General features: G+C 55.7%; 210 protein-coding genes, 1 tRNA gene and 2 pseudogenes (1 of these 213 cut by a window edge). 68 read left to right on the forward strand and 145 right to left on the reverse strand.

The window, feature by feature from the left end; translation table 11 throughout:
- From oppF to KGP24_RS13290, 6 genes are all read right to left on the reverse strand, one after another.
- Positions 1 to 370, reverse strand: the beginning of a protein-coding gene (oppF, locus tag KGP24_RS13265; protein ID WP_023312094.1) for a murein tripeptide/oligopeptide ABC transporter ATP-binding protein OppF. It extends 635 nt beyond the left edge of the window; only the first 370 of its 1,005 coding nucleotides appear in the window; its start codon is at positions 368 to 370; its stop codon lies off the left edge, out of view.
- Positions 367 to 1,380: an ABC transporter ATP-binding protein gene (locus KGP24_RS13270; RefSeq protein WP_023312095.1), complete on the reverse strand. Its 1,014-nt coding sequence runs from the start codon at positions 1,378 to 1,380 to the stop codon at positions 367 to 369. Before KGP24_RS13270 ends, oppF begins: the two co-directional genes overlap by 4 nt.
- Before the next feature lie 11 nt (positions 1,381 to 1,391).
- On the reverse strand, positions 1,392 to 2,300 hold the full coding sequence (gene oppC / locus KGP24_RS13275) for an oligopeptide ABC transporter permease OppC (protein WP_223560754.1): 909 nt from the start codon (positions 2,298 to 2,300) through the stop codon (positions 1,392 to 1,394).
- A gap of 12 nt (positions 2,301 to 2,312) precedes the next feature.
- The gene (gene oppB / locus KGP24_RS13280) at positions 2,313 to 3,233 is read right to left on the reverse strand and encodes an oligopeptide ABC transporter permease OppB (protein WP_008502786.1); all 921 of its coding nucleotides are present in this window, start codon (positions 3,231 to 3,233) and stop codon (positions 2,313 to 2,315) included.
- Positions 3,234 to 3,317: 84 nt separating this feature from the next.
- Positions 3,318 to 4,949: an oligopeptide ABC transporter substrate-binding protein OppA gene (oppA, locus tag KGP24_RS13285; protein ID WP_223560755.1), complete on the reverse strand. Its 1,632-nt coding sequence runs from the start codon at positions 4,947 to 4,949 to the stop codon at positions 3,318 to 3,320.
- A 769-nt stretch (positions 4,950 to 5,718) separates the two neighbouring features.
- Positions 5,719 to 6,366, reverse strand: a complete 648-nt coding sequence (locus KGP24_RS13290; protein WP_021240330.1) for a YchE family NAAT transporter — start codon at positions 6,364 to 6,366, stop codon at positions 5,719 to 5,721.
- Between the two features lie 476 nt (positions 6,367 to 6,842).
- Between KGP24_RS13290 and adhE the strand changes: the two genes are divergently transcribed.
- Positions 6,843 to 9,521, forward strand: a complete 2,679-nt coding sequence (adhE, locus tag KGP24_RS13295; protein WP_121424021.1) for a bifunctional acetaldehyde-CoA/alcohol dehydrogenase — start codon at positions 6,843 to 6,845, stop codon at positions 9,519 to 9,521.
- Positions 9,522 to 9,586: 65 nt separating this feature from the next.
- Here the strand turns inward: adhE and tdk are convergent, their stop codons facing one another.
- On the reverse strand, positions 9,587 to 10,201 hold the full coding sequence (tdk, locus tag KGP24_RS13300; protein ID WP_223560756.1) for a thymidine kinase: 615 nt from the start codon (positions 10,199 to 10,201) through the stop codon (positions 9,587 to 9,589).
- 550 nt (positions 10,202 to 10,751) lie between these two features.
- Here tdk and hns point away from each other — a divergent pair.
- A complete protein-coding gene (hns, locus tag KGP24_RS13305) occupies positions 10,752 to 11,165 on the forward strand; it encodes a histone-like nucleoid-structuring protein H-NS (protein ID WP_008502781.1) in 414 nt (137 codons plus the stop codon).
- Positions 11,166 to 11,366: 201 nt separating this feature from the next.
- Here hns and galU read toward each other — a convergent pair whose 3' ends face one another.
- The 3 genes from galU to rssA form a co-directional block, all read right to left on the reverse strand.
- Positions 11,367 to 12,275 carry a UTP--glucose-1-phosphate uridylyltransferase GalU gene (gene galU / locus KGP24_RS13310; protein WP_223560757.1) on the reverse strand — a complete coding sequence of 303 codons (909 nt, stop codon included), beginning with the start codon at positions 12,273 to 12,275 and terminating at the stop codon, positions 11,367 to 11,369.
- A gap of 200 nt (positions 12,276 to 12,475) precedes the next feature.
- The gene (gene rssB, locus KGP24_RS13315; protein ID WP_223560758.1) at positions 12,476 to 13,489 is read right to left on the reverse strand and encodes a two-component system response regulator RssB; all 1,014 of its coding nucleotides are present in this window, start codon (positions 13,487 to 13,489) and stop codon (positions 12,476 to 12,478) included.
- 90 nt (positions 13,490 to 13,579) lie between these two features.
- Positions 13,580 to 14,482 carry a patatin-like phospholipase RssA gene (gene rssA / locus KGP24_RS13320; RefSeq protein WP_223560759.1) on the reverse strand — a complete coding sequence of 301 codons (903 nt, stop codon included), beginning with the start codon at positions 14,480 to 14,482 and terminating at the stop codon, positions 13,580 to 13,582.
- A 114-nt stretch (positions 14,483 to 14,596) separates the two neighbouring features.
- On the opposite strand from rssA, the gene KGP24_RS13325 reads away from it, so the two are divergent.
- The 3 genes from KGP24_RS13325 to KGP24_RS13335 all read left to right on the forward strand — a co-directional run bounded on the left by KGP24_RS13325 (position 14,597) and on the right by KGP24_RS13335 (position 16,186).
- Complete coding sequence (locus KGP24_RS13325) at positions 14,597 to 15,055, forward strand: YchJ family protein (protein WP_223560760.1); 459 nt, start codon at positions 14,597 to 14,599, stop codon at positions 15,053 to 15,055.
- A 46-nt stretch (positions 15,056 to 15,101) separates the two neighbouring features.
- Positions 15,102 to 15,944, forward strand: a complete 843-nt coding sequence (gene purU / locus KGP24_RS13330; protein ID WP_023312104.1) for a formyltetrahydrofolate deformylase — start codon at positions 15,102 to 15,104, stop codon at positions 15,942 to 15,944.
- Between the two features lie 157 nt (positions 15,945 to 16,101).
- Positions 16,102 to 16,186 (forward strand) — tRNA-Tyr (locus KGP24_RS13335).
- Between the two features lie 111 nt (positions 16,187 to 16,297).
- Here the strand turns inward: KGP24_RS13335 and KGP24_RS13340 are convergent.
- Positions 16,298 to 16,741: an Lrp/AsnC family transcriptional regulator gene (locus KGP24_RS13340; RefSeq protein WP_029740417.1), complete on the reverse strand. Its 444-nt coding sequence runs from the start codon at positions 16,739 to 16,741 to the stop codon at positions 16,298 to 16,300.
- Between the two features lie 108 nt (positions 16,742 to 16,849).
- On the opposite strand from KGP24_RS13340, the gene KGP24_RS13345 reads away from it, so the two are divergent.
- Positions 16,850 to 17,746, forward strand: a complete 897-nt coding sequence (locus KGP24_RS13345) for a DMT family transporter (RefSeq protein ID WP_223563499.1) — start codon at positions 16,850 to 16,852, stop codon at positions 17,744 to 17,746.
- On the opposite strand, the gene narI is transcribed toward KGP24_RS13345, so the two are convergent.
- The 5 genes from narI to KGP24_RS13370 form a co-directional block, all read right to left on the reverse strand.
- Complete coding sequence (narI, locus tag KGP24_RS13350) at positions 17,743 to 18,420, reverse strand: respiratory nitrate reductase subunit gamma (RefSeq protein ID WP_023312107.1); 678 nt, start codon at positions 18,418 to 18,420, stop codon at positions 17,743 to 17,745. The two genes, KGP24_RS13345 and narI, sit on opposite strands and share 4 nt — an antisense overlap.
- Complete coding sequence (narJ, locus tag KGP24_RS13355) at positions 18,420 to 19,130, reverse strand: nitrate reductase molybdenum cofactor assembly chaperone (RefSeq protein ID WP_223560761.1); 711 nt, start codon at positions 19,128 to 19,130, stop codon at positions 18,420 to 18,422. Before narJ ends, narI begins: the two co-directional genes overlap by 1 nt.
- The gene (gene narH, locus KGP24_RS13360; protein WP_223560762.1) at positions 19,127 to 20,662 is read right to left on the reverse strand and encodes a nitrate reductase subunit beta; all 1,536 of its coding nucleotides are present in this window, start codon (positions 20,660 to 20,662) and stop codon (positions 19,127 to 19,129) included. The genes narJ and narH overlap by 4 nt, the downstream gene beginning before the upstream one ends.
- Positions 20,659 to 24,402 carry a nitrate reductase subunit alpha gene (locus tag KGP24_RS13365; protein ID WP_223560763.1) on the reverse strand — a complete coding sequence of 1,248 codons (3,744 nt, stop codon included), beginning with the start codon at positions 24,400 to 24,402 and terminating at the stop codon, positions 20,659 to 20,661. The genes narH and KGP24_RS13365 overlap by 4 nt, the downstream gene beginning before the upstream one ends.
- A gap of 380 nt (positions 24,403 to 24,782) precedes the next feature.
- A complete protein-coding gene (locus KGP24_RS13370; RefSeq protein ID WP_223560764.1) occupies positions 24,783 to 26,180 on the reverse strand; it encodes a NarK family nitrate/nitrite MFS transporter in 1,398 nt (465 codons plus the stop codon).
- Positions 26,181 to 26,489: 309 nt separating this feature from the next.
- Here KGP24_RS13370 and narX point away from each other — a divergent pair, with 309 nt between their 5' ends.
- Together narX and narL are read left to right on the forward strand one after the other, a co-directional pair.
- Complete coding sequence (gene narX, locus KGP24_RS13375; RefSeq protein ID WP_223560765.1) at positions 26,490 to 28,286, forward strand: nitrate/nitrite two-component system sensor histidine kinase NarX; 1,797 nt, start codon at positions 26,490 to 26,492, stop codon at positions 28,284 to 28,286.
- Entirely contained in the window at positions 28,279 to 28,929 is a 651-nt protein-coding gene (gene narL, locus KGP24_RS13380; RefSeq protein WP_223560766.1) for a two-component system response regulator NarL, read from the forward strand. The genes narX and narL overlap by 8 nt, the downstream gene beginning before the upstream one ends.
- Before the next feature lie 3 nt (positions 28,930 to 28,932).
- On the opposite strand, the gene KGP24_RS13385 is transcribed toward narL, so the two are convergent.
- Positions 28,933 to 30,339 carry a YchO/YchP family invasin gene (locus tag KGP24_RS13385; protein WP_223563500.1) on the reverse strand — a complete coding sequence of 469 codons (1,407 nt, stop codon included), beginning with the start codon at positions 30,337 to 30,339 and terminating at the stop codon, positions 28,933 to 28,935.
- A gap of 177 nt (positions 30,340 to 30,516) precedes the next feature.
- On the opposite strand from KGP24_RS13385, the gene KGP24_RS13390 reads away from it, so the two are divergent.
- From KGP24_RS13390 to KGP24_RS13400, 3 genes are all read left to right on the forward strand, one after another.
- Positions 30,517 to 30,870: a DsrE/DsrF/TusD sulfur relay family protein gene (locus KGP24_RS13390; RefSeq protein ID WP_148390594.1), complete on the forward strand. Its 354-nt coding sequence runs from the start codon at positions 30,517 to 30,519 to the stop codon at positions 30,868 to 30,870.
- A 106-nt stretch (positions 30,871 to 30,976) separates the two neighbouring features.
- Positions 30,977 to 32,761 carry a methyl-accepting chemotaxis protein gene (locus KGP24_RS13395; RefSeq protein ID WP_223560767.1) on the forward strand — a complete coding sequence of 595 codons (1,785 nt, stop codon included), beginning with the start codon at positions 30,977 to 30,979 and terminating at the stop codon, positions 32,759 to 32,761.
- Positions 32,762 to 32,955: 194 nt separating this feature from the next.
- Complete coding sequence (locus KGP24_RS13400; RefSeq protein WP_111965917.1) at positions 32,956 to 33,195, forward strand: DUF1883 domain-containing protein; 240 nt, start codon at positions 32,956 to 32,958, stop codon at positions 33,193 to 33,195.
- Positions 33,196 to 33,225: 30 nt separating this feature from the next.
- On the opposite strand, the gene KGP24_RS13405 is transcribed toward KGP24_RS13400, so the two are convergent.
- Together KGP24_RS13405 and chaB are read right to left on the reverse strand one after the other, a co-directional pair.
- Positions 33,226 to 33,921, reverse strand: coding sequence for a gamma-glutamylcyclotransferase (locus tag KGP24_RS13405; RefSeq protein WP_032642434.1), 696 nt, complete (start codon positions 33,919 to 33,921; stop codon positions 33,226 to 33,228).
- A 177-nt stretch (positions 33,922 to 34,098) separates the two neighbouring features.
- Entirely contained in the window at positions 34,099 to 34,329 is a 231-nt protein-coding gene (gene chaB, locus KGP24_RS13410; RefSeq protein ID WP_023312121.1) for a putative cation transport regulator ChaB, read from the reverse strand.
- Between the two features lie 271 nt (positions 34,330 to 34,600).
- Between chaB and chaA the strand changes: the two genes are divergently transcribed.
- Positions 34,601 to 35,701 carry a sodium-potassium/proton antiporter ChaA gene (chaA, locus tag KGP24_RS13415; RefSeq protein ID WP_223560768.1) on the forward strand — a complete coding sequence of 367 codons (1,101 nt, stop codon included), beginning with the start codon at positions 34,601 to 34,603 and terminating at the stop codon, positions 35,699 to 35,701.
- Positions 35,702 to 35,796: 95 nt separating this feature from the next.
- Here chaA and kdsA read toward each other — a convergent pair whose 3' ends face one another.
- The 6 genes from kdsA to hemA are packed head-to-tail and all read right to left on the reverse strand — an operon-like array spanning position 35,797 to position 41,100.
- Entirely contained in the window at positions 35,797 to 36,651 is an 855-nt protein-coding gene (gene kdsA, locus KGP24_RS13420; protein WP_048990640.1) for a 3-deoxy-8-phosphooctulonate synthase, read from the reverse strand.
- A gap of 36 nt (positions 36,652 to 36,687) precedes the next feature.
- Positions 36,688 to 37,497, reverse strand: a complete 810-nt coding sequence (gene sirB1, locus KGP24_RS13425; RefSeq protein ID WP_223560769.1) for an invasion regulator SirB1 — start codon at positions 37,495 to 37,497, stop codon at positions 36,688 to 36,690.
- 3 nt (positions 37,498 to 37,500) lie between these two features.
- Positions 37,501 to 37,893 (reverse strand): invasion regulator SirB2, encoded by a 393-nt coding sequence (sirB2, locus tag KGP24_RS13430; protein ID WP_223560770.1) that lies wholly within the window; start codon positions 37,891 to 37,893, stop codon positions 37,501 to 37,503.
- Entirely contained in the window at positions 37,890 to 38,720 is an 831-nt protein-coding gene (prmC, locus tag KGP24_RS13435) for a peptide chain release factor N(5)-glutamine methyltransferase (protein WP_223560771.1), read from the reverse strand. The genes sirB2 and prmC overlap by 4 nt, the downstream gene beginning before the upstream one ends.
- Positions 38,720 to 39,802 (reverse strand): peptide chain release factor 1, encoded by a 1,083-nt coding sequence (prfA, locus tag KGP24_RS13440; protein WP_045329440.1) that lies wholly within the window; start codon positions 39,800 to 39,802, stop codon positions 38,720 to 38,722. Before prfA ends, prmC begins: the two co-directional genes overlap by 1 nt.
- Before the next feature lie 41 nt (positions 39,803 to 39,843).
- Positions 39,844 to 41,100 carry a glutamyl-tRNA reductase gene (hemA, locus tag KGP24_RS13445; protein WP_023335999.1) on the reverse strand — a complete coding sequence of 419 codons (1,257 nt, stop codon included), beginning with the start codon at positions 41,098 to 41,100 and terminating at the stop codon, positions 39,844 to 39,846.
- A gap of 201 nt (positions 41,101 to 41,301) precedes the next feature.
- Here hemA and lolB point away from each other — a divergent pair, with 201 nt between their 5' ends.
- The 4 genes from lolB (at position 41,302) to dauA (ending at position 45,656) form a co-directional block, all read left to right on the forward strand.
- Positions 41,302 to 41,913, forward strand: coding sequence for a lipoprotein insertase outer membrane protein LolB (gene lolB, locus KGP24_RS13450; RefSeq protein ID WP_223560772.1), 612 nt, complete (start codon positions 41,302 to 41,304; stop codon positions 41,911 to 41,913).
- Positions 41,910 to 42,779, forward strand: a complete 870-nt coding sequence (gene ispE, locus KGP24_RS13455; RefSeq protein WP_223560773.1) for a 4-(cytidine 5'-diphospho)-2-C-methyl-D-erythritol kinase — start codon at positions 41,910 to 41,912, stop codon at positions 42,777 to 42,779. Before lolB ends, ispE begins: the two co-directional genes overlap by 4 nt.
- A gap of 125 nt (positions 42,780 to 42,904) precedes the next feature.
- Positions 42,905 to 43,852 (forward strand): ribose-phosphate diphosphokinase, encoded by a 948-nt coding sequence (gene prs, locus KGP24_RS13460; RefSeq protein ID WP_003856663.1) that lies wholly within the window; start codon positions 42,905 to 42,907, stop codon positions 43,850 to 43,852.
- A 124-nt stretch (positions 43,853 to 43,976) separates the two neighbouring features.
- Positions 43,977 to 45,656 carry a C4-dicarboxylic acid transporter DauA gene (gene dauA / locus KGP24_RS13465; protein WP_223560774.1) on the forward strand — a complete coding sequence of 560 codons (1,680 nt, stop codon included), beginning with the start codon at positions 43,977 to 43,979 and terminating at the stop codon, positions 45,654 to 45,656.
- On the opposite strand, the gene KGP24_RS13470 is transcribed toward dauA, so the two are convergent.
- On the reverse strand, positions 45,642 to 46,700 hold the full coding sequence (locus tag KGP24_RS13470; RefSeq protein ID WP_223560775.1) for a MerR family transcriptional regulator: 1,059 nt from the start codon (positions 46,698 to 46,700) through the stop codon (positions 45,642 to 45,644). The two genes, dauA and KGP24_RS13470, sit on opposite strands and share 15 nt — an antisense overlap.
- A 119-nt stretch (positions 46,701 to 46,819) precedes the next feature.
- Positions 46,820 to 47,095, reverse strand: coding sequence for a stress-induced protein YchH (gene ychH / locus KGP24_RS13475; RefSeq protein WP_223560776.1), 276 nt, complete (start codon positions 47,093 to 47,095; stop codon positions 46,820 to 46,822).
- A 273-nt stretch (positions 47,096 to 47,368) separates the two neighbouring features.
- Here ychH and pth point away from each other — a divergent pair, with 273 nt between their 5' ends.
- Together pth and ychF are read left to right on the forward strand one after the other, a co-directional pair.
- Positions 47,369 to 47,953 carry an aminoacyl-tRNA hydrolase gene (pth, locus tag KGP24_RS13480; protein ID WP_223560777.1) on the forward strand — a complete coding sequence of 195 codons (585 nt, stop codon included), beginning with the start codon at positions 47,369 to 47,371 and terminating at the stop codon, positions 47,951 to 47,953.
- A 126-nt stretch (positions 47,954 to 48,079) separates the two neighbouring features.
- On the forward strand, positions 48,080 to 49,174 hold the full coding sequence (gene ychF / locus KGP24_RS13485) for a redox-regulated ATPase YchF (RefSeq protein WP_010432886.1): 1,095 nt from the start codon (positions 48,080 to 48,082) through the stop codon (positions 49,172 to 49,174).
- Between the two features lie 59 nt (positions 49,175 to 49,233).
- Here the strand turns inward: ychF and KGP24_RS13490 are convergent, their stop codons facing one another.
- The 38 genes from KGP24_RS13490 to KGP24_RS13675 all read right to left on the reverse strand — a co-directional run bounded on the left by KGP24_RS13490 (position 49,234) and on the right by KGP24_RS13675 (position 92,804).
- Positions 49,234 to 49,671: a tetratricopeptide repeat protein gene (locus KGP24_RS13490; protein ID WP_223563501.1), complete on the reverse strand. Its 438-nt coding sequence runs from the start codon at positions 49,669 to 49,671 to the stop codon at positions 49,234 to 49,236.
- Positions 49,672 to 49,773: 102 nt separating this feature from the next.
- Positions 49,774 to 50,337, reverse strand: a complete 564-nt coding sequence (locus KGP24_RS13495) for a hypothetical protein (protein ID WP_223560778.1) — start codon at positions 50,335 to 50,337, stop codon at positions 49,774 to 49,776.
- 8 nt (positions 50,338 to 50,345) lie between these two features.
- A complete protein-coding gene (locus tag KGP24_RS13500; RefSeq protein ID WP_223560779.1) occupies positions 50,346 to 54,770 on the reverse strand; it encodes an RHS repeat-associated core domain-containing protein in 4,425 nt (1,474 codons plus the stop codon).
- 3 nt (positions 54,771 to 54,773) lie between these two features.
- Positions 54,774 to 55,214: a DcrB-related protein gene (locus KGP24_RS13505; RefSeq protein ID WP_223560780.1), complete on the reverse strand. Its 441-nt coding sequence runs from the start codon at positions 55,212 to 55,214 to the stop codon at positions 54,774 to 54,776.
- 75 nt (positions 55,215 to 55,289) lie between these two features.
- Complete coding sequence (locus KGP24_RS13510) at positions 55,290 to 56,366, reverse strand: hypothetical protein (protein WP_223560781.1); 1,077 nt, start codon at positions 56,364 to 56,366, stop codon at positions 55,290 to 55,292.
- 3 nt (positions 56,367 to 56,369) lie between these two features.
- Positions 56,370 to 56,924, reverse strand: a complete 555-nt coding sequence (locus KGP24_RS13515; protein WP_223560782.1) for a hypothetical protein — start codon at positions 56,922 to 56,924, stop codon at positions 56,370 to 56,372.
- A 76-nt stretch (positions 56,925 to 57,000) separates the two neighbouring features.
- On the reverse strand, positions 57,001 to 57,477 hold the full coding sequence (locus KGP24_RS13520; RefSeq protein WP_223560783.1) for a hypothetical protein: 477 nt from the start codon (positions 57,475 to 57,477) through the stop codon (positions 57,001 to 57,003).
- Between the two features lie 10 nt (positions 57,478 to 57,487).
- On the reverse strand, positions 57,488 to 59,410 hold the full coding sequence (gene tssI / locus KGP24_RS13525; protein ID WP_223560784.1) for a type VI secretion system tip protein TssI/VgrG: 1,923 nt from the start codon (positions 59,408 to 59,410) through the stop codon (positions 57,488 to 57,490).
- 174 nt (positions 59,411 to 59,584) lie between these two features.
- Positions 59,585 to 60,022 (reverse strand): hypothetical protein, encoded by a 438-nt coding sequence (locus KGP24_RS13530; protein WP_223560785.1) that lies wholly within the window; start codon positions 60,020 to 60,022, stop codon positions 59,585 to 59,587.
- Positions 60,023 to 60,365: 343 nt separating this feature from the next.
- A complete protein-coding gene (locus tag KGP24_RS13535; RefSeq protein WP_223560786.1) occupies positions 60,366 to 60,746 on the reverse strand; it encodes an immunity protein Tsi6 family protein in 381 nt (126 codons plus the stop codon).
- A gap of 293 nt (positions 60,747 to 61,039) precedes the next feature.
- Positions 61,040 to 62,140: an ADP-ribosylarginine hydrolase Tri1 gene (tri1, locus tag KGP24_RS13540; protein ID WP_223560787.1), complete on the reverse strand. Its 1,101-nt coding sequence runs from the start codon at positions 62,138 to 62,140 to the stop codon at positions 61,040 to 61,042.
- The gene (locus KGP24_RS13545) at positions 62,140 to 63,480 is read right to left on the reverse strand and encodes a PAAR domain-containing protein (RefSeq protein ID WP_194399471.1); all 1,341 of its coding nucleotides are present in this window, start codon (positions 63,478 to 63,480) and stop codon (positions 62,140 to 62,142) included. Before KGP24_RS13545 ends, tri1 begins: the two co-directional genes overlap by 1 nt.
- Before the next feature lie 2 nt (positions 63,481 to 63,482).
- Positions 63,483 to 64,277, reverse strand: coding sequence for a DcrB-related protein (locus KGP24_RS13550; protein ID WP_223560788.1), 795 nt, complete (start codon positions 64,275 to 64,277; stop codon positions 63,483 to 63,485).
- An 11-nt stretch (positions 64,278 to 64,288) separates the two neighbouring features.
- On the reverse strand, positions 64,289 to 66,217 hold the full coding sequence (gene tssI / locus KGP24_RS13555; RefSeq protein ID WP_223560789.1) for a type VI secretion system tip protein TssI/VgrG: 1,929 nt from the start codon (positions 66,215 to 66,217) through the stop codon (positions 64,289 to 64,291).
- 64 nt (positions 66,218 to 66,281) lie between these two features.
- Positions 66,282 to 66,788, reverse strand: coding sequence for a hypothetical protein (locus KGP24_RS13560; RefSeq protein WP_223560790.1), 507 nt, complete (start codon positions 66,786 to 66,788; stop codon positions 66,282 to 66,284).
- Between the two features lie 180 nt (positions 66,789 to 66,968).
- Positions 66,969 to 68,387: a serine/threonine-protein kinase gene (locus KGP24_RS13565; protein ID WP_223560791.1), complete on the reverse strand. Its 1,419-nt coding sequence runs from the start codon at positions 68,385 to 68,387 to the stop codon at positions 66,969 to 66,971.
- 24 nt (positions 68,388 to 68,411) lie between these two features.
- Positions 68,412 to 71,027, reverse strand: a complete 2,616-nt coding sequence (gene tssH / locus KGP24_RS13570; protein ID WP_223560792.1) for a type VI secretion system ATPase TssH — start codon at positions 71,025 to 71,027, stop codon at positions 68,412 to 68,414.
- Positions 71,028 to 71,065: 38 nt separating this feature from the next.
- Positions 71,066 to 72,109, reverse strand: coding sequence for a type VI secretion system baseplate subunit TssG (tssG, locus tag KGP24_RS13575; RefSeq protein WP_223560793.1), 1,044 nt, complete (start codon positions 72,107 to 72,109; stop codon positions 71,066 to 71,068).
- The gene (gene tssF, locus KGP24_RS13580; RefSeq protein ID WP_223560794.1) at positions 72,106 to 73,977 is read right to left on the reverse strand and encodes a type VI secretion system baseplate subunit TssF; all 1,872 of its coding nucleotides are present in this window, start codon (positions 73,975 to 73,977) and stop codon (positions 72,106 to 72,108) included. The genes tssG and tssF overlap by 4 nt, the downstream gene beginning before the upstream one ends.
- A gap of 2 nt (positions 73,978 to 73,979) precedes the next feature.
- On the reverse strand, positions 73,980 to 74,543 hold the full coding sequence (gene tssE, locus KGP24_RS13585) for a type VI secretion system baseplate subunit TssE (RefSeq protein WP_023312148.1): 564 nt from the start codon (positions 74,541 to 74,543) through the stop codon (positions 73,980 to 73,982).
- Entirely contained in the window at positions 74,536 to 75,348 is an 813-nt protein-coding gene (locus tag KGP24_RS13590; protein WP_223560795.1) for a type VI secretion system accessory protein TagJ, read from the reverse strand. Before KGP24_RS13590 ends, tssE begins: the two co-directional genes overlap by 8 nt.
- Before the next feature lie 9 nt (positions 75,349 to 75,357).
- Positions 75,358 to 76,356, reverse strand: a complete 999-nt coding sequence (locus tag KGP24_RS13595; protein ID WP_223560796.1) for a hypothetical protein — start codon at positions 76,354 to 76,356, stop codon at positions 75,358 to 75,360.
- Between the two features lie 16 nt (positions 76,357 to 76,372).
- Positions 76,373 to 77,170, reverse strand: coding sequence for a protein phosphatase 2C domain-containing protein (locus KGP24_RS13600; RefSeq protein ID WP_014884226.1), 798 nt, complete (start codon positions 77,168 to 77,170; stop codon positions 76,373 to 76,375).
- Positions 77,167 to 78,930 (reverse strand): type VI secretion system-associated FHA domain protein TagH, encoded by a 1,764-nt coding sequence (tagH, locus tag KGP24_RS13605; RefSeq protein WP_223560797.1) that lies wholly within the window; start codon positions 78,928 to 78,930, stop codon positions 77,167 to 77,169. The genes KGP24_RS13600 and tagH overlap by 4 nt, the downstream gene beginning before the upstream one ends.
- A gap of 82 nt (positions 78,931 to 79,012) precedes the next feature.
- Positions 79,013 to 79,420, reverse strand: a complete 408-nt coding sequence (locus KGP24_RS13610) for a putative T6SS immunity periplasmic lipoprotein (RefSeq protein WP_348984481.1) — start codon at positions 79,418 to 79,420, stop codon at positions 79,013 to 79,015.
- Positions 79,411 to 79,953: a hypothetical protein gene (locus KGP24_RS13615; RefSeq protein ID WP_021240381.1), complete on the reverse strand. Its 543-nt coding sequence runs from the start codon at positions 79,951 to 79,953 to the stop codon at positions 79,411 to 79,413. The genes KGP24_RS13610 and KGP24_RS13615 overlap by 10 nt, the downstream gene beginning before the upstream one ends.
- Positions 79,954 to 80,010: 57 nt before the next feature.
- Entirely contained in the window at positions 80,011 to 80,493 is a 483-nt protein-coding gene (locus KGP24_RS13620; RefSeq protein ID WP_075606776.1) for a type VI secretion system tube protein Hcp, read from the reverse strand.
- Positions 80,494 to 80,673: 180 nt separating this feature from the next.
- Positions 80,674 to 81,099 (reverse strand): T6SS amidase immunity protein Tai4 family protein, encoded by a 426-nt coding sequence (locus tag KGP24_RS13625; RefSeq protein ID WP_223560799.1) that lies wholly within the window; start codon positions 81,097 to 81,099, stop codon positions 80,674 to 80,676.
- Positions 81,096 to 81,602, reverse strand: coding sequence for a type VI secretion system amidase effector protein Tae4 (locus KGP24_RS13630; RefSeq protein ID WP_223560800.1), 507 nt, complete (start codon positions 81,600 to 81,602; stop codon positions 81,096 to 81,098). The genes KGP24_RS13625 and KGP24_RS13630 overlap by 4 nt, the downstream gene beginning before the upstream one ends.
- 65 nt (positions 81,603 to 81,667) lie before the next feature.
- Positions 81,668 to 83,167, reverse strand: coding sequence for a type VI secretion system contractile sheath large subunit (tssC, locus tag KGP24_RS13635; protein ID WP_014884232.1), 1,500 nt, complete (start codon positions 83,165 to 83,167; stop codon positions 81,668 to 81,670).
- 3 nt (positions 83,168 to 83,170) lie between these two features.
- Positions 83,171 to 83,695, reverse strand: coding sequence for a type VI secretion system contractile sheath small subunit (gene tssB, locus KGP24_RS13640; protein WP_008502644.1), 525 nt, complete (start codon positions 83,693 to 83,695; stop codon positions 83,171 to 83,173).
- Positions 83,696 to 83,770: 75 nt separating this feature from the next.
- Positions 83,771 to 84,787 (reverse strand): type VI secretion system protein TssA, encoded by a 1,017-nt coding sequence (tssA, locus tag KGP24_RS13645; RefSeq protein ID WP_223560801.1) that lies wholly within the window; start codon positions 84,785 to 84,787, stop codon positions 83,771 to 83,773.
- Between the two features lie 11 nt (positions 84,788 to 84,798).
- Positions 84,799 to 85,515: a type VI secretion system-associated protein TagF gene (gene tagF, locus KGP24_RS13650; RefSeq protein ID WP_223560802.1), complete on the reverse strand. Its 717-nt coding sequence runs from the start codon at positions 85,513 to 85,515 to the stop codon at positions 84,799 to 84,801.
- A gap of 16 nt (positions 85,516 to 85,531) precedes the next feature.
- Entirely contained in the window at positions 85,532 to 89,152 is a 3,621-nt protein-coding gene (gene tssM, locus KGP24_RS13655; RefSeq protein WP_223560803.1) for a type VI secretion system membrane subunit TssM, read from the reverse strand.
- Positions 89,153 to 89,154: 2 nt separating this feature from the next.
- Positions 89,155 to 90,393: a DotU family type VI secretion system protein gene (locus tag KGP24_RS13660; RefSeq protein WP_063440429.1), complete on the reverse strand. Its 1,239-nt coding sequence runs from the start codon at positions 90,391 to 90,393 to the stop codon at positions 89,155 to 89,157.
- A 17-nt stretch (positions 90,394 to 90,410) separates the two neighbouring features.
- Positions 90,411 to 91,754, reverse strand: coding sequence for a type VI secretion system baseplate subunit TssK (tssK, locus tag KGP24_RS13665; RefSeq protein ID WP_223560804.1), 1,344 nt, complete (start codon positions 91,752 to 91,754; stop codon positions 90,411 to 90,413).
- Positions 91,755 to 91,782: 28 nt separating this feature from the next.
- Complete coding sequence (tssJ, locus tag KGP24_RS13670; protein ID WP_047652274.1) at positions 91,783 to 92,286, reverse strand: type VI secretion system lipoprotein TssJ; 504 nt, start codon at positions 92,284 to 92,286, stop codon at positions 91,783 to 91,785.
- A gap of 23 nt (positions 92,287 to 92,309) precedes the next feature.
- The gene (locus KGP24_RS13675) at positions 92,310 to 92,804 is read right to left on the reverse strand and encodes an SH3 domain-containing protein (protein WP_223560805.1); all 495 of its coding nucleotides are present in this window, start codon (positions 92,802 to 92,804) and stop codon (positions 92,310 to 92,312) included.
- 1,001 nt (positions 92,805 to 93,805) lie between these two features.
- Between KGP24_RS13675 and KGP24_RS13680 the strand changes: the two genes are divergently transcribed.
- Both KGP24_RS13680 and KGP24_RS13685 read left to right on the forward strand, forming a co-directional pair.
- Positions 93,806 to 96,094: an FdhF/YdeP family oxidoreductase gene (locus KGP24_RS13680; RefSeq protein ID WP_223560806.1), complete on the forward strand. Its 2,289-nt coding sequence runs from the start codon at positions 93,806 to 93,808 to the stop codon at positions 96,092 to 96,094.
- Positions 96,095 to 96,116: 22 nt separating this feature from the next.
- Complete coding sequence (locus tag KGP24_RS13685) at positions 96,117 to 97,013, forward strand: LysR family transcriptional regulator (protein ID WP_223560807.1); 897 nt, start codon at positions 96,117 to 96,119, stop codon at positions 97,011 to 97,013.
- Here the strand turns inward: KGP24_RS13685 and KGP24_RS13690 are convergent.
- Positions 96,992 to 97,750, reverse strand: coding sequence for a PhnD/SsuA/transferrin family substrate-binding protein (locus KGP24_RS13690; protein WP_223560808.1), 759 nt, complete (start codon positions 97,748 to 97,750; stop codon positions 96,992 to 96,994). The two genes, KGP24_RS13685 and KGP24_RS13690, sit on opposite strands and share 22 nt — an antisense overlap.
- The gene (locus tag KGP24_RS13695) at positions 97,743 to 98,714 is read right to left on the reverse strand and encodes a fatty acid desaturase (protein WP_223560809.1); all 972 of its coding nucleotides are present in this window, start codon (positions 98,712 to 98,714) and stop codon (positions 97,743 to 97,745) included. Before KGP24_RS13695 ends, KGP24_RS13690 begins: the two co-directional genes overlap by 8 nt.
- 149 nt (positions 98,715 to 98,863) lie before the next feature.
- On the opposite strand from KGP24_RS13695, the gene KGP24_RS13700 reads away from it, so the two are divergent.
- Complete coding sequence (locus tag KGP24_RS13700) at positions 98,864 to 99,844, forward strand: helix-turn-helix domain-containing protein (protein ID WP_223560810.1); 981 nt, start codon at positions 98,864 to 98,866, stop codon at positions 99,842 to 99,844.
- A gap of 78 nt (positions 99,845 to 99,922) precedes the next feature.
- Entirely contained in the window at positions 99,923 to 100,933 is a 1,011-nt protein-coding gene (gap, locus tag KGP24_RS13705) for a type I glyceraldehyde-3-phosphate dehydrogenase (RefSeq protein ID WP_223560811.1), read from the forward strand.
- Positions 100,934 to 100,974: 41 nt separating this feature from the next.
- Here the strand turns inward: gap and KGP24_RS13710 are convergent, their stop codons facing one another.
- Positions 100,975 to 102,162: an MFS transporter gene (locus KGP24_RS13710; protein WP_223560812.1), complete on the reverse strand. Its 1,188-nt coding sequence runs from the start codon at positions 102,160 to 102,162 to the stop codon at positions 100,975 to 100,977.
- A gap of 115 nt (positions 102,163 to 102,277) precedes the next feature.
- Here KGP24_RS13710 and KGP24_RS13715 point away from each other — a divergent pair, with 115 nt between their 5' ends.
- Both KGP24_RS13715 and KGP24_RS13720 read left to right on the forward strand, forming a co-directional pair.
- Positions 102,278 to 103,234, forward strand: coding sequence for an AraC family transcriptional regulator (locus KGP24_RS13715; protein WP_223560813.1), 957 nt, complete (start codon positions 102,278 to 102,280; stop codon positions 103,232 to 103,234).
- Between the two features lie 102 nt (positions 103,235 to 103,336).
- Entirely contained in the window at positions 103,337 to 105,022 is a 1,686-nt protein-coding gene (locus KGP24_RS13720) for an alpha,alpha-trehalase (RefSeq protein WP_223563502.1), read from the forward strand.
- Between the two features lie 62 nt (positions 105,023 to 105,084).
- Here KGP24_RS13720 and KGP24_RS13725 read toward each other — a convergent pair whose 3' ends face one another.
- On the reverse strand, positions 105,085 to 107,187 hold the full coding sequence (locus KGP24_RS13725; RefSeq protein ID WP_223560814.1) for a TonB-dependent siderophore receptor: 2,103 nt from the start codon (positions 107,185 to 107,187) through the stop codon (positions 105,085 to 105,087).
- A gap of 112 nt (positions 107,188 to 107,299) precedes the next feature.
- Positions 107,300 to 107,554 carry a GlsB/YeaQ/YmgE family stress response membrane protein gene (locus KGP24_RS13730; RefSeq protein ID WP_010432765.1) on the reverse strand — a complete coding sequence of 85 codons (255 nt, stop codon included), beginning with the start codon at positions 107,552 to 107,554 and terminating at the stop codon, positions 107,300 to 107,302.
- 207 nt (positions 107,555 to 107,761) lie between these two features.
- On the opposite strand from KGP24_RS13730, the gene KGP24_RS13735 reads away from it, so the two are divergent.
- Positions 107,762 to 108,493, forward strand: a complete 732-nt coding sequence (locus tag KGP24_RS13735) for a flagellar brake protein (RefSeq protein WP_223560815.1) — start codon at positions 107,762 to 107,764, stop codon at positions 108,491 to 108,493.
- Between the two features lie 37 nt (positions 108,494 to 108,530).
- Here the strand turns inward: KGP24_RS13735 and emtA are convergent, their stop codons facing one another.
- Complete coding sequence (gene emtA, locus KGP24_RS13740; RefSeq protein ID WP_023312175.1) at positions 108,531 to 109,142, reverse strand: membrane-bound lytic murein transglycosylase EmtA; 612 nt, start codon at positions 109,140 to 109,142, stop codon at positions 108,531 to 108,533.
- Positions 109,143 to 109,249: 107 nt separating this feature from the next.
- On the opposite strand from emtA, the gene ldcA reads away from it, so the two are divergent.
- Both ldcA and KGP24_RS13750 read left to right on the forward strand, forming a co-directional pair.
- Entirely contained in the window at positions 109,250 to 110,164 is a 915-nt protein-coding gene (ldcA, locus tag KGP24_RS13745) for a muramoyltetrapeptide carboxypeptidase (protein WP_223560816.1), read from the forward strand.
- 97 nt (positions 110,165 to 110,261) lie between these two features.
- Entirely contained in the window at positions 110,262 to 111,995 is a 1,734-nt protein-coding gene (locus KGP24_RS13750) for a potassium/proton antiporter (protein ID WP_223560817.1), read from the forward strand.
- A 42-nt stretch (positions 111,996 to 112,037) separates the two neighbouring features.
- Here KGP24_RS13750 and dadX read toward each other — a convergent pair whose 3' ends face one another.
- Together dadX and KGP24_RS13760 are read right to left on the reverse strand one after the other, a co-directional pair.
- Positions 112,038 to 113,108 carry a catabolic alanine racemase DadX gene (gene dadX / locus KGP24_RS13755; protein WP_223560818.1) on the reverse strand — a complete coding sequence of 357 codons (1,071 nt, stop codon included), beginning with the start codon at positions 113,106 to 113,108 and terminating at the stop codon, positions 112,038 to 112,040.
- A gap of 9 nt (positions 113,109 to 113,117) precedes the next feature.
- A complete protein-coding gene (locus KGP24_RS13760) occupies positions 113,118 to 114,416 on the reverse strand; it encodes a D-amino acid dehydrogenase (RefSeq protein ID WP_223560819.1) in 1,299 nt (432 codons plus the stop codon).
- A gap of 321 nt (positions 114,417 to 114,737) precedes the next feature.
- Between KGP24_RS13760 and KGP24_RS13765 the strand changes: the two genes are divergently transcribed.
- Entirely contained in the window at positions 114,738 to 116,270 is a 1,533-nt protein-coding gene (locus KGP24_RS13765) for a SpoVR family protein (RefSeq protein WP_046092783.1), read from the forward strand.
- A gap of 48 nt (positions 116,271 to 116,318) precedes the next feature.
- Here KGP24_RS13765 and fadR read toward each other — a convergent pair whose 3' ends face one another.
- Entirely contained in the window at positions 116,319 to 117,038 is a 720-nt protein-coding gene (fadR, locus tag KGP24_RS13770) for a fatty acid metabolism transcriptional regulator FadR (RefSeq protein ID WP_023336056.1), read from the reverse strand.
- A 201-nt stretch (positions 117,039 to 117,239) separates the two neighbouring features.
- Between fadR and nhaB the strand changes: the two genes are divergently transcribed.
- The gene (gene nhaB, locus KGP24_RS13775; RefSeq protein WP_223560820.1) at positions 117,240 to 118,778 is read left to right on the forward strand and encodes a Na(+)/H(+) antiporter NhaB; all 1,539 of its coding nucleotides are present in this window, start codon (positions 117,240 to 117,242) and stop codon (positions 118,776 to 118,778) included.
- A gap of 143 nt (positions 118,779 to 118,921) precedes the next feature.
- Positions 118,922 to 119,452 (forward strand): disulfide bond formation protein DsbB, encoded by a 531-nt coding sequence (gene dsbB / locus KGP24_RS13780; RefSeq protein WP_045908244.1) that lies wholly within the window; start codon positions 118,922 to 118,924, stop codon positions 119,450 to 119,452.
- 93 nt (positions 119,453 to 119,545) lie between these two features.
- On the opposite strand, the gene KGP24_RS13785 is transcribed toward dsbB, so the two are convergent.
- The 3 genes from KGP24_RS13785 to KGP24_RS13795 all read right to left on the reverse strand — a co-directional run bounded on the left by KGP24_RS13785 (position 119,546) and on the right by KGP24_RS13795 (position 121,062).
- Positions 119,546 to 119,986 carry a YcgN family cysteine cluster protein gene (locus KGP24_RS13785; RefSeq protein WP_024909872.1) on the reverse strand — a complete coding sequence of 147 codons (441 nt, stop codon included), beginning with the start codon at positions 119,984 to 119,986 and terminating at the stop codon, positions 119,546 to 119,548.
- Between the two features lie 93 nt (positions 119,987 to 120,079).
- A complete protein-coding gene (locus tag KGP24_RS13790) occupies positions 120,080 to 120,739 on the reverse strand; it encodes a fumarylacetoacetate hydrolase family protein (protein WP_223560821.1) in 660 nt (219 codons plus the stop codon).
- Between the two features lie 47 nt (positions 120,740 to 120,786).
- Positions 120,787 to 121,062 carry a YcgL domain-containing protein gene (locus KGP24_RS13795; protein ID WP_029742143.1) on the reverse strand — a complete coding sequence of 92 codons (276 nt, stop codon included), beginning with the start codon at positions 121,060 to 121,062 and terminating at the stop codon, positions 120,787 to 120,789.
- A gap of 123 nt (positions 121,063 to 121,185) precedes the next feature.
- On the opposite strand from KGP24_RS13795, the gene minC reads away from it, so the two are divergent.
- From minC to minE, 3 genes are read left to right on the forward strand one after another with little or no spacing between them, the layout of a single operon-like run.
- On the forward strand, positions 121,186 to 121,893 hold the full coding sequence (gene minC, locus KGP24_RS13800; protein WP_223560822.1) for a septum site-determining protein MinC: 708 nt from the start codon (positions 121,186 to 121,188) through the stop codon (positions 121,891 to 121,893).
- 23 nt (positions 121,894 to 121,916) lie between these two features.
- Positions 121,917 to 122,729 (forward strand): septum site-determining protein MinD, encoded by an 813-nt coding sequence (gene minD, locus KGP24_RS13805; protein WP_023312187.1) that lies wholly within the window; start codon positions 121,917 to 121,919, stop codon positions 122,727 to 122,729.
- A gap of 3 nt (positions 122,730 to 122,732) precedes the next feature.
- On the forward strand, positions 122,733 to 123,002 hold the full coding sequence (gene minE / locus KGP24_RS13810; protein WP_008500504.1) for a cell division topological specificity factor MinE: 270 nt from the start codon (positions 122,733 to 122,735) through the stop codon (positions 123,000 to 123,002).
- A 73-nt stretch (positions 123,003 to 123,075) separates the two neighbouring features.
- Here the strand turns inward: minE and rnd are convergent, their stop codons facing one another.
- From rnd to KGP24_RS13835, 5 genes are all read right to left on the reverse strand, one after another.
- Positions 123,076 to 124,203 (reverse strand): ribonuclease D, encoded by a 1,128-nt coding sequence (rnd, locus tag KGP24_RS13815; protein ID WP_223560823.1) that lies wholly within the window; start codon positions 124,201 to 124,203, stop codon positions 123,076 to 123,078.
- A 71-nt stretch (positions 124,204 to 124,274) separates the two neighbouring features.
- On the reverse strand, positions 124,275 to 125,960 hold the full coding sequence (gene fadD / locus KGP24_RS13820; protein WP_223560824.1) for a long-chain-fatty-acid--CoA ligase FadD: 1,686 nt from the start codon (positions 125,958 to 125,960) through the stop codon (positions 124,275 to 124,277).
- 203 nt (positions 125,961 to 126,163) lie between these two features.
- Positions 126,164 to 126,745, reverse strand: coding sequence for a Slp family lipoprotein (locus tag KGP24_RS13825; RefSeq protein WP_032658483.1), 582 nt, complete (start codon positions 126,743 to 126,745; stop codon positions 126,164 to 126,166).
- 37 nt (positions 126,746 to 126,782) lie between these two features.
- A complete protein-coding gene (gene tsaB, locus KGP24_RS13830; RefSeq protein WP_223560825.1) occupies positions 126,783 to 127,478 on the reverse strand; it encodes a tRNA (adenosine(37)-N6)-threonylcarbamoyltransferase complex dimerization subunit type 1 TsaB in 696 nt (231 codons plus the stop codon).
- 66 nt (positions 127,479 to 127,544) lie between these two features.
- Positions 127,545 to 129,455, reverse strand: coding sequence for an ATP-dependent DNA helicase (locus tag KGP24_RS13835; RefSeq protein ID WP_223560826.1), 1,911 nt, complete (start codon positions 129,453 to 129,455; stop codon positions 127,545 to 127,547).
- 133 nt (positions 129,456 to 129,588) lie between these two features.
- Between KGP24_RS13835 and KGP24_RS13840 the strand changes: the two genes are divergently transcribed.
- On the forward strand, positions 129,589 to 129,933 hold the full coding sequence (locus KGP24_RS13840; RefSeq protein ID WP_223560827.1) for a RidA family protein: 345 nt from the start codon (positions 129,589 to 129,591) through the stop codon (positions 129,931 to 129,933).
- A 6-nt stretch (positions 129,934 to 129,939) separates the two neighbouring features.
- On the opposite strand, the gene KGP24_RS13845 is transcribed toward KGP24_RS13840, so the two are convergent.
- Entirely contained in the window at positions 129,940 to 130,125 is a 186-nt protein-coding gene (locus tag KGP24_RS13845; protein ID WP_220119494.1) for a YoaH family protein, read from the reverse strand.
- Between the two features lie 61 nt (positions 130,126 to 130,186).
- On the opposite strand from KGP24_RS13845, the gene pabB reads away from it, so the two are divergent.
- The 4 genes from pabB (at position 130,187) to KGP24_RS13865 (ending at position 135,375) form a co-directional block, all read left to right on the forward strand.
- On the forward strand, positions 130,187 to 131,512 hold the full coding sequence (pabB, locus tag KGP24_RS13850; protein WP_223563503.1) for an aminodeoxychorismate synthase component 1: 1,326 nt from the start codon (positions 130,187 to 130,189) through the stop codon (positions 131,510 to 131,512).
- Positions 131,513 to 131,518: 6 nt separating this feature from the next.
- The gene (locus tag KGP24_RS13855; protein WP_223560828.1) at positions 131,519 to 132,097 is read left to right on the forward strand and encodes a CoA pyrophosphatase; all 579 of its coding nucleotides are present in this window, start codon (positions 131,519 to 131,521) and stop codon (positions 132,095 to 132,097) included.
- A gap of 184 nt (positions 132,098 to 132,281) precedes the next feature.
- Positions 132,282 to 133,646 (forward strand): L-serine ammonia-lyase, encoded by a 1,365-nt coding sequence (sdaA, locus tag KGP24_RS13860; RefSeq protein ID WP_023312197.1) that lies wholly within the window; start codon positions 132,282 to 132,284, stop codon positions 133,644 to 133,646.
- A 130-nt stretch (positions 133,647 to 133,776) separates the two neighbouring features.
- Positions 133,777 to 135,375 (forward strand): EAL domain-containing protein, encoded by a 1,599-nt coding sequence (locus KGP24_RS13865; protein ID WP_223560829.1) that lies wholly within the window; start codon positions 133,777 to 133,779, stop codon positions 135,373 to 135,375.
- Between the two features lie 6 nt (positions 135,376 to 135,381).
- Here KGP24_RS13865 and yoaE read toward each other — a convergent pair whose 3' ends face one another.
- Complete coding sequence (gene yoaE, locus KGP24_RS13870) at positions 135,382 to 136,941, reverse strand: CNNM family cation transport protein YoaE (protein WP_223560830.1); 1,560 nt, start codon at positions 136,939 to 136,941, stop codon at positions 135,382 to 135,384.
- A 463-nt stretch (positions 136,942 to 137,404) separates the two neighbouring features.
- Between yoaE and manX the strand changes: the two genes are divergently transcribed.
- The 5 genes from manX (at position 137,405) to mntP (ending at position 141,565) form a co-directional block, all read left to right on the forward strand.
- Positions 137,405 to 138,376: a PTS mannose transporter subunit IIAB gene (gene manX / locus KGP24_RS13875; protein WP_223560831.1), complete on the forward strand. Its 972-nt coding sequence runs from the start codon at positions 137,405 to 137,407 to the stop codon at positions 138,374 to 138,376.
- A 46-nt stretch (positions 138,377 to 138,422) separates the two neighbouring features.
- A complete protein-coding gene (manY, locus tag KGP24_RS13880) occupies positions 138,423 to 139,223 on the forward strand; it encodes a PTS mannose transporter subunit IIC (protein WP_008500490.1) in 801 nt (266 codons plus the stop codon).
- Positions 139,224 to 139,235: 12 nt separating this feature from the next.
- Entirely contained in the window at positions 139,236 to 140,087 is an 852-nt protein-coding gene (locus KGP24_RS13885) for a PTS mannose transporter subunit IID (RefSeq protein ID WP_006810994.1), read from the forward strand.
- Positions 140,088 to 140,141: 54 nt separating this feature from the next.
- Positions 140,142 to 140,600, forward strand: coding sequence for a DUF986 family protein (locus KGP24_RS13890; protein WP_213822420.1), 459 nt, complete (start codon positions 140,142 to 140,144; stop codon positions 140,598 to 140,600).
- Positions 140,601 to 140,998: 398 nt separating this feature from the next.
- Entirely contained in the window at positions 140,999 to 141,565 is a 567-nt protein-coding gene (gene mntP / locus KGP24_RS13895) for a manganese efflux pump MntP (RefSeq protein ID WP_032642447.1), read from the forward strand.
- Here mntP and rlmA read toward each other — a convergent pair.
- The 7 genes and pseudogenes from rlmA to mgrB form a co-directional block, all read right to left on the reverse strand.
- Positions 141,562 to 142,377 (reverse strand): 23S rRNA (guanine(745)-N(1))-methyltransferase, encoded by an 816-nt coding sequence (gene rlmA / locus KGP24_RS13900; protein ID WP_223560832.1) that lies wholly within the window; start codon positions 142,375 to 142,377, stop codon positions 141,562 to 141,564. The genes mntP and rlmA overlap by 4 nt on opposite strands.
- 65 nt (positions 142,378 to 142,442) lie before the next feature.
- Complete coding sequence (gene ftsI / locus KGP24_RS13905; protein ID WP_223560833.1) at positions 142,443 to 144,161, reverse strand: peptidoglycan glycosyltransferase FtsI; 1,719 nt, start codon at positions 144,159 to 144,161, stop codon at positions 142,443 to 142,445.
- Positions 144,162 to 144,380: 219 nt separating this feature from the next.
- Positions 144,381 to 144,590, reverse strand: coding sequence for a transcription antiterminator/RNA stability regulator CspE (cspE, locus tag KGP24_RS13910; protein WP_001062678.1), 210 nt, complete (start codon positions 144,588 to 144,590; stop codon positions 144,381 to 144,383).
- Positions 144,591 to 144,603: 13 nt separating this feature from the next.
- Positions 144,604 to 144,748 (reverse strand): annotated as a pseudogene (locus KGP24_RS13915) (DUF2627 domain-containing protein).
- 525 nt (positions 144,749 to 145,273) lie between these two features.
- On the reverse strand, positions 145,274 to 146,263 hold the full coding sequence (locus tag KGP24_RS13920; RefSeq protein ID WP_223560834.1) for an MBL fold metallo-hydrolase: 990 nt from the start codon (positions 146,261 to 146,263) through the stop codon (positions 145,274 to 145,276).
- A 23-nt stretch (positions 146,264 to 146,286) separates the two neighbouring features.
- On the reverse strand, positions 146,287 to 146,577 hold the full coding sequence (locus KGP24_RS13925; RefSeq protein WP_223560835.1) for a YebO family protein: 291 nt from the start codon (positions 146,575 to 146,577) through the stop codon (positions 146,287 to 146,289).
- A gap of 74 nt (positions 146,578 to 146,651) precedes the next feature.
- Entirely contained in the window at positions 146,652 to 146,795 is a 144-nt protein-coding gene (mgrB, locus tag KGP24_RS13930) for a PhoP/PhoQ regulator MgrB (protein ID WP_006175995.1), read from the reverse strand.
- A 162-nt stretch (positions 146,796 to 146,957) separates the two neighbouring features.
- On the opposite strand from mgrB, the gene KGP24_RS13935 reads away from it, so the two are divergent.
- A complete protein-coding gene (locus KGP24_RS13935) occupies positions 146,958 to 147,197 on the forward strand; it encodes a YobH family protein (RefSeq protein ID WP_223563504.1) in 240 nt (79 codons plus the stop codon).
- Positions 147,198 to 147,263: 66 nt separating this feature from the next.
- Here the strand turns inward: KGP24_RS13935 and kdgR are convergent, their stop codons facing one another.
- Entirely contained in the window at positions 147,264 to 148,055 is a 792-nt protein-coding gene (kdgR, locus tag KGP24_RS13940) for a DNA-binding transcriptional regulator KdgR (RefSeq protein WP_223560836.1), read from the reverse strand.
- 204 nt (positions 148,056 to 148,259) lie between these two features.
- Here kdgR and KGP24_RS13945 point away from each other — a divergent pair, with 204 nt between their 5' ends.
- Positions 148,260 to 149,609 carry an MFS transporter gene (locus tag KGP24_RS13945; RefSeq protein WP_223563505.1) on the forward strand — a complete coding sequence of 450 codons (1,350 nt, stop codon included), beginning with the start codon at positions 148,260 to 148,262 and terminating at the stop codon, positions 149,607 to 149,609.
- A 50-nt stretch (positions 149,610 to 149,659) separates the two neighbouring features.
- Here KGP24_RS13945 and htpX read toward each other — a convergent pair whose 3' ends face one another.
- The 4 genes from htpX to KGP24_RS13965 all read right to left on the reverse strand — a co-directional run bounded on the left by htpX (position 149,660) and on the right by KGP24_RS13965 (position 154,082).
- A complete protein-coding gene (htpX, locus tag KGP24_RS13950) occupies positions 149,660 to 150,541 on the reverse strand; it encodes a protease HtpX (RefSeq protein ID WP_014884290.1) in 882 nt (293 codons plus the stop codon).
- A gap of 192 nt (positions 150,542 to 150,733) precedes the next feature.
- A complete protein-coding gene (gene prc, locus KGP24_RS13955; RefSeq protein WP_223560837.1) occupies positions 150,734 to 152,782 on the reverse strand; it encodes a carboxy terminal-processing peptidase in 2,049 nt (682 codons plus the stop codon).
- A 19-nt stretch (positions 152,783 to 152,801) separates the two neighbouring features.
- Positions 152,802 to 153,488 carry an RNA chaperone ProQ gene (gene proQ, locus KGP24_RS13960; RefSeq protein ID WP_014884292.1) on the reverse strand — a complete coding sequence of 229 codons (687 nt, stop codon included), beginning with the start codon at positions 153,486 to 153,488 and terminating at the stop codon, positions 152,802 to 152,804.
- Between the two features lie 96 nt (positions 153,489 to 153,584).
- Positions 153,585 to 154,082 (reverse strand): GAF domain-containing protein, encoded by a 498-nt coding sequence (locus tag KGP24_RS13965; RefSeq protein WP_008500476.1) that lies wholly within the window; start codon positions 154,080 to 154,082, stop codon positions 153,585 to 153,587.
- A gap of 132 nt (positions 154,083 to 154,214) precedes the next feature.
- Here KGP24_RS13965 and yebS point away from each other — a divergent pair, with 132 nt between their 5' ends.
- The 4 genes from yebS (at position 154,215) to KGP24_RS13985 (ending at position 159,966) form a co-directional block, all read left to right on the forward strand.
- A complete protein-coding gene (gene yebS, locus KGP24_RS13970) occupies positions 154,215 to 155,498 on the forward strand; it encodes a membrane integrity lipid transport subunit YebS (RefSeq protein WP_223560838.1) in 1,284 nt (427 codons plus the stop codon).
- Positions 155,467 to 158,100: a PqiB family protein gene (locus KGP24_RS13975; RefSeq protein ID WP_223560839.1), complete on the forward strand. Its 2,634-nt coding sequence runs from the start codon at positions 155,467 to 155,469 to the stop codon at positions 158,098 to 158,100. Before yebS ends, KGP24_RS13975 begins: the two co-directional genes overlap by 32 nt.
- Positions 158,101 to 158,177: 77 nt before the next feature.
- On the forward strand, positions 158,178 to 159,620 hold the full coding sequence (gene rsmF / locus KGP24_RS13980; protein WP_223560840.1) for a 16S rRNA (cytosine(1407)-C(5))-methyltransferase RsmF: 1,443 nt from the start codon (positions 158,178 to 158,180) through the stop codon (positions 159,618 to 159,620).
- A 106-nt stretch (positions 159,621 to 159,726) separates the two neighbouring features.
- Positions 159,727 to 159,966, forward strand: a complete 240-nt coding sequence (locus KGP24_RS13985; protein ID WP_008500472.1) for a YebV family protein — start codon at positions 159,727 to 159,729, stop codon at positions 159,964 to 159,966.
- Positions 159,967 to 160,000: 34 nt separating this feature from the next.
- Here the strand turns inward: KGP24_RS13985 and pphA are convergent, their stop codons facing one another.
- A complete protein-coding gene (pphA, locus tag KGP24_RS13990) occupies positions 160,001 to 160,645 on the reverse strand; it encodes a protein-serine/threonine phosphatase (RefSeq protein ID WP_223560841.1) in 645 nt (214 codons plus the stop codon).
- Between the two features lie 166 nt (positions 160,646 to 160,811).
- On the opposite strand from pphA, the gene KGP24_RS13995 reads away from it, so the two are divergent.
- Entirely contained in the window at positions 160,812 to 161,753 is a 942-nt protein-coding gene (locus KGP24_RS13995) for a VirK/YbjX family protein (protein ID WP_194399519.1), read from the forward strand.
- A 406-nt stretch (positions 161,754 to 162,159) separates the two neighbouring features.
- On the opposite strand, the gene KGP24_RS14000 is transcribed toward KGP24_RS13995, so the two are convergent.
- The 3 genes from KGP24_RS14000 to yobA are packed head-to-tail and all read right to left on the reverse strand — an operon-like array spanning position 162,160 to position 163,757.
- Positions 162,160 to 162,498 (reverse strand): YebY family protein, encoded by a 339-nt coding sequence (locus KGP24_RS14000; RefSeq protein ID WP_047652312.1) that lies wholly within the window; start codon positions 162,496 to 162,498, stop codon positions 162,160 to 162,162.
- 16 nt (positions 162,499 to 162,514) lie between these two features.
- On the reverse strand, positions 162,515 to 163,384 hold the full coding sequence (gene copD / locus KGP24_RS14005; protein ID WP_223560842.1) for a copper homeostasis membrane protein CopD: 870 nt from the start codon (positions 163,382 to 163,384) through the stop codon (positions 162,515 to 162,517).
- A gap of 1 nt (position 163,385) precedes the next feature.
- Positions 163,386 to 163,757 carry a CopC domain-containing protein YobA gene (gene yobA, locus KGP24_RS14010; protein ID WP_223560843.1) on the reverse strand — a complete coding sequence of 124 codons (372 nt, stop codon included), beginning with the start codon at positions 163,755 to 163,757 and terminating at the stop codon, positions 163,386 to 163,388.
- A 137-nt stretch (positions 163,758 to 163,894) separates the two neighbouring features.
- Between yobA and KGP24_RS14015 the strand changes: the two genes are divergently transcribed.
- From KGP24_RS14015 to exoX, 3 genes are all read left to right on the forward strand, one after another.
- Positions 163,895 to 164,125 (forward strand): DNA polymerase III subunit theta, encoded by a 231-nt coding sequence (locus KGP24_RS14015; protein WP_028018646.1) that lies wholly within the window; start codon positions 163,895 to 163,897, stop codon positions 164,123 to 164,125.
- A gap of 110 nt (positions 164,126 to 164,235) precedes the next feature.
- Positions 164,236 to 164,886, forward strand: coding sequence for a carbon-nitrogen hydrolase family protein (locus KGP24_RS14020; RefSeq protein WP_223560844.1), 651 nt, complete (start codon positions 164,236 to 164,238; stop codon positions 164,884 to 164,886).
- Positions 164,887 to 164,910: 24 nt separating this feature from the next.
- On the forward strand, positions 164,911 to 165,573 hold the full coding sequence (exoX, locus tag KGP24_RS14025) for an exodeoxyribonuclease X (protein ID WP_045355977.1): 663 nt from the start codon (positions 164,911 to 164,913) through the stop codon (positions 165,571 to 165,573).
- Here exoX and ptrB read toward each other — a convergent pair.
- On the reverse strand, positions 165,570 to 167,630 hold the full coding sequence (gene ptrB / locus KGP24_RS14030) for an oligopeptidase B (RefSeq protein ID WP_223560845.1): 2,061 nt from the start codon (positions 167,628 to 167,630) through the stop codon (positions 165,570 to 165,572). The two genes, exoX and ptrB, sit on opposite strands and share 4 nt — an antisense overlap.
- An 85-nt stretch (positions 167,631 to 167,715) precedes the next feature.
- The gene (locus KGP24_RS14035; RefSeq protein ID WP_223560846.1) at positions 167,716 to 168,366 is read right to left on the reverse strand and encodes a tellurite resistance TerB family protein; all 651 of its coding nucleotides are present in this window, start codon (positions 168,364 to 168,366) and stop codon (positions 167,716 to 167,718) included.
- A 170-nt stretch (positions 168,367 to 168,536) separates the two neighbouring features.
- Between KGP24_RS14035 and purT the strand changes: the two genes are divergently transcribed.
- Positions 168,537 to 169,715: a formate-dependent phosphoribosylglycinamide formyltransferase gene (gene purT / locus KGP24_RS14040; RefSeq protein WP_223560847.1), complete on the forward strand. Its 1,179-nt coding sequence runs from the start codon at positions 168,537 to 168,539 to the stop codon at positions 169,713 to 169,715.
- Positions 169,716 to 169,757: 42 nt separating this feature from the next.
- Here the strand turns inward: purT and kdgA are convergent, their stop codons facing one another.
- The 3 genes from kdgA to zwf form a co-directional block, all read right to left on the reverse strand.
- Positions 169,758 to 170,399 (reverse strand): bifunctional 4-hydroxy-2-oxoglutarate aldolase/2-dehydro-3-deoxy-phosphogluconate aldolase, encoded by a 642-nt coding sequence (kdgA, locus tag KGP24_RS14045; protein ID WP_134350674.1) that lies wholly within the window; start codon positions 170,397 to 170,399, stop codon positions 169,758 to 169,760.
- A 39-nt stretch (positions 170,400 to 170,438) separates the two neighbouring features.
- Complete coding sequence (gene edd, locus KGP24_RS14050; protein ID WP_223560848.1) at positions 170,439 to 172,250, reverse strand: phosphogluconate dehydratase; 1,812 nt, start codon at positions 172,248 to 172,250, stop codon at positions 170,439 to 170,441.
- A 232-nt stretch (positions 172,251 to 172,482) separates the two neighbouring features.
- Positions 172,483 to 173,958 carry a glucose-6-phosphate dehydrogenase gene (gene zwf, locus KGP24_RS14055; RefSeq protein ID WP_008500457.1) on the reverse strand — a complete coding sequence of 492 codons (1,476 nt, stop codon included), beginning with the start codon at positions 173,956 to 173,958 and terminating at the stop codon, positions 172,483 to 172,485.
- 356 nt (positions 173,959 to 174,314) lie between these two features.
- On the opposite strand from zwf, the gene KGP24_RS14060 reads away from it, so the two are divergent.
- Positions 174,315 to 175,184 (forward strand): MurR/RpiR family transcriptional regulator, encoded by an 870-nt coding sequence (locus tag KGP24_RS14060; RefSeq protein WP_223560849.1) that lies wholly within the window; start codon positions 174,315 to 174,317, stop codon positions 175,182 to 175,184.
- A gap of 140 nt (positions 175,185 to 175,324) precedes the next feature.
- Entirely contained in the window at positions 175,325 to 176,767 is a 1,443-nt protein-coding gene (pyk, locus tag KGP24_RS14065) for a pyruvate kinase (protein ID WP_020883399.1), read from the forward strand.
- 46 nt (positions 176,768 to 176,813) lie between these two features.
- On the opposite strand, the gene lpxM is transcribed toward pyk, so the two are convergent.
- The 3 genes from lpxM to znuA form a co-directional block, all read right to left on the reverse strand.
- On the reverse strand, positions 176,814 to 177,785 hold the full coding sequence (lpxM, locus tag KGP24_RS14070) for a lauroyl-Kdo(2)-lipid IV(A) myristoyltransferase (RefSeq protein ID WP_223560850.1): 972 nt from the start codon (positions 177,783 to 177,785) through the stop codon (positions 176,814 to 176,816).
- Between the two features lie 121 nt (positions 177,786 to 177,906).
- Positions 177,907 to 179,226 (reverse strand): murein DD-endopeptidase MepM, encoded by a 1,320-nt coding sequence (mepM, locus tag KGP24_RS14075; RefSeq protein WP_223560851.1) that lies wholly within the window; start codon positions 179,224 to 179,226, stop codon positions 177,907 to 177,909.
- 15 nt (positions 179,227 to 179,241) lie between these two features.
- Positions 179,242 to 180,186, reverse strand: coding sequence for a zinc ABC transporter substrate-binding protein ZnuA (gene znuA, locus KGP24_RS14080; protein ID WP_193941540.1), 945 nt, complete (start codon positions 180,184 to 180,186; stop codon positions 179,242 to 179,244).
- A 77-nt stretch (positions 180,187 to 180,263) separates the two neighbouring features.
- Between znuA and znuC the strand changes: the two genes are divergently transcribed.
- Both znuC and znuB read left to right on the forward strand, forming a co-directional pair.
- Positions 180,264 to 181,019, forward strand: a complete 756-nt coding sequence (znuC, locus tag KGP24_RS14085; protein WP_045326743.1) for a zinc ABC transporter ATP-binding protein ZnuC — start codon at positions 180,264 to 180,266, stop codon at positions 181,017 to 181,019.
- On the forward strand, positions 181,016 to 181,801 hold the full coding sequence (gene znuB / locus KGP24_RS14090) for a zinc ABC transporter permease subunit ZnuB (RefSeq protein WP_223560852.1): 786 nt from the start codon (positions 181,016 to 181,018) through the stop codon (positions 181,799 to 181,801). The genes znuC and znuB overlap by 4 nt, the downstream gene beginning before the upstream one ends.
- Before the next feature lie 47 nt (positions 181,802 to 181,848).
- On the opposite strand, the gene ruvB is transcribed toward znuB, so the two are convergent.
- The 6 genes from ruvB to aspS form a co-directional block, all read right to left on the reverse strand.
- Positions 181,849 to 182,859, reverse strand: a complete 1,011-nt coding sequence (ruvB, locus tag KGP24_RS14095; RefSeq protein ID WP_023336108.1) for a Holliday junction branch migration DNA helicase RuvB — start codon at positions 182,857 to 182,859, stop codon at positions 181,849 to 181,851.
- Between the two features lie 8 nt (positions 182,860 to 182,867).
- Positions 182,868 to 183,482 (reverse strand): Holliday junction branch migration protein RuvA, encoded by a 615-nt coding sequence (ruvA, locus tag KGP24_RS14100; RefSeq protein ID WP_023312236.1) that lies wholly within the window; start codon positions 183,480 to 183,482, stop codon positions 182,868 to 182,870.
- Between the two features lie 80 nt (positions 183,483 to 183,562).
- Positions 183,563 to 184,084, reverse strand: a complete 522-nt coding sequence (ruvC, locus tag KGP24_RS14105) for a crossover junction endodeoxyribonuclease RuvC (RefSeq protein WP_014884319.1) — start codon at positions 184,082 to 184,084, stop codon at positions 183,563 to 183,565.
- A gap of 34 nt (positions 184,085 to 184,118) precedes the next feature.
- The gene (locus tag KGP24_RS14110; protein WP_008500447.1) at positions 184,119 to 184,859 is read right to left on the reverse strand and encodes a YebC/PmpR family DNA-binding transcriptional regulator; all 741 of its coding nucleotides are present in this window, start codon (positions 184,857 to 184,859) and stop codon (positions 184,119 to 184,121) included.
- A gap of 27 nt (positions 184,860 to 184,886) precedes the next feature.
- A complete protein-coding gene (nudB, locus tag KGP24_RS14115; RefSeq protein ID WP_033145850.1) occupies positions 184,887 to 185,330 on the reverse strand; it encodes a dihydroneopterin triphosphate diphosphatase in 444 nt (147 codons plus the stop codon).
- 1 nt (position 185,331) lies between these two features.
- A complete protein-coding gene (aspS, locus tag KGP24_RS14120; protein WP_223560853.1) occupies positions 185,332 to 187,104 on the reverse strand; it encodes an aspartate--tRNA ligase in 1,773 nt (590 codons plus the stop codon).
- 263 nt (positions 187,105 to 187,367) lie between these two features.
- On the opposite strand from aspS, the gene KGP24_RS14125 reads away from it, so the two are divergent.
- Genes KGP24_RS14125 through cmoB form a run of 5 tightly spaced genes read left to right on the forward strand, consistent with a single transcriptional unit; the run spans position 187,368 to position 190,948 of the window.
- The gene (locus tag KGP24_RS14125; RefSeq protein ID WP_223560854.1) at positions 187,368 to 187,934 is read left to right on the forward strand and encodes a hydrolase; all 567 of its coding nucleotides are present in this window, start codon (positions 187,368 to 187,370) and stop codon (positions 187,932 to 187,934) included.
- Positions 187,931 to 188,749, forward strand: a complete 819-nt coding sequence (locus tag KGP24_RS14130) for a DUF72 domain-containing protein (RefSeq protein WP_223560855.1) — start codon at positions 187,931 to 187,933, stop codon at positions 188,747 to 188,749. Before KGP24_RS14125 ends, KGP24_RS14130 begins: the two co-directional genes overlap by 4 nt.
- A 51-nt stretch (positions 188,750 to 188,800) precedes the next feature.
- Positions 188,801 to 189,196 (forward strand): MAPEG family protein, encoded by a 396-nt coding sequence (locus KGP24_RS14135; protein WP_021240443.1) that lies wholly within the window; start codon positions 188,801 to 188,803, stop codon positions 189,194 to 189,196.
- 40 nt (positions 189,197 to 189,236) lie between these two features.
- Positions 189,237 to 189,980 carry a carboxy-S-adenosyl-L-methionine synthase CmoA gene (gene cmoA / locus KGP24_RS14140; RefSeq protein ID WP_223560856.1) on the forward strand — a complete coding sequence of 248 codons (744 nt, stop codon included), beginning with the start codon at positions 189,237 to 189,239 and terminating at the stop codon, positions 189,978 to 189,980.
- Positions 189,977 to 190,948, forward strand: a complete 972-nt coding sequence (gene cmoB / locus KGP24_RS14145; protein WP_223560857.1) for a tRNA 5-methoxyuridine(34)/uridine 5-oxyacetic acid(34) synthase CmoB — start codon at positions 189,977 to 189,979, stop codon at positions 190,946 to 190,948. The genes cmoA and cmoB overlap by 4 nt, the downstream gene beginning before the upstream one ends.
- Positions 190,949 to 191,088: 140 nt before the next feature.
- On the opposite strand, the gene cutC is transcribed toward cmoB, so the two are convergent.
- Both cutC and KGP24_RS14155 read right to left on the reverse strand, forming a co-directional pair.
- Positions 191,089 to 191,832, reverse strand: coding sequence for a copper homeostasis protein CutC (cutC, locus tag KGP24_RS14150; RefSeq protein ID WP_223560858.1), 744 nt, complete (start codon positions 191,830 to 191,832; stop codon positions 191,089 to 191,091).
- A 78-nt stretch (positions 191,833 to 191,910) separates the two neighbouring features.
- Entirely contained in the window at positions 191,911 to 192,471 is a 561-nt protein-coding gene (locus KGP24_RS14155; RefSeq protein ID WP_223560859.1) for a VOC family protein, read from the reverse strand.
- Positions 192,472 to 192,710: 239 nt separating this feature from the next.
- On the opposite strand from KGP24_RS14155, the gene argS reads away from it, so the two are divergent.
- Positions 192,711 to 194,444 carry an arginine--tRNA ligase gene (argS, locus tag KGP24_RS14160; protein WP_223560860.1) on the forward strand — a complete coding sequence of 578 codons (1,734 nt, stop codon included), beginning with the start codon at positions 192,711 to 192,713 and terminating at the stop codon, positions 194,442 to 194,444.
- Between the two features lie 35 nt (positions 194,445 to 194,479).
- Here argS and KGP24_RS14165 read toward each other — a convergent pair whose 3' ends face one another.
- From KGP24_RS14165 to KGP24_RS14240, 16 genes and pseudogenes are all read right to left on the reverse strand, one after another.
- Positions 194,480 to 195,619 carry a glycoside hydrolase family 105 protein gene (locus tag KGP24_RS14165; protein WP_223563506.1) on the reverse strand — a complete coding sequence of 380 codons (1,140 nt, stop codon included), beginning with the start codon at positions 195,617 to 195,619 and terminating at the stop codon, positions 194,480 to 194,482.
- 4 nt (positions 195,620 to 195,623) lie between these two features.
- Positions 195,624 to 197,207: an MFS transporter gene (locus KGP24_RS14170; protein ID WP_223560861.1), complete on the reverse strand. Its 1,584-nt coding sequence runs from the start codon at positions 197,205 to 197,207 to the stop codon at positions 195,624 to 195,626.
- Positions 197,208 to 197,469: 262 nt separating this feature from the next.
- Positions 197,470 to 197,862 (reverse strand): flagellar protein FlhE, encoded by a 393-nt coding sequence (locus KGP24_RS14175; protein ID WP_223560862.1) that lies wholly within the window; start codon positions 197,860 to 197,862, stop codon positions 197,470 to 197,472.
- On the reverse strand, positions 197,862 to 199,940 hold the full coding sequence (gene flhA / locus KGP24_RS14180; RefSeq protein ID WP_223560863.1) for a flagellar biosynthesis protein FlhA: 2,079 nt from the start codon (positions 199,938 to 199,940) through the stop codon (positions 197,862 to 197,864). The genes KGP24_RS14175 and flhA overlap by 1 nt, the downstream gene beginning before the upstream one ends.
- Positions 199,933 to 201,081, reverse strand: a complete 1,149-nt coding sequence (gene flhB / locus KGP24_RS14185; protein ID WP_223560864.1) for a flagellar biosynthesis protein FlhB — start codon at positions 201,079 to 201,081, stop codon at positions 199,933 to 199,935. The genes flhA and flhB overlap by 8 nt, the downstream gene beginning before the upstream one ends.
- 148 nt (positions 201,082 to 201,229) lie before the next feature.
- Entirely contained in the window at positions 201,230 to 201,874 is a 645-nt protein-coding gene (gene cheZ / locus KGP24_RS14190) for a protein phosphatase CheZ (RefSeq protein ID WP_023312251.1), read from the reverse strand.
- A gap of 10 nt (positions 201,875 to 201,884) precedes the next feature.
- A complete protein-coding gene (gene cheY / locus KGP24_RS14195) occupies positions 201,885 to 202,274 on the reverse strand; it encodes a chemotaxis response regulator CheY (RefSeq protein WP_008500431.1) in 390 nt (129 codons plus the stop codon).
- A gap of 17 nt (positions 202,275 to 202,291) precedes the next feature.
- Positions 202,292 to 203,341, reverse strand: coding sequence for a chemotaxis response regulator protein-glutamate methylesterase (locus tag KGP24_RS14200; RefSeq protein ID WP_223560865.1), 1,050 nt, complete (start codon positions 203,339 to 203,341; stop codon positions 202,292 to 202,294).
- A complete protein-coding gene (gene cheR, locus KGP24_RS14205) occupies positions 203,338 to 204,204 on the reverse strand; it encodes a protein-glutamate O-methyltransferase CheR (RefSeq protein ID WP_223560866.1) in 867 nt (288 codons plus the stop codon). The genes KGP24_RS14200 and cheR overlap by 4 nt, the downstream gene beginning before the upstream one ends.
- A gap of 19 nt (positions 204,205 to 204,223) precedes the next feature.
- Positions 204,224 to 205,825, reverse strand: coding sequence for a methyl-accepting chemotaxis protein IV (gene tap, locus KGP24_RS14210; protein WP_223560867.1), 1,602 nt, complete (start codon positions 205,823 to 205,825; stop codon positions 204,224 to 204,226).
- Between the two features lie 44 nt (positions 205,826 to 205,869).
- On the reverse strand, positions 205,870 to 207,537 hold the full coding sequence (gene tar, locus KGP24_RS14215) for a methyl-accepting chemotaxis protein II (RefSeq protein WP_223560868.1): 1,668 nt from the start codon (positions 207,535 to 207,537) through the stop codon (positions 205,870 to 205,872).
- Positions 207,538 to 207,621: 84 nt separating this feature from the next.
- On the reverse strand, positions 207,622 to 208,584 hold the full coding sequence (locus KGP24_RS14220) for a spore coat U domain-containing protein (RefSeq protein ID WP_223560869.1): 963 nt from the start codon (positions 208,582 to 208,584) through the stop codon (positions 207,622 to 207,624).
- A pseudogene (locus tag KGP24_RS14225) lies at positions 208,581 to 210,964 on the reverse strand (fimbria/pilus outer membrane usher protein). The gene KGP24_RS14220 and the pseudogene KGP24_RS14225 overlap by 4 nt, the downstream one beginning before the upstream one ends.
- The gene (locus tag KGP24_RS14230) at positions 210,940 to 211,698 is read right to left on the reverse strand and encodes a molecular chaperone (RefSeq protein ID WP_223560870.1); all 759 of its coding nucleotides are present in this window, start codon (positions 211,696 to 211,698) and stop codon (positions 210,940 to 210,942) included. Before KGP24_RS14230 ends, KGP24_RS14225 begins: the two are co-directional and overlap by 25 nt.
- 16 nt (positions 211,699 to 211,714) lie before the next feature.
- Positions 211,715 to 212,263: a spore coat U domain-containing protein gene (locus tag KGP24_RS14235; RefSeq protein ID WP_223560871.1), complete on the reverse strand. Its 549-nt coding sequence runs from the start codon at positions 212,261 to 212,263 to the stop codon at positions 211,715 to 211,717.
- A 12-nt stretch (positions 212,264 to 212,275) separates the two neighbouring features.
- Positions 212,276 to 212,848: a spore coat protein U domain-containing protein gene (locus tag KGP24_RS14240; protein WP_223560872.1), complete on the reverse strand. Its 573-nt coding sequence runs from the start codon at positions 212,846 to 212,848 to the stop codon at positions 212,276 to 212,278.
- Positions 212,849 to 213,278: 430 nt separating this feature from the next.
- Between KGP24_RS14240 and KGP24_RS14245 the strand changes: the two genes are divergently transcribed.
- Positions 213,279 to 214,544 (forward strand): dicarboxylate/amino acid:cation symporter, encoded by a 1,266-nt coding sequence (locus KGP24_RS14245; protein ID WP_033145875.1) that lies wholly within the window; start codon positions 213,279 to 213,281, stop codon positions 214,542 to 214,544.
- A gap of 102 nt (positions 214,545 to 214,646) precedes the next feature.
- Here the strand turns inward: KGP24_RS14245 and cheW are convergent, their stop codons facing one another.
- The 6 genes from cheW to flhD all read right to left on the reverse strand — a co-directional run bounded on the left by cheW (position 214,647) and on the right by flhD (position 220,082).
- Positions 214,647 to 215,150, reverse strand: a complete 504-nt coding sequence (gene cheW / locus KGP24_RS14250) for a chemotaxis protein CheW (protein WP_023312262.1) — start codon at positions 215,148 to 215,150, stop codon at positions 214,647 to 214,649.
- A 19-nt stretch (positions 215,151 to 215,169) separates the two neighbouring features.
- The gene (gene cheA / locus KGP24_RS14255) at positions 215,170 to 217,209 is read right to left on the reverse strand and encodes a chemotaxis protein CheA (protein ID WP_223560873.1); all 2,040 of its coding nucleotides are present in this window, start codon (positions 217,207 to 217,209) and stop codon (positions 215,170 to 215,172) included.
- A 4-nt stretch (positions 217,210 to 217,213) separates the two neighbouring features.
- Positions 217,214 to 218,143: a flagellar motor protein MotB gene (gene motB / locus KGP24_RS14260; protein WP_109845187.1), complete on the reverse strand. Its 930-nt coding sequence runs from the start codon at positions 218,141 to 218,143 to the stop codon at positions 217,214 to 217,216.
- Positions 218,140 to 219,027, reverse strand: coding sequence for a flagellar motor stator protein MotA (gene motA, locus KGP24_RS14265; RefSeq protein ID WP_008500417.1), 888 nt, complete (start codon positions 219,025 to 219,027; stop codon positions 218,140 to 218,142). Before motA ends, motB begins: the two co-directional genes overlap by 4 nt.
- Before the next feature lie 123 nt (positions 219,028 to 219,150).
- A complete protein-coding gene (gene flhC / locus KGP24_RS14270; RefSeq protein ID WP_013096051.1) occupies positions 219,151 to 219,729 on the reverse strand; it encodes a flagellar transcriptional regulator FlhC in 579 nt (192 codons plus the stop codon).
- A gap of 2 nt (positions 219,730 to 219,731) precedes the next feature.
- Positions 219,732 to 220,082 carry a flagellar transcriptional regulator FlhD gene (flhD, locus tag KGP24_RS14275; RefSeq protein WP_023312264.1) on the reverse strand — a complete coding sequence of 117 codons (351 nt, stop codon included), beginning with the start codon at positions 220,080 to 220,082 and terminating at the stop codon, positions 219,732 to 219,734.
- A 796-nt stretch (positions 220,083 to 220,878) separates the two neighbouring features.
- On the opposite strand from flhD, the gene uspC reads away from it, so the two are divergent.
- Positions 220,879 to 221,307 (forward strand): universal stress protein UspC, encoded by a 429-nt coding sequence (gene uspC / locus KGP24_RS14280; protein WP_223560874.1) that lies wholly within the window; start codon positions 220,879 to 220,881, stop codon positions 221,305 to 221,307.
- 15 nt (positions 221,308 to 221,322) lie between these two features.
- Here uspC and otsA read toward each other — a convergent pair whose 3' ends face one another.
- The 5 genes from otsA to araF form a co-directional block, all read right to left on the reverse strand.
- Entirely contained in the window at positions 221,323 to 222,747 is a 1,425-nt protein-coding gene (gene otsA / locus KGP24_RS14285) for an alpha,alpha-trehalose-phosphate synthase (protein ID WP_223560875.1), read from the reverse strand.
- Positions 222,722 to 223,525, reverse strand: a complete 804-nt coding sequence (otsB, locus tag KGP24_RS14290) for a trehalose-phosphatase (RefSeq protein ID WP_223560876.1) — start codon at positions 223,523 to 223,525, stop codon at positions 222,722 to 222,724. Before otsB ends, otsA begins: the two co-directional genes overlap by 26 nt.
- Positions 223,526 to 223,701: 176 nt before the next feature.
- Complete coding sequence (gene araH / locus KGP24_RS14295) at positions 223,702 to 224,688, reverse strand: L-arabinose ABC transporter permease AraH (RefSeq protein WP_223563507.1); 987 nt, start codon at positions 224,686 to 224,688, stop codon at positions 223,702 to 223,704.
- Between the two features lie 14 nt (positions 224,689 to 224,702).
- On the reverse strand, positions 224,703 to 226,217 hold the full coding sequence (araG, locus tag KGP24_RS14300; RefSeq protein WP_223560877.1) for an L-arabinose ABC transporter ATP-binding protein AraG: 1,515 nt from the start codon (positions 226,215 to 226,217) through the stop codon (positions 224,703 to 224,705).
- 71 nt (positions 226,218 to 226,288) lie between these two features.
- Positions 226,289 to 227,278 (reverse strand): arabinose ABC transporter substrate-binding protein AraF, encoded by a 990-nt coding sequence (araF, locus tag KGP24_RS14305; RefSeq protein ID WP_223560878.1) that lies wholly within the window; start codon positions 227,276 to 227,278, stop codon positions 226,289 to 226,291.
- A gap of 788 nt (positions 227,279 to 228,066) precedes the next feature.
- Here araF and KGP24_RS14310 point away from each other — a divergent pair.
- Entirely contained in the window at positions 228,067 to 228,570 is a 504-nt protein-coding gene (locus KGP24_RS14310; protein WP_223560879.1) for a non-heme ferritin-like protein, read from the forward strand.
- 155 nt (positions 228,571 to 228,725) lie between these two features.
- Positions 228,726 to 230,069, forward strand: a complete 1,344-nt coding sequence (locus tag KGP24_RS14315) for an anaerobic C4-dicarboxylate transporter (protein WP_047652356.1) — start codon at positions 228,726 to 228,728, stop codon at positions 230,067 to 230,069.
- A gap of 42 nt (positions 230,070 to 230,111) precedes the next feature.
- On the opposite strand, the gene KGP24_RS14320 is transcribed toward KGP24_RS14315, so the two are convergent.
- A complete protein-coding gene (locus KGP24_RS14320) occupies positions 230,112 to 230,363 on the reverse strand; it encodes a DUF2766 family protein (protein ID WP_008500405.1) in 252 nt (83 codons plus the stop codon).
- A 109-nt stretch (positions 230,364 to 230,472) separates the two neighbouring features.
- Positions 230,473 to 230,556 carry a stress response protein AzuC gene (gene azuC / locus KGP24_RS14325; protein WP_014884364.1) on the reverse strand — a complete coding sequence of 28 codons (84 nt, stop codon included), beginning with the start codon at positions 230,554 to 230,556 and terminating at the stop codon, positions 230,473 to 230,475.
- Positions 230,557 to 230,686 lie beyond the last annotated feature (130 nt).

A 230,686-nucleotide genomic window follows, 5' to 3' on the forward strand; every position in this document is an offset into this window, starting at 1 on the left:
TAATCTCGCCAATGGTCATACGCGGGTTAAGTGATGCCAGCGGATCCTGGAAAATCATCTGGATATCGCTGCGCACCTCGCGCCACTCGTCAGGTTTCATACCCAGCAGATCTTTACCCAGCCAGGCCACTTTACCGTCGGTGGCTTTTACCAGACCGATAATGGCTCGCGCAAAGGTCGATTTACCGCAGCCGGACTCTCCCACCACGCCCAGAGTTTCCCCTTCATACAGGCGCAGCGTGACGCCGTCCACCGCTTTCAGGGTCTTCGGCGGCTGCCAGAACCACTGTTTGCCGTCTTTAATGTCGAAATGCACTTTAAGGTCAGCGATTTCGAGCAGCACGTTGCGTTTTTCATCTAATGCGTTCATACCAGCTCCTCCTGCGGCTTAAAGCAGGCGCGCAGACGGCCTGGTGCAAACTCTTCCAGCGGCGGAGCGCTGTTGCAGATTTCCATCGCGTGCGGGCAGCGCGGCTGGAACGGACAGCCTTTCGGCAGACGCAGCAGGTTTGGCGGGTTGCCCGGAATGGTGAGCAGAGATTCCCCTTCTGCATCAAGACGCGGCACCGCATTCAACAGACCAATCGAGTACGGGTGCGCAGGCTGATAGAAGACATCGCGCGCTTTGCCGTACTCCATGGTACGACCGGCGTACATCACCAGCACTTTGTCACAGATGCCCGCCACCACGCCCAGGTCGTGGGTGATCATGATAATCGCCGTGTTGAACTCACGCTTCAGCTCGTTCAACAGGGTCATAATTTGCGCCTGAACGGTAACGTCCAGCGCGGTGGTTGGTTCGTCGGCAATCAGCAGCTTTGGCCGGCACAGCAGCGCCATCGCAATCATCACGCGCTGACGCATACCGCCAGAAAACTCGTGCGGGAACATGCGCATACGCTTGCGTGCCTCCGGCATTTTCACCGCATCCAGCATTTTGACCGACTCTTCAAAGGCTTCCGCTTTGCCCAGGCCTTTGTGCAGCATCAGGACTTCCATCAGCTGCTCGCCTACGCGCATATAAGGATTCAGCGAGGTCATTGGATCCTGGAAAATCATCGAGATCTGCTCAGCGCGCAGCTTGTTCAGCTCGTGCTCCGGCAGGTTAAGGATTTCACGACCGTTGAATTTAGCGGAACCGCCAATCACGCCGTTAGCAGCCAGCAGGCCCATTAACGCAAAGGCAGTCTGCGATTTACCGGATCCGGATTCGCCCACGATTCCGAGCGTTTCGCCCGCGCGCAGGTTGAAGTTGAGATCGTTGACGGCGGTAACATCCCCGTCCGGCGTTTTAAAGGTCACGCGGAGGTCTTTCACATCCAGCAGAAGATTATTCTGCTGTTGCGCCTGTGGCGCAGTGGCCGTTTCAATAATTGTCATGACGGCGCTCCTTAACGGTCTTTCGGGTCGAGGGCATCACGCAGGCCATCGCCGATAAAGTTAAAACAAAACAGGGTAACGACCAGGAAACCCGCCGGATAAAGCAGCAGCCACGGTGAAACTTCCATCGAGTTTGCGCCATCGCTCAGCAGCGCGCCCCAGCTGCTCAGAGGCTCTTGTGTACCGAGACCCAGGAAGCTAAGGAAAGATTCGAACAGGATCATGCTGGGCACCAGCAGTGAGGCATAGACCACCACCACGCCCAGCACGTTAGGAACGATATGGCGAACCACAATATTCCCGGTAGACACGCCGCCAACCTGCGCCGCTTCGATAAACTCTTTGCGTTTAAGGCTCAGCGTCTGGCCGCGAACTATACGCGCCATATCCAGCCAGGAAACCATCCCGATGGCCACGAAGATTAACAGAATATTTTGACCAAAGAAGGTCACCAGCAGAATGACGAAGAACATGAACGGGAAGGAGTTCAGGATTTCCAGCAGACGCATCATTATCGAGTCTATTTTGCCGCCAAGATAGCCGGAAAGTGAGCCATAGAGCGTACCCACGATCACCGCCACCAGCGCGGCAGCAATACCGACCATCAGCGAGATACGGCCACCGATAGCGACACGCACCAGCAGATCGCGTCCGGAAGAGTCCGTGCCAAAATAGTGGCCAGACTCCATATCCGGCGCGCTGGACATCATGCCCCAGTCGGTGTCGAAATAGGTAAATTGCGACAGCATCGGCGCCAGGGTCACAAACAGCGCGATGATCACCAGAACAACCAGACTGGCAACCGCTGCACGGTTGTGCATAAAGCGACGGCGCGCGTCCTGCCAGAGGCTACGACCTTCCACTTCCAGTTTTTCACTGAAGTTTTCCAGCGCCTCGCTGTTTTTCTTACTCAACATCATGGCGTGCTCCAGTTAGTAACGGATTTTCGGGTCGATGACGGCGTACAGGACATCGACGATAGCGTTAAAGAGAATGGTCAGCGCACCGACGAGAATCGTCAGGCTCAGTACCAGCGAATAGTCGCGGTTGAGCGCGCCGTTAACGAACAGCTGACCAATGCCAGGCAGGCCGTAGATTGTTTCGATAACCATCGAGCCGGTGATGATCCCGACGAACGCCGGTCCCATGTAGGAGAGCACGGGCAACAGCGCCGGTTTGAGCGCGTGGCGGAAGATAATCCGACGCATCGGCAGGCCTTTAGCGCGCGCGGTCCGAATAAAGTTCGAGTGCAGCACTTCGATCATTGAACCACGGGTGATACGCGCAATACTGGCGATGTACGCCAGCGATAATGCCACCATCGGCAAAATCATGAACTTCAGTGCCCCGCCGTTCCAGCCGCCGCCAGGCAGCCACTTCAGCGTGATGGCAAATATCATCACCAGTAATGGCGCGACAACGAAGCTGGGTATGACTACCCCGGTCATTGCCACCCCCATTACGGCATAATCCCATTTGGTATTTTGTCTGAGCGCGGCAATTACACCTGCGGTGACCCCGAAAACGATCGCCAGAATGAATGCCGCAGCACCCAATTTCGCCGAAACCGGGAAGCTGGAGGCCACCAGGTCGTTAACGGAATAGTCTTTATATTTAAATGACGGTCCGAAATCACCGTGGGCCAGCTGCTTCAGGTAATTGAAGTACTGGGTGGAGATAGGATCGTTTAAGTGGTATTTCGCTTCGATATTCGCCATAACTTCTGGCGGCAGCGTACGCTCACCGGTAAATGGACTTCCCGGCGCAAGGCGCATCATGAAGAAGGAAATCGTGATGAGAATAAATAGCGTTGGAATCGCTTCAAGACAGCGACGTAGGATAAATTTCAACATTGCCCGTACCTTCTGGCGTGTGCCTATATTATGTGACGTTGGTTAGACACCGTGGGGCGAGCACGCCCGCCCCACTCATTGCCATTAATGCTTGATAATATACAAGTTTTTAACGTAGATATTATCCATCGGGTCTTTACCGGTATATCCACCTACCCACGGTTTCACCAGACGGGCGTTAACGTAGTAGTAAACCGGAACGATCGCGGAATCTTTATCCAGCTGCTGCTCAGCTTTAGAGTACAGCTCTGTACGCTGTGCTTCGTCAGTGGTTTTCAGCGTGTCGCCAATCAGCTTGTCGAATGCCGGGCTCTTATAGTGCGCGGTGTTGTTCGAGCTGTCGCTCAGCATGGTGTTCAGGAAGGAGGTCGGTTCGTTATAGTCCGCACACCAGCCAGCACGCGCCACGTCAAAGGTGCCCTGATGACGGCTGTCGAGGAAGGTTTTCCACTCCTGGTTCTCCAGCTTCACGTTTGCGCCCAGGTTCTTTTTCCAGATCGAGGCGACGGCGATAGCCAGTTTTTTGTGCAGATCTGAAGTGTTATACAACAGGCTGAAGGTCAGCGGCTTATCTGCGGTGTAACCCGCTTCGGCCAGCAGTTTCTTCGCTTCCGCGTTACGCTGTTCCTGAGTCTGTTTGAACCACTCTGGTTCGGTCAGTTTTGCCCCATCGGTATATGGAGGGGTATAGCTGTACGCTGGCAGATCGCCCTGGTTTTTCACTTTGTTCACGATGATATCGCGATCCAGTGCCAGCTTCAGCGCGGTACGGACACGTACGTCGGTAAACGGTGCTTTCTGATTGTTGATTTCATAGTAATAGGTGCACAGGTACGGATCGACGTGAACCTCTTTAGGGATCTCTTTTTTCAGTTTCTGGAACAGTTCAATCGGCATGTTGTTATAGGTCATGTCAATTTCACCGCTACGATAGCGGTTAACGTCTGTCACTTCGGAAGAAATTGGCAGGTAGGTAACCTGATTAATGACGGTTTTCGCGTTGTCCCAGTATTGCGGGTTACGCTCAAGCACCATACGTTCGTTGACCACCCAGTCTTTCAGCTTATAGGCGCCGTTGGTCACGATATTGGCTGGCTGTGTCCATTTTTCACCAAATTTTTCCACGGCTGATTTTGGTACCGGAGAGACGGACGGGTGAACCAGCAGCTTATAGAAGTACGGAACAGGTTCGCTCAACGTCACTTCAAAGGTATTGGCATCTATCGCTTTAACGCCCAGATCGGTGATCGGTTTTTTGCCCGCGATGATGTCATCAATATTGGCAATGTGGCCATATTGCAGGTAGCTCGCATACGGAGAGGCAGTGGTTGGATTCGCCAGACGCTGCCAGCTATAAACGAAATCTTCGGCCGTAACCGGCGTACCGTCGGACCATTTTGCATCTTTACGCAGATGGAAGGTCCAGACTTTGAAATCTTTGTTTTCCCATTTTTCCGCAACACCCGGCGCCGGGTGGCCGTCTACGTCAGTCACCAGCAGGCCTTCGAACAGGTCGCGGTTAACGTTAGACTCAGGAACACCTTCAATTTTGTGCGGGTCAAGAGACTGAACTTCCGCACCGTTGTTACGCACCAGCGTCTGTTTATCAGCCAGTTGAACACCTGCAGGAACGTCCGCAGCCATTGCAGCGTTGCCCGCGATTAGCGCAGTTAAAATCCCCGCCGCTACCAGATTTTTTTTTGTGATGATGGACATTGTGTTGGTACTCCACTCATTATAATGACTGGCCTTCGCCAGCTGTGTAATCCCCTGTTGGGGCCTGTACAGCGCAGGAGTTTTTTTTGCTGCTGTCAGGTTCTTCTTTTACTACTTGCTATCACCGACTTTTTTATTACTGACCGCTCGTATGGCCGTCTTGCGTCGATTCTTTACAGGCCTCCCCTGTTTGAGACCTGCGCTGGATATCTGAGAAGAGAACCATATGAAAATAATTCTCATCTGCTTGTTTTATGCTGCAAAATATTAGGCCGGAAAGTATCAAATGGCGTAAACGCGCGCCAATACATTTTGCAAATTTGTTAAGCAATTCTCTTTTACGGTGAGTACCGCATCGTTGAGGGCAGCCCTGCCGGACATCAAACATCACTTAAAAAACATGACATTCAATAAGATAGAGAAATTTTTCTCTACAAGCGCGTCGCTGCGCTATCATCGAGTGATTCTGTACAAAAATTTAACAATTGGTTATTATTTAGCACATTCATCTAGGGGAATGTTGAATTTACTAATATCATTTCGGTTATCTCTCAGCAAGCCCCAGAGTATCATGTGAGTAAAATAACAGAGCGATCGAAGGTTTTCTGCGCAGGCGGGTTTGGGGGAACTTAGTAACTTGTTGAAATACAAGAAATGAACATTATTAGTAGAATTTATTATGATATGTGAGCATTTCAACTTTAGTTATAGGATTTACTGATAATGACGTAAAAAACGGAGCCGTGGCTCCGTTCTTTCATACGAAGTATCAGTGCAGCAAACCGGGGAAAATGCTTTTAATACCCGTAACGATGAATTCAATCCCTAACGCCATCAACAGCAGGCCCATGATACGCGTTATGACGTTAATACCCGTCTGCCCCAACAGACGTACCAGCCAGGGCGCCATGCGGAAAACTCCCCAACAGCAGAGCGCAAAAATGGCTATAGCAACTGAAAATCCAATCAGGTGCATCAGGCTATGGTAACGCGTGCCCCAGACAATGGTTGAACTGATAGCGCCAGGACCGGCCATGAGCGGTAAGGCCAGCGGCACCACGCCAATACTTTCGCGGATGGCGGTTTCTGACTTCTCCTGCTTGTTTTGTTTATCCTCGCCGAGCTTACCGCTGATCATGGACATGGCGATGGTCACGACCAGAATCCCACCCGCAATGCGGAAAGAGTCGATCGAAATTCCGAAGAGCTGGAGAATGGCGTCACCCAGGAAAAGGGAGGTGAGCAATATGATAGCCACCGACAGGTTAGCGGTGAGGTTGGTTTTATTCCTGGCCGCCGCCGTCTGATAACTCGTCATACTAATGAAGACAGGAATGATCCCCACCGGGTTGACCAGGGCAAACAAACCAATAAAAAATTTAAAATATGTTGGAAAATCAAAGAGCGTTTGGATCACGTTTTGCTCCGCTTATACACATGCCCGGGACTGACACTTTGTCATGAGAAATCGCGCTGAAGATACCCTTTTTATTAGCATACTTCACTCGAAATCTGTGCCAAAACGTTATCATTTCATATGTTAAACATATGTATAATCAATGAAAGCTTCGCTTCTAATACTTACGTAATTATTTAACACTGGAAAAATCTCAATGAAATAACCCTGCTGAAAGGTATCAGCTTGGGAGAAAATTGACGCAGATCATGATTTCCGTACTCAGAAGTGAGTAATCTTGGTTACGCCCCAGGGAGATCGCCTGACAAAAAGGGATGATGCTAAGGTAAGGCTCTTTTAGTAAATTAGTGTGCTGACGCAGAAAGTAACTCTTTGTTTTACTTTGTGTTACGCAAGTCGTATCGGCTCTGTCTATACTGTGTGACGTATCGAGCGCTGGTTTACTAAAAGAGTTTAAACATTATCAGGAGAGCATTATGGCTGTTACTAATATCGCTGAACTGAACGCCCTCGTCGAGCGCGTTAAAAAAGCCCAGCGTGAATATGCCAATTTCACCCAAGAACAGGTTGATAAAATCTTCCGCGCGGCCGCACTGGCTGCTGCAGATGCTCGAATCCCTCTCGCTAAAATGGCCGTTGCCGAATCCGGCATGGGTATCGTGGAAGATAAAGTGATTAAAAACCACTTCGCTTCCGAGTATATCTACAACGCCTATAAAGATGAGAAAACCTGTGGCGTGCTGTCCGAAGATGACACCTTCGGTACCATCACCATCGCTGAACCTATCGGCATCATCTGCGGTATTGTTCCGACTACTAACCCAACGTCTACTGCTATCTTCAAATCACTGATTAGCCTGAAGACCCGTAACGCAATCATCTTCTCTCCACACCCACGTGCGAAAGACGCGACCAACAAAGCTGCAGATATCGTCCTGCAGGCAGCTATCGCTGCTGGTGCACCAAAAGATCTGATTGGCTGGATCGACCAACCTTCTGTTGAGCTCTCCAATGCGCTGATGCATCACCCGGACATTAACCTGATCCTGGCGACTGGTGGTCCTGGCATGGTTAAAGCCGCATACAGCTCCGGTAAACCAGCTATCGGTGTGGGTGCCGGTAACACTCCTGTTGTTATCGACGAAACCGCTGACATCAAACGTGCCGTTGCGTCTGTACTGATGTCTAAAACCTTCGATAACGGTGTGATCTGTGCTTCTGAACAGTCTGTTGTTGTTGTCGATTCCGTGTACGATGCAGTTCGCGAACGTTTCGCCAGCCATGGCGGCTACCTGCTGCAGGGCAAAGAGCTGAAAGCAGTTCAGGACATCATCCTGAAAAATGGCGCGCTGAACGCTGCTATCGTGGGTCAGCCAGCGTACAAAATTGCTGAACTCGCAGGCTTTACCGTTCCGGCAACAACCAAAATCCTGATCGGTGAAGTGAAAGTTGTCGATGAAAGCGAGCCGTTTGCACACGAAAAACTGTCTCCAACGCTTGCCATGTACCGTGCGAAAGATTTCGAAGACGCGGTAGAGAAAGCTGAGAAGCTGGTTGCTATGGGCGGCATCGGTCATACCTCTTGTCTGTACACAGACCAGGATAACCAGCCTGAGCGCGTTGCTCACTTCGGTCAGATGATGAAAACTGCACGTATTCTGATCAACACCCCTGCTTCTCAGGGTGGTATCGGTGACCTGTATAACTTCAAACTCGCACCTTCCCTGACTCTGGGTTGTGGTTCCTGGGGTGGTAACTCCATCTCTGAAAACGTTGGTCCAAAACACCTGATCAACAAGAAAACCGTTGCTAAGCGAGCTGAAAACATGTTGTGGCACAAACTTCCGAAATCTATCTACTTCCGCCGTGGCTCACTGCCAATCGCGCTGGATGAAGTGATTACTGATGGCCACAAACGTGCGCTCATCGTGACTGACCGTTTCCTGTTCAACAACGGCTACGCTGATCAGATCACCTCTGTACTGAAAGCGGCTGGGGTCGAAACTGAAGTTTTCTTCGAAGTTGAAGCTGACCCAACCCTGAGCGTTGTACGTAAAGGTGCTGAACTGGCTAACTCCTTCAAACCAGATGTGATTATCGCACTGGGTGGTGGTTCCCCAATGGACGCCGCGAAAATCATGTGGGTAATGTACGAGCATCCAGAAACTCACTTCGAAGAACTGGCGCTGCGCTTTATGGACATCCGTAAACGTATCTACAAGTTCCCGAAAATGGGCGTAAAAGCGAAAATGATCGCGGTAACCACCACTTCCGGTACCGGTTCAGAAGTCACGCCATTCGCGGTAGTAACGGACGATGCAACAGGTCAGAAATATCCACTGGCTGACTACGCACTGACCCCAGATATGGCTATCGTTGATGCGAACCTGGTCATGGAGATGCCGAAGTCACTGTGTGCATTCGGTGGTCTGGATGCGGTGACTCACGCCCTGGAAGCCTACGTTTCTGTACTGGCATCTGAGTTCTCTGACGGTCAGGCTCTTCAGGCTCTGAAACTGCTGAAGGAAAACCTGCCAGCGTCATACAACGAAGGATCTAAAAACCCAGTAGCACGTGAACGCGTTCACAGTGCAGCAACCATCGCCGGTATCGCGTTTGCTAACGCCTTCCTGGGTGTTTGCCACTCTATGGCGCACAAACTGGGCTCCCAGTTCCACATTCCTCACGGTCTGGCGAACGCCCTGTTGATCAGCAACGTTATCCGTTATAACGCTAACGACAACCCAACCAAGCAGACTGCTTTCAGCCAGTACGACCGTCCGCAAGCACGTCGTCGTTATGCCGAAATTGCAGACCACCTTGGTCTGAGCGCACCGGGCGACCGTACTGCTGCGAAGATTGAGAAACTGCTGGCATGGCTGGAAAGCCTGAAAGCTGAACTGGGTATTCCTAAATCTATCCGTGAAGCAGGCGTTCAGGAAGCTGACTTCCTCGCTCATGTAGATAAGCTGTCTGAAGATGCATTCGATGACCAGTGTACTGGTGCTAACCCGCGCTACCCACTGATCTCCGAGCTGAAACAGATTCTGCTGGATACCTTCTACGGTCGTGAGTTCAAAGAAAATGACGTTGCCGCTGTGAAAACAGAAGTTCCTGTCATCAAAGCTGACAAGAAAGCGAAGAAAAGCGCTTAACTGACAGTAAATGAAAAACCCGCCTTTATGGCGGGTTTTTTTATGCCTGAATAATAAGGCGGACCTTATTTCCTGTTGTCGTGCTGAATTGCCGTCAGCGAGCCTTCAGACAACGCTTCTTTATAATGCTTCCGACACACCGATACATAGCGTTCATTACCGCCTATCACCACCTGCTCACCATCCGCATAAGGTTTTCCGGCCTGGTCGAGGCGAAGTACCATACTGGCTTTACGACCGCAGAAGCAGATTGTTTTCAGTTCAACAAGTTTATCCGACCAGGCGAGCAAATACTGGCTCCCGGCAAAGAGCTCACCGCGGAAATCCGTGCGCAGGCCGTAACACAGCACGGGGATATCAAGCTCATCGACTACTTCTGACAGGGCATATACCTGTTCACGCGTCAGAAACTGGCTCTCATCGACCAGGACACAGTGAATCGGCTGCGCAGCATGTTCTGCATGAATGTCTTCAAACAGATCGGTTTGCGGGTTAAAAAGCCTGGCAGGCGACGAGAGTCCTATTCTGGAACTCACCTTCCCTGCTCCAAAGCGATCGTCAATTTCAGCCGTATAAACAACTGTACGCATCCCGCGCTCCTGGTAATTGTACGAGGATTGCAGCAGCGCGGTGGATTTCCCGGCATTCATTGCCGAATAGTAGAAATAAAGTTGTGCCATTGGCCGTAAAACCCTAATCAATGTGTAATATTCCCGATGATTCATTGTACCATATTTTGTCTGGTCATCAGCGATGTAGCACACATGGGAAGCGTTTCAGCACGGAGTTCACAACCTTCTTTTTATGAAAATAACCCGTTAAAACATGAAGTAAACTCCTTCAGCCCGGCCAATATGTTATATGTTCAGCCAAACATAACATTGCTTTTTATAGTGGAATCCCCGTTCATTAAAATTCACTATTTATTAACTATTTCAGTCTTAAAATCACGGCGGGGAACTAATACAAAAGGCTGATATTTCTCCAGCGCGACTATAATTCCTGCGGTAAATGTCACAAAAAAAAGATGCAATCGGCCGGGTTCGGCCGGGTTACGTGATAACAAACGAGACTGTTGGGTGATGAAATTTAAGTTAGCGTAATTAATAATAGCGGCATTATTTAGTATTTTTTGAATTCCTTACATTCCTGGCTATTGCACAACTGAATTTATGGCTCTATTATTAGGTCAACAAACCACCCCCCCATTATAAGTTTGAGATTACTACAATGAGCGAAGCACTTAAAATTCTGAACAACATCCGTACTCTTCGTGCGCAGGCTAGAGAATGCACCCTCGAAACGCTTGAAGAAATGCTGGAAAAATTAGAAGTTGTAGTTAATGAACGTCGTGAAGAAGAAAGCGCAGCTGCTGCTGAAATCGAAGAACGCACTCGTAAACTGCAGCAATATCGTGAAATGCTGATTGCTGATGGTATCGATCCAAATGAATTGCTGAACAGCATGGCTGCCGCTAAAACCGGTACTAAAGCCAAGCGTGCTGCTCGTCCTGCTAAATATAGCTACGTTGACGAGAACGGCGAAACTAAAACCTGGACTGGCCAGGGCCGCACTCCCGCTGTTATCAAGAAAGCCATGGATGAACAAGGTAAACAGCTGGACGACTTCCTGATCAAGGATTAATCAAGCCGTATTCAGAAAAATCCCGCGTAATGCGGGATTTTTTTTAACTTAAATTTGTCGCAAACATCCCCTTACACTCGGTCATAAAGCATTATTTGGCAATTGTAATAACTGTACTTTGAGACAGGTTTTGGAAGTGTCTGGAGCATAAAAAAACCGGTGGGCAATGCCTCACCGGTTTCGGACATATGTAACCGTGGCTTATTTCTTAATACCCAGGCTATCTTTGAGCCAGGTTTTAAATTCTTCGCCAAGGGTATTGTGGCGAATACCATATTCAACAAACGCCTGCATATAACCGAGCTTATTACCGCAGTCGTGGCTCTTACCTTTCATATGGTAAGCCTCAACGGTTTCTTTCTCGATCAGCATATCAATGGCATCCGTAAGCTGGATCTCATCACCCGCTCCTGGAGGCGTTTTCGCCAGCAGAGGCCAGATTTCAGCGCTCAGGACGTAGCGACCTACAACTGCCAGGTTTGAAGGCGCTACGTCGGCTTTAGGCTTCTCTACCACGCCAACCATTGGCACGCTTTCGCCCGGCTCAAGGTTAACGCCTTTGCAGTCAACCACACCGTATGCCGTCACGTCTTCAACAGGCTCAACCATGATCTGGCTGCTGCCGGTTTCGTCGAAACGTTTGATCATCTCAGCCAGGTTATCCTGAGAAAGATCGGATTCATATTCATCCAGAATAACGTCAGGCAGGATTACCGCTACAGGCTCATCACCTACAACGGGATGCGCGCACATCACAGCGTGGCCCAGACCTTTAGCCAGGCCCTGACGAACCTGCATAATGGTAACGTGTGGCGGACAAATAGATTGAACTTCTTCTAACAGCTGACGCTTAACACGCTTTTCGAGCATGGCTTCAAGTTCAAAGCTTGTATCGAAATGGTTTTCGATAGAGTTTTTTGATGAATGCGTAACCAGCACAATTTCAGTTATGCCAGCAGCGATACACTCGTTAACGACATACTGGATTAATGGCTTATCAACCAGAGGCAGCATTTCTTTAGGAATTGCCTTAGTTGCTGGTAACATCCTGGTCCCCAATCCCGCTACCGGGATGACGGCCTTTCTGACTTTCGAATTTAGGGCAGCCATTCAAATTCTCCTGAGCTGTTCAAGTTTTGAACTTTTATGCAATAAATAACGCGTTGAGTATATCAGCCTCGCCCCGCAGTCCGGGTCTGAAAAGAACGCGTTGCCGATCAATTAGGATAAATACGCATGAAACCGGGCAGCGATAGTAGCACTCCCCGCAAAACACAGGTAAAGCAATCTTAAAATTAAGATCCAATTGCTTATTCCGTGGACAACATTAAGCGTAGCCGTCCCCCGGCGCCCCAAATTTGGCACTGCCAGGAGGAACAACGGTGGCTAATTTGATTAAGATACGCCGTTCTTAATGTCCCAAGCGGCACACCGTTACTCACCTGAATATGATGTTCACCGGTATTCAGTGAAGCGTTTAGACCTGCTGAGACGAGGATCAGATTCTTTAAACCGCTGTGGTAATAGCCGACCAGCAGCGGAAACTGTCCGGGCAAATTGGCCTGCCGAAAAAGCTGGTTTACCTGTTTGAGTAAACTGCCCAACTCCGGTAGCCGTTGTCCCTGATGCGATAACTGTTCCTGCAGCAAACCATTAAATAGCGCGCGAAGAAGCAACGCGGCTAATACACCATTATCCCCTGCCCGGGTGACATCCAAAGAATAAAACGCGAGGTCGGAATCTGACAGTGGCGCAATATCCAGCACCAGTCCCGGTTGGTCAGCCGCCACCAGCTGGCGATAATTTACGCGGCAGTGTGAAATAGTTTGCTGTACGGGCGGCTGGAGTTCTTGCAACAGTTTCGCCGCAGCAGGCGGATTACTCACCAGGGCATCCCAGTCCTGGAAAAGACGCTCCTCTTCCTCAACCCGGGAATTAAACATATTCGGATAAAGGCACGCTAAGACCGTTTCTCGCAGTCGGTTTAGATCCTTGACCGGTTTAAGCAGAATATCCTGGACGCCAAGTCGCAATGCTTTGGCGATATCCGCCATATTCTCTGTGGCAGAGATCACCAGAATCGGCGTCTGGTTTCCTTCGTTACGCAGATGTTCAACCAGCTTCAGTCCATTCATGCGCGGCATCGCAATGTCGCAAATCATCAAATCGGGCGTAATGCTGATCATTTTTTCCAGGGCGTCGATGCCATCTTCAGCCAGTGACGTCATTGCGCCCAGCGAGGATAACCACGAATCCAGTAGCGATCGGAAAACGGGCTCGTCTTCAACAATCAAAATGTGTTTTCCGGCCAATGGCTGCGTCATGGTTCCTCCCCTGGCTGACAGTAACTAAATAGTGGCATGCGATCGGCACTATCGCCTGTCAGATTTTGCTGAAGTAGTCAAAAAAGATGCTTAACGTGCTGTTTGCACAAAAGGCAACAATTCGTCCATTTTCTTTTCGACGGCTAACGAGCCCGCTGCGATGGCGGCCTCAGCCCGATGGAAATCAAGAGTAGAGATTTGCGGACAGTAAGGCTGAATAAGAATATCTGGCGGGTCGCCAGCCATACGATTGCGCTTAAGGCGATTCTCCAGCACCTGGATTGACGTGGTCATGATTTCCATCGCCGTCGGCGCGGCAACAGAGCGTCGCGCGGCCATGCGCCCGATTCTTCCACGAAGGCGCTCATGCCAGGCCAGTTTCTCGCCCTCGGCATCTTCGCTCTGAAGATTAACCGGCATGAGGTCCTGTTGCATCAGGTGGGCGTCGTGCTGCAGGTCAACGGCAATCACGATATCCGCCCCCATTGCACGGGTCAGAGAGATGGGAACCGGGTTCACAACGCCCCCGTCGACAAGCCAGTAACCGTTGTGTGGGACAGGTGCCATGAGCCCCGGGATGCTGCAGGAGGCTCGCACCGCAAGATGGATATCCCCTTCTGTTAGCCAGAGTTCGCGTCCTGTGCTGAGGTTCGTCGCGACGGCGCCGAAGGGCATCTGACAATCAATGAAGTCTTCAAGAGGCATCACCTTGCGGAACTGGTTAAAGACGCGTTCGCCGCGCAACAGCCCACCACGCTGCCACGAGAGGTCCATCAGACGCAGGACTTCCCAGTAACTGAAGGAACGCACCCAGGTCTCGAGTTCCGGAAGCCTTCCGCACGCGTAAGCAGAGCCGACAAGCGATCCTATTGAACACCCTGCGACAATATCTATGTTAATGCCCATCTTGTTTAAGGCATTAATCACGCCGATGTGTGACCATCCCCGGGCTGCACCTGAGCCCAGCGCCAGTCCAATTTTAACCTTTCTCATTAGCCCTGTTTTACTTCCCCTGGATTCCTGACATAGCGTCAACGCAACAGCTCAGTTAACATAGTGCTACCCGAAGCGTTTTACGCCTTTATTATTTGTTCCAGGAAGAGAATCGTGTCTCAACTCTGCCCTTGTGGTAGCGCTCTGGAGTATAGCCTATGTTGCCAGCGATATCTGTCTGGCGATCAGGTTGCACCAGCCCCGTCACACCTCATGCGTTCGCGTTACACTGCTTTTGTGATCAAAGACGCAGACTACCTGATTAAAACCTGGCATTCCTCCTGCCACGCTGCCGAATTCAGACAGGACATCGAGGCCGGGTTCGCGAACACGCAGTGGCTCGGCCTTACCGTCTATGAATCCTCAACAGGCAGTCATGCTGATGAAGGTTACGTCAGCTTTGTTGCCCGTTTCAGTGAGAATAATAAACCAGGTGCCATTATCGAGCGTTCCCGGTTCTTAAAGGAAAGCGGGCAGTGGTATTATATTGACGGAACGCGCCCACAGTTTGGTCGTAACGATCCCTGCCCGTGTGGTTCAGGTAAAAAATTTAAAAAGTGTTGCGGGCAGTAATGCCTGACAACCCAGACTTCGCAAATACAAACAGGATTTCCCGGCGATGCAATCATTACAACGTAAAGTTCTGCGCACCATCTGTCCCGATCAAAAAGGACTGATCGCACGAATTACCAACATTTGCTACAAACATGAACTGAATATCGTGCAGAACAACGAGTTCGTTGACCACCGTACCGGCCGCTTCTTTATGCGTACCGAGCTGGAAGGTATTTTTAACGACACCACCCTGCTTGCCGACCTGGACAGCGCGCTTCCGGAAGGTTCCGTGCGCGAACTGACCCCAGCAGGTCGACGCCGTATCGTGATCCTGGTGACCAAAGAAGCACACTGTCTTGGCGACCTGCTGATGAAGGCAAACTACGGCGGTCTGGACGTTGAAATTGCCGCCGTTATTGGCAACCATGAGACGCTGCGCACGCTGGTCGAGCGCTTTGATATTCCGTTCGAACTGGTCAGCCACGAAGGCCATACCCGTGAAGAACACGACGATCTGATGGCGCAGGCCATTGAAGCGCATAATCCGGACTACGTAGTACTGGCGAAATATATGCGCGTGCTGACGCCTTCGTTCGTGGCGCGCTTCCCGAACAAAATCATCAACATCCACCACTCGTTCCTGCCGGCCTTTATTGGCGCGCGTCCCTACCACCAGGCTTACGAGCGCGGGGTGAAGATCATCGGAGCGACCGCACACTACGTGAATGACAACCTGGACGAAGGTCCAATCATCATGCAGGACGTGATTCACGTGGATCACACCTACACTGCTGAGGACATGATGCGTGCGGGGCGCGACGTTGAGAAGAACGTTCTGAGTCGTGCGCTGTATCAGGTGCTGGCGCAGCGGGTCTTCGTGTACGGCAACAGAACTATCATTCTTTAATCTTTCGGAAAATGAATTGATTAGCTTTGCGCCTTTACGGATAAAAAGCAGGCAAACAACTTCATTTACCTAAAGGAATGCTTTACAGGGGCGTCTCATTTGATATGATGCGCCCCGCTTCCAGCAGGAAGCAGGCCAGTAAAAAGCATTACCCCGTGGTGGGGTTCCCGAGCGGCCAAAGGGAGCAGACTGTAAATCTGCCGTCATCGACTTCGAAGGTTCGAATCCTTCCCCCACCACCATCACTTTCAAATGACTCCAAACCTTCTGTTCGCACCGGGTATGATGCATATCCGTAACAGAGAAGCCTTTGCAGGCCCGGTAAGGCGCAGCCGTCACCCGGCGACAGAAGCCTACATCGGCGGCAAACGACGCTTCACTGGCGAACTCTTCACAATCGACGTATTGCACTGGGCATGTTCCGCCAGGCCGTCCAGCAGCACATCCAGCTGCTCAATTGACCGCACCACCAGCCGGATAACAAAACAGTCTTCACCGGTCACCTTGTCGCTTTCAATACACTCCGGCATCGCCTGAATGTACTTATCAACCTTATGCAACAACCCTGGCAAAGGCCGCACGCGCACCAGCGCCTGCAGCGTATACCCCAGCGCAGCCAGATTCACCCGTGCGCCATACCCCTGAATCACACCGCGCTCTTCCAGCCTTTTCAGGCGTTCTGCAGTGCTGGGGGAAGTCAGACCGATGCGTCCGCTGAGCACCTTCAAAGACATGCGCGCATCCTCCACCAGACAGGCTAATATTTGTCGGTCGATATCATCGAGAAGGTATTCCATCGCTTTCACCTAATTTTAAAAAGCCAGCACTGCATTTCACCTTATCTCATCCCTGTAAAACCCGACAGCGATTTTCGACAATAACATCATTCAATCAGGAGGTGGATGATGCGTGATTTTCATAAAGGCGTCTGGCAAATGAGCCTGGCGATGTTAATTTCCGGTTCTATCGGTGCGTTTGTTTTGCTCAGCGGTCTGCCGGTGACGGAAGTGGTGTTCTGGCGCTGTCTTATCGGGGCAATGGCGCTTTTTATTTTTATCCGGGTGAGTCAAAAGCCCTTTAGTCCCCTCACCCGCACCACGCTGCTGCTGGCCATTCTCGGCGGCGTGGCATTAGTGGTGAACTGGCTGCTGCTCTTCGCGGCCTATGAGCGGATCTCGATTGGTCTTTCGACCATGGTCTATAACACCCAGCCATTTATGCTGGTCCTGATGGGGATGTTTTTAGGTGAGCGCGTCAGCCTGGTGAAATGGGGCTGGCTGTTCCTCGCCTTTGGCGGCGTAGTGATACTGCTCTCCAGCGAGCTTACCGGCGCGCATAGCGGTGAATGGTTCGCCGGAATCGGCCTTGCGATGGCCGCGGCTTTCTTCTACGCGGTCACGGCCATTATTGCCCGCAAACTCAGAACCGTTGCGCCGCAGCATATTGCCTTTATCCAGGTACTGACCGGCGTCGTGATGCTTTTGCCGTTTGCCAGCATGCCGTCATTTTCCGGTGATTTTCCCTGGCCTATCCTGCTGACGCTGGGCATCGTCCATACCGGCGTTATGTACCAGCTGCTCTACAGCGCGCTCCAGAAGCTGCCTACGCCCATTACCGGCTCCCTGTCGTTTATCTATCCGGTGGTGGCGATCGTTGTCGATAATCTGGTGTTCGGACACTCGCTGAACCTGGCACAGCTGGCGGGCGGCGCGCTGATCCTGTTTGCTGCCGCGGGCAATAACCTGGGCTGGGGCGAAAAAAAACCCCGCGAGTGCGGGGTGAGTATCAAAACGGTGAATTAGCGACGGGCGCGCACAATCTGGTATTTGCGCGTCAGGTACTCCACCGGCGCGCTCCAGATATGCACCAGACGAGAGAACGGGAACAGCACAAACAGCGTCATCCCCAGCACCAGGTGAACGCGGAAGATAAACGCCACGCCGTCCAGGTGCGCGGATGCTCCGCCGTGGAAGGTCACCACGGACTGCGCCCAGCCGACCAGCTTCATCATTTCGCTGCCGTCCATATGCTGCGCCGAGAACGGAATGGTCAGCAGGCCCAGCGCGCACTGCACCATCAGCAGAGAGAGGATCAGGATGTCCGCTGCGGTAGTGGTCGCACGCACGCGCGGGCTGAACAGACGACGTTTCAGCAGCAGCAGGCCTCCCACTAAAGTCATCACGCCGCAGGCACCGCCGGCGATCATCGCCATCTTCTGCTTCACCTCGATCGGTAGCCACGCTTCATACATCCAGTGCGGCGTCAGCATCCCGAGGAAGTGACCGGCAAAAATCCCCAGAATACCGATGTGGAACAGGTTAGAGCCCACATGCATCCCTTTACGATCCAGCATCTGGCTGGAGGCCGCACGCCAGGTGTACTGGCCGTAGTCGTAACGCAGCCAGCTTCCCACCAGGAACACGGTGCCCGCGATATACGGGTAAATGTCAAAGAAGAACATATTCAGGAAGTGCATTAGTGCCGTCCTCCGTTAGAGATATTCAAATATTGCGGGGCAACCGCGCCGGCAAAACGACGCTGGTGAGCGGAGATTTCAGACTCGCCGCAGTTCTGGTCAGCAAAGAATTTCACCTGCTCTTCTTCCCAGACCGCATCCAGCGCTTGTGGCGTATCATCCCGGGCTTCATCCGCAATTTTCTCCGCCACTTTTTCACTGTCGACCGCGGCGTTGGCCAGCTTCACCAGCAGATCGAACAGCACCGCATAGCGGCTCTCGCGCTGATGTAGACGCGCGCCGAGCAGCGCCAGGATCGGCGCAATATCCTGCAAACCGCCCAGCGCCTCTTCTTTCGGCAGCTGCGCCAGGTACTCCAGATACAGCGGCAGATGATCCGGTAGCTCGCGGCTGTTGAGCTGCAGGCCGTGCTGTTCATATTGGGCCATCAGGTCTACCATCGCCTGACCGCGGTCTCGGGATTCGCCGTGCACGTGTTCAAACAGCAGCAGCGAGGTCGCACGACCACGGTCAAACAGCTGGCTGTAGTCCGACTGGGCATCCAGAAGGTCGCGTGCCAGCAGATCGCGGAGGAAAACGCCCAGCTTCTGGGCATCGTCTTTTTCCAGGTTTTCAGATGACGCGAGTGCATCAAAGAGTTCCTGCTGATGCTGCACAAGCGCAGCATCCGGGTACTCAAGCAGACGCGAAACAATGACGAATTCAATCATTGGTGCGGCTCCGTTTTGCTGGTCACATCCATGGCATCGATGCGGCGGCTGTTGAACAGATTGAATTTGCTGTCTGACCCGTGGCAACCGTCGCCAAAGGTAAAGCCACAGCCATTTTTTTCCGGGAAGGCTTCACGAGCCAGCTCACGGTGGCTGCCCGGCACCACGAAACGGTCTTCGTAGTTGGCAATCGCCAGATAGCGGTACATTTCCTGCGCCTGCGCTTCGGTCAGGCCGACCTCTTCCAGCGCGCGGGTATCGGTCACGCCGTCGACGGTTTCCGCGCGTTTGAAGTGACGCATCGCCAGCATACGCTTCAGCGCGAGCAGTACCGGCTGGGTATCACCTGCGGTCAGGAGGTTCGCCAGGTACTGAACCGGAATACGCAGGCTTTCCACGTCCGGCAGGATGCCGTTGCTGCCCAGCTCGCCCGCATCAGCGGCAGACTGAATCGGCGACAGAGGCGGCACGTACCAGACCATCGGCAGGGTGCGGTATTCCGGATGCAGCGGCAGCGCCAGCTTCCAGTCCATCGCCATTTTGTACACCGGAGACTGCTGCGCCGCGTCAATCACGCTCTGCGGCACGCCGTCTTTCAGCGCCTGGTCAATCACCTTCGGATCGTTCGGGTCGAGGAACACGTCCAGCTGACGCTGATACAGATCTTTCTCGTGCTCGGCGCTCGCAGCATTTTCAATCGCGTCCGCGTCATACAGCAGCACGCCGAGGTAGCGAATACGGCCTACGCAGCTTTCTGAGCAAACGGTCGGCATTCCGGCTTCAATACGCGGGTAGCAGAAGATGCACTTCTCAGACTTACCGCTCTTCCAGTTGAAGTAGATTTTTTTGTACGGGCAGCCGGTGATGCACATACGCCAGCCGCGGCACTTGTCCTGGTCGATTAGCACGATGCCATCTTCTTCACGCTTGTAGATGGCGCCGCTTGGGCAGGTCGCCACGCAGGCCGGGTTAAGGCAGTGCTCGCACAGGCGCGGCAGATACATCATGAAGGTGTTTTCGAATTGACCGTACATTGCCTTCTGCATGTTCTCGAAGTTTTTGTCTTTCGACAGCTTCTCAAACTCACCGCCAAGGTCGTCTTCCCAGTTCGGCCCTTTTTCAATCTTCGCCATGCGCTGACCGGTGATCAGCGAACGAGGACGGGCGATCGGCTGGTGTTTACCCTCCGACGCGTTGTGCAGGTTCTGGTAGTCGTAGTCAAACGGCTCATAGTAATCGTCGATGCCCGGCAGATGCGGGTTAGCGAAGATTTTTCCCAGCAGCATCGCGCGGTTACCCATGCGTGGCTGGATTTTGCCGTTGATCTTGCGGATCCAGCCGCCCTTGTATTTCTCCTGGTCTTCCCAGTCGGTCGGGAAGCCGGTGCCCGGCTTGCTTTCGACGTTGTTGAACCAGGCGTACTCCATACCTTCGCGGCTGGTCCAGACGTTTTTACAGGTGACCGAGCAGGTATGACAGCCGATGCATTTATCCAGATTCAGCACCATGCCGACTTGTGAACGAATTTTCATTTTACGCTCTCCTGTACCTGGTCATTACCTTCGCCGTCTAACCAGTTAATATTCTTCATCTTACGTACCACCACGAACTCATCGCGGTTCGATCCTACTGTGCCGTAATAGTTAAAGCCGTAGGCCAGCTGCGCATAGCCACCGATCATATGGGTCGGCTTCGGCGTAATGCGGGTCACGGAGTTGTGGATCCCGCCGCGCTGCTCGGTAATTTCTGACCCCGGCAGGTTAACGATACGTTCCTGCGCGTGGTACATCATGGTCATCCCGGCCGGTACGCGCTGGCTCACCACCGCACGCGCCGTCAGGGCACCGTTGCTGTTGAACACTTCGATCCAGTCGTTATCTTCAATCCCCAGCTCTTTGGCGTCCGTTTCGCTCATCCAGACAATCGGACCGCCGCGAGACAGGGTCAGCATCAGCAGGTTGTCGCTGTAGGTGGAGTGAATGCCCCACTTCTGGTGCGGCGTCAGGAAGTTCAGCGCCTTCTCAGGATTACCGTTCGATTTCGCGCCCATTACCGCTTTCACAGAGCGGGTGTCGATTGGCGGACGGTAGACCAGCAGGCTTTCACCAAAGTCGCGCATCCACTGGTGATCCTGATACAGCGACTGACGGCCGGACAGAGTGCGCCATGGGATCAGCTCGTGAACGTTGGTGTAGCCTGCGTTATAGGACACATGCTCATCTTCCAGGCCAGACCAGGTCGGGCTGGAGATAATCTTGCGCGGCTGCGCCTGAATATCGCGGAAGCGGATTTTCTCTTCCTCTTTATTCGTCGCCAGGTGAGTATGGTCGCGACCGGTGAACTCGCTCAGCGCCGCCCAGGCTTTCACCGCGACGTGGCCGTTGGTTTCCGGGGCCAGGGTCAGGATCATCTCTGCCGCATCAATCGCCGTGTTCAGCATGGGCTGGCCTTTCGCCGGGCCGTCCGCCTTGGTGTAGTTGAGCTTGCGCAGCAGATCCATTTCGCTCTGGGTGTTCCAGGCGATCCCTTTCCCGCCGTTACCGATTTTCTCCATCAGCGGGCCGATAGAGGTAAAGCGCTCGTAGGTTGCCGGGTAGTCGCGTTCAACCGGAATAATGTGCGGCGCGGTCACGCCCGGGATCAGGTCACATTCGCCTTTTTTCCAGTCCTTCACGTCCAGCGGCTGGGCCAGTTCGGCAGCGGAGTCGTGCTGGATTGGCAGCGTCACCACGTCGGTCTCTTTGCCCAGGTGTCCGACGCAGACTTCGGAGAATTTCTTCGCGATGTCTTTGTAGATATCCCAGTCGCTTTTCGATTCCCACGCCGGGTCAACGGCCGCAGACAGCGGATGAATAAACGGATGCATATCCGAGGTATTCATGTCGTCTTTTTCGTACCAGGTCGCGGTTGGCAGCACGATGTCGGAGTACAGGCAGGTGCTGGACAGACGGAAGTCGAGCGTCACCACCAGATCGAGCTTGCCGTCGAGACCGTTATCTTTCCACTCCACCTCTTCCGGCTTCACGCCGCCCTGCTTGCCGAGATCTTTTCCCTGGATACCGTTTTCCGTACCGAGCAGGTATTTCAGCATGAACTCGTGGCCTTTACCGGACGAGCCCAGCAGGTTGGAGCGCCAGATGAACAGGTTACGCGGATGGTTTTTACCGTTCTCCGGCTGTTCTGCCGCGAAACGGATTGAGCCATCCTTCAGGGATTTCACGGTGTAATCCACCGGTGACATGCCCGCCTGCTTCGCCGCTTCCGCAATACGCAGCGGGTTAGTGCCCAGCTGTGGCGCAGACGGCAGCCAGCCCATACGTTCAGCACGCACGTTGAAGTCAATCAGATGGCCGCTGTAGCGGGATTTATCCGCCATCGGTGACAGCAGCTCCTGCGCGGTGACCGTTTCGTAGCGCCACTGGCTGGAGTGGTTATAGAAGTAGGAGGTGCTGTTCATATGGCGTGCCGGACGCTGCCAGTCGAGGGCAAACGCCAGCGGCTGCCAGCCGGTCTGCGGACGCAGTTTTTCCTGGCCCACGTAGTGCGCCCAGCCGCCGCCGCTCTGACCGACGCAGCCGCAGAAGATCAGCATGTTGATCAGACCGCGATAGTTCATATCGAGGTGATACCAGTGGTTCAGACCGGCACCGACGATGATCATCGAACGACCGTGCGTTTTGTCCGCGTTTTCTGCGAACTCACGTGCGATACGGGTAATGTGCGCGCGAGGAACGCCGGTAATTTGTTCCGCCCAGGCAGGGGTGTAGGCCTTCATCTCGTCATAGCCGGTTGCGCAGTTGTCATCCTCCAGACCGCGCTCCAGACCATAGTTGGCCATGGTCAGGTCATAAACGGTGGTGACCAGCGCGGTGGAACCGTCGGCCAGCTGCAGGCGTTTAACCGGCAGTTTGTGCATCAGGACGTTTTTCAGTTCAACCTTGTTGAAGTGCTCTGAACCTTCACCGCCGAAGTACGGGAACCCGACCTCGGCGATCTCGTCCTGGCTACCCAGCATGCTCAGGCGCAGCTCCGTCTCTTCGCCGGTGGTGCCGTTGCGTTGCTCAAGGTTCCACTTGCCCTTCTCGCCCCAGCGGAAGCCGATTGAGCCGTTTGGCGCCACCAGCTCGCCGTTGCTGTTATAGGCAACGGTTTTCCACTCAGGGTTATTTTCCTGGCCCAGCGAATCCACCAGATCGGCTGCGCGCAGCGTACGGCCAGCGGCATAGTAACCCTCACGCTCTTCCAGCATGACCAGCATCGGCATGTCGGTGTAGCGGCGAACGTAGTCGGTGAAGTACTGGCTTGGCTTATCAAGATGGAATTCACGCAGCATGACGTGGCCCATCGCCATCGCCATCGCCGCATCGGTACCCTGTTTCGGCGCCAGCCACAGATCGCAGAGCTTGGCGATTTCGGCGTAGTCCGGGGTTACCGCCACGGTTTTGGTACCTTTGTAACGGACTTCGGTAAAGAAGTGCGCGTCCGGCGTACGCGTCTGAGGAACGTTTGAGCCCCAGGCGATGATGTAGCTGGAGTTATACCAGTCCGCGGATTCCGGCACGTCGGTCTGCTCGCCCCAGGTCTGTGGAGACGCAGGCGGCAGGTCGCAGTACCAGTCGTAGAAGCTCAGACAGGTACCGCCGATAAGAGACAGGTAACGCGCGCCGGAGGCGTAAGAGACCATCGACATCGCCGGGATAGGCGAGAAGCCGGCCACGCGGTCAGGACCGTAGGTTTTAACGGTGTAGACGTTGGAGGCGGCAATCAGCTCGTTTACCTCTTTCCATGAGGAGCGGACGAAACCACCGCGACCGCGAGCCTGCTTGAAGCTTTTTGCTTTGTCAGCGTCTTCGATGATGGACGCCCAGGCATCCACAGGATCGCTGTGCTGTACTTTCGCCTCACGCCACATTTTCATCAGGCGCTTGCGCATCAGGGGGTATTTCAGACGGTTGGCGCTGTAGAGATACCAGGAGTAGCTGGCGCCACGCGGGCAGCCGCGCGGTTCGTGGTTTGGCATATCCGGGCGGGTGCGCGGGTAGTCGGTCTGCTGCATTTCCCAGGTCACCAGACCGTTTTTAACGAAAATCTTCCAGCTGCATGAACCGGTGCAGTTCACGCCGTGGGTCGAACGGACCACTTTGTCATGCTGCCAGCGCTGGCGGTAACCGTCTTCCCAGTCCCGGTTGGTATCCAGAACCTGGCCGTGCCCATCGGCAAAAGTTTCACCCTTCTGTTTGAAGTAGCGAAACCGGTCCAAAAATTTGCTCATCGGGTATCTCCTGTGTGGAGCCTGTGGCTCTCTAAATCGACATTGCTGATTTGCAGCGAAGGTAACGCCCTGAAAGAGGGGGAGAATTGATAACGATCAAGACGACGAGGGACTTTCAGGCGAGGGGTTACACCGAATACCACCAAAGCGGTATCTTCAAAAAAATCATATCAATATGAAATATAAAGTTATTTTTATTTCGTCGTACAAAAAGCCAGTCAGAATTTAACATCTCAGGTATTAAGGGGTAGAGCACCCTGCAAAGCGATGGCGATCACGGTGCTACCTGCGGGCTTCCTGTGTAAACCCATCAGTATGTTGTAACTATTTTGACCGCAAAAAAAACGCGGCCCGAAGGCCGCGTAAACGGATAATCACACTTACTTATTTTTCTTGGTATTACGGCCATATACCAGCCACGTAATCACGACGCAGGCGATATAGAAGACGAGGAAGACTTTCATGGCGCCAGCCGGTGAGCCGGTCAGGTCCAGTGAGATACCGAACGCTTTCGGGATAAAGAAGCCGCCAATCGCGCCGATGGCAGAGATAAAGCCCAGCGCCGCAGCCGTATCCGTCGCCGCCTCGCGCATGGCCTGCTCTTCGCTCCCGCCCTGCGCCTTCACGCGATCCATCGTCAGCTTACGGAAGATCACGGAGATCATCTGGAAGGTAGATGCACTTCCCAGCCCGGCGGTCAGGAACAGCACCATAAACACGCCGAAGAAGGCAATGAAGTTACCGCCCTGCCCGTCGGCTGGCAGCGTGAGGAACAGCAGCGCGCAGAAGACCGCCATCACGACGAAGTTAACCAGCGTCACGCGGGTACCGCCCAGACGGTCAGAGACCATGCCGCCCAGCGAACGAGCCAGGGCACCGATAAACGGCCCGAAGAAGGCAAACTGCAGGATCTGAACTTCCGGGAACTGCGTTTTCGACAGCATCGCGAAGCCCGCAGAGAAGCCAATAAACGAACCGAAGGTGGCAAGATACAGCAGCGCCATCACCCAGAGGTGTCCACGCTTCAGCACCGGAAGCTGTTCGCTCAGCGACGCCTTCGACGCGGACAGGTCGTTCATAAAGAACCAGGCTGCGAGGGTGAATACCACCAGGAAAGGTACCCAGATCCAGGCGGCGTTTTGCAGATAGAGGGAAGAACCATCCGCCTGCTCAACGCCACCGCCGCCAAAGGCCGCAAAAATAGAAACAGAGATCGCCAGCGGGGCAATCAGCTGCATCACGCTCACGCCCATATTCCCCAGACCGCCGTTAATCCCCAGCGCACCGCCCTGCTTCGCTTTCGGGAAGAAGAAACTGATGTTCGCCATGCTGGAGGCGAAGTTCGCGCCCGCAAAACCGCACAGCAGGGAGATAATCACGAATACGCTGAACGGCGTAGAGGTATCCTGCACCGCGAAGCCGAGCCAAACGCAGGGGACGATCATGATGCCCGTACTGAATGCCGTCCAGCGACGACCGCCAAACACCGGCACCATAAAGGCGTAAGGTACACGCAGCAGCGCGCCTGACAGCGACGGCAGCGCGGTCAGCATGAAAAGCTGATCGGTCGTAAACGTAAACCCGACTTTGGGCAGGTTGACCGCCACCGCGCTAAACAACATCCATACGCAAAACGCTAATAGCAGACACGGCACGGAAATCCACAGATTCCGGCTTGCTACACGATGGCCGCGCTGTTGCCAGAACGCCGGATCCTCTGGACGCCAGTCTGTAATAACGGCACCATTTTCCCTTTCGGGAGCGGATGAGTGACTCATAGACACCTCTGATTCTCGAATGATGCTGCAAACATTAGGGTTTTAGGGCGGCGGTAAGTTGATATAAATCAAAGGAAAAGTGGGAGGATTTGCGGCGCAAAATAAGGTCTCATCCTTAGTGAGTAGCCTAATTCGGTAAAAAAGACGTGGTTTTTCACGGTACTGACGGTTCCTGGCTACCCCCACCACCTTCCCCCTACTCCACTGGCAATTTAGGGGTAATCCTTTATTGGTATGGGTATACTCCAGGGTATGCACCAGAATAGCGCCATTCCTGCAAGCAGGCCACGTCAGGAGCACGCCCCCTCTATGTTAAAAAGATGTTTATCTCCGCTGACGCTCGTGAATCAGGTAGCCCTGATTGTTTTGCTGTCCACCGCCATCGGCGTGACCGGCATGGCGATCTCCGGCTGGCTGGTGCAGGGAGTACAGGGTAATGCGCATGCCATCAACGAGGCAGGCTCGCTACGCATGCAGAGTTATCGCCTGCTGGCGTCGGTTCCCCTGACGCAGGACGATCGGCCCCTGATTGATGAAATGGAGCGCACGGTCTTCAGCCCCGAACTGGAAAACGCCGCCATCCGCGCCGGTCAGCAGTCCCAGCTTAACGCCCTTCAGGGCTACTGGCATACCCAGCTGGAGCCCGGACTGAAACAGGCGCACAGCACAGAAACCGTTGCGCAGGACGTCGCGGGGTTCGTCTCACGCATCGATAAACTGGTCTCCTCTTTCGATCAAACCACCGAATTACGCATCGATCGGGTGTTGATGGTGCACCGCACCATGGCGCTGTTTATGGGACTGCTGCTGATCTTCACCATCGTCTGGCTCCGGGCGCGGCTGCTGAACCCGTGGAAACAGCTGCTGGCAATGGCCCGCGCGGTCACCGCACGCGATTTTACCCAGCGCACGCACATCAGCGGGCGCAACGAGATGGCCATGCTCGGCCAGGCGCTCAACACCATGTCGGCAGAGCTCTCCGAGAGCTATGCGGTGCTGGAACAGCGCGTTCAGGAAAAAACGGCCGGGCTGGAGCAGAAAAACGAGATCCTTTCCTTCCTGTGGCAGGCCAACCGTCGTCTGCACATGCAGGTACCGCTATGCGAACGCCTCTCGCCGGTGCTGAATGGCCTGCAAAATCTGACCCTGCTTCACGACCTTGAGCTGCGCGTTTACGACGTGGAAGATGAAGATAACCATCAGGAATTTACCTGTCAGTCGGATACGTCCTGCGATGACAAAGGCTGCCATCTTTGCCCTCGCGGCCTGCCGCCGCTGACGTCCGGCACCACCACCCTGAAGTGGCGCCTGACCGATAGCCACACCCAGTACGGTATTCTGCTGGCAACGCTGCCAGCCGGGCGTCACCTGAGTCACGACCAGCAGCAGCTGGTCGATACGCTGGTCGAACAGCTAACGGCCACGCTGGCGCTCGACAGGCATCAGGAAAAGCAGCAGCAGCTGATCGTCATGGAAGAGCGCGCGACTATTGCCCGCGAGCTTCACGACTCGATCGCCCAGTCGCTCTCCTGTATGAAAATGCAGGTGAGTTGCCTGCAGATGCAGGATGCGGAGATGCCGGAAAGCAACAAGCAGCTGCTCGGTCAGATCCGCAACGAGCTGAACACCTCCTGGATACAGCTTCGCGAGCTGCTGACCACCTTCCGGCTGCAGCTGACCGAGCCGGGCCTGCGTGCGGCACTGGAGTCCAGCTGTCACGAATTTAGCGCCCGGCTGGGGTTCCCGGTAAAGCTGGACTACCAGCTGCCGCCGCGGTTTGTCCCCTCCCATCAGGCCATACATTTACTGCAAATCGCCCGTGAAGCGCTGAGCAACGTGCTCAAGCATTCCGGCGCGACGGCGGTAACGGTCACCGTCAGCCAGCACAACAATCAGGTGAAGCTTACGGTTCACGACAACGGCCGCGGCGTGCCGGAAAATGCCGAACGAACGAACCACTACGGTTTAATTATTATGCGAGACCGCGCCCAAAGCCTGCGCGGTGATTGCCAGGTTCGCCGGAGAGAGACGGGTGGCACGGAAGTCGTGGTCACCTTTATTCCGGAGAAACCGCTTACAACTGCTCAAGGAGAAACCCATGACTAATCAGGAACCGGCATCCATCCTGTTGATCGACGACCATCCGATGCTGCGTACTGGCGTGAAACAGCTGGTCAGCATGGCACCCGATATCACCGTGGTGGGCGAAGCCAGCAACGGTGAACAGGGCATTGAGCTTGCCGAAGCCCTCGATCCCGATCTGATCCTGCTCGATCTGAATATGCCCGGCATGAACGGTCTGGAGACCCTCGACAAGCTGCGGGAAAAATCCCTTTCCGGGCGCATCGTCGTCTTTAGCGTGTCGAACCATGAAGAGGATGTGGTTACGGCGCTGAAGCGCGGTGCGGATGGTTATCTGCTGAAGGATATGGAGCCGGAAGACCTGCTTAAGGCGCTGCAGCAGGCTGCGGCGGGCGAGATGGTTCTCAGCGAAGCCTTAACGCCGGTGCTGGCCGCCAGCCTGCGGGCAAACCGCGCCACCTCTGACCGTGACGTTAGCCAGTTAACCCCGCGCGAGCGCGATATTCTCAAACTTATCGCCCAGGGGCTGCCGAACAAAATGATCGCCCGCCGCCTGGACATCACCGAAAGCACGGTGAAAGTGCACGTGAAGCATATGCTGAAGAAAATGAAGTTAAAATCCCGCGTTGAAGCCGCCGTGTGGGTGCATCAGGAACGCATTTTTTAAGGATTACTCCTCCGGCAGAAGCTTCCAGCGCGGGTCGTTGTCAGGCAATGCGACCAGCGGCTGCACGACGGTCAGCACGATCTCATTGGACGAGACGCGCTGGCCTTTCTCATCTTCCACCACCGCCGACAGGTGCCAGCGGTTTGACGCCCCTTCACTGTCATCCCAGGCAGGCATAATCACGCTCCAGCCGTCGCTGCTGTTGCTTTTGGCCGGCGACGTCAGGCTCAGCGCCTGCGTATCCCCCTGCCAGTGGATCTGACGAATGCCGTGCGCGCTGCGAACCTGAAGCTTCAGCATAACGGTCTCGCCCCCTTTGAGATCCCACGGCGGCGTTGCCAGCCAGACGGACAGCGTTTTACGCTGGCGGAACTCCATCACCGGCAGGCTATTGCGCTCCGGCGAATCATAGCGGCTTCCGCGCAGGGAACGCGTAGCGGCGACTTCACCGGCGGAAAGCTGCTTCACCAGCGGCACGCCAAAGCGATAGTTGAGCTTCAGTCCGAGGTTATTCTGGCTCTCGCCACTTTCGCCCTGCTTGTGCGCTGCGGTCAGGGTGACCAGAGGAACGGGGGTATAGTTAAGCCCCAGATTCACCGCCACCGGATTGTGATAGCCCGTTCCGCTGTTGAAGAGATCGACGTTATCGCCAAAGTATTGCTCAAAGCTTACGCTGGTATTCAGATGATGGAACCACGGCAGCCAGGCTTTAGCGGTGACGTCATATCCGCGCGCCATGCGCTGCTCCTGGACGTCGGAGCGATCGCGCCAGCCGGCAAAGGGCTGATAATAGTTGGCTGACAGGCGCAGATTTTCCCCCCACGCTTCCGCGCCCAGCCCGGCACGCTGCAGGTTTTCATCCAGAAGGTTATCGTAAAAGGTGTTGTAACCCAGCAGCCATTTGCCGGCCACCCAGCGCTGGCCTATACCGGCATTGCTGACCAGGCCATCCGTCTGCTGCGTCAGGCCAAGCTGGCTCCAGCTCAGATAACGGTTGTTATCGTTCCAGGGGATAAACCAGCTCCCGCTGCTGCCGTTAAATTTGCCATCGTTATCTACCAGTAAGTTCACGCTGGCGTTCCCCCAGGGCGAAAGCCAGGATTCAATCTGCTGGTTCACTTCTCCGCTCACCGCGTCGCGCACCTGACCAAAGGCAAACTGACGCGCCTGCTCGCCGGTTGTGAGGCCGTTGTCGGTCATGCTGGCTTCACCAAAGGCTTTTGCCATTTCGGCCAGATGCTTCTCTCCCTCGCCCGTTGGCGCCGCCATACCGAGGTCAGGCAAACTATCCCCATTATTATCGAAGGGATGTTGTGCCTGCTGGATAAAGGAATTCGGCGCACCGTAAACGGCTCCGGCCGTAAGAAGGGGGAGTAATAACAGCAAACAAATGCGGGACGATACAGCCATCAACGTCGGGTTTAGCACCTGGATTTTGTAAAAGACGCTCTTACCTTAACGCTATTGAGAAAGAATTGCAGCTTTACGGGAAATTTCAGGAATATCCTGAAGTTTATTGACGGCAGCAGGCAGCGTAAACTCGCTAAACCTTATATTATTCGTGCCTTTATAAAAACAGGAGTCAATATGCAAAAGATTGTTATCGTCGCCAACGGTGCGGCTTACGGCAGCGAATCCCTTTTCAACAGCCTGCGCCTGGCGATTGCGCTGCGTGAAAAAGAGAGCGACCTGGCGTTACGACTCTTTTTAATGTCAGAGGCGGTCACCGCGGGGCTGAAAGGTCAAAAACCGGCCGAGGGCTATAACATTCAGCAGATGCTGGAGATCCTGACCGCGCAAAACGTGCCGGTGAAGCTGTGCAAGACCTGCACCGACGGCCGCGGTATTACCGGTCTGCCGCTGATTGATGGCGTGGAGATTGGTACGCTGGTTGAACTGGCCGAGTGGACGCTGTCCGCAGATAAAGTATTAACTTTTTAATAATAAACCCGTAAAAATATTATTTTCTTATGGACGCGGTTTCAGCATCAAGTTTACCTGCGGGCTTGCCGATAGGCATGGAAACAACACAGCAGGTATTTCACTTATGTTCAGATCGATTCGTGCACGCATCATCGCTGCGACGGCAGGCTGTCTGGTCGTCGCCCTTCTCCTTAATACCGTTATTAACTTCCAGGTCACACGTCAGGATAACCAGCAGTCCCAGCGCGATATCCTGACCAGCACCAGCGCCAGCCATAACATGGCGATTGCCGACTGGGTTAAAAGCAAGATGACGGTGATCGCCTCCGCGCAGACCGTTGCGCTGAGTGACGATCCGGTTCCGGTGTTTAAACAGCTTGCGCAGGCGGGTGGATTCACCAACGTTTATGTTGGCTATGCCAGCAAAACGGCGAAATTCTCTGAACCGGCGGGCGTTCCGGCGGACTATGACCCGACCATTCGCCCGTGGTATCAGCAGGTGGTCAGCACGGACGGTCCGGTTGTCACCGCGCCTTACGTTGACGCGGGGACCGGTAAACTGGTGGTGACCTTCGCCGTGCCGGTGAAAGAAAATGGCACACTCAAAGCGGTAGTGGCGGGCGATGTGGCGATGGACAGCGTGGTTGCTAACGTGCGCGGGATCCATCCGACCCCGGCCAGCAGCGGGTTGCTTCTGAACAGTGACGGCAGCGTGATTGCCGCTAACGATCCGGCCCTGACGCTGAAACCGTTTGCTGAGACGATCAAGGGCATTGATTTTGCTGCGCTGAAAAGCGGTAACCTCGTCGACGGAACGCTGAACGACGCTGAAAAAACCTTCGTGGCGACAGCCGTGCCGGGCACAAACTGGCTGTTAGTCGTCGCGCTCGACAACGGTGACGCCACCTCCGGCATGCGTTCCCTGCTTAAAGCCTCGGCGATTTCGCTGGTGATCCTGGCACTCCTGAGTGCTGCCATAGTGCATTTCCTTATTGCCCGCCTGCTCAAGCGTTTGTCCGACATTCGCGACGCGATGCACAACATTGCCAACGGCACTAACGATCTGTCCCAGCGCCTGCCGGACAGCGGCGAGGACGAAGTCGCGCAGATTGCCCAGGCCTTTAACGCCTTCAGCGATAAGCTGTCGGTGGTGATGGTGCAGCTCCGTGATGCCAGCGAATCGGTGAAAAACGCGGCGCAGGAGATTGCCGCAGGTAACCAGGATCTTTCCGGACGTACCGAGCAGGCGGCATCCAGCCTGCGCGAGACGGCAAGCGCCGTGGAGCAGATCACCGCCTCCGTGACGCAGTCGAATGAATCGGCGGCAGAAGCCAACGATCAGGCGAGCAAAGCCTCAGCGGCCGCGGCACGCGGCGGCGAGGTGGTATCGCAGGCGATCAGCACGATGCAGTCCATTGAAGTCGCGTCGGCAAAAATTGGCGATATCACCAGCGTCATTGACGGCATTGCTTTCCAGACCAACATTCTGGCGCTGAACGCCTCCGTCGAGGCGGCGCGTGCCGGTGAGCAGGGGCGCGGGTTTGCCGTTGTAGCAGGCGAAGTGCGTAACCTGGCGAGCCGCAGCGCTCAGGCGGCGAAAGAGATCAAATCCCTGATTGATTCCACCACCGACAGCGTGGCAACCGGCTCCCGCTACGTGCATCTGGCCGGGGAAAGCATGGATGAGATCCGCTCCAGCATCGGCAGCGTCTCTGGCATCATGCGCGAAATTTCCATCGCCACCAGCGAGCAGATGAAAGGCATTCACGAGATTAACCACGCGGTAACCCACCTGGACAGAATGGTTCAACAGAACGCCGAGCTGGTGGTCGAGTCCGCCGCCGCCGCGGGTGCCCTGCAGAGCCAGGCGGGCGACCTTGCTGAAACAGCCGGGCATTTCCGCATTTAATCTTCTTCCGGCGCGCGTTTAGCGGGTAAAACGCGCGCCAGCTGAATGCTTTCAGGCATTTTGTCATTTTTGTTTAAACGTTATGCCATTTTTTGATCAAAATCATCATCCCTCGTCCCCCGCTTTGGTGTTATGCAGTGAGTAATTTGTGAACAATATCACGCTCGGGATGGGCAAAATCGACGGGGTAAAAAATGGCACTGGTAAAAACAAGTTTGAAACTGTTTGGCGGGGATACGGTAGTGGTGCGTTGCTCAGAACGCTGTCGTATTCATCTGATGAGTTCGAAAGCACAAAAACAGTCCCAGGCGGATATTCTCACCGTACAGGACGATAAGGCCTGGCTTACCGTGCCGTATACCGGCACGTGGGATGTGCTGATTGACAGCCACAGCCAGTCGCTGGAGCATTCCATCAGCTACGTGGCCGCATAACATTAAACGCCCGGCAAGCCGGGCGTATTATCAGGCAAAACCGGCTCGCAGCGTGCCGTTGAGCGGGTTCCCTTCCAGCAGCGCCTTCACCTTCACCACCAGCTCATTCAGACAGTCGTCCTTCATGCCGAGGCGGGTTAGCTCCTGATCGAGGGAGAAGAGATACTGCGCGTTGGTGCCCAGCGGCCCACTCGCGGCGGCAATCAACGGGGCAATCACCTGCGTACGGGTATCTGCTTCATACAGCGGATGGCGCGGGTCCATAATAAACACCAGCGCATTGACGGTACGACCGTCGTCCAGTTCCAGCTTGCACCAGCTCGGCATATAGCAGCCGGTGATCATCTCACGCTTCCAGAGCAGCGTGAGCTCCTCTTCCAGCGTGGCATCCGGCAGGCGATAGGCCACGCCCGTGGTGCGCCCGCCCTCTTTCAGTGCAAGCATGCGCCCGGGCTGGCACGCGCTGCCGCGTCCGGCCGTCAGGCGCAGGCAAAATGCGCGATGCCAGCCAGGCAGCGTTCCCGTTGCCGATTCGACAAATTCCAGAGCCGGGTTCCACATCAGGGAGCCGTAGCCAAAAATCCATACCGGGCCATCATCCGGGCGGCAGGCAAGCGTGGCAGCGAGTGACGCAGCACGTTGTTCAGCTGACCAGAGAAGCGATTCCTCAATAGCACCAAATGCCGTCTTACAATCTGCCTTCATTAAGAAATCACGCGTTAACACTTCACACCTCCGCCACTGCATGCTTCCTTGCGACTTCTGTAATTCGCCTTCCCGGCATTATGTGCTGGTCATTTTGCCAGCAGTTAAATAACGATAAGCAATTAGCGGACCAGTTGCAATACAACGGAAGTTCAACCGCCTGAAAAGTCAAAATGAAGGCAGCGAATTATTTCACGGCTATTTCTTTTTATGCCATTTATCGTCGTCCCCTTTCTCATATTCATGTTTTACGGCCGCCCAGGCGACTTTGTGCGCCGTCTCTTCACGGCTGGCATCATCCCGGCGGTCGTCCTTATCTTTGTATTGATCCCAGGCACTGTTAAACGCCTCTTTGTAGATATCCTGCGCGTGAGCGGGCAGCACGTTTTGCACGTTATCCGGTAATTCGCGTTTCGCTTTATAGGGCATTACTAACCTCTCTTTTGGTTAAAGAGGTAAGTGTGGACGACGATATCATGCGGTGCCACTCAGCGATAATTTATGAATACACACCTCTTATAATCCATTGTTATTTAATGAATATTAAATAAAAACAGCGAATTATAGTCATCAGGAATGAAAAAAAATAACAAAGGGTAAAATTAAGTAAAAAATAAAGGGTATTTAACAGAGATCTGTTAGTTTAATGGCCTCAAAAATCTATCTATAATTACAAGCACCTGCATTGATGGAGAAGCACATGACAGCAACACACGAGGCGGTAAAGACCCGCCACAAGGAGACGTCACTCATTTTCCCGGTTCTGGCACTGGCTGTGCTGCTCTTCTGGGGAAGCAGTCAGTCACTGCCAGTGGTGGTTGGTATCAATATTCTTGCCCTGGTCGGCATCTTAACCAGCGCATTTAGCGTTGTTCGCCATGCGGACGTCCTGGCCCACCGTCTGGGCGAGCCGTACGGATCGTTAATTCTCAGCCTTTCCGTTGTTATTCTCGAAGTCAGTCTGATTTCCGCGCTCATGGCGACCGGCGATGCCGCACCGACGCTAATGCGCGATACGCTCTACTCAATCATTATGATTGTGACGGGTGGACTGGTGGGCTTCTCTCTGCTGCTGGGCGGGCGCAAATTTGCGACCCAGTATATGAACCTGTTCGGCATTAAACAGTATCTGATCGCCCTCTTCCCGCTGGCGATCATCGTGCTGGTCTTCCCGATGGCGCTACCGGGTGCAAACTTTTCCACCGGGCAGGCGCTGCTGGTCGCACTGATTTCCGCCGCCATGTACGGCGTGTTCCTGTTGATTCAGACCAAAACGCACCAGAGTCTGTTTGTGTACGAGCATGAAGACGATGGCGATGATGATGACCCGCACCACGGCAAGCCGTCGGCCCACAGCAGCGTGTGGCATACGGTTTGGCTGATCGTACATCTGATTGCGGTGATTGTAGTCACCAAGATGAACGCTAACCCGCTGGAAACCCTGTTAACCGAGCTTAACGCGCCGGTGGCGTTTACCGGCTTCCTGGTGGCGCTGCTGATTCTCTCCCCTGAAGGGCTGGGCGCGCTGAAAGCGGTGTTGAATAATCAGGTGCAGCGCGCAATGAACCTGTTCTTCGGCTCCGTACTGGCGACCATTTCACTTACCGTACCGGTTGTGACGCTAATTGCCTTTATGACCGGCAACGAGCTGCAGTTTGCGCTGGGCGCGCCGGAGATGATCGTGATGGTCGCCTCGTTGCTGCTGTGCCAGATTTCCTTCTCAACCGGGCGTACCAACGTGCTGAACGGCGCGGCGCATATGGCGTTGTTTATTGCGTATTTGATGACGATATTTGCGTAAGAGTGGTCCGGTGCGGGCTTGATGCCCTCACCCCAACTCTCTCTCACAGTGAAAGAAAGAAAGCATAAAAAAACCCGCCGAAGCGGGTTTTTTTATTAGTTGCTGGTATCCAGCTCGTCGAAGCTCTTCACCAGATCGTCAATCGCTTTGATCTGCTTCAGGAACGGCTCCAGCTTATCCAGCGGCAGCGCGGATGGGCCGTCGCATTTCGCGTTAGCCGGATCCGGATGCGCTTCAATGAACAGGCCTGCCAGACCGGTCGCCATACCGGCGCGCGCCAGCTCGGTAACCTGGGCACGACGTCCACCGGACGCGGCGCCGAACGGGTCGCGGCACTGCAGGGCGTGGGTCACGTCGAAAATCACCGGAGACTGGTTAGAGACGTTTTTCATCACGCTGAAGCCCAGCATATCCACGACCAGGTTGTCGTAACCGAAGTTTGCGCCACGGTCGCACAGGATCACCTGATCGTTACCGCCTTCGATAAACTTATCGACGATGTTACCCATCTGCCCCGGGCTGACGAACTGTGGTTTTTTCACGTTAATCACGGCACCGGTTTTCGCCATCGCCGCAACCAGGTCGGTCTGGCGAGCGAGGAACGCTGGGAGCTGGATCACGTCCACCACGTCTGCCACCGGCTGCGCCTGTGAGGCTTCATGCACGTCGGTGATCACTTTCACGCCAAAGGTCTGCTTCAGCTCCTGGAAAATTTTCATTCCCTCTTCCAGGCCCGGGCCACGGTAAGAGTTGATGGAGGAGCGGTTGGCTTTGTCAAAAGAGGCTTTAAACACGTACGGGATGCCCAGCTTCTGGGTCACGGTCACGTAGTGTTCGCAGATACGCATGGCGAGGTCGCGGGATTCCAGCACGTTCATGCCGCCAAACAGTACGAACGGCAGGTCGTTTGCTACCTTGATATCACCAATGCTAACCACTTTTTGTTTCATAGGATCGCCTTATTCAGGTGTGAATCGGAATTAAGATTAATGCAGTGTAATTTGTTTGTGCGAGATCGCATTGATCTGCGCACGAATCATTTCGCTAATGGGGTCTTCCGGACACTGCTCGACGAAATAGCTCAGATCGTTCAGCGCCACGTGTTCGCAGTCGAGCTGCGCATAGATCAGCCCGCGATCGCGAATTTCGTACGGATCTTCCGGGTTGAACTGCAGCAAGACTTCACTGGCGCGCAACGCCAGCTCCATCTGACGCTCTTCCATTAACGCGGACTTCAGCGTATCCAGCAGCTTGCGAATGACCTCTGCGTTATCCGCCTCGTCGAGATCTTCGTTGAAGAGTTCAGCCACCGGGCTGATATTGCCTTTCAGCCACACGTCCAGCGTATGTTCATCCAGCGTGTCGCCGTTGAAGGGATTGATGAGCCACATTTCGCCGTCCAGCCACTCTGCACGCAGGATCATCTGCGTCGGAAAAATGACCGGGACCAGCGGAATATCCAGACGATGCGCGACCCACAGCAAAATAGAACCCAGCGCCACGGCGCTGCCCTGACGATTTTTTAAGACCTGGTCCAGCCATAACGCATCTGACAGGCGGTATACGCCACGCGTGTCGCAGAAACCCCATTCGCCGTAGAAAAGTTCAAGCAGCTTCTCAAGCTGCCAGTCCTGCGGACGCGCCTGATTAATCTCTTCACGCGCCAGGCTGACCAGATTTTCCAGCTCGTCGATGACGTACTGCGACGTAAAATCGTCACGAATCATCTCAGAAATCAGGATCATGCCGTCACAAAGCGGCACTTTATTAAATTCGAAATCGGCTAAGGACCTCATGACTTACCCCAGTAACGGTATTCTTGTGGTGGCGAGTTTAATGATGATGTACAGCACCACCAGACCCAGCAGAAAGGCGATAAACCCGACCTGCTGGCTGCGCGGACGACGACGCCCAAGCGCGATAAAACCCAAAACGATGTAGATGATAACGCCAAACAGCTTTTCAGTCAGCCATGCGCCTTTATCAGTAAATGGCAGATAGCCGGTCTTCCACATAAGCCCGGCACCGGAAAGGAGCAATAGCGTGTCGATGCAGTGCGGCACGATACGCACCCAGCGTGCATCCATCAGCGGATTGTTGCTGTAGCGCCACCAGTAACGGACGATGAAAAAGCTGATGGTCAGCGTAACGGAAATCAGGTGGACGGTAATAAGCACGGTAAACAGGCTCACAGCCACTGCCCCAGCGTCAGGCGTTCGTTGCCGCCGTAGTCGCGGCAGGTTTCGACAGCGGCGTAGCCTGCTTCGGTAAACAGTGCCCGCACCGCTTCACCCTGAGTCCAGCCATGCTCCACGAGCAGCCAGCCGCCGGAAAGCAAATGTTTCCGTGACGTTGTCACAATGCGCTCTAGATCGGCTAATCCCGCGTTGGCGGCCACGAGCGCCGTCAGCGGTTCGAAGCGAACGTCTCCCTGCGCAAGGTGCGGGTCATGCTCGTCAATATAAGGAGGGTTGCTGACAATCATTGCGTACGCGCGATCCCCAAGGGCGGAAAACCAGCTGCTCTGCAGCACGGTCACGTTAGTTACGCCCAGTCGTTCCACGTTACGCTGCGCCAGCGCTACCGCATCGGGCATGACATCCACCGCCGTCACCGCGCAGTCGGGCCGCTCGGTGGCGAGCGCCAGCGCGATAGCACCGGTGCCGGTACCGAGATCGAGAACGCTGCAGGCCGCCGCCGGTAAACGCGCCAGCGCCTGCTCAACCAGACACTCGGTGTCCGGACGCGGGATCAGGGTTGCCGCCGAGACGTACAGCGGTAACGACCAGAATTCACGCTCCCCGACCAGATGCGCCACCGGCTCGCCAGTTTTACGGCGGGCAAGCAGGGCGGTAAGCCGGGCTTCCTGCTCGGCGGTCAGGGGCGTCTCACCAAATGCGAGGAGATACGTGCGGGCTTTACCCGTCACATGCTCAAGCAAAATTTCGGCATCGCGTTTCGGGCTTTCGCTTTCTGAAAGCTCAACCGCCGCCTCACGTAACCAGCGCTGAAAATCCATTATTCCTGCTCGGACAGCGCCGCCAGCTGGTCGGCCTGGTATTCCTGCACGATAGGCTCAATCAGCATATCCAGTTTCCCTTCCATCACCTCGTCCAGACGGTACAGCGTCAGGTTGATGCGGTGGTCGGTTACGCGGCCCTGCGGGAAGTTATAGGTGCGGTTACGGTCGCTGCGATCGCCGCTGCCCAGCAGGTTACGACGCGTAGACGCTTCCGCCTGCTGGCGTTTCGCCATTTCGGCTGCATGGATACGCGCCCCCAGCACGGACAACGCTTTGGCTTTGTTTTTGTGCTGTGAACGCTCGTCCTGACATTCAACGACTATGCCGGTTGGCAGGTGGGTAATACGGATGGCGGAATCGGTGGTGTTAACGTGCTGACCGCCCGCGCCAGAGGAGCGGAAAGTATCAATACGCAGGTCCGCCGGATTGATGTCCGGCAGTTCTGCTTCCGGCAGCTCCGGCATCACCGCAACCGTACAGGCGGAGGTGTGAATGCGGCCCTGAGATTCGGTGGCCGGTACGCGCTGCACGCGGTGACCGCCTGATTCAAACTTGAGACGACCGTACGCGCCGTCGCCGCTGATCTTGGCGATAACCTCTTTGTAGCCACCATGTTCGCCTTCGTTTGCGCTCATGATCTCCACGCGCCAGCGACGCGATTCGGCGTAGCGGCTGTACATGCGGAACAGATCCCCGGCAAACAGCGCCGCTTCGTCACCGCCGGTACCGGCACGCACTTCGACAAACGCGTTACGCTCATCGTCCGGATCTTTCGGCAGCAGAAGCACCTGAAGCTGCTGCTCCATCTCTTCAGAACGCGCTTTCGCATCCTGCAACTCTTCCTGCGCCATCTCGCGCATTTCAGGATCGTCGAGCATCATCTGCGCGGTTTCGATATCTTCCTGAACCTGCCGCCAGTCGGTAAAGCATTTGGAAACATCACTTAACTGCGCGTATTCACGCGAGAGCGCGCGAAAACGTTCCTGGTCCGCAATGGTCCCGGCATCGCCGAGCAGCGCCTGTACTTCTTCATGGCGCTCGTGCAGAGCTTCCAGTTTAGCGACGATAGAAGGCTTCATAGGCGTAAGTGCACCTTGTCTTAGAAAATGGGTATAGGGCGCTATTCCAGCCCGAGGCTGTTGCGCAGAATAGTCAGGCGTTCATCATCCCCGTCACGGGCGGCCTGCTGAAGAGATTTGGTTGGTGCATGGATCAGGCGGTTGGTCAGTTTCCACGCCAGATCCTGCATAATCGCATTTGCGTCGCCGCCCTGTTCAAGGGCCGCTAACGCTTTGGCAGTCAGGTCATCACGCACCTGCTCCGCCTGCCCGCGGTACTCGCGGATGGTCTCGCTGACGCTTTGCGCGCGCAGCCAGGCCATAAACTCACTGGTTTCCTGCTCAACGATGGTTTCCGCCTGAACCGCCGCCGCTTTACGCTGGGCGAGGTTGTGCGAAATGATGCTTTGCAGGTCATCCACGCTGTAGAGATAGGCGTTAGGCAGCTTGCCCACTTCCGGCTCAACATCGCGGGGAACGGCGATATCCACCAGCAGCATCGGCTGATTACGGCGGGACTTCAGCGCACGCTCCACCATCCCTTTTCCGATAATCGGCAGCGGGCTGGCGGTAGAGCTGATGATAATGTCCGCCTCTTTCAGGCGTTCATCAATGTCACTCAGCGCAACCACCTCTGCACCCACTTCATCCGCCAGCACCTGCGCGCGTTCGCGGGTGCGGTTAGCGATAATCATCTTTTTCACTTTATGCTCGCGCAGATGGCGCGCCACAAGTTCGATGGTTTCGCCCGCCCCTACCAGCATCACGGTGACGGTAGAAAGGGATTCAAAGATTTGGCGTGCAAGGGTGCAGGCCGCGAAAGCAACAGAAACCGCACTGGCACCAATGTCGGTTTCTGTTCGCACACGCTTCGCCACGGAGAACGACTTCTGGAACATGCGCTCCAGCTCGCTGGCCTTCAGATGTCCTTTTTGCGAATCGGCAAACGCCTTTTTCACCTGACCCAGGATCTGCGGCTCGCCCAGCACCAGCGAATCCAGCCCGCTGGCGACGCGCATCAGATGGCTGACGGCATCGTTGTCCTGATGCCAGTACAGGCTGTTGCGCAGCTCGTCTTCATTGAGGTTGTGGTAGTCGCATAGCCAGCGGATCAGCGCTTCATGCAGGTTGTCCTGCTCTTCCACGCTTAAATACAGCTCGGTACGGTTGCACGTCGAGAGCACCACGCCACCCTGCACCATAGGCTGTGCAAGCAGGCTGTCCAGCGCCAGGTCAAGCGTATCCGGCGAAAACGTCACGCGTTCTCGCAGCGAAACCGGAGCCGTTTTGTGGTTGATGCCGAGTGCTAATAGGGTCATGTTGAGCGGGAGTAGTACCAGCGTTAATAAGGTTAGCAGAACGCATCATACAGGATGCGCGAGATCAATAAAAGGGACTGCCTCCTTTCGGAGTAATAGGTTACACAACGCTTTGAGATAATTTGAACGTAGACGGTAGCCCCCTTCGACGCTAGCATTAACAGTTATAACTGCAACGTATCTCAAGGATTTGTCCTGATTATGACCCGACTGATTCGCCTGCTGCCGCTTGCAGCACTGGTTCTGACCGCGTGTACCGTCACCCAACCAAAAGGCCCGGGCAAAAGCCCTGATTCACCGCAGTGGCGTCAGCACCAGCAGGACGTCCGTAATTTGAACCAGTACCAGACCCGCGGCGCCTTCGCTTATCTCTCTGATGAGCAAAAGGTTTATGCCCGCTTCTTCTGGCAGCAGACGGGGCAGGACAACTACCGCCTGCTGCTGCTGAACCCGCTGGGCAGCACCGAACTGGAGCTTATCGCCAAACCGGGCGAAGCGCAGATCACCGATAACAAAGGCAAGCACTATACCGCGACCGATGCCGAAGAGATGATTGGCAAGCTGACCGGGATGCCTATCCCGCTCAACAGCCTGCGCCAGTGGATCCTTGGCCTGCCGGGCGAGGCAACTGACTACAGCCTTGACGACCAGTACCGTCTGAGCCAGGTGAACTACACCCAGAACGGCAAAACCTGGAAAGTGGTGTACAGCGCCTATGACAGCAAGAGCAAACCGTCGCTGCCATCAAACATGGAGCTGACCCAGGGCAGCCAGCGTATCAAGCTGAAAATGGACAACTGGATCGTTAAATGATGACCCACTGGCCCTCTCCGGCAAAGCTGAACCTGTTTTTATACATCACCGGCCAGCGTGCTGACGGTTATCACACCCTGCAGACGCTGTTTCAGTTTATTGACTATGGCGACACGATCTCCATTGAACTGCGTCAGGATGGGCAGATTTGCCTGCTAACGCCGGTAGAAGGCGTGGCGCATGAGGACAACCTGATCGTGCGCGCCGCGCGTCTGCTGATGAAAGCCGCGATGGAATCTGGCCGTCTGCCCGCGGGAAGCGGTGCGGATATCCGTATTGAGAAGCGCCTGCCGATGGGCGGCGGGCTGGGCGGTGGCTCATCTAACGCCGCCACCGTGCTGGTCGCCCTGAATCACCTCTGGGGCTGCGGGCTGTCGAAGGACGAACTGGCCGCCTTAGGCTTGACGCTGGGTGCGGATGTCCCGGTGTTTGTGCGCGGTCATGCGGCCTTTGCTGAGGGCGTGGGTGAGATCCTCTCCCCGGTTGAACCGCCGGAAAAATGGTATCTGGTTGCTCACCCAGGCGTGAACATTCCGACCCCGGTCATCTTTAAAGATCCTGACCTGAAAAGGAATACCCCGGTTCGGTCAATAGAAACGTTATTAAATTGTGAATTCAGCAACGATTGCGAGGATATCGCAAGAAAACGTTTTCGCGAGGTTGATGCGGTGCTTTCCTGGCTGTTAGAATACGCGCCGTCGCGCCTGACTGGTACAGGGGCCTGTGTCTTTGCTGAATTTGACACCGAATCCGCCGCTCGTCAGGTGCTTGAGCAAGCGCCGGTTTGGCTGCATGGTTTTGTAGCACGTGGGATGAACACCTCCCCCCTACAGCAGGCCATTCTGGCGCAGACTGAGTTTCGGTGACAACGTCACCCTGTTCCAGACGTTGCATCGCGCTCTTTAATACACCGCCTGGATAGCCTTCGCCTGGCCCGCACAGTTTGCGGCGAACGCTATCCACCACTGGACGCATGCCTGAGGTTCTTCTCGTGCCTGATATGAAGCTTTTTGCTGGTAACGCCACCCCGGAACTAGCACAACGTATTGCCAACCGCCTGTACACTTCCCTCGGCGACGCCGCCGTAGGTCGCTTTAGCGACGGCGAAGTCAGCGTACAAATCAACGAAAATGTACGCGGTGGTGATATTTTCATCATCCAGTCCACCTGTGCTCCAACGAACGACAACCTGATGGAACTGGTTGTTATGGTCGACGCCCTGCGTCGCGCTTCCGCAGGCCGTATCACTGCTGTAATCCCTTACTTCGGCTATGCCCGTCAGGACCGTCGCGTCCGTTCCGCGCGTGTGCCAATTACCGCTAAAGTTGTCGCTGACTTCCTGTCCAGCGTCGGCGTTGACCGCGTACTGACCGTTGACCTGCACGCAGAGCAGATCCAGGGCTTCTTCGACGTTCCGGTTGATAACGTATTCGGCAGCCCAATCCTGCTGGAAGATATGCTGCAGCTGAATCTGGATAACCCAATCGTGGTTTCTCCGGACATCGGCGGCGTGGTACGTGCCCGTGCTATCGCTAAGCTGCTGAACGATACCGACATGGCGATCATCGACAAACGCCGTCCGCGCGCTAACGTTTCTCAGGTGATGCACATCATCGGTGACGTTGCTGGCCGCGACTGCGTGCTGGTTGACGACATGATCGATACCGGCGGTACGCTGTGTAAAGCCGCTGAAGCGTTGAAAGAGCGTGGTGCCAAGCGCGTGTTCGCTTACGCGACTCACCCGATCTTCTCCGGTAATGCGGTAAACAACCTGCGCAACTCCGTCATTGACGAAGTGGTGGTATGCGATACCATCCCACTGAGCGACGAGATCAAAGCACTGCCAAACGTGCGTACGCTGACTCTGTCCGGGATGCTGGCCGAAGCGATTCGTCGTATCAGCAACGAAGAATCCATCTCAGCAATGTTCGAACACTAATCGAGCACGGCCAAAAAACCCGCTGCGGCGGGTTTTTTTGTCTCTGGGTTTTATTTGTATGATTAATGCCTCCTTCACCTGCCATTCACATGACAGATGATGCGCATACGGATGATAGATAATTGTGAAAAACGTAGCCTCCTCACATGTTCTGCCCTTTCGCGCCCTCATCGACGCCTGCTGGAAAGAGAAGTACACCTCGTCACGCTTTGTCCGTGACCTGATTGCCGGGATCACCGTCGGCATTATCGCCATCCCGCTGGCGATGGCGCTGGCGATTGGCAGCGGCGTTGCGCCGCAGTACGGTCTGTACACCTCGGCCGTTGCCGGGATCGTCATTGCCCTGACGGGCGGTTCGCGCTTCAGCGTCTCCGGCCCGACCGCCGCCTTCGTGGTGATCCTCTACCCGGTTTCGCAGCAGTTTGGTCTGGCAGGCCTGCTGGTCGCCACCCTGATGTCCGGCGTCTTTTTGATTCTGTTTGGTCTGGCCCGCTTTGGTCGCCTGATTGAATATATTCCCCTTTCCGTGACGCTGGGATTTACCTCGGGGATTGGTATCACCATCGGAACCATGCAGATCAAGGACTTCCTCGGCCTGCAGATGCCCCACGTACCTGAACACTACCTGCAAAAAGTGGGGGCGCTGTTTATGGCGCTGCCGACGGCCAACCTGGGCGATGCCGCCATCGGGATTGTGACGCTGGGCACGCTGATCGTCTGGCCTCGTCTGGGGATCCGTCTGCCGGGCCATCTGCCCGCGCTGCTGCTGGGCTGCGCGGTGATGGCCATCGTCAATATGTTCGGTGGTCATGTCGCGACTATCGGCTCGCAGTTCCACTATGTTCTGGCGGACGGTTCACAGGGTAGCGGCATTCCGCAACTGCTGCCGCAGCTGGTGCTGCCGTGGGACATGCCAGGCTCCAGCTTTACCCTAAGCTGGGATTCCCTTCGCGCCCTGCTTCCCGCCGCGTTCTCTATGGCGATGCTGGGGGCGATTGAATCCCTGCTTTGCGCTGTAGTGCTTGACGGCATGACCGGCACCAAACACAAAGCCAACAGCGAGCTGGTTGGTCAGGGATTAGGCAACCTCGTCGCGCCGTTCTTCGGCGGTATTACAGCAACGGCAGCCATCGCCCGTTCTGCGGCCAACGTGCGCGCGGGGGCAACCTCACCCGTTTCGGCGGTTATCCACTCCGTGCTGGTGATCCTCGCCCTGCTGATCCTCGCCCCGCTGCTCTCCTGGCTTCCGCTTTCCGCCATGGCTGCCCTGCTGCTGATGGTGGCCTGGAACATGAGCGAGGCGCATAAGGTCGTTCACCTTCTGCGTCGCGCGCCGAAAGACGACATCATCGTGATGCTGATCTGTATGTCGCTGACGGTGCTGTTCGATATGGTTATCGCCATTAGCGTGGGGATCGTGCTGGCCTCCCTGCTGTTTATGCGCCGTATTGCGCAGATGACGCGCCTCTCCCCGGTTAACGTGGAAGTGCCTGACGATGTGCTGGTGCTGCGCGTGATTGGCCCGCTGTTCTTCGCCGCGGCGGAAGGTCTGTTCAGCGATCTGGAGTCCCGCATCGCGGGCAAGCGGGTTGTAGTGCTGAAATGGGATGCCGTACCGGTGCTGGATGCCGGCGGCCTGGATGCCTTCCAGCGCTTTGTAAAACGTCTGCCGGAAGGCTGCGAGCTGCGGGTAAGTAACCTGGAATTTCAGCCGCTGCGCACCATGGCGCGCGCGGGTGTACAGCCGATCCCTGGCCGACTCTCCTTCTACCCTAACCGTGAAGCCGCGTTAGCGGATCTGTGAGTTACCTGATGCAGAGAAACGTCTCTGCATCATCACCCCGATCGCCTGCTGGAGCCACGCAAGCACGGCAGGCGTCATCCATGTTCCCTTCATAAGGTGCGGCTCCTGCTGCATGGTAGTGCGAAACTTTTGCTGAGTTTCCGGGCTAGTGCCCGCGTAAGACTGGAATAATGCCAGCCAGTTTTCAGCCAGCTTTTGCGCCTTCTCCGAGGCAGGATCGAGATTTTCCCGCTGCGCTTGGTGCAGCTTCGCCACCAGCGGCGGCCACTCCATCATGCGGTCAAAGTAGTGTGCCCGGGTAAAGGCCATCTCTTCGGCAGTGAGATACTTCTCCCATATGCTGAGCTTAGATTCCGCAAACGCGCGCGTGATGTAATCCGTCATCTCTGGCGTGATGCCGGTCTGCGCCTGCATCTGCGGTTCAACGCTGTGCATCTCGTTCAGCCGGGTGAGAAACTCCGGCTTGCCCGCCGTGTCCTGCTCGAGGCGCTCCATCCAGCGCGTCGCGAGGTCCATAGCCCGCGCGTCCGTAACGGGTATGCGCTGCTCCAGCAGCCTGTTGGCCTCTGCGACCAGCCCTGACCAGATAGCCGCCAGCGCATCCTTCTGCACCGCAAACGGCAGCTGCTGTAACTCTTCTTTGCTAAACCAGCGATCGTACATATTCATTAACTCCAGAGTCTGTAGCCAGGATTCCAGATCCGGCGTCGCATCGTCGAGAAGCCCGGTACGCAGCTCCACAAGCCGGTCGCGCAGCGTATGTATGCTGCGCAGCTGTTTATCCAGCAGCGTGATTTGCGCATCGAGTAGCTCGGTTAACGACAGCGACTCCTGTTCCAGGAAATCCCTGATTTCAGCAAGTTCCAGCCCCGCTTTTGCCAGCGCCTGGATCATGTGCAGACGCTGGACATCCGCCAGGTTGTAAAGCCGGTAACCTGCCGCGCTTCTGGCAGAAGGCAGCAACAACCCTGTTTGCTCATAGTGGTGCAATGTCCGCACGGTGATCCCGGCCCGTTTCGCCAGCTCACCCACCTGAATCAACATAACTGTTCCTTTTACTTTGCCAGTGGCGCCACTCTGGAGCCTTACGTTACGTGAGGGTCAACCCTTCATGCAAAAAAAACGGCTCCCGCGGGAGCCGTTTCGGTGTTCTTTATCAGGCACTAGCTGTGCTTATGCTGGTCGCGACGGCAGCGTTTGTCGTAGTGGCGCACCCACCAGTATTTATCGCAGACTTCCTCATGTCCGCTCACGCGCGCCCCGGCGAGCCACAATACCGCACCAACAAAGATGCTCAATATCGCGCCATGCGCGAAGTATTGCGGGAGGTTAATCTGGGGTAACTGGTTTAAAATGGAATAACCCACGCCGGCTACCATCACGAACAGCCCCAATCCCATCAGTACGTTACCGAGTAACGAAGCGTTTTTGCGTTTCATGTGTCACCTCCGGAACTTTGGGTTGTCAGGGGAAAAGCCCCTAATCCTTGTGTGTAAAGTATAGACAACGCCCCTTTTATGAGTTGCGTGAATGATCACAATTACAGATAACGCCCAAACAAAAGTTTACAAATAAGACTTTGAACAGCTTGAAATTCTAATTGTTCAAATCAGAAATTATTCGTATTTCGCCGAGAAGATCGCAGAATTTTGTCAAGCGGCGCGCCAGACAGTAAACTACGCGCCAGATCTGGAACCCATTAGGAATGAATCGTGACGATTAAACTGATTGTCGGCCTCGCCAACCCGGGCGCAGAGTATGCGGCCACCCGCCACAACGCCGGGGCATGGTATGTCGATCTGCTGGCCGAGCGGTTACGTGCTCCCCTGCGTGAAGAACCTAAATTCTTCGGGTATACCTCACGTATCAATCTTGCAGGCGCGGATATTCGCTTACTGGTGCCCACCACCTTTATGAACCTGAGCGGTAAAGCGGTGGCGGCGATGGCGACGTTTTATCGCATTAATCCGGATGAAATTCTGGTCGCACACGATGAGCTGGATCTCCCGCCCGGCGTGGCAAAATTCAAGCTGGGCGGCGGACACGGCGGCCACAACGGTCTTAAAGACATCATCAGCAAGCTGGGCAATAACCCGAATTTTCACCGTTTGCGCGTGGGAATCGGCCATCCGGGCGATAAAAACAAAGTTGTCGGTTTTGTTCTCGGTAAACCCCCGGTTTCTGAGCAGAAACTGATTGACGAGGCGGTAGACGAAGCGGCGCGCTGCACCGAAATCTGGCTGAAAGACGGCTTAACCAAAGCGACAAACCGCTTACACGCTTTCAAAGCGCAATAATCCGCCCGGTACGGCATTTTTACCGCGCGTCATGCGGGTTACGTGTATAATAGGCGTAGTTATTTACTTTTCATCAGTCGGTTATCGTTAACGGATTGATTATCAAGATATTAAGGTGATTTAGAAATGGGATTCAAATGCGGTATCGTCGGTCTGCCAAACGTGGGCAAATCCACCCTGTTTAACGCGCTTACCAAAGCGGGTATCGAAGCGGCGAACTTCCCGTTCTGTACCATCGAACCTAACACCGGCGTTGTGCCAATGCCGGACCCGCGTCTGGACCAGCTCGCGGAAATCGTGAAGCCGCAGCGCATTCTGCCAACCACCATGGAATTCGTGGACATCGCGGGCCTGGTAAAAGGCGCGTCCAAAGGTGAAGGCCTGGGTAACCAGTTCCTGACCAACATTCGTGAAACCGAAGCGATCGGCCACGTTGTGCGCTGCTTCGAGAACGACAACATTATCCACGTTAACAACAAAGTGGATCCGGCTGACGACATCGACGTTATCAACACCGAGCTGGCGCTCTCTGACCTCGACACCTGCGAACGCGCGATTCACCGCGTGCAGAAGAAAGCCAAAGGCGGCGACAAGGACGCGAAAGCGGAACTGGCTGCGCTGGAAAAATGTCTGCCACAGCTGGAAAACGCGGGCATGCTGCGCGCGCTGAAAAACCTGACTGAAGAAGACAAGGCGGCGATCAAATACCTGAGCTTCCTGACTCTGAAGCCAACCATGTACATCGCCAACGTTAACGAAGACGGTTTCGAGAACAACCCGTACCTGGACAAAGTGCGTGAAATCGCCGCGGCTGAAGGTTCTGTGGTTGTGGCGGTTTGCGCTGCCGTTGAATCCGATATCGCCGAGCTGGACGATGCCGACCGTGAAGAGTTCATGGCCGAGCTGGGTCTGGAAGAGCCGGGCCTGAACCGCGTAATTCGCGCAGGCTATGAGCTGCTGAACCTGCAGACCTACTTCACCGCTGGCGTGAAGGAAGTGCGTGCGTGGACGATCCCTGTAGGTGCAACTGCGCCTCAGGCGGCTGGTAAAATCCACACTGACTTCGAGAAAGGCTTTATTCGTGCGCAGACAATCGCGTTTGAAGACTTCATCACCTACAAGGGTGAGCAAGGCGCGAAAGAAGCAGGCAAGATGCGTGCGGAAGGGAAAGATTACATCGTTAAAGATGGCGACGTAATGAACTTCCTGTTTAACGTCTGATTCGTCTTGAATGAAAAAAATCCACGCCCTGGCGTGGATTTTTTTATAAATTAACGAACTTACGCCCTCTTGCGCAGATAGAACTCAAGGTATTTTTTAGGTCTATCCTGAAACGCACGCTCTTTGCCGTAGTTATAAGCATCGTTGAAATATTTATACGCTTCATCGAATTGATTCAGCTCGTAACAGACCATACCCAAGTCGATTGATGGTGCAGTGTCTATATCCGATCCACGTGTGCGCAACGTCGTCTCTCCCCATTTCTTCGCCTCATCGTAATCCTCAAGATCAAAGTAAGCGCTGTACATGCACGCAGCGATCCAGTTAGCAAATTCCGATTCAAACTTTGGCTCAGGAAGAGCTTGCCAGGCTTTTTGGTATTGCTCTAAAGCTTCGGCGTATTTTTGGTTGTCGTGAAACTCGTTTCCTTTTTCTACAAGAGATGTAAATCTTTTTTCATCGAATTTATAGCATACGTTTTTCATATATTTATTCATTATCATTCGAAAAAAGACCTCCTTGCCTATATAAAAGGGATATAAGCGATAAATGCCTTTAGAAGCATGGAGGTCTCTAAAAGAGTAAGTTTTTATTGTTAACTAACCAAAAAAGAAATATTTAAAAGCTTCTGCCTCAACATCCTTAAGCTTGCTTTTTAGCATTAAATCGATATCTTCCAGAAAGTCCTCTCTGAAATTAAAATCATCATCTGTAGCATCACCATCATATTTACTTTGCTCTATCTCAATGGCAGAACAAAAAGCATCCAAAAAGTCGGCTAACGAATTGGAAATAATGAAATTTCTTTTTTGAATACTACCATAAACAGGAGATGTAATATTTTGGGTATCACAAAAAAGAACATCTCCATTTCTTTCAGCAAAGATTATATATTCATCTCTCCAGGTCGTGTCATTTTGAACTCGCCAGCCTGATAACATTTCATTAAGCTCTTGGGACTCAACAATCTGTATAAAGAAAGTACCATCAAATGTTGGGTGGTCATTTAAAATCAAATGGCTATAAAAAAAACGAATTTCGCCATTTAAATTCACTGGAAAAGAAGTTTCATTTTCATCGTCTGTATAGTCTATCTCTCCCATATTTAAATCATTCATTTTGAATTTGCTAACAAAGTCTTGGACTGCATTTTTTATGTTCATCTTACCCCCTATAATTGCTTACATCGTTGTCTGGATTTTAGTGTTCTTTCTCTATCGATTAAGCGCCCGCGCGTCGAGTTTTTAGTATTCCCTCTATGTCCTTGATCACCATGGACATGCTCATTGAACTTGTCGGGATGGTTATGATTTTTCAAGAAAACAATATTCCTCGGATCACCTTGCCATTTAGAACCAAGTGTACCATTGCCTTCTACCGAGTTGATATGATGCCCAGTATAGCCTGCCCGTGACATCACGGAGGTAAGACTCTTGTTCGGAGTCTTCAATATTAAATCTCTCTCTTGCGCTGTCCAATTCCTGGTCCCAGCCCCACCATCCTGCAATAAGGCTTTTTCTTGCACCCATGCCCTAGAGATAGCAGAGCTTCTAGCTCCGTTTTGAGCAGAAAGAGAATCGTGTGGGCGGTAGCGAATCAGATCTTCAGGAGTTAACCCCCACGGATCCACCCACCCCAGTGCATTCGGCGCATACTGGTAAAGGTTTATCCCCCCCGCCAGCCCTATCGGGTCCTGCTGAGTAAATCTTCCGCAGTCCGGGTCGTAATACCGGAACAGATTGTAGTGCAGCCCTGTCTCACGGTCCAGGTATTGCCCCTGCATGCGCAGGTTCTGAGAATATCCTGATACCTGCGTCTCGCTTTCACGCAGCAGCTTGCCCCAGGCGCTGTTCACGCCTTCCCAGCGCACCTGCCCTTCGATATCCGTCATCCGCTCCGGCGTGCCGTTGGGCTGGCAGTGGAACCAGAAGATCTCCGGGGCATCAACGCCATCAATACGCGCCAGCGGATCGTAGCTGTCCTGATCGCTGTAGACGTAGGTCAGCGGCACATCCCCGTGCACCTCCTGCAACAGGCGGAACCCTTCCCAGACAAACCGGGTGGTGACCGGCTTGCCGGTTGGCTGTCCGCCCAGCATCTGGCGTCGCGTTTTGCTGATGCGTCGCCCGAGCGGATCGTAGCGGAAGCTGACCTGCGTCTGCGGCTTGTTGCGGTCCCGCGGCTGGCTGATGACCTCCGTCAGGCGATGTTCACCGTCGTAGCGGTAGTGCCAGCGCGTCTGGCCGTTATCCTTCTCCACGGTGCGGCCGTGGATGTCATAGCGCCAGCGAACGCCGTTCAGCTGCGTCAGGCGGTTGTGCGTGACCTTCTCAGCAGATCCTTCCAGCGGGTTGCCGGCTGCATCCCAGCGCCACTGCTCCTGTCCGGGCAGCGTGCCGTCCTGAACCAGCAGACGACCGGCGCTGTCGTACTGCCAGCGGTACCAGCTGAACGGGTTATCGTCCCGCTCTTCTCGGACCAGGTTATTGCGGTAGTCGTAATCCCAGCGGCGGGACCAGCGGCGCGGCGACGGGCGCTGGGCATTGCCGGTAAATACGTCCCGGCGATGCAGTCGGCCGAGGCGGTCGTATTCGCTGCGGGTGGTCAGCAGCCCCTGGGTGCGGCTGGTCTCCCGGTGGAGTTCGTCGCGGGTAAAGTCGGAGACCGACAGCTTATCGAGAGCAATGCTGAGCAGATGCCCGCTGCCGTAGTAAAACTGCTTCAGCTCGCGGCCGTCGGGAAGCGTGATAGAGGTGCGATTACCCAGCGCGTCATACTCCCACGCCAGCTCGCCGTGCTCGCCCGCTTCGCGCGTCACGCGACCAAGCGCGTCATACTCAAAGGCGAGCTCCTGCTCTGCCTCGGTGGTCCACGCGTCGGCTGCAAGCGCAGGATGCAGCCCAATCCGGCTTAACAGTCCGGACGGCGTGTAGTGGTAGCGGGTCTGCCCTTCCGGGGTGATGCGGGCGACCAGCTGGCCGCTCGCGCTCCAGGCGAAGGCGTGGGTGATGGCCTCCGGATGACCGGCTGCAAACGTGCGCGCTATCGTGCGCCCGCAGGCGTCGTAGCGATACTGCGAGGCCACGCCATCGAGCCCAATCTCTTCCAGCAGCAGCGAGTCCGCGCCCCAGCGGAACTGGTACGCTTCACCGTTTTCGTTTTCCAGGGCAATCAGACGCCCGCGGCTGTCCCAGCGGCGACGGACCTCTTCACCCTGGGTATTACGGGTGGCGGTTAAGCGCCCCGCCTCGTCGTATCTGAACTCACTCTCTTTACCGTCGGCGCCAGCATGCTTCACCGGCAGGCCACGTTCGTTCCATTTGAGCGATTCCGTCCAGCCTTCCGGACGATCGAGCTGCACCGGACGCCCTGCGGCGTCGTAGCGGTAGCGCGTCTCTTCCCCGTCGGCGCTCACCTCGGCCACCAGCCACCCCAGCGGGTGGTAGCGGTAGCGGGTAATACGCCCGGAACAGTCCGTCGAACGAACGATCTGTCCGGCCTCGTTGTACTCCTGGTAGCGGCTGTTTCCGGCGGCATCAACCTCTTCAACGACCTGGCCGAACTCGTCCCGGCGCAGCTGCGTGGTCTGCCCCATCGGGTCCACCACGCGCTTAAGGCCGTGATGTTCGTCGTACCAGAACCGGGTGGCGCTGCCGTCGGCTTCGATTATGGCCGCAGGAAGCGCGCGGTGCTCCAGCCAGGTGGTAGTGCGGGTATTGCCGTCGGCATCGGTCTCCTGAACCCGGTTGCCCATGTCGTCGTAGACGAAGGTAACGGCATTGCCGAGCGGATCGATGCGACGCGTCAGAAGCTCGTTCTCGTCCCACTCGTAGCGCCAGTTTTCACCGCGCTCGTCCACGTAGCGGACAATCAGGTTTTGCGCGTTCCAGTAGTGGCGGCGCGTCTGGCCGTCGTAGTGCTCGACGGTCGTCAGCCCGGCGGCTAAATCGTAGCTAAAGCGGCACCCGTCGCCGGTGCTGGTGCGGTTTTCCACCACGCGCCAGTGATCGAACTTTTTCCAGCGGTATTCACTCTCCAGACCGCCCGGCATCCGGTGCCAGACCATCAGCCCGTGCTCGTTATAGCGATATTCACGCGTCACCACGCCGGAGGCATCCGTCGCGCTCGACAGCTGGCCGCGCGCGTCGTAGCCCCACTGCATTAGCGGCCATGTCTGGTTACCGTCAAAATGGCTGGCAGCGGTAACGCGCTGCGGGAAACGTTCATCGTCATAGCGCAGGGTGACGTCGATTGCCCGCGGCTCATCGTGAAGGCCGACCAGCCTGCCGTGCTCGTCCCACTCCGTCAGCAGCGCGTTGCCGTATTCATCGCTGAGGGAGGCCAGACGCAGGATGGATGGATTCGCCCGGGTCGGTTTATACAGACGCCATACCGCACCGTCATCGTCGGCAATCGCCACGTCGCCGTTCTCATTACGGCGGATAATGATGCCTTCGCTGATGCTGTAAAACGCGCGGTCGACAGGCGGCAGCTCGAAGCTCAGCTCGCGCCCGGTTTCATCGAACCAGGTGGCATTGTTTTCTTCCAGCGCCAGATAGCTGTCAAAGGTGGTTGCCCAGCCCAGACCGAACAGCCCTTCGCGGGTGGTCAGGCTGTTGTAGCTGCGCTGCCAGCGAAGCGGGAAGCGCCCCGGCAGCGAGAAATCGAGTTCGTCGTCGTCATTCAGCACCTTCACGCCGGTGGCGGCGTGAACAGGGTGCGAGGAGCCAAACACGGCATTTACCGCCATATCGGCCAGCATCCCGCCGCCAGCTGAAGCCAGTGCACAGGGCATGTTTTTCAGGATCTTGCCCGGACGCCCGCGCAGCAGAGAGAGCGCAATCATCCCCAGCGCCAGACCCGGCGTTTTACCGCTTTTGATATCGCGGACCGTGAGCGTGTCCCCGCCGATGATCACGTTCGGGGAGACATCGTCGGAGACGGTACCTTCGCAGGTAGTGCGATCTTTCGCGCGCACCGCGGGCTGCCCGTTGATAAAGACGCTTTTAGAGCCTTCCGCCAGATACTGCGGCCCGGAGTGCTTTTCGCACGCCACCTTGTCTTCTTCCAGCGGCGAGGTTCCCGCGGCGGCATAGGCCACGCTCGGCTGCCACATTTCGCTGCCAAACTGACCGGCTGCGGATAGCAGCATGCCCGCGTAATCGGCAAAGCTGCCCGGGGACTGCGGCTCAGGAGACGGCGTATCGGCGGGCGTCAGCGTGCCTGCCGCGCGCGCGGCGGGGATTGCGTTGGTGAGAACGTTACTGGAACCGGTAGTGATTTTACCCGCAGGCGACGGCGGGAAAAGCGCATTGCCTAACCCCTCAGCGGCGTTGCTAATATCGTCGGTAATACCCGCCACGTTCGCCAGCACGCCACCGATAATTCCGCTTAGCAGACAGCTGGATCCTATTGCCGCCACGCCTGCTGCGGCGGCTCCGGCACCGAGGAGTGGCGCGGCGGCCGTAGCCGCCAGCCCCACCGCCGCGCCGATCACCGCATAGGCGGCACCTTCCGCCACGATGCTGGTGATGTCAGCAAAAATACTGGAGTGAATGATCTCGTCGCCCTTACGGGCCGCGTTGTTATCGCTCATGCCTTACACATTCCGGTTGTCGTTTAGCGTCAGACTCTGCTTAAGCGCGCTCCAGCGCACCTCGTCCTCTTCGGTAAAGGCTCTGAGTGCCGAGAGGGTAAAAATCATCAATACCGGTTTGCCCGGCGTTTGAACGGCCAGCTGTTTTTGCCACAGGCGCTGCCCGTTACGGTCAAAGGTGGTCTCAACTTCCAGCCCGCTAATTTTTCCGTCAGGCCCGGCCTTTACGTTCCGGAATTCGCTCTGGGCAATTTCACCCATCTGAGGACGCAGCACATCCCACTGGCGGTGGAACTCTTGTTCATAGTCGCTGCCATCGGGGATAACGCCGCGGCTGACCACCACGGACAGCCCGCTTTCGTCATCGCGAATAATATTCATGCTGTTATCCTGCCAGGCAGCAGGAAAAAGGGAAAACGAACCTTCCTGGAGGGTGTATTTCATAAGTGAACTCGGGATGATTAATATTGTGAGAAACATAAAGGCCAATCCATGCTGGCCCTCTGGCTGGCTGTTTTATTATTTAAGCCATTGACCTGACTGTTCGACTAAAACATGGCTGCCTTTGCTGACAATCAATTTCGCGGGTGCATACGTCACGGTATAAACGATCTCGCCATTCTTGTACGTTGAGCCGATTATTTTACCTGCGGAGTCGCGTAACGTTTTTCCCTTTAAGGAGATCGTACTGTTATCGCTTTTGCGCACGCCGAGATAGACCATCTCGTCACACTCGCTCCCAAAACGCCCGCACCTGTTTATCAGCGAAATAGTGAACTTTTCGGTGTCCAGTTTTCTGGTTTCAGCGTTATGAACCGAAGCGGCTTTACGTAACGTATAACGCTGCGGAGCATAATAATTTCCATTTTGAGGAGGAGTAGCTAAGCGCCATTCCATTTCATCCCCCTTTATTTCCAGAACAGCCCGTCCGCCTGGGCCGCCAAACGATGAGTTGAATTCAATATTGGCACGATTGCCAGCGATCGTACCGGTAAGATTACGCTCATCATCTTCCGGGCAATCTATGCGGTTTCCTCTCTGGGAGATATAGCAATAAGACCCGGTGATACGGTTGCCTGATTCAGCTAACCGCAGGGTTAACGTTGAGTCGTTCCCGAATTCGCCAGCCCAGTCCCCGTCAAACACGAGGCCTGAATGGCTGTTCGTTGCAAAATGCATCGCATTAAATCTGGCAGCCCATTGCTGAATATCGGCATTAATAACCGGGCTATTATCAGAAGACTGGTAATGAATAACGTCCGACTCCGGAACCACCCAGGCCGCAAAGATTTTGCCGTCAGGATTGATGACCAGCGCTGACGCATTCTCCTGGTAGAGATCCTTTAGCCAGCCTTCAACAAACAATCCGCCACCAATGGTGGTATGCGGTTCACCGAAGACATCAAAGTTATCAATAAAGATCTGGTAATGATTTACCAGCGTTTTCCTGAGATTGTCTGTCACTTCGCTGTCGTTAACGATGCGGCTAACCGTGTCGAGCTTATTGTATTGCGATAATTCAAGCGCCGATGACGTTTCAACAACGCCTGTCAATAAAGCGGTGAACAATACGGCTGCCAGATATTTTTTGGCCATAATTTACTCTGAAGAACCATTATCGTAATTCATTGTTATCTTCACAACCTTACTGTCTTTAACCTCAAAAGAGAGCAATTTCTTACCCAATTCATAGGAAACCCACTGCTCCACGGAATCATTTTCGACCTGACCATCGCCGTATGCATTTTTCAGTGCTCTGATTGTTGAACCCACATGGACACCACGCGGCGTTGCCAAGTCTTCGGCAGTCAGCGTAATTTGAGACACGATATAATCATCAACGCTTCGTTCAGCTTTATCCCACCAGAGATTGGAAGTGAATATTTCTAAACCAGCCTTTTGATGCTGAAAGAACTTATATTGGGTTCCGTCAAAAGGAACCTCACCGACAAAATGGCCTTCAAGCGGCACGTCAATTTTACGGGCAATATCAGGAGTCCATCTGTCGCCTAAGGTGACAGGCTGGCCTTTGACCTTGACGGAAAAATCCTGTTTTGTCAGAACGGGCGGCATAACCTGAGCCAAAACCACGTTGCTGCTCAGGCAGTTAAATATCAGGGCAGAACAAAGAAATGTCGGAGTGTGTTTTTTCACATTAATTGTCATTCAATGAATATTTACTGCGCTTCGCGCCACTGGAAACACCGCCAGGACATGGGAGCAGCGTTTCTTATTCGGCGCTTATGACGACTGAACCCAGACAGTCAGGATTTTTAACGGTGAAGCTGAAGCTCACCTTTTGTTCATTCATATCTTTTGGCGCTGTATAACTGGTCACTTCACTCTCAGAGCGGCCTCGTGGATAATCAGTTAACGTCAGTTGCGGATAATGTTTTTTAACAGTGTCGAGAGTGATGCACTGGCCTGACGGTGAAAAATTAAGTAATGGCGCCATGTCGCCGTTATATTTGCTTAAACGTAAACCAATTTCGGTAATGCTCGTTCCATCATCCAGTTTGAAATCGTCAGCTTTGTAGAAATTGATATATTCATTTTGTTTGGTGATCTTAAATGACAACGGCGCATTGCTTAGGCTTGTAACGGATAATGATCTGAGTGATGCACTCATCCCGGAAATGAACATCCAAAGATCCTTTTTCTGAGCGTCTCCTTCAGCCATTCCCGTCGTTAATAATGCGATAAGCACCGCACCGGCCTTACTCATCTTTTGGCGTAAATTTCGCCTGCACCGCCGCATCAATATCCCCTTTATGCCCCGATCCCGGCGCCGTAGTGCCCGGCTTGGTTCCCGACGTGTTCAGATGAAGCTTACCGCCCGTGGTAATATACCCATCCCCTTCGACAAAGAAGTTAAACTCTTTGCCGATCAGGTTAATCTTGCCGTTCGCGTTCAGCTCAATGGCGCTTTCGCCTGAAACCAGCCTCAGCTTCGTCCCGGAAGCAATGACGTACTGCTCTACCGCCGCATCCAGCTTGCCTTTCCCAGTCAGGATCTCGGTGCCGCCTTTCACGGCCTGCGTCTGGTTCGCTTCCACGCGATGCAGTTCATTTTTCTTCACGTAATGGCTGCGCTCGCCGCCGACGCTGTGCGTTTCATCATTTTTAACGCTGGTGTCCATGTTGCGCTCGGCCTGGATCCACACCTGCTCTGCACCCGCTTTATCCTCAAATCGCAGGGCGTTGGCGTTGTCCACGGAACCGTCTTTCGTGCGGCTCATAAAGCCCATCTGCGTCGCCGCGGCCGGCAGCGCCCACGGCGGCATGCTTGCGTCGTTGTACACGCGGCCGGTAATAATCGGACGGTCCGGGTCGCCGTTGATAAAGTCCACCACCACCTCGTCGCCGACGCGCGGGATTTGTACCCCGCCGTAGCCCTGGCCCGCCCACGCGCTCGACACGCGCACCCAGCAGGAGCTGGTGTCATCCCCCTTCGCCAGGCGGTCCCAGTGGAACTTCACCTTCACGCGGCCGTATTTGTCCGTCCAGATACTCTCGCCGTTCGGCCCCACCACCTTCGCGGTCTGCGGGCCGTAGGTGCGCGGCCACGCCGTGGACTGCGCCGGGCGGTACACCACCGCCGACGGGATCACCGTGAAATCGGTGCGGTGAATGGTTTCACCCTCGCCGCTGGCGTAGCGGTTCTCCTCGAAGTGGTAGCCCGCAGCAGTCACCAGATACTCCCCGTTGTCGCTGAAGAACGGCGCGTTGGTTAACGTGAAGGTGTGCCCCGGCGCAATCCCCGCCGCCGTGGCGGTGGCCTGAATCTGCTGATGCTCCACCTGCCAGCGTTCCTGACGGATACGGGCATAGAACTCCCCGTGCCCTTTATCCACAAAGCGCCCCGGCCAGTCGTACACGTCGATGCTCCCCGGCTTCGGCGACGCCGGGTTCTGCTGGGCCTGGAACAGCCACGCGTTCGGCTTGCGGAAGTCATAGTCGTCGAGGCTGTAAATCCCCGGCGTCACGCTGTCCTCCAGCGCCCACTGGCTGATGCCCTCTTCGTCCGTACTGCCGCCGGACGGCGTCTGGTGGTAAGGAATAACCTCATAGCCGCTGAACGGCTGATGCTGCGTCGCGGCGTCGGTCAGCACCAGGGTATGTTTGTCCGCCTCGTGGCGGAAGTGATACGCAATCCCCTCCAGCTCCATCAGGCGGCTGATGAAGTCCAGGCTCGACTCCTGATACTGCACGCAGTAGTCCCACACCCGGTAGCTGCCGGTGAGCTTATCCTCAACGTTGACCTGATGCTCACCCAGCAGGGTTTTCACAATCTGCGGCACCGTCTGCCCCTGGAAGATACGCAGGTTACGGTCGCGCTTCATCGGCCACAGGTCCGGCTCCACCGTCAGCTGGTAGACCGCATAGCGGGTGCCCGTCAGCTCAACGGCGCTGACCGCCACGCGGGTAATCTTGCCGTTAACATAGCGGGACGTCAGCAGGCTCTGCGTCGGGATGGTCACAGTCACCGGCTGGCCCAGCAGCCTGCTGCGGTCGATGCGCGCGTCCGTGCCGAGCACGGTCAGCGTCAGCGCGAACGACTCGGACATCGCCTCGCGGCCCGTCAGTTTCCAGAACAGAAGCCCCTCCACCGGGAGCTGAACGGTAATTCGGTTGAGCATAATCTTTATTCCACTATGGACTAATCTCAGTGCCAGAAGTTAACTCATTTCAATACGCAAAGCGTAAACGCTGCTGGTTTGATAATGAGTAGCTGTAAGATTGACTTCGCTTGCCACAAAATGAAACTACTTTTCCTGTAGTTTCATTGAGATATTTTTAAGTTAATATCGTGCTTATTTAAGCCATAAACCTGAAAACATAAGGACGCTACCCAGGGAAACTACGCTTTTAGCAACGATAAGTAAGCCAGGCGCAACGACGCGTGTTATAGACGATATTTTTTCATGGTTTTCTGCATTGTATTTTTTGTGCCCCCCTATAACCCCGTGAAAAATCGTGCAGAGCAGCACAACGGTAATCTTTAAACCCCATACGCACAGGAAAGACATGGAAAAGATAATCGAATATTGTTTCGCCGTTGCGACGGAGAATAATGACATTGACTGAGCGAACCATTTCAACGCAAAGCCAATAACAACCGTAGTCACTAGCACCAGAACGAACATTAACCCAGCAAGCAACCATTGTTTTTTACTGAACAAATCTTTTCCATTCCAGATAAGCGCTAGTGCCCAAACCAGAAAGAGAAGAAAGAAAAACCAATGCATCATAACATTCCACATTTATATATCATGTTATTTTCGGCATCCATCTAACCTATTCGCATCAGACTGTTTGCCAAACCAAACCCAATAAGCGCACTAACAGCACGATCTCGCGATTCTGCTAGCGAGATGTTACATGATGGTGTTAAGTCCCATTATTTTTGTGTATCGCAATCAAAAGATGATTCTAATAGTTTATCATTATATTTATACTGCATTTTCTGCTGATCTGAAAGACTGCTAACAGGTAAGTACTTATGATATCTATCTACATATTTAAACAATACATTCAAATTAGCATGTAAATCAACCACCATTTACCCATAATGAAATATATTTAATATCAACCCTAAAATTCATCATGGCATTTCATTTTAATGATCTTTTGTTTTATTCTGTAATTGGCATCAACCTCATGCGGGAGCCTAACCTTTAATCCTCGACGGATTTGTTCAACAATAAACCAGACATCCGACAACCTTTCAAAAAACAACTCATCCGAATTATCAAACTCCTTCGCTGCATACATACCGAACGTCATCTTCCATAATTTCGCTTTATCATTTTCCTTGCCTTCGATTAAATCCTGTAGAAATAACAATTGTTGCACAATAGAGTCGTACATTTGTAAAAGTGGGGAGTTGGGATTGATATTTTTGACATAAGCATATCTCTTTTTTGCTAAAGTTAATGGTTTTTCTACATAATCCAAGACTGTTATTTCATTCATTATATTGAGTTAAATTATTAGATGGGAATACGTCTATTACCCCCACTACTTCCACTTTATAATATTAACCATTGCTTTTTATTTAAGAAAAAAGTAGAGGCAAGAGGACAAATTAAAAACCACCTTTTTATCAATGAATGATTATCATTAAGAATGGCATATTTGATATTTAGGTGTATTTTCAATACTGGCAAAGTGAGTTGTTTTGACTCACATATAACTTCACATTAACCCAACATTTTCTGCTCAACTGAATGGCACGCTACAATAGCCGTGCCATAGGGATCATGCAATTATAAAAAATTGTCCTCAGGTGCTCTATCGAATAACTCACCTGCCATGGTGGCGATACGTTCGTGTTGCACGAGTTTATTTTTCCACTCCAGGGGAATACCGGAATAACCATATAATGCTCCAGCTATTTGCCCCGCTGTCGCCGCAACGCTGTCAGCGTCATCGGCAAGATTGGCGGCCAGCAGAATTGCATCGCGGAAATTATCCGTATTCCATACCGACCACATCGCGGCCTCAAGCGTATCGATAACATAACCACTTGAACGAATCTGATCGCGAGTTTTTTGCTTATACTCACCCGCGTTGATTATCATTACACGTGGCTGAAGCGGCATGACGTGCGGAGAAAAAACAAAATCTTTATTGCTACCGTTAATCATATGCACAAGCAAATAACTTAAATACTGTGTACTATTTATTGCTTCCGCGGCACCGTGTGTTGCGATACTTTGTTTTTTAGCTTCATAAAACGCTTTGCTTAATGATTTTCTAAAAAAAATAGAGACAGGTGCTTGTCTGATAATGGAAGCATTACCTGCAGTTTCTGGCGCTGTATTACCGCTCCACCCAGGACCAACAGTTAAATATTGGTCTAAAGCAAAGCGAGTTGTATTACCTATATCAAAACAGATGCCATTTGAACTGTTATAACCATGCCGATACCATTCCAGAAGCTTATTCCTGAAGCATATAGTATCAGCATCACCTTTCTCAAGAAGCGTTTCCGCAAGACATAATGCCATGGATGTATCATCCGTCCATTCGCCTGCGCGAAGTCGAAATGGCCCACCACCAGTCATATCGTTGACGTGTGCTTTGTCTCGAGGTAAAAACTCAAGCGTCGTACCTACAGCATCTCCTACAGCAAGACCAATAAGCGCACCGACAGCACGATCACGTGATTCCGCCAGGGATATGTTACATGATGGTGTTAAGTCCCATTGTTTTTGCACATCACTATTGGAGGAAGATTCTAAGGATTTATTATCATAAGTATACTGCATCCTCCGCTGGACTGAAGGATTGCTTACGGGTAAGTATTGTCGATATTTGTCCACATACTTTAGCAGCGTATTTAAATCAGTGTGCAGATCGATCATTATAATTCCTTATATGTAAGCGCGGTTTTACCACCAGAATCAACACGCTCAACAACTTCAAATTTGGTACCTGGTTTGAAAAGCACCTCCGTTTCAGTTCCTTTATATTCAGAGAGAAAATCAATAGGCTTACCTGTTTTACCATTAATCGTAATGGTGGTATCTCCTGAAAAAGGAACTTTCTGATCGGTGCTCATAAATGCTGGATCAGAAACAACATTACCCACCTGGTTTTCCATTAGTACGTTTTCAGGTAACGTCGCGCCTCGATATGTTATGCCCTCATAAGAAGGAAGCTTATCAAGAGCGTTAGTGGCGTGATCCGCAAAAGCTTGAATTTCTGGTGTAAGTTCAGCCTGGCCTCTTAGCGCATTGTTAACCATCGGATAACCTTCATTCGTAGTATAACCATAAAGAGCCCCTACTTCATCATCGGTTAGCAGGGAGGAGAGTCGTTTATCCCCTTGTTCAGCAAGCTGTCTTCCCTTCGTTACCCATGTATTAGCCAGGTCTTTACCTACAGCCTCGGATAAAGTCATCTTCGGTTTATTTAGCGCTGTAGCGCCTAATGGGCTTGCTTCGACAGGCCTAACTGCCGGTATTTTACCAGCCCGCCACGCATCAAACCGTGCTCCGCCTTTAATGCCAGCCCCGCCGCCGATAACGGAGCCGATCAGCATCCCCCATTTCTGACCGTCGCTACCTTCGCCACACAGCATTCCACCCGCGTAGCCACCAATAGTCCCACCGCCCATAGCACCGAGGGTGCTCAGAAGTGCGATTGCCGGACTGGCCAGCACCGCCATAGCTCCGGCACCAACGGCAAGCATCGTCCAGTTCACCCATTCCGGGATTTCAGGACTTATTTCATCGGTCTGAACCTTGCTTCCACCGATAATAACATTTCGCGATCCCTGGCTAATCTCAGCGCTGCATGTCAGCTTATCGCCAGTGCGAGAGGCGGGAAAGTTGTTGATGTAAACCTTTATCGAACCTTCGGCAACCCGTTGCAGACTACCGCTGTGTTCGTCACACTCTCCGGCTGACAGATGAGCGCGGATAGCCTTTCGGCTGTTGATAAAGACATTGGGTGAACCTTCTTTTAGCGTACCGGTAGTATGGCGTGGAGCCCATGACATACTGCCGAGGAGCTCACCCAACCCACCCGCAGCACAGGCCCCGGCCGCAACGGCTGAAACAGCAACCAGCGCGGTCCCTCCGGTGACGACAACGGCAGCTGCTCCCAGAATTGCCCCACCAACCAATCCTGCGATCATCCAGCCTTTTGAGGCTGTATGAGCAATCTCATCATCTACGCGAGCGGCCAGACATTCGGACATAACTATTCGGCTCGCTGTGCCATCAGATACCCACGTATCCGATCGGGTGTATTAAGTTGGTCAGAACCAGAGACCTGGCGGCATACGGAAAGCTGTGAAAGCAAGTGATGTGATTTGTCTGAGGAAGTCGTCCAGAGCGCGTAACGAAGGGGTTGGCTGTCCGGAACGGGTGCAATACTGAGTGGTTTACCCCGCTTTTCAAAAAGCAAATACTGCCCCTCTTTCGCCCGCTGAAGCGAAAGGTGTCCATACAGTTCCTGAATGTTTTCAAAGACACTGAGTACCTTACTCTCACTATCAAGCGCAAAAAAAGGCCCCTGGCTGTCGGCAGCGAGCATTTCCTGGGTTTCAGTCTGAGCCGGTTTGTGGAACTTAATACTGCGGATAATTTCCTGATATTGATTATGATAATAATCGCTAAACTCGCCCGGGCAAGTACCGATATAACACACCATCTTTTGGCCACCAGGATGGTCACCGAGCAAAATAACGGTCTGTCTCTGGAAAATGATCGCATTATCATTTTTGAACTGATAAAAAAGCTCAACCGCCGGGAGACCATCAACAGAGGTCATCTGAGAGGATTCGAGACGAAATTCGGGCACCGTAATTTCCAGTTCACGTACCAGCCGTGTTGCCGCATCCTGGACTTTATCTTCGTTTTTAGCACTCGCACGAGAAACAACAAAAGTAAACTCGCTGGCTCCGTTATCACTCAGGGTAAATAAATTCATGGTTCTGTCTTTAAACACATCAGGTAAGGCGAGGGATGCTTCCTGAAGAATATATTCAGCCATTCGGGTTACTCTTATTTATTGCCATTAATAACAAAAAAACTATCCACTTCCTGCTGGATTTCACCCTGATGGGATGCGCCAGGAGGATCGATAACGTTTCGTCCATCATCAGGATTTAAATGCAATTCACCGGAAAGCGTATTAATTTGTGCATTCTGTTTTGCAGTAAAGTTAAAGTTATTACCAATGATATGGACGCTGCCGTCTTTTGATAGCTCGATAGCACTTTCACCACATTCCAGTCTCAGCGTATTACCTGCGGAAAGGATAAAATTGTTAACCACTTTATCGTTTCGACTCTTACCCGTCAGGCATATCACATCGCCTTTAATACCTGATTTCTGGTTTTTCGCTACCCGTAAAGTTTCATCTTCTCCAACAAACTGAGTGCGATTTTTTTCAGTAGAATGCCACTCGTCGTTTTTGACGTTAATATCCAGATTCCGCTCGGCCTGGATCCACACCTGCTCCGCGCCCGCCTTGTCCTCAAATCGCAGGGCGTTGGCGTTGTCCACGGAACCGTCTTTCGTGCGGCTCATAAAGCCCATCTGCGTCGCCGCAGCCGGCAGCGCCCACGGCGGCATGCTCGCGTCGTTGTACACGCGACCGGTAATAATCGGACGGTCCGGGTCGCCGTTGATAAAGTCCACCACCACCTCGTCGCCGACGCGAGGGATTTGTACGCCGCCGTAGCCCTGGCCCGCCCACGCGCTCGACACGCGCACCCAGCAGGAGCTGGTGTCATCCCCCTTCGCCAGGCGGTCCCAGTGGAACTTCACCTTCACGCGGCCGTATTTGTCCGTCCAGATACTCTCGCCGTTCGGCCCCACCACCTTCGCGGTCTGCGGGCCGTAGGTGCGCGGCCACGCCGTGGACTGCGCCGGGCGGTACACCACCGCCGACGGGATCACCGTGAAATCGGTGCGGTGAATGGTTTCACCCTCGCCGCTGGCGTAGCGGTTCTCCTCGAAGTGGTAGCCCGCAGCAGTCACCAGATACTCCCCGTTGTCGCTGAAGAACGGCGCGTTGGTTAACGTGAAGGTGTGCCCCGGCGCAATCCCCGCCGCCGTGGCGGTGGCCTGAATCTGCTGATGCTCCACCTGCCAGCGCTCCTGACGGATACGGGCATAGAACTCCCCGTGCCCTTTATCCACAAAGCGCCCCGGCCAGTCGTACACGTCGATGCTCCCCGGCTTCGGCGACGCCGGGTTCTGCTGGGCCTGGAACAGCCACGCGTTCGGCTTGCGGAAGTCATAGTCGTCGAGGCTGTAAATCCCCGGCGTCACGCTGTCCTCCAGCGCCCACTGGCTGATGCCCTCTTCGTCCGTACTGCCGCCGGACGGCGTCTGGTGGTAAGGAATAACCTCATAGCCGCTGAACGGCTGATGCTGCGTCGCCGCGTCGTTCAGCACCAGGGTATGTTTGTCCGCCTCGTGGCGGAAGTGATACGCAATCCCCTCCAGCTCCATCAGGCGGCTGATGAAGTCCAGGCTCGACTCCTGATACTGCACGCAGTAGTCCCACACCCGGTAGCTGCCGATGAGCTTATCCTCAACGTTGACCTGATGCTCACCGAGCAGGGTTTTCACAATCTGCGGCACCGTCTGGCCCTGGAAGATACGCAGGTTACGGTCGCGCTTCATCGGCCACAGGTCCGGCTCCACCGTCAACTGGTAGACCGCATAGCGGGTGCCCGTCAGCTCAACGGCGCTGACCGCCACGCGGGTAATCTTGCCGTTAACATAGCGGGACGTCAGCAGGCTCTGCGTCGGGATGGTCACCGTCACCGGCTGGCCCAGCAGCCTGCTGCGGTCGATGCGCGCGTCCGTGCCGAGCACGGTCAGCGTCAGCGCAAACGACTCGGACATTGCCTCGCGGCCCGTCAGTTTCCAGAACAGAAGCCCCTCCACCGGGAGCTGAACGGTAATTCGGTTGAGCATAATCTTTATTCCATCTAGCTTATGCGATGCAGAAAAGAGGTTCGCATCTGTGATAAAGCGTCATTCAAGAAAGGGGCGTTTCCCTCTTGTTCATCCAAAAAACAAGAGAGTAGATTTTCAGTGTCTCTGATGTGACAAATAAGCCTACATTCAACCAGATGTTTGAGATATCAAACATACTTACTAAAAGAGGGAAAAATGAGACCGAGCATCTGAATGAAATCAAGCGAAATAATTCCTGAGCAAGTGCGAATTTAACCGATCCGATCTTTCGCTTGAAGAATAACCAGGCCGAAGCAAACAAAGAGAGTAATAAAAGTAAGTCAAGCATAAAAAAAAGCATGACCAAAATGCTGAAACCATCACCTGCGTAATAATGCAACGAAGCACTAAACGCTTTTGCGTCAGAAATGAATGGAATTCTGTCGTGGCGAACTGAATTCACGCAATAAAGTAAAATGGCGAGAAGATCCATGCTTCCCCAGACATACCCTGTTTTACTCTTTAAATGCGCGACATTTTTTAGTTTACGAACGTTATTATCATTTACAAAAATGGAATTTCGCTTCATCAAACTCTCCGAGGTCGGAGAAAAAAAAGGCCCGGTTGTTTTTCTCTGAGGGTGGTCGATTAAGACCACCGCTCCTGAGCCTATTGAGCATTTAATTCAAATGAGATTTTGTACGCAAAGAGGAGAAACAATCATCGAACACCTTTGGAATAAGTCCCTGGCCTCGAAGATCGTACGTTCCTACGGATTCACCAGCCAGGTGCCCGGCTTGGTGATATCCAGCGTCTGGCCACGCGTTCTTCCGTTGCCCTGCAGTTCAATCTTCGCCTCACCGGCCGGCAGCTTGAGCGATGCATAGCCGTTGGTTCCCGGGCGCAGCGCTTTTGGCTCGCCGTTCACTTTCAGCGTTTCGCCGTCGAGGATCCGGATATAGACCAACGCAACAGGGCTCTCGACAGGCGGTGGCGTCTGCTGTGCCGTCGCCTGCTCGCTCACCTTCGCCGTTTCTGGCTTCACGTCCGGCGCGTTCGCGGCGGTTTCAGTCGGACGCGTCTCTGCCGGTGCTTGTGCAGCCTGCTCGGGAGCATCATTACCGCTGCTGAACAGCATCGCGCCAGCGACAACGCCGACCAGCACGCCTGCGGCAACCATGCCCGGGATCTTGTAGCGACGCCAGTCGAGGAGCGACGCCGGTTTTTCGTCTTCAACCGGAACCAGCATCGTGCCGGGCTTTTTCGCCGTCAGCACGTCGTTGATACCCGCGACCGGCATCTCAATCAGCGCGGCAAACTCGTCGATTGACTGCGGACGGTCCTCCATGTGCAGCGCCAGCGCGCGGTCGATGGCCTGCAGCAGCGGAATGGAATAGCCTTGCGGCATGATTTCCACCAGCGGTTTGCAGGTATCCTGAATCGAGCGCACCACGCTGACCGGCGGCGGAGAACCCACAATCAGGGTACGCAGCACGGCGCCGAGGGCGTATATGTCCGTCCAAGGGCCCTGCTCGCTTTCGTTGTCGTCGGTGTACTGCTCGATCGGCGCAAAGCCCGGGCGCAGCATGGTTTCCGTTTCGTCGGAAAGGTTACCGATGGTGCGGCGCGCGGAGCCGAAATCGAGCAGCACCGGCAGGCCGTTATCCTGGATCTGGATGTTATCCAGAGAGATGTCGCGGTGCAGGTAGCCTTCGTCGTGGATGGTCTTGATTGCGCCAAACAGCATCGGCAGCGTGCGGCGGATCCAGGCTTCGTTGATCAGCTCCGGCTTTTCTTCGCGCAGGCGAGAAAGCGTGGTTCCGCTGTAGAACAGCGTCCCCATGTAGGCCGTGTCGTTTTGCACCCAGAAACGCAGAACGTGCAGCAGGTTCGGGTGGTTAAAGCGCGCCAGCAGACGGGCTTCCTGAATGAAGCTGTTCAGGCCAGCGGAAAACGCTTTGCCAAAGCGCTCGCTGCGCAGCACCAGGGTCATGTCGTCGCCGCGCACGGCGAGCGAGGAAGGCATAAATTCTTTGATAGCGATAGTGCGTTCGAGCTGGTGATCCCACGCGCGATAGACGATGCCAAAACCGCCGCCGCCGATCACCTCTTTGATTTCAAACTCGTTGAAGCGGTACCCGACCGGGAGCGCGTTTGGGACAGTCCGATTGTTATCATTATCCGTCATCTTTTACAGTTCTCTTGATGATTATTACGCGGCAAACTGACAGTGAAACTCGCCCTGCTCGCAGGTGACGTGCAGACGTCGGTACTGCTCATCGCTGCGGCTGGCGGTAAGTAAGATCTGGCTCATCTGAGGCAGCAAGGTGTTGGTCAGAATAGCGTCCACCATGCGGCCCCCGGACTCCACCTCGGTACAGCGCTGAACAATCTGTTCCACCACGCTGTCGTCAAATTCAGAAATAATGCTGTGATTCTCTTCCAGACGACGCTGAATGCGCTTGAGCTGCAGGCGAACAATCTGCCCCAGCATCTCGTCGCTGAGTGGGTAGTACGGCACCACCAGCAGGCGGCCCAGCAGCGCCGGCGGGAAGACCTCCAGCAGCGGCTGGCGCAGGGCGCCGCTTAACGCGTCAGGCTCCGGCATCAGCTCCGGATCGGCGCACATGGCGCTAATCAGGTCGGTGCCGACGTTGGAGGTCAGAATAATGATGGTGTTACGGAAATCGATGTGGCGCCCCTCGCCGTCTTCCATCCAGCCCTTATCAAAGACCTGGAAGAAGATTTCGTGGACGTCCGGGTGCGCTTTTTCAATTTCATCCAGCAGCACCACGCTGTACGGGCGGCGGCGCACGGCCTCGGTTAACACGCCGCCTTCACCATACCCTACGTACCCTGGAGGCGCACCTTTTAGGGTGGAAACGGTGTGCGCTTCCTGAAACTCGCTCATGTTGATGGTGATAACGTTCTGCTCGCCGCCGTAGAGGGATTCCGCGAGCGCCAGCGCGGTTTCGGTTTTACCGACCCCGGACGGGCCGCACAGCATAAAGACGCCCACCGGTTTGTTGGGATCGTCGAGCTTCGCCCGCGAGGTTTTCACGCGCCGGGCAATGAGGTCCAGACCGTGACGCTGGCCGATAACGCGCTGGTTGAGCGTGTCGGCGAGGTTCAGCACCGCGTCGATCTCGTTTTTCACCATTCGGCCCAGCGGGATCCCGGTCCAGTCAGAGACCACCGCGGCGACCACGTTTTCATCCACCGCCGCAAACAGCAGCGGTTCATCGCCCTGCAGGGCGTTCAGCGCATGCTGCTGTTCCGCCAGCTGGCCGCGCAGCTCGGCGCTATCTTCCTCGCCTGCCGCGAACAGCGCGGCGCGCAGGCGGATAATCTCCTGCACCAGGCTGCGCTCTTCTTCCCAGCGCCGGGACAGGGCTTGGCGTTTTATTTCATACGCGTCGCGTTCGGCGAGTAAAACGGTCACGCGATCGGCGTCACCGGCTCCCACGCGCGCTTCGCGTTCAGCAATCTCAATTTCCACGTCCAGCGCGGCAAGGTGGCGCAGGCAGTCTTCCAGCTGCGCAGGAGGCGCGCTCTGGCTCACCGCGACGCGGGCGCAGGCGGTGTCGAGCAGCGCAACGGCTTTATCCGGCAGCTGACGCGCCGGTATGTAGCGATGCGACAGCTTCACCGCCGCGCTGACCGCTTCGTCGAGCAGCAGGACCTGGTGGTGCGTCTCCAGCGGCGACACGGTGCTGCGCAGCATCAGAATGGCCTTCGCTTCGTCCGGCTCGTGCACCTGCACCGTCTGGAAACGACGGGTCAGCGCCGGGTCTTTCTCGATGTACTTTTTGTATTCCGCCCAGGTAGTGGCGCCGATGGTGCGCAGCTGTCCGCGCGCCAGCGCGGGCTTCAGCAGGTTCGCCGCATCGCCGGTCCCCTGCTGGCCGCCTGCGCCAATCAGGGTGTGGATCTCATCGATAAACAGAATAATCGGCGTGGCGCTGGACTGGACTTCATTAATGAGCGCCTGCAGACGGGCCTCGAACTCGCCTTTCATGCCTGCGCCTGCCTGCAGCATGCCGATATCCAGCAGCCACAGCTGAATATTTTGCAGCGGCTCCGGCACGTCGCCGTCGGCGATACGCAGCGCCAGCCCTTCCACCACCGCCGTTTTCCCGACCCCGGCTTCCCCGGTCAACAGGGGGTTGTTCTGGCGGCGACGCATCAGGATATCCACCATCTGGCGGATCTCCTCGTCGCGCCCGACGACCGGGTCAATTTTCCCTTCGCGGGCGCGGGCGGTCAGGTCCTGGCCGTACTGGGCCAGCGTTCCCTGCGCCGCCGGTACCGTACCTGCCGGTGCGTCTGCGGCGGCAGCGGCCTGCTGCGTCTCTTTGCTGTTGGCGCAGATGGTATCGAACTGCTCAATCAGCACCTCGACGTTAAGGCGGGTGAACTGCGCCGAGATGCTTTTCAGCACGTTGGCCAGATTCCAGGTTTTTAGCATGCCGATTAGCAGGTGGCCGCCGCGAATGCGGCTGACGCCAAACTTCAGCGAGCCGAAGACCCAGGCGCGCTCCACTGCGCTGTCGATATGCTCGGAGAGATCGGAAACTGAACTGGCGCCACGCGGAAGGACATCCAGCGCCGCAACGATATCGCGCGTCAGCTGCTGTTCATCGAGTGCAAAGTGGCGGATGACCTGCTGCAGATCGCCATCCTGCTGCTGCATCAGCTGATGCAGCCAGTGCACCAGCTCAACATACGGGTTGCCGCGCAGCTTGCAGAACGCAGTCGCGCTTTCCAGAGAGGTAAATAACAGCGTATCCAGTTTGCCGAAAAGCACGGCACGGCTAATTTCTGACATGTTAGTTTCCATTAACAATGATTCGGTATACGGAAGGATTACCGCTCTGCGCGATACATCAGATCGCCACGCGGGACGGGCTGCGGCTGAAGGCCCAGCCAGGTGTTGTAGCCTAATCGCCCATTACTGCCGAGCGTGGTGCCCTGCACCGCGTCTGCACGCAGGATCACCCGCGTTTCCCATTCAAACTCCACCCCGACGTACTGGCGCACCCAGTCGCGCAGCTCGGTGACCCACGCCTCCCCCGGCAGAAAACGGTTGTACTCCTCCGCGCTCAGCGGGCCAATTTCGATGCGAAACTTATGCTGCACGTCGCGCACCGCAACGCCGAGAAAGGCGGATTCCCCCATGCGCGGCATGCGGCGTCCTGCGCCAAGCTGCGCCTGCTCGCGCGTGGAGAGCGGCATCCACTGCGGCACGTTGCTGACCAGCTTGACCGGCGCCTTAAAATAGCTGCGCAGGATCTTCTCCAGCCCCTCCGGATCCCGCCCGTGACGGGTCAGGTGACCGGCGTGGGTAAAGCGGGCATGCGGGCTCAGGCTGCCTTTGTTCATCTGACCCGGCTGGCCCATGCCAATCAGCGAGGCCAGGTAGCCCTCAAAGCGCCTGTTATCGGCGCGGTCCAGCGAGACGGTCGGCTGCGCATCCGCCCAGGCGCGGTAAAACAGCAGCGCCAGGCGATGATGAAACAGGTCGGCAAACGCGCTGAGGCTGGTGTCCTGATGATGATAAATACGCTCGCGGACGTATTCGGTCATGTGGACCGGCAGCGGGCCGTTCGGGCCAAACAGGCCGAAGCTGAGGATTGACACCTCATGCAGCCCGCTCTCTTCCCGTTGGCGAACCTGGGCCAGCGTCGACGGAGCAAAACTCATCGACGGCTGCTGGCCGATGCGCAGCGGTTCAAATTTCGGCAGCGGCGCGCGGCCCAGCGGGTAGCGCTCGCCGCCCAGGGCATCAATGCGCCTTAACAGCTGAAACAGATCGTAGCGCCAGGGCGTCTCACGAACCCCCTGCCAGAACGCGTCCGGCAGCTTCGTCAGGCGATGCACGCGCAGCGGTGCAGTGGCGGCGTCACTCATATCAGCGCCCTTTTACCCATGCGCGGCGCCCAGTAGCCAATTTCGCCGCGCTGCTGACTTTTCAGGGTGAACTCCGTAAAGCTGTTGATGGAGACCAGTCGGGCAAAGAGACGTTCCATCACGCTGCCAAAGAGCCACGGACTGGCGCCGGAAAAGGCGCGCTCATCCACCGTCAGGGTAATGCCGATCCCGCGGGCGAAAACGACCGGACCGGGTTCAGGCACGCGGCGGTGAACCGGCTCCAGCACGCAGTGACGAACGCCTTCCACCTGACGCGCAACGGGCGTTTCTGCCAGGTTGGCGTACAGCCCTAACAGCTGGCGCAGCGCGGCCGCGCCGTCTTCGTTTTCGCTGTCCATCAGGCTGAGGTAGTTCATCTGCAGCTGGCTGATGAGCCGCCAGGTGCTGAACCCTTCCGCCAGCGCGGGACGCGGCGGCGTCGGGCCTTTGCGCAGGGTGAGAGATTTCACCGGCATGGAATCGGCCATAATGAACTGCCCGAGCTCCTGCTGCAGCATCAGCGGCAGATCGCGGCTGGTGCAGAGCACCTCGGCAGAGATATAGCGCAGGTTTTCCTGCCAGGGGGCATGCTGTTCATCCACCAGCGAAACAAACACCTCCGAGCCAATATAGCCGGTGCGGGTGCCGTAGCGCAGGGCGTGCTCGGACAGCACGCGCTGTTCGCGGCGCAGGGAAAAATAGGCCCCGTAGTTGCCCGCATCGCCGCTCCAGGTGCTCCAGAATGGACGAAACGTCTGGTCATCGCGCTGACCGTCGGCGCTGCCGTAGATTTTTTTGACCGCGTAAATTTCATAATCCAGCGGACGAATGTTATCGACCACCAGATGGTATTCATGCTGGCCTTCATTCAGCTTCTGACGCGCCGCGACCTTTGGAAACAGGTTGATGACCGGCGTACAGTGCAGCGCCAGATGGCTGGCATCGACCACGCGCTCCAGCTGTTCATCCGACTTATCCAGCAGAATGAAGATGTCGAAGGCTTTTTCGCCTTCACAGCGCTGGATGAGCGTGCTCAGACCGCTCAGGCTAATGAAGCGGAAGCGGGCCGGAAACGCGAAATACTCCTGCAGCAGACGGTAGCCGTCAAAGTTGCGCAGATCGTCCGGAAGCAGCGCCTGGTCAGGCTCAAAGCCCTCCTGGCGCAGCGCGTCCGACGCCAGCAGCTGTCGCTGCGGCTGCGGGCTGACCGTCTGACAGACGATCCCGGCGTGGTGCTCCATCACCAGCTCCAGCAGCTTCAGCGCTTCAATATCCGGACCGGCGAGGAAAAATTCGAGTCGGTCAAAATCCAGGTGCCCGAGGTTTTGCGGGCCGTCGCAGGCGATGCGGATCCGCAGGGCGCTGCCGATCCCCCGCTGGCTCAGACCCAGCTGCGCCAGCGGCAGATCGGCGGGCACGCCGCCCAGCTCAACCTTATCGATTTTCAGCGGCAGCAGGTTGACCTCGTGCGCCGTGGTATAGCTGCAGGTCACGCCGTTTTTTTTCAGCGCCAGGCTGTCCATCATGGTACCGCGCGGCACAATGAATCCCTTGCTCAGGTCGCCCCGGCTGCTGTCGGGCGCAATCTCCGCAATCGCCATCGACGGCGTGGGCGCAAGATAGTTCGGCGCAATCATCTCCAGCAGACGCTGGGAGAAGCGCGGAAACTCCGCGTCCATTTTCATCTGCACGCGGGAGGTCAGGAAGGCGAACCCTTCCATCAGGCGTTCGGTATACGGGTCCGCCACGTCGATGCCGCGCATGCCCAGCCGTCCGGCGACCTTAGGGTAGCGCTCGGCAAACTCGGCCCCCATTTCGCGCAGGTAGGCCAGCTCACGGTTGTAGTATTCGAGCAGTTTACTTTCCATGATTACCCCGCATCTTTCAGTTCAAAATGGCCGTTTTCCAGATCGACATCGGTACGAAACAGAAACTCCAGCGGGTACGGCACACACCACAGACGCCCTTTGATCTCGATGGAGAGCACGTTGTGCAGATCCAGCGAGGAGGTATCCGACACGCAGCGGACCTGCAGCCCCTGCGGCAAAATGCGCGGTTCAAAATTGATGATGGCCTCGGTGAGCTTGCGCTGAATGTCATGCCATTCGATGTCCGACATTCTTTTTCCGGCCAGCGGCGCGACGCCGAAGTTAACCACCGAGCGCTTCACGTGCGGCAAGGCGCTCAAATCGCCGGAGGCATCGTGGTTGATGGTGTTAAACAGCCACTGCAGATCCCGCAGGACATTGCGGCGCAGGGCGGCGTGGGTGATCAGATTGCTGTTGGCCGACTCGCGTTTTTTTTCCGGGTCGTTATCGGTGAGGCGATCCAGCAGCGAGGGCTGCATTTTGTCGCGCGCCCCCACCTTCTCCTGCCTGCTGCGGGCTTGCCAGCCGCTGCGCAGCAGATCGCCTTCGCCAGCGGGATTACTCATCGGCTCCGTCCGTCGCAAACGTCACGAGGCTTAAGGACAGCAGCGGGCTTTCGCTTTGCTCGCTCAGCCAGGCCTTCTGGCCCCTGCCTTCGTAAAGGGTGCCGTCTTCGTCGAGCGGCAGCCACTCGGTGGTGCGGCCCAGCCTGAGCGCATCAGTGGCATCGGCAGCAAACGGATAACGCGCCGGGATCTGACACACCTGCTCCGTACCGTCGGTCAGGCGCACCAGCGCGTGGCGCCAGACCAGATCGGTCACGCTGGCAGGCGCCTGGAAACGGATCTCCGCGATAGCGCTAAACGGCAGCCAGAAATAGCGGCCGTTAACAATGGTTTCGCAGACCGGGCCGAGACGGGCATCGCCGTCCATCAGCCACTCAAAAGCCTGCGTCTCCTCGTTTTCGAGGGCGATGCGGCCTGGGTTGGCCTGAGCCTGTTCAAGGGCTTCAAGACGCAGCGCCCGGGCGCGCTCGCCCTCCTCGCTTAGCGCCGCGGCCAGGGTCGTCAGCCACGGCCACTGGGATTCAGGCATGGTCGGACGCGCCTGTCCCGCCATCACCTGCGCGCGCTGCAGCTCGCCCTGAATGGATTGCTCCAGCAGCGTGACGGTGGGCTTCGCCTGGGGCTTGAGCGCCAGCCAGCTTTTCAGCTGGGTCAGCGCGCGCGTCCAGTTGCCGCTGAGGGTTAAAAACTGCACGAACGCGGCGCGGAGGTCGGCATCCGCCGGACGGGCTTTGATTTCTGCTTCCAGACGCGCGAGCGCATCGTTGAGCGACTCGCCGGCCAGGCGTTGATAGAGCGTATTCATAGCCATTCCTTAATTCGCCGCGCGCCATGCGCCGACGGCCGGATCGCGCAGCTGAGGACGCAGGGTGTCAATCAGAACGATATTCAGCGGCGTGCCGGGTGCGACCCAGGCGCCCCACGTTTTTTTCACCGCCGCGATACGCGCCTGCAGTTTTACGTCATCGCTGGCGATTTCACGGGAAATCTCCACCGCGACGGTGCCGTTGCTTTTCCAGCTGTTCAGGGCGCTATCGTAAGGCAGGATCATCCAGCTCTGGTCGCTGTTTGGGGTGCTGAAAACCATGCGCTCTTTGTTGACGGAGGTGATCAGCGCGTTTTCAGGATCGGCGCTTTGATTCAGACCCGTCACCGGGAAGCCATGGATGTACGTCACCGCCATCTCTTTCTGCCCGCCGTTGCGGGACTGCGACACAACGGTGTGTCCGCTCAGCCAGCTGCCGTTACCGCAGCGGGTGGTGTCAGAATCGGGAATAAAGAGCGCCGGTGCAGAAGCGCCCCCTTCCCAGAAGGTGCGCAGGTGGCAGCCGTCCTGCAGGGTAAACTCCTGCCACGGCGTGCGGTCGGCGGCAACGGTGCGGGAAGCCACGTCCTGGTCCGGCGGCAGCAACGCGCCGCTGGATGGGGTTGCGGTGACGGTCGCAGCAGGCGCGGCCTGCTCCTGTTTCACCACCAGCGCCCAGTCCTGCGCTTTGCCTGCCGTGCCCTGGGCCAGCGTGGTACCCGCCGGATCGTTGAGCGTCCAGCTGAGCTTATTCACTTTGCTGCACTGGTGTTCCAGCAGGGAGCCAAGACGCGGCACAAAGTTCTCCAGCACGGAGACGTCTTTCTTGCCGTTCGCCACAATACGCAGCGCCACCTCAGGCTTACACCAGCTCTGCGGCGTGTTGTCTTTAATGTTGTCGATCCAGATATCCAGCTTCTGCGCAGGAGACTGCACGATGCGGAAATTCTCAGCCTGCGCGGTGGAGGTGACCGCCAGAAGTGCCAAACCCGATAGCCAAAGTTTCATATCGTTCCTTGTGTGTCTAATCAGTTCCGCAGGGAAGAAATTGTGCTGCGTCAGAGAGGGTGTGCAGCAAAGTGGTGTCCTGAGGGTTGCCCATCCATACCGCCAGGGCAGTATAGTTATCCTGAGCATTCCCTTCCTGTTCGCCATTCTTTTGAATGATTTGGTTCATTAAGGTCAGCCACTCCTGCGGCGTATTGACCATATGCAGCGACTGCTTCATTTGCTCTTCGCTGACGCCGTGCCAGAACCCGTCGGTGCAGAGTAAGAATGCATCGCCGTCTTCCACCTGCACCACGTCGCTGTAGCTCGCTTCCGGCCCGCCGTTTTCAATCCCCAGCGCCAGATAGAGCAAATTGCTGTTCAGGTTGTCGGTCTGGTGCCCGGCGTCTTTCATCTGCTGCACCAGGCTGTGGTCGGTGGTCACATGCCACAGCCATCCCCGACGAAACAGGTACAGGCGGCTGTCTCCGGCGTGCGCCCAGTAGGCCAGCCCGTAATCACGGTCAATGAACAGGCTGACCAGCGTCGTGCCCATCCGGCGGTAGTCCTGAACGGCCTGCTGTTCGCTGAGAATGGTGCGGTTCGCCGTCTGCACGTAGTCGCGGATGTGCTGCGCGTTAAGATGTTTGTCGCCATCGAAGCGGGAGATAATGCTGTTGCGGGCCAGCTCTGCAGCCACCTCACCGCCCGGCAGGCCCGCGATGCCGTCGCAGACGACAAAGCAGGCCGAACGTTCCCCTATGGTTTCTCCCGTCTGATCCTGGTTGCTGGCGCGCGTCCCCTGGCGGGAGAGAGAAGCCGTTGCGATATTCATTTGTCTTCCGATCCGCTCTGTGAGTCTTTGTACTGATTCACCTCCATGTCGTACGCATGAAGGAAGGCTTCGCCGAAGAGGGTGTGGAAGTCATCCTCAATCTCGCCCGCCGTCTCGCCGTAGCTGCGAACAAAATAGTCCCACAGGGCGGCTTTCCGGCTGCCCGGCAGCGCCAGACGAGAGGTCATTCCGTTCTGCTTCGCCTGCTCTTCCAGCTGTTCCGGGTTAAAGGACTGCAGCATCGCGGCAATAATGGCGCGGATACCGGAGATCATGCCCAGCTGGTGCGCCTGCAGATCGATCAGCGCGTCGCGCACGGATTTGGTTGGCGGCATAAAGCCCGGCATCGGGGTGCCGAACATCTGGATCAGCACGGTTTTGCCGGTCGGCAACAGCTTGAACGGGTTGTTGGCATCGTCCAGCACCATGGTCATATCGGCCTTCACGCCACGCTTGAGGATAGAGCGCGAGGAGAGCAGCGCCACGGTCCCCTGAGAGAACATGCCGAGGATCTGCCCCAGCTGACGCATATTTTCCCGGTCAAACTGCGGGACGGGCTGCATTTCGCTCAGCCCCATGCCTTCCAGCAGCGCCTCCAGCAGCTCGCCCTGCAGCACTTCGCCCTTCTCACCGCTGTTTACTGTGGCAGCTGGGGAGGCGGCGTTATTGACCGGGTCGATGCGCAGGCGGCCCTTCGGGGCCTGAGCGCTGCTGCGCGCAACGGCCTGTGGCGTAGGCATAGTGAAGCCTGCGTAATCCGGTCGCGCGGGCTCTTCTTCAGCACGCGGTTCTTCCTGCGGCTCGGGGGCGAACAGCGGAGAATCGGCCAGCACGTCCTCTTCCTGCTCAGGCTCCGGCACTGGTGCAGGCTTTTCGGCAAGTATGTCATCCGGATGGGTTAATGGCGCCCCGCCCATCAGCCCGAGCGGGTCGTCATTTCGCGCGGCCGGTGCGCTGGCCTTACCGCCAAACAGGGCCAGCGGATCGAGCTCGTCCGTCGCCTCGCCTTCTGGCTTAGCGGGGGTATTCTCGCCCGGCGCCACCAGCGTTGACGGGGTGACGTCGTCAAAAATACTCTCTTTTTTGAACAACGCTTCGTCGCTGAACAGCGTGTCCGGGTCAACATGCTTACGCTCAAGCTTTGGATCGCTGTCGTTGAACATCGCCAGCGGATCTTCGGCATTACGCTCCGGGGCCGCAGGCTGGGAGAACGGATCGTGCGATGCAGCAGGCTGCGGTTTTGCACGGTTGCTGGAGATGCTGTCGGAGATGGAGAACTCCTGCATCAGGCTATCCCAGATCTCCGTTGGCACGGCGGTCGGCTCGGCTTTGCCGCGCGGTGCGGCACTCGCCGGTTTCTGTTGCGGAGCGGGCGCGGAAGCGGCTGCCGGACGCGCCTGCTGATGCATGCTGGCCGCCATACGGCTCACGGGCTGCGTGTCGTGGATCAGTTCGGTCACTTCGATACGGTAGTCATCAATACCGAGAATGTCGCCATCCTGCAGCTCGACCTGACGCCCTCGCTCCAGCGGAATGTCATTTAATACCACGCGGGTGACGCTGCCACGGTTGGTCACGCGGCATTCGCCCTGGGCGTCAACGTGAACAATGGCCTGCAGACGAGAGATGGTGCGGTCATTATCCGGCAACACCAGATTGTTATCCGTACCGCGCCCAATGGTGCCGCCCGGGGCGTAAAAATCACAGCTGCTTTGCGGCGGCTGATGACCGGGTTTCGTAGAAATAATCGTGAATCGCATGGCGTATTCCTGCTGGTATGATTAGCGCTCAAACGCTGCCGCTCTCGGGGCGAGAACGGCGGCGTTTGGGGGTTAACACATTCTATTCAGTCTGCGTAAGCTTAAACTGGCCTGAAGGACCTTCTTGTAAGGTGAAACGGGCAGCATAGCGAATAGAATCGTTTTTCCCTGACACCTTCAGGGCAACATCATATTCTCCGGCTTGCCACGTAATCCCCTTCCACTGGTGACACTGTTGGGTCGTTAACGTCACCTCAGGGCTAAACGTTGACGGCGGCGATATCGCTTTCCATTCATTTCCCGCGCGTTTCATTATGGTGGGCGAATGGCTGGTAACAGGCGCGTCTAATCCTGAGTTAGCGGGAATAGCAAAGCAGGGTTCGTTGTTCTTTAGCGTAACCGTAAGCGACTGATATTGTGCAGGATGAGAGACACAGGCACTCACCGTTAATGCGATTGCTACAACACTGAGTAACTGTTTCATAACCATACCCGCCGGTCTTTAGGATTTTGAATAAACAACGATAATACCTGCAGATATTTATCCTTCAGGTCGGGTCCAATAATTCCCTCAAAACCTGCTATGTTTCGGAAATCACCCAGACCGTAATTTATCAGATAATAAAAATCTGAAATGATAGAAGCCTGCTGCTCCATACCAAAGTCCGATAGTTTTTTATCGGGGGGCAGAGAATAATTATAACTTGCTGCCCAGCTGAATGCGCCTCGGGTTCGAACATTCATTCCAATCTGATGCTGCAATACATGCACCATTTCGTGAATAAACCAGTGTTTATATCGCGGAACCTCTATTGAGAAGTCATCCCGATAATGCGGCTCGCGAAAATAGAGCTCACCGTTGGGGGTCATCGCGACATCTGTCGACTGCATATTAAACGGCAAATAGCTTTTATTATGGACTTTCACTTCTGAGTACTTTATTGCGTCACCAAAAACCGAGCGCGCCAGTGCTATTTCGCCAATGGTGAGAGGACGGGCGCCTCCTTCCTGCAAACTTGCCATGCTATCTTCCTTCCCGGTTGATAATGACCGGGGAAAACTCCCCGGCCACATACGCAATTACGCTTCTTTATTCTCTTTGATGTTCCAGCCAGCGCTGCTTTCAGCACCTTTACCACCAGACGTGGTCTGCTCCCAGTACTGCTGTTTCACTTTCGCAGCCTGGAATGCATAGGTCACACCAACGGTATCGCCGTTGTCAGCACCGGTGTACTGAACAGAGGTCACCAGCACATCTTCCAGCGTGATGCGGGTATATTCCACCTGCTGGCCGCCGGCTTTACAGACGGACAGCTCAACTTTGGTCAGGTGTTTACCGCTGGCGCAGTGTTTCAGGATAGCTGTGGTGGATTTGTCGATCAGGGCGTTAACGTGCAGGTCGTTAAAGTTAACTTTACCGGCACCGCCGCCACCGCCAACGCTCATATTACCCGGCTGGGAAGCGCCCCAGGAGAAGGAGGTAATATCAGTCCAGCCGGTGTGGTTAGAATCTTTAGATTCGCCCGTAACACCCTCGACCTTCAGAAACATATCAATAGCCATAATATCTACTCTTCGTGGATGAACAATATTGCTTTCGAAAAAGCCCTTATATGGCAAACAGGAAAGCATGGGGCTGAATAAAACCGTCCATATTTTACCTCTGCCTCACATCAAATGACCCGTGTCATTTGACAGTCTTACATTCTCCCGGAATAAATGGAAAGAATGTGAAGTCTTTTACTATTGTGGATTATCCTGAATCCATGTGCGGTCAGGATTTCCGATGATTAATTGAGGAACAAGTTTATTAAGCTCTTCACTATGATAAAGACGTAAACAGTTTAAGGTTACGCCTTTTATATCGGGCTTTATCTCAGAATGAAAAGCATTGGTTGCGCCTTTATATTTATTAATAAGGGCATTAATTTTGTCATTGCCATTTTCAATATCGAAAGGCACCCATTCCAGTAATGCACTACTGCTACGCGCTGCATCCAGAGAAAACTGGCTTTTATCATCTGAAACTTGTGCCAGGCAGCGAGAAAAAACAACGTCTTTAACAACTTGCTTATACGGCATTTTTTTGACAAACAACACCGGGTCGTCAGTTGCATATACAGAAACGGAACTGGTGAGCAACAGTAGACTAACAATCATTTTTTTCATGGCAACTCCCAAAAATTAGCTTTGGTCGTCGTGTAATTCGTCTCCGGCGCATTGAAATAACAGTGATCCGAACAGGTTAAACCATTCCAGAATGTTGCATGACCTGCGGCGTCACTCCAGCCCTGTACCTCAAACAGAATTACGCCCTTTTTGTTGGCTAATTGATGAACGGGTAAGGAAGGATAACTCACGATCATGTCAGGTTTACCCCACTGACGCGTCAGCCAGGCAATGACATCCTTTACGCGGTAGAAGTACCATTTATTATCAGCGCCGGATACCGTGAGATTTGCAATACGCGGAACGGGATGCCCGGTATAGTTAAGAACATAACTCATGCGTACGGCACAACTATTTGACCACCCACCCTGATCTTGCGGTATTTCGAAGTTGTGCTTAACCTTGCCGCCGATAACTTGCTTAACTTTGCCGATAGAATCATTTGCATCGTAAATACGTGTTGCTGCCGCCCAGGCAGCAACAAACGAAGGTCTCGCGGTCATATTTCCTCTCAAATTTCCATACTACACAGCCAACGCCGGGCATGGCCTCCCGGCGGCAATTATCATCACGCGTCTTTCGTTTTGAGCGACGGCAGTTTAGATACCAGACGCAGGGAAACGGTCAGACCTTCCAGCTGGTAGTGTGGACGCAGGAAGAACTTCGCGGCGTAGTAGCCCGGGTTGTCTTCGATCTCCTGCACCTGCACTTCCGCAGCCGCGAGCGGTTTACGGGACTTGGTCTCCTGAGAGGAGTTCGCCGGGTCACCGTCGACGTAGTTCATCACCCAGTCGTTCAGCCAGCGCTCCATCTCTTCGCGTTCGCGGAAGGAGCCGATTTTGTCGCGCACGATGCACTTCAGGTAGTGGGCAAAGCGGCAGCAGGCGAACAGGTACGGCAGGCGAGAGGCCAGACGCGCGTTGGCGGTGGCATCCGGATCGTGGTACTCGGCCGGTTTCTGCAGCGACTGCGCGCCGATGAAGGCGGCAAAGTCGGAGTTTTTGCGGTGTACCAGCGGCATAAAGCCGTTTTTCGCCAGCTCGGCTTCACGACGATCGCTGATGGCGATCTCGGTCGGGCACTTCATGTCCACGCCGCCGTCGTCGCTCGGGAAGGTGTGGCACGGCAGGTTTTCCACCGCCCCGCCGGACTCCACGCCGCGAATCGAGGTGCACCAGCCGTACTCTTTGAAGGAGCGGTTGATGTTGGCGGCCATCGCGTACGCGGCGTTCGCCCAGGAGTAGCTGTTGTGGTTCGCGCCGTCGGTCTGCTCTTCAAAGTCGAAGCTGTCGACCGGGTTAGTGCGAATGCCGTACGGCAGGCGCGACAGGAAGCGCGGCATCACCAGACCCAGATAGCGGGCATCTTCTGATTCACGCAGTGAACGCCAGGCGGCGTATTCGGTGTTCTGGAAGATCTTGGTCAGGTCGCGCGGGTTAGCCAGCTCCTGCCAGGACTCCATCTGCATCACGCCCGGTGCGGTACCGGTGATAAACGGACAGTGCGCCGCAGAGCCGATGCGCGCCATTTCGCCCAGCAGCTCAACGTCCTGCGGGCTGTGGTCGAAGTAGTAGTCGCCCACGATGCAGCCAAACGGCTCGCCGCCGAACTGACCGTACTCCTGCTCGTAGATTTTCTTGAAGATCGGGCTCTGGTCCCAGCCCACGCCCTTGAAGCGCTTCAGGGTGCGGCCCAGCTCCTGCTTGGAGATGCTCATAAAGCGGATCTTCAGCATCTCGTCAGTTTCAGTGTTGTTCACCAGGTAGCTCAGACCGCGCCAGGCGCTCTCCAGCTTCTGAAACTCTTCGTGGTGAATGATCTGGTTTACCTGCTGCGACAGCTGCTCGTCGATACCGGCGATCAGGTTCTGAATGGTGCGGTAGGTATCGTTGGAGAAGGTGACGGTATTTTCCAGCGCCTGCTGCGCCAGGGTTTTAACCGCGCTTTCTACGGCGGAGCGGGCCTGGTCGGTTTTCGGGCGGAACTCTTTGTTCAGCAGCGCGCTGAATTCATCCTGGCTGAACGCCTGGCCCGCCTGCTGCTCATGTTGTTGAGTCTGGTTGCTCATCGATTATTCCTCGCTACCTTTCGCGCTTTCGTCATTTTTCGGCAACTGGCTCAGGGATTTGAGCAGCGTCGGATCCTGCAGAATTTTAGCGATCAGCTCTTCCGCACCGTTTTTGCCGTCCATATAGGTCAGCAGGTTGGAGAGCTGGGTACGCGCTTCCAGCAGCTTGTTCAGCGGCTCGACCTTGCGTGCTACCGCATCCGGCAGGAAGTCGTCCATGCTGTCGAAGGTCAGATCCACGTTGAGTTTACCTTCGCCGGTCAGGGTGTTATCCACCTGGAACGCCACGCGCGGCTTCAGCGCCTTCATGCGTTCGTCAAAGTTGTCGATGTCGATTTCGAGGAATTTACGCTCGTCGACGGCCGGCAGGTTTTCCACCGGTTTGCCGACCAGATCGGCCATGACGCCCATCACAAACGGCAGCTGAATTTTACGTTCTGCACCGTAGATCTCTACGTCGTACTCGATCTGCACGCGGGGAGCACGGTTACGTGCGATGAATTTCTGTCCACTGTTACTCATTGCCATGATGTTCTCCATCAAAGATGCGCGGTGAAGGTGAAACGGCAGGCTCCATGCCTGTCGTCATAATGCCTGGACGCGTTATTCGCGGCGCCCAAAGATGTTTTCAAGTTGGTTAACGCCGTCTGGCGCCAGGTCGCGAATAATATCCATAAAGTTAAGTTCTGACAGCCGCTGCACCCGTTCAATCATCAGCGGTGCGGGGTGGCTCGGTTCGTACTGCGCAAAATACTGCTTCGCTTTTTCCAGCATCAGCTGCGCGTCGGCGCGGCTGGTGACCTGCACGCTGCGCCAGTCGGTGACCGGCTGAACGGGCTGCGCTGCCGCCGACTGCTGCTCGGCCTGGGGTTCTGCCTGCGCCTCACGGTTCGGCAGCAGCTTGCTGATGTCGGTTACCTGACACGCGCTGGCCACCAGCCCGACGGTTTTCAGCAGCTGCTCCATCTCGGGCACGCCGCTTTCACCGAGATGCCCGGAGAGCAGCTCGCGAATCGCCAGCAGACGTTCGTTAATGACGATAACCGCTGCGGTTCCCGGCTGGTCGCCGCGGGCCAGCTCGTCAATCAGCCGTGGACGGCCGCCGGGATAGTCCGGGCATTCCGTTTTGCTGCCGTCCAGCAGGGCCTGGGCATCCCGGAGCGAAATTTCATCGCCGTTTGAACGCAGCAGCGAGGCGTTACGAACGGCGACGGTGAGGTCGGATTTATCGCTCAGCCCTGCCAGGGCGTTAATGCGGTAGAACGGATCGGTTTCGCCATACTCTTCCAGCAGCGGATAGAGCGGCTCCCAGTAACGGGCGATCGCCTCCTGTACCAGCAGTAATCCGTCCGCGTAGCCCGCAAGCCCGCGGCGGCGCGTCCAGGCATGGGTTAACGCCAGCAGGACGCGAAGATCTTTGGTGCGGGTCAGCAGGCTGGTGGCGTATTTTTCCACCGTGTTCCAGTCAGCTGGCTCTGCCGGGATAATGGTGTCGCCAAACTGCTGTTCCGCTTTCCCAAGGCTTGCCTGATTCATAATCTGGAAGTCGGCGTCGTACTCCAGGTTTTCGCCGCAGGGTTTTTCGGGGCTTATTGGCGCGAGAAATTCTTCGATATTCATGAGATCCCTGCTTATTCAAACATGGGCGGATAGAGACCGTGACGCCCCGGACGGGCGCCCCCTGCCGGGTCGAACAGCAGGGTGAAAAGCTGCCCGGTAAAGTTACCGCTGTGCACGTGGGTGTAGAGCGGGTAACCGTCGCAGCGGTTGGTCCACCAGTAGCTGGTCTGACGCAGCGGATCAAAACACTCGGCCGCCTGAGGCCAGCCCAGCGTGCTCTGGCCGTCCTCGTCATAGCCAATCACATCCAGGATGTCGGAGCGCTTTTGCGGCTCGACGGGCTGCGGTGCCGGAATGGTCATCAGCATCTCATCGAGCTGCGAGGCGGAAAAACTGTTGCGCACCGCGTGCAGCCCCAGGCGCCCAATCTGCTGGTACCAGCTTTCGGCCTGGCTGAGCAGGCTGGTCGACCACTCTGACGGGGTGAAGCTCAGCTGAAGGCAGACCGGATACTGTCGTCCAACGCTGTCGCGGCCGGGCAGCAGGCAGCCCATCTGGATCATCTGGCTGCCCAGCATGGGCGGTACAACAAAATTCCAGACTGGCGCTTTGTGAAACTGGCGCTCGCCGCTGCGCTGCTCTTCCTGCTGCCAGGCCAGCAGACCGACCTGGAACCAGTGTGACCACTGGCGCTGTAAAGTGTCAGGAAAGCGACGCTGCAAAAAATCTCCGGCGCTGGGTAACTTGCCATACCAGCTGTAGCGGTTCATCGCAGGGGTATTCGTCATACGGCTGTCCTTGCGGTTATGGGCATGAGAAACGGGGAAGCTGGAACGGGTTACGAATGCTGTTTGGCGCAAACTCCAGCGTGACCTGATGTCCGTCGACGCTGAATGTGGCCTGACGGCTCAGGCTACCCGCGCCCGGGCTGGTGCTCGCTTTATCGAAGAAGCGGTTGAGCGCCCAGGCGCCGTTGGTGACCAGCGTCGCGGTGCTGCCGTTCGCCAGCCCCAGCTGCATGCGTACCTGGTTGGTACCGCCCGGCCCCGGCCAGTTCATGATCTGCACGGCCTGCGGACCGTGGCTGTAGCGCAGCAGCTGGCCGTCAACGTCCAGCGTCAGGTTCAGAATGGTGTTATCCATTCGCACGGTGCGAACCGTCACCTTGAAGGACGGCGTGGTTGCGCCATTAGCAAAGAAGGCGTCGCGAATCGACTGAGCCTGCTGGAACGGTCTCAGCAGCCCTTCGCTGCCCGGCAGCGTTTTACCGTCGATGCCCGGCATAAAGCGCCAGTTTGCCTGCGTGGTATCCACTTTATTGGTCAGATTGTCGCGGAAGAAGGCGTCCATTAGCCCGGTTCCAGGCGCAAACATGCGCGCGAGATCGTCAGGGGTGACCTCGGTGCTGGCGCTGCGCACCAGCGGGTAGCGACCGGCAATCGCCTGACGGCAGAAACCGCCCACCTCAACGTTAATCCGCTTCCGCACGTTTTCCAGGTCACGGCGCTGAGTATCGCTGCTGGCACCCACCGCCATATTGCTGAACATAGTTTGCAGACCGCCCGGCAGGCGTCCGGCGCTGGCCTGCAGACGGCTGATCGCCTCGCCGCCCGGTGCCGGCATGCCGCTGTTGGCCGCATCCTGGACCGCGGTCAGGTAGCGATAGAGCTCATCCACCTGCTTGAGAAAATCATCAAACACGATGGTCTTCCCGCCCTTCTCCAGCGGCTGCGCCAGCTCAATCATCGGCGCGTAGTGGTCGGTGACCAGCTGCTCCGGCGCCTGGGTGACCACGGCGGCCTGGGTCGGCGCAGCGTCATTGTTGCTGAACAGCGCTTCCAGCGTGCGGGTGGCGCGGTTGCTCTGCGCCTGCGCTTTATCCGCATCTTCCGGCGCTGGCGCATTGCGTGACAGCGTCAGGACCTGGCTCAGGTTCTGCACCAGACGGCGCAGCGGCGAGTTTGCGCCGGAGAGTAGGCGCGCGGTGTTGATGCTCTGGGAAAGATCGGCGCTGTTATTGAGCTGGATGTCGGCGAGGAAGCGATCCCAGTTAGCGATAAAGTCGCGCATGTAGAGCTGGCGCACGGCGTTATCGATCTGCTGTTTATCCTCCTGCGCCGTGGCGGCCCCCAGCACCCAGGCGTCGTCCTCGTGCAGGGCGGTGGTTACGCTGTCAATCTGGCCGTTAAAGCTTTTCCAGTAGCCGTCCGGCGTATAGAGGCCCGGGACGCCTTCGCTCACCGGCTTGCCGCTTTTGCGTGAAAACACCAGCTCGCTCTGCGGTCCGCCCAGGTCGGAAAGGGAGACCGGCTTGAGGTTGTCATCATGCTCCAGCAGACGTTTGAGACGACCGTATACGCGCGTGGAGAGCGGCTGCTGGCCGATCATCGCTCTTTCGCGCGCAACCAGGGATTCATCCTGTGCGTACGGCGAGGCCTGAATTTTCGGTTCCAGCAGCTGCGTCAGGTGCCATTCAAGCTGCTGCAGCTGCGCCTTCGTGACGTTCTGCGGCAGATTTCGCTGCAGGTTGAGCATCACCCACGAATGCAGGAATTTGCCGTCATAGTGCTTCGGCTGATACAGCATCTGATAGGCTTTCAGCGCTTCATAGCTGTATTCCACGTCGCTGCCGTTGTCGTTGCGAAGCCAGGTGGTAATGTGCATGGCGACGGCAGGTAACAGCATCTGATCCAGCGCTTTCTGGTACAAAGACTGCGCGGCATCGCTGACGTCATCCCCGCGATAGAGACCCATACGGCGGGATACGGGCGGATCGTTCACATCAAACGCGTCGCTTTTCGGCAGGTCAACCAGACCGTTCAGCAGCGGCAGCAGATCGAACAGGTCACGCTGCGGCTGGTTCTGTAACGCCTTGCTCTGCTGATCCAGCTGGGGCACCTTCGCATCCACCTCTGCCAGATAGGTTTTGTTTTTGGCATAGCTGGTCAGCCACAGCCCGCCGAGGATCGCCAGCAGGGCCAGCAGCGCCGCGTAGCCGGACCAGATCGCCGCCCGGTTGCGCAGCTCCCACCAGCGGTTTTCGCCCGCGATCCCGGCTTCCTGGAATATGACGTTTTGCAGCAAGTTCTTAATGAAGAAACTCTGGCCTTTTGCCCCCGGGATAGGCGCTTCTTTGCTGACCGAATCCCAGTTATCCGCCTCCGCCCCTTCCGGCAGCGACAGCGCGCGGTTCAGTTCGCCCATCACGCGGTCGAACGGCATGCCTTCCTGAGTTCCGCTGGCGAAGTAGATCCCGCGCGGAGAGAACTCGGTTTCGAAGTTGGAGCGGGCGAAGACCGTGCTCAGATAGTCCGCCAGCAGCGGACGCAGCGCGGCGAACTCCTGCGGGAAGAGATACGCTTCTGCGCGGGTTTTTGCGTCATGCTCTTTCAGCATGGTTTCCGGCAGCCCGGCATCGAGGCGCTGCTGCAGCAGGGAAAACTCCTGCTGGAAGTTGCCCATCAGGTCGTAATCGGCGTGTTTGGTTTGCTCCCACGGCAGCGTGAAGCCCCAGATCTGGTCGCGCTGCGCTTTGTCGTAGTCGGCAAACCAGGCGCGGAAGCCTTTAAGCAGGTCGGCCTTGGTCACCATCACGTACACCGGGAAGCGGATACCCAGCTGTTCATGCAGCTCGGACAGACGCTGGCGCAGGTTCACCGCCTGCTGGCGGGACGCCTCGGCGGACTGGGTGAGCAGGTCAGAAATGCTAATAGTAATGATGACGCCGTTGATCGGCTGGCGGCGGCGATACTTGCGCAGCAGGTTGATAAACTCCAGCCATTCGCCGGCGTCCTGCACCTGCTCGCTCTCCTGGGTGGTATAGCGGCCCGCCGTGTCCAGCAGCACGGCCTCATTGGTGAACCACCAGTCGCAGTTGCGCGTGCCGCCAATGCCCCGCAGCGCGGTCTTACCAAAGCGATCGGCCAGCGGGAACTGCAGCCCGGAGTTAACCAGCGCCGTGGTTTTACCGGAGCCCGGCGCGCCGATAATGACGTACCACGGCAGCTGATAGAGATATTGCGTGCTGAAGCGCTGCGTCCACTGGGCGCCCTGGCCCGCTTTGCTGAAGTGCGCTTTTTTCAGCATCTGCGCGGCTTCATCAAAACGGCTGGCGAGGATCTGCTCCTCGCTGTTCAGCCGCTTCTGCGGATCCGCCGCTTCCTGGCTGGCGGTGTTCTCTTTGAGCTTGTCCATCAGCTTGCGGTTCAGCCAGGCATTGTACAGGCGCGGCAGAATGTGGCCCTGCGCCCAGAGCAGATAGACCACGGCAATGCTGATGATACGATTCTGTTCAGACTCAAGCGGTCGGGTGTCCACGATGGACAACAGGGGACCAATCATCCAGATCACCGCCGCAAGCGCCGTTACGCCGAGGAAGCTCCACAGAATGCGGTTGGTCAAAATGGAAAGAAGTGTAGTCAGCATCCTTAGTTTCCTTGCGGCAATCCGTTCAGCTCGGCCTGAGTGTTTTCAGGCGACACCAGCAGAGTAATCTCCACACGGCGGTTACGGGCGCGGTTTTCCGGCGTCGTGTTCGGCGCCACCGGGTTAATCTCGCCCCGCCCTTCCGCCTTTACGCGGCCAGGCTGAGAGAGGCTTCCCTGCAGCATTTTCTGTACCGAGCGGGCGCGTTCCAGAGAGAGTTCATAGTTCGAGGCAAAGCGCGCGCTGCGGATCGGCACGTTGTCGCTGTAGCCCACCACCAGAATTTTGCCGCTGACGTTATTCATCGCCTGCGCAATGCGGTTGATGACCGGTTCATAGCGGTCACGCACGACGGTAGAGGCAGAGGCAAACAGCCCGTCGCCCTTCAGGATAACGACGCTGCGATCCGCTTCGTCCTTCACCGCGACCAGGCCAGCCTCGATTTCAGGCTTCAGGAAGCCGCGCAGGTTCAGCACCGCCGGTAGCTGACGGGCCGGCTGCTGAATTGTGGTTTCCGGCAGCTGGGACTGGTAAATCTTCGCCAGTACCGGGCTGGTGTTATCGCCAAGACGCCAGTTAAGCACGATATAAAACAGGCAGGCGATAAACCCGGCCAGCGCCACGCAGGCCCACAGGGGAACCATCGGCCGCCAGAGCTTGCGCAGCACCGGACGATCTTCCGGATGCGGAGAAAGCGGTGGGGGATAGCTGCCGCGCACGCCGCGGATCATCTGCCACAGCCGCTGCTTGATGGTTTCAAGCTGGGTGCGGCCATTGTCCAGCACCCGATAGCGTCCTTCGAAGCCCAGCAGCAGGCAGTAGTTGATCATCTCCAGCAGCAGGATATGCTCGCGAGGGTTCTGCGACAGGCGCGCCAGCAGCTGGAAAAACTTCTCGCCGCCCCAGGTTTCGTTATGGAACGTCACCAGCAGGCCGTTGCTTGACCAGACGCCGCTGCTGCCCCAGGGGGTAAGCGCGGCAGCCTCATCGAGCGCCGTACACAGGCAGTAGCGCGCCCCGACGATCACTTCGTAGGGCAGCCCCGCCTGCTGGCAGCGGACTTCGAAACGGCGAATCTCATCGATCAGGCGCTGGCGTAACGCCACCTGATCGTCATGGGAGACCGAGTGACGGATCTGCGGAATCGCATTGAGCAGCGGATTGGCGGCCGCCACCAGCTGGTTGTTGCTACTGGCTCCGGTAAACGCGGCATCACTGCCGGTGTCCTGTCGTTCCTGCATATTAAGCGCTCGCTTTATTATTCTGTCGGGCTACGGATGGCCCAAAACTCCATATCCAGCCCCGGGAACTCCCCTGCAAGGTGCAGGGCGAATGCGCCGGACTTATCCATCTCGTGCCACAGCTCGCTGCCCTTCTCCAGTTCAAAGTAGCTGTAGCCGGCATGCCACGGGATCTGCGGCGGCGCGACCGGCATGGCGCGCAGCATAATGCCCGGCAGCTGAAGCTGAACCAGATCGCGGATTTTCGAGACCGGCGCGACCTTCATCTGCGCCGGGAAGTGGGTTTGCAGGTGTTCGCCTGGCACGTTGGCTTTTACCGCCAGCACGAAGCCGAACTCACGCACCATGCTGGTTTCAGGCACCGTGGCGATGTTCAGGCCGTGAGAGCGTTCGTTAAGCGGCAGCTGAATGGCATGGTCTTCCATCACCAGCGACAGACCCTGGCGCAGCATCAGCATCAGCTTGCTGAAGCAGTTTGCCAGATCGTCATGATCGTAAATCGGCAGCACGCTTTCGGCGGTACGCTGCGACGTCCAGGTGGCGAGCTCGGTGGCAAACGGCAGCCAGCTGCGCCAGAGCGTTTCCGGATGCAGCAGCGGGAGGGTTTTTAAATGAGACACCTCGCCCAGATGACGGTTAACCAGCGACAGCAGCGTAAACTCAATCATTTCAGAGGTGTTAAAGCGGCCGGGCTGGCGCAGTCGGCCGCCAATCTGCTGGCTGCGCTGCACCAGCAAGCCGTGCAGATCGTTGATCATGCTGTAGATCTGCGGGCTGTTATTGGCGTTCAGCATCGGCGGAATGTAGCTGTTATCAAGGCGCACGTGGTTGTCGTTGCGTTTCTCGGCCACAAACGCCACGCCGATGGCGGTCCATTCCGCCGTGAGATCTTTTTCAAGCATCAGGGTCAGACGCAGACGGCCAAACTGAACGGTGGCGTCCCCCACCGACATGGCGTTATCGTCTTCCACCTCTTGCTCGAACGCGATAAAGCGCGCCAGCGAGGCCGGCTCTTCGCTAAAAATCACCTCTTCTCTCTCGCCACGACGGACCGGCAGTGCGAGCACTACCTTTTCGTTGGTGAGATTGTCAGGAATTTTCAGCGGTGCAGGACCGTTGCGCCCGTTACGCACCTGGAAAAAGGTACCGTCCGGCAGCAAGCCGCTGCAGTAGCTCAGGGCAATGCAGCCCTGACGAAGCATCGCTTCATCCAGCTCAACGTCAAGAAAGCCCCAGAGATATGACCGCTGTAGCGCACCCCATTCACGAACATGGTTGAGCAGATAGCTTTCAGTCCGCTGAAAATGGTGTGGACGCAGGAACATGCCTTCGGTCCAGACGACCTTTTCTGCTTTCGTCATGATGATGTGTTTCCTGTTTTGAAGCGCGTTACTGGCTGATGACCCGAATGCCGTTTACGTCGAGAAAAACGTTGGCCTGAAGTTCATCCGCGGACCATTTCCAGAACTGGTAGATATGATTTTCGCCTGGCACAGGCAGAGGGAGTGAAACGCGCCATTTTTTGCCATCCAGCACCTGATACTCCGCCATCACGCCGATATAGCGGGCCTCCGGAGAACTTTGCCCGCTGAGGGTTTTGGACAGCTGTCCCGGCATCAGGAAGAACACGTCGCTGTTCAGCAGATTCGCGCCAAGCGTGGCTGACGCGTTGTTCTGCAGGGAGTAGAAGTCGCTGGACATGAAATCCGCATCGGATTTCAGCAACAATACCCGGACCTTAAGCGGCGCAGATTCATTGATCTGTGGATGAGCCTGAAACTGCAGATTGTAGCGGGAGGGGTCGCTGTGTGAAGACGACGTACAACCACTGACCAGGGCGAAAATCACCGCGTAAAAGAATAACCACAGCTTATGAAAATTTTTATTATTCATAAAAATGCGCTCATGAAAGCCGTTTAGTTCAGGATCCAGGTACCGTTAGCGCTGTCTTTGCAGGCTTTGCTATTGCCATCGACATCAACACAGGTCGCTTTTTTACGCGCCTTAGGACGAATGGCCTGTTTACGCACCGCGGCGTCGTACTGGTCGGCCTTAATAACGGCGCGCATCGGGACGTAACCAATCAGCTGCTCGTTACCTTCATCGGCTAGCGCCATCCAGTAGTGTTCAACCTGCCCCAGCACCACATACGTTTTTCCGGTCTCGAGGTTACGGATAACCTTGCCGCCGAAGTCAGGACGGCTCATCAGAGAGGCCGGATACATGGCGCGATAAGGAGCGTTAACTGGGGTGAACTCCGTCGGCGGCGTAACGGCGTGACGGTGGGTTAAGGTGACGCCGTTGACCTGGCTGGTCTCGATCGTATCGTCGTTGATCACAGGTTTCTGCGGCGCTTTACAGCCCGCCACCGCCATTACAAACAGAAGTGAAAACAGTACGCGCATTTTCATATGCTTTTCCGTAGCGATATTTCGATGATGAAGATAAGGGAGTGAAGTTTGACTTAAGTGCTATTGTTAAAATAGCCAGGATATTTTCAGGGCGTTACTATTTTAAGGGCATAGCTACCGCACGAGCCCTTCAGAATAAGGCCCAGCGTCTTCCTGACATATTTTGACAAACGGTAAGCAAGTTTACATGAGCTTCGCCTCAATTCAATATTTACCGCTACGTAACTGTTGGCAAATGAAGCAGTCGGAAAATTATAGGATTAATCCTATGAAAAAGCCCGATATGTCCTATACCCTCTTATTCTTCCCTCACGCAATACAATAACTATCTGTTATATATTAAAAAAAACAAAAAGAGAACCACCCTCGTTAACGCAATAGTGATATTATCGCCACTACCATAATTAGTAGAATTTGCATACTGGTGCGGCAGCAGAATATATCAACGATGAATTATTTGTTGCTCTGACAGGGTATCTTTAATATTGAGCCCACCCGAAGACTTGAATGTGACTATTTCGCTTATATTGCACGATATTAATTTCACGACTAAAAATAACTTTATATTTCTCCTTATGGTAATTAACCAAGTCAGGCCTAAATTTTATCCATTAATCATTAAGCCTGAGTTAACTTTCCCGTCATTACCGCAGCTGAAAATGCTCTCAATAGCCCGCCGGTAGCGAACGTTGTTGTTTGCTACCGCTCACAGGCTTCTTTCGAAGTTTTAATGTTGCTACACAGTCTCCTGCTCGCCGCCATCTAGCTTGCTTACCGTGTGATAGATAAGATTTATTATTAAAATGATAAAAATTCGTTATAATTTCTTTAAATATTTAAACCTAAGACCCAATAAGCTGCTGTAATACAAAGAATTTGAGAGAAGGCATTTTCTGTACCGCATGCGCATAGCCATCCGGTCGTCATTGCTTTCGCTTATTGTCCTGTGTAGTGCTTTTATGGGTTCAGGCGTTGTATGACCGAACAAATCAGGAGTGGGTATGAACAAGAAAAGACGCTCAGTGCCAGGTATCCGACACTATGACGGTCCTGCCGGAGGCTGGGGTGCACTAAAAGCGACGGCCATTGCGGTACGTACCCAGATGGATACCCTTGATGCCCCCGCAACGCTGCTGCGCACCAACCAGCCTGACGGCTTCGACTGCCCGGGCTGCGCGTGGCCCGATAAAGAACACAAATCGACGTTCCAGTTCTGTGAGAACGGCGCCAAAGCGGTGACCTGGGAAGCGACCAGCAAACGCGTTACTCCCGCATTTCTGGCAGAAAACAGCGTCTCCTCGCTGCTGGCAAAATCGGACTTTGAGCTGGAAGGCTACGGTCGACTGACTCATCCCCTGCGCTATGACCGGGCAAGCGATACCTTACGGCCCGTTGAGTGGGACGAGGCGTTTCAACGTATCGGTGAGGTATTACGCGGGCTCGAACCGGACCAGGTCGAGTTTTATACCTCCGGGCGAGCCTCTAACGAAGCGGCGTATCTGTTCCAGCTGTTCGCGCGCGAATACGGCACCAACAACTTTCCCGACTGCTCTAATATGTGTCACGAGGCCACCAGCGTCGGTTTGCCCCGTTCGATTGGCATCGGGAAAGGTACCGTCTCGCTGGACGACTTCGATAAGACCGAGCTGGTGATCTCCATCGGCCACAACCCCGGCACGAACCATCCGCGAATGATGGGTACTCTGCATGAGCTGGCCCGTCGCAACGTGCCGATTATCGTCTTTAACCCGCTGCGCGAACGCGCCCTCGAACGTTTCGCCGACCCGCAAAGCGTGATTGAAATGGCGACCTACGGCTCCACGGATATCGCCTCGACCTATTTCCAGGTGAAGGCCGGGGGCGATGCCGCCGCGCTGAAGGGCATTGCCAAACATCTGCTGGAAATGGAGGCCGAACGCGGTGACGTGCTGGATCGCGCATTCATTGCCGAACATACCCAGGGCATTGAGGACTTTGCCGCCGATATCGCGCAAACCCGCTGGGACGAGATCGAGCGCGAGTCGGGCCTCAGCCAGGCGGCGCTCAAAACGGTAGCAGAGGCCTATGCGAAATCAAATGCCACCATCATTACTTACGGAATGGGAATCACCCAGCACAATAAAGGCACGGCAAACGTCCGCCTGATAGCTGACCTGCTGCTGCTGCGCGGAAATATCGGCAAGCCCGGCGCGGGTATTTGCCCCCTGCGCGGTCACTCAAACGTTCAGGGAAACCGGACCGTGGGGATTAGCGAGAAGCCTACCCCGGCCTTCCTGAACCGTCTGAAGGACGTATTCGGCTTTGAACCGCCGTCTCAACACGGACACGATGCGGTGCAGGCCACGCAGGCGATGATCGACGGCCGCGCGAAGGCGCTCATCTGCCTCGGGGGTAATTTTGCGGTGGCGATGCCCGATCACGAGCGGGGTTTCCCGGCGATGGGTAATCTGGATTTGAGCGTGCACGTCGGCACCAAGCTCAACCGCACCCATCTGCTGGTGGGCAAAGAAACCTTTATTTTCCCGTGCCTTGGCCGCACGGAGCTGGATGTTCAGGCTACCGGTCGTCAGTCCATTACCGTCGAAGACTCCATGTCGATGGTGCATGCCTCCTCCGGCAAGCTGAAACCTGCCTCGCCGTTACTCCGCTCGGAACCGGCTATCGTTGCGGGCATGGCGAAAGCCACCCTGCCGGACACCCGCGTGGACTGGACGACGCTGGTTGAGGATTATGACCGGATCCGCGATCTGATCGAGCAGACCATTCCGGGCTTTGAGAACTACAACGCGCGGATCCGCATTCCCGGCGGCTTCCGTATGCCGCTGCCGCCGACGCAACGTATCTGGCCAACGGCGACGGGAAAAGCGATGTTCTCGGTGTTCGACGGCGTTCACGAGAACACCAGCGGTGAAGGTGAGCATGTTCTGCGCCTGATCACGCTGCGCAGCCACGACCAGTACAACACCACCATTTACGCTCTGGACGACCGCTACCGTGGGGTGTTTGGCCGCCGCGACGTGCTTTTTATGAACGAAGAGGACATGGCGCAGTCAGGGCTGGCACACGGCGACCGCGTGGATATTGAAACCGCCCTCCCCGGCAGCGTTCAGCGTCTGAAAGACATTACCGTGGTGGCGTACAGCATCGCGCCGGTCACCGTCGGCGCCTATTACCCGGAGGCCAACGTGCTGGTGCCGCTGGATTATCTGGATAAGGACAGCGGTACCCCGTCGTATAAATCCGTTCCGGTTCGCATCACCCTGCGCTCAAAAGAGATCCGCATGCTGTAAGGCTGTTCGCGCAGAGAAAAAGATGGATATTAAACAGTTAAAATATTTAATCGCTCTCGACGAGACCCGCCATTTTGGCAAGGCGGCCTCGCAGTGCAACATCACCCAGCCGACCCTCTCCATGCGCATCCGCAGCCTGGAAGAGGAGCTGGGGCTGGTGCTGATTGTGCGCGGGCAGCGCTTTGAAGGGTTTACGCCGGAGGGTGAACGCATCCTCGCGTGGGCCCGCGCCCTGCTGGCGGCGCACGACGGGTTACAGGCGGAAGCCGCGCTGTGTAAAGGTCAGGTGGTGGGCGAATTACGTCTGGGGATGGTGCCGCTGGCGAGCGTGGATCCGATGATTTTTATTCGCCATCTGACGCAAAAATACCCGGAGCTGACCTACAGCCTTTATTCCATGTCCTCAGCGCAGATAGCGGACGGCGTCAGCCGCAATCAGCTTGAGCTGGGAATTTGCTACCTCAACAGCATCGATACCAGCCTGTTTGACATTATCCAGCTGCCAAAAACGAAGATGGGCCTGCTGCACGACGTCCGCCATTTCCAGCTCGGCCAGGCAACGCTGACGTGGCAGGACCTGACGGATTTTCCGCTGGGGTTCCTGACCAAAGGGATGCACTACCGGGCGCATATGGAGGCAAGCTTTAAGGCTGCCGGCATCGAACCGACGTCCGTTTTCGAGAGCGACTCTACGTTCCAGATCATTCAGGCGGTTCAGAGCGGCGTGTGCTGCGCCGTGATGCCGCTGAACAACGGGCTGGAGGCACTGAACAGCAACTTCAGGATTGTCCCCATCGCCGACGCGAATATTGAGGCTCCTGTCGGCCTGATTATGCGCAGGCAGAAGCCCGTCTCCTCGCTGGCGCTGCGCTGTTTTACCGACGCGCAGGAGGTTTATCACGCCAGCAATGAGGCGTAGGCCTGGCGCGTCACGACGCTAAACCCCTCAATCAGTACCGCGGCGCACACCTCCCGGAATTCAGGCGCATCCACCAGTTCGCCTAGCGCATCGCGAATGGCGTTAAGCGTTTCAGGCGAGGTGTTATGCGAGGCGATCAGCGGCAGTCCCGGCGTCAGCGGGGTACGGTCAATGACCGACAGCCCCGCAAGCCATTCCGGCTCATGGCGCTGCAGCAGTGCCCAGGTGACACAGTCGATGGCCGCGATATCCCCTGCCCCGCGTTTCACATCAATCAGCGACTGGCGATGGCTGCCGCTGAAGGACGTTTGCGCGAAAAATGGACCGCCGCTCGCCAGGGGAGCCACTATCTTTCGCAGCGCATTGTAGCCGGACTGGGAATCCGCAGAATTACAGACCGCCCGACGTCCGCGAAAATCCGCCAGCGTGAGGTGCCGATCCTCCTCGCGTACCACCAGAAAGCTGCGGTACTGGCTCCCTTCGCAGCCCGGTGCCGCGTAGTGAAAACAGCCGACCACCTGCACGTCCGGGAGCTGCGTGACCAGCGGGTAACCGCAGGTCTGGCTGAGGATAAGCGCAGGCTGTTTCCAGTGGGTCAGCAGATCGGACTCAGGCCAGCCGGGATCGCGATCGACGGACACACCTCGCGCAGCCAGCAGCCCCTTTACCGCCAGCCAGAGCGCGCGGGTGTCGGCGCGATCCACGGCATACATGGGAAATGCCAGCAGGTTACTCATACCCTTCCCCCTGTTGTTTTGTGGGGTGAACGGTGACGTCGACGGGTCTGGCCCAGAACTGACGCAGCCATTCACCATAGCCCCTGACGAGAAAACCGTGGTTTCGCTGCTGGTACGCCTCCCGGTTTTGCTGGTAGATCGCCTTCAGCCCGTACCAGGGAACGCCCGGCAGATCGTGATGTACTGAATGGTAGTTGAGATTCAAAAACAGCACCCGCCAGAACAGCCCCGCCTCGTTAATGACGGAGCGCGCCAGGGGATCGTCCGCCGCGCGATGTTCGAAAAACGATCGGACCTTGGTCAGCGCCAGCGCCGGATAGCTGACCGCCAGCACGAACCAGACGGGTGAAAAACCGGTATGCGTCATCCAGGCGAAGAGCGCCACCAGCAGCAGCACGTGAACCAGCCACATAGCCATAGCCCGCAGGTGAAGGTGGCGAAACGCCGCCGCGGCGCTGCCCAGCGTCTGAAGGATATCCAGCAGCGGCGCCAGCACCAGCCGCCCGGCGAAGGTATTTCGGGCCCGGATCGCGCGTTTCTGCCACGGCGAAAAGCGCGCCCAGCTCTCGTCGGTAAAATAGTACGACTCCGGGTCATCCACCGGATGGGTCAGGCTATGGTGCCGATGATGGGCGAGATGGGAGTCCCGGTACAGGCCATACGGATACCAGACCGCCAGCGGGAGCGTGCCAAACAGCTGGTTGAGCCAGGCAAAACGCGTGGGGTGTCCGTGGATCAGCTCATGCTGCAGGGACATGTACCAGGCGGTAAACCCGACGAGCAGCAGCGTGGCGGGCAGCAGGCCGAGCGTTTGCCAGAACGTTAGCGTGGCAAACCAGCCTGCATAAATAGTAATAATTAACAGCCACGTGGGCAGTTCGCTTCGCCATAAAAAACCCGATGCGAGATGGCGGATTTGTTCGCGTTGCTGCGGATGTAAATAGAGGGAGCTTCGTTGACTCATTCCTTCAGACGCCGTTTCGCCAGAGATAATTCTCTGACGATCGGGGATAACGCCTGAAATAACAAAGAACTTAAATCACTTTGCTTTGCCAGAAACCTGCGGGCCGCGCGTCGCTTGACTTATTCTGTAATAAAGGTACTTTTCAGGACATGAAGAAAATCCTGATTATCGTTCCCGACGGCGGCATGCTTTTTGAAGCCGCCGGTATCGCCGACATTCTGATGCAGGCCAACCGGCTGCATCCGGAAGGGCTTTCGCAGCCCCGCTACCGGATTATCATCGCCACCACGCAGCCTCACCAGGTGATCCACGGCCAGTCCGGCCTGAATCTGCTGGCGGACTATCGCCTGCCGGAGCTGGATCCGCGTGAACCGCTGGACACCATTATCATCACCGGACGCGGCATGAACGAGCAGGAGAGCACGGCGGTGGTGGACTGGCTGCATCTCGCTGCGCCCCACGCCCGGCGGGTAGCCTCTATCTGCGGCGGCGCGATGCTGCTGGCCCAGACCGGCCTGCTGAACGGTCGCCGCGCGACCACCCACTGGCGGCTGCTGGAGACGATGCAAGCCCGGTATCCGGCTATCCGCGTCGAAGGCGGTCCGCTGTACATTCAGGATGGCCCCATCTGGACCTCCGGCGGCGTGAGCTCCGGGTTCGATCTGACCCTGGCGCTGGTGGAAGACGACTACGGATTTACCCTCGCCCGCGACGTGGCGCAGGATATGGTGATGTATCTGCGCCGTCCCGGCGGCCAGCTACAGTTCAGCCGTTACAGCCTGCAACAGCCCGGCACATCCGGTCCGATAAGCGAACTGCAAGCGTGGATCCTGCAGAACCTCACCGCCGACCTGTGCGTGGAAAATCTTGCCGGGAAAGCGGCAATGAGCCCGCGTAATTTCACCCGCGTGTTTACCCGCGAGGCGGGAGTCTCTCCGGCCCGCTACGTGACCGAGGCGCGTCTGGCCGCGGCCCGCCAGCTGCTTGAGCAGACCCATGACTCCCTTGAGCGCGTTGCCGAGCAAAGCGGGTTTGGCACCAGCATTAACTTGCGCCGCATCTTTGAGAAACAGCTTCACCTCACGCCCGGCGAGTACCGCCAGCGCTTCCACTGCCGCAAAATGGCGTAATCTGATCCTTTTTTGTCGTTTACGCCAACCGGCCCGACGCCTACAGTGACTCCAGACAACAGAGATAAGGAGTGCACCATGGTTAAGGTCGGTATTAACGGTTTCGGCCGTATCGGACGTAATTTCCTGCGCGCGGCGCTGGGTAACCCGGATCTGCAGATTGTGGCCATTAACGATCTGACGGACAGTAAAACCCTCGCCCACCTGCTGAAACATGATTCCCTGCTGGGCACGCTTCCCGCGCCCGTTGAAGCGGCAGACGGTGCGCTGCAGGTAGACGGGCAGCGGATCGCCGTTTTTAGCGAACGCGATCCGGCGAATATCCCGTGGCGCGACGTCGGCGTTGACGTGGTAATTGAGGCCACCGGCTTCTTTACAGAGCGGGAAAAAGCCGCAGTGCATATTACCCACGGCGGCGCTAAGCGCGTCATCATTTCCGCCCCCGGGAAGAACGACGACCTGACGATTGTGATGGGCGTCAACCATGACCAGTACGATCCCGCCCGCCACGCGGTGGTGAGCAACGGGAGCTGCACCACGAACGGTCTGGCACCGGCTGCCCAGGTGCTGCATCAGCAGTTCGGGATTGAGCATGGCCTGATGAACACCACGCATGCCTACACCAACAGCCAGGCGCTGCACGATCAGCCGGAGAAAGATCTGCGCGGCGCACGCGCGGCGGCGCTGTCGATTGTGCCTTATTCAAGCGGCGCGGCGAAAGCGCTGGGGAAAGTGATCCCCTCCCTGGACGGTAAGCTGACCGGATACTCCCTGCGCGTGCCGGTGCCGGTGGTGTCGATTGTGGATTTGACGGTAACGCTGAGCCGTAACGTAACCGCCGAAGAGGTGAACGAGGCGTTCCGCAACGCGGCCGCCAGCGGGCCGCTGAAAGGCATTCTGGGCTATAGCGATGAACCGCTGGTTTCCAGCGATTATCAGGGCGACCCGCGCTCCTCGATTATTGACGGGCTTTCCACGCTGGTGATTGGCGGGAACATGGTGAAGATCCTGGCGTGGTACGACAACGAGTGGGGCTTCTCTAACCGCCTGGTGGATTTGGCGGTATTTATGGATAAGAAAGGGCTGTAAGTCTTGCGCCGGGTGGCGTTAACGCTCACCCGGCAAATAATTCACTCCGCTTTCACTTTCACACCCATAAACACAATCACCATCGCCGTTACCAGCAGGAAACCGCTGCCCGCGAACACGCCGCTGGCACCGTTAAGATCAAACACCGCCCCGCCTCCGGCAGCGCCGGCGCTTATCGCCAGCTGGATTGAGGCCACCAGCAGGCCGCCTGCACTTTCGGCTTCATCCGGAACGGTGGTGGCAAGCCAGGTTGACCAGCCCACCGGAACCAGACCAAATGCAAAGCCCCACAGCGCGACCAGCAGCCCGTCAAGCATGGCCAGATGACCAAAGGCGACCATCATGAGCGCGAGAACGCCCATCGCAAACGGCACCAGCGCCAGCGTCAGGCGCAGATTTCGTGCCAGCAGATGTCCGGCCACGGAGGTGCCGACAAAGTTGGCGATGCCAAATCCCAGCAGGATCAGCGAAATGGTCTCCACGCTCGCCTGCCCCACAGTCTCCAGGAACGGGCGCAGATAGGTAAAGAAGGCAAAATGGCCGCTGAAGATCAGGATGGTCGCCAGCATGCCGCCGATCATCCCCGGACGACGCAGCACGCGGAACAGCGTACTCAGGCTGCCGCTGCTCTCCGGCTTCATGGACGGCAGTACCCAGAGCTGCCACAGCAGCGCCAGCATGCTCGGCAGGATGCAGAGAACAAAGACGTTGCGCCAGCCGATCAGGCTGCCCAGATAGCTGCCCAGCGGTGCCGCGACCACCGTAGCAATCGATACGCTGGAGAAGATCACCGCCAGCGCCTTCGGCACTTTATCCGCCGGGACCAGACGCATCGTTGTGGCCGTCGACATCGCCCAGAATCCCCCGATGGCTATCCCCAGCAGCAGACGCCCCATCAGCAGGACGTGCAGCGTCGGTGCAAAGGCCACCAGCAGGCTGGAGATAATTTGCAGGACCGAGAAAAACATCAGCACCCAGCGGCGGTCGATACTTTTGGTGGCTGGCGTAATCAGCAGTCCGGTGACCAGCGCCACCAGCGCGGTGGCGGTGACGGCCTGTCCGGCCATTCCTTCACTCACGCCCAGGCTCGCGGCCATCGGCGTTAACAAACTCGCCGGCAGAAATTCTGCCGTAATCAAACCAAACACCCCCAGCCCCAGTGAATAGACGGCCCGCCAGGCGGGTTTTGCAGGCGCTACCGCCTCGCTCGCCGCGACACATGAACTCATCTGTTGATCTCCCGTTATAAAAATGTGACTACTGTCGCAAAAGAATAGAAGGTTCACCCTGGACGATCTATGACATATAATCTCCACTTATTGATTATTCGTCCGGAGTTGCGCCATGACCGTACAGTCCCCCGATCTGATCAGCGAACTTTTACGCGGCATGCGCCTGTCAGGCGTGAAGTACCGGCGGATTGAAGCCAGCGCGCCGTTTGGCGTCGCGTTTCATCAGGCGCCCGGCCGGGCACAGTTTCATTTTGTGAGCCACGGTAGCGCCCTGCTGCGCATGGAAAGCGGCGCAACGTTCGAACTGAGCGGTGGCGACGCCCTCTTTATTCCCGGCGGGAATTCCCATGCCCTGCTCTCTGACGAGCGGGCAACCATTACGCCCATCAATGCCTTTCCCAGCGAGCCCATCTGCAGCTCGGTGTGTGCCATCACCTGCGAGCCCTGTCCGGAGAGCGAGAACACCCTCATCTTTAGCGGGTGCATGGATTTTGAGCTGGGCGGAATGCAGCCGCTTATCAAGGCGATGCCGGAAGTGATGATGGTCAGCCGGCTGATGTCCACCTGGCCGGAAATTCATCCGCTGCTGGCGGCGATGGAGCGGGAATCCGCGGCGCGTCAGGCCGGGTACGCCGGGATCCTTGCGCGACTGGCCGACGTGGTGGCGGCATTAATCGTGCGCGGCTGGGTTGAAGGCGGCTGCGGTAAAGCCACCGGCTGGGTGCAGGTTCTGCGCGACCCGCGCCTGAGCCGGGCCATTTACGCCATGCACCAGCAGCCAGGCCTGAACTGGAGCGTCGCGGATCTGGCAAAAGAAGCGGGCACCTCCCGCTCCGTGTTCGCCGAACGGTTTCTGGCCGCGACGGGAACTACCCCGGCAAAATATCTCAGCGAGCTGAGGATGCGGCTGGCCATCCAGTACATTCGCCACGAAAATCAGCCGATTGAAACCGTCGCGCTGCGGCTGGGATACGGCTCTCTGGCGGCATTTAGCCGGGCATTTAAGCGCATTATTGGGCATGCGCCTGGCACGCTGCGGGAAGCCAGCCAGACGCCGGAAGAGGTCTGAAAGACCGGCAATTATTAACGCGAAGCGGGCAATATTCGTCTAAGGTTTTCAGGTGATTGACAACAGCGGCCACGCTGTTTAGTGAAGACAGGAGACGAAATGATGATAAGACCTCGTACACTACGCCCCGCGTTCTTGCCCCTTGCGTTAGGAGGCGCGCTGCTCGGCGTAACGACATTGAGTTATGCCGACGATAGCCCCGCAGCCCAGACAACCTCACCCGATATTTTGCTGGGCCCTCTGTTTAACGATGTGCAAAGCGCCAGACTGTTTCCCGATCAGAAAACCTTTGCTGATGCCGTCCCCAAAAGCGACCCGCTGATGATTCTGGCGGATTATCGTATGCAGCACACGCAGTCCAGCTTTGACTTACGCCACTTTGTCGAGATGAACTTTACGCTCCCTGCGGAAGGTGAAAAATATGTTCCGCCTGCTGGACAAAGTTTACGTGAGCACATTGACGATCTCTGGCCCGTACTGACGCGCACCACCGATAAAGCCAGCAACAAATGGGATTCCCTGCTGCCGTTACCGAAACCTTACGTTGTGCCCGGCGGACGTTTCCGCGAGGTCTACTACTGGGACAGCTATTTCACCATGCTGGGCCTGGCAGAGAGCGGTCACTGGGACAAAATCAGCGACATGGTGGATAACTTTGCGTATGAGATTGACACCTTCGGCCACATTCCCAACGGCAACCGCAGCTATTACCTGAGCCGCTCCCAGCCGCCGTTTTTCTCAATGATGGTTGAACTGCTGGCGACCCACGACAGCGATGCGCTGAAGAAGTATCGTCCGCAGATGGAGAAAGAGTATGCCTACTGGATGGACGGCGTCGACGCCCTTCAGCCGGGGCAGGCCAACAAGCGCGTGGTAAAACTGGATGACGGCGCTATCCTCAACCGCTACTGGGACGACCGCGATACCCCGCGCCCGGAGTCCTGGCTTGACGATGTGAATACCGCCAAAAGTAACCCTAACCGACCTGCGACCGAGATCTACCGCGATTTGCGTTCCGCTGCGGCCTCGGGCTGGGACTTTAGCTCCCGCTGGATGGACGACCCGCAAAAGCTCGGCACCATCCGGACCACCAGCATTGTCCCCGTGGACCTGAACGCCCTGATGTTCAGGATGGAAAAACTGCTGGCGCGGGCAAGCCAGGAGAGTGGCGACGCCGCCAGCGCGAGTAAATACGAGGCGCTGGCTACGGCGCGTCAGAAAGCCATCGAGAGCCACCTGTGGAATGATAAAGAGGGCTGGTACGCCGATTACGATCTCAAAAGCAAGAAGGTCCGCAATCAGCTTACGGCGGCAGCCCTGTTCCCGCTTTACGTGAAGGCGGCGGCGCAGGATCGGGCCGATAAAGTCGCCGCGGCAACCTCATCGCGCCTGTTGAAGCCGGGCGGTATTGCGACCACCACCGTCAATAGCGGCCAGCAGTGGGATGCGCCAAACGGCTGGGCCCCGCTGCAATGGGTGGCTGCGGAAGGGCTGCAGAATTACGGGCAGGAGAAGGTCTCGATGGACGTGACCTGGCGCTTCCTGAAGAACGTTCAGCATACTTACGACCGCGAAAAGAAACTGGTCGAGAAATATGACGTGTCGACAACCGGGACGGGCGGCGGCGGCGGCGAGTATCCGCTGCAGGACGGCTTCGGCTGGAGCAACGGCGTGACGCTGAAGATGCTGGATCGGGTCTGCCCGAAAGCAAAACCGTGCGACAACGTGCCGGAGAATCAGCCTGCGGCGAATGATGAGGCTGCGCCGGTGAAAGCTGCGGCGCAGTAAGGGTATTGCCGGGTGGCGGCTCCGCCTTACCCGGCCTACATTTTGAACTCACAGGGAATTACTTAGAAACTATAACTCGCCCCTAGCTGATACGTCATGTCACGCCCAATCCAGCAGTTGGTCGCATCGTAGCAGGTCAGCGTCTCTTTATTGGTGATGTTCTGCGCGCTGGCTTTAAGCGTTAGCCCTGCCAGCGAGGGCAGGATTTCGCCCATCCGGTACGAGGCCGCCAGATCGTACTGCGTAGTGCCTCCCAGTTTACCCGCATCGTTTGCCGGAGAGATTTCCATCGGCCCGGTGTAGCGTGCACCCGCTCCCAGCATCAGTCCTTTCAGCGGCGTGTTATCAAAGGTGTAATCCCCCCAGAGGTTGAAGGCATTTTCCGGGACCTGCGTTGGACGTTTACCTTTGTACTTGTCATCTTCCCGGTTGATCGCGTGGGTGTACGCATAGTTGGCAATCAGCGTCAGGCTGTCCGTCGGACGGCTGATAGCTGACAGCTCTGCCCCTTTGGATTCCACTTCCCCGGTCTGACGATAGTTCAGGAAGCCCGGATCGGAGGTGACGACATTTTTCTGACGGATGTTAAACACCGAGGCGGTAAAGGTGGTGGCGTAGTCGGCCAGCAGATATTTCACCCCGCCTTCCACCTGCCTGCTGGTGGTCGGCTTGACGTCTTTCGCCACGAGCGTGCCCTGCGGCGACACCGGCGCAAAACCTTCGGAATAGCTGATAAATGGTGAAATCCCGTTATCGAAGGCGTAAAGCGCGCCCAGGCGTTTGGTGACGCGGTCCTGCGACACCCAGGCTTTATCACCGTTTTGCAGGTAGTTGGTGGTGACGGAGCGGTAATCGTCGTAGCGCAGGCTGCCCAGCAGGTTGAGGCCGCCAAACTCTACCTGATCCTGTAAGTAATAGCCGTTCTGCTGGTAGCTGAGGCGGTTTTTCTGGGCGGTATACAGTCCCAGCGCGCTTTCCTGAATCTGCGAATAGTCAGGATGCTGCATATCGATACCCGGCGTGGCCGACGCGTAGCGATAGTGGAAGTGGGAGTTCAGCTTCTGATAGTCAAACCCGGCCAGCAGGTGGTGTTTCCACTCGCCCAGCGCAACGGTTTTGGTCACCTGGTTGTCGATGTTGAAGCTCTTAAGGTCTTCATCGGTGGTGTAAGCAAAGCGGTTGAGCTGATACACCTCGCTTCCCGTCCCTGTCGCGTAGACGCTGCGCTGGTGGGTATCGACGTCGAAATAGCGCGCCTTCTGGTTAAAGCCCCAGCCGCTGTCAAATTCATGTTCAAAGCTGTAGCCCAGCATCCACTGACGCTGCTTAAACCCGCTCCATTCGTCTCCTGCGTAATCGCGCTTGCCCGCATATTTAGAGCGCAGGTAGGCGAGCGGCAGCGGGTTAGACGGCGTGAGGCTCGGGGTGTTTTGCGCCAGCGCGTCCAGGGTGAGGCGGGTTTTGTTGTCGGGCTGCCAGGTGACGGACGGAGCAACCAGGTAGTTTTCATACCGGGTGGTGTGCGGCTGATCGTCGTTTTCCGTGGCTTTGCCCAGCAAACGGTAGTTCCAGTCGCTGTCGGCAATCTGCCCGGTTGAATCGAGATAGCCCTCTTTCAGATTACGGTTTCCGGTGTTAATGCCGATTTCGGTTCGGGCTTCCCGCTGCGGTTTTTTACTTTGAATATTCACCAGCCCGCCCGGCGAACCGCCGCCGTAAAGAACCGATGACGGGCCTTTCAGGATATCAACGCTGTCAATTAGCAGCGGATCGATACGCGCTTTGGTATTGCCGGTGACGTTGTAGGGCAGCTGCAGCCCGTTGTAGAACTCCTGATCGACGGTAAAGCCACGAATTTTATATTCGCTCATGTAGGAGGTATTCCCCCGCACCTCGGTTGAAACGCCCGGGGCATAGCGCAGGATTTCATTCACCGAATTCGCGTGACGCTTTTCAATTTCCGGCGCAGAGAGGGTCGTGATGACCTGCGGCGTTTTACCTTCGGCAACGGCCGATTTTGTGGCGCTGTTCGTCCAGGCCGGCAGCGCGCTGCCCTGCTCTGAGCCCGTGACGACGATGGTGGATTCTTCGGCGAAAGCCGGGACCTGCAATGCCAGCGTAACGGCACCTGCCAGGGCGCAAAGCGTAAAACGTGAGCTATTCATAATGTCGTCTTGTTGTTATATGCAATACGGAACGACAATTATTATCATTTAGATTAACAAATCAATACTCAGGCAAAAAAACGGCCCTCCGCAGAGAGCCGCTTATGAAGTTTTATGCTCGTCGCAGTAACCTGAAAATGCCCAGCACCACAATGGCACCCACGACAGCGACCAGAAAACTGTGCAGGTCGAAACCACTTATGCTGCCTCCAAAGCCAAACATCGTCGCCAGCCAGCCGCCCACAACCGCACCAACGACCCCGAGTACACAGGTCAAAATAAATCCGCCGCCATCGTTTCCCGGCATGATCAGTTTGGCGATAGCGCCAGCAATAAGACCAAAGATAATCCAGGCGATGATACCCATAGCGATGCCCTCTTGCAGGTTTAACGCTTGCGCAGAAAACCTTCTGCACAGCTAACGTAAGTATAGGTCATTGCCGGAAAACCATTTTCATCTCACCGACTTATCTTTACTTAAACAGCCAAAAAAACTCACCGGTTTGTATTAAGTTTCATTGCAGAGTGCCGATAACGCTAAGACAGTCTGTCATCAATCAAGGAGCCATCCGGCGTGAGTCATTACAGTGAGCAGTTCCTCAAGCAAAATCCGCTGGCTGTATTAGGGGTATTACGCGACCTGCAAAAAGGTGAAGTGCCGCTACGCATCAGCTGGTCGAATAATCAGTTCATCAGCAAGATCCTTGACGCCTCGCAGGATCGGCTGGTAATTGATTTAGGCAGTCAGGAATATGAAAACCGCGCGGCGCTGAAAGCAGAAAATGTCGCGGTGATGGCCGAAACGCAGGGTGCCAAAGTGGAGTTTGTCCTCTCGCGGCTGGAACTTAGCGAATACCAGGGACTGCCTGCTTTTGTTACCCCGCTTCCCACCAATCTCTGGTTTGTTCAGCGTCGTGAATATTTCCGCATCAGCGCCCCGCTCCATCCCGCCTATTTTTGTAAGGCCAAAATGCCGGACAAAAAAGAGATTCGCTTCCGACTCTTCGATCTGTCGCTGGGCGGCATGGGTGCACTGATGGATGCGCCGAAACCCGACGGACTGGTAGAAGGCATGAGGTTTACGCAAATTGAGCTGGATATGGGGGGCTGGGGTCGCTTTTATTTCGATGCACAGCTGATTGCCATCAGCGACCGTACCGTCGTGGACAGCAAAAATGAAACCATCACCACGCCGCGTCTGAGCTTTCGTTTCCTGAACGTCGGACCAGGCGCAGAGCGCGAGCTTCAGCGCATCATCTATTCGCTGGAGCGTGAGGCGCGGGAACGCGCAAATAAAGTCCTGTGAAGAAATCGGGCAGCGTGACCGCCGCCCGTCTGCGGCATTACATGGCATCCATCGCTTTCTGTACTTTCCAGATATAACGAGGCGCCTGTGGTGCCGGGTGATTTTTCGCCACGTGTTCAAAGAATTCGTCTTTGTCCATGTCGTTAATCTCTTCTATCGCCTCTTTGCGGTCAGAGGAGAAGGTTCTGAGCAACGCGCCGGCACCGTTAACGTAAGATACCACCAGCGCGTACTGCATCACCTCCGGATCCTTAATCCCCTTCAGTACGCCGTGTTCCATGATGCTCAGATAGGCCGTGCCCATTGAAATGTTGCGCTCCGGATTCTTCAGCTCGCTGGTCGACGGCTGTCCGCTCCAGCCCATATAGCGGTAAACCTCTCTCCCCGCCGTTGACGCTTTAAGCTGCATCAGCCCCACCGCGTTGGACTTGCTGACAAGCGTGGGATTCCCGCCGGACTCCACCGCAATGATCGCCGTGATGAGACGCGGACTGACGCCCCAGGCCTTCCCGGCTTGCTCACTGATCGGCATCCACTGCATGGCCCGTTTCACCGGCACTTCCGGGTTCCAGGGCGGGTTTTGATAATCATGTTTTGAACTACAGCCAGCGAGCAACACAATCAAAAAAGCAAACCATCTCAATTTCACGTCATCTATCCTTATAGCCGGTCATCGCGGTGCGCCACCTCTTGAAGCAGGCGGCGTATAAGCGGCATGATATAGACAATTAGTTTCTCATTCAGCAAGGAATTGCCATGTCTCAGTTTCATCTCATCGCGCCGTCGGGCTACTGCATTAACCAGGACGCGGCGCAGCGGGGCGTTCAGCGTTTGCTGGAATCTGGCCATCAGGTAGAAAATCAGACGATTATACCCCGCCGCCAGCAGCGTTTTGCCGGTACCGAAGCGCAGAGGCTGAATGATATCAATAGCCTGGTGAACCTGACGGGCGAAAACCGGATTGTGCTTGCGGTACGTGGCGGGTATGGTGCGAGCCGGCTGCTGGAGAGTATTGACTGGCAGGGGCTGGCACTGCGCCAGCAGCAGGACCCTCTGTTGATTTGCGGCCACAGCGATTTCACCGTCATCCAGCTCGGGCTGCTGGCCCTGCATAACGTTATCACCTTCAGCGGTCCGATGCTGGCCGGTAACTTCGGCGCACCGGAGCTGGATGCGTTTACCGAGGAACATTTCTGGCGCGCGCTGCGTAATCCCAGCTACAGCGTGGAGTGGCAAGGCAATGGACCGCACTGGGAGTGTGAAGGCCAGCTCTGGGGCGGGAACCTGGCAATGCTGGTCTCGCTCATCGGCACGCCGTGGATGCCGCACATCGAGGACGGCATTCTGGTGCTGGAAGATATCAACGAACATCCGTTCCGCGTCGAGCGCATGCTCTTGCAGCTTTATCATGCCGGTATTCTTGAGCGCCAGTCCGCGATTGTGCTGGGCAGCTTCAGCGGTTCTGCCCCGAATGACTATGACGCGGGTTACTCCCTTGAGACCATGGTCGACTTCGTTCGCTCGCGGCTGGATATTCCGGTCATCACCGGTCTGGATTTCGGCCATGAGCAGCAAACCGTGACCCTGGCGCTGGGGGCGCACGCCACCCTGATCCACAATGATTCCGCCAGCCGGCTGACCATCAGCGGTCATCCTGTCATAAAGGCATAAAAAAGCCGTTATACCCCCTTAATAAAACGCTGTTGCCGTTGTTAATATGTTAGGGTTTTAGTAACAGCGTTAACATTGAGGTGGGAGTAAGAGAACATTGGATGCCGCAGCGATAATCAGCCTTTTCATTTTGGGTTCCGTCCTTGTAACCAGCAGTATTTTATTAAGTTCATTTTCATCGCGTCTCGGCATACCTATTCTTGTTATTTTCCTCGCCATCGGCATGCTGGCCGGCATTGATGGCATTGGCGGTATCCCTTTCGATAACTACCCTTTCGCCTACATGGTGAGTAACCTCGCGCTGGCGGTGATCCTGCTGGACGGCGGTATGCGCACCCAGGCGAGCTCCTTCCGCGTGGCCTTAGGCCCCGCGCTGTCGCTCGCCACGGTTGGCGTGTTAATTACCTCCGGCCTCACCGGAATGATGGCCGCGTGGCTTTTCCATCTCAATATCATGGAAGGTTTGCTGATTGGCGCTATCGTGGGCTCAACCGATGCGGCAGCGGTGTTTTCCCTGCTCGGCGGAAAAGGGCTTAACGAACGTGTCGGCTCCACGCTTGAGATTGAATCCGGCAGTAACGATCCGATGGCGGTGTTTCTTACCATCACGCTGATTGAGATGATCCAGCAGCACGAGACGGGCCTGAACTGGATGTTTGCGTGGCATATCCTGCAGCAGTTCGGACTGGGGATTGTTATCGGCCTGGCGGGGGGATACCTGCTACAGCAGACGATCAACCGCATCTCGCTGCCCGCGGGGCTTTACCCCCTGCTGGCGCTGAGCGGCGGCATTCTCATTTTTGCCGTTACCACCGCGCTGGACGGCAGCGGTATTCTCGCCGTTTACCTCTGCGGGTTCCTGATGGGCAACCGTCCTATTCGCAACCGACATGCCATTTTGCAGAACTTCGACGGTCTGGCCTGGCTGGCGCAGATCGGCATGTTCCTGGTGCTGGGTCTTCTGGTCACGCCATCGGACCTGCTGCCAATCGCGGCTCCGGCGCTGCTGCTGTCCGCGTGGATGATCTTCTTCGCCCGTCCGCTGTCGGTATTTGCAGGCTTGCTGCCGTTTCGCGGCTTCAACCTGCGCGAGCGGGTGTTCATCAGCTGGGTGGGCCTGCGCGGCGCGGTGCCGATTATCCTTGCCGTTTTCCCGATGATGGCCGGTCTGGATAACGCCCGGCTGTTCTTTAACGTGGCGTTCTTCGTGGTGCTGATTTCCCTGCTGTTCCAGGGAACCTCGCTCGGGTGGGCGGCGAAAAAAGCCAAAGTGGTGGTGCCTCCCGTGGGCTGGCCGGTTTCCCGCGTGGGGCTCGACATCCATCCAGAAAACCCGTGGGAACAGTTCGTCTATCAGCTGAGCGCCGACAAATGGTGCGTGGGGGCTTCACTGCGCGATTTGCACATGCCGGCCGAAACGCGCATTGCCGCCCTGTTCCGTGACAATGTTCTGCTGCACCCTACCGGCAGCACCCGCCTGCGCGAAGGGGATATTCTCTGCGTGATTGGCCGCGAACGCGACCTGCCCGCGCTGGGCAAGCTGTTCAGCCAGTCGCCTCCGGTAGCGCTGGACCAGCGCTTCTTCGGCGATTTCATTCTGGAAGCCAGCGCCAGGTTTGCCGATGTGGCACTGATTTACGGCCTGGATGAAGGTGCTGAAGACGGTGATAGCCAGCAAACGCTCGGCGAAATTATCCAGCAGCGGCTCGGCGCTGCCCCGGTCGTGGGCGATCAGGTGGAATTTGCCGGGATGATCTGGACCGTTGCCGAAAAAGAAGATAACGCGGTGCGGAAGGTCGGCCTGAGGCCGATGGAAGAGGAAGTGGAATAGCGTTCTTGTCGGGTGGCGTTAACGCCACCCGACAAGAACATGTTACACCGTCACAACCGGCACTCTTGGTGCCAGGGCACACATCAGTTCATATCCCACAGTCCCCGCCGCGGCAGCCACGTCATCAATTTTGATTTCGTTACCCCACAGCTCGACCGGGGAACCGATACCCGCCTGCGGGCATGGTGTCAGGTCAACGGCCAGCATATCCATTGATACGGTGCCTACCGTTCCCGTGCGGACACCATCTACCCACACAGGCGTGCCGGTCGGCGCAATGCGCGGGTAGCCATCGGCATAACCGCCCGCCACGATGCCAATCCGCTGCTCGCCCTTTGCCCGGTAGCGGCTGCCGTAGCCCACGGTGTCACCGGCCTTCAGAGTCTGCACGCCAATGATTTCACTGCGCAGGGTCATGACCGGCTTCAGGCCGCTGTTGGCGATATCCTGCCACTGGCCCGAGGGAGATGCACCGTACAGAACTATCCCCGGACGCACCCAGCTGTAGTGCGCCTCGGGATGCCACAGCGTGGCCGCCGAGTTGGACAGCGAGCGCGGGCAGTCCAGCCCTTCTGCCGCCTGCTCGATGCGGACCATGGCGTCCGCGATGCCGTCCGGTTTTTCCGCATCGGCAAAATGCGCCATCAGCGTCATTTCACCCACGTTCTTTAGCGCACGCAGCTGCTGCCAGACCGTATGCACCCGCTCAGGCTGGAAGCCCAGGCGGTTCATGCCGCTGTTCACCTTGAGGTAGATATCCAGCGGAGCATGGAGCTTCGCATCCTGAATCGCTTTGATCTGCCAGTTGCTGTGAACGCTGGTGGTCAAACGGTACTTATCCAGCAGCGGCAGATCGTCCGCGTGGAAGAACCCTTCCAGCAGTAGAATCGGCCCTTTCCAGCCGCGCTCGCGCAGCAGAATGGCCTCTTCCAGATTAAGTAACGCAAATCCATCGGTGGCGCTCAGCGCGCTCCAGATACGGTCAATGCCGTGACCGTAGGCATTCGCTTTCACCACCGACCACACGCGGGCGCCAGGTGCCGCCCGGCGAACAATCTGCAGGTTATCCTTCAGGGCCTGCAGGTTCACCTGGGCCAGAACAGGACGGGACATGACGACTCCTTAGCTATGCGCGCCGTGCAGGTGCTGTGGACGCGACGGCGTAAACCCCGATTGATAGCGCGCGGCGCTTAAATCGTCAAACGGAATTGCCGGCGTGCGCCCGGAAATCAGGTCGCTCAGCAGCTGGCCCGATCCGCAGGCCATCGTCCAGCCAAGGGTGCCGTGTCCGGTATTGGTCCACAGGTTTTTGAACGGCGTGCGGCCCACGATCGGCGTACCGTCCGGGGTCATCGGACGCAGGCCGGTCCAGAACGTCGCCTGCTCAACAAAGCCACCGCGCGGGAAGAGATCCCCCACGACCATCTCCAGCGTTTCACGACGCGGCTGCAGCAGCTCGGTGTTGAAGCCGACAATCTCCGCCATGCCGCCTACGCGAATGCGGTTATCGAAGCGGGTAATGGCGATTTTGTAGGTTTCATCCAGAATGGTCGACACCGGCGCGCCGCTCTCTTCTTTCACCGGAATGGTCAGCGAGTAGCCCTTCAGCGGGTAAACCGGAATGTCGAGAATGCCTTTCAGCATGGCGGTGGAGTACGAGCCAAACGCCATCACGTAGGCATCGGCTTTGATTACCTCTTCGCCGCACTTCACGCCGTAAATTTTTTCGCCTTCCGACAGCAGCTTGTCGACAGAGGTATTAAAGCGGAACTTCACCCCCGCCTGCTCGCACATTTTCGCCAGACGTTGCGTAAAAAGCTGGCAGTCGCCGGTTTCGTCATTCGGCAGGCGCAGGCCACCCGTCAGTTTATGCGCCACTTCCGCCAGCGCCGGTTCAACCTGCCCTAACTGACTGGCTTCCAGCAGCTGGTACGGAACGCCAGCATCTTCCAGCACGGCGATATCGCGGGTGGCATTTTCGTACTGTTGCTCGGTGCGGAACAGCTGCAGCGTCCCGCCCTGACGGCCTTCATACTCAATACCCGTCGACGCGCGCAGCGCTTTCAGACAGTCACGGCTGTATTCCGCCAGGCGCACCATGCGCCCTTTGTTCTCCATGTAGTGGCGGGTGTCGCAGTTGCGCAGCATCTGCCACATCCACTTCAGCTGGAACGGCGTGCCGTCAAGGCTGATGGCCAACGGCGCATGGCGCTGAAACATCCATTTAATCGCTTTCAGCGGAACGCCCGGCGCAGCCCACGGCGCGGCATATCCCGGAGAGATTTGCCCGGCGTTCGCCGCGCTGGTTTCAAGCGCGGGACCGGATTCACGATCGATAACGGTTACGTCATGTCCCGCCTGACTTAAATACCAGGCGCTGGTTACCCCAACGACACCACTTCCCAGTATGACAACACGCATAGCCACTCCATTATGTGCAAAAGAACAATCTTCTAATTACAGATTGATAACCTAGTTGAAAATATTATTCAACATACGACTTTTTTATGGTGACTTACCTCACACATCCCCCATCATCAGGGGATAGTGCTAATTTGGGATCTCCTGCTGTGCGTTATTTTTAACCAGCACAATATGCTGAGGCATACCGTTTTTTTGCCGTATCAAAAACGCGAAATCGCAAAGAAAAAATTTCTGCCCCAGCACGCTTTTTAACACGTTGATCTATGCTTGAAAGGAGGCTCTCCAGACAGAGAGAGCACCCACAACGAGGGCGCGCTAATGGCTACTATTGATTCCCTGAACAAGGACAACACACGTCTGAGCGATGGACCCGACTGGACCTTCGAGCTGCTGGATGTTTACCTCGCCGAAATCGACCGGGTCGCAAAGCTGTATCGTCTGGATACCTATCCCCATCAGATTGAAGTCATTACGTCCGAACAGATGATGGACGCCTACTCCAGCGTCGGGATGCCGATTAACTATCCGCACTGGTCGTTTGGTAAAAAATTTATTGAAACGGAACGGCTGTATAAGCATGGCCAGCAGGGGCTGGCGTATGAGATTGTGATTAACTCCAATCCGTGTATTGCCTATTTGATGGAAGAGAACACCATTACCATGCAGGCGCTGGTGATGGCGCATGCCTGCTATGGGCACAACTCATTTTTCAAGAATAACTACCTGTTCCGCAGCTGGACGGATGCCAGCTCAATCGTCGATTACCTGATCTTCGCCCGTAAATACATTACCGACTGCGAAGAGCGCTACGGCGTGGACGAAGTGGAAAAACTGCTCGACTCCTGCCACGCGCTGATGAACTACGGCGTGGACCGCTACAAACGCCCGCAGAAAATCTCCCTCCAGGAGGAGAAGGCCCGGCAGAAAAGCCGCGAGGAGTACCTGCAAAGCCAGGTGAACATGCTGTGGCGTACCCTGCCTAAGCGTGAGGAAGAAAAAACGATCGCCGAAGCGCGTCGCTATCCCTCCGAGCCGCAGGAAAACCTGCTCTATTTTATGGAGAAGAACGCCCCGCTGCTGGAGCCGTGGCAGCGTGAGATCCTGCGCATCGTGCGCAAAGTGAGCCAGTATTTTTACCCGCAAAAGCAAACGCAGGTGATGAACGAAGGCTGGGCGACCTTCTGGCACTACACCATCCTCAACCATCTGTACGACGAGGGAAAAGTTACCGAGCGGTTCATGATGGAATTCCTCCACAGCCATACCAACGTGGTGTTCCAGCCGCCCTACAACAGCCCGTGGTACAGCGGAATTAACCCGTATGCGCTTGGTTTCGCTATGTTCCAGGACATTAAGCGTATCTGCCAGTCGCCGACGGAAGAAGACAAGTACTGGTTCCCGGACATCGCCGGTTCTGACTGGCTGGAAACGCTTCACTTTGCGATGCGCGACTTTAAGGATGAGAGCTTCATCAGCCAGTTTATGTCGCCGAAGATCATGCGTGATTTCCGCTTCTTCACCGTGCTGGACGACGACCGCAACAACTATCTGGAGATTTCCGCAATCCATAACGAAGAGGGATACCGTGAGATCCGCTCTCGCCTCTCTTCCCAGTACAACCTGAGCAACCTTGAACCGAATATTCAGGTATGGAACGTCGATTTGCGAGGTGACCGCTCCCTGACGCTGCGCTATATCCCGCACAATCGCGCGCCGCTGGATAAAGGGCGTAAAGAAGTGCTGAAGCATGTGCATCGCCTGTGGGGCTTTGACGTGCAGCTGGAGCAGCAGAATGAAGACGGGAGCATCGAGCTGCTGGAACGCTGCCCGGCGCGGTTGAATACCCTGTAGTGCCGCCATCGGGCGAAAAAAAACCTCTCGTATGAGAGGTTTTTTCTTTTAGCGGGTCTGGATCGCTAAATCACCCGGCAGCGTTTTCTGCATACGGTGCCAGATTTCACCGGAATCGTGACCGTAGCGGCGAACCGTCTCATAAACCTGATCGTGCAGACCTTCGGTACAGAGCTTGCTCAGCTTGTGGTAGAAGCCCAGCGCCAGGCTACGCGCTTCCGGATTGGCAAAGTAGTGGCGGCCAATGCGGGTGTAAAGCCCTTTCATACCGTTGAGGATCAGGCCATACACCGGGTTGCCGGAGGCAAACGCCAGGCCGCGGAACACGTTGTAATCGAGAGTGGCAAAGGCATCGGCATGATCTTCCACCTCGTTCGCGCTGGCCAGCACCGCAAGAGCGTCTTCCGGATGCTGACGGAAAGCGGTACGAATAAAGATCGTCGCGATGTTGGTGCGAACGGAGAGCAGATTATCAATGAGCTGCGGCACGCTTTCATGGTCGAGACGCGCCAGCGTTTCAAGAATGTTCAGCCCGGACGTTTCCCAGAAATTGTTCACTTTCGTAGGCTTACCGTGCTGGATCGTCAACCAGCCATCGCGCGCCAGCCGCTGGAGCACTTCACGCAGCGTGGTGCGAGTGACGCCAATCAGTTCAGAGAGTTCGCGTTCAGCCGGAAGAATGGACCCCGCAGGGAAACGATTATTCCAGATGCTTTCAATGATGTACTCTTCCGCGAAACCCGCCGGGCTCTGCGCCTTAATGACCATAGTGAGATTTCCATTACACAGCTTTAGCAAATTGGACTCATCATACCAGAGGCAGGCAGTGGCAGGTAGCGCGGCAACGAGAGAAAAGAGGGATCGCCGTTTCATTTTTGTGAAATTTACAATGCGGTCTTATTCGCGTCCAGGCCGCGATTTTTGCGTATACTTATGTTTTGTCTTACTTGACGGGGAAGGACGTCTGTCGTGGAAATTTCTTTTGGGCGCGCACTGTGGCGCAACTTTTTAGGCCAGTCTCCGGACTGGTACAAACTTATACTTCTGGTTTTCCTGGTCGTTAACCCCCTCCTCTTTAGCGTAAACCCTTTCATTGCCGGGTGGCTGCTGGTGGCGGAGTTTATCTTCACCCTGGCCATGGCACTGAAATGTTATCCCCTGCTGCCGGGCGGATTGCTGGCGTTTGAAGCCGTCGTCATCGGTATGACCAGCGCCGGGCATGTCAAAGCAGAGCTGGCGTCAAATCTCGAAGTGCTACTCCTGCTGATATTTATGGTGGCGGGTATCTACTTCATGAAACAGCTGCTGCTGTTTATCTTCACGCGCCTGCTGCTCAGCATTCCGTCGAAAATGTTCCTCTCGCTGGCGTTTTGCCTTGCGGCCGCCTTCCTGTCCGCCTTCCTGGATGCACTGACGGTTGTCGCGGTGGTGATTAGCGTTGCGGTTGGGTTTTACGGTATTTATCACCGCGTGGCCTCCTCTCGCCCGGGGGAGGATCTGCAGGATGACAGCCACGTCGAGGCGCATAACCGTGACGTGCTGGAACAGTTTCGCGCCTTCCTGCGCAGCCTGATGATGCATGCCGGGGTGGGTACCGCGCTGGGCGGCGTGATGACCATGGTGGGCGAGCCGCAAAACCTGATTATTGCTAAAGCGGCGGGCTGGCACTTCGGTGATTTCTTCCTGAGAATGGCGCCAGTGAGCGTGCCGGTGCTGATCTGCGGGCTGGCGACCTGTCTGCTGGTGGAGAAGTTTCGCCTCTTTGGCTATGGGGTTCAGCTCCCGGAGCCGGTTCGTCAGGAACTGCATAAATTCGATGTGCAGAGCCGAAGCCAGCGGACGGGCCAGGAGACGCTACGACTGATTGCTCAGGGGATCATCGGCGTCTGGCTTATCGCGGCGCTGGCGCTCCATCTTGCCGAAGTCGGGCTGATTGGCCTCTCCGTCATTATTCTCGCCACCACCTTTACCGGCGTAACGGACGAGCATGCCATCGGCAAAGCTTTTACCGAAGCCTTGCCGTTTACCGCCCTGCTGGCGGTGTTCTTTGCGGTCGTGGCGGTGATTATCGACCAACACCTTTTCGCGCCGATTATTGCCTTTGTATTACAGGCGTCACCGGATGCTCAGCTCTCACTGTTTTACCTGTTTAACGGCCTGCTCTCGTCAATCTCAGATAACGTCTTTGTCGGGACGGTCTACATCAACGAGGCCAAAGCCGCCATGGAGCAAGGCGTTATCAGTGCCGGACAGTTTGAGCTGCTGGCCGTGGCGATCAATACCGGCACCAACCTGCCGTCGGTTGCAACACCAAATGGCCAGGCCGCCTTCCTGTTCCTGCTGACCTCCGCCCTCGCGCCGCTCATACGACTTTCATATGGCAGGATGGTGTGGATGGCGCTGCCCTACACGCTGGTGCTCACGATCGTGGGATTGCTTTGCGTCAAAATTACCCTCATTCCCTGTACGCAATGGTTGATACAAGCGGGTATACTTGCGGCGCAGTAAACTATGCATCTCGGGCAGTTCGCTGCCCGTTTGCCTTTTCGCACGATAAACATCCAATTACGTTTTATTTCGCCAGGTACAGGTGGCGCAAAAAACGAATTCGTTTACACTGCGCTTTCTAAGCATGTTCCAGGGAAATGATTATGTTGAGATTTTTAAACCAGTGCTCCCGCGGTCGCGGAGCGTGGTTGCTAATGGCCCTGACCGCCTTTGCGCTGGAAATGGTCGCGCTGTGGTTCCAGCATGTAATGGGACTGAAACCTTGCGTGCTCTGTATTTATGAACGCTGCGCGCTATTCGGCATTATGGGTGCGGGCCTGGTCGGCGCGATTGCGCCGAAATCGCCGCTTCGCTATGCCGCTATCGCGATCTGGCTGTACAGCGCCTGGAAAGGCATTGAACTCTCCTGGCAGCACACCATGATGCAGCTGCATCCGTCACCGTTTATGACCTGTGATTTTGCCGCCCGCTTCCCGAGCTGGCTGCCGCTGGACAAATGGCTGCCGCAGGTGTTTGTCGCATCCGGTGACTGCTCCGTTCGTCAATGGGAATTCCTGACGCTGGAGATGCCGCAGTGGCTGGTGGGTATTTTTGCCGCCTACTTCGTCGTGGCGCTGCTGGTGCTGATTGCCCAGCCGTTCAAACCGAAGAAACGCGATCTTTTTGGAAGGTAAAAGCAAAACGGCAACAACGGTTGCCGTTTTTAGTTGAGGGCATCAGGCCGCATAAACACAATAAAAAACCCGCCGCGGCGGGTTTTTTTAATCTCAACGGGTCGGGTGGTTCATGATGTGATCTTCCCAGTCACGCACCTCGGACTCTTTCACCGCAATGTGGCGCACAGAAATGCGCTCACCGTGCATCGCCGCTTTTGAACCGGTTAACAGTGGATGCCAGTCAGGCAGACCTTTCCCTTCCGCCAGCAGGCGATACGCGCAGGTATGCGGCAGCCATTCAAACGTCGGCAGATTGTCCCGGGTTAACTTGATGCAGTCAGGCTCAAATTCAAACCGGCGCTCATAGTTGCGGCACTGGCAGGTTTTAATGTTTAACTGCTTGCAGGCAACGTTGGTGAAGTAGATTTCATCCGTATCTTCATCCATCAGCTTGTGCAGGCAGCACTGCCCGCAGCCGTCGCACAATGATTCCCATTCCGCGTCAGTCATGTCGTCGAGAGTTTTGCTTTGCCAGAAAGGGATGTCGTTCATCAGGATGTCCACACGTCAAAAGAAAGCGCACCTTATAACGAGTCTGGCACGTTGTTGCAAGTTTTGCCGCCCTCTTCAGGCGGCAAGATGGGGTTACAGCACGCGGGTTTTCAGCGACAGGCCGTTAAAACCGACCTCTAGCTCGTCACCGCTAAGTAGCGGGCCAACGCCTTCAGGGGTTCCGGTCAGGATCACATCGCCCGGCTTAAGGGTAAAGAAGCGGCTCATGTAGGCGATCAGCGGCACAATCTTGTGGATCATGTCCGCCGTGGTGCCCTGCTGGCGGAACTCGCCGTTAACCTTCAGGCTGAGCGGCGTGTCCTGCGGATCGCCGGTAAATTCGCTCACCGGCACAAACGCCGAGATCGGGCAGGAATTATCAAAGCCTTTGGCTTTTTCCCACGGCTGCCCGGCTTTCTTCATTTTGCCCTGCACGTCACGCAGCGTGAGATCGAGCGCCACGCCGTATCCGGCAATCGCTTTCTGAACATGTTCTTCTGAGGCCTGGCGCAGCGTCGCGCCGATCAGCACGGCGAGTTCAACTTCGTGATGCACCGAGCCCAGCCCCTGCGGCAGCGCCAGCGGCTGGCGGATATCGCAAAGCGCCGTTTCAGGCTTAATAAACAGGACCGGCTCTTCTGGCGTCGCGCTGCCCATCTCCTGAATATGTTTTGCATAGTTGCTGCCCACGCAGACTACTTTGCTGACGGGATAATCCAGTAATGCACCTTGCCAGTTATGATGTTGATACATGGTCGACCCCTAAACGGTTGATGTGTTGTGCCCAAAAACAGTTGAGACTATTTTTTACCGTTCGCCTCAAGATGCTGTTTTAATAAATTCTCGGGTGGCGGTGGAAGCTGTAAATAATAGCCTTGCTCGGCTAAAGCCGTTTTCACTTTATCCAGATCGGCATTAATCAGTTTCTTACGACCATCAAGCGGCAGCAGCATTGCCAGCTGTGGTCGGCCAAAGTTCTTCATTAATTCTTCAGGCACGCGTGAAAAATCGTCTTTCTTTTCCACATAAAGATAGGTCTGGTCACGGCTTGTACTTCTGTAGATCACACAAAACATGTTTTTACTCTGAATTAATGGGTGGTTGCTTGCCTCAATATACTCCTGACTATAACATGCCTGATACTCTTCGGAATATCGCAGCGAGTGGTTGCGGTTAATAGCAAATTGAGTAAGGCCAGGATGTCAAACACGCCCATCGAGCTTAAAGGCAGTAGCTTCACCTTATCAGTGGTACATTTGCATGATGCAAAACCCGAGGTTATTCGTCAGGCGTTAGAAGACAAAATCGCCCAGGCTCCGGCCTTTCTGAAGCACGCCCCTGTTGTTGTCAACGTCAGCGGTCTTGAGGCTCCGGTTAACTGGAAACTTCTCCAGCAGGCCGTCTCCTCAACCGGACTGCGTATCGTGGGCATCAGCGGCTGCAAAGATACTGAGCTGAAAGCGGAAATTGAGCGTGCGGGGCTGCCTCTTCTGAATGAGGGCAAAGAAAAAGCCTCGCGTGCGGCACCCGTTGCCGTGCAAACGCCCCCTCCTGCGGTGCAAAACGTTACTACCGTCACAAAAACGCGAATGATTGATGTGCCGGTTCGTTCCGGTCAGCGCATTTATGCACCAAACTGTGATCTGATTGTTACAAGCCACGTCAGTGCTGGCGCTGAGCTGATTGCAGATGGCAATATTCACGTATACGGTATGATGCGTGGACGTGCGCTCGCAGGTGCAAGTGGCGATCGAGATGCGCAAATATTTTGTACTCACCTGACGGCGGAACTGGTGTCCATCGCAGGTGAATATTGGCTGAGCGACAAGATCCCAGCCGAATTTTATGGCAAAGCGGCTCGCCTGCTTCTGGCAGACGACGCGTTGACCGTTCAACCGTTGAATTGATCCCTTTTTAACAAGGAATTTCTATGGCACGCATTATTGTTGTTACTTCGGGTAAAGGAGGCGTTGGCAAGACCACCTCCAGCGCGGCCATCGCTACTGGTTTGGCCCAGAAGGGAAAGAAAACCATCGTTATCGACTTCGATATCGGTCTGCGTAACCTCGACCTCATCATGGGATGTGAGCGTCGCGTCGTGTATGACTTCGTAAACGTCATTCAGGGCGATGCCACGCTGAACCAGGCGATGATTAAAGACAAGCGCACCGAGAACCTCTACATTCTCCCGGCTTCTCAGACGCGTGACAAAGACGCTCTGACCCGTGAAGGGGTAGAAAAGGTGCTCGACGATCTGAAAAAAATGGATTTCGACTTCATTGTCTGCGACTCCCCTGCGGGCATCGAAACCGGTGCCCTGATGGCGCTCTACTTCGCTGATGAAGCGATCATCACCACCAACCCTGAAGTTTCATCCGTGCGTGACTCAGACCGCATTCTGGGGATCCTCGCCTCTAAATCCCGTCGCGCGGAAAATGGCGAAGACCCGATTAAAGAACACCTGCTCCTCACCCGTTACAATCCGGGCCGCGTGAACAAAGGTGACATGCTGAGCATGGAAGACGTGCTGGAGATCCTGCGCATTAAGCTGGTGGGCGTTATCCCGGAAGATCAGTCCGTGTTACGCGCCTCTAACCAGGGCGAGCCAGTGATCCTTGATACAATGGCAGATGCAGGTAAAGCTTACGCCGATACCGTTGACCGTCTGCTGGGAGAAGAACGTCCTTTCCGCTTCATTGAAGAAGAGAAGAAAGGTTTCCTCAAACGCCTGTTCGGAGGATAAGTTATGGCATTACTGGACTTTTTTCTCTCGCGGAAAAAGAACACCGCCAACATCGCAAAAGAACGTCTGCAAATTATCGTTGCGGAGCGTCGTCGTAGCGACGCCGAGCCTCACTACCTGCCGCAGCTGCGCAAGGACATCCTGGAAGTGATCTGTAAGTATGTGCAGATTGACCCTGAGATGGTCACGGTGCAGCTGGAACAAAAAGACGGGGATATTTCGATTCTGGAGCTGAACGTGACGCTCCCGGAAGCGGAAGAGTCGCGTCCGTAAGTTTGTGATTTCGTCGCCCCGGTAAGCGCAGCGCCACCGGGGAATATGCCGGGTATATCGCCCGGCATATTTTTTAACGCGGATAACCTTCCAGCAGCGTATTCAGGCGATCGGCCATCAATTTCCCGCGCCATCCCGCCATCGTCTCCGGCACGCCACTCTGCGGCTTCAGCTTCCAGTGCCAGTTCAACAGCTGGTTAATCTGACGACGTGAGGCGAGCAGTTCCGCGCTCAGTTTACTTTCCGTTGCAACTGCCTGCACCAGCGCTTTGATATCCTTAAACGCTTTGCGATAGCCCGGCATGTCCATCAGGTTCAGCAGCGGTTCCGGCAGCGCATCTTCCGGCAGCTCCTGCGCTTTTGCGACCAGCGCCAGCAGAGTCTTACCGTGGAAGCGGATCTCGCTGCCCGAAAGCCCAATGCTGTCCAGCTCGCCCAGGCTGCCAGGCATATAGCGCGCGACCGCCCAGAGATGCTCTTCGCGAACCACAAAGTTAACGGCCAGATCGCGCTCGCGCGCTTTACGCAAGCGCCAGTCTGCCAGCAGCTGCAGGCATGCCAGCTGGCGCGTACGCAGCTGCCAGGCGTTGCTTATATCGCGCCAGGCCTCTTTCGGGTCAACCACTTCCTGACGACGCTGCTGGGTCATACGACATTCGTCCAGCGCAGCAGCGAGCCATCCAGAAGCTTCTGCCTCTTTCATCAGCTGTCCGGCAATTGGTAACAGGTAAAACACATCTGCCGCCGCATACTCCAGCTGACGCTCGGTTAGCGGGCGCGCCAGCCAGTCGGTACGGGATTCGCTTTTATCCAGCGTCAGGCCCGTATACTCCTCTACCATGGCAGCAAAGCCCCATGAGAGCGGACGATTGCTGAATGCCGCGAGGATCTGCGTGTCAATCAGCGGCTGGGGCATGATGCCAAAGGTGTTCAGAAAGACTTCCAGATCTTCACTGCCGGCGTGCAGGTATTTCGTCACGGCGTTATCGAGCAGCAGGTCACGCATCGGCGTCCAGTCGGTAATTCCGAGAGGGTCGATCAGCGACACGTGTTTACCGTCGTACATCTGAATCAAACCCAGCTGCGGATAATAGGTCCGGGTGCGAACAAACTCGGTATCCAGGGCAATGGCAGGGAAGTCGCGCGTCACTTCGCACAGCGAAGCCAGCTCGTCGTTGGTCGTGATCATCTGGTAATTCAAAACGGATTCTCTTTTGTTTGCGCCCATAAAAAACGCCGGCTTAACCGGCGTCTGGGCGATTAGCGTGAAGCTCAGGCCTTATTGTCTACTTTGCCACGGGCTTCGTCACGTAATTCTCGTCGTAATATCTTTCCGACGTTTGATTTAGGCAGCTCGTCGCGGAATTCAACAAGCTTCGGCACCTTGTAGCCTGTCAGCTGACGACGGCAAAACGTTACCAGCGCCTCCTCCGTGAGTGAAGCGTCTTTCTTGACCACAAATATCTTAACCGCTTCGCCGCTGCTGCCGGAGGGGACGCCGACTGCCGCCACTTCGAGCACGCCGCTGTGCTGCATAACCACGTCCTCGATCTCATTCGGATAGACGTTGAAGCCGGAGACCAGGATCATATCTTTCTTGCGATCGACGATCCGCAGGAAGCCCTCGTCATCCATTACCGCAATATCACCGGTGTGCAGCCAGCCGTCTTTGATGATTTCGTCGGTCGCATCGGGGCGCTGCCAGTAACCCAGCATCACCTGCGGACCTTTGACGCACAGCTCACCCGGCTCACCCGGCGCGACTTCGTTACCGTTATCGTCGACCAGTTTCGCCTCTGTGGAAGGGACCGGCAGACCAATGCTCCCGCTGTGATAGTCGATATCATGTGGGTTAACGCTGACCAGCGGCGCACATTCCGTCAGGCCATAGCCCTCCAGCAAATACTGTCCGGTTAGCTTCACCCAGCGCTCGGCAACCGCCTGCTGAACCGGCATTCCGCCGCCTGCGGAGAGATGCAGCGTGGAGAAATCCAGCTGCTGGAACTCTTTGTTATTCAGCAGCGCGTTAAACAGGGTGTTTACTCCCGTCATAGCGGTGAACGGGTATTTTGCCAGCTCCTTCACCAGGCCCGGGATATCGCGCGGGTTGGTGATGAGGATGTTCTGACCACCCAGTTCAATAAACAGCAGGCAGTTCATGGTCAGCGCAAAGATGTGATACAGCGGAAGCGCGGTGATCACCACCTCTTTGCCCGGATGCAGCAGCGGCCCGTAGGTGGCGTTCACCTGTTCAAGATTTGCCAGCATATTACGGTGGGTAAGCATGGCCCCTTTGGCGACGCCGGTGGTCCCGCCCGTGTATTGCAGAAACGCAAGATCTTCCGCCACCACTTCGGGTTTCACATACTGCATACGGTAGCCCGCATGCAGCGCGCGACGGAAGGAGATGGCGTCCGGCAGGTGGTATTTTGGCACCAGGCGTTTGACGTATTTGACGACAAAGTTAACCAGCGTGCCTTTGGCGGTAGAGAGCTGGTCCCCCATGCGCGTCAGGATGACGTGTTTAACCTGGGTTTTGTCGACCACTTTTTCCAGCGTATGGGCGAAGTTGGACACAATGACAATCGCGACCGCGCCGCTGTCATTCAGCTGATGCTCCAGCTCTCGCGGGGTATACAGCGGGTTAACGTTGACGACAATCATCCCGGCTCGCAGGATACCGAACAACGCCACCGGATATTGCAGCAGGTTCGGCATCATCAGCGCGACGCGGTCCCCTTTTTGCAGCCCCAGCCCTTCCTGCAGATACGCCGCAAACGCGCGACTACGCTCCTCAAGCTTACGGAACGTCATGACTTCGCCCATATTCACGAATGCGGGCTGGTCCGCGTAACGCCTTACCGAGTGCTCAAATAATTCCACCAGGGATTGATAACGGTCAGGATTGATCTCAGCAGGAACATCTGCTGGATAACGGTTAAGCCAAACCTTTTTCAATGCATCACCTCTGAACTGAGTGTTCGTCGTCATCACAACCCCGATAATAAACAGTTTGTTAACATTATATTAACTCAGCGTACCAGTTTATTAATTGTTCACATTTAAGGTTGCGAAGCGCGTCACTCTTTTTTTTCGTTTTATCCGTAAAAAAACAGAGACAGCGGCTGAGCCGCTGTCTCTTTTCTAACAATAACAGTAAGTTACTCAGTAACGATCGTCTGAACCTGTGCTGGCCCCGGGTTATACCAGCCCCAGCCCGGGTAGCCGTAACGATAAGGATGTGGACCCCACATCCACGGATCCATCGGCTGAGGCGGCATGATCACCTGCTGTGCCAGCCGCCAGCGTTTATACCCGTTGACCTGCATGGTCATAAATTTATACGGCGTGCTGCCGATTTTGCCCTGCACGGCGCCGGTAATCGGCCCGACGACGGTCACCAGCTGCCCGCGAAAATCGACCGGATCGAGGAAACCACTGACGTCCGCATAGATACGCCCGCGAGAAGCCTCACCCAGTACCGGCCGCGCGCCGCTGTCCAGCGGAACGGTCGCGATCTCCAGGCGGGTTTTCCCCTGCTGGTTTTGTACGTCTATGACCTTACCGCCAAAGCGCGCTTCCTGGCCAACGTACAGCTCAGGCGCATTCATCACCCGAACCAGATCCTGCTGTGGCGTCGGGCTGCTGCCCTTAATCGCATCAGGAACGGAAACGCATCCGCTCAGTGCTATGGCAACCGCGCCTGCCATAATAAGGCGTACTACTTTAGTCTGAACCGCCATGATGCGACTCCTTTTTCTCAGTTCCTGTTACTGAGATTCACTCACGGCCCGGAAGTTTCTTCCACGCGACGGTGTTTCGCAAATAAACCGGCTCCGCGTGTTCAACGACAACGGTTTTTCCTGCCGCGAGCAGCTGGCAGGCAATCGGAAGCATGTCTTCCGCAGCCGGCAGCAGCATGTTGCCGTCCACCAGCGTCACCCCGGTGTCGTTTGCCATCTCAGGCCACGCCGACCAGCCGGTGCCTACGGTCGCCCACTCACCGGAGAGCTGCTGCAGTCGTTCAGTGACCGCTTCCGGCTTAAGGACGGCTTCCGTCTCTTCACCGTGCCACACGCCCTGCTCGTCGCGGGTGTATTCGGCCCAGTAAACTTCGCCCATGCGGGCATCAATCGCAGCCAGCACGCGCGTTGCCCCGGTCATGCGCCATGCTCCCTGCGCCATGGTGGCGAGGGTAGAGACCCCGATCATCGGCAGTTCGGCGCCCAGCGCCAGCCCCTGCGCAATGCCAATCCCGATACGTACGCCCGTAAAGCTGCCAGGGCCACGGCCAAAGGCCAGCGCGTCGAGGTCGGTTAAGGAGGTGTTGCCCTGGGTTAAAATGGCTTTTACCAGGGGCAGAATGCGTTGGGTGTGTTCCCGTGGGCACTCTTCGAAATGAGCAGAAACAGCACCGTCGTTCAACAGAGCGACAGAGCAAGCCTCAGTCGCGGTATCAATAGCCAGAATTCGCATCAGTCGTCGCGCTCTCGCAAGGGTCAGTCACAAAATGGCGCGCATCTTAGCACACTCCGGGGTAAATTACTCCGCCGTTGGGTTTGCCAGGAAACGCACCGCGCGTTTTATGTCCCGCGTCCGCGGCGCGGGTGGCAGGCTGGCAAGGAAGGTCGCCCCGTAAGGGCGCATCACCAGCCGATTATCGCAAATGACCAGCACCCCGCGATCGGTGACGTCGCGAATTAATCGCCCTACCCCCTGCTTGAGGGTAATCACCGCGTCCGGCAGTTGCACCTCGTCGAAAGGATCGCCCCCGCGCAGACGGCAGTCTTCCATACGCGCCTTCAGCAGCGGATCGTCCGGGGAGGTAAACGGCAGCTTATCAATGATCACCAGCGAGAGGGTATCGCCCCGCACATCGACCCCTTCCCAGAAGCTGCTGGTTGCTACCAGCAGGGCATTTCCGGCGCTGACAAACTGCTGTAACAGCTGGCCTTTACTGGTTTCACCCTGCAGCAGCACCGGGAGCGTCATGGTGGCGCGAAACTGCTCGGCGAGTTCTCGCATCATGGCGTGCGAGGTGCAGAGCATAAAGCAGCGGCCGTTGTTGGCCTCGATCATCGGTTTTAACATCGCGGCCAGGTGGCGCGCTGCACCCGGCTGGTTCGGCAGCGGCAGATTACGCGGCACGCAGAGCAGCGCCTGTTTTTCGTAATCGAACGGGCTGGGCAGGAGCAGCGATTCCGCCTCCTCAATGCCAAGACGTTCCGTGAAGTGATGCAGATCGTCATTCACCGACAGGGTTGCCGACGTGAAGATCCAGCTTCCCGGTTTTTGCGCCATCACCTCTTTAAATTTATCCGCCACCGTCAGCGGCGTGAGCGCCAGCGTGAAATGCCGCGAGGTGCACTCATACCAGTAGCTGAATCCCGGCTGGTTAATCTCTTTCAGCCGTTTGAGCCGCCCGCGATAGAGCGTGGCGCGTTCGAAGGCCGCATCCAGCAGCGCGGAACGGCCGAGGGACAGTTTTGCCACGTCGTAGCAGAGTTCGAGAGCATCATCGAGCAGCAGCAGCGCGCGCTGGATGTTTTTGTCCGCCAGCAGCTCGCGCAGGTTACCACGATAGCCCGGCTCGCCGAGCTGTAAGCGGAAATCCTGTGCGCTCTGCGCCAGACGGTCGGCGCACTTCTGCAGCTGCTGGGTATCTTTGAGTTCGGTCCGATAAGCAATGGTGAAATCTTTCGCCAGATCCTGCAGCTGGCGGCTGGAGAGCGACTGGCCAAAATACTGGCTGGCGATGTCCGGAAGCTGGTGGGCTTCGTCGAAGATCATCACCTCCGCCTCCGGGATCAGCTCACCAAAGCCGCTGTCCTTGACGACCATATCCGCGAGGAAGAGATGGTGGTTTACCACCACCACATCCGCGTCCATCGCCGTTTTGCGCGCTTTCACCACAAAACAGTCTTTATACAGCGGACAGTCGCTGCCGAGGCAGTTGTCGTTGGTGCTGGTCACCAGCGGCCAGGCAGGAGAGTCTTCCGGCACGCTCGCGCAGGTGCTGATGTCGCCCTCTTCGGTCTGATTCGCCCAGGCGCGAAGGATAATGACGTCGCTGAGGGTTTGCACCGGCAGGTCGCCGCCCGCCAGCGCCTGCTGCTCAAGACGTTCCAGGCAGAGATAGTTGGATCGGCCCTTCAACAAGGCCAGACGCCCCTTATATTTCAGCGCTTTAGCCACCGTGGGCAAATCTCGGCTGTAGAGCTGATCCTGCAGCGCCTTCGAGCCGGTGGAAATAATCACCTTCTTTTTCGCGCGCAGCGCCGGAGCAAGGTAAGCATACGTTTTACCCGTGCCGGTTCCGGCTTCGACCACCAGCGGCTGAGCCTTATCGATGGCGCGTGCAACGGCGTGCGCCATCTGACGCTGAGGCTCACGGGGTTTGAAGCCGGGAATAGCCTGCGCTAATTGACCTTCAGGGGAAAAATCGTCTGCCACGGTGCTCTCTCACTGTATTTTTGCACAGGGATTATGTCAGCCCATCCTCTCCTGTGCCACCCCAAATAGTGACGACACGAGAACAATATGGCAGTCTTGCCGCCTGACGACGAAAAATAACGAGGAAACGTTTATGACAATTGTGCGCATTGATGCCGAAGCCCGCTGGTCTGATGTGGTGATCCATAACCAGACGCTCTACTACACCGGCGTACCGACCAACCTGGAAGCGGATGCGTTCGAGCAGACGGCTAATACCCTGGCGCAGATTGATGCGGTGCTGGAAAAACAGGGCAGCGACAAATCCCGCATTCTGGACGCGACGATTTTCCTGGCAAATAAAGACGATTTCGCGGCGATGAACAAAGCCTGGGATGCGTGGGTGGTGGCGGGTCACGCGCCTGTACGCTGCACCGTACAGGCCACGCTGATGAAACCGGAGTATAAGGTTGAAATTAAGGTTATCGCAGCGGTTTAAGCCCGATTACTCTTCTTCATCTTCATCCTCGAATCGCGCCACAATCCGCTCGCCGGAATGACTGGCGCGAATTTCCTGAGCGACAACGGTAATCGCCTGCCCGCTGCTCATTCCCTGGGACATCAGTTCCTGAATTCGCTCAACCGCTTTCTGCTGCTGTTCATGGCTCAGAGAAGGTAAACCTGCAAACATTGTCAACTCCTGCTAAATTATTCGCGCTAATAATTTCACGCTGCCCGGTAGTATGCCACACATGAACATGCGCTTCCCCACTGTTATTACCTTGCCCTGGCGTGCAGACGCCGCTGAATTCTGGTTTGCCCGCCTGAGCCATCTTCCATTTGCGATGCTGCTGCATTCCGGCCATGCGGACCATCCCTATAGCCGCTTCGATATTCTGGTGGCCGATCCGCTAACGACGCTGACAACCGATGACCTGTCTTTAACGGACGATCCGCTGCTGCAGCTGCAGCAAGCCATTAACGCGCTGGGCTTATCTGCCGCACCGAACCCGGAACTCCCTTTTCAGGGGGGCGCGCTGGGCCTGTTTGGTTACGACCTGGGCCGCCGTTTCGAAACGCTGCCGGAGCATGCGCAGGCTGATATTTCCCTGCCAGACATGGCCGTAGGGCTGTATGACTGGGCGTTAATTGTCGATCATCAGAATAAAACGGTTTCCCTGCTGAGCCACCGTGACGTGCAGGCGCGTCTGGCATGGCTTGAGGCGCAGCAGCCTGCACCGGCACAGACGTTCACGCTGACCTCCGGCTGGCGCTCAAATATGAGCGCAGCGGAGTATGCCGAAAAATTCGCGCGCGTTCAGGCGTATCTGCAAAGCGGTGACTGCTATCAGGTTAACCTCGCCCAGCGCTTCCAGGCGACATACCGGGGAGATGAGTGGCAGGCGTTTACCCGTCTTAACGCCAGCAACAGGGCGCCGTTCAGCGCGTTTGTGCGTCTGGAACAGGGGGCCATACTCAGCCTGTCACCCGAGCGCTTTATTCATCTGGCCGAGGGCACGATTCAAACCCGTCCGATTAAAGGCACTCTGCCGCGTCTTGCCGATCCCGACGCCGATCGCCAGCAGGCAGAAAAGCTCGCCGCCTCGCCGAAAGACCGCGCCGAGAACCTGATGATTGTCGACCTGATGCGTAACGACATTGGCCGGGTGGCCGTTCCTGGCAGCGTGCGCGTGCCGGAACTGTTTGTCGTCGAGCCTTTCCCGGCGGTGCATCACCTGGTCAGTACCATCACCGCGACGCTACCGGCCTCGCGCACGGCATGCGATCTTCTGCGCGCGGCGTTCCCGGGCGGCTCCATCACCGGCGCGCCTAAGGTACGGGCGATGGAGATCATTGATGAGCTGGAACCGCACCGCCGCAACGCCTGGTGCGGCAGCATCGGCTATATCAGCCTGTGCGGCACCATGGATACCAGCATTACCATTCGCACGCTGACGGCCTGCGACGGAAACCTTTACTGTTCGGCCGGGGGCGGCATTGTTGCCGATAGCCAGGTCGATGCGGAATATCAGGAAACCTTTGATAAAGTTAACCGTATCCTGAAACAACTGGAGTAATCACGGGTGGAAAAAGAGAACCTGACGCTGGACGATTTTTTATCTCGCTTTCAGCTATTACGACCGCAGGTCAACCGCGCGGCGCTGAATCAGCGTCAGGCGGCCGTGCTGATCCCGGTCGTGCGTCGCGCGCAGCCGGGCCTGCTGCTCACCCAGCGTTCTCCCCATTTACGTAAGCACGCGGGTCAGGTCGCCTTTCCGGGTGGCGCAGTAGACAGTTCCGACGCCTCGCTGATTGCCGCCGCGCTGCGGGAAGCGCAGGAAGAGGTTGCCATTCCGCCGGAGGCGGTGGAGGTCATCGGCGTGCTGCCCCCCGTCGACAGCGTCACCGGTTTTCAGGTCACGCCGGTGGTGGGCATTATCCCGCCGGGCCTGCAGTATCACGCCAGCGTCGATGAAGTCTCTGCGGTGTTTGAAATGCCGCTGGATGAAGCCCTCCGACTGAGTCGTTATCACCCGCTGGATATTCAGCGTCGTGGGCATGACCATCGGGTCTGGTTGTCCTGGTATCAGCATTATTTTGTCTGGGGCATGACGGCGGGCATCATTCGTGAACTGGCGCTGCAAATCGGCCTGAAGCCTTGACTATACTTTAAATTCCATCCTTTTTAGCTGGTTTGCGATCCGCGTCGCGCTATTAGCAAAACCCATCGTTAACCATTAGTTTAATTCATGTGAATAGTTAAGCCGAGGCCGGTGTTCCCTCTTACACTATGCGCAGTTATAACATCGTTACTGGAACCCCGGTAACCCTGTCAGGAGTGTGAAAGTGATTAGTATATTCGACATGTTCAAAGTGGGAATCGGCCCTTCGTCTTCCCATACTGTTGGCCCGATGAAGGCCGGTAAACAGTTCGTCGATGATCTGGTCGAAAAAGGATTACTGGAAAGCGTTACCCGCGTCGCCGTGGATGTTTACGGCTCGCTGTCATTAACGGGTAAAGGCCACCACACCGATATCGCCATTATTATGGGTCTGGCAGGCAATATGCCGGATACCGTAGATATTGATGCCATCCCGGCATTCATCCGCGACGTGGAAACACGCGGCCGCCTGCTGCTGGCAAACGGCCAGCAGGAAGTCGATTTCCCGCAGGATGACGGCATGCGTTTTCGCAGCGACAACCTGCCGCTGCATGAAAACGGCATGACCATTCACGCTTACAGCGGTGAAAAAGAGATTTACAGCAAAACGTACTACTCCATCGGCGGTGGCTTCATCGTGGATGAAGAGCATTTTGGCAAAGACAGCGTCGGTGACGTCAGCGTACCGTACCCGTTCAAATCGGCTACCGAGATGCTTGGCTACTGCAAAGAGACCGGTCTTTCACTGTCCGGCATGGTGATGCAGAACGAACTGGCCCTGCACAGCAAAAAAGAGATTGAAGACTATTTTGCGAACGTCTGGCAAACCATGCGCGCCTGTATCGACCGCGGGATGAACACCGAAGGCGTTCTGCCGGGTCCACTGCGCGTACCGCGTCGTGCCTCTGCCCTGCGCCGTATGCTGGTGACCACGGACAAGTTCTCCAACGACCCGATGAACGTGGTCGACTGGGTAAACATGTTTGCCCTGGCGGTTAACGAAGAGAACGCCGCCGGTGGACGCGTCGTGACGGCGCCAACCAACGGTGCCTGCGGTATCGTCCCGGCAGTGCTGGCGTATTACGATCACTTTATTGAGCCCGTAACGCCGGACATCTACATCCGCTATTTCCTGGCGGCAGGTGCCATCGGTGCGCTGTACAAAATGAACGCCTCCATCTCCGGTGCGGAAGTGGGCTGCCAGGGTGAAGTGGGCGTTGCCTGCTCCATGGCGGCGGCGGGTCTGGCAGAGCTGCTGGGCGCAAGCCCTGAGCAGGTCTGCGTGGCGGCGGAAATCGGTATGGAACATAACCTCGGTCTGACCTGCGACCCGGTCGCGGGCCAGGTGCAGGTGCCGTGCATCGAACGTAACGCGATTGCCTCGGTGAAAGCCATCAACGCCTCACGTATGGCGATGCGCCGTACCAGCGAACCTCGCGTATCGCTGGATAAGGTGATTGAAACCATGTACGAAACCGGCAAGGACATGAACGCGAAATACCGCGAGACGTCCCGTGGTGGCCTGGCCATTAAGGTACAGTGCGACTAATACTGCCTTTCGCCCATCTGCAACGGATGGGCGAATTTCCCTCTCCTTCCTCGTTTCCTTCTGCTTTCCCCACTACACTTTGACTGTTGCGTCCGGCTTTTGTGGCTGGTGGCTTATCAGGCGACCGTTCATGCAAACTGCACAAACGATCATTAAAAACTATCGCCGAAAACGCGTTATCGTCTCTGTGACGGTTGCGCTCCTCACGCTCATCCTGACGCTGGGCGTTCGCTTTATTTCTCAGCGCAACGTTAACCAACAGCGGATCCTCGATTTTACCAGCCACACCATTCGCGCCCTTGATAACGTCCTGCTTTCTTTAGATAAACGCCGCAGCGTGCTGCAGCCCCTGGTGGGGCAGCCCTGCCCGCAGGCGCACCTGGCGCTGCGAAAGCAGGCCGCCATTTTGCAGACGGTACGCTCCATCGCTCTGATTAAAGACGGTGTCCTGTATTGCTCAAGTATTTTCGGGAGCCGCAATGTGCCCGTTCGCGACTTCCAGAAAGAATTACCCACCAGCACGGCGAAGCTGATTTTATCGACCGACCAGTGGCTGCTTAAGGGGAGCCCGATATTGATCCAGTGGTATCCCGTCTCTCAGGACGGTGAAGCAGGCGTTATTGAGATAATCAATATCGATCTGATCGCCAAGATGATCCTGGAGCCCCAGCGCCCGCTCATCAATGACGTGGCGCTGACCGTGGGCGATCGCTTTCTGCGCTATGGACAACGCGTCAGCGACAGCCTGACGTTTGATGAGGAAGGTTCTCTTTTCCATCAGTCATCAACCCGAAATCCTTTCACTATTACGGTCAGCGGGCCAGGCCCTGGAGAATTAGCCTTAAAAAGCCTGCCAGCACAGCTGCCGCTGGGGCTCATGCTCAGCCTGTTGCTGGGCTATCTCGCCTGGCTGGCAACGGCAAACCGGATGAGCTTTACGTGGGAGATCGATATGGGCATTGCGGCGCGGGAATTTGAGCTTTTCTGCCAGCCGCTGGTGAATGCCCGTACCCAGGCGTGCACCGGCGTGGAGATCCTGCTGCGCTGGAATAACCCCCGCCAGGGTTGGATCACCCCGGAGGTGTTTATCCCTCTGGCAGAAGAACATAACCAGATTGTCCCCCTGACCCGCTATGTCATCGCCGAAACGGTGCGCCAGATAGGCTACTTCCCCGCCAGCGCCGGTTTTCACATTGGTATTAACGTCGCCGCCAGCCATTTGCGTCACGCGGTGTTGATACAGGACCTGAACCGTCTATGGTTCAGCGCCAGTCCACGCCAGCAGCTGGTGGTTGAACTCACGGAACGGGATGCACTGCTGGATGCGGATTATCGCATCGTGCGCGAACTGCATCGCAAAGGGGTGAAGCTTGCCATCGACGATTTTGGTACCGGAAACAGCTCCCTCTCCTGGCTTGAAAAGCTTCACCCGGACGTGCTGAAAATCGACCAGTCGTTTACCACCGCCATCGGCACCGACGCCGTGAACTCGACGGTGACGGATATTATTATTGCGCTGGGTCAGCGGCTGAATATTGAACTGGTTGCGGAGGGGGTCGAGACAGAGGAGCAGGCGCGCTATTTACGCCGACATGGCGTGCCTGTCCTGCAGGGCTTTTTCTATGCGCGGCCCATGCCGCTACGGGATTTTCCGAAGTGGCTGGCGGGAAGCGCATCCCCGCCAGCGCATCATAACGGACACATCGTGCCCTTAATGCCGCTGCGCTAAGCCGGCTTACTCATCTTCGTCGTGGGCTGATTGTTCTTTAACAATACGAACCATATCAACGCGATAGTCGTTGGCTTCAACGATCGTAATGTGCAGCGGCGCCAGCTCGATCACATCTCCGACGCGCGGGATCTGTCCGTTAACGGCGATAACCAAACCGGCAACGGTCGCGATGTCGTCTTCATCGTTGATCACGTTTTCCAGCCCAAGCGTGTGCGAGAGCGCGTGCAGGTCGGTGGTACCTTTAACCAGCCAGCCTTCACCGTCGGCAACAATCTCTGGCGTTTCGTCGGCATCGGGGAATTCACCGGCAATCGCTTCCAGCACGTCCAGCGGCGTGACCAGTCCCTGCACCACGCCAAACTCGTTGGTGACGATAACAAAGCTACCGCGAGCGCGACGCAGCACCCCGAGCAAGTTGATAGGATCCAGCGTTTCCGGTACGACAATCGCAGGCGACGCGGCGGCAACGGCTTCCACGTTAACGCCCTCTTCCAGAGCCACCAGCATCTCTTTGGCCCGCACGACGCCGATGATCTCGTCCAGCTCCCCACGACACACCGGGAACAGGCTATGCGGTGAAGAGAGTAGCTGCTGGCGAATTTCATCAACGCTCAGGTTAGCATCAACCCAGCTGATTTCCCCGCGCGGCGTCATGATGCCGCGCAGCGAACGGGAGGCCAGGGAGAGCACGCCGTTAATCATGTAGCGCTCTTGTTCCACAAACGCCCCTTCAGGGACCGGAACCGGATTATGATTTTCTGAATCAGACTGAACGTTCACCTGACGACGACCGCCCATCAGGCGCAGAATGGCGTCTGCTGTACGAGCGCGCAGCGGCTGATTCGACTGCTGTTTAATAAAGTTACGGCGCGCAATCTGGTTGAACAGCTCGATCAGAATCGAGAAGCCAATCGCGGCGTACAGGTAGCCTTTCGGAATATGGAAGCCAAAACCTTCCGCCACCAGGCTGAGACCAATCATCAGCAGGAAGCTCAGACACAGCACGACCACCGTTGGATGCTGGTTGACGAAGCGCGTCAGCGGCTTCGAGGCCAGCAGCATTACCGCCATCGCAATGACGACAGCCGCCATCATTACCGGCAGATGATTCACCATGCCGACCGCCGTGATCACCGCATCCAGCGAGAAGACCGCATCAAGCACCACGATCTGCAGCACCACCACCCAGAAGCTGGCATAGCCTTTACCGTGCCCATCATCGTGCTGACGGTTTTCCAGCCGCTCGTGTAGCTCTGTCGTCGCTTTGAAAAGCAGGAATATCCCCCCGATCAGCATGATTAAATCACGCCCGGAGAAGGTGTAATCCATGACGGAGAACAGCGGTTTGGTCAGCGTGACCATCCAGGAGATGACGGAGAGCAGCCCCAGTCGCATGACCAGCGCCAGCGAGAGACCAATCAGACGCGCTTTATCACGCTGTTTTGGCGGCAGTTTGTCCGCAAGGATGGCGATAAATACCAGGTTATCAATGCCGAGAACAATCTCCAGCACCACCAGCGTGAGCAATCCCACCCAGATTGACGGGTCCATTAAGAATTCCATGACAAGCTCCTGCTAAAGGAATGACGAAACGGTGCCCCACTCAACGTGGGCAAAACAGAGGTAATCAGAGTCGATACGTGGCGAGGATCGCCGGTGAATAAGGCGCGAAATGGCCTGGTAGATGACTGACGTCGGTGACGGTCCATATAGTGGGCTGTAGCCCTATACTCCTGAACTATTAAACGGAGGCTAAACATATCAGAGACAATGTGTTTTTAGCAAAGATTTACGTTCCTTTGCAAAGTTCTGTAACACAGCGGCTTTACTCTACAGATAAATCTGTAACGCGTGGCTAAATTACGGATCTTCATCACATAAATTATTTTTTCACTATCTAAAATAATTCGCGGAAGTCTTGGTTTTTTTGAACTCTAACCCTTATCTGAATCGATTCGGTTCGCCAATACGATTCTCAGTACGACTACCTGGCAGGCGTATTAATGATAATAAAAGGAGGTAGCAAGTGACCATTGCTATTGTCATAGGCACACATGGTTGGGCTGCTGAGCAGCTACTCAAAACGGCAGAGATGCTGTTGGGCGAGCAGGAAAACGTCGGCTGGATCGATTTCGTTCCCGGTGAAAACGCCGAGACGCTGATAGAGAAGTACAACGCTCAACTCGCGAAGCTGGATACCAGCAAAGGCGTGCTGTTTCTCGTTGATACATGGGGCGGCAGCCCGTTCAATGCCGCCAGCCGCATTGTCGTCGATAAAGAGCACTATGAAGTTGTCGCCGGGGTTAATATTCCCATGCTGGTGGAAACCTTCATGGCGCGCGACGACAATCCGGCGTTCGATGAGCTGGTGGCACTGGCCGTTGAAACCGGTCGCGAAGGGGTAAAAGCCCTGAAAGCGCAGCCAGTTGAAAAACCTGCCCCTGCACCTGCACCTGCAGCGGCACCAAAAGCGGCAGCACCGGCAAAACCAATGGGCCCGAACGATTACATGGTTATCGGCCTTGCGCGTATTGATGACCGCTTAATCCACGGCCAGGTCGCCACGCGCTGGACCAAAGAAACCAACGTTCGACGCATTATCGTGGTCAGCGACGAAGTTGCCGCCGATACCGTTCGTAAAACCCTTCTGACTCAGGTTGCTCCTCCAGGCGTTACCGCGCATGTCGTGGACGTCGCCAAGATGATCCGCGTTTACAACAACCCGAAATACGCGGGTGAACGCGTGATGCTCCTGTTCACTAACCCGACAGACGTTGAGCGCATTGTTGAAGGCGGCGTGAAAATCACCTCCGTGAACATTGGTGGTATGGCATTCCGTCAGGGCAAAACGCAGGTCAACAACGCCATTTCAGTCGATGCGAAAGATATCGAGGCATTCAACAAGCTTAATGCCCGCGGTATTGAACTGGAAGCCCGTAAGGTTTCTACGGATCAAAAACTGAAAATGATGGATTTGATCGGCAAAGTTGGGAAATAAGCCCGCGCCGGTTCTCATATAAAGTTTATGTAATAGGAGAAGTGCAATGGAGATTACCACTCTTCAGATTGTGCTGGTGTTCGTCGTCGCATGTATTGCGGGTATGGAATCCGTACTTGATGAATTTCAGTTCCACCGCCCTCTGGTGGCCTGTACGCTGATTGGGGCCGTTCTGGGTGACATGAAAACCGGTATCATCATCGGTGGTACCCTGGAAATGATTGCCCTGGGCTGGATGAACATCGGCGCGGCGGTTGCGCCCGATGCCGCGCTGGCCTCTATCATTTCAACCGTTCTGGTTATTGCCGGTCACCAGAGTATTGGTGCCGGTATCGCCCTGGCGATCCCGCTGGCAGCAGCAGGCCAGGTTCTGACCATCATCGTTCGTACTATCACCGTTGCCTTCCAGCACGCGGCGGATAAGGCGGCTGAAAACGGCAACCTCACGGCACTGTCGTGGATCCACGTATCATCCCTGTTCCTGCAGGCGATGCGTATCGCGATCCCGGCGGTTATCGTGGCGATCTCTGTCGGTACCAGTGAAGTGCAAAGCATGCTGAACGCCATTCCTGAAGTGGTCACCGGCGGTCTGAACATTGCGGGCGGCATGATCGTGGTCGTCGGTTATGCGATGGTCATCAACATGATGCGCGCAGGCTACCTGATGCCGTTCTTCTACCTCGGCTTTGTGACCGCTGCCTTCACCAACTTCAACCTGGTTGCACTGGGTGTGATTGGTGCGGTAATGGCGATTCTCTACATCCAGCTCAGCCCGAAATATAACCGCGTCGCGGGTGCCCCAGCGCAGGCTGCTGGTAACAACGATCTCGATAACGAACTGGACTAACAGGTGAGCGAAATGGTTGATATGACAAAAACTACCACCGAGAAAAAACTCACTCCGGGTGATATTCGTGGCGTGTTCATCCGTTCTAACCTGTTTCAGGGTTCATGGAACTTCGAACGTATGCAGGCGCTGGGCTTCTGCTTCTCCATGGTGCCGGCGATCAAACGCCTGTACCCGGAAAACAACGAAGCGCGTCGTCAGGCGATAAAGCGTCACCTGGAATTCTTTAACACCCATCCTTACGTAGCGGCTCCTGTTCTGGGCGTAACGCTGGCGATGGAAGAACAGCGTGCGAACGGCGCAGAGATTGACGATGGTGCCATCAACGGCATCAAAGTTGGCCTGATGGGTCCGCTAGCCGGTGTCGGTGACCCAATCTTCTGGGGTACCGTGCGTCCGGTCTTCGCGGCGCTGGGTGCCGGTATCGCGATGAGCGGCAGCCTGCTTGGCCCGCTGCTGTTCTTCATCCTGTTCAACGCCGTGCGTCTGCTGACCCGTTACTACGGTGTGGCCTACGGATACCGTAAAGGGGTGGATATCGTTAAGGACATGGGCGGCGGCTTCCTGCAGAAACTGACTGAGGGGGCGTCAATCCTCGGCCTGTTTGTCATGGGTGCGTTGGTTAACAAGTGGACGCACGTGAACATCCCACTGGTGGTATCGACCATCACCGGGCAGGATGGTCAGACCCGCGTCACCACCGTGCAGACGATTCTGGACCAGCTGATGCCAGGCCTCGTACCGCTGCTGTTGACCTTCGCCTGCATGTGGCTGCTGCGTAAGAAAGTGAACCCGCTGTGGATTATCGTTGGCTTCTTCGTCATCGGTATCGCGGGCTACGCTGTCGGCCTGCTGGGTCTGTAAGTTTCAATGCTTTAGGCCGGGGGCTTGCCCCCGGTTTTTTTATCTGGAGGATGAATGACTGTCACGGACATCGTACTGGTTTTATTTATTGCTGCCCTTCTGGCTTACGCGATCTATGACGAGTTCATCATGCCGCGCCGTCACGGCGAGACGCTGCTCTCCCTTCCCCTTCTGCGACGCGGGCGGGTGGATGCGTTCATCTTCGCGGGTCTCATCGCTATTCTTATTTACAATAACGTCACCGGCCATGGTGCAATATTAACCACATGGTTATTATGTGCGCTGGCATTAATGGCTGTTTATCTGTTCTGGATCCGCACGCCGAAAATCATTTTTAAATCCCGCGGGTTTTTCTTCGCCAATGTGTGGATAGAATATAACCGCATTAAAGAGATGAATTTATCCGAAGACGGTGTGCTGGTGATGCAATTAGAACAACGCCGCCTGCTTGTTCGAGTGAAGAATATTGACGACTTGGAAAAAATATACAAGTTACTCGTTAAAACTCAATAAGTTAGATATATAGCAATGGCTATATTTTGCATTTATCTTGCGCAAGAAATATAGCCGAAGCTATATCCCATTCATTAATTTTATCTCTATTTTTTAACAATATGCTCACGCTTAAAGACAAATGAAAATCGTTATCACCAGGCAATTTAAATAATGCCTCTTCATTGTTGTTTTATATTCTCAAAATATGTTAAGGTTGCGCCCGTCGTTGGGGAGTAGCCGATTTCCTGCTCGCAGGAAATGTACGTGTCAACATACTCGTTGAAAAACGTGGCGCGTACGGATTGCTGACAGCACATCTAATGTGCAGCGCAATCAGGCGAGACCATAGATACATCAACTGCTGTTTACTGGGGGCAGTGATGTGTCATATGGATATCCCCGGTCTGGACGCTGTTATGAATATCTCCGCTACGATCCTCCTCGCTTTTGGCATGTCCATGGACGCATTTGCTGCTTCCATCGGAAAAGGCGCCACGCTCCATAAACCTAAATTCTCAGAAGCCCTTCGTACCGGTCTCATTTTTGGTGCTATCGAAACGCTGACGCCGCTTATCGGCTGGGGTCTTGGCATGCTCGCCAGCCAGTTTGTACTGGAGTGGAACCACTGGATTGCGTTCGTCCTGCTGGTATTTCTCGGGGGTCGAATGGTGATTGAAGGTTTTCGCGGCGGTGATGAAGAAGACGAGGAGCCTCAGCACCGCCACGGTTTCTGGCTGCTGGTCACCACTGCCATTGCCACCAGCCTTGATGCGATGGCCGTCGGTGTCGGTCTGGCATTCCTGCAGGTCAATATCATCGCTACCGCGCTGGCCATCGGCTGCGCAACGCTGATTATGTCCACGCTGGGCATGATGGTTGGACGGTTTATCGGCCCGCTGCTGGGTAAACGCGCCGAGATCCTGGGGGGAATTGTGCTGATTGGCATTGGTGCCCAGATCCTCTGGGCACACTTCGCCGGTTAATCTTCGCGCTGCCAGACGTGGATACTGAAATCCGTCTGGCAGTTAAATATTGATTGTACAGCTAACGCTTCCCACACTTCCGGTTTTGCCCGCCACGCGAACGGCGTCATCTGCAGCAGCGCGGTTGCTTCTTCCCCTTTAAGCGTCATTTCATACGCCACAGTTTGCTCCTGCTTCAGGCTAAAACCGGCCAGCTGTTCAGAATGAGGTGCATGCAGACGCACTTCGTCGTAGATCAGCCCTTTCAGCTCCATCAGATGACGCGGGCCCGGCGTTACGGTGACCACCCATCCGCCCGGTTTCACGACGCGAGCCAGCTCTTCCGCTTTGCAGGGCGCGTAAATGCGGATAACAGCGTCCATGCTGGCATCGTCAAACGGCAGCCGATGGCTGGATGCCACGCAGAACGTTACGTCCGCGTAGCGCTTCGCCGCCGCGCGAATGGCCACTTTCGATACGTCCAGACCGAATGTCAACGCCCCCTTCTCACCGGCAATCCCGGCAAACCGTGCGGTGTAGTACCCTTCCCCGCAGCCGATATCGAGCATGGCGGCTGCTGAATCCGGCAGAATGTCATTCAGCATCTGCGCGACGGTCTCTCGCAGCGGCAAATAGTGCCCGGCATCCAGAAACGCGCGGCGCGCCTGCATCATCTCTGCACTGTCGCCTGGATCGCGGGAGCGCTTATGCTGCACCGGCAGAAGATTCACGTAGCCTTCTTTTGCCATATCAAACTGATGCCCCTGCGGACAGGTATAACTTTTATCTGAGTGCGTCAGGGGGGCGTGGCAAAGGGGACAGCTGAAGGACATGGTGACTCCGGAGCATAATCAAAGGGCGAAGTGTACCGCTATTCGCCCTGGTTATAAACGCCCGGTTAACGCATAACGATAAGGCGATCGGAACCCGCCGGTAACCCGTCAGGTTTCACATTCTCCAGACGCAGCACGTTACCCATAATCTCGCTGAAGACAGGCGCGGAAACGGCACCGCCGTAGTAGGCCCCATTTTGCGGATCGTTAATGACCACTACCAGGGCAAATCGCGGATCGCTGGCAGGCGCAACGCCGGCAGTATAGGCGACGTATTTATCGACGTACTTCCCGCTGTCGTCAATTTTCTTCGCCGTACCGGTTTTCACCGCTACCCGGTAATCTCGAACGGCGGCCTTAACGCCCCCACCGCCGGGCAGCGCAACGCTCTCCATCATGTGCTCCACCTCGTGCGCAATCTCTTCCGGCATAACGCGGTGCCCGATAACGGGTGGATCGATACGCGTAATTGAGAGAGGTCGCTCGAGCCCGAAGCCACCGATCGTGGCGTAGACGTGCGCCAGCTGGAGTGGCGTCACCATCAGCCCGTAGCCGAAGGCAAAGGTCGCGCGATCGAGCTGGCTCCAGTATTTACGATTTGGCAACAGCCCCGCGCTCTCGCCCGTTAAGCCGAGCCCCGTATTTGTGCCAAACCCAAAGTTTCTATAGGTATCAATAAGATGCTGGACAGGCATTGCCAGAGAAAGTCGGGAAACGCCGGTGTCGCTCGATTTTTGCAGGATCCCAGTCATCGTCAGTTCAGGATAATAGCCCACATCGCGGATACGATGTCCGTCGAGGGTATACGGGTGAGTGTCAATCACGCTGTCCGGCTGAACCAGCCCCTGCTGCAGGGCCGTCATCAGCACCAGCGGCTTGACCGTCGAACCCGGTTCGAACGTATCGCTGATCGCACGGTTGCGAAAATCGTTTATCGTCGCACCTTCCCGGTTGTTGGGGTTGAAATCCGGATAGCTCGCCATGGCGAGGATTTCCCCGGTTTGGATATTAATTAGCACCGATGCCCCAGACTCGGCCTTGTTCCAGGCCACGGCATTATCGAGCGCATCTTCGGTGATGGTTTGCAGCCGCTCGTCGATACTTAACTGGATATTATGCGCCGGTGCGGGCGCCACTTCCGTCAGGTTTTCAACCACGCGTCCGTAGCGGTCTTCCCTAACCTGTCGCATACCCGCCTTGCCGGTCAGCTGCGCATTGAAGCTTTTTTCCACGCCTTCAATGCCCTGCCCGTCAATATTGGTGAAGCCAATCAGGTTCGCAGCCACATGGCCGGCAGGGTAAAAACGGCGGGATTCATCGCGCAAGTTGATGCCGGGCAGATTCAGTTTATCGATCCACTTTGCCTGTGCAGGATCGACCTGACGGGCAAGATAAATAAAACGCCCCTGTGGGTTGGCGTTGATTCGCGCCGAGAGCGTGCCGAGGGAGAGATGCAACGCACTGGCCAGCGCCTGCCAGCGTTCATCAAGGCCGACGCCCCCTTTTGCCAGCACCGTTTTAGGATCGGCCCAGACGGCCCGGACGGGCACGCTCACCGCCAGGGGGCAGCCTTCGCGATCCATTATCATGCCGCGCGGCGCATCAATCGACAGCTGGCGCAGGGAGCGCATATCTTCCTGCTTCACCAGATTATCAGGCTTGATGATTTGCAGCCATGCAACGCGGCCCAGCAAAAAAGCCAGACTACAAAAAATAGCTAAACAGAGCAGCACAAAACGCGCTGGCGTGAAATTGCCAGCGGTCGTTATCAATTTATTCTTCACCTGAACCCCAGGACCGTTAAACAACGCCCTGATTTAACGGGAAAAGATGGGTTTAAGGTGGCAAAACAGTGCTACTAACCTCGCAGCTTTGCAACAAGTTACTAACAAGACCGCGAATGGTAATATTTTGAAAGATAAGAGACATAAAAAAGCCCCGCGTTATGCGAGGCTTTATGTCTGAGATTGAAGTGCTAAGCGCTCCAGTCAGCAGCGGTTCGATCAGATAGCAGTTACGTTAACTGCAGCTGGGCCTTTCTGGCCGTCCTGAATTTCGAACTCAACGTTCTGGCCTTCAGCCAGAGTTTTGAAGCCGTTACCCTGGATTGCAGAGAAGTGTACGAACACGTCTTTGCTGCCGTCAGCAGGAGTAATGAAACCAAAACCTTTAGACTCGTTGAACCACTTAACTTGACCTTTAATCTTTGCCATTTTGCAAAATTCCTTAGAGTGTTTTCTTAGCCCGCAGGCATTAACTGAGATAAAACTGAGACATTACTGCATGAGGCACTAATATAAGGTTCGGCAGAGAAGCGGTATTCAACGACAACGTGTTTACTCAGGACTTCTTTACTGAAAATGCCACACATAAACAGAACTGTACCTCGTTTGACCCAAAACGTGTTATCACACACTATGTTTAATATGGCAAGCCATTTTTAAACATGTCTCGATCCGCCGCACAAATTCGAACAGTGCCTGTCAGGTTTTGCACAATTATGCGCATCACGTGCAGACAGCTCTGCTGCGTAACAAAGACCAAGCGTTGCTTGCACAAGCGCTGTAATCTAAGACTTTTTTAACATAGCTCAATCATTACGAACCGTCCAGCAACAAGGAAAAGAAATCTTGCGCCTTGATTGAGTTAGAACAATTTGTGAAAACTTATGCTTAAATCATTGTAACGCGACCAAATTGTTTCAGAGGAAAAACACTGTTAAAAAACAGCTTCCGTCTGTATTAAAATGCACCAGTTAATAAACAGCGTTATGCACCAAAATAATGAAATTTTTATGACTCTGCATCAAAAGAAGGCAAGCAAAACGTTTCGATAAAAATAAAACATTTCTGCGAGCGTTTACATCAAGAATATATGCAACAATTTATCGCTTCGTTTATAAGGATAAATATTCACCAACTTTCAGTATCCTGAAAGAATGATTAACTGGTGCTAAATTATTTAGCGCGTCAGTTAACTCCCGCACAGGTTCATCCAGGGCTTCATCTGCCAGTTCAAACACGCCCCAGTGAATGGGGAACGCCAGAGGGCAACCCAGCTGCTGCCACAATGCCACCGCAGATTGCGGATCCATATGATGGACAGCCATGAACCATCGTGGGGAATAGGCACCTATCGGTAACGCGGCAGCATCGATATGGCCCAGGCGTTCAGGTATCAACAGCAGCTCGGGCGAATACCCCGTATCACCGCTGAACCAGAAACGATGATGTCGACCTTCCATAACCCAGCCGCACCATAATGAGCGATTGCGGTTCCATGGCGTGCGCATACTCCAGTGCTGTGCCGGTACGGCGCTCAGCGTCATCCCCTGCCAGGTGAAGCTCTGCCACCAGTCGAGCTCAACCACGCGTTTTGCGCCCCGGCGGCGAAACCAGCCGGCCAGTCCCAGCGGAACAAAAAAACTGACATCGGGGAAGCGTTTGAGAATACGGCGAATGGTGGCATCATCAAGATGATCGTAATGATTATGGGAGATGACGACTGCATCAAGCTGATGAAGTTGATCGACTGACAGCGCAGGAGGCGTTTTGCGCTGTGGTCCCAGGAAAGGCAGTGGAGATGCGCGTCGTGAAAACACCGGATCGGTAAGGATGATATTGCCGTCCAGCTGCAGCAACACGCTCGCGTGTCCGAGCCACCACACCCCATCTTCATGAGATTGCGTAAGCTCTACAGGTTGCCACCAATGTTGAATAAAGTCTTCATAACCCAGCGCGGGCGGCTTTGGAAAACCGGCCTCTTTACGCGCTTTACGCCAACGGTCAAGGTCGCCGGGTTGATGTCCGACAGGAGTGGTATTACGAAAACCGTCCGGGGTGTGATGTTTCAGGGAGGGGTCATACCAGGGATTTTTCCAGACCACAGCCACCTCCCAGCATAAAAAGATTAACGCTCAGCCACCAGGCGGATAAAGTCATCTTCGTCTTTGTTATCTTCAGCGACCGCGTCTTTCGGCACGTCTTTCTCTTCCGGTTCGTTAGCCTCACACAGACGGCGTAGCAGCGCATTCTGACGTTTTTGCTGATCGAGCAGCGCTTCCAGCAGTTCAATCTGCTCGTTAGTCCGGGAACTGGCGCGGTTCACGAAAAACCAAATGACCAGACCCACAAGCAGAACAACCAAAGAAATCATCAGGGATGCCATATTCAGCAGCCCTGAATTCAGTAACTCACCCATTTCACCACCTCAATAAAAACGTCTATTTTACCACTGGCGCGGAGGAAGGAAATCACCTTGAGAAAAAATGCGTATTACCACGGAATAAACTTATTGATTGCGCAAACGCCGCTAAAAAACTGTACATCCTGATCGCACATCACATTGATCGTCTGCGTCCATAACACCACGCACGCTATCAGCACGATAATCAGAATTACCCAGCGTATTTTTTTCACTCCACACTCCGTCTAAAAACCTGATGTTACAAGGTTATCACGCATATCTTAAACAAGGACTAACTGTACCGCCATCGCGCTTTTTTTCAGAATCGTGCACTTGTTTCATCGTATAAATCATTTACGCTAGCTTTATGATAACAAAGACAAAAGAGGTTAATGATGCGCTTCATCATTCGAACAATTATTGCACTCGCCATCGTCTGGATTGGCCTTCTGCTCACGGGGTACGGTGTGCTCGTGGGAAGCACCGAGAACGCTGCCGGCTTAGGGATTCAATGTAAATATTTAACGGCACAGGGTATGAGCACTGCGCAATATCTGCATACTGAGAGCGGGATCGTTGGCTTAACCCACTGTCCTGTCCTGCGTAAGACATCCGTCGTGATTGATAATGGCTAATCAGTCGGTTAAATAACTTACACAAAAATGCCGCAAAAGATGCGGCGTTTTTTATGCGAGAAGAGATTAAAACGGGTAGTCGTGATAACCCATCTGTTCAGAAATCTTACGTGCGGCAGTGTGCAGAATTGCCACATACTCATGCAGACGCTCTTCGGAGAAGCGTAAGGTTGGGAAGGAGATACTTAAGCCCGCGATCACCACGCCAAAACGGTCAAACACCGGAACGCCGATGCAGCGCAGCCCCTCTTCCTGCTCTTGGTTATCTTCGCCATACCCCTGCTCGCGTACGCGATCGAGCACGTTTAACAGCGCGTCCGTGCTGATAATGGTTCGTGAAGTACTTTGCTTGTATTCCACGCCTTCGAGGATCTGTTTCACTTCCTCACGATCGCGCCACGCCAGCAGAACCTTACCAATGGCGGTACTGTAGAGCGGGTTACGACGACCAATGCGCGAGTACATGCGCAGATTGTACATGGAGTCGATTTTATGGATGTAAACAATGCTGTTTACATCCAGCGCACCGAGATGGATGGTCTCTTTAGTCAGACGAGAGATTTCGCGCATCTGAATATCAGCGCTGCGGATCAGGTCAACATTTTGTAGTGCACGGGCACCCAGCTCAAACAGCTTCAGCGTCAGAGAGTATTTTTCAGATTCTCCTTCCTGGGCAACGTAGCCCAGCGACTTCATGGTTTGTAAAAAGCGATATACGGTGCTTTTAGACATCATCACGCGCTGCGACAACTCTGTAATACCTATTTCACGCTCTTCCCCCAGCGCCTGTAAGATGCCAAACACCTTCAGCACGGAAGAAACAGAATCTGGCTGTTTATCCAAATCCGCAATAGCCATCTACCACCTCATAGAGAGTGTTTTATAAAAATCAGAACCTGTTTTTATTATAAGTTCCCGTCATGTCACCTGCAATCAATCCGCGTTTACTTCGTTACAAATCTGCGACATATCTCAGCTGTAACAGTGCTAAAATAGTTATCATGAGAATAATTTCACGCTGAGCTTTTTTAATCTTAATTAAAAAAGACCCTTTCCGATGGTCTGCCTTTACCCCAGCGGTATGGCGCTATAGCCACCATCATTATCGGTATCTCAATGGCCGTGCTTGACGGCGCAATCGCGAACGTTGCCCTGCCAACCATCGCGAGCGATCTGCATGCCTCTCCCGCCAGTTCGATATGGATAGTGAACGCCTACCAGATTGCAATTGTGGTTTCCCTGCTCTCGTTCTCTTTCCTGGGCGATATGTTCGGTTACCGTCGGGTGTATCAGTGCGGTCTGGCGGTTTTCACCTTCACGTCCTTGTTATGCGCCCTTTCAGATTCACTGCATACCCTGACGCTTGCCCGCATTGCGCAAGGTTTTGGCGGCGCGGCGCTCATGAGCGTAAACACCGCGTTGATCCGCTTAATTTATCCGCAGCGTCATCTGGGGCGCGGCATGGGGATAAACTCGTTTATTGTTGCCGTCTCTTCCGCCGCCGGGCCAACCATAGCGGCGGCGATCCTTTCCGTTGCGTCATGGCAATGGCTGTTCGCCATTAACGTGCCGCTGGGCATTGTCGCTGTATTCTTTGCGCTGCGCTTTCTGCCTGCTAACGGTCCCAAAAGCACCATGCCGCGCTTCGATATGGCGAGTGCGGTGATGAATGCCCTGACCTTTGGCCTGCTGATTACGGCGCTGAGCGGCTTTGCGCAAGGACAGTCTCTGATGCTTACCGGCGCGGAGCTCATCGCCCTGCTGGCGATCGGCTTCTTCTTTGTTCGCCGTCAGCTCACTCTCCCTGTGCCTTTATTGCCAGTCGATTTGCTGCGTATCCCCCTCTTTTCCCTCTCCATTTGCACCTCTGTCTGCTCGTTCTGCGCTCAGATGCTGGCCCTGGTTTCTTTGCCCTTCTTCCTGCAAAGCGCGATCGGCCGTTCAGAAGTGGAGACCGGCCTGCTGTTAACCCCGTGGCCGCTGGCGACAATGGTGATGGCCCCGCTGGCAGGTTACTTAATTGAACGCGTCCATGCCGGATTACTGGGAGCATTGGGGCTGGCGGTAATGGCGACAGGACTTTTCGCGCTGGCTCTGCTACCGTCATCGCCAACCGATCTGGACATCATCTGGCGCATGATCCTGTGCGGCGCGGGGTTTGGCCTGTTCCAGTCGCCTAACAACCACACCATTATCACTTCTGCCCCCCGTGATCGCAGCGGAGGTGCCAGCGGCATGTTGGGGACCGCGCGCCTTCTGGGACAAAGCAGCGGCGCAGCGCTGGTCGCCCTGATGTTTAACCTCGCTGGACAAAACGGTAACCATGTTGCGCTTCTCACCGCAGGTGCCCTTGCCTCCCTCGCGGCGGTCGTCAGCGGCCTGCGGGTGACCCAGCCCAGGATTCAGGCATAAAAAAAGCCGGGCGGAGTGTTCTCCTGCCCGGCTTATTAGAATTCTTAGCGTTACTTCAGGTATTCCCCACTGCGCAGCGCTTCGATACGTTTATCCAGCGGCGGGTGAGACATAAACAGCTCGCTCAGCGATTTGGATTTACCGTTAATGCAGAAGGCCATCATGCTGTTCGCTTCCTGCGGCTCGTAACTGGTTTTCAGGCGCTGCAGCGCGGCAATCATCTTCTCACGACCAACCAGTTTCGCCGAGCCGGCATCCGCGTGGAATTCACGGTGGCGGGAGAACCACATGGTGATGATGCTGGCCAGAATACCGAATACCAGTTCCAGAACCATCGAAACGGCGAAGTAGATCAGCGGATTGCCGTTGCTCTCTTCTCCTTCGTCGCGGTTGCCACCCATAAAGCCTGCCGCAATCTGCGCCAGAATACGGGAGATGAAGATCACGAAGGTGTTCACCACGCCCTGAATCAGGGTCATCGTCACCATGTCACCGTTGGCGATATGGCTGATTTCGTGAGCAATAACCGCTTCGGCTTCGTCACGGCTCATGTTCTGAAGCAATCCGGTGCTGACAGCAACCAGTGACGCATCGCGACGGGCGCCCGTGGCGAAAGCGTTAATGTCCGGGGCATGGTATATCGCCACCTGCGGCATGGCGATCCCGGCCTGACGGGATTGCTGAGCCACCGTATTCATCAGCCACTGTTCCATATCGTTACGCGGCTGTTCAATAACCTCACCACCTACCGATTTCAGTGCCATCCACTTCGACATCAGCAGGGAGATGAACGAGCCACCAAAACCAAACAGCAGCGCCATAATCAACAGACCCTGAACGCTGCTCGACTGAATTCCTGTCAGGCTTAGCACGAGCCCGAAAACCACCATGACCGCCAGGTTGGTGAGCAGGAAGAGCGCGATTCGCATCATAATTTTCTTTTTACCTCAGTTTAACAAAACGCACTATGCGATTACCCACATCGTATGGGTATTGCGGCTATTTTCAAGCATCCGGCGGGCGTAAGTCACCAGAAAGACACAACTTTACACAATTGGAATCTGGCTGACGGAAGGATGCAGAACAAAAAGAAACAGGCACAATTGCTTGTGCCTGTTGGGGGGTTATTTTGCCGGAGCGGGCTGTACGGCAGGCTTCTCTTTTTCCTGATTCGCCAGGTCGAGAGCAATATGCACCGTCTCGTCCAGATACGGATCCGGCTCCTGGTAATCTTTTGGCAGATCATCCAGTTTCTTGAACAGAGGCTTACCTTCACGCTTGAAGCGATCGTTGATACGCGCCAGGCGGGTTGCATCTTCTTCGTTGTTCTCTTTCTCACGCTGTGCGTAGTTCAGAGAAACGATATTCCGCTTATCTTTCAGGGCATTGAACCGTGCAATGTCCTTCATGATGTACTGGAACTCCGGATCTTTCGCGATGCGGTCGTTATGCGCTTTCAGCAGTTCAGGGCCAAATTGCTTCATATCACCCGCTTTCACGTAGGTAGCAGCATTGATGCTGTCCCACGGCAACGCGTTATCTTCAAACTTCTCGCCGGTTTCCGTCTCTTCCGTGCCTGTCGGCATGATGATGTCCGGCGTTACGCCCTTACGCTGCGTACTGCCGCCGTTCACGCGGTAGAATTTCTGGATGGTGTACTGAACCGAGCCCAGCGCAGGCCATTCCGGACGCAGCATCTGATCGTAAATGCGATTCAGAGAGCGATACTGCTGAACGGTGCCTTTCCCGAAGGTTGGCTCACCGACGATCAGCGCGCGGCCATAGTCCTGCATTGCAGCGGCAAAGATTTCAGACGCGGAAGCACTGAAGCGGTCAACCAGGACCACCAGCGGGCCTTTGTAGTAGACCACACCGTCGTTGTCGGCATCTTCACGCACTTTGCCGTTGTTATCGCGCACCTGAACCACAGGACCAGATGGAATGAACAGACCGGAGAGTGAAACCGCTTCCGTCAGCGCCCCGCCGCCGTTACTGCGCAGGTCGATGATAATGCTGCTGACGTTCTGCTTTTCAAGCTTCTGCAGCTGAACTTTCACATCGTCAGTCAGCCCTACGTAGAAGCCAGGAATATCCAGGACACCGACCTTCTCTTTACCCACGGTTTTCACCGACATTTTCACCGCGCGGTCTTCCAGACGGATACGCTCGCGGGTCAGGGTAACGATACGGGTTTTGGTGCCTTTACCGGCAGGCAGAATTTCCAGACGAACCTTGCTGCCTTTCGGACCTTTGATCAGCGCAACCACGTCATCGAGACGCCAGCCGATCACGTCGACCATGTTCTGGCCGGTTTGTCCTACGCCCACAATGCGATCGCCTACGCTAATCGCTTTGCTTTTGGATGCAGGACCACCCGCGACCATCGAATTGATCACCGTGTAATCATCGTCCATCTGCAGCACCGCGCCGATACCTTCCAGAGACAGGCTCATCTCGGTATTGAACTGTTCGGTGTTGCGTGGAGAGAGGTAGTTGGTGTGCGGGTCGATTTCATGCGCAAAGGCCGTCATGGCCAGCGAGAAGACATCCTCACTGTTGGTCTGCGCCAGACGCCGAATGGCAAATTTGTAACGACGCGTCAGCGTTTCACGGATCTCTTTTTCGTCTTTTCCGGTCAGCTTAAGGCTCAGTTCGTCGTATTTAACTTTACCGTCCCACAGCGCATTCAACTCGGCTTCATCTTTCGGCCAGGGTGCTTTACTGCGATCCAGATTAAAGGTGTCAGTACCGGTGAAGTCCATCGGACGTTCCAGCACTTTCAGCGCGTACTGATAGCGTTCAAAGCGGCGCTTTTGCGACAGGTTATAGAGATCGTAGAACAGATCCAGCTTGCCTGAACGCAACTCGTCACCCACCTCGGATTTGCGCTTAGCGAACTGCTCGACATCGCTGGCGAGCAAAACGTTATGGCTGTAATCCAGCAAGTTCAGATAGCGGTCAAAGATTTTGGCCGAAAAGGCCTGATCGAGATCGAACTGACGATAGTGCGAGCGGGTAAAACGTGAGGTCACGCGCTCGCTCACCGTCGCGTGCTGCGTCTCTTCCTTGAGTACCGGAATTTGATCAACACGCGTGATATCGTCCACTGCAAAAGCGTGACCTGTTATGGCAAACAGGCCCGCGAGCGCGGTGAGCTTAAAAAAAGTGTTCATGCCAGGCTTGGCCTCCGTTTCAGAACAACAAGTGTTCTGCGCGTACAATCATTGACATACCAGAAGTCAGCTGTACACGAACGCCATCTTTGGTGATTTCCAGTACGGTGGCGTCCATAGCATTGTTACCCGCTTTTACCTTCAGTGCCTGACCTACGCTCAGGGCGTTAATGTCAGAAACCGGCGTATGGCGCGGCTCTTCACGAGGAGCACGCGGGGCTTTTGCTGCTGGTTTGTCTGCACGCGGTTTGCGATCGTTATTATCGTGACGGCGCGGCGCAGGGCGTGGTTTACGCTCACGACGAGGCGCTTCTTCCTGGCCGTTTGCCGCTGCGGCTTCGCGTTTTTTCGCCTGCTGTTCTGCACGTTGTGCCTGAACGCGTGCTTTGGCTTCTTCAAGCTGCTTACGCGCGTGCTCAACGTGCTGCTCGTCCAGCTCACCACACGGGTTGCCGTCGAGATCCACGCGGGTCGCGCCAGGTTTGATACCGTACAGGTAGCGCCAGCTCGAAGTATAAAGACGTAAGGCGGAACGCAGCTGAGTTTTGCTGAGGTTCATTTCCCCTTCAACACGCGCCACCAGATCCTGAAAAATACCGACTTTCAGGGGACGAGCTTCACCTTCCGCGCTGAAGCACTGCGGGAAACGCTCGGCCAGAAATGCGATAACTTCTTTACTGCTATTCAACTTAGGTTGATTTTCCATGAAATTTCCTGATTACAACGGACGTTGCCAACAAGCGCAGGCATGAACAGGCGTCATTATAATGACGCTATCAGTAAATGCTACGTTATCCGTTGATTATCCTGCGACGCTCGCAAAGAATTTTTGATAATCGGTTGCAGCGAGTACGTTTTCCAGATTCGCCACCAGCTCGCGCAGCCCCTGTTCGTCCTCGGTTGTAAAGCGACTGAAGACCGTACTGTCGATATCCAGAACGCCAATAATCTGATTTTTGACCACCAGCGGCAGAACGATTTCAGAATTACTGGCAGCATCACAGGCGATGTGCCCGTCAAACGCATGAACGTCTTCCACGCGCTGGACCTGATTCTCGGCCACCGCCGTGCCGCATACGCCACGCCCTACCGGAATACGCACGCAGGCCAGTTTGCCCTGGAACGGACCGAGCACCAGCGTTTCACCTTCCAGGAGGTAAAAACCGGCCCAGTTCACGTCAGAGAGACGTTCAAACAGCAATGCGCTAGTATTTGCCAGAGTGGCTAAGAAGCTGGTCTCACCCGCCATCAATGCCTTAAAATCGCGGTTTAGATCCGCGTAGAATTCTGTTTTGTTCATTATTCAATCACTTAGTTGTCTTACAAATTTACCGCATAGCCTATTAAAATAAGCATTAAATGCGCTCATGCTCAAGATGAATCCGTTCATGAGTTATTATAACTTTCAACAATACTTATTTGTGCGCAGCTGATGGCCTTAAAAACAACCAAAATTACGCCGACAAGAAAGATAACTGTCCATACGGTAAGCGAAGCTTTGCCACGTGCACATTATCAGCGTTGCCCCCAGTGCGATACGCTTTTTATGTTGCCGAAGATGAAATCGCACCAGAGTGCCTTTTGTCCCCGCTGCGACGCTAAAATTCGCGATGGCCGCGACTGGTCGCTAACCCGCCTCGCCGCCATGGCCGTCACGATGCTGCTGCTGATGCCCTTCGCCTGGAGCGAACCGCTGCTGAAACTCTACCTGCTTGGCGTGCGCATTGACGCCAACGTGCTGCAGGGTATCTGGCAGATGACCCGTCAGGGCGATCCCATCACCGCTGCCATGGTGCTGTTCTGCACCGTTGGCGCGCCGCTGGTGCTGGTCGCCGCCATTGCCTATCTTTGGTTTGGCAATATTCTCGGCATGAACCTTCGCCCCGTGCTGCTTATGCTGGATAAGCTCAAAGAGTGGGTCATGCTGGATATTTATCTGGTCGGCGTCGGCGTTGCATCCATAAAAGTCCAGGACTACGCCTTTTTACAGCCCGGCATCGGACTCTTTGCTTTCATCAGCCTGGTATTGCTGAGCATCCTGACTTTGATCCACCTGAACGTTGAACAGCTCTGGGAGCGATTTTATCCTCAGCGCCCCGCCACGCGTCCTGATGAAAATCTGCGCGTCTGTCTGGGATGCCACTACACCGGATTGCCCGACGCGCGAGGACGCTGCCCGCGATGCCATATTCCATTAAGACTGCGGCGCAACAACAGCCTGCAAAAATGCTGGGCGGCGCTGATCGCCTCCCTGGTGTTTCTGATCCCCGCCAATATGCTGCCGATTTCCATCATTTACGTGAATGGCGGGCGTCAGGAGGATACTATCCTCTCCGGGATTATCTCCCTTGCGCACAGCAACGTCGGGGTGGCGGCGATCGTCTTTATTGCCAGTATCCTGGTTCCCTTTACCAAAGTGGTTGTGATGATTACCCTGCTCATCAGCATTCACTTAAAGTGTGAACAAGGTTTACGGACCCGAATTCTGCTTCTACGGTTCGTCACCTGGATTGGCCGCTGGTCAATGTTAGATCTGTTCGTGATTTCGCTGATGATGTCGCTCATCAATCGCGATCAGTTACTTGCTTTTACAATGGGACCCGCGGCTTTTTATTTCGGCTCTGCGGTGATATTGACTATTCTTGCTGTGGAATGGCTGGATAGCCGCTTACTTTGGGATGCACATGAGTCAGGAAACCCCCGCTTCGCCGACTGAAGCGAGAATTAAAACAAAACGCCGCATTTCACCATTCTGGCTGCTGCCCGTCATCGCCCTGATGATTGCAGGCTGGCTTATCTGGACAAGCTATGAAGATCGCGGGAGTACGGTCACCATTGATTTCCAGACCGCCGACGGCATCGTCGCCGGGCGAACGCCCGTTCGCTTCCAGGGGGTTGAAGTGGGTACGGTTCAGGACATCTCCCTTGGAAAAGGGCTGAACAAGATTCAGGTGCGGGTCAGCATTAAATCTGACATGCAGGATGCCCTGCGCAGTGAAACGCAGTTCTGGCTGGTGACGCCGAAAGCCTCTCTGGCCGGCGTGTCAGGGCTGGATGCGCTCGTCGGCGGTAACTATATCGGCATGATGCCGGGTAAAGGCGAGCCGCAGGATCACTTTGTGGCTCTGGATACCCAGCCAAAGTACCGTCTCAATAACGGCGATTTGATGATCCATCTCCAGGCCCCGGACCTCGGTTCGCTGAACAGTGGCTCGCTGGTCTATTTCCGCAAAATCCCGGTTGGCCGCGTTTACGATTACGCGATCAACCCGAATAAACAGGGCGTCACCATCGACGTGCTGATCGAGCGTCGCTTCACCAATCTGGTGAAAAAAGGCAGCCGCTTCTGGAACGTCTCCGGCGTGGATGCGGACCTCAGCCTGAGCGGTGCGAAAGTGAAGCTGGAGAGTCTGGCCGCGCTGGTGAACGGTGCCATTGCCTTTGACTCCCCGGAAAACTCGAGCCCTGCCACCGCAGATGACACGTTTGGATTGTACGCAGACCTGGCGCACAGCCAGCGCGGCGTGATCGTCAAACTCGCCCTGCCCGATGCCAAGGGGCTAAAAGCGGGTTCAACACCGCTGATGTATCAGGGGCTGCAGGTCGGCCAGCTCACCAAAATGACGCTCAACCCGGGCGGCTCGGTCACCGGCGAAATGACTGTCGATCCGAGCGTGGTCGATCTCCTGCGCGAGAAAACGCGTATCGAAATGCGCAGTCCAAAGCTCTCTCTGAACGATGCCAGCCTCAGTACGCTGTTGACCGGCAATACCTTTGAGCTCATCCCCGGTGAAGGTCAGCCCAGCAATAGCTTCGTGATTGCCCCGGCGGATAAAGCCCTGCTGCAAAAGCCGGGCGTCGTGACGGTTACGCTCAATGCGCCAGAAAGCTATGGGATTGAAGCCGGTCAGCCGTTAATTTTACACGGCGTGCAGGTGGGACAGGTGCTGGAGCGTAAGCTCTCCGCGGATGGGGTGCAATTCTCCGTCGCCATCGATCCGCAGTACAGCGACCTGGTGCACGGTGACAGTAAATTCGTGGTGAACAGCCGTGTCGACGTGAAGGTGGGTCTGGACGGCGTGGAGTTCCTCGGCGCCAGCGCCAGCGAGTGGGTTAACGGCGGTATCCGCATTCTGCCCGGCGATAAAGGCCCCGTGCGCGATAGCTATCCGCTGTATGCCAACCTGGAGAAAGCGATTGAAAACAGCCTGAGCGATCTTCCTACCACCACGCTGACGCTAAGCGCCGAGACGCTGCCGGACGTACAGGCGGGATCCGTGGTGCTGTATCGCAAGTTTGAAGTCGGAGAAGTGATTACCGTTCGCCCGCGTGCCGACGCGTTTGATATCGAACTGCACATCAAGCCGGAGTATCGCAAGCTGCTGACGCCAAACAGCGTCTTCTGGGCCGAAGGCGGCGCGAAAGTTCAGCTTAATGGTAACGGGCTGACCGTGCAGGCCTCCCCGCTATCACGCGCGCTGCGCGGGGCGATTAGCTTCGATAACCTCAGCGGCGCAGGCGCGAATCTGCGCAAAGGTGACAAGCGTATTCTCTTCCCGTCCGAAACCGCTGCACGTGCCGTGGGTGGACAGATTACCCTGCACGCCTTTGATGCCGGTAAGCTGGCGGAAGGTATGCCAATCCGCTATCTGGGCATTGATATTGGGCAGATCCAGAAGCTGACGCTAATTACCTCGCGCAACGAGGTGCAGGCCACCGCCGTGCTGTACCCGGAATATGTGCAGACCTTCGCCCGCACGGGTTCGCGATTCTCGGTGGTGACGCCGCAGATTTCGGCCGCGGGCGTCGAGCATCTGGATACCATTTTGCAGCCGTACATTAACGTTGAACCCGGCCAGGGCAATGCCCGTCGTGATTTCGAGCTGCAGGAAGCCACGATCACCGACTCGCGCTACCTTGGCGGCCTGAGCATCGTGGTGGAAGTACCGGAAGCCGGCTCGCTGAGCATCGGCACGCCGGTCCTGTTCCGCGGCATTGAGGTCGGTACGGTCACGGGCCTGACGCTCGGGACACTTTCCGACCGCGTGATGGTGGCGCTACGCATCAGCGAACGCTACCAGCATCTGGTACGTAATAACTCGGTGTTCTGGCTGGCATCCGGCTACTCGCTGGACTTCGGCCTGACGGGTGGCGTGGTGAAAACCGGCACCTTCAACCAGTTCATTCGCGGCGGTATAGCGTTTGCCACGCCGCCGGGCACGCCGCTGGCGCCGAAAGCGCAGCCGGGTAAACATTTCCTGCTGCTCGAAAGCGAACCGAAAGAGTGGCGTGAATGGGGAACCGCCCTGCCGCGTTAATCTGCAAGGCTCCGGTGTCAACGCACCGGAGCCTTTATGTTACACTGCGCACCTGAACTTTTCCCTGTGGTGTGCCCGTGGCTCAAAACTCCGTATTTCTTCCTGAACTATTCCTGGCGCAGATGCGCGAGGCGCTTCCTTCTCACCTGTCGTTAGACGATTTTATCGCCGCCTGCCAGCGTCCGTTACGCAGAAGTATTCGCGTCAACACGCTGAAAATCAGCGTCGATGATTTTCTGGCGCTGGTCTCGCCGTACGGCTGGCAGCTTACGCCGGTACCGTGGTGCGCCGAAGGGTTCTGGATCGAACGCGATGACGAAGCCTCACTGCCGCTGGGCAGTACCGCTGAACATCTGAGCGGCCTGTTCTATATTCAGGAAGCCAGCTCGATGCTGCCCGTGGCCGCCCTGTTCGCCGATGGCAATGCGCCTGAACGCGTGATGGATGTTGCCGCGGCGCCCGGCTCAAAAACTACGCAAATTGCCGCCCGGATGGGTAACAACGGGGCGATCCTTGCCAACGAGTTTTCCGCCAGCCGCGTGAAGGTGTTGCATGCCAACATTAGCCGCTGCGGTATTCATAACGTTGCCCTGACCCACTTCGACGGACGCGTGTTTGGCGCCGCCCTGCCGGAAGCCTTCGATGCCATTCTGCTGGATGCCCCCTGCTCCGGCGAAGGAGTGGTGCGTAAAGATCCCGATGCGTTAAAGAACTGGTCCGTGGAAAGCAACCTTGAGATCGCCGCCACGCAGCGAGAGCTGATTGATAGCGCATTTCACGCCCTGCGCCCTGGCGGCACGCTGGTCTATTCAACTTGCACCCTAAATCGCGATGAAAACGAAGATGTTTGCCTGTGGCTGAAAGCACAATATCCGGATGCGGTTGAGTTTCTGCCGCTGAACGATCTGTTTGCCTCGGCACATGAAGCCGTCACGCCTGAAGGTTTCCTCCACGTGTTCCCGCAGATTTACGACTGCGAAGGGTTCTTTGTGGCGCGTCTGCGTAAAACGCAGGCCGTTGAGCCCCTGCCCGCACCTAAATTTAAGGTCGGCAACTTCCCGTTTGCCCCTCTTAAAGGTCGCGATGCGGCACAGCTTGAAGCCGCCGTCAAAAAGGTTGGGCTGGTCTGGGATGAGAGCCTGCACCCCTGGATGCGTGATAAAGAGATATGGCTGTTCCCGGCACAGATCGAGCCGCTCATCGGAAAGGTCCGTTTCTCCCGAATCGGCATCCGCCTGGCGGAAGTGCACAATAAAGGGTATCGCTGGCAGCATGAGGCCGTTATCGCCCTTGCCGGACGCGAAAATACCTTTGCCCTGACGCATCAGGAAGCGGAAGAGTGGTACCGTGGTCGCGATGTCTATCCGGACAGCACGCCACCAGGCGATGAGGTAATTGTGACGTATCAGGGATACCCGCTCGGGTTGGCGAAAAAGGTTGGCTCAAGGCTGAAAAACAGCTATCCGCGCGAGCTGGTTCGGGATGGACGACTGTTTACCGGTAACGATCGCACGGCCTGAAAAAAAGCGCATTTTTTTACTGGCGATTTTGCTCTCCTTGTCTACGATCAAAAATGGGTGGCCGCACTGGTCATACCAGATTTTGACAACCGACCCGGAGAGCACTATGACGAAAACCAGCGTGCGTATTGGCGCTTTTGAGATCGACGACGCAGAGCTGCGCGGCGAAGCACAAGGCGATCGAACGTTAAGTATTCCCTGCAAATCCGACCCGGATTTGTGCATGCAGCTCGATGCATGGGATGCAGACACCAGCGTCCCGGCAATACTTGATGGCGAACATTCTGTCCTTTACCGTGAGCATTACGATAGTAAAACCGATGCCTGGGTCATGCGTCTTGCCTGACCCAAAGAGAACCCGCCCGAAGGCGGGTTATTTATTACTGCAGCTGCGCCAGCGTAAAGTAACCATCGAAAACAGCCCCCGTATCAATGTAGTGGAGATTGTCAAAATCATACCTTCTGTCGACGGGCGTATGTCCGAACCAGAAATGATCCGCACCGCTGATGCCCTCTCCTTTGCCCACCATAAATCCCATTAGCCTGTCGCGGTTCCATAAGACGCGCTGGGCGCTAACCGGTTTTTGCCACCGGTATTCCGCGGCCGGATAATCAGCATGGGCAATCACGTTCAAACCGTTCGCACAGGTTATCTCGATGATATGCGGTAAATCGCGACAGGCGTCGAGCAACGACAGGGCAAGCTGTTGCTGGTCGCGTTCAAGATGCGAAAACCATATTCCGCCATTTATCGTCCAGAGAGAAAAATCGTTATTATCCAGACCGTCGAGAGCCATTTGCTCATGGTTTCCCCGCACGGCACGAAACCATTTTTCATGAATTAACTGCAGGCATTTAACGCTATCAGGACCACGATCGATCATATCTCCGACTGAAATAAGTAAATCCTCATACGGGTTAAAGTGACGGCGTTTAAGCTCATCCATAAGCCACTGGTAACAACCGTGTATATCGCTGACAACCCAGACGTGACGCCACATCCCACCTTCAATTCGCTGATACATAGAACCTCCTTTAAACAGTATAGCCGCCGCAGAAAAGGCGACAGACAGGCGCGGTCATCACGAAGTCAAACAAACGGTAAACCAAACAGAAATAAAGATCCTCGCGCTATTAATCCCTTTTTCCTGGCTCTTTAGAATAAGGGTAGAAAAAAAGAGGGGTCTTCACGTGTCTAATACGCACCTGCATAACGATGTTTTTTATCCGCATCGCACAAATATTATTTCCGAACTGGTGAACGGCAAACGCGTGCCGGGGCCAATCTGGCGGAAACGCGAATATCGTCTGAAGTTCCTTTTACGCTCGCTTCTGTTCTGGTCTTCTACGCATCGCATGCTGGAAGCCCTTTCCGGGCGCGACGATTTCGACAAACTGCTGGCCTCTCAAATTACGTTGCCCAGCAAGACCCACCGGCAGTATCTGATGCGCGGCCTAACGGCTAACGATCGCGCCGACGCTATTGTTAGCCATTATTACTGGATTGATAGCCTGAGAGAGAGCGGTCTCGCCCAGGCCATGACCAGCCCTCAGGAGCAACCCGTTGCGCATTTCCATGCCAAAGACGGTGTTATCTATACGGTCAATGCGTCCTCTGCGGGAAAAGCCGAGCGTGAAGGCGAAAGCACGCTGTGGCTACGCGACAGCGAGGATACGCTGCTGGCCAGCCTGACCTTTAGCGTCGCGCGCAGCAATGGTCAGCAGGTCATGGTCATTGGCGGGCTTCAGGGACCCCGTCGCAGCGTATCGAGAGACGTTATTAAGCAGGCCACCCGCGCCTGTCACGGCCTGTTCCCTAAGCGCGTGTTGATGGAAGTCCTCTTCCAGCTGGCTGCGCAGTCATCTGTCCGGGCGATTTTTGCCGTCAGCGATGAAGGACACGTTTTCCGCGCGTTGCGATATCGCCTGAGTAAAGGTCGCCATTTCCACGCCAGCTACGATGAATTTTGGGCATCTCTGGACGGTAAAAAACTTTCAAGCTTCTGCTGGCAACTGCCGCTGCAAATGGAGCGTAAATCCCTTGAAGAGATTGCCAGTAAAAAACGTGCCGAATATCGCCGTCGCTTTGAGCTGCTCGATGAAATAGAGGCATCGGTTAAATCACACTTCTAGACCCCGCATGCGCTTTCCTGTATTACACACGAAAATTTAACAAAACAGGCAAAAAGGGCTGGACTACAGCATGCCGTAGTGTGTTATGTTTTAACCAGACGTACAGGACGTGCACTGCAGAAGTGAGACAACGAAAGGATTAGCCTTTTACTTTCATGCAGATAAAAAGAGACCGAATACGATTCCTGTATTCGGTCCAGGGAAATGGCTCTTGGGAGAGAGCCGTGCGCTAAAAGTTGGCATTAATGCAGGCTAAGTCGCCCTGCCTTTTAAGAATAGATGACGACGCCAGGTTTTCCAGTCCACAGCTAAAGCGGTCGGAAAAAAAGCGCCAGAGCATCATTAAAAGTGAAAAACCGCAGTGCTTTCGCAAGCATCTGCGGTTTTTTTATTGGAAACCCGAACGTTAGCAGAGCTTGTCGGCGCGCTCGATAAACGGTGCCAGACTCATTTTTTGGCCCGGATGGGACGGGTCATCGATCTGAATAATGCTAATCGGCTGGCCGCTGCTCTTGCCGCTGGCTACCTGCTGCTCTGCGGTATCATTCAGCGGGTATTGCACCAGCGTGCTCGGGTTAATCGCATACAGCGCATGGCCTGGACGGCAGGTCAGCATTACCTCTTCGCGATTGAACGCCCATTTGTCTTTACCCACTTCAAAACGGCTCACGGTGATAACCTGCGGTGCGGCAAGCGCGCTCCCCGTACAGGCCAGCAATATGAGAGAAAGTACTGTCTTTTTCATATGATATTTAACCTTGTCAGAAGGGTTCCCAGGTGGCGAACAGACTGACCGTTGCCAGCACCAGCGCCCCCAGCACCACTTCTGCCTGTGTCATCCTGATAAAAATCTGTTGTGCTCGCCCGCTCTCCGGACGAAACCGTGGCACCAGAAAATACCGATTTGCCAGCGCAATTACCACCATCAACGCCACCAGCGCACATTTGAACAACAAAAACTGTACGTAGCCAGCCTGCCAGGGAATATCCAGTCCCAGTATCATGAGTGCATTTATCACCCCGGTGAGCAGCACGCCCGCTACGGCGTAATGGCCCACGCGCGAGAAGCGCATCATGGTAAAGATGGCGGCATTCTGCCAGCGCCCCTTCGCCAGACGCATGCAGAACAGCAGAGGCAGTAATCCGCCAAGCCAGGTTGCGGCGCAGATCAGGTGAAAAGCATAATTAAGACGCTGCAACGCCCCCACCGGACCGTCATTCATCGCCGCGTGCCCTACCCCAGCCAGCAGGATAAGCTGTCCCATTGCGAGCAGCAGCAGCCGCGAACCTTTCAGCGGCGCGAGCCATGCTGCACTGACCGTCAGCGCAGCGAGAATCATCTGCCACAGCCAGACGCCGCCAAACCGGGTCCCCATCACGCTGTACCAGACCGGTGGAGCAAACACATCTCCCCAGCCGTTACCCATTAATCCGCCCTGCAGCATAAACATCAGAACTGCTGCTGCCAGGCTCGCCAGGGCCGCCACTTTCTGCTGCGACTGAAAACGCCGGGACATAAGACGGTGGAGAGACGAAGGCGCAAACCAGACGCCGTAAAGGGCATTGCCAAACACCAGCATCAGCGCCCCGAAATGGATAAAGCGTAATCCGATATAACACAGCGCCAGCATACTATTTCACGCTAAAGCGATAGCTGCCTGTGGTTTTATGTCCGTCCACGGAGACCACGTGCCAGTCCACCCGGTAAGTTCCTGACGCCAGCGTTTGTTCCAGCGGAACGGTGAGCTGAGCCTTGTTCTTTTCGTCGCGCATAGCGGTTCCCGTTTTGATGACCTGCTTTTGCGCATCCGTTACCACCACACCGCTAAAACCAGGTTCAATACCTTCCGAAAAATTTAGCGTTAGCGCCTGCGGCGCGGTCACTACGCTGTCTGCTGCCGGGCTCTGCTGTTTAAGATGTGCATGTGCCAGCACGGAGGGCGTCATCATTGTCGAGGCCACAAAAACCAGTGCGCATACCGCGCGGGAAGCGGAGAAACCCATCTCAATCATTCCTTTTTGTTATGTCTGTATGCTAAAGAATAACGCTGTATAATAAACGAGTCGAGGATCATCCTGCCTCCGCTTGTCATCATCGTGCAATCGCGGTAACGTTGCCGCCGCATAATAAGGAGAAGGTAATGAAGATTAATCTGGCCACCCTTCCGCAGGACGAGATGGATAAAGTGAATGTCGATCTCGCTGCCGCAGGCGTCGCGTTCAAAGAGCGTTACAACATGCCCATTGTGGCTGAAGTCGTGGAACGGGAACAACCCGCCCATCTGCGCGACTGGTTTCGCGAAAGATTAATCGCCCACCGCCTTGCCTCGGTCAACCTCTCCCGTTTACCGTACGAGCCTAAAGTTAAATAAGCTTAACGAGTCATTACACTTTCTTACGCGGAATCTGGCAGGATAAGAAAACCCTGAATAATTTAGGTGTATTCTTAAAACTCTGCGACTCAGTGTATAAGGAAGTCACGATGTCACATTGGAATATTGCGGCAGCCCAGTATGGCGGGCTGCATCAGAGTGTGGATGACCATGTTACGCACCACCTGCGCTTCATCGCCGAAGCAGCACGGCAGCGCTGTGATTTGCTGGTCTTCCCTGAACTCTCATTAACGGGTTCTGGCGCGCCGACGCTACCTCCCCCGCCCGATGACGCGCAGCTGGAGCCGCTGCTTAACGCGGCACATTTTTACCAGCTTACCGTTATTGCGGGGCTCCCCCTGGAACAGGATGGGCAGTGCCAGAAAGGCCTTGTGCTGTTTTCGCCCGCTCGCCATCGCATTTTGCGTTATCCGCAAGGGCGCGGAGCCAGCCTGGTTCCGGGGGATAAACACCTTAGCATCATTGATGCGCATGCCGATTCCCCCAATCTCGATCCCAGGGCAACGCTTGTCACCAGCTGCCAGTCGGTGGGGGATAATCGCTGGCGACAGTCCATCAGTAACCTGCAGCGCTTCGCGCATAAATATGCTATTGCGGTGCTGATGGCGAACGCCTGCGGCGGCAGCGCGCTGTGGGATGAAAAAGGCCAGCTGATCGTCCGCGCGGATCAGGGCGAGCTTCTGGTGACCGGCACCCTCGGCGGAGAGGGTTGGCAAGGCGATATCATTCCTTTAGGCTAGGCGTTTTAAGCTCAGGAGTTTTCAATGCTGCGCGTCATCGATACCGAAACTTGCGATCTTCAGGGCGGAATTGTGGAAGTGGCCTCTGTCGACGTGGTTGATGGTAAAATCGTCAACCCAATGAGCCATCTGGTGCGCCCCGATCGCCCCATCAGCCCTCAGGCGATGGCTATCCATCGCATTACCGAATCGATGGTGGCGGATAAGCCGTGGATCGAAGAGATCATTCCCCACTACTACGGTAGCCCGTGGTACGTCGCGCATAACGCCAGCTTTGACCGCCGGGTGTTACCTGAAATGCCGGGGGAATGGATTTGTACCATGAAGCTGGCACGTCGTCTCTGGCCGGGGATTAAATACAGCAATATGGCGCTGTATAAATCCCGCAAGCTCAGCGTTCGTACCCCTGAAGGGCTTCACCACCACCGCGCCCTGTATGACTGCTATATCACCGCAGCGTTACTGATTGATATTATGAATATCTCCGGCTGGACGCCGGATGATATGGCGACGATCACCGGACGCCCCGCGCTACTAACTACGTTTACCTTTGGTAAATATCGCGGGAAGCCGGTGTCCGAGGTGGCGGATAAAGATCCGGGCTATTTGCGCTGGCTGTATAACAACCTCGACAGAATGAGCCCGGAGCTGCGCCTGACGCTAAAGCACTATCTGGGCGAAGCTTAACGCTCCGCACGGCCTGGCAGCGTGTCCTGCGCCAGGCCTATCAGAAAGGCATATTCAAGGGCAACCCCTTCGTACGATTTAAACCGTCCCGATTTCCCCCCGTGTCCGGAATCCATGTCGGTACACAGCAGCAGCAGATTGTCATCGGTTTTCAGCTCCCGCAGTTTCGCCACCCATTTTGCCGGCTCCCAGTACTGCACCTGAGAATCATGCAAACCGGTGGTGACCAGCATATGGGGATAGGCTTTCGCCTCTACGTTATCGTACGGGCTGTACTCTTTCATATAGCGGTAGTACATCTCATCCTGCGGATTTCCCCACTCTTCAAATTCCCCGGTCGTCAGCGGAATGGATTCATCGAGCATGGTCGTGACCACATCGACAAACGGAACCTGCGCGACAATCCCCTTAAAGCGTTCGGGGCGCTGGTTGATCACCGCTCCCATCAGCATTCCCCCCGCGCTTCCGCCCATTCCAAAGCAAAGCTGCGGATCCCCGTAGCCCTGATCAATCAGCGCATCGCAGACGTCGAGGTAGTCATTGAAGGTGTTTTTCTTTTTCAGGAATTTCCCGTCTTCATACCAGTGCTGCCCCAGCTCACCGCCGCCGCGAATATGGGCGATGGCGAAAACAAAACCGCGATCGAGCAGGCTTAATCGGCTGCTGCTGAAATCGGCGTCCATGCTTGAGCCATACGAGCCGTAGCCGTACACCAGGATCGGGTTTTTGCCTTTCTGGAAATAGGCTTTGTGATAGACGAGCGAGACAGGGACCTCGACGCCATCCCGGGCGGTAACCCACAGGTGCTCGCTGCGGTAGTTTTCGGACTCAAACCCTTTTACCTCGGTCTGTTTAATCACCTGACGCTGCCCGGTATCCATATCCAGCTCAAACAGGGTGTCCGGCGTGGTCATGGAAGAGTAGCCGTAGCGCAACCGCGACGATTCGGGTTCAGGGTTGAAACCAATCCACGTCACATAGGCCGGGTCGTCGAACGCAATCCCCACAACTTCCCGGGTTTTACGGTTGATTTGCCGGATACTGGTCAACCCGCGCTGACGCTCTTCCACTACCAGCCAGTCGGTAAACAGGGTGAACCCTTCGAGCATCACCTGATCCCGCGCGGGGATAAGCACCTCCCACTTGCGCTCATCGCGCACTTTGGTTTTATAGAGACCGAAGTTTTTGCCCTCGCGATTGGAGCGCAAATAGAAGCTGTGCTGGAAGTGATCCAGGCTGTACTCGTGATCCTTGCGGCGAGGCAGGAAACAGAGCGGCTGGGCATCGGGCAGTTCAGCATCCAGCAGCAGAACTTCCGACGTCGTCGCGCTGGCAAGGAAGATAATCACATAGTGGCGTGAGGAAGTTTTATGCAGGCTGACATAAAACGTTTCGTCTTTCTCTTCATAAACCAGCTCGTCGTCAGCGGAGTCCGTTCCCACAGTATGTCGCCACACCTGGTAAGGCAGCAGCGTCGACGCGTGCTTTTTGACGTAGTAAACCGTCTCGGAATCGTTCGCCCAGACAAAATCCGGGGAGACGTTTTCCAGCATTTCCGGATACCAGTTACCGGTCTCCAGATTGCGAAACCGCAGGCCGTACTGGCGGCGGGAGAGGTAATCCTCCGCCAGCGCCATCACCGCGTTATCCGGCGAAATGGACATGCCGCCAAGCGTATAAAACTCGCTGTGGGCCGCGCGCTGGTTGGCATCCAGCAGAATATCCCACGCATCCCATTCGGCGCTCAGGACCGACTGACGCTGGTAGATGGGATACTCGTTGCCGGGCTCGTAAATATGCCGGTAGCGATAGCCGTTTTTGGTCCAGGGCGCGGAGATATCGCGCTGGGGAATACGCTGCACCATTTCATTCAGCAGCTGGTCCTGAAGCGTCTGCTGGCTGGACATGACCTTGCGGCCATAGTCGTTTTCCGCGTGCAGGTAGTCGAGTACGTCTGGCACGGAACGTGAATCGTCCCGCAGCCAGTAATAGTTGTCTATACGCGTATCGCCATGCATGGCGATCGCGTAAGGAGTACGTCGGGCTTTCGGTGGCATGTCATCATTCTTTTAAGTTCTACACCCTATAAGGTTGGCAAAACCCACGCATGATGCAAGCGAAACAACGTCGCGGCGGCGACGGCTATCCCTGTAGCGCCTGTTTTTGTTCCCGGATATCTCGCTCAATTCCCTCGCGCACGTCCTGAGGGATCTTTAACGCATCGCCGAGGGCGTTAAGGTAGCTCCGCTCCATAAAATGATCGATATCGATGGCGGCGCAGCTGAGGAAATAGAGCTCCAGCGCCTCTTCCTCATTTTTCACGCTTTGGGCAAGACGCTGCGGATCGAGCGGCTGTTCAATCGCCTGCGCCACCAGTGTTCTGCCCTTCTCTTCAACGCCTGCTTCACGCAGCTGCTGTTCGATCGCCATTCGTTCTTTATCGTCAATATGCCCGTCACTTTTCGCGGCAAAAACCAGCGCAAGGATTAGCCGTTCGGTACGCAGATCCAGCGGCGAGGTGTGCTCGCCATAATGCGGTTCATCGCTGTGCGCGGTCCTGACCCTGTCCTTGTATTTATTCCACAGGACGGTGCCCGCAATGGCGCCTCCGCCAGCCAGCAGCGCACCTGTGCCGTACTTTGCCAGGAGCTTGCGCGAGGATTTATTCGCGACCAGCAGGCCTGCCAGCCCGCCGAGCGCCCCGGGTACTAGCAGTTTACTGAGGCCCCGCTCGCCGGAAGACGATGTTTTCTGCCCTAACAGGGATTGCAGTTGATTTAACCAGCCAGACATGGTTTCCCTCACTTAACGGTGAACATGTTCCACAGCGTAAGCGAGAAGGCGTCAGGAAATGTCTGGGCGAGCTAAAGAAGCGCAAATTTCTGCCTCCCCGTATAGCCGTGCACAAGACAGACGCAAACGTTTTCGTTTATACTGCGCGCAACTTTTTTAGGGGGATTGTTATGATTCGTTTAGGAACTGCGCTGCGACCTGCGGCGACGCGAGTGATGCTGTTGGGATCGGGCGAGCTGGGGAAAGAGGTCGCCATTGAGTGCCAGCGTTTAGGCGTGGAAGTCATTGCCGTAGACCGTTACGCCGACGCACCCGCCATGCACGTCGCCCACCGTTCTTATGTGATTAACATGCTGGATGGCGATGCCCTTCGCGAGCTGATTACGCGCGAGAAACCCGATTTTGTCGTACCGGAAATTGAAGCCATTGCCACAGATACGCTGATCGCTCTGGAGCAGGAGGGCCAGCGCGTGGTGCCCTGCGCGAAAGCCGCAAAGCTGACCATGAACCGCGAAGGCATTCGTCGCCTGGCAGCGGAAGAGCTGGGATTGCCCACCTCAAGCTACCGTTTTGCTGGCGATAAGGCCTCATTCCTGAAGGCCGTCGAGGAGATTGGTTATCCGTGCATCGTTAAGCCGGTGATGAGTTCCTCCGGAAAAGGACAGAGCTTTATTCGCGACAGCAGCACCCTGGATAACGCCTGGGATTATGCCCAGCAGGGTGGCCGTGCCGGCGCCGGTCGCGCGATCGTCGAAGGCGTCGTGAAGTTTGATTTTGAAATCACCCTGCTGACCGTCAGCGCCGTTGACGGCGTCCATTTCTGCGACCCGATTGGCCACCGTCAGGAAGATGGCGATTACCGCGAGTCCTGGCAGCCGCAGCAGATGAGCGCCCTGGCGCTGGAACGTGCTCAGGCGATCGCCCGTAAAACCGTCCTGGCGCTGGGCGGCTATGGCCTGTTCGGCGTGGAGCTGTTTGTGTGCGGTGATGAGGTGATTTTCAGCGAAGTCTCCCCTCGCCCGCATGACACCGGCATGGTCACTCTGATTTCGCAGGATCTCTCCGAGTTCGCCCTGCACGTGCGCGCGTTCCTCGGCCTGCCCGTCGGCGGTGTGCGTCAGTATGGCCCGGCCGCCTCGGCGGTGATCCTGCCGCAGTTAACCAGCCAGAACGTCACGTTTGATAACGTCGACGGGGCGGTGGGTGCAGGATTGCAGGTACGTTTGTTCGGCAAGCCGGAGATCGACGGAACCCGTCGTCTTGGCGTGGCATTAGCCACCGGGGATAACGTTGACGACGCCGTGGCGAGAGCGAAAGCGGCCGCTGCAAACGTCAAGGTTGCAGGATAAAAAAACGGGCCTTACGGCCCGTTTTTTCATGCGGCGAATGGCTTATTGCTTCGCGCCTTCAACCGCTTCACGAGCCAGTCTGGTAATGCGATCCCAGTCGCCCGCTTCCAGGGCATCCGCCGGAACCAGCCATGAGCCACCGATGCACAGCACGCTTTTCAGCGCCAGGTAGTCACGGTAGTTGGCAGGAGAGATACCGCCCGTCGGGCAGAAGCGTACCTGAGAGAAGGGACCCGCAATCGCCTGCAGCGCCTTGGTGCCGCCGTTCGCTTCAGCCGGGAAGAATTTGAACTCTTTCAGACCGTAGTCCATGCCCAGCATCAGTTCAGAGACGGTGCTAATGCCCGGGATCAGCGGAATGGTGCCTTCGGTGGCGGCTTTCAGCAGCGGCTCGGTCAGGCCAGGGCTAATGGCGAACTGCGCGCCCGCTTCGGTCACTTCTGCCAGCTGCTGCGCGTTGAGAACGGTACCCGCACCGATGATGGCGTCCGGCACTTCTTTGGCGATAGCGCGAATAGCGTCCATCGCGCAGGCGGTGCGCAGGGTCACTTCCAGAACGCGAACGCCGCCCGCAACCAGCGCTTTCGCCATCGGTACTGCGTGCTCCAGCTTGTTTACCACGATAACCGGCACGACAGGGCCAGTGGTCAGGATTGCTTCTGCACTTGTTTTCCAGTTTTTCATCAGAGTTTTCTCTCGCCAGATCGTTAAAATCAAGTCGTCTTAAAACGTAATACAGGTTGCGCCCTGCTCCGCACCGGAGAGTTTCTCGCGCAGCGCGCTGAACATTTCGCGTCCGGTACCCACGCGCGATGCGCTCAGGTCAGGAATATGGGGCTGACGTGCCGCCAGCTCGGCGTCATCGACCAGCAGGGTTAACTCGCCCGTCTGGCCGTTCACGCGGATCATGTCACCGTCGCGCACTTTCGCCAGTAAACCGCCGTCGTAAGCTTCCGGCGTCACGTGGATGGCTGAAGGTACTTTACCTGAAGCGCCTGAGAGACGTCCATCGGTTACCAACGCAATTTTGAAACGGCGGTCCAATAATACACCAAGCGGTGGCATAAGTTTATGTAATTCTGGCATCCCGTTGGCTTTAGGCCCCTGATGACGCACCACCACCACGCAGTCTTTATCGAGCAGACCGGCGTCAAAGGCGGGTAATACGTCGTGCTGGCTTTCAAACACCACCGCTGGCGCTTCGATAACCTGGTTCTCTTCGGGTACGGCAGAGGTCTTCATCACCGCGCGACCGAGGTTGCCGCTCAGCACTTTGGTGCCACCATGAGGAGAGAACGGTTTGTCGATCGTGGCAATCACCTGCGCATCAAGGGACGCGCTCGCTCCTTCACGCCAGTCCAGCTCGCCGTTGTTCAGCCACGGCTCCTGGGTGTAGCGCTGAAGGCCAAAGCCCGCCACGGTATTCACGTCTTCATGCAGCAGTCCGCCCTTCAGCAGCTCGCGCATCAGCAGCGGTACGCCGCCTGCGGCCTGGAAGTGGTTAATATCCGCCGGACCGTTCGGGTACAGGCGCGCCATCAGCGGCACCACGGAAGAGATCTCGGAGAAGTCATCCCAGTTGATCAGAATGCCCGCCGCGCGCGCCATGGCCACCAGATGCATCGTGAGGTTGGTTGATCCCCCCGTTGCCAGCAGCGCGACAATTCCGTTGACGATGACCTTTTCGTCGACCATTTTGCCCATCGGCATCCATTCATTGCCGTTGCCGGTCAGACGCGTGACCTGACGGGCCGCGGCCTCGGTCAGCGCCTTGCGCAGCGGCGCATCCGGCTGGATAAAGGACGAGCCAGGAAGCTGCATCCCCATAAACTCCACGACCATCTGGTTAGTATTAGCCGTACCGTAGAACGTACAGGTCCCCGGCGCATGGTAGGACGCGGCTTCCGCCTCCAGCAGCGCCTGACGGTCTGCTTTCCCTTCCGCGTACAGCTGGCGAATACGCACTTTTTCTTTGTTTGGCAGACCGCTCGCCATTGGGCCGGACGGGACGAAGATCGCAGGCAGATGCCCAAACGACAGCGCCGCCATCACCAGGCCCGGAACAATTTTGTCGCACACGCCGAGGTACAGCGCGCCATCAAACATATTGTGTGACAGGCCAACCGCCGCGGACATGGCAATCACTTCGCGGCTCAGCAGGGACAGTTCCATACCGTCCTGCCCCTGCGTCACGCCGTCGCACATGGCAGGTACACCGCCCGCCACCTGGCCCACCGCGTTCACGCTGTGCAGCGCGTTACGGATGATAGTGGGATAGACCTCATACGGCTGGTGCGCGGAAAGCATATCGTTATAGGAGGTAATGATGGCGATATTATTACGCAACATGCTTTTCAGCGACGCTTTATCTTCAGGCTGGCAGGCGGCGAAGCCGTGCGCCAGGTTCCCGCAGGCCAGCTGAGATCGGTGGACGGTGTTGCTCTTTGCCTGTTCAATCCGGGCGAGGTAGGCCGAGCGGGTCTCTTTCGAACGCTCGATAATGCGTTGTGTTACGCGTAACAATGTCGGATTCATAAAAGCTCCTCTAAATTATCTGTCCGGCTCAGGAGTTTACAAAGTCGCTGGCAGTTGTTAACAACGCTGAAACGCTTGCTGTCCGGAGCTCTGGGGCAAAATCACTTCCGGCAGTGTAATAAAAAAAGCTCCGCGGGTGAATCCACGCGGAGCTTAAAAGTTGAAAATTGTGCCACTAGCTGTGTTAGATCATGTTACCGGTAAAATAACACTTTCGAGCTAGAGGATTATCTTACTCAAACTCGTTCCAGGAGCGGCCATCGCGGGTGATCATCGCCACCGACGCGACCGGTCCCCAGGTACCCGCCTGATACGGTTTAGGCGCATCCTGATCGGCAGCCCAGGCTTCGGTGATGGAGTCGACCCATTTCCACGCCTCTTCCACTTCATCGCGGCGCACGAACAGCGCCTGGATACCGCGCATGGTTTCCAGCAGCAGACGCTCGTAAGCATCGGCCAGGTGCGTCTGGTTAAAGGTTTCGGAGTAGCTCAGATCCAGCTTGGTGGTCTGCAGGTTGTGTTTATGATCCAGCCCCGGCACTTTGTTCAGGATCTGGATATCCACGCCCTCGTCCGGCTGCAGACGAATGGTCAGTTTGTTCTGCGGCAGTTCCTGCCAGGACTCTTTGAACAGGTTCAGTTCCGGGTTTTTGAAGTAGACGACAACTTCGGAACATTTGGCCGGCAGACGTTTACCGGTGCGCAGGTAGAACGGAACTCCCGCCCAACGCCAGTCGTCGATATCCACGCGGATCGCTACGAACGTCTCGGTGTTGCTGGACTTGTTCGCGCCCTCTTCTTCCAGGTAGCCCGGCACTTTTTTGCCTTGCGCAAACCCGGCGGTGTACTGACCACGAACAGTCTTCTCACGCACGTTGGAGCGGTCGATGCGGCGCAGTGACTTCAGCACTTTCACTTTTGCGTCACGGATGCTGTCAGCCGTCAGGTCAGACGGTGGAGACATGGCAATCATGCACAGAATTTGCAGCAGGTGGTTCTGGATCATGTCGCGCATCTGACCGGCCTGGTCAAAGTAACCCCAGCGACCTTCAATCCCCACCTCTTCCGCCACGGTGATTTCCACGTGGTCGATAGTGCGGTTGTCCCAGTTATTCACAAACAGGGAGTTAGCGAAACGCAGCGCCAGCAGGTTCAGTACCGTCTCTTTACCGAGATAGTGGTCGATACGGTAGACCTGGCACTCTTCAAAGAACTCGCCCACCTGGTCGTTGATTTCGCGCGAGGTTGCCAGGGACGTGCCCAGCGGCTTCTCCATCACGACGCGCGCCGGTTTGGCGTTCAGTTTGGCTTCGCCAAGACCTTTACAGATGGCGCCGAAGGTGCTTGGCGGCATGGCGAAATAGTTAATGGTGACACGGTTTTTCTGATCCAGCATCGCGCCTAAACGGGCGAACGCGCTGACGTCATTAACGTCCAGGTTACAGAAATCGAGACGTCCACTCAGGGTATCCCACAAACTTTCATCAATTTTTTCTTTCATGAAAGTTTCGAGCGCCTCGCGGACGACTTTGGTATAAGCGTCCTTGTCCCAGTCGGCGCGCCCTACACCCAGGATACGGGTATCCGGATGAATTTGGCCCGCTTTCTCCAGTTGATACAGGGAAGGCAGCAATTTTCGGCGTGCAAGATCGCCTTTCGCGCCGAAAATGACCAGATCACATGCCTGGGCTGTTTGCGTTACCGCCATGTCATTCTCCTCAGTTGGATCACCTGGTACTTCTGCCAGGTATCGTTGTAATTTTATTACAATGCACTGTACTGCTTTTACGTCATTCCCGAAACCATTAGCGCTTATCGTCGCGTGCGATACCGCGATTTTCCACTCTTTGGGTGATTACGGCGGCGTAATGACGCAACAACCGTTGTTTCTTTGCGCAACAGGGTCATAGCAAAACCCGACACCGATCAAGTAATGAAAAAAAACAACAACATTATCTTGTCGATTGTTACCCTTAATGGAAGCCACAAGGGTAATATCGGCTAAATCGAATCACGATGTCATCAATTTATGAAATCGTTTACACCCATGAGCGTCCTGTTAACATGAACATGCTGGAAAAAATCCAGTTTCAACTGGAACACCTTAGCAAATCCGAGCGAAAAGTGGCCGATGTCATTCTCGCCTCCCCCGCTCAGGCGATTCATTCAAGCATCGCCGCTCTGGCACAGGAAGCGGGTGTTAGCGAACCGACGGTCAATCGCTTTTGCCGCAGCATGGAAACGCGCGGCTTTCCTGATTTTAAACTGCATCTGGCGCAAAGTCTGGCTAATGGCACCCCTTATGTTAATCGTAATGTGGATGAAGACGACAGCGTTGATGCCTATACCGCGAAAATTTTTGAATCGGCTATGGCTTCGCTTGACCACGTCCGTCAGTCTCTGGACATGAGTTCCGTGAATCGCGCGGTGGATTTACTCACCCAGGCCAAGCGGATTGCCTTCTTTGGTCTCGGGTCGTCGGCTGCCGTGGCGCATGACGCCATGAACAAATTTTTCCGCTTTAACGTCCCGGTTATTTATTCAGATGATATTGTGCTGCAACGCATGAGCTGTATGAATTGCAGTGAAGATGACGTCGTGGTAGTGATTTCGCATACCGGCCGCACCAAGAGTCAGGTAGAGCTGGCACAGCTGGCCCGTGAAAACGATGCCATGGTGATTGCCCTCACCACGGCAGGCACGCCGCTGGCCCGTGAGGCGACGCTGGCGATCACCCTCGACGTGCCGGAAGACACCGACATTTATATGCCGATGGTTTCGCGACTGGCACAGCTCACCGTGATTGACGTGCTGGCAACCGGTTTTACCCTGCGTCGGGGGGCAAAATTCCGGGATAACTTGAAGCGGGTCAAGGAAGCTCTGAAGGAATCGCGTTTTGATAAAGAATTGCTTATAAAGAGCGATGTTCCCTGATAGTTGATAACGAAGACGTAACCAATAATTACGATGTAACGATTTACGGCATTCGGTCCACTCTCCGCTGCCTTGCAGCAGATGAAGGCCGATTCAATGTTCACGCAACACCAAAGTTGTTTCAGTCAACGGAGTATTACATGTCCAGAAGGCTTCGCAGAACCAAGATCGTAACCACCTTAGGCCCGGCCACCGATCGCGATAATAATCTCGAGAAAATTATCGCCGCCGGCGCCAACGTGGTGCGTATGAACTTCTCTCACGGTACGCCAGAAGACCATAAATTACGTGCCGATAAAGTGCGTGAAATCGCAGCAAAACTGGGCCGCCACGTTGCTATTCTCGGCGATTTGCAGGGTCCAAAAATCCGTGTTTCGACCTTTAAAGAGGGTAAAGTATTCCTCAATATCGGCGACAAATTCCTGCTTGATGCCAACCTGGGCAAAGGCGAAGGCGATAAAGAAAAAGTCGGTATCGACTATAAAGGCCTGCCGGCAGACGTGGTGCCTGGCGATATCCTCCTGCTTGACGATGGTCGCGTACAGCTGAAGGTGCTGGAAGTTCAGGGCATGAAAGTGTTCACCGAAGTCACCGTCGGCGGCCCGCTCTCCAACAATAAAGGTATCAACAAACTGGGTGGCGGCCTCTCTGCTGAAGCGCTTACCGATAAAGACAAAGCGGACATTGTGACTGCTGCGCTGATCGGCGTTGACTACCTGGCCGTCTCCTTCCCGCGCTGCGGCGAAGACCTGAACTATGCGCGTCGCCTGGCTCGTGATGCAGGCTGCGATGCCAAAATCGTCGCTAAAGTTGAACGCGCGGAAGCCGTTTGCGATCAGGATGCCATGGACGATGTGATCCTCGCGTCCGACGTAGTGATGGTTGCTCGCGGTGATCTGGGCGTGGAAATCGGTGACCCTGAGCTTGTCGGTATCCAGAAAGCGCTGATTCGTCGCGCACGTCAGCTGAACCGCGCGGTGATCACCGCCACTCAAATGATGGAATCGATGATCACCAACCCAATGCCAACCCGTGCAGAAGTCATGGACGTGGCTAACGCCGTGCTGGACGGTACCGATGCGGTGATGCTCTCTGCGGAAACCGCTGCAGGCCAGTATCCGGCAGAAACCGTGGCCGCCATGGCGCGCGTTTGCCTGGGCGCTGAAAAGATCCCAAGCATCAACGTCTCTAAACACCGCCTGGACGTGCAGTTCGACAATGTGGAAGAAGCGATTGCGATGTCTGCGATGTACGCGGCAAACCATCTGAAAGGCGTTACCGCGATCATCACCATGACCGAATCTGGCCGCACCGCGCTGATGACCTCTCGTATCAGCTCTGGCCTGCCGATCTTCGCCATGTCCCGTCACGAACGTACCCTGAACCTGACGGCGCTGTACCGCGGCGTGACGCCGGTTCACTTCGACAGCACCAATGATGGTGTGGCAGCCGCGCACGACGCCGTTAACCTGCTGCGCGACAAAGGCTATCTGGTGTCCGGTGATATCGTCATTGTGACCCAGGGTGACGTGATGAGCACCATCGGCTCAACCAACACCACGCGCGTCTTGACGGTAGAGTAATAACGTCTGTATTAAAAAGCCCTCTCCAGATGGAGAGGGCTTTTTTTTATTTCTTCGGATAAAGCTCTTTGCGTTTATAAGGCTCTGTTTCACCCGGTTTACGCGTTTTAAGCAGCTTAAGTATCCACGTGTACTGTTCGGCATGCGGCCCCACCAGGATTTCCACCTCTTCGTTCATTCGACGCGCGATGGTGTGGTCGTCCGCGGTGAGTAGATCGTCCATCGGCGGACGGACCTCTATACTCAGACGATGCGTTTTACCGTCATAGACCGGAAATAGCGGGATCACGCGGGCACGACAGACTTTCATCAGGCGACCAATCGCGGGGAGCGTCGCTTTATAGGTCGCAAAGAAATCGACAAACTCGCTGTGCTCGGGGCCGTGGTCCTGATCCGGCAGATAGTAGCCCCAGTACCCCTGACGAACCGACTGAATGAAGGGCTTAATGCCATCGTTACGCGCATGCAAACGTCCGCCAAAACGACGACGCACCGTATTCCAGACAAAATCGTAGATTTTATTTCCCTGGTTATGGAACATCGCCGCCATTTTCTGGCCCTGGGACGCCATTAGCATCGCCGGAATATCAACGCCCCAGCCGTGGGGGACAAGGAAAATGACTTTCTCGTTATTGCGGCGCATCTCCTCGATGATGTCCAGCCCTGTCCAGTCAACGCGATCGACGATTTTATCCGGCCCTTTCAGCGCCAGTTCCGCCATCATCGCCATTGCCTGCGGCGCAGTGGTATACATTTCATCAATGATTGCCTCGCGCTCGGCGTCGCTTTTCTCAGGAAAACAGTAGTAGAGGTTGATCTGCGCGCGGCGGCGGGCGCTCTTGCCTAAACGCCCGGCCAGACGGCCAATTTTCCCCAGAACCGGATCGCGGACGGAAGCAGGCAGCATCGCCATCCCCGCAAAGGCGTAGACACCAAGCCAGGCGCCCCAGTTGCGCGGATGGCGGAAGGATTTTTCAAACTCAGGAATGTATTCAATATTGTTTTTTTGGGTTTCCATGCTGGATCCAGGGTCTGATGACACAAAATTTTATTCAGATAGTGTAGCGAGGCAGTCGTCCACGCACAAAAGAAAAAGCCGGCGTCAGTGTGCGCCGGCTTTTTTAACAAAAACAGAGGGCTTAGTTTAAGCTCAGCTGCGGAATAACCTCTTTCACCTGCGCCAGATAATCAGTACGGTCTTTACCCGTCAGGCCTTCGGTGCGCGGCAGTTTCGCCGTCAGCGGGTTCACGGCTTGTTGGTTGATCCACACTTCATAGTGCAGGTGAGGGCCGGTAGAGCGTCCGGTATTGCCGGAGATCGCGATGCGGTCACCACGCTTCACCTTCTGGCCCGGTTTAACCAGCAGCTTACGCAGGTGCATGTAGCGGGTCGTATAAGTGCGCCCATGTCGTACCGCGACATAGTATCCGGCAGCACCGCTACGTTTGGCCACCACCACTTCGCCATCCCCTACCGCCAGTACCGGAGTGCCCTGCGGCATGGCAAAGTCAACGCCACGGTGCGGCGCGACGCGCCCGGTTACCGGGTTCAGACGACGCGGGTTAAAGTTAGAGGAGACGCGGAACTGTTTTGCCGTCGGGAAGCGCAGGAAGCCTTTCGCAAGGCCCGTACCGCTGCGGTCATAGAACTTGCCGTCTTCGGCACGAATCGCGTAGTAATCTTTGCCCTCGGAGCGCAGACGCACGCCCAGCAGTTGGCTTTGCTCGCGCTTGCCGTCCAGCATTTCGCGGGACATCAGAACGGAGAACTCATCGCCCTTCTTCAGTTTGCGGAAATCCATCTGCCACTGCATGGCTTTGATCACCGAACTGATTTCAGCGCTGGTCAAGCCCGCATCTCGCGCGCTGGAAACAAAGCTCGCGCCCACGGTGCCTTTCAGAACGCTGTTAACCCACTCACCCTTCTGCATTTCGCTGGTCATCTTGAAACCGTTTGCAGTGCGATCGTAGGTGCGGGTTTCGCGGCGGGACATTTCCCAGGTCAGACGCTGCAGATCGCCATCCGCCGTTAATGTCCAGGAGAGCTGCTGTCCGATTTTCAGGTTACGAAGATCTTTATCCGCAGCCGCCAGCTGGCTGATATTGCCCATGTCGATGCCGTACTGGTTCAGCACGCTGCTTAGCGTGTCTCCGGTAGACACCACATATTCGTGGATACCCGCTTCGTTCTCGGTTTTATCGTCCAGTTCATCCTGCGGGATGGCTTCATCTTCCTGGGCCGCCTGGTCGATAGGCTCACTGGCTTCAGGCAGCAAAGAACGGATTTCGCTCTTTTCAAGCTCAATAGTTTTGATGATAGGGGCAGAACTCGGGTGGTAAACATAGGGCCGCCAGACGGCGACCGCTAAGGTGAGTACTGTAAGCGACCCCAGCATAACGCGGTGGGGTCGAGGCAAATTGTTAAATGCCAGGGCGACAGAGCGGGCTATCTGTTGCACGTATTCACTTCCTCGTTAATCTCCTTTCAGGCAGCTCGCATACTGGTTCGCCAGTTGGCTGAGGAACTGCGAATAGCTCGCTTTGCTCAACTGGATATTCGTTCCTAGCGGGTCAAGGGTCCCCATGCGCACGGATGTCCCCCTGGCCACGGCTTCTACGACCGCTGGCCTGAACTGCGGCTCAGCAAAAACGCATGTCGCTTTTTGCTCAACCAACTGTGTTCTGATTTCATGTAAACGCTGCGCACCAGGCTGAATTTCAGGGTTGACGGTGAAGTGACCCAGCGGGGTCAAACCGTAATGTTTTTCGTAATAGCCGTAGGCGTCATGAAAAACGAAATACCCTTTACCTTTCAGCGGTGCGAGCTCATTACCCACCTGCTTATCGGTTGCGGCTAATTGTGCCTCAAAATCCTTCAGGTTGGCGTCTAGTTTGGCTCGACTTTGCGGCATAAGTTCCACTAATTTGTCATGGATTGCAACCGCTGAAAGCCGCGCTATCTCTGGGGATAACCAAAGATGCATGTTGTACTCGCCGTGATGGTGATCTCCATCACCTTTTTCACCGTCTGCAGCATGATGGTCATGTTCGTCACCGTCGTCATCCGCCCCTTTCATGAGCAACGGTTTCACGCCGGGGAGTGCGGCAATCGCGACCTGCTTTTCGCCAGCAACCTGTTTTGCTGACTTCTGCATGAACGCTTCCATTTCCGGGCCAATCCAGACGACTAAGTCCGCGTTTTGCAAGCGTTTTACATCTGACGGGCGCAGGGAATAGTCATGCTCAGATGCACCATCAGGGAGCAAAACCTGGGTTTCCGTCACCCCGTCGGCAATGGCCGACGCGATGAATCCGAGTGGTTTAAGCGAAGCGACAACCGCAGCGTTAACATCTTGTGCGGTTGTACCCCAAAGGGCAGCGGATAATGCTGCGAAAAGAAGCGTATTTTTATGTAACATAATGCGACTAATCATCGTAGTGAATGCGTGGAATGTGATATTATAACATTCGTTGACTTCTTCAAGCTTAAAATGACATGACGACATTGGTTTCTCTTGAAAATATTTCGGTCTCATTCGGCCAGCGCCGCGTCCTCTCTGACGTGTCGCTCGATCTGAAGCCCGGCAAAATTCTGACGCTGCTCGGTCCCAATGGCGCAGGCAAATCCACCCTGGTGCGCGTGGTGCTGGGTCTGGTCGCCCCCGATGAAGGCGTGATTAAGCGCGAGGAAAAATTGCGTATTGGCTATGTGCCGCAAAAACTTCACCTTGACGCCACGCTGCCGCTGACGGTCAGCCGTTTCCTGCGTCTGCGCCCCGGCACACGGAAAGCAGATATTCTCCCGGCACTGAAACGCGTGCAGGCGGGCCATCTTATCGATGCGCCACTCCAAAAACTGTCCGGCGGTGAAACTCAGCGTGTTTTACTTGCCCGCGCGCTGCTGAGCAGCCCGCAGCTGCTGGTACTGGATGAGCCGACTCAGGGTGTGGATGTGAATGGTCAGGTTGCGCTTTATGATTTGATCGATCAGCTACGTCGGGAGCTTGATTGCGCAGTGCTGATGGTGTCTCACGATCTGCATCTGGTGATGGCAAAAACCGACGAAGTGCTGTGTCTCAACCATCATATCTGCTGCTCCGGTACGCCTGAAGTGGTGTCAATGCACCCGGAATTTATCTCTATGTTCGGCCCCCGCGGCGCTGAACAGCTGGGCATTTACCGCCATCATCATAATCATCGCCATGATTTACAGGGACGAATCGTACTACGTCGGGGAAATGGACACTCATGATTGAACTGTTACTGCCCGGCTGGCTGGCCGGGATTATGCTTGCCTGCGCCGCGGGTCCACTCGGCTCGTTTGTTGTCTGGCGCAGAATGTCCTATTTTGGCGATACCCTGGCGCATGCGTCTCTGCTGGGCGTTGCCTTTGGTCTGCTGCTGGATGTGAACCCCTTCTACGCGGTAATTGTGGTCACGCTGCTGCTGGCGGCCGGTCTGGTCTGGCTGGAAAAGCGCCCTCACCTAGCGATTGATACGCTGCTTGGCATCATGGCGCACAGTGCCCTGTCTCTGGGCCTGGTGGTGGTCAGCCTGATGTCGAACATCCGCGTGGATCTGATGGCCTACCTCTTCGGTGACCTGCTGGCCGTGACGCCGGAGGATCTCATCGCTATCGCCATTGGGGTGGTGATGGTGCTCGCCATTCTGCTCTGGCAGTGGCGGAATTTACTGGCCATGACCGTCAGCCCGGATCTGGCGTTTGTCGACGGCGTGAAGCTGCAGCGCGTAAAACTGCTGCTGATGCTGGTGACGGCGTTAACGATTGGTGTCGCGATGAAGTTTGTCGGCGCGCTGATTATTACGTCGCTGCTGATCATCCCTGCCGCCACGGCGCGTCGTTTTGCCCGTACGCCGGAGCAGATGGCCGGCGTAGCCGTGATTATCGGAATGATTGCGGTAACGGGTGGGTTAACCTTCTCGGCGTTCTACGATACCCCTGCGGGGCCGTCCGTGGTGCTGAGTGCGGCGGTGTTGTTTATCTTCAGTATGATGAAGAAGACCGCGAATTAACATGAAGGGCGCTGATGCCCTCTCCCTCAGGGAGAGGGAACAAAACATTACGGCATTGCCGGTGGTGTAATGCCGAAATGATTCCACGCCCGCACCGTTGCCATACGTCCACGGGGGGTGCGCTGCAGGAAGCCCTGCTGGATCAGATACGGCTCCAGCACATCTTCAATCGTCTCACGCTCTTCCCCAATTGCCGCCGCCAGGTTATCCAGCCCGACCGGGCCGCCAAAGAACTTATCCAGCACCGCCAGCAGCAGTTTACGGTCCATATAGTCAAAGCCTTCGGCATCGACGTTCAGCATATCCAGCGCCTGAGCGGCGATCTCGGCGGAAATCGAGCCATCGTGCTTCACTTCGGCAAAGTCGCGCACGCGGCGCAGCAGACGGTTGGCGATACGTGGCGTACCGCGAGAACGCTTCGCCACTTCAAACGCGCCCTCTTCGCTCATCTCCAGCCCCATATAGCGGGCGCTACGGCCAACGATGTGCTGGAGGTCCGCCACCTGGTAAAACTCAAGACGCTGCACGATGCCGAAACGGTCGCGCAGCGGAGAGGTCAACGACCCGGCGCGGGTGGTAGCGCCAATCAGGGTAAAGGGTGGCAGATCGATTTTGATGGAGCGCGCGGCCGGGCCTTCACCGATCATGATATCCAGCTGGTAATCTTCCATCGCCGGATAGAGCACTTCCTCCACCACCGGTGACAGGCGGTGGATCTCATCGATAAACAGCACGTCATGCGGTTCGAGGTTGGTCAGCATCGCAGCGAGATCGCCCGCCTTCTCCAGCACCGGGCCGGAGGTGGTGCGCAGGTTGACGCCCATTTCATTGGCGACGATATTCGCCAGCGTGGTTTTCCCTAAACCCGGAGGGCCAAAAATCAGCAGGTGATCGAGCGCATCGCCGCGCAGTTTTGCCGCCTGGATGAAAATCTCCATCTGGGAACGAACCTGCGGCTGGCCGATATACTCATCAAGCAGCTTAGGGCGGATCGCGCGATCCACCACGTCTTCTGCCTGAATAGTGCCTGCCGACACCAGGCGGTCTGCTTCAATCATCCTTTACCTCACAATGCAGCGCGCAGCGCTTCACGAATCAGGGTTTCACTGCTGGCGTCCGGTTTGGCGATTTTGCTCACCATACGGCTTGCCTCCTGAGGTTTATAGCCCAGCGCCACCAGCGCGGCAACCGCTTCCTGCTCGGCGTCATCATCCGTGGCAGGGCCGCCAGGAGAGGTCAGTACCAAATCGGCAGCCGGCGTGAACAGATCGCCATGCAGACCTTTAAAGCGGTCTTTCATTTCTACTATCAGACGCTCGGCAGTTTTCTTACCGATGCCCGGAAGCTTAATCAGCGCCGCAGGATCTTCGCGCTCAACGGCATTCACAAACTGTGGCGCTGACATGCCGGATAAAATCGCCAGCGCCAGCTTCGGACCGACGCCGTTGGTTTTAATCAGCTCGCGGAACAGGGTGCGTTCCTGCTTGTTATTGAAGCCGTACAGCAGCTGGGCATCTTCGCGCACCACAAACTGGGTAAAGACAATCGCCTCTTTGCCCGCGTCCGGCAGCTCGTAGAAGCAGGTCATCGGCATATGGACTTCATAGCCCACGCCACCCACTTCCAGCAGCACTAACGGGGGTTGTTTTTCAATGATGATGCCTCTGAGTCTGCCTATCACGTGACGCTCCTGCGTTCTGGAAGAAGTTAACTGCCGACATAATAAAAAAAGGCTGGATAAACATCCAGCCTGATTTGTCATTATCGTAACCTGCCTCGCGCCAGATTGAGCCGCGACTCGCTCATTTGCATCGCGTTCTGGCTGACGTGACAGTGGGTAATCGCAATAGCCAGCGCATCGGCGGCGTCGGCCTGCGGGTTCGCGGGAAGCTTCAGCAAGGTACGCACCATATGCTGCACCTGGCTTTTCTCCGCGCTCCCAATGCCCACCACCGTCTGCTTGACCTGACGAGCCGCGTATTCGAATACCGGCAAATCCTGGTTCACGGCAGCGACGATGGCGACACCGCGCGCCTGACCGAGCTTTAGCGCTGAATCGGCGTTTTTCGCCATAAAGACCTGCTCAATGGCGAAAAAGTCCGGCTGAAACTGGGTGATGATCTCCGAGACGCCCGCATAAATGAGCTTCAGGCGCGATGGTAGATCGTCCACTTTAGTGCGAATACAGCCGCTGCCCAGGTAGGTCAACTGGCGTCCCACCTGACGGATAACGCCATAACCGGTGACGCGTGAGCCTGGGTCAATCCCGAGAATAATCGACATCACGCGTCTCCTGTAACGGATTTATACGCTCTCATCAGAGAGTCGCTGCAACCTCATCAGAGATTTCACCGTTGTGGTACACTTCCTGCACGTCGTCGCAGTCTTCGAGCATGTCGATCAGACGCAGCAGTTTTGGTGCCGTTTCCGCATCCATGTCCGCTTTGGTGGACGGGATCATGGACACTTCAGCGTTGTCCGCTTTCAGGCCTGCCGCTTCCAGCGCATCGCGCACGGCACCCATCTCTTCCCACGCGGTATAAACGTCGATAGCGCCGTCATCGAAGGTCACCACATCTTCCGCACCGGCTTCCAGCGCAGCTTCCATGATCGCATCTTCATCGCCTTTCTCGAAGGAGATGACGCCTTTTTTGCTGAACAGGTAAGCAACGGAACCGTCAGTGCCCAGGTTGCCACCGGTTTTGGTGAACGCGTGGCGCACTTCCGCAACGGTACGGTTACGGTTGTCGGACAGACACTCAACCATCACCGCAGTACCGCCAGGGCCGTAACCTTCATAAATGATGGTTTCCATGTTCGCGTCTTCGTCACCGCCCACGCCACGTGCGATTGCACGGTTCAGGGTGTCACGCGTCATGTTGTTTGACAGCGCTTTATCCACCGCCGCGCGCAGACGCGGGTTAGAAGCCGGGTCGCCGCCGCCCAGACGTGCTGCAGTTACCAGCTCACGAATGATTTTGGTAAAGATTTTACCGCGTTTGGCATCCTGTGCCGCTTTGCGGTGTTTGGTGTTGGCCCACTTACTATGACCTGCCATAAAAAGTTCTCCAAAAATCGCGCCTTCTCAGGCTGCGTTAATTACAAATTCTTCAATCGCCTGCCGGTTGCTCCACGACTTGGTCAGTGCGGCGGCATCCGCCGCATTCACCCAGCGGTAGGTCAGGTGCTCGGTAAACACGATCTCCCGTTCATGGGGGAGCGCGAGACAGAACCACGACTCCGTATTGCGCTCGGTACCCGGCGCGTAGCGATGACGTAAATGGCTAAAAATTTCAAACTCCACCGTGCGCTGACAGTCCTTCAGGGTCAGTTGCTCGCGGGCAACATCAATGGTGACCTCTTCCTTTACTTCACGCGCGGCGGCCTGCGACGCGGTTTCCCCTTCTTCCAGACTGCCGGTTACCGACTGCCAAAAATCAGGGTCATCGCGCCGCTGCAACATCAGCACCCGCTTCGTGTCTTCTGCATAAATGACCACCAGAACCGAAACGGGAAGCTTATATGCCATATCAGTTTTTCTCTTCCTTCTTCACCACTTCAATGCCCAGTTCGGCCAGAGAGGCCGGGTTGGCAAAGCTTGGCGCTTCGGTCATCAGACACGCTGCGGCAGTGGTTTTCGGGAAGGCAATAACATCACGAATGTTATCGGTGCCGGTCAGCAGCATGGTCAGACGGTCAAGACCGAAGGCCAGACCCGCGTGCGGAGGCGTACCGTATTTCAGCGCGTCCAGCAGGAAACCGAACTTCTCGCGCTGCTCCTGCTCGTTGATGCCCAGGATGCCGAACACGGTCTGCTGCATTTCACCGCTGTGAATACGCACGGAACCACCGCCCACTTCGTAGCCGTTGATCACCATATCGTAGGCGTTTGCGACCGCATCTTCCGGCGCCGCTTTCAGCTCTGCCGCCGTCATGTCTTTTGGCGAGGTGAATGGGTGGTGCATTGCGGTCAGGCCGCCTTCACCGTCGTCTTCAAACATTGGGAAGTCGATAACCCACAGCGGCGCCCATTTGTTTTCGTCGGTCAGGCTCAGGTCTTTGCCGAGCTTCAGACGCAGCGCGCCCATTGCATCCGCCACGACTTTCTTATTGTCTGCGCCGAAGAAGATCATGTCGCCGTCCTGCGCGCCGGTGCGCTCCAGGATCGCTTCCACGATGTCCGCGTTCAGGAATTTCGCTACCGGGCTGGTGATGCCTTCCAGACCTTTCGCACGCTCGGTCACCTTGATATAGGCCAGACCTTTCGCGCCGTAGATCTGGATGAAGTTGCCGTAGTCGTCGATCTGCTTACGGCTCAGTGCTGCACCACCCGGCACGCGCAGGGCCGCCACACGGCCTTTAGGATCGTTAGCCGGGCCAGCAAAGACCGCAAACTCAACGCCTTTCACCAGGTCTGCTACGTCCACCAGCTCCATCGGGTTACGCAGGTCTGGTTTGTCGGAGCCGTAGCGACGCTCGGCTTCAGCGAAGGTCATGATAGGGAAATCGCCAAGCTCAACGCCTTTCACGTCGTTCCACAGGCTACGCACCAGGGCTTCCATCACTTCACGCACCTGTTCGGCGGTCATGAAGGAGGTTTCCACATCGATCTGGGTAAATTCTGGCTGGCGGTCAGCGCGCAGGTCTTCGTCGCGGAAGCATTTAACGATTTGATAGTAGCGATCGAAGCCGGACATCATCAGCAGCTGTTTGAACAGCTGTGGAGACTGCGGCAGCGCGTAGAATTTGCCTTTATGAACGCGGGATGGGACCAGGTAATCGCGCGCGCCTTCCGGCGTGGCTTTGGTCAGCATCGGGGTTTCGATATCGAGGAAACCGTGGTCATCCATAAAGCGACGCACCAGGCTGGTGATTTTCGCACGGGTCTTCAGGCGCTGAGCCATTTCCGGGCGACGCAGATCCAGGTAGCGGTATTTCAGACGCGCTTCTTCAGTGTTGACGTGGTTGGAGTCCAGCGGCAGCGCTTCTGCACGGTTAATGATCACCAGATCGGACGCCAGCACTTCGATGGCGCCCGTCGCCATGTCGGCGTTGACGTTTTTCTCGTCACGCGCACGCACGGTGCCGGTAACCTGAATGCAGAACTCATTACGCAGCTCAGAGGCCAGCTTCAACGCATCTGCGCGATCCGGGTCGAAGAACACCTGAACGATACCTTCGCGGTCGCGCATATCGATGAAGATAAGGCTACCAAGATCACGACGACGATTGACCCAACCACACAGGGTTACCTGCTGCCCGACGTGGGACTGACGCAGCTGCCCGCAATATTCTGTACGCATGAGATATCCCTTAATTAGCCGCAGGCTAAATGTCGCCTGGTATGCAGGCTACTATGTCGCAGCTTTCTGTATGTCACAACTGGATGAAAAAAGGCGGCTATTATACTGGAAATTCCGCCGGACGATAAGAGCGAACCACGGCCAGGCGGTCGTTTGCTGCACTCTTATTGCGCATTCTCACAAAAATTAACAAAATTATCCGCCCAGGAACAGGCCATCACGTCGTAAGGTGTCTGGAAGTGATTCATTTAACGGGAGTAACGATGTTAACACTTGATGCCAGTAAAACCGCACTTGTCGTGATTGATTTACAGGAAGGCATTTTGCCCTTCGCCGGTGGCCCGCATACCGCGGATGATGTGGTCAGCCGCGCCGCTCGCCTGGCGGAAACATGTCGTGCCAGCGGTGCGCCTGTTGTCATGGTGCGCGTAGGCTGGTCCGCGGATTACGCCGAAGCGTTAAAACAACCTGTTGATGCCAACGCTCCCGCTCATGCCCTGCCGGAAAACTGGTGGACGTACCCGGCCTCACTCGGCAAACGCGACAGCGACATCGAAGTGACCAAACGCCAGTGGGGCGCATTTTACGGTACCGATCTCGAGCTGCAGCTCCGCCGTCGCGGCATCGACACCATCATCCTGTGCGGCATTTCCACCAATATCGGCGTGGAGTCTACCGCCCGCAACGCGTGGGAGCTGGGCTTTAATCTGGTGATCGCCGAAGATGCCTGCAGCGCGGCTTCCGCGGAACAACACCAGGGCAGCATGACCCATATCTTCCCGCGCATCGCCCGCGTGCGCAGCACGGATGAGATTGTCAGCGCGCTATGATGTATGTAGGCCTGCCCCAGTGGTCGCACCCGAAATGGGTGCGCCTTGGCATCACCAGCCTTGAGGAGTATGCCCGACACTTCAACTGCGTCGAGGGTAACACCACCCTGTATGCGCTCCCCAGAGCCGAGATTGTTGCGCGCTGGAGGGAACAAACGACCGACGACTTCCGCTTCTGCTTCAAGTTTCCGGCCACCATTTCCCACAACGCCGCGCTGCGTAACTGCGGGGATTTGACCGAAGAATTTTTCGCGCGCATGTCGCCGCTGGCGAACCGCATCGGTCAGTACTGGATCCAGCTACCCGCCACGTTTGGCCCGCGCGATTTGCCCGCGCTCTGGGAGTTCCTGGATGCCCTGCCCCGCGAATTCACCTACGGCGTTGAAGTCAGGCATGCAGAATTTTTTGCGAAGGGCGCAGCAGAAAAAGCGCTCAATCGCGGCCTGCTTGAGCGTTCCGTAAACCGGGTGATCCTCGATAGCCGCCCTGTGCACAGCGCTGTCCCCCATAGCGAAGCCATCGTTGAAGCGCAGCGTAAAAAACCGAAAGTGCCGGTCCACGCCATCGTGACCGCAGATAACCCAATGGTCAGGTTTATCGGCAGCGATAACATGCAGCAAAATCAGGCGATGTTCGCCGTCTGGCTGCAAACATTAGCGAAGTGGGAACAGACCACCACGCCGTATCTCTTTTTGCACACGCCGGATATTGCCCAGTCGCCCGAACTGGTCGATGCTCTGTGGCAGGCCTTGCAGGCTGCGGTGCCGTCCGTGGGCAGCGCCCCTGGCATTCCACAACAATCTTCTCTTTTCTGATATCACCCCCTATCATAGTGAAGTGCCATCTGCCAAAAACAGGGAGTTTGTATGGTCAGCGCGCTGTATGCGGTGTTAGGTGCATTACTGCTGATTAAATTTTCATTTGATGTTGTGCGCCTCAGAACGCTGTACCGCGTCTCTTACGGTGACGGCGGATTTTCCGAGCTACAAAGCGCTATCCGCATTCATGGCAACGCGGTCGAATACATTCCCGCAGCCTTAATCCTGCTGCTTTTTATGGAGATGAATGGCGCAGAAACCTGGATGGTGCACATCTGTGGTCTGCTTCTTATTGCTGGCCGCCTGATGCACTATTACGGTTTTCACCACCGCTTAATCCGCTGGCGTCGTTCCGGCATGAGTGCGACCTGGTGTTCGCTTTTGCTGATGGTGCTGGCTAACCTGTGGTATATGCCGTGGGAGTTGGTTTTCTCCCTCCATTAGCGCACAATACGCCACTTTATTTTTCCCGGATTTTTACGTTATGTCAGATCGCGACACGCTTTTTTCCGCGCCTATCGCCAGCCTGGGCGACTGGACCTTCGATGAACGGGTAGCCGAAGTCTTCCCGGATATGATCCAGCGCTCTGTTCCCGGTTATTCCAATATTATCTCTATGATCGGCATGCTGGCTGAGCGCTTCGTTCAACCCGGCACGCAGGTCTATGACCTGGGCTGCTCGCTCGGCGCGGCAACGCTGTCGGTTCGTCGTAACGTTCACCACGAAGGCTGCCGAATCATTGCCGTCGATAACTCCCCGGCCATGGTTGAGCGCTGCCGTCGCCATATTGACGCCTATAAAGCCCCTGTTCCGGTGGACGTGGTGGAAGGTGATATCCGCGAGATTGAGATTAAGAACGCCTCAATGGTGGTGCTGAACTTCACCCTTCAGTTCCTTGTTCCACAAGACCGCCAGCTGCTGCTGGATAAAATTTACCAGGGGCTAAATCCCGGCGGCGCGCTGGTGCTCTCTGAGAAATTCAGCTTCGAAGATGCCGTGGTTGGCGAGCTGCTGTTCAATATGCACCACGATTTCAAACGGGCGAACGGCTACAGCGAGCTGGAGATCAGCCAGAAGCGCAGCATGCTCGAAAACGTGATGCTGACGGATTCCGTAGAAACCCACAAAGCGCGTCTGAGCAAAGCAGGGTTTGAGCACAGCGAACTGTGGTTCCAGTGCTTTAACTTTGGCTCTCTGGTGGCGCTGAAAGCGGGAGAATCCGCATGATCGAATTCAGTAACTTCTATCAGCTGATTGCCAAAAACCAGCTCTCCCACTGGCTGGAAACCTTGCCCGCGCAGATTGCCGCCTGGCAGCGCGATCAGCAGCACGGCCTGTTAAAGCAGTGGTCAAACGCGGTGGAGTTTCTGCCCGAACTGACCCCGCATCGTCTGGATCTTCTGCACAGCGTAACCGCCGAGAGCGAAGAACCGCTCCCGGCCGGGCAGATCAACCGCATCGAAACGCTGATGCGTAACCTGATGCCATGGCGCAAAGGGCCATTTTCACTTTACGATGTGAACATCAATACCGAATGGCGCTCTGACTGGAAATGGGATCGCGTTCTGCCCCACCTTTCCGACCTGACCGGACGTACCATTCTGGATGTGGGCTGCGGCAGCGGTTATCACATGTGGCGCATGATTGGCGCGGGCGCGCATCTGGCGGTCGGTATTGACCCGATGCAGCTGTTCCTGTGCCAGTTTGAAGCGGTACGCAAGCTGCTGGGTAACGACCAGCGCGCGCACCTGCTGCCGCTGGGCATAGAACAGCTCCCTGCCCTGAAAGCATTTGATACCGTCTTCTCCATGGGCGTGCTGTATCACCGTCGTTCCCCGCTTGAACACCTGTGGCAATTGAAGGATCAGCTGGTCAGCGGCGGCGAGCTGGTGCTGGAAACGCTGGTGATTGAAGGCGATGAACATGCCGTTCTGGTGCCGGGCGATCGCTATGCGCAGATGCGCAACGTTTACTTCATCCCTTCCGCGCTGGCGCTGAAGAACTGGCTGGAGAAGTGCGGGTTTGTGGATGTGCGGATTGCCGATGTCAGCGTGACCTCACTCGAGGAACAGCGCCGCACCGACTGGATGATCACCGAATCACTGGAGCAGTTCCTCGACCCGGCCGACCATAGCAAAACCATCGAAGGCTATCCGGCGCCGATGCGTGCGGTGTTGATTGCGACCAAGCCGTAGCCTGTTAGCCGGGTGGTGGCCAACGCAGCTGCGGCTTGAAATATGAAGGATAAAAAAAGGCCCCTGTTGAAATTGCAGGGGCCTGGTACAAGCAAGCATCATATTGGGCGACATGATGCGCGGTAAAAATCGGTACGTTGCTACACGTGATGGCGCTCAATCAGCGACTTCATTTCCGCAACCGACTCTCCCTCTACGCCGTAGCGTGAATACTCATCCGCTTCAGCATCCGTCGACATTGACAAACCTGTATTGCGATAACGCATGGGCGAAGGTATCCATTTACCCGCGGAGCTGTGCAGCTCTTCTACCCCGGCGTTTAAAAACCGTTCCAGATTGCTTGCGCGAACTCCCGCACCCGCCATTATTATTGGAACACCGGAATGTGCTTTTAGTTCCGTAATTAATTGCAGTCCTTTTTCAGCTGTCGCCTGCTGACCCGATGTCAGGATGCGCGCCACGCCAAGTTCTCCAAGCGTTTCAAAGGCCTGAAGCGGATCTTTACACATATCAAATGCGCGATGAAAAGTGACGGCCATCCCCTGTGCGGCGCTCATAATCTGGCGCATGCGCGGTAGATCGATATTGCCGTCTTCATCCAGCAGGCCGGTCACAAGCCCTGGAAACCCGAGGTCCCGAACGAGCGCGATATCATTAAGCATGGCACTGAACTCGCCCGCCGTGTAACAAAAATCACCGCCGCGCGGACGAATAATCGGGTGAACGGGAATGGTGACGGCCTGACGGGCAGACTTCAACACGCCGTAAGAGGGCGTCAGCCCGCCCTCTTTGGGTGCCGCGCACAGTTCAATGCGGTCAGCCCCGTGCCTTTGCGCGGTTACGGCACACTCCACGCTGTAACAACAAATCTCCAGCAGCGCCATTTAATCCTCCTGAAATCCCACTAAACGAACCATCATCACACGCCGTCCATTTTCAGTCCCGGCGTGAACTCACATCTCTTACGCTTCACTGGCAACGATCTGCTCAATGGTCCACGGATGAAACTTCACCGTAACCTGTCCATCGGTAACGGCCAGCGTCGGGTTAGGTAACCGCTCGCGCTCGCCTTTGGGTGAACTCGTCTTCACAAAAATTCCCGGCTTGCTTAAGCCCTCGTCAGAAAGCAGGGCCAGCGCGCGCGCGTTCAACGTATCCGGCTCTCCCGGCAGGACAATTTCGATATGTTCCCAGCCTTCGTGCGGATAGCGTTTCTCACCCGGCCACGGCAGTTCAACCACGGTGAATTGCCAGTGCGCCACGCTCACCGGTTCATGCAGTTTAAACAGGCAAATGGGGCGACCGTTAATGATGTTCTCGGACAGTAACTCGCCGCACTGCTCAAACCCGCGACGCCAGCGCTCGGCGGTGGCATTCTGATGACAGCGCAAAGAGATGTGATCGGCCTCAAGCGGTGCGATATCCAGCCCCAGACGGGTGGCAAGTTCTGTGAACGCCTGGGTGAAGCGCGGTAAATCTGCGGAAATATCATGCAGTTCGTCAATGGATTGCCAGTTCGCCATAATTCACTCTCTTTTCGTGTCGCAAAGCCGCTAATTTACTCTGTTGACCTGTTTTGACCAACCGCAGAATCCGGCTTTTTGCGACTGCATGATTATGCATACCTTCACTGCCTGGATTCTGAGCAATCTTCAGGCCCCGTAATGCTGACGCCAGAAGGCATTTGCAGTATACTCCCGCCCTAAATTCTTTAACTGGCGCGGGCGGTTGTAAGCCCGCATCAAAAACGTAAGGTATCCAGGTGAATATTCAGGCTCTTCTCTCCGAAAAAGTCAGTCAGGCACTGATTGCCGCAGGTGCGCCTGCGGATTGCGAACCGCAGGTTCGTCAGTCAGCAAAAGTACAGTTTGGCGACTATCAGGCTAATGGCGTGATGGCAGTGGCTAAAAAACTGGGCATGCCGCCGCGACAGCTCGCTGAGCAGGTACTGACGCATCTGGATCTTTCCGGTATTGCCAGCAAAACTGAAATCGCCGGTCCGGGCTTTATCAACATCTTCCTTGAGCCTGCATTCCTGGCAAGCCACGTTGACGCGGCGCTGAAATCTGACCGTCTGGGTGTTTCCCAGCCGGAAGCGCAGACCGTCGTGATCGACTACTCTGCCCCGAACGTGGCGAAAGAGATGCACGTTGGCCACCTGCGCTCCACCATCATCGGTGATGCCGCAGTGCGCACGCTCGAGTTCCTTGGTCACAAGGTGATCCGCGCGAACCACGTGGGCGACTGGGGGACCCAGTTCGGTATGCTGATTGCTTACCTGGAAAAACAGCAGCAGGAAAACGCGGGTGAAATGGCGCTGGCGGACCTGGAAGGGTTCTACCGCGAAGCCAAAAAGCACTACGACGAAGACGAAGCCTTTGCCGAGCGCGCGCGCAGCTACGTGGTTAAACTGCAGGGCGGCGACCAGTACTTCCTCGAGATGTGGCGCAAGCTGGTTGATATCACCATGTCTCAGAACCAGCTCACCTATAACCGCCTGAACGTCACCCTGACCCGTGATGATGTGATGGGTGAAAGCCTGTACAACCCAATGCTGCCTGGCATTGTGGCTGACCTGAAAGCCAAAAACCTGGCGGTTGAGAGCGAAGGCGCAACGGTGGTATTCCTTGATGAGTATAAAAACAAGGAAGGCGAACCGATGGGCGTGATCATCCAGAAAAAGGATGGCGGCTACCTCTACACCACCACAGACATCGCCTGCGCGAAATACCGTTACGAAACGCTGCATGCCGACCGCGTGCTGTACTACATCGACTCCCGTCAGCACCAGCACCTGATGCAGGCATGGACCATCGTGCGTAAAGCCGGTTACGTGCCTGAGAGCGTTCCGCTGGAACACCACATGTTCGGCATGATGCTGGGTAAAGACGGCAAGCCGTTCAAAACCCGTGCGGGCGGTACCGTGAAGCTGTCCGACCTGCTGGACGAAGCGCTGGAGCGCGCCCGCCGTCTGGTGGCCGAGAAGAACCCGGATATGCCTGCCGATGAGCTGGAAAAACTGGCGAACGCCGTGGGTATCGGTGCGGTGAAATACGCGGATCTCTCCAAGAACCGTACCACCGACTATATCTTCGACTGGGATAACATGCTGGCGTTTGAAGGCAACACGGCGCCTTACATGCAGTATGCCTATACCCGCGTGCTCTCGGTATTCCGTAAAGCCAGCATCGACGAAAGCGTGCTGGCGAATGCTGCCGTGACCATCACGGAAGATCGTGAGGCGCAGCTGGCGGCGCGTCTGCTGCAGTTCGAAGAGACGCTGACGGTTGTCGCGCGTGACGGAACGCCGCACGTGATGTGTGCTTACCTGTACGATCTGGCGGGTCTGTTCTCCGGCTTCTACGAGCACTGCCCTATTCTGTCTGCGGAAAACGAATCGGTTCGCAACAGCCGCCTGAAGCTGGCGCAGCTCACGGCGAAGACCCTGAAGCTGGGTCTGGATACCCTGGGTATCGAAACCGTAGAACGTATGTAATACAAAAAACCCGGCAAGCGCCGGTTTTTTTATTATCAGAAATACTTCCGCAAATATTCCGTCAAACAGAGAATGGCCATCGCCTGTCCGTACGGCATCGACGTCAGCGGGATCTGGCGATAAAACTCAAGATCGCTGCCCATACCCGTGCCGAACGACGTTTGCAACAGCTCACCTTCCGGCGAGATATTCTTGACGACACCGCGAATCGCTTTTTCAGCCACTTCGGCATACTCCGCGCCAACGTAGCGCCTGCGCACGGCTTTCAGAATGCCGTAGGCAAACCCTGCCGTGGCGGACGCCTCAAGATAAGAATGTGGATCGTCGAGCAGCGTGTGCCACAGCCCGCTGTCGTCCTGATACTTCGCCAGCGCGGCAATCTGCGCATTCAATACCTGCACCAGATAGCGCCGCACGGCGTTGTTTTCCGGCAGATCCACAAGCTCAAGGAAGTCCGGGATCACGATGGTGAGCCAGCTGTTGCCGCGCGCCCAGCGGGCACGGGCAAAGTTATGATTACCGTCGTAACTCCAGCCGTGGAACCACAGCCCGGTCTCCCGGTCCATCAGGTTCTGCACGTGCAGCAGGAACTGATACACGGCCTCTTCAACGTACTCCGGTTTATTGAGCAGCTTGCCGATTTTCGCCAGCGGTAGCACCGTCATCATCAGCGTGTCATCCCACATCTGTTGATGGTTCTCTTCCGCCAGGGTGATGTGCTGCATCCCGCCGTGTTCAGTACGCGGCATCCCGGCCATCGCCCATTCAGCCCAGCTTTCCAGCCACGGCAGCCAGGCCTGATTTTTGGTCTCTTCGTAGCGATAAGCCAGCGTCAGGAATGGCGACATGGTATTGACGTTTTTGGTGGTCGCGCCTTCCGCAAAGCGGTCGGCAAACCAGCTGTCGATGATGTCTCGCATACCTTCATCGCCGGTCTGGCAGTAATACTGCCAGATGCCGTACAGGCCAACGCCGTGCGTCCACTCCCATCCGGCCCAGCCTTTGGTGTCGATCACGCGCCCGTCATCCAGCCGCAGCAAAAATTCACCCGTTTTATCGTGGATATTAACCAGGCTATGCGTCACCTTTTGAATCAGCGATTTCAGCTCGTCCCGGGCGATAAAGCGCTCTGACTGACGCAATAACGGGCTATGTTTGACAGGCCAAACTTTCATCATCTTAACCTCTGTTGTATGTCGAATTGAGTACCGCGCGATCCTTTAGCGAAGGTGCCGCTGGCTTATTGCGATTCAGATACCCGATGTTGTTGTTGCCCCACAGTGACTCAAAGGGCATACCGGCCAGCATCTCGACGGTGGCGCGGGCGTGTGGCGTCGCTGACTCTGGCATCGCATAACCACACTCACGCATTTTCGCGGTCTCCTCGCGCAGCGTGCTGTGGGTCTGCAAATTGAGCCTGAAGCGCAGGGAAACGAGGAAGCCGCAGAACAGCACCAGGATGGTGCCCACGCTCAGGATCATCAAAATGGTGTGGCTCACTTCCGCAGGCTGCACTTTCTGACCGCTGACAAAGCCGGACATCTGCATCACGATGCCCACCAGCATCACCGCACCGGCCTGTGACGCCTTACGGGTCAGGGTCATGATGCCCGCGAAGATCCCTTCGCGGCGCTGGCCGGTGATCGCTTCATCCACGTCAGCAATGTAGGTGTAGGTATTCCATGGCACATAGTTGATACCGCCGCGCCCCAGCCCAGCCACCGCAGAGATCAGCAACAGCAGAGCGTAGACGTCGCTCAGGCCAGCGTAATAAAGCATGGCGTAAGAGAGAGACGCCAGGCCAAACAGCACCACGACCATGCGGTAGGACGGCGCTGGCCCGAAGCGGATACACAGCGGGATCATGGCGATAACCGCAAGGAACTGGAAGATGGCCATCGTGCCCAGCAGACTGGACGCCATTGACGCTTCCTGCATCAGCACGAACACCACGTAGTAGGTGAATACCGCATTAAACACGTCCTGCGCGATATAGCCGCCGAGGTACATGCCCAGATGCTGACGGAAAATCTTGATGCGCAGCGTGGAGCTTAGCTCAACGATCAGGCGGTTGAGGCTTTGCCCCATCGTCAGATTCTTCTTCTCTTCTTCAGCACGCAGCGCCGCCTCAGACCACTCTTCGCGCGGGCGCTCCCAGGTGAAGCACCAGACGAAGATCAGCATCAGCGCGCAGAGCACAGAGAAGACCAGGCTTGCGTAGAAGAAGGAAACCGCGTTGTCTTTCCCGAAGCTGGTCAACAGGATCCCCGGCAGGAAGGAAGCCAGAATGGCGGACATCTGCGCCATAGAGATACGCGCCCCGGAGAACTTGGTTTTCTGTTTAAAGTCATCGGTCATTTCCGGCACCAGCGTTTCGTACGGCACCAGAATCATGGTGTAGACGATATCAAACACCAGATAGGTCAGCAGGTAGTACCAGAAGCTCATGTCCCCAACCCACATCAGCGAGTAGCTGAACACGCACGGAATCCCCAGCAGGATAAAGAACTTACGACGGCCAAAGCGCTTACCGAGCCAGGTCGTACCAAAATTATCGGTTAAAAACCCCATTAACGGGCTAACGACGGCATCCAGCACCCTTGCCACGGCAAAGATGAACGTTGCTTCGATTGGTGAGAGCCCGCAGAAGGTGGTATAAAAATATAAAAGCCAGGCCGCCGTCAGGGCGGTGGTACCCGCCCCGAGGAAGTCACCTGACCCGTAAGCAAGATAATTCGCGAGTCCAATTTTACGTGTTTTCATGGCCGTCAACCCTAATCAGTTTTAGGAGACTCCCTGCAATCAAGCCTCGTCCGGGAGCTTTTATACGGCTACGGTAAATGCATCGACCTGTTGATACCTTTCTGTTTCTGCCATTACATAGCGGGTGAATGGCAAAAATACAAAGAGTAAGGTCACGCGCGTCACTGATTTATAAAACGGCGTTTCTATTTGATCAAAATGAGAAGTCGATTTTGAGAGCCAGCCACCAGAATTGCCTGATGGCTGGTAAAAAGGCAGGGTGTTAGCGGTAGTTCACGATGACAGAATTACTCTGCACTTTCAGTGCCGGGATTAAGCGTCCCCCGCCCGGTACTTCCCAGATAAAACGCAAAGGTTCAATGGCCGGTACGCCGTTGAATGCCTGCGTTGTGCCATTTTCGCCGTCGATTTCCGTGCAGCGCGTCTGAGAACAGAGGCGCACCCGCAAGCCCGCTGGCGTAGGGCCAATCAGCCGGTAATTCCAGACCACAAGACCCATCTGACCGGAAACGCCTTCAGAAGGCGACAGCGAGTTAGAAGACATGGCAACGCCACGGTTGCTGAGGGTCACCCCCATGCTGCTTGCCTGCCAGGAGCCCTCCCCGGCAGCCTGCGCCGCCAGCGGGAAAAGCAAAATCCAGAGCCATTTACGCATTATTTTCCTCCAATCGTCGCGGTCATGCGGATATGACGGTTATCCGACAGCTCCAGATTCGACAGCACGACCAGCTGATTCAGGCTACGACGCAAGAAGCGCGACAGCAGCGGACGCAGCGCATGGTTCACCAGCAGCACCGGCGGTGCGCCCAGCATCTCCTGGCGCGCCAGCGCCTCCTGCGTTTGCGCCAGCAGACGGTCCGCCAGGCCCGGCTCCAGGCCGCCCCCGCCCTGAAGGGCCTGCAGCAGCAAACGTTCAAGCGGCGTATCGAGGCCAATGACCTGCACTTCCCCGGTTCCCGGGAACCACTGCTGGGTGATCGCACGCCCCAGCGCCACGCGCACCACCGCCGTCAGCTCGTGCGGATCGTTTTGTATCGGCGCATGCTCGGCAAGGGTTTCGAGAATGGTGCGCATATCGCGGATCGGCACCTTTTCTTCGAGCAGGTTTTGCAGCACCTTGTGCAGCGTGGTTAAGGTCACCACGCCCGGAACCAGATCTTCCGTCAGCTTCGGCATCTCTTGCGTGACGCGGTCCAGCAGCTGCTGCGCTTCCTGACGGCCAAACAGCTCTGCCGAGAATTGCCCAATCAGGTGGTTAAGGTGGGTCGCCACCACGGTACTGGCTTCAACAACCGTATACCCCTGGATTTGCGCCTGCTCTTTCAGGGCACTTTCAATCCAGATAGCGGCCAGGCCAAAGGCCGGATCGATGGTTTGCTCGCCCGGCAGCGTGCCTGCGGCGGTGCCCGGGTTAATCGCCAGCCAGCGGCCTGGATAGGCATCACCGCTGCCAATTTCGACACCTTTCATCAGAATGCGATAGCGCGCGGGCGGCAGGTCCATGTTGTCGCGGATGTGGACAACCGGCGGCAGGAAGCCCATATCCTGCGCGAATTTTTTACGGATACTGCGGATACGGCCAAGCAGCTCGCCATCCTGCTGGAAATCGACCATCGGAATCAGGCGATAGCCCACTTCCATACCCAGGGAATCTTCCAGCTGAACGTCGTTCCAGGTCGCTTCTACGGCCTGGTTATTCTCCGGCATTTTTACCTGAACAGGTTCTGCTGCCGGTGTGATTTCGCGGCCACGCATCCACCAGGCAAGCCCCAGCAGACCCGCCGTAAACAGCAGGAACACCAGGTTTGGCATACCCGGCACCAGGCCGAGTAAACCCAGAACCGCAGCGGCCAGCAGCATCACGCGCGGATTGCTGAAGAGCTGGCCCACCATCTGCTCGCCAACGTCCTGATCGGTACTCACGCGAGTCACAATCACACCCGCCGCAGTAGAGATAACCAGCGCCGGGATCTGCGCGACCAGTCCGTCACCAATGGTCAGCAGCGTATAGCTTTCCGCCGCGTGGCCCATGTCCATACCGTGCTGCAATACCCCCACCAGCAGGCCGCCGACCACGTTAATCACCATGATCAGAATGCCCGCGATGGCGTCACCGCGCACAAACTTACTCGCACCGTCCATGGAGCCGTAGAAGTCCGCTTCCTGCGTCACTTCCGAACGGCGTTTTTTGGCTTCATCTTCGGCGATAAGACCGGCGTTGAGGTCGGCGTCGATCGCCATCTGCTTGCCCGGCATCCCGTCCAGCACAAAACGCGCGCCGACTTCCGCGATACGTCCTGCACCTTTGGTGATAACCATAAAGTTGATGATAACGAGGATAACGAACACCACGATACCGATAGCGAAATTGCCGCCCACCAGGAAGTGGCCGAACGCTTCCACCACTTTACCTGCCGCTGCCGCACCGGTGTGGCCTTCCATCAGGATGATACGCGTGGACGCCACGTTCAGCGCCAGTCGTAGCAAGGTGGTAAACAGCAGAATGGTCGGGAACGCGGCGAACTCCAGGGTACGCTGGGTGAACATCGCCACCAGCAGCACCATAATGGACAGCGCAATATTGAAAGTGAAAAGCAAATCGAGGATGAACGCCGGGAGCGGCAATACCATCATCGACAGAATTAGCAGGATCAGAATCGGTCCGGCAAGGATCTGCCATTGGGTCGATTTCAGGTTGCCGGGCAGGCGCAACATTGCCACCAGATTAGCCATCAGTGTCCTTCTCGTTCAAAAAATCCAGCGCTTCAGGCACCGGAAGGTTCTCAGGTTTCACAGGCCGTTGACCGCCGGCCAGGCGCCAGCGCTTCAACTGCCATACCCAGGCCAGCACTTCCGCCACGGCGGCGTAAAGTTGTCCGGGGATCTGTTGTCCAATTTCCGCATGACGGTACAGGGCACGCGCCAGCGGAGGAGCTTCAAGGATTGGCACACGGTTTTCAGTACCAATCTCACGGATACGAAGTGCTATCAGACCCGCCCCTTTCGCCACCACTTTCGGCGCGCTCATTTTGTTTTCGTCATAGCGCAGCGCAACGGAATAGTGTGTCGGGTTGGTAACAATGACGTCGGCCTTCGGCACATCTTCCATCATGCGGCGACGGGCGGCGGCACGCTGCATCTGACGGATGCGTCCCTTCACGTGCGGGTCACCTTCCATCTGCTTATATTCGTCACGAATATCCTGACGTGACATGCGCAGTTTTTTGAAGTGGGTATAAAGCTGGAAGATCACGTCAAAACCCACCATCGGGATAATGCTGAGCACCACCAGCAGCGCGCAGAGCCCGACCAGATTCAGCGCGTTGCTCATCGCGCTGAGAGGCGATTCGCTGATGAGACGCATCATTTCCGGCCAGTGGTACCAGAGGTAAAACCCCGCGGAACTACCCATCAGCACCGATTTGAGAATGGCTTTGAGCAGCTCAGCCCCGGTCTGCGCAGAGAACATTTTCGCAATGCCCGACAGCGGGTTCAGTTTGGAAAATTTCGGTTGCAGCGATTTGGTACTAAAAACCAGACCGCCGAGCATCACCGGAGAGACCAGCGCGACCAGCACAACCCCGGTAATCAGGGGCAACAGCGCGGCCATGGCCCCTTTAATAAGCTGAATAATCTGGCTGAGGATCAGATTCGGATCGTTGACCATGCTGTGGTCAAAACGTAAGCCGGTGGACAACATCCCCGCCAGCTTGCGGGCGAGCGACTCCCCGCCCCACCAGATAATGCACACCCCCACGATAAGGATCAGCAGGGAGGTCAATTCTCGGGATCGGGGGATCTGCCCTTCCTCACGCGCCTTTTCTAGTCGGTGGGGTGTGGGGGCTTCCGTTTTGTCGTCGTTCTCTTCTGCCACAGTGCATGCTCAGCCCATTACGTCACGGGTATCATGCCAGCGCAGCGGAAATCCAATGGCGGGAAAAGCCCGTTTATTCGGGCTCTTTTCGGTGATTTTATCGTAAACCGCCTCAGGCGGCGTAAACCCCCTGAGGCGGAACAGACGGTCAGAAGCCGAGGCTGTCCAGCAGGTCGTCGACCTGATCCTGGCTTGCCACAACGCCCGCTTTGCTGGCGTCGAGCTGAGGACCATTGAGCAGGCTTTCGTTCTCGCGTTTTGGACGGGCTGCCGGTTCCGGAATGTTCTCCAGCAGAACCATCAGCAGCTGACGCTCAATCTCCTGGATAACATCCATCATGCGCTTGATCACCTGACCGGTCAGGTCCTGGAAATCCTGCGCCATCATGATGTCCAGCAGCTGGGCATTGGTAAAGCTGGTGTGGCCCGGCACATCACCCAGGTACTGACGGGTATCCGTGACCAGCTCGCGGGCATCCGCCAGCTCGATAGGGTTCTCAAACCACTCGTCCCAGCGTTTGCTCAGCGCTTTCGCCCCCTTTTCCATCGCATCCTGGTGCGGCTGTGACGCTTCAACGCTGTTCAGCGCACGTTCCGCGGCCTGAGCGGTCATCTGCACAACGTAGTCCAGACGATCGCGGGCATCAGGAATGGCTTCCGCCGCTTCGGCAATCGCCTGATCCAGCCCTAGCTCACGCAGGCTGTCACGCAGCATGCGCGTCAGGCTGCCGATGCGGACGATGATATCGCTCGGCGAGTGTTCTTCAACGGGTTTCATAGCAGGTTGCAACATTTCCATCACCTCACATGCCGAGTTTCTCGAAGATCTTACCGAGCTTCTCTTCCAGGGTTGCCGCGGTGAATGGCTTCACCACATAGCCGCTTGCACCCGCCTGTGCAGCGGCAATGATGTTCTCTTTTTTCGCTTCTGCAGTGACCATCAGAACCGGCATAGAGGCCATTCCCGCATCGGCACGAATGGTTTTCAGCAGTTCCAGACCGTCCATGTTTGGCATGTTCCAGTCGGAGATAACAAAACCAAACCCGCCAGCCTGCAGTTTGTTCAGCGCATCAACGCCGTCTTCTGCTTCTTCAACGTTGTTGAAGCCCAGCTCTTTCAGCAGGTTGCGCACGATGCGACGCATGGTGGAAAAGTCATCCACAACCAAAAACTTAAGCTCTTTATCCGCCATAAAATAATACTCCTGAGTCAAATACGTATTGCCTGTCCGGCACTGATTTTCGCCAGCATCTGCTGGCTTACCTGGCTAAGATCGACCACTTCGCTCACGCCACCCATATTGATGGCCTCGCGCGGCATGCCGAACACCACACAACTTGCTTCATTCTGCGCAATCGTCCAGGCGCCAGCCTGGTGCATTGCAAGCATTCCGGCGGCACCATCGTTGCCCATCCCCGTCAGGATCACCCCAACGGCGTTGCGCCCCGCATGTTTCGCCACCGAATGAAACAGCACATCCACCGACGGACGGTGCCGGTTAACCGGCGGTCCATCATGAATTTTGATTTGATAGTTAGCGCCGCTGCGCGACAGCTCCATATGCCTGTCGCCCGGGGCGATATAGGCATGTCCCGGGAGCACGCGCTCGCCGTCTTCCGCCTCTTTCACGCTGATCTGGCACAGCTTGTTCAGGCGTTCGGCGAACGAACGGGTAAAGCCTGGCGGCATATGCTGAGTGATCAGAATACCCGGACTTGAAAGCGGCAATGGCTGGAGTACATGACGAATTGCCTCTGTTCCTCCGGTTGACGCCCCAATCACCAGCAGTTTTTCCGAGCTGAGTAACGGACCGGCCTTCAGGGTCGCAGGCGCAGCCAATGGCGTGTGGGCGGCAAGCTTCGCGCGCGACGCGGTGCGGATCTTCTCCGCGATCATTTCGCTGTAGGCCAGCATCCCTTCGCGAATACCGAGCTGCGGCTTGGTGACAAAATCTACCGCCCCCAGCTCCAGCGCCCTCAGGGTGATTTCCGATCCTTTGCCGGTCAGGGAGGAGACCATCACCACCGGCATAGGCCGAAGCCGCATTAATTTTTCGAGGAAATCTATGCCGTCCATGCGCGGCATCTCGACATCCAGCGTCAGCACGTCGGGGTTATATTTTTTAATTAAATCCCGCGCTACCAGCGGATCGGGCGCAGTGGCCACCATCTCCATGTCGCTGTGGCTATTGATAATTTCAGTCATGATCTGACGCATCAGCGCTGAATCATCGACAGACAACACCCTGATTTTACTCATGCTTTTTCCTTACTCAGCGCATATACCGTTTGCCCACGCAGGCTAAACTCACGCGCGAGGTTGCTGAAGTTTTCCGAGTGCCCGGCAAACAGTAAACCGTCAGGCTTGAGCAACGGAACAAACCGACGCAGAATGTCCTGTTGCGTCGTTTTATCAAAATAGATCATGACGTTACGGCAAAAAATGGCGTCGAACGGCCCCGGCACGTTGTACTGCTTATCCAGCAGGTTTACGGGCGCGAATTCGACGCAGTTCGCCAGCTCCTGGCGTACGCGTACCAGGCCTTCATGCGGGCCCGTCCCACGCATGAAATAACGCTGCATCTGCTGCGGAGACAGCGTTTTCAGTTCATCCTGGCGATAAACACCGTTACGCGCCTTCTCCAGCACCTCGGTATCGATATCGCTGGCGTAAACTTTCCAGCGTCCGGGCGTCATGCCCAGGGTGTCAGCAAGGGTGATCGCCAGCGAGTACGGCTCTTCACCCGTTGAGGCGGCCGCACTCCATACGCGATACTCCCCGGTGCGACGGCGTGCGTGCTCGGCCAGTACCGGGAAGTGGTGAGCTTCACGGAAAAACGCCGTCAGGTTGGTGGTTAACGAGTTAATAAAAGCCTGCCACTCTGCGCTGTTCTGGTTCGCCTCGAGCATGCTCAGATAGCGGCCAAAATCATCCAGCCCCAGCGTACGCAAGCGCCGCACCAGACGGTTGTAGACCATGTCCCGCTTATGATCCGCAAGCACGATCCCCGCACGCTGGTAGATTAACTGACATATCCGACGAAAATGCGCGTCGGACAGCGCGAGGCGCTGTGTCATCTGCAACAATAATGACGTTTGCCCAGGGGGCATTGGTGATGTCATAGCGCCTTCTTAATTACATTCAGGATACAACTGGCACGGCCTGCGACCGCCCGACTTCTGTTACTGCTTCAACGTGCTCTTTCACATTAAATACCGCGACCAGTCCGGTCAGACGATCCGCCTGGCTGGCCAGCTGATCGGTTGCCGCTGCCGCTTCCTCAACTAACGATGCGTTCTGTTGCGTCACCTGATCCATCTGGCTGACGGCCTGGGCAACCTGCTCAATGCCGCGACGCTGTTCGTCCGACGCCGAGGCAATCTCGCCCATGATGTCGTTAACCCGCGTGACGGAGGTGACGATCTCGAGCATGGTTTTCGCCGCCGTATCCACCAGCGTTGAGCCCTGCTGAACGCGCGAGACCGACTCTTCAATCAGTACCTTAATCTCTTTCGCCGCGTTGGCGCTGCGGCTCGCCAGGTTACGCACTTCACCCGCCACCACCGCAAACCCGCGCCCCTGTTCCCCGGCGCGCGCCGCTTCAACCGCGGCATTCAGCGCCAGAATGTTGGTCTGGAACGCGATACCGTCAATCACGCTGATGATGTCACCAATTTTCTGTGAACTGGTGGCGATCTCCTGCATGGTGCTGGCGACATGGGACGCCTGGTCACCGCCTTTCTTCGCCGTCATCGCCGCCTGTTTTGACAGGTCAGACGCCTGACGCGCGTTATCGGCGTTCTGACTCACTGTTGCGGTCAGCTGCTCCATGCTTGCCGCCGTCTGCGCCAGCGAGGCCGCCTGCTGCTCGGTGCGGGATGAGAGATCGTTGTTACCCGCCGCAATCTCTGAGATCCCGGTGTGCATGGCATAACTGCCCTGCCGCACGTCGGATACCGTTTCCCGCAGCGATCCCTGCATCGCCTTCAGGCTGGCAAAGATCGCCGAAATTTCGTTCTTGCCGAACACCGCTACCGGACGCGCCAGGTCGCCTTTCGCAATACTGTCGAAATGGCTGCTGATGATTGCCAGCGGCTGCACAATCATTCTGCGCGACCAGAGCAGCGCGGCGCCGGTCAGCAACCCTGCCAGAATCACAACCACGGCAAAGATGACGCCCGACATGTGATAGCTTTGACGGCTCTGTTCACCGGCACGCTGAACGGACTGGTTAATATCCTGCTGCCACGCGTTAAAGCTGCCGTCAAACGCCGCCTGAGACGCCTGAACCGGTGCGGTCATAAAGTCCGACAGCTGGTTGTTCTCAAGCCACGTCGCCTGATGGTCCAGGTCGCTGTACCACTGCTCAAAGTTCGTCTTCATCGCGGCCTTCAGCGCTTTCTCTTTCTCGCTGTCGGCGGCCTGCGCCGTAAAGGCCTTAAACTGTGCGTCAGCCTGTTTCAGGCTGTCGCGCGCGGTCGCCATTAGCGCTTTAATGTCATCCGGCGGATAGCTCAGCGCGGTTAGGGTTCCTGCCTTGTTCAGCGCAGTGCTTGCCTGCAACAGCACGGCACGCGTTTGTGCCAGTGCGGAGCGCTGCTGATTACTCGCCTCAACTTCCTGCAAATTCTGATAGCCATCGCGAAACGCCCAAAAAGACAACCCGTTACTGCCAACCTGCAACACACCGCAAAGGATCAGAATCAAAAACAGTGTGGTCGAGATACGAATACGATTTAACATCCACGCTCCCATCAAGCGGCAAGCAGCCGCGGTTTAATTGTCAGTCAAAATGTTTCCCAGTTTTCATCTTGTCCGGTCGTCGAGGTGCGCGTACGGTTTGCAGCCGGTTCAGCGGCTGGCGCGCGATACGTCGCCTGCGGGGTGACCGTGTTTCCAGCGAGTGAAGCGAGACGAAACGCCGAGACGGCCATTTTCAGACTGCTCGCCTGGGCTTCCAGGGCAGCGGCCGCCGCAGCGGACTCCTGCACCAGCGCGGCGTTTTGTTGTGTCACGCGATCCATTTCCGATACCGCCAGGGCAACCTGGTCGATACCACGACTCTGCTCATCAGACGCAGAGGCGATTTCACCCATGATGTCCGTCACGCGGGTAACGGCATTCACGATGTCATTCATGGTCTCCCCGGCGCTTTCCACCAGCACGGAGCCGGTATCCACGCGGGAGACGGAATCTTCAATCAGCGACTTGATCTCTTTTGCCGCGTTGGCGCTGCGGCTGGCCAGGTTGCGCACTTCCCCTGCCACCACGGCAAACCCGCGCCCCTGCTCTCCCGCGCGCGCCGCTTCCACGGCGGCGTTCAGCGCCAGAATGTTGGTCTGGAAGGCAATGCCGTCGATAACGCTGATGATGTCGGCGATTTTCTTCGAGCTGTCGGCGATTTCGTGCATGGTTTTCACCACGCCATCCACCACGCGACCGCCGCGCTGCGCCGTCTCGGACGCGCTTTCCGCCAGCTGAGACGCCTGGCGGGCGTTATCGGCATTCTGCTTCACGGTCGCGGTGAGCTGCTCCATGCTGGCGGCCGTCTCTTCCAGGGCGGACGCCTGCTGCTCGGTACGGGATGAGAGATCGTTATTTCCCATCGCAATTTCGCTGGTGCCGGTGTAGATAGCCTCCGACCCGTTGCGCACGTTAGCGACGGTTTCGATTAACGAACGCTGCATATGGTCAACGCTGTTCGCCAGCTCGGTGATCTCATTGCGCCCGGAAACGGTCAGCGTTTTGGTCAGGTCACCGTCGGCAATTTCGCGAATGTGGGCAATGACGCGACCGAGAGGATTCAGCAGGATATGGCGAATGCCGTACCAGACAGCGACCAGAACAATGACCAGCGCCAGCGCCAGCACGGCCATCTGCCATTTTGCAAAACGGTAGTCATTCTGGCTTGCGCTAAAGGCCGAGTGATAGAGATCGCCACTGGTCTTCGCGTATTCCCCCAGCGCCGCGCCGAGTGCGTTTTGCATCCCCTGCGTCGGCTGCGCGAAATAGGCGTCCATGTTGCCGCTCTCCAGGAACTGAATCAGCTCTGCAAGACCGGTATGGTAGGCATTGTATTTTTCATCGATATTCTGGCTCACCTGCTCCATGGCAGGCTGCGGGGCGATCTTTTTGAAGGCGTCGTAATGTTTAGCGGCGTCAGCAAGGGTGGCACGGGCATTTTTCAACAGATCGGTTTTCGCGCTGCTCTGCTGATTGTTGGGATCCATCATCATGCGCGCGGACGAGCGGCTCAGGTTGATACGCGTTTGCAGCATCAGATCCCACGTCGACGTGAGTTCACTCTGCTGCAGGCGGAGATCGTTCGAGGCCGCGAAGCTGTCCTGGTTCTGTTTTAATGACGAGAAAAAAAGCCCGCCGGAGATGAGCTGAAGAAGTGCGAAAATGACCAGCACCATCATGAGCATTGTGACAACGCGGATACGGTTCAACATACAACACCTTCTCATAGATTTATTAACGGTGTTATCGGCACTGCCCACAGGAACTTTACATTTGAGAAAGGGAAAAGCGCGGGGTTAAAACGCCACGTCGACAATCAGCGTGTCGGTGTAGGTCCCGGCGGGTGGCGTGGCCTGATTGGTCAGGACTTTCGCGGTGTAGTTGTAGGTACGCAGTAAACCGTCGGTGCTGACCTGCGACGATACCGCGCTGGACCAGCGCTCGCTGCCGCTGCCGCCCCAGCGGTTACCGGTGGCTTCCTTGTAGATGTCGTAGCTCATGGCGTTGCTGCCGCTCACCATACGCCGCACGTTGTTCAGCGCGTTGGCACCGTTATTGATGCCGATGGTATACGTACTTCCTTTGGTACATGTGACGGCAATCGCCTGCGAGACCGTAGGAAAACTTTGTACCAGCGGTGCGCTGTTGAAGTTTACGTCCGGCGTGGTCATGGCGCTGCAGTCGTTGGTCACGGTCATATCTAACAGGATGCTTGTTGTCGCGGTTCCCGTCTGATTGATTGTGCAAATGCCGAGCGCGCCCACGGAGCACACGCTGTAGTTAATGCTGAAGGTTAACTGCACCTGATATGGCCCGGCAGTGACGTTTTGCCCGGCGACGGTGCGGAAATAGAGCGGAATGTTGTACTGCTTTGACCCCAGCAACCCCAGCAGGGTATTCCCGCTCCAGGTATACGATTTACTTATCTGTACCTCGCTGCTGCTCGCGCATCCCGATAATCCGCACAGCCGGGTGGGGATAACGTCCGTGATGGCCGCATTATCCGTGCGTTTCATCGTGGCCCGGCTGCTGCCCGAAACCGATGCAGCGGTGTAGGTCAGCGTTACCGAGTCGCTTGTCAGCAGATTCAGTACGGCATCGCAGGCCACCACCAGCGTGCCGGTGGTTTGAACTTCCCCGGTTCCGCTGAGCGCGAACGAGGTGACGCTGCCAAACGACGCATTAACCGTACTGACGGTACACGCCGCCCAGCCGCCGCCGGAGAACAGCAGCAGGATCAACAGCAGCAGGCGCGTCATGGTTCCTCCCGGCAAACCAGCGGCCCGTAGGTTTTCAGCTTGTGCTCCGGATTAGCCCCCACCGTCAGGGTAGTCCTGCAGCGTCTCCCGTCAGGTGCTATCACCTCGAGCGGGTTAACATCGCTGAGATTCTCCAGCCAGGCGATGCCGTCATACCCCACCACCGCATTGCTGCGCGAGACGCGTCGGACCTGGCTTCCCACCGGCAGCGCCTGCCCGTGCGCATCATGCAGAATGACGCTGGCCACCCGCTCCTGCTCCATCGGAAAATCAACCAGATAGCCGCTGTGACGCCGAATCGCGATCCGGCGTTCGGTCTCTTTCAGACGGGTATCCGCCGGCAGGTTCAGGGTATCAATCCGGTAGCTTGCCGGGTAATACGCCGACACTCCGCTGACCAGCAGGTAGCCGTTGTTATTGGTTTTACCGACGGGCTGGTTCTCATAGCTGACGGGCACGTCCGGGTGGCCGTCGGTACTGATGACCACAAACGCATCGTTGATCTTATTCGCAGCGAACAGCTCGCCGTCCATAAGCACAACGGAACCCATCGCCTCGCCCCACCAGGTCATCATGTCCCTTTCGCCATAGGCGCCGCCCTGCAGCTCAACGTTGTTGTTGCGCCAGCCCAGCGTGCCCTGCTGATAATCGCTGGATCTGGACTGGTTGGCCCAGGCCATGTTCCAGTTGAACCCACCGTCAGAAGGCATGGAGTGGTTGTAGTTAATGCGTTGGGTACTACCGGCATCCGGGGTGTTTTCAACGGTGACGGCAGCGCTGTCGCGCGCGCCCAGCGGCACCTGCAGCGACAGCGCGACCGTCCAGACTCCCCGCTGCCGATCCCGGCTGCCGGCCAGGTAAATGCTGCTTGCCCCCCACAGATTGCGGCTCCAGGAGAGATTAAGCAGCTCGGTTTTTTGACTGTCAAAACTCTCCACGCCGATCCAGGCCGCACCGATGTTGCCGTATCGTCCCATATTGAAGGTCAGAGAATACTGGTCCGTATTACGGCTAAAGCTGGCGATGGGCTTATCGTTTTCGTCATACACCGTCGGCTGGTCGTAAAGGGCCAGATTGCCAAAGCCGCGGTCGCGACGCGTGTGCTGGGTGGCGACGCTAAACTCGCTGGTACTGTACTGGTACCCCCAGTTGATTTGCCCGCCCGCATCTCCGCGCATGCGGCTTTGCGAGTAAGAGGTATTCACCACGCCAAACTGGCCAAGTTTTATTACCGTCCCCGCGCCGCCCAGCGCCAGCTCCTGCGCCCCTTCCGCGTGACCCTCCAGCGTTAGCCAGTCCGTGATTCCGTAGCGATACGAGCCGCTGCCTGCGGCTGAACCGTAGTCAAAATTCTTGATACCGTAATTACGCCTCAGGCTGCCGAGCGTCACGGCGCCGTCGCTCAGCCCTTGTTTGAGCAGGTCGCTGGTGACGTAAAACGGTAGCGTGGTGCTTACCTGGCGCCCCAGCGCATCCGTTGTGACCAGTACCGCATCCCCGGCGCCGTTGATATAGGGCAGATTAGTCAGGGTGAAGGGGCCCGGCTGAAGCTGGGTAGAGCCGGAGCGATAGCCGTTGATAAAGAGATCGACCGAAGTGGGTACCGCGGCTTCCCCCGCAAACTCGGGCAGCGGCCATGTCACCAGGTCAGGACGCAGGGAGAAATCCCGTCCGACGCTTATCCCACCCATCCGCACGCTGGAGCTCCAGCTCAGGGCATCGCTGATCACATCCCCGGCGCTCCAGCTCATCGCGTCATCTTCGTTAGTGAACAGCAGGGTCGTGTCATAGCGAACATACCCTTCCTGCTGACCGTGGTTACTGGTGAAATTTTCCCGCGCGTAACCGGTGGAGGAAAACGAGCCGTTCTCGTTGAAGTAGCGGAACTCATGCCAGAGCGACGCCTGACCGCCGATATGTTCCGTGTGGTTGGTGTAGAGATCGTAATTCAGCAGGCCCCGCGCCCGTAGTGCGGTTTGGCCTGCGCCGCTTGCGCGCTGAAAGGCGTCACGCGGGACGCGACCCAGTCGCGGGGAACGGTCAGCAGCAGGCGCTGCGCTGCGCTGTCGTACTCCACCCGAACCTGAGCAAGCGAGGAGAGATTTACCTCTCCGGTGGGAACATGCGCCGGGGGCAGCCCCGCGCGCAGCAAATCGGCGCTGGAGATAAAGAAAGCGCCTTTACGCTGCGTCACGGGCACGACCAGGCCGGTATCGTAGTGGTTGAGCACGAGAGCAAGCTGGAAAACCGCTTCATCATTTATCGCCTGCGCCTGGGGAGGTGGCGGTAAACTGTCGTCGCCGGGCTCGGCCAGAGTCGCGGAACTGACGCATAGCAGTATCATCATCGCCGGCTTCAGTTGACGGGCGTCGACTGCCATTGTGCGTCCCTGGCATTAATCTGCGCGCTCATCCGCTCTGGCTGTCGAACGCCAGCGGGTATTGGCCAGCTGCGGGTGCTGCCCGGAAGGACGTAACCCAGCAATCCTTCCGCTACCGTGCGTTTCTGACCTCCCTGCTCCAGCGCCACCTGGCTCAGCCTGACGTGGACATCCCCCCGATTTCTGACCTCCAGCGCAGGCTTTCCCTCCGCCTGCGTCACCCGCCAGCTCAGGTTTTGGGTTTCCGCCAGCGCGTGGTGCGCGCCCTCTTTGAGGGTCGGGATCCCCTGTCCATATACGAACAGAGGGATGGAGTAACGCATCTGCAATTTGAGGCCGATGGCGGGTTCGGTTTTGACATCAGGCTGGGGAATTTCATCGACGATAATGCGGTAAGCCTGTTCGACGCCTGCGGGAACCGGAGCCTGTTTGATAAGGCGAATAAGCTGCTTGCTGCCTGTGCCAATCGTGACGATCGGCGGGCTGGCGACCACGTCCTGCTGCGCGGTATAACGCTCGTGTCCGTCCTCCTGCTTCCAGCGCACGATGCGAACCTGCATCGTCGTGGCGCTGTTTCCCTGGTTCTGGATCCACAGTTCCGTGGCGTTGGCGCCCGCAGCGAGCCACGGGTCGATCGGCCAGAGCAGGATGGTGGCCGCCGCCTGCGCCTGGCCGGTGACCGCAGCCATGCCCAATGCGCCCGCCAGACAAACCGGTCTGAAAAATGGCTTCATCAACACTCTCCCTTTATTACCATGACAAGGTCACGGTGAGCTGATCGGAATAGGTTCCCGCCGGACTAAAACCGGTCAGTAGCGCCACGCCAAAAAGCGGCAGCGCGATGTTGTTGCTGTTGGTATAGGTCACCGCGATCGCCTGGTTGACGCCAATTTCGCTGTTCGCGGCCAGCGAGCTGCTGCTGTAGAGCCGGTATGGCACCACGTCGGCGCCGTTCGAGCGTTTCATCCGGCGAACGGATGAGTAATTTTGACCGCCATTAATGCTCATGCTCAGCGCCACGCCCGGCGTACAGGCGATAGACAACGCCCCGTTTGGCACAAAGCTGGTGCTGACCGGCGCGCTCTCGACGCCGTTATGGGTGCCAAAATCCAGCGTACCGAGAAGCCCTCCGCTACCGGTTGCCACGGCGCATCCCGGTACAATCGTCGCGCTGACCTTAAACGACTGGGATGTCACCGCCCCCGCCGTGGGCATCATCAGCAATCCGACGATCAGCGCGAAAAAAGGCTGCACGCGTCCCTCTGCGCGTTTGCGCAGACCTGTGAGAGATGCCTTCATGGCGGTTCGGGACTAATAGGTAACGCTGACGTTAATCGTGTCGGTGTAGGTTCCCGGGACGACCGTCACGCTGTTACCGCCGCCGGTAATCCGTCCGTAGAGGGTGTAACTGTCCACCCCACCCGCCGTGGACGCGATCGGCAGCGCGGCGTTATTGGCAATCACGGTGTTAAACCCGCTGTCGCTGTACAGGCTGTAAGCCACGCCCTGTGCCGCGTTGGCCGTATTAACCAGATAGCGCGCAGGGGTGCCCGGCGTGCCGACAACAGTGCCGGGGGCCGTGGAGTTGGTGTTGCCGACGATCGCCACCGTATAGCTGGCGGTCGTACATTGAATGGTGAAGGTGTTTCCGCCGCTGGCGCCGCTCAGCTGCGTCGTAAGCGTGGAAAAGGTTGCCGGATGGGTACCGAAATCGAGCGTACCGAAGTTAATGCCACTTTGCGCGGGCGAGCCGTTTATCAGACACCCGTTTGTCAGCGTCAGGGTCGCGCCGATGGTGCCGCTGCTGGTGACGGCCAGCGCCTGATGCGCCGTTGTCGCAGCCAGTAATGTGCCTGTGCAGATCAAAAGAAGTTTTCTTTTCATTTACCACCCTCCAGAAGACGTCTCCGTTCCCTTGCCACATTTTATTTTTGCTGTTCAAGATGTTAGCCCCGCTTAAGGTTCCTCTGAGGGGGGTTATTGAGAATTTAGTTTACGGATATCTCTTCGACCACCTGACCCTAAACGCATAAGCTATATGTCTTATTGACTAAATTTTACTATAAATAACAGTGAGTTAAATTAATTCAGGCAGCGATTTTATTATATTTTGGGAGAATATATCTATTAAAGTGTGACAGCGATCACAATATATCGTCAGCGCATTAACAACAAAATTAATAAAACTTAAAAAGGAGTTGTATCCCCCTACACTTTGCGTCAATTTATGTGCCGAATAATTTCTCGCATCGTAATAAAAAATTTATATGTATCGACGCGGGCTACATCTGAAGCGCATAGAGGGTCTTTTTTCGTGGCAAGTGCAAACAAACTCACACTCTTCATCGTGATATTCATGCTGGCGGGTATTCTTTCAGGGGCTGCAATTCATGAGTATGCATCTGCGGATGCCATCAAAGCCTGGTCGGATAATATTACCCTTCTGACCGATATTTTCCTCCGTCTGATCAAAATGGTCATTGCACCGTTGGTCTTCAGCACGCTCACCGTCGGCATTATGAAGCTGGGCGAAACCTCCACCATTGGCCGCGTTGGCGGCAAAGCGATGGTGTGGTTTATCAGTTCATCCGTACTCTCTATTCTGGTCGGACTGTTCATCGTCACGCTGGAGCATCCGGGAAGCGGTCTGAACCTGACGGTCCCGACAGAAGCGGTGGATACCGGCCTGGCCGTTGGCGGCATGACGCTGAAAGCGTTCCTCTCGCACACCATCCCAACCAGCATTGCAGGGGCGATGTCGAACAATGAGATCCTGCAGATTGTGGTGTTCTCAATGTTCTTCGGCATCGGCGGCGCGTCGCTGGGGCAGAAATTCAACGCGCCGCTGGTGGCCGCGCTGGATGTCGTTTCCCATATCATGCTGAAGGTAACGGGTTATGTGATGTACGTTGCTCCGCTGGCCATTTTCGCAGCGATTTCATCCGTCATTGCCACGCAGGGTCTGGGCATTCTGCTTAACTACGCCTCCTTTATTGGCGGTTACTATGTTGCCATTCTTCTTACCTGCATGGTGCTGCTGGCCGTGGGTTACATGGTACTGAAAAAAGAGGTGTTTCGCCTGGTCAGCATGCTGAAAGATCCTGTCCTGGTGGCGTTTACCACCAGCAGCTCTGAAGCCGCCTACCCTAAAACGCTGGAGCAGCTGGAGCGCTTTGGCTGCTCGCGCAACATCGCCTCTTTCGTTCTGCCGATTGGCTACTCCTTCAACCTGGTGGGTTCGATGGTGTACTGCTCTTTCGCTTCGATGTTTATCGCTCAGGCGTACAACATTCACCTGAGCTTCTCTGAGGTGACGGTGCTGATGCTGACCCTGATGCTTGCGTCGAAAGGGATTGCGGGCGTACCGCGTTCTTCACTGGTGGTGCTGGCAGCAACCATTCCGAGCTTTAATATTCCGGTGGCGGGTATTCTGCTGCTGATGGGGATCGACCATTTCCTGGACATGGGCCGTTCCGCAATTAACGTGCTGGGGAATGGGATCGCGACCGCGATGCTGTCACAGAATGAAGGCGCACGGGAAGCAGAAGCAGAAGCGGAGCTGGTAAAGCAGGAAGCGTAAGGTGAAAAAAGGGTGAGGCCTGATGCCCTCACCCAGCCTTCTCCCACAGGGAGAGGGAGCAAATACAAAAAACGGCAACCTGGGTTGCCGTTTTGCATTTACCTAGGCTACGTGACTCGCGGCGATATCCAGCAGCGCCATCTCATCGCTGTTCAGCAGCTTCTCAATGTTCACCAGAATCAGCATACGCTCGCCGAGCGCGCCCAGACCGGTCAGGTATTCGGTCGACAGCGTGACCGCAAACTCCGGCGCAGGACGAATTTGGTCAGAGGTCAGGGAAAGCACATCAGATACGCCATCCACCACGATACCTACCACGCGCTGCCCCAGATTGAGGACGATCACCACGGTGTTGTCGTCATAGTCAACGTCGCCCTGGCTGAACTTCACGCGCAGGTCCACGATTGGCACAATGACGCCACGCAGGTTGGTGACACCTTTAATAAAAGCAGGCGTGTTAGCGATGCGGGTAACCTGGTCGTAACCACGGATTTCCTGCACTTTCAGGATATCGATGCCGTACTCCTCATCGCCTAAAGTGAATACCAGGAATTCCTGCCCTGATGGCTCGCCCGCCAGTTTCGTTACATTACTCATACCGGTCATGTTATTACCTTCTACTTAATCAGGCGGCTGTGTACGCCACACGTTGTTCACGATTTAATCCCTGAAGCGCCGACACATCGACGATCAGCGCCACGCTACCATCACCCAGAATGGTGGCGGCAGAAATACCCGGCACTTTGCGGTAGTTGCTTTCGAGGTTCTTCACTACCACCTGGTGCTGACCAATCAGCTGATCGACCAGCAGCGCATAGCGGCGGCCTGCGCTTTGCAGGATCACAACGATGCCCTGCGTGGCCTCCGTCTTCGCCCCGTCCACTTCGAACACTTTCCACAGTTCCACCAGCGGCAGATATTCGCCACGCACTTCGAGCACGCGCTCGCCGCCGGCCAGCGGATGCAGATCTTCTTCACGCGGCTGCAGGGATTCCATTACGGCGTTCAGCGGCAGGATAAAGACTTCGTCCGCCACTTTGACCGACATGCCGTCGAGGATCGCCAGCGTCAGCGGCAGCAGGATGCGAATGGTGGTGCCGGAACCCTGTTTAGACTTGATCTCAACGTGGCCGCCCATCTCCTGAATGTTACGTTTCACGACGTCCATGCCCACACCGCGTCCGGACACGTCGGTCACCTGCTCGGCGGTAGAGAAGCCCGGCGCGAAGATCAGCATGCCCACTTCTTCGTCGGTCATGTTTTCATTGACCGCCATTCCCTGCGAAATCGCTTTTGCCAGGATACGCTCGCGGTTAAGACCCGCGCCGTCATCTGTCACTTCGATACAGATGTTCCCGCCCTGGTGTTCCGCTGAGAGGATCAGATTTCCGACCGGGGATTTTCCAGCGGCAATGCGGTTTTCCGGCAGTTCGATACCGTGGTCGAGGCTGTTACGCACCAGGTGCGTTAACGGGTCAATGATGCGCTCGATCAGGCTCTTATCCAGTTCGGTTGAGCTGCCCATCAGGGTCAGTTCAATCTGTTTATTCAGCTTGCTGGCAAGGTCGCGGACCAGACGCGGGAAGCGGCTGAAGACATATTCCATCGGCATCATACGGATGGACATGACCGATTCCTGCAGGTCGCGGGCGTTACGCTGCAGCTGGCCCATGCTGGTAATCAGATCGCCGTGCGTGACCGGGTCCAGTTCGTTAGAACGTTGCGCCAGCATCGACTGCGTGATGACCAGTTCCCCCACCAGGTTAATCAGCTGGTCGACCTTCTCAACCGCAACGCGAATACTGGTTGACTCGCTGGCGCGCGCGGCAGGTTTCTCACCACGTCCACCAGGTGCCGCGGCCTCTTTTGGCACGGCCTTCAGCGCCGGGGCCGCAGGTGCCACTGCCGGCGCGGCGGCCTGAGCGACAACGGCCACCTCTTCCGCAGCGGCAGGCGCGTCAACCTCAGCCGTTTCGGTTTCGAAGGCGATCTGGTCAGCTTCAATCACAAAGCACAGTACCGCCACGATATCGTCCTGGCCAATACCGTCATCAAGCGTCGCGGCAAGGCTGTCTTTGCCTTTTACCACGTTACTTAACTTCGCCAGGTTGCCCAGCTCTTCTTCCAGCAGGTTAACTTCATTCTCTTTGAGGCGCGACAGCACAACGCGCAGTTTGCCCGCTTGTGCCGCGGCTGGTGCGGCCTCTTCGGCTGCAACCGCATCGACAACGCTCAGTTTCGCCGCGGGGACAACGGCTGCAGCGACTTCACCTTTTGCTTCCAGGGCGAGCTGGCGCAGCGCATTGCAGATGTATTCAAAGCTGGCGGCATCAGGCTCTGCCGAGCTTTTATAGGCGTCGAGCTGTTCCTGCATAATATCTTTGGTTTCCAAAAACAGGTTGATAATGTCGGTATTGAGCTGCATCTCACCGCGTCGTGCTTCATCAAGCAGGTTTTCCATTAAATGGGTCGTTTCCTGCAGGATGGTAAATCCAAACGTTCCGGCTCCGCCTTTAATAGAGTGCGCCGCACGGAAGATGGCATTGAGCTGCTCGGAGTCCGGTGCTTCGGGCACCAAATCGAGCAAGTGTTGCTCCATATCGGCCAACAATTCGTCGGCTTCATCAAAGAATGTTTGGTAAAAATCGCTAATATCCATGCTCACGCTATCACCTCGGATTGGCTGGTGGCGATGTTGGAACGGCAGCCGAAGGAACGGCCCCAGGCTGTTTTAAATCGTCCAGTGACTCATTCTGACTTTCGGCGTTTTCATGCAGGATGGCCTGCTCCGCCTGCTGGTTCAGCACTAAAAGACTGATACGACGGTTGATGGCATCATCCGGCCCGCGGTCGGAAACGCGCATGGTTGCCGCCATGCCGACTACGCGCAGTACCTTGCCATCGTCAAGCCCACCTACCACCAGCTCGCGACGCGAGGCGTTGGCACGATCGGCAGAAAGCTCCCAGTTGCTGTATCCCTTCTCCCCACTGGCGTACGGGAAATCATCCGTGTGTCCTGACAGGCTGATTCGGTTAGGAATGCCGTTCAGCACCGGTGCAATAGCACGCAGAATGTCGCGCATGTACGGTTCGACTTCCGCACTCCCGGTTTTAAACATTGGGCGATTCTGGCTGTCAATAATCTGAATACGCAGCCCTTCCTGCACCAGGTCGATCTTCAGATGCGGGCGCAGCGCGCGCAGTTTCGGATCTGCTTCAATCAGCTGATCGAGATCGCCACGCAGTTTCTTCAGACGCGCCTGCTCCATCTTTCTTTTCAGCTCGTCGATGTTCGGCTCTTTTTTCACCTCACCCTTCTGCTGGGTGTAATCATCGCCGCCGCCCGGGATCGGGCTGTCGCTGTTAGAGATACGCGGCCCACCGGCCACCGCCGTTGCCAGCGGCGTTCGGAAATATTCGGCAATCTGGATCAGTTCTTTTGGGCTGGAGATGGAGATCAGCCACATCACCAGAAAGAACGCCATCATTGCGGTCATAAAGTCGGCGTACGCAATTTTCCACGAGCCGTGCGCGCCATGCCCGCCGCCCTTGTGCTTGCGTTTTTTTACGATGACGATCGGATGGGACTGGTTTTTCATGCGTCCTCAGTCGTCGTCTGTTGGTTTGGGTTTTTCACCGCGCGCACGTGTTCTTCAAGCTCGATAAACGACGGACGCTCGCTGGAGTAAAGCGTTTTACGGCCAAACTCAACCGCGATCGGTGGCGCGTAACCGTTGAGGTTAGAGAGCAGCGTGATCTTCACGCACTGCATCATTTTGGTGGTTTCAGCGCTCTTCTGGCGCAGAACGCTTGCCAGCGGTGAGATGAAGCCGTACGCCAGCAAAATACCAAGGAAAGTTCCCACCATCGCGTGGGCAATCAGCGCGCCCAGCTCGGCTGCCGGACGGTCTGCCGACGCCAGAGCGTGAACCACCCCCATCACCGCAGCAACGATACCGAATGCCGGAAGCGAGTCGCCGACCAGCGCCAGGCTGTTGGCCGGCACTTCAGATTCGCTTTCGTGGGTTTCGATCTCTTCGTCCATCAGCGCTTCGATTTCGAAGGTATTCATGTTGCCGCTGATGATCAGTCGCAGGTAGTCGACGATGAAATCCAGCATCATGGCGTCAGCAAGAATTCGCGGATAGCTGGCAAAAATTTCGCTCTCTTTAGGGTTTTCAATATCCCGTTCAAGCGAGAACATGCCCTGCTGACGCGACTTCGCCATCAGGCGATAGAGCAGTGCCAGCAGATCCATATACATGCTTTTGGTGTATTTCGAGCGACGGAACAGCAACGGAATCGCTTTCAGCGTGCCCTTGATCGATTTACCGTTGTTACCAACGATAAAAGCCCCTACCCCTGCACCGCCGATGATAATAAGTTCAGCCGGTTGATAGAGTGCTCCAAGGTGCCCGCCGGTCATCATGTAACCGCCGAAAACTGTACCGAGAACTACCAGGTAACCTAATAAGATAAGCACGACATCATCCTTCCGCTAGTGACTATGGCAAGGACGTCCAGCTCACAGCGTTTACCGTTTGCGGGGTAAAAAAAAGCAGCGGTAATTGCTTACCGCTGCTGGAATCTTTCCCACACGTTCGGGTTAAACAGCTTGTTCGATCTGTTCATCCAGCAGTTGTGGAATAATATCGGCAGCATCCCGGGAAAGTTTACGTCTTTTTACTGCGCGGGATGGAGGCTGACATAAACTACAGGCGAAGCTGCCTGCAGGTTGATGAGCATGGGTAATAAAATTGCCGTCGCAGCAGTTGCAGCGCGACAGTTCAAGCATTCCGCTCTCAACAAAACGCACCAGCGTCCATGCGCGGGTCAGCGCCAGCAGAGGGCCTTCTTCCTGCTGTGGGCATTGTTCAAGGTAAAGTTTGTACGCTTTGATCACGGCGTCAACGCCGCTACACAAACCGGTTTTAAGCAGATACTGCCAGGCATTACAGAACATGGAAGCATGAATATTCTGCTCCCACGTCATAAACCAGTCGGTAGAAAACGGCAGCATGCCTTTCGGCGGGGGACTACCACGTAACTCTTTGTATAGTTTGATGAGACGACCACGGCTCAGCTGAGTCTCGCTTTCCAGCATTTGTAAACGAGCACCCAGTGTAATTAGCTCCATGGCCAACTGTATGTCACGCGCTTCCTGAACAATGCTTTTCTCGCTCATAGCTAGGCCCTTTTCTTACGGGCTGCGTCATCAGGCTGGCTGATTTCGTTAAGCAAGCGAGTGGAAAGAAGAATACCGGTATGGATCTGTTGAAGATCGTCCACACGGGACTCCTGCGTCAGACGCGTTATTGTCTGTGAATCATCGAAACGGAACTGGCAAACCAGTTGATTCGTTTCAGCCAGTTTAACCATCTGCGGAAGGGTTAAGCCGCCCAGCATGGTTGCCATCTCTTCGTTAATACCCAGACGAAACATCGCGGACGCCTTGTCCTGACTAATCAAACGCTGCGCGAGCAGTAAATACGACAAGTTGATGTCATAGATATGTTTTAGCAACTCGGATGTATGCATTTTTCCCATCCCGAATAACCAACTATTATTTTTATGCGGAAAGACCGCACCCCGTGATGTCGCCGGGAAATCACCCGGTATAAAAAAAAGAAAAGGCTAAATGCATAGTTGAATTTAGGTTTCTATTCACTGAAACCGTAAGAGAGAAACCGCGAACGCGTCTCTTACATGTTTTATCATTTCTTACAAATAACTAAGATTTTTCCTAATTCGACGCAAACTCTACTCGTCAGTTTTCCCACATACAATCCAGCCACCCTCAAATTTAAAAAAAATGTGATCTACGTCACACAATTTGAGTGAATATGACCCATAAATCCATCAGTATGACTTGTAATTTGCTCAAAATTTGGCCATTCAAGACTGTTTTGTATTCTTAATTGACGAATACTCATGCAGACGGATGATTCAAACTGGCATGCAACGTGCTTTTCCTGCCGTAAGCGCCTCGCGGAAACATTTACAACCTCCCCCTCTACGAGAAACATTTTTCTTACCGTGAAAAAACATATAGTTATGCAGACAGCTCAAAAAAGATGTTTCAGGACGTGATCATTCGAAATGAGTTTGTAACCTATCAAAACGATTTAACAGTCAAAGCATGAATTTGTGTGATTTACGTTAAGTTGTTAATTTTTTTCATTTAGACGCATTTTTCAGTTATTCTTCTTATAAGAATAATTAATGAATAATTATGATAAGCTTCACACTAATGTCGTAATCAGCTCTTGCAGAAGCAGGAATTTCGCGGTAAAGGTGGTTAAACGCTGTCTTTAAGACACCTAAGGAGTGCGCCATGAGTTACTCCCATCTTCTTGTTTCCGTTGCAGTTTCCCCTGAAAGTCATCAGCTCGTCGCACGGGCAGTTTCCATTGCCAGGCCCCACAATGCCCGCATCAGCCTTATCACGCTCGCCGCAGAGCCAGAGATGTATAATCAGCTGGCGGCCCCCATGCTGGAGGATATTCGTGAGGTTCTGCAGGAAGAAACGCAGCAATTTCTGGGCGAATTAGTGGAAAAGGCACAATATCCCATTTACGAAACTGTTATTGCGACCGGGGAACTTAACGCCCATATTCTCGATATGTGTCGTAAACAAGATATTGATTTAGTAATTTGCGGGAACCATAACCACAGCTTTTTATCGCGCGCAGCCTGTGCGGCGAAAGCTATTGTCGCGTCGAGCCAGGTCGATGTGCTGTTAGTGCCGCTTGGGGGGCATTAACCCCCCAGCAGAAGATCAGGCGAGTTTAGGGAAGGTCGCGATCTTTTTTTGCAGATCGCCTTCATGACTTTGCGGAGCGATATCCCGGAGATCCTGAATAAAACGCGCCTGCCAGTGGTTAATATCGTTCTTCCGGATTGTCTCCATCATGTCAGCATGGCGGGAAATACGTTCCGTGAGCGGCATTGTCAGGGCGCGATTCAGCGCGTTAGCCACGTCATCCCTGTCATAAGGGTTAACGATAAGCGCCGACGTGAGCTCATTTGCGGCCCCGGCAAACTGGGAAAGCACCAGCACACCCGGGTCGGCAGGATCCTGGGCCGCCACATACTCTTTCGCCACCAGGTTCATCCCGTCGCGCAGCGGCGTGACCAGCCCAACTTCCGCATAGCGGAAGACCTTCATCAGGACCTTACGGTCAAAGTGCTGATTCAGGTAAAACAGCGGCGTCCAGCCCAGCTGGCCGTAGTGGCCATTAATGCGCCCTGCTTCTGTCTCCAGCTGATGGCGAATATCCTGATAGGCCTGAACCTCACCGCGCGATGTCGGCGCAATCTGGGTATAGCGAATTTTCCCGTGATGCTGCGGGTATTTGTCCAGCAGCGTTTCATACGCCAGGAAGCGCTCGGGCAGCCCTTTGGAATAATCAAGACGCTCAACCGAGAAGATATTTTTCACGTGCTTGAGTTCATTCTTAAGCTGCGCCAGCTTCGGCGGCAGCGGGCCGGAAGCCTGCTCCGCAATTTCGTCAGGTTCAATCCCTATTGGATAAACTTCGGTGTGGAAGGTTTTCCCCCACGCCGTATGGGCTTTCCCACCTTTGGTCACCAGACGCACTTTACCTGATACGGAGTCAAGGAACGCGAGGCGGTCATTTTCAGTCTGGAAGCCAAGCAAATCGTAGTCACACAGCGCCTCCAGCAGCTCTTCATGCGGCGGCAGCGCGGTAAAAATCTCCGGCGTCGGGAACGGGATGTGCAGGAAGAAGCCAATCCGATTATTTACCCCTCTTTTTCGCAGCTCTCTCGCAAAGGGCAACAGGTGATAATCATGGATCCATAAAATATCGTCTTCTTCTATTAATGGCAGCAGTTTATCCGCCAGCAGCGCATTCACGCGCGAGTAGCCTTCGAAGGATTCACGCTGGAATTTGACCAGGTCAAGGCGATAGTGAAACGCAGGCCACAGAACGGCATTCGAGAACTGAGAGTAATACTCGTCATAGTCTTTCTCTTTCAATGCAAACGAAGCCCACGTAATGTTTCCGCGCGTCACCTTTTTGAGCGGCTTCTCTTCTTCACTGATTTCCCCACTCCAGCCAAACCACAGCCCGCCAGCGGCTTTTAAGGCACCTAACACCCCTACCGCCAGGCCACCTGCACTGGCTTTTTTATCATCAGGCGCTGCGATTCGGTTAGAGACGACGACTAAGCGACCCATAATGGTTTCCCCCTTTGCTTTGCGCTATTTGTTGTTGTTGCTGGTTAGCGATGTCAGATATCCACTGCCAGACGCTGGCGACATCCGCCAGTCGCCATTCGGCAACAGTGTCACCAGGCCCCACCTTGACGGCGATCCCTCCGGCCTGATTCACCACATGAAACCCTGCCTCGTCGGTCAGGTCATCCCCAATGAAAACGGGCGTTCGCCCTTTGAAAGGCGGCGACGCCATAAACGCGGCGATGGCCGCACCTTTATTAATCCCTTTCGGTTTTAACTCCACTACGCATTTGCCGGGCTGCAACGCCAGCTGTGGATGGGCATCCGCAACCGTCTGAGCCAGCGCAAGTACGGCCTCCTCATGCTGCGGCGCCTGACGATAATGCAGGGCAAAGGCCATGCCTTTGGCTTCCAGCTCGGTGCCGGGCAGTTCGGCCAGCGCTGCAGAGAGCTGCTTATGCAGCGTTTGCGTTAGTGCGTCGGGGAGTGAAACGATATGCGTTTGATCATGGATGTCGCGGCGCTCCGCTCCGTGTACACCGGCCAGCGGAAAGTGGTAAGGACTGGCGAGCATATCCAGCTCGGCCATTGAGCGCCCTGATATCAATGCCAGTGCCCCCTCGTTCATGAGCGAGAGCTGATGCAAATCCTGTAGCACCGCATCCGGAATAGACACCTGGTCGGGGTGCGGTTTTATCCCGGCGAGCGTGCCATCGAGATCGAAAAAGAAAGCATAGTGTCCGGGCAGTACAGGCGGTGCGGTTAACATGTCAGCCACCCTCTTCCTCCTTACGGTTTATGAGAGGTAAACGCCTTTACCTCTTTCATAGCCATGTAAGTATAGACAGTGTGACGTCGCTCGCCATTTGACAACCGCCCCGCCAGTAAAACTGGCGGGGCGGTTAAAGGGTCAACTATGGTTATAAGTTGAGCTATAAAAGTTGGGGGAAAAGGTTACACGGTACGCTTCGCTTTTTGCTTGTAACGGTCGAAAATCACCGCTGCCAGCAGGATCAGGCCACGCACTACGTACTGCGAGAACGGCGAAATATTCAGCAGGTTCATGGCATTCTCCACCGTCCCTAAAATCAGGATACCGGCCACCACATATGAGATTTTTCCGATGCCGCCCTTGAGGGAAACGCCCCCTAAAACGCAGGCCGAAATGACGATCAGCTCATAACCGATAGAGGTCATCGGCTGACCGCTGGTCATACGCGAAGCCAGGATGATCCCAGCGGCGGCAGAAACCAGCCCTGAGAGCACAAAGATAATAATCTTGGTGCGCACCACCGGCACCCCGGCCAGACGAGCGGCCTCTTCGTTACCACCAATCGCCAGCGTATTACGGCCAAAGGTGGTCCGGTTGAGCAGGAAGCCGAACAGGATCAGGCAGGCCACGGTCAGCCAGATTGGCGCAGGCAGCCCCAGCCAGTTGGCATAACCCAGCGTAAAGAAGCGCTCGTCTTCAATCCCCACCGCCTTACCGTCGGAGATGATATAGGCCAGCCCGCGGACAATTTGCATCGTCGCAAGCGTGGTGATCAGGGCGTTAATCTTCAGGCGTGCGATAACAAAACCGTTCACCAGACCGCTGATGACGCCGAGTAGCAGACCTGCGAAAACGCCAATCCACAGACTCTCCGTCATGTTGATTACCACTGCCGTCGTGACGCCTGCACAGGCAATCACCGACGCCACCGACAGGTCAAAATCGCCGGAGGCAAGGCAGAACAGCATCCCACAGGCCACCATCCCGGACATGGAAATGGCCAGCCCCAGCCCCTTCATATTAATGAAGGTGGCAAAATTAGGGACAAAGATCGCGCAGGCGAGGAACAACGCGGCAAAGACCACCAGCATGCCGTACTGATCCCAGATACGTCCAAAACTTAACGCCGACTTCGACTTCGGCACTCCGGATGTAGTAACAGAGGACATCATTAACTCCTTACTCAGGCGACAGCCTGGCTGACTTTAGGCATGGCGAGGTTCAACGCCTGTTGTTCATTCGCCTGTTCATGAAGTAATTCACCGGCAATTTCGCCTTCACGCATCACCACAATGCGGTCGGCCACGCCAAGCACCTCCGGCAGATCGCTGGAGGCGAAGAGCACCGCCACGCCGCGTTTTGCCAGCTCATAGATCACGTTATAAATCTCGTGTTTTGCCCCCACATCGATACCGCGCGTCGGCTCGTCCAGCAAAATGACCTTCATATCCTCTGACAGCCAGCGGCCTAATATCGCCTTCTGCTGGTTTCCGCCCGACAGATTCATGATCAGCTGTTCCGGACCCGGCGTTTTGATATTCAGCGAGCGAATATGGTGGTCGGCGTTGCTCGACTCCCAGCTATCGTTTATCAGGCAGCCTGCGCGAATAAACTTGCGGCGGGCGGAAATATTGATGTTGTCACGCACCGAGTGCACCGGAATAATCCCCTCCGCTTTACGGTCTTCCGGGCAGAGCATCATGCCCGCCCCGATCGCGTGGGCTGGTTTCTGAATATCTATCCGCTGGCCGTCAATGGAGACCTGCCCATCGGTAATACGGGTACCGCCGAACAGGCCTTTCATCAATTCGCTACGCCCCGCGCCCACCAGACCAAACAGGCCGACGATTTCACCGCTGCGTACGGATAACGAAATCGGCGTTCTGACGCCCGGCGCTTTTACGCTATCAAGGCGCAGGCGTTCCGGCCCGTACTGGCGCGGTTGCCAGTGATAGATATCACCCAGCTCGCGTCCGACCATCGCCTGAACCAGCTGGTCATGGTTCACCTGCGCCATGTCGGTAAAGGTGCGCACATAGCGCCCGTCTTTAAAGACGGTGATGGCGTCGCTCAGGGCAAATATCTCTTCCATGCGGTGCGAGACATACAAAATCGTACGGCCTTCCTGACGCAATTCGCGGATCACGCGGAACAGATTTTCAATTTCACGCGCGGAGAGCGAACTGGTGGGCTCATCGAAGGCAATAATTCTGGCGTTACGCGCCAGAGCCTTGGCAATTTCAACCATCTGCCACTGCCCGATGGAGAGATATTTCAGCGGCGTCTGGGGATCAACGTCCAGACCCAGGTGTTTAAGCTGCAGCCCCGCTTCATAATTAAGTAGCGAACGATTTACCACGCCGCCTTTGTGCGGGATCTGTCCTAAATAGATATTTTCCGCCACGGTCATCTCGGGAATGAGGTGCAGCTCCTGATAGATGATCGCCACCCCGGCATTGAGCGCCGCCGTGGTATCGGCAAATGCCACCTCTTCGCCGCGAATGGCCAGCGTGCCGGTCGTGGGCGCGTAGTTGCCGCTGAGGATCTTTAACAGCGTGGATTTCCCCGCGCCGTTTTCCCCCATCAGGGCGTGAACCTGGCCGGCATAGCAGTCGAAGCTGATATCGGTCAGCGCGTTAACACCGGGGAAGGTTTTCCCGATGCCGCGAAAAGAGAGATACGGATCAGACTGTCGCATAACGTCTCCGTGATTCCTTTAGTGTGCACGTCTGGCCCCCCACGATGCGTGAGGGGCACAATCACAGCGTATTACTTACCGCCCAGCCCTTTTTTCGCCAGCTCCTCTTTGAAGTTGTCGCGGGTAATCAATACCACGTCGGTCACTTCGGTAAATTTCGGCGGTTCAGCCCCTTTGGTTACCCAGTTGTAGAGCATCTCGCTGGATTTGTAGCCGTGAACGTCCGGGCTTGGCAGCAGAGAACCATAGAAGCCGGTAGCCTGCGCTTTAGACAGCTCGCTGACGGCGTCAACGCCGTTGATGCCAATCCCGATCACGTCAGGCGCTTTGAAGCCCTGACCTTCCGTCGCGCGTACCCCGCCCAGCACGGTGTTGTCGTTCATGCCGACCACCAGCCAGTGTTTGACCTCCGGATGCTGGACCAGCATAGAGTTCGCGGCGTCGAAAGCGCCTGGGATATCGTTGGATTTAGTTGGGACTTTATAGATCTGTTTTTCCGGGAAGCCGGCCGCTTTCAGCGCATCAATTGAACCGGTAGTACGACGGCGTGCGGTGTCCAGCTCGTCAGCCGTGATAGCCATTACCGCGGTCTCTTTGACATCCCAGCCGCGCTTTTGCATCTCTTTATAGAGTTCCTGGCCCTGGCGTTCGCCGATTTTTGTCGCCGCCATCATGACCAGCGGGACGGTGTCCATCGGCTTGCCTTTAGCGTTAACGAACTGATCGTCAACCGCGATGACCTTCATGTCGTAACCGCGCGCTTTCGCTGCGATTGCCGATCCCAGCTTTGGATCCGGGGTACAGATAACGAAACCTTTTGCACCGCTGGCCGCCAGGCTGTCGATGGCGTTCAGGGTTTTTTCGCCGTCAGGCACGGCGATTTTAATGACTTCAAAACCTAAATCTTTCCCGGCTTTATCTGCGAATTTCCACTCAGTCTGGAACCAGGGCTCTTCGGGCTGTTTTACCAAAAAACCGAGTTTTAAATTCTCAGCGATAGCGGATTGTGACATAACGGCAGCCAGACCGATGGCCGCCAGCGCTTTAGTAAATTTGTGCATGGTAAACTCCAGCTTTAGCATTCTTTTCTGTAGGGAATATGTGCGTGCTTCTTATTTAATCGGACTTAAAACAAGGCATTAGCGCTTACCTCGTCATAAGCGTTATTGCTGGTGATAGTTTTAGCGGGAAATTAATCATCCATAAGAGAGCCCCATTACACCGCAGAATTACAGTAATTGCGTACATAAATTCAGCGAAAAATGACATAAAAAAGGCAGTATTTGTCAGACAAATGGCAGGAGGGTAAGCAGAATTATCCATAAGATTAGCTAAGATATCCCTGCCTCCCTCAGCGGGCAAAGCGGCACCAGGCGTTAAACGGTTTCAACATGTTTTTCATCACGAATGTACAATGCACCAGAAAAAACGTTATTCCGCAGAAGTTGATTTAGCGCAATTTTATTGGCACATCATATATTCGAAACGATTAATCCGTATTTTTCTTTTTCGCGGAGTATTATTCCAACTTAATATCCCCGAAAGAGCAACAGTGTATCTTCACGATAAAAATCGTTAATTATTAGTCCATTACGGCACATTCAATTCATGGTGAACTAGTTATATTTCTGTACTACATTTAACTTTGTAATGTATGGTAAATACAGCCTGATTAAGAGTTTTCTTAGACTAAAGGCAAGGGTATGCTTATTTATATCGAACACAGGAAGTGAATTTCGGTCTACTTCGTTCACGGCAGAATGTCTATTTCTGCATTTTTTCTTCATTTTTGCCTGGCGCTCAGATTAAGCGACGGACATCACGTATCACAGTCAATAAGGATATGAGTATGGCTACCCAAACGATGATGCAAAAACTTAACGCGCAGATGAACCTTGAGTTCTACGCCTCGAACCTGCACCTTCACTTAAGTGCGTGGTGTGCCCAGAATAGTCTCACGGGGTCTGCCACATTCTTTCGCTCTCAGGCGCAAAGTAACGTCACCCATATGATGCGTGTCTTTAACTTTCTGAAAGCTGCAGGGGCAAATCCTGTCGTTAAAGCTCTTGATGGGATCAACGAAAACTACTCTTGCCTGGAAGAACTCTTCCAAAAAACGCTTGAAGAGTATGAGCAACGCTGCAGCACGCTTAGCAAACTGGCCGATGAGGCCAAAGCGCAGCAGGACATTACGACGCTCAAATTCTTACGCGATATGGATAAAGAGCAGCAGCAGGATGGCATGCTGCTGAAGACGCTGGCGGATGAGATCCATAATGCGAAGCAGGCGGGTTTATGTCCCGAGCAAACTGACCGTCATCTGCTCGACATTGTGGCGGTGCAGCACCACTGAGTTTTTGGCCTGCTTCCCTCCCGGGAAGCAGGCCCCTTCCCATCTCCAACCTTCTGCTTTTGCTGAAATTTAACAAATCAGATCTGGCTCCCAATGATTAACCACACAACGTGTGATGATTTATTTAATTACATAATCATTGACGAGGGAGCATCATGATCACCATTGAGTTTGTTGTCATTCTCCTATGCCTGCTGACGGGTACGCGTTTCGGCGGTATGGGGCTTGGGTTAATCAGCGGAATTGGTCTTTTTATTTTATGTTTTGTCTTTGGTCTGCAACCGGGTAAGCCGCCGGTAGACGTAATGCTGACTATCCTTGCGGTGATTGGCTGTGCGGCTACGCTGCAGACTGCGGGCGGCCTCAACGTCATGATGCAGTTTGCTGAACGTCTGCTGCGCAAACATCCGCAGCACATCACCCTGCTCGCCCCTTTCACTACCTGGATGCTGACCTTTCTGTGCGGCACCGGGCATGTGGTCTACACCATGTTCCCCATCATTGCGGATATCGCCCTGAAAAAAGGGATCCGCCCCGAGCGCCCCATGGCCGTGGCATCGGTGGCATCGCAGATGGCGATTACGGCCTCCCCCGTTTCCGTTGCCGTGGTATCGCTGGTGTCCATCCTGGCGGCCCAGCATGGGATCGGCCACGCGTGGGGGATCCTGGAAATTCTCGCCGTGTCGGTTCCCGCTTCGCTTTTCGGCGTAGCCATTGCGGCCCTGTGGAGTTTACGCCGTGGGAAAGATTTGGCTGACGACATAGAATTTCAGGAAAAGCTAAAAGACCCTAAGCAGCGCGAGTTTATCTACGGCGGAACGGAGACGTTAATGAATCAGCGTTTCCCTAAACAGGCCTACTGGTCCACGTGGATTTTCTTTGCCGGTATTGCCGTGGTCGTTTTGCTGGGGGCATTTCCTGAACTGCGCCCAGCCTTTGAGCTGAAAGGCAAAATGACGGCGTTGTCGATGAACCTTGTCATTCAGATGATGATGTTAATTGCGGGCGCCGTGATGCTGATGGCCTGTAAGGTCAATGCGTCGGCTATTTCCAACGGCGCGGTGTTCAAGGCCGGTATGGTCGCGATCTTCTCGGTGTTCGGCGTGGCGTGGATGAGCGATACCTTTTTCCAGGCGCATCTCGACGAGCTAAAGCTGGCGCTGGAAGGCGTAGTGAAAAGCCACCCGTGGACGTACGCCATTGTGCTGTTTCTGGTGTCAAAACTGGTGAATAGTCAGGCGGCTGCGCTGACGGCCGTTGCGCCTATGGGCCTTATGCTGGGAATCGACCCGAAAATGCTGATCGCCTTTTTCCCGGCGTCATACGGCTATTTTGTCCTGCCGACCTATCCAAGTGATTTGGCCTGCATCGGTTTTGACCGTTCAGGCACCACCCGCATCGGCAAATTTATCATCAACCACAGCTTTATTCTGCCAGGGCTGATTGGGGTTAGCTGCGCGTGCGCGGCGAGCTACCTGCTGGTCCAGACGTTCTTTTAACAGCATCAAAGGGCGACACGTGCCGTCGCCCATTTCCCTGCTTTAGTGGGACTCACCCTGCGGCGTGAATCGCAGTTCAATCAGCGCGATGGCTTTCTGGATCGCACGAAGCGTAACCGGGTCAGCGGCAGCAGGATGGCTGGCGAAATCGATGTTTTTCAGCTGAGTAGACATCTTCTCGCGCACTTCAACCGGCGCAATCACGTCCAGAACATCAAGAATTTGTTTGATAACCAGCTGACAGGCAACAACGTCAGAGACCAGTTCCTGATCGGCGCTCAGGTTTTGTGACATGGGGGCTTTCTCCTTATTTAAAGGCCGCCATAGTAGCAAAACACGCCCCCTGACATCTTCCCTTCATCGCCTGCAGGTACAAAAAAACCCGCCGAAGCAGGTTTTTTTATCAGAACATGGCGCCCGGCGGCACGTCTTTGAACGTGCGGCAGTAATTGGCCCACATGCTTTTCAGGATTTTGCGCAGTTTCACGATGATGCTCCATTAACTTGTTATACAACTTTATCGTCAACGCGCTCATAATATGACCGTCATCACAAAAATCAACCATTTTGTGATTATAATCACATTTTTTATTAAGGGTGTCCTGATAGCGCTCCCC

Origin of the sequence: Enterobacter sp. JBIWA008 (assembly GCF_019968765.1) — a bacterium.
In the GTDB taxonomy this organism is placed as follows: domain Bacteria; phylum Pseudomonadota; class Gammaproteobacteria; order Enterobacterales; family Enterobacteriaceae; genus Enterobacter.

What these genes read in the sequence shown, in the direction of transcription:
- flhC (WP_013096051.1), bottom strand. Translation starts at nt 219,729, where the DNA reads ATGAGCGAGAAAAGCATTGTTCAGGAAGCGCGTGACATACAGTTGGCC.
- KGP24_RS13365 (WP_223560763.1), bottom strand. Translation starts at nt 24,402, where the DNA reads ATGAGCAAATTTTTGGACCGGTTTCGCTACTTCAAACAGAAGGGTGAA.
- KGP24_RS14230 (WP_223560870.1), bottom strand. Translation starts at nt 211,698, where the DNA reads ATGAAGCCATTTTTCAGACCGGTTTGTCTGGCGGGCGCATTGGGCATG.
- flhA (WP_223560863.1), bottom strand. Translation starts at nt 199,940, where the DNA reads ATGGCTAATCTGGTGGCAATGTTGCGCCTGCCCGGCAACCTGAAATCG.
- kdsA (WP_048990640.1), bottom strand. Translation starts at nt 36,651, where the DNA reads ATGAAACAAAAAGTGGTTAGCATTGGTGATATCAAGGTAGCAAACGAC.
- cheZ (WP_023312251.1), bottom strand. Translation starts at nt 201,874, where the DNA reads ATGTTGCAACCTGCTATGAAACCCGTTGAAGAACACTCGCCGAGCGAT.
- KGP24_RS13660 (WP_063440429.1), bottom strand. Translation starts at nt 90,393, where the DNA reads ATGCAGGAACGACAGGACACCGGCAGTGATGCCGCGTTTACCGGAGCC.
- KGP24_RS13390 (WP_148390594.1), top strand. Translation starts at nt 30,517, where the DNA reads ATGCAAAAGATTGTTATCGTCGCCAACGGTGCGGCTTACGGCAGCGAA.
- proQ (WP_014884292.1), bottom strand. Translation starts at nt 153,488, where the DNA reads ATGGAAAATCAACCTAAGTTGAATAGCAGTAAAGAAGTTATCGCATTT.
- KGP24_RS13600 (WP_014884226.1), bottom strand. Translation starts at nt 77,170, where the DNA reads ATGAATATCGCAACGGCTTCTCTCTCCCGCCAGGGGACGCGCGCCAGC.
- tar (WP_223560868.1), bottom strand. Translation starts at nt 207,537, where the DNA reads ATGTTGAACCGTATCCGCGTTGTCACAATGCTCATGATGGTGCTGGTC.
- KGP24_RS13510 (WP_223560781.1), bottom strand. Translation starts at nt 56,366, where the DNA reads ATGGCCAAAAAATATCTGGCAGCCGTATTGTTCACCGCTTTATTGACA.
- ispE (WP_223560773.1), top strand. Translation starts at nt 41,910, where the DNA reads ATGATGACCCACTGGCCCTCTCCGGCAAAGCTGAACCTGTTTTTATAC.
- narJ (WP_223560761.1), bottom strand. Translation starts at nt 19,130, where the DNA reads ATGATTGAATTCGTCATTGTTTCGCGTCTGCTTGAGTACCCGGATGCT.
- aspS (WP_223560853.1), bottom strand. Translation starts at nt 187,104, where the DNA reads ATGCGTACAGAATATTGCGGGCAGCTGCGTCAGTCCCACGTCGGGCAG.
- rssB (WP_223560758.1), bottom strand. Translation starts at nt 13,489, where the DNA reads ATGACGCAGCCATTGGCCGGAAAACACATTTTGATTGTTGAAGACGAG.
- KGP24_RS13710 (WP_223560812.1), bottom strand. Translation starts at nt 102,162, where the DNA reads ATGAGTTCATGTGTCGCGGCGAGCGAGGCGGTAGCGCCTGCAAAACCC.
- KGP24_RS14240 (WP_223560872.1), bottom strand. Translation starts at nt 212,848, where the DNA reads ATGAAAAGAAAACTTCTTTTGATCTGCACAGGCACATTACTGGCTGCG.
- yobA (WP_223560843.1), bottom strand. Translation starts at nt 163,757, where the DNA reads ATGGGTTTCTCCGCTTCCCGCGCGGTATGCGCACTGGTTTTTGTGGCC.
- KGP24_RS13385 (WP_223563500.1), bottom strand. Translation starts at nt 30,339, where the DNA reads ATGGCTGTATCGTCCCGCATTTGTTTGCTGTTATTACTCCCCCTTCTT.
- adhE (WP_121424021.1), top strand. Translation starts at nt 6,843, where the DNA reads ATGGCTGTTACTAATATCGCTGAACTGAACGCCCTCGTCGAGCGCGTT.
- tssA (WP_223560801.1), bottom strand. Translation starts at nt 84,787, where the DNA reads ATGAATATCGAAGAATTTCTCGCGCCAATAAGCCCCGAAAAACCCTGC.
- dadX (WP_223560818.1), bottom strand. Translation starts at nt 113,108, where the DNA reads ATGTCCCGTCCTGTTCTGGCCCAGGTGAACCTGCAGGCCCTGAAGGAT.
- KGP24_RS13935 (WP_223563504.1), top strand. Translation starts at nt 146,958, where the DNA reads ATGCGCTTCATCATTCGAACAATTATTGCACTCGCCATCGTCTGGATT.
- KGP24_RS14220 (WP_223560869.1), bottom strand. Translation starts at nt 208,584, where the DNA reads ATGACGCGCCTGCTGCTGTTGATCCTGCTGCTGTTCTCCGGCGGCGGC.
- KGP24_RS14165 (WP_223563506.1), bottom strand. Translation starts at nt 195,619, where the DNA reads ATGAAAGTTTGGCCTGTCAAACATAGCCCGTTATTGCGTCAGTCAGAG.
- KGP24_RS13370 (WP_223560764.1), bottom strand. Translation starts at nt 26,180, where the DNA reads ATGAGTCACTCATCCGCTCCCGAAAGGGAAAATGGTGCCGTTATTACA.
- ptrB (WP_223560845.1), bottom strand. Translation starts at nt 167,630, where the DNA reads ATGCCACCGAAAGCCCGACGTACTCCTTACGCGATCGCCATGCATGGC.
- KGP24_RS13490 (WP_223563501.1), bottom strand. Translation starts at nt 49,671, where the DNA reads ATGAATAAATATATGAAAAACGTATGCTATAAATTCGATGAAAAAAGA.
- edd (WP_223560848.1), bottom strand. Translation starts at nt 172,250, where the DNA reads ATGAATCCGACATTGTTACGCGTAACACAACGCATTATCGAGCGTTCG.
- tap (WP_223560867.1), bottom strand. Translation starts at nt 205,825, where the DNA reads ATGTTAAATCGTATTCGTATCTCGACCACACTGTTTTTGATTCTGATC.
- exoX (WP_045355977.1), top strand. Translation starts at nt 164,911, where the DNA reads ATGCTGCGCGTCATCGATACCGAAACTTGCGATCTTCAGGGCGGAATT.
- pabB (WP_223563503.1), top strand. Translation starts at nt 130,187, where the DNA reads ATGAACATGCGCTTCCCCACTGTTATTACCTTGCCCTGGCGTGCAGAC.
- KGP24_RS13885 (WP_006810994.1), top strand. Translation starts at nt 139,236, where the DNA reads ATGGTTGATATGACAAAAACTACCACCGAGAAAAAACTCACTCCGGGT.
- KGP24_RS13535 (WP_223560786.1), bottom strand. Translation starts at nt 60,746, where the DNA reads ATGAATGAAATAACAGTCTTGGATTATGTAGAAAAACCATTAACTTTA.
- KGP24_RS13500 (WP_223560779.1), bottom strand. Translation starts at nt 54,770, where the DNA reads ATGAGCGATAACAACGCGGCCCGTAAGGGCGACGAGATCATTCACTCC.
- narH (WP_223560762.1), bottom strand. Translation starts at nt 20,662, where the DNA reads ATGAAAATTCGTTCACAAGTCGGCATGGTGCTGAATCTGGATAAATGC.
- KGP24_RS13560 (WP_223560790.1), bottom strand. Translation starts at nt 66,788, where the DNA reads ATGAAGCGAAATTCCATTTTTGTAAATGATAATAACGTTCGTAAACTA.
- tssI (WP_223560789.1), bottom strand. Translation starts at nt 66,217, where the DNA reads ATGCTCAACCGAATTACCGTTCAGCTCCCGGTGGAGGGGCTTCTGTTC.
- narI (WP_023312107.1), bottom strand. Translation starts at nt 18,420, where the DNA reads ATGCACTTCCTGAATATGTTCTTCTTTGACATTTACCCGTATATCGCG.
- tssF (WP_223560794.1), bottom strand. Translation starts at nt 73,977, where the DNA reads ATGGAAAGTAAACTGCTCGAATACTACAACCGTGAGCTGGCCTACCTG.
- cmoB (WP_223560857.1), top strand. Translation starts at nt 189,977, where the DNA reads ATGATCGAATTCAGTAACTTCTATCAGCTGATTGCCAAAAACCAGCTC.
- KGP24_RS13965 (WP_008500476.1), bottom strand. Translation starts at nt 154,082, where the DNA reads ATGAACAAAACAGAATTCTACGCGGATCTAAACCGCGATTTTAAGGCA.
- KGP24_RS13840 (WP_223560827.1), top strand. Translation starts at nt 129,589, where the DNA reads ATGACAATTGTGCGCATTGATGCCGAAGCCCGCTGGTCTGATGTGGTG.
- manY (WP_008500490.1), top strand. Translation starts at nt 138,423, where the DNA reads ATGGAGATTACCACTCTTCAGATTGTGCTGGTGTTCGTCGTCGCATGT.
- pyk (WP_020883399.1), top strand. Translation starts at nt 175,325, where the DNA reads ATGTCCAGAAGGCTTCGCAGAACCAAGATCGTAACCACCTTAGGCCCG.
- KGP24_RS13395 (WP_223560767.1), top strand. Translation starts at nt 30,977, where the DNA reads ATGTTCAGATCGATTCGTGCACGCATCATCGCTGCGACGGCAGGCTGT.
- tdk (WP_223560756.1), bottom strand. Translation starts at nt 10,201, where the DNA reads ATGGCACAACTTTATTTCTACTATTCGGCAATGAATGCCGGGAAATCC.
- KGP24_RS13545 (WP_194399471.1), bottom strand. Translation starts at nt 63,480, where the DNA reads ATGTCCGAATGTCTGGCCGCTCGCGTAGATGATGAGATTGCTCATACA.
- copD (WP_223560842.1), bottom strand. Translation starts at nt 163,384, where the DNA reads ATGCTGGCGCTGTGTTATATCGGATTACGCTTTATCCATTTCGGGGCG.
- araG (WP_223560877.1), bottom strand. Translation starts at nt 226,217, where the DNA reads ATGCGACAGTCTGATCCGTATCTCTCTTTTCGCGGCATCGGGAAAACC.
- ldcA (WP_223560816.1), top strand. Translation starts at nt 109,250, where the DNA reads ATGTCTCAGTTTCATCTCATCGCGCCGTCGGGCTACTGCATTAACCAG.
- KGP24_RS13620 (WP_075606776.1), bottom strand. Translation starts at nt 80,493, where the DNA reads ATGGCTATTGATATGTTTCTGAAGGTCGAGGGTGTTACGGGCGAATCT.
- KGP24_RS13495 (WP_223560778.1), bottom strand. Translation starts at nt 50,337, where the DNA reads ATGAACATAAAAAATGCAGTCCAAGACTTTGTTAGCAAATTCAAAATG.
- purU (WP_023312104.1), top strand. Translation starts at nt 15,102, where the DNA reads ATGCAATCATTACAACGTAAAGTTCTGCGCACCATCTGTCCCGATCAA.
- otsA (WP_223560875.1), bottom strand. Translation starts at nt 222,747, where the DNA reads ATGGGTCGCTTAGTCGTCGTCTCTAACCGAATCGCAGCGCCTGATGAT.
- KGP24_RS13505 (WP_223560780.1), bottom strand. Translation starts at nt 55,214, where the DNA reads ATGAAATACACCCTCCAGGAAGGTTCGTTTTCCCTTTTTCCTGCTGCC.
- KGP24_RS13795 (WP_029742143.1), bottom strand. Translation starts at nt 121,062, where the DNA reads ATGTTTTGTGTGATCTACAGAAGTACAAGCCGTGACCAGACCTATCTT.
- KGP24_RS13790 (WP_223560821.1), bottom strand. Translation starts at nt 120,739, where the DNA reads ATGTATCAACATCATAACTGGCAAGGTGCATTACTGGATTATCCCGTC.
- oppC (WP_223560754.1), bottom strand. Translation starts at nt 2,300, where the DNA reads ATGATGTTGAGTAAGAAAAACAGCGAGGCGCTGGAAAACTTCAGTGAA.
- uspC (WP_223560874.1), top strand. Translation starts at nt 220,879, where the DNA reads ATGAGTTACTCCCATCTTCTTGTTTCCGTTGCAGTTTCCCCTGAAAGT.
- prc (WP_223560837.1), bottom strand. Translation starts at nt 152,782, where the DNA reads ATGAACACTTTTTTTAAGCTCACCGCGCTCGCGGGCCTGTTTGCCATA.
- cheY (WP_008500431.1), bottom strand. Translation starts at nt 202,274, where the DNA reads ATGGCGGATAAAGAGCTTAAGTTTTTGGTTGTGGATGACTTTTCCACC.
- KGP24_RS13700 (WP_223560810.1), top strand. Translation starts at nt 98,864, where the DNA reads ATGAAGAAAATCCTGATTATCGTTCCCGACGGCGGCATGCTTTTTGAA.
- minD (WP_023312187.1), top strand. Translation starts at nt 121,917, where the DNA reads ATGGCACGCATTATTGTTGTTACTTCGGGTAAAGGAGGCGTTGGCAAG.
- KGP24_RS14060 (WP_223560849.1), top strand. Translation starts at nt 174,315, where the DNA reads ATGAACATGCTGGAAAAAATCCAGTTTCAACTGGAACACCTTAGCAAA.
- fadR (WP_023336056.1), bottom strand. Translation starts at nt 117,038, where the DNA reads ATGGTCATTAAGGCGCAGAGCCCGGCGGGTTTCGCGGAAGAGTACATC.
- dsbB (WP_045908244.1), top strand. Translation starts at nt 118,922, where the DNA reads ATGTTGAGATTTTTAAACCAGTGCTCCCGCGGTCGCGGAGCGTGGTTG.
- pphA (WP_223560841.1), bottom strand. Translation starts at nt 160,645, where the DNA reads ATGTATCAGCGAATTGAAGGTGGGATGTGGCGTCACGTCTGGGTTGTC.
- tssB (WP_008502644.1), bottom strand. Translation starts at nt 83,695, where the DNA reads ATGGCAATGAGTAACAGTGGACAGAAATTCATCGCACGTAACCGTGCT.
- KGP24_RS14110 (WP_008500447.1), bottom strand. Translation starts at nt 184,859, where the DNA reads ATGGCAGGTCATAGTAAGTGGGCCAACACCAAACACCGCAAAGCGGCA.
- KGP24_RS13680 (WP_223560806.1), top strand. Translation starts at nt 93,806, where the DNA reads ATGAACAAGAAAAGACGCTCAGTGCCAGGTATCCGACACTATGACGGT.
- tssK (WP_223560804.1), bottom strand. Translation starts at nt 91,754, where the DNA reads ATGACGAAAGCAGAAAAGGTCGTCTGGACCGAAGGCATGTTCCTGCGT.
- KGP24_RS13685 (WP_223560807.1), top strand. Translation starts at nt 96,117, where the DNA reads ATGGATATTAAACAGTTAAAATATTTAATCGCTCTCGACGAGACCCGC.
- gap (WP_223560811.1), top strand. Translation starts at nt 99,923, where the DNA reads ATGGTTAAGGTCGGTATTAACGGTTTCGGCCGTATCGGACGTAATTTC.
- KGP24_RS14155 (WP_223560859.1), bottom strand. Translation starts at nt 192,471, where the DNA reads ATGGCGAACTGGCAATCCATTGACGAACTGCATGATATTTCCGCAGAT.
- araH (WP_223563507.1), bottom strand. Translation starts at nt 224,688, where the DNA reads ATGTCCTCTGTTACTACATCCGGAGTGCCGAAGTCGAAGTCGGCGTTA.
- hns (WP_008502781.1), top strand. Translation starts at nt 10,752, where the DNA reads ATGAGCGAAGCACTTAAAATTCTGAACAACATCCGTACTCTTCGTGCG.
- KGP24_RS14035 (WP_223560846.1), bottom strand. Translation starts at nt 168,366, where the DNA reads ATGTCTGGCTGGTTAAATCAACTGCAATCCCTGTTAGGGCAGAAAACA.
- flhD (WP_023312264.1), bottom strand. Translation starts at nt 220,082, where the DNA reads ATGCATACATCCGAGTTGCTAAAACATATCTATGACATCAACTTGTCG.
- KGP24_RS13470 (WP_223560775.1), bottom strand. Translation starts at nt 46,700, where the DNA reads ATGTTGATTCAGGTGGGTGAGCTGGCGAAACGGGCCGGGATCACCGTG.
- minC (WP_223560822.1), top strand. Translation starts at nt 121,186, where the DNA reads ATGTCAAACACGCCCATCGAGCTTAAAGGCAGTAGCTTCACCTTATCA.
- tssH (WP_223560792.1), bottom strand. Translation starts at nt 71,027, where the DNA reads ATGTCAGAAATTAGCCGTGCCGTGCTTTTCGGCAAACTGGATACGCTG.
- KGP24_RS14015 (WP_028018646.1), top strand. Translation starts at nt 163,895, where the DNA reads ATGAAGATTAATCTGGCCACCCTTCCGCAGGACGAGATGGATAAAGTG.
- tssG (WP_223560793.1), bottom strand. Translation starts at nt 72,109, where the DNA reads ATGAGTGACGCCGCCACTGCACCGCTGCGCGTGCATCGCCTGACGAAG.
- motB (WP_109845187.1), bottom strand. Translation starts at nt 218,143, where the DNA reads ATGAAAAACCAGTCCCATCCGATCGTCATCGTAAAAAAACGCAAGCAC.
- cmoA (WP_223560856.1), top strand. Translation starts at nt 189,237, where the DNA reads ATGTCAGATCGCGACACGCTTTTTTCCGCGCCTATCGCCAGCCTGGGC.
- lolB (WP_223560772.1), top strand. Translation starts at nt 41,302, where the DNA reads ATGACCCGACTGATTCGCCTGCTGCCGCTTGCAGCACTGGTTCTGACC.
- KGP24_RS14000 (WP_047652312.1), bottom strand. Translation starts at nt 162,498, where the DNA reads ATGAAAAAGACAGTACTTTCTCTCATATTGCTGGCCTGTACGGGGAGC.
- prmC (WP_223560771.1), bottom strand. Translation starts at nt 38,720, where the DNA reads ATGGATTTTCAGCGCTGGTTACGTGAGGCGGCGGTTGAGCTTTCAGAA.
- KGP24_RS13760 (WP_223560819.1), bottom strand. Translation starts at nt 114,416, where the DNA reads ATGCGTGTTGTCATACTGGGAAGTGGTGTCGTTGGGGTAACCAGCGCC.
- chaB (WP_023312121.1), bottom strand. Translation starts at nt 34,329, where the DNA reads ATGCCCTATAAAGCGAAACGCGAATTACCGGATAACGTGCAAAACGTG.
- ychH (WP_223560776.1), bottom strand. Translation starts at nt 47,095, where the DNA reads ATGAAACGCAAAAACGCTTCGTTACTCGGTAACGTACTGATGGGATTG.
- cspE (WP_001062678.1), bottom strand. Translation starts at nt 144,590, where the DNA reads ATGGCAAAGATTAAAGGTCAAGTTAAGTGGTTCAACGAGTCTAAAGGT.
- KGP24_RS14170 (WP_223560861.1), bottom strand. Translation starts at nt 197,207, where the DNA reads ATGAAAACACGTAAAATTGGACTCGCGAATTATCTTGCTTACGGGTCA.
- tri1 (WP_223560787.1), bottom strand. Translation starts at nt 62,140, where the DNA reads ATGATCGATCTGCACACTGATTTAAATACGCTGCTAAAGTATGTGGAC.
- KGP24_RS13845 (WP_220119494.1), bottom strand. Translation starts at nt 130,125, where the DNA reads ATGTTTGCAGGTTTACCTTCTCTGAGCCATGAACAGCAGCAGAAAGCG.
- KGP24_RS13765 (WP_046092783.1), top strand. Translation starts at nt 114,738, where the DNA reads ATGGCTACTATTGATTCCCTGAACAAGGACAACACACGTCTGAGCGAT.
- nudB (WP_033145850.1), bottom strand. Translation starts at nt 185,330, where the DNA reads ATGGCATATAAGCTTCCCGTTTCGGTTCTGGTGGTCATTTATGCAGAA.
- tagF (WP_223560802.1), bottom strand. Translation starts at nt 85,515, where the DNA reads ATGACGAATACCCCTGCGATGAACCGCTACAGCTGGTATGGCAAGTTA.
- rssA (WP_223560759.1), bottom strand. Translation starts at nt 14,482, where the DNA reads ATGAGAAAGGTTAAAATTGGACTGGCGCTGGGCTCAGGTGCAGCCCGG.
- KGP24_RS13615 (WP_021240381.1), bottom strand. Translation starts at nt 79,953, where the DNA reads ATGGCAAGTTTGCAGGAAGGAGGCGCCCGTCCTCTCACCATTGGCGAA.
- KGP24_RS14200 (WP_223560865.1), bottom strand. Translation starts at nt 203,341, where the DNA reads ATGAGTAAAATCAGGGTGTTGTCTGTCGATGATTCAGCGCTGATGCGT.
- KGP24_RS13400 (WP_111965917.1), top strand. Translation starts at nt 32,956, where the DNA reads ATGGCACTGGTAAAAACAAGTTTGAAACTGTTTGGCGGGGATACGGTA.
- KGP24_RS14235 (WP_223560871.1), bottom strand. Translation starts at nt 212,263, where the DNA reads ATGAAGGCATCTCTCACAGGTCTGCGCAAACGCGCAGAGGGACGCGTG.
- KGP24_RS14135 (WP_021240443.1), top strand. Translation starts at nt 188,801, where the DNA reads ATGGTCAGCGCGCTGTATGCGGTGTTAGGTGCATTACTGCTGATTAAA.
- KGP24_RS13595 (WP_223560796.1), bottom strand. Translation starts at nt 76,356, where the DNA reads ATGAAACTTTGGCTATCGGGTTTGGCACTTCTGGCGGTCACCTCCACC.
- tagH (WP_223560797.1), bottom strand. Translation starts at nt 78,930, where the DNA reads ATGCGATTCACGATTATTTCTACGAAACCCGGTCATCAGCCGCCGCAA.
- KGP24_RS13270 (WP_023312095.1), bottom strand. Translation starts at nt 1,380, where the DNA reads ATGACAATTATTGAAACGGCCACTGCGCCACAGGCGCAACAGCAGAAT.
- ruvC (WP_014884319.1), bottom strand. Translation starts at nt 184,084, where the DNA reads ATGTCGATTATTCTCGGGATTGACCCAGGCTCACGCGTCACCGGTTAT.
- KGP24_RS14125 (WP_223560854.1), top strand. Translation starts at nt 187,368, where the DNA reads ATGTTAACACTTGATGCCAGTAAAACCGCACTTGTCGTGATTGATTTA.
- KGP24_RS13865 (WP_223560829.1), top strand. Translation starts at nt 133,777, where the DNA reads ATGCAAACTGCACAAACGATCATTAAAAACTATCGCCGAAAACGCGTT.
- KGP24_RS13345 (WP_223563499.1), top strand. Translation starts at nt 16,850, where the DNA reads ATGCGTGATTTTCATAAAGGCGTCTGGCAAATGAGCCTGGCGATGTTA.
- zwf (WP_008500457.1), bottom strand. Translation starts at nt 173,958, where the DNA reads ATGGCGGTAACGCAAACAGCCCAGGCATGTGATCTGGTCATTTTCGGC.
- KGP24_RS13890 (WP_213822420.1), top strand. Translation starts at nt 140,142, where the DNA reads ATGACTGTCACGGACATCGTACTGGTTTTATTTATTGCTGCCCTTCTG.
- oppA (WP_223560755.1), bottom strand. Translation starts at nt 4,949, where the DNA reads ATGTCCATCATCACAAAAAAAAATCTGGTAGCGGCGGGGATTTTAACT.
- rlmA (WP_223560832.1), bottom strand. Translation starts at nt 142,377, where the DNA reads ATGTCCTTCAGCTGTCCCCTTTGCCACGCCCCCCTGACGCACTCAGAT.
- KGP24_RS13565 (WP_223560791.1), bottom strand. Translation starts at nt 68,387, where the DNA reads ATGACGGATAATGATAACAATCGGACTGTCCCAAACGCGCTCCCGGTC.
- KGP24_RS14130 (WP_223560855.1), top strand. Translation starts at nt 187,931, where the DNA reads ATGATGTATGTAGGCCTGCCCCAGTGGTCGCACCCGAAATGGGTGCGC.
- znuB (WP_223560852.1), top strand. Translation starts at nt 181,016, where the DNA reads ATGATTGAACTGTTACTGCCCGGCTGGCTGGCCGGGATTATGCTTGCC.
- KGP24_RS14310 (WP_223560879.1), top strand. Translation starts at nt 228,067, where the DNA reads ATGGCTACCCAAACGATGATGCAAAAACTTAACGCGCAGATGAACCTT.
- ruvB (WP_023336108.1), bottom strand. Translation starts at nt 182,859, where the DNA reads ATGATTGAAGCAGACCGCCTGGTGTCGGCAGGCACTATTCAGGCAGAA.
- tssJ (WP_047652274.1), bottom strand. Translation starts at nt 92,286, where the DNA reads ATGAATAATAAAAATTTTCATAAGCTGTGGTTATTCTTTTACGCGGTG.
- narL (WP_223560766.1), top strand. Translation starts at nt 28,279, where the DNA reads ATGACTAATCAGGAACCGGCATCCATCCTGTTGATCGACGACCATCCG.
- lpxM (WP_223560850.1), bottom strand. Translation starts at nt 177,785, where the DNA reads ATGGAAACCCAAAAAAACAATATTGAATACATTCCTGAGTTTGAAAAA.
- chaA (WP_223560768.1), top strand. Translation starts at nt 34,601, where the DNA reads ATGACAGCAACACACGAGGCGGTAAAGACCCGCCACAAGGAGACGTCA.
- yoaE (WP_223560830.1), bottom strand. Translation starts at nt 136,941, where the DNA reads ATGGAATTCTTAATGGACCCGTCAATCTGGGTGGGATTGCTCACGCTG.
- KGP24_RS13715 (WP_223560813.1), top strand. Translation starts at nt 102,278, where the DNA reads ATGACCGTACAGTCCCCCGATCTGATCAGCGAACTTTTACGCGGCATG.
- cheW (WP_023312262.1), bottom strand. Translation starts at nt 215,150, where the DNA reads ATGACCGGTATGAGTAATGTAACGAAACTGGCGGGCGAGCCATCAGGG.
- KGP24_RS13625 (WP_223560799.1), bottom strand. Translation starts at nt 81,099, where the DNA reads ATGAAAAAAATGATTGTTAGTCTACTGTTGCTCACCAGTTCCGTTTCT.
- cutC (WP_223560858.1), bottom strand. Translation starts at nt 191,832, where the DNA reads ATGGCGCTGCTGGAGATTTGTTGTTACAGCGTGGAGTGTGCCGTAACC.
- kdgA (WP_134350674.1), bottom strand. Translation starts at nt 170,399, where the DNA reads ATGAAAAACTGGAAAACAAGTGCAGAAGCAATCCTGACCACTGGCCCT.
- KGP24_RS13675 (WP_223560805.1), bottom strand. Translation starts at nt 92,804, where the DNA reads ATGAAAATGCGCGTACTGTTTTCACTTCTGTTTGTAATGGCGGTGGCG.
- znuC (WP_045326743.1), top strand. Translation starts at nt 180,264, where the DNA reads ATGACGACATTGGTTTCTCTTGAAAATATTTCGGTCTCATTCGGCCAG.
- purT (WP_223560847.1), top strand. Translation starts at nt 168,537, where the DNA reads ATGATTCGTTTAGGAACTGCGCTGCGACCTGCGGCGACGCGAGTGATG.
- galU (WP_223560757.1), bottom strand. Translation starts at nt 12,275, where the DNA reads ATGGCTGCCCTAAATTCGAAAGTCAGAAAGGCCGTCATCCCGGTAGCG.
- tssC (WP_014884232.1), bottom strand. Translation starts at nt 83,167, where the DNA reads ATGAGCAACCAGACTCAACAACATGAGCAGCAGGCGGGCCAGGCGTTC.
- tssI (WP_223560784.1), bottom strand. Translation starts at nt 59,410, where the DNA reads ATGCTCAACCGAATTACCGTTCAGCTCCCGGTGGAGGGGCTTCTGTTC.
- KGP24_RS13720 (WP_223563502.1), top strand. Translation starts at nt 103,337, where the DNA reads ATGATAAGACCTCGTACACTACGCCCCGCGTTCTTGCCCCTTGCGTTA.
- KGP24_RS14320 (WP_008500405.1), bottom strand. Translation starts at nt 230,363, where the DNA reads ATGTCACAAAACCTGAGCGCCGATCAGGAACTGGTCTCTGACGTTGTT.
- KGP24_RS13530 (WP_223560785.1), bottom strand. Translation starts at nt 60,022, where the DNA reads ATGATGCATTGGTTTTTCTTTCTTCTCTTTCTGGTTTGGGCACTAGCG.
- KGP24_RS13925 (WP_223560835.1), bottom strand. Translation starts at nt 146,577, where the DNA reads ATGGGTGAGTTACTGAATTCAGGGCTGCTGAATATGGCATCCCTGATG.
- KGP24_RS13975 (WP_223560839.1), top strand. Translation starts at nt 155,467, where the DNA reads ATGAGTCAGGAAACCCCCGCTTCGCCGACTGAAGCGAGAATTAAAACA.
- narX (WP_223560765.1), top strand. Translation starts at nt 26,490, where the DNA reads ATGTTAAAAAGATGTTTATCTCCGCTGACGCTCGTGAATCAGGTAGCC.
- htpX (WP_014884290.1), bottom strand. Translation starts at nt 150,541, where the DNA reads ATGATGCGAATCGCGCTCTTCCTGCTCACCAACCTGGCGGTCATGGTG.
- cheR (WP_223560866.1), bottom strand. Translation starts at nt 204,204, where the DNA reads ATGACATCACCAATGCCCCCTGGGCAAACGTCATTATTGTTGCAGATG.
- araF (WP_223560878.1), bottom strand. Translation starts at nt 227,278, where the DNA reads ATGCACAAATTTACTAAAGCGCTGGCGGCCATCGGTCTGGCTGCCGTT.
- mntP (WP_032642447.1), top strand. Translation starts at nt 140,999, where the DNA reads ATGAATATCTCCGCTACGATCCTCCTCGCTTTTGGCATGTCCATGGAC.
- KGP24_RS13610 (WP_348984481.1), bottom strand. Translation starts at nt 79,420, where the DNA reads ATGGTTATGAAACAGTTACTCAGTGTTGTAGCAATCGCATTAACGGTG.
- KGP24_RS13725 (WP_223560814.1), bottom strand. Translation starts at nt 107,187, where the DNA reads ATGAATAGCTCACGTTTTACGCTTTGCGCCCTGGCAGGTGCCGTTACG.
- minE (WP_008500504.1), top strand. Translation starts at nt 122,733, where the DNA reads ATGGCATTACTGGACTTTTTTCTCTCGCGGAAAAAGAACACCGCCAAC.
- sirB1 (WP_223560769.1), bottom strand. Translation starts at nt 37,497, where the DNA reads ATGAGGTCCTTAGCCGATTTCGAATTTAATAAAGTGCCGCTTTGTGAC.
- KGP24_RS13785 (WP_024909872.1), bottom strand. Translation starts at nt 119,986, where the DNA reads ATGAACGACATCCCTTTCTGGCAAAGCAAAACTCTCGACGACATGACT.
- KGP24_RS13550 (WP_223560788.1), bottom strand. Translation starts at nt 64,277, where the DNA reads ATGGCTGAATATATTCTTCAGGAAGCATCCCTCGCCTTACCTGATGTG.
- KGP24_RS13630 (WP_223560800.1), bottom strand. Translation starts at nt 81,602, where the DNA reads ATGACCGCGAGACCTTCGTTTGTTGCTGCCTGGGCGGCAGCAACACGT.
- KGP24_RS13590 (WP_223560795.1), bottom strand. Translation starts at nt 75,348, where the DNA reads ATGAATACGCTCTATCAACGCCTGGCCGGCGAGTCGCTCAACGATGCG.
- KGP24_RS13340 (WP_029740417.1), bottom strand. Translation starts at nt 16,741, where the DNA reads ATGGAATACCTTCTCGATGATATCGACCGACAAATATTAGCCTGTCTG.
- kdgR (WP_223560836.1), bottom strand. Translation starts at nt 148,055, where the DNA reads ATGGCTATTGCGGATTTGGATAAACAGCCAGATTCTGTTTCTTCCGTG.
- tssM (WP_223560803.1), bottom strand. Translation starts at nt 89,152, where the DNA reads ATGCTGACTACACTTCTTTCCATTTTGACCAACCGCATTCTGTGGAGC.
- KGP24_RS14175 (WP_223560862.1), bottom strand. Translation starts at nt 197,862, where the DNA reads ATGCGTAAATGGCTCTGGATTTTGCTTTTCCCGCTGGCGGCGCAGGCT.
- KGP24_RS13825 (WP_032658483.1), bottom strand. Translation starts at nt 126,745, where the DNA reads ATGGCGGTTCAGACTAAAGTAGTACGCCTTATTATGGCAGGCGCGGTT.
- ychF (WP_010432886.1), top strand. Translation starts at nt 48,080, where the DNA reads ATGGGATTCAAATGCGGTATCGTCGGTCTGCCAAACGTGGGCAAATCC.
- KGP24_RS13690 (WP_223560808.1), bottom strand. Translation starts at nt 97,750, where the DNA reads ATGAGTAACCTGCTGGCATTTCCCATGTATGCCGTGGATCGCGCCGAC.
- prfA (WP_045329440.1), bottom strand. Translation starts at nt 39,802, where the DNA reads ATGAAGCCTTCTATCGTCGCTAAACTGGAAGCTCTGCACGAGCGCCAT.
- KGP24_RS14315 (WP_047652356.1), top strand. Translation starts at nt 228,726, where the DNA reads ATGATCACCATTGAGTTTGTTGTCATTCTCCTATGCCTGCTGACGGGT.
- oppB (WP_008502786.1), bottom strand. Translation starts at nt 3,233, where the DNA reads ATGTTGAAATTTATCCTACGTCGCTGTCTTGAAGCGATTCCAACGCTA.
- tssE (WP_023312148.1), bottom strand. Translation starts at nt 74,543, where the DNA reads ATGAGTAATCCCGCTGGCGAAGGCGATCTGCTGCGCAGCGGCTGGCAA.
- hemA (WP_023335999.1), bottom strand. Translation starts at nt 41,100, where the DNA reads ATGACCCTATTAGCACTCGGCATCAACCACAAAACGGCTCCGGTTTCG.
- KGP24_RS13695 (WP_223560809.1), bottom strand. Translation starts at nt 98,714, where the DNA reads ATGAGTCAACGAAGCTCCCTCTATTTACATCCGCAGCAACGCGAACAA.
- KGP24_RS13730 (WP_010432765.1), bottom strand. Translation starts at nt 107,554, where the DNA reads ATGGGTATCATCGCCTGGATTATCTTTGGTCTTATTGCTGGCGCTATC.
- tsaB (WP_223560825.1), bottom strand. Translation starts at nt 127,478, where the DNA reads ATGCGAATTCTGGCTATTGATACCGCGACTGAGGCTTGCTCTGTCGCT.
- znuA (WP_193941540.1), bottom strand. Translation starts at nt 180,186, where the DNA reads ATGTTACATAAAAATACGCTTCTTTTCGCAGCATTATCCGCTGCCCTT.
- yebS (WP_223560838.1), top strand. Translation starts at nt 154,215, where the DNA reads ATGGCCTTAAAAACAACCAAAATTACGCCGACAAGAAAGATAACTGTC.
- KGP24_RS14020 (WP_223560844.1), top strand. Translation starts at nt 164,236, where the DNA reads ATGTCACATTGGAATATTGCGGCAGCCCAGTATGGCGGGCTGCATCAG.
- KGP24_RS13985 (WP_008500472.1), top strand. Translation starts at nt 159,727, where the DNA reads ATGACGAAAACCAGCGTGCGTATTGGCGCTTTTGAGATCGACGACGCA.